The organism is Mycobacterium terramassiliense (assembly GCF_900157385.1).
GTDB lineage: Bacteria > Actinomycetota > Actinomycetes > Mycobacteriales > Mycobacteriaceae > Mycobacterium > Mycobacterium terramassiliense.
The window spans coordinates 226,409-443,992 of record NZ_LT717701.1; the positions used below are offsets into that span (position 1 = coordinate 226,409).

Here is a 217,584-nt window from a genome sequence, read left to right on the forward strand (position 1 = left end):
AGGTCGACGCCGGGTCGCGGCCCGGGCTCGCCCGAGGACGTACTTCACGGACCGGCCCCGCGAATCTCGAGCCCCTCCATTTCCCCGGCAGCCCGCCATGCCGTCAAGATGTCGTCGTATTCGGTCGGCGCACCGATGAAGAAGCTGCCCTGCCGAGTCTTGGCGTCCGCCTTACCTTCCCGGTTGTAGTAGCCCGGGGTGCAGGTCTTCGCCCGCTCGGCGGTCGCGGACGAGCGGGCCACCACCATGTCGACCCAGGCGGCTTCGGCGGCGGGTGACGCCTCGATCTCGCTGACCCCGCGAGCCAGCGCCCAGGCGATGATCCACGCGGCGTGGCTGGCCTGTACGTCCAGCAGGTAAGGGAAGTTCACCGTGAGCCCCGCCTGGGCGATGCTCTCGATGAAGCAATTCGGAAAGCCGTTGGCGCACAGCCCCTGAAATGTTCGCACGCCGTCGCGCCACCGGTCCGTCAGCGTCACGCCGTCGCGGCCGATCAGCTCGAACCCCGTGCGCCGGCAATAGTCGGTGCCCACCTCGAAACCCGTTGCGAAAATCAGGCAATCGAGTTCGTAGGTCACCCCGTCGACCACGACACCGTCCTCGGTGATGCGCTCCACCCCGCGGCCCCGGGTGTCGACCAAGATGACATTGTCGCGGTTGAAGGTCTGCAGGTAGTCGTCGTGAAAGCAGGGCCGCTTGCAGAAGTATCCGTACCAGGGTTTGAGCGCCTCGGCGGTGTCGGGATCGGCCACGACCTCGTCGACTCGCCTCCGGATCTCCTCCATCTTCGCGAAGTCGGCCAGTTCGATGTTGAGCGCCGGCGCGCCGTCGCCGTCCTGGCGCATGACCGGAAGTTTCCGGGTGATGCTTGTCCACGCGTCGGCCACCAGGTCTTCCTCGGCCCGCCCGCCGGCCGTCAGGACCTGGAAGTTCCGGATGCGTTCACGCTGCCAGCCGGGCCGTAATGTGTTGGCCCAGTTGGCATCCGTCGGTCGATTGGCGCGCACGTCGACCGAGGACGGCGTGCGCTGGAAGACGAACAGCCGCTGCGCCGCCGCGGCGAGGTGCGGGACGCACTGGACGGCCGTCGCGCCCGTGCCGATGATGCCGACGCGCTTGCCGGCGAGGTTCTCCAGTCTTTCGCCCGTGTAGCCGTAATCCCACCGGCTGGTGTGGAAGGCCTTGCCGCGGAAACGGCCCAGACCCTCGATCCCCGGCAGCTTGGGCTTGGCCTGATAGCCGTTGGCCATGGAGACGAACTTGGCGCGCATCTCGTCACCGTGATTGGTCCGGATGATCCAGCGCGAAGTCTCCGCATTCCAACGTATCTCGTGTACCTCGGTGCGCAGGCAGGCGTCGCGGTAGAGGTCGTAGCGCTCGGCGATGCGCTGGCAGTGCGCAAAGATCTCCGAGCCCCTGGCGTACTTGTCCGAGGGAAGATAGCCGAGCTCCTCCAACAGCGGCATGTACACGTAGGACTCGACATCGCAGGCGATCCCCGGATACCGGTTCCAGTACCAGGTGCCGCCCACGTCCGCCGCTCGGTCGATCAACCGCACGCTCCCGACGCCGTGCTCCCGCAACCGCGCGCCCGTCAGGAGCCCGCCGAAGCCGGCGCCGATGACCGCGACGTCCACCTCATCGGTGAGCGGCTCACGGGTGAACGTTCCATCCACCCACGGGTCCTCGGCGAATCGGGCGAAGGCGCCCGCCGTCTCGACGTACTGCGCGATCCCGTCGGGGCGCAGGCGGCGCGCCCGCTCCTCGGCGTAGCGCCGCCGCAGCGCTTCGACGTCGAACGTCACGCCCACGGTATCGGTCAAGGCATCGACTTCCTCATCGTGACCCCGACTATATAATCAATCAATTGATCATATCAATGGCCGGCGCGCCGCGCCCGCGATGCCGAGCGGTCCGGCTCCTCTGAACTTCGGCCGCTCGGACCTAACAGCGTCCCCCTGATCAGCTTCTTCGCCGAGCGCAGCGCCGCCTGGTACTCCTCGGAAGGAAGCGAGGCCCCCAGTTCGGTGAGGCCGTAGACCAGTGAATAGACCACCTCGGAGGCGCCCTCCGGGGCGTCCTCCAGGATGCCTTCGATGATGTCGCGAAACGCCGTAAACCCGCCGTTGCCGGCCTGTTCGGCGTCGAGCGCAACGGCGCCCTCGGCCCGGATCGCCCACTCGAAAGCCGCGAGGTCCGGGAACTCCCGCATCAACCGGCCCGATTCGTCGAGCACCGCCTCGATCCGGTCGATGGCGCCCCCGGGACGGGCCGCGGCCCGGCGCAGCCGTGGCAGCGCGACATCGGTTCTGGCCGCGATGGCCGCGTTGATCAACTCGGACTTGTTGGGAAAGTAGTTGTACAGGCTGGCGCTGGTCACCTCCGCGGTGCGGGCGATCTCGCGGATGGTCGCCTTGGAATAGCCCACCGTCGCCACGCAGCGCATGGTGGCGACGATGATCCGCCGGCGGGTCTTTTCCCCGCTGGCACCGACCGGGCGGCCCAGCTGCGCCCGCGTCATCATGTCCTCAGTCCTGCGTCCCGTCGGCCGACACCGTCGAATATAATCGTGCGATCAATTATGGCCCGGCTGCGGCGCGGAGGTGCGCGGTGACTGACCGCAAGACCGTCACGTCGCCGCCGCTCGGCCGGCCGGTGGGCGCCAGCGGCGAACAGACCCGGGCCCGAATCATCGTCGCGGCCATGCGCTGCGTCGCGACGGTGGGCTATTCCAAGGCGACCATTCGCGAGATCGCCAAGGCCGCCGAGATGACCAGCGGCAGCCTGTATCACTATTTCCCGAACAAGTCCGCGTTGCTCGCGGCGACCGCTCAGGACATCGACGAGATCGCATCCGCCCGGTTGCGGGCCGCCGCCGCCCTCCCCGGGGACACCGTCGAGCGCCTCGAGGCGGTGCTGGACGAGATGCACCGGCTGCTGCGCGAGTACCCACACCTGGCCGCGTTCGATCGGGCGATGCGGGCCGAAGGTGCCGCCCACCCCCGCCGCGGCCGAGTACGCCACCCCGGGTTAAAAGCGTTGCGCGACATCATCGATGAAATCCTCGACGAGGCCCGGGCGCGGAAAGCGCTGCCACCGGGCACCGAACCCGCCGCCGCGGTCGACGCCATCTATGCGCTGGCACGCGGTCTGATGGAGCGCGCGACCCACCTGACACCGGATGCTTACGCGGCCACGCTGGATTCCGCCAAGGAACTGATCAGGGGAACGCTTTTCGCGCCGCAAGCGAGTCGCCGAGAGTCCACAGCGCAACGCCGATCAAGACGAGATCCTTGAGCAGGAATTGGCCCGGCATCCCCGACAACACGGGAAGGCCGGCGGCGTGGGTGGCGACCACTCCGGGCGTGGTGAACAGGAAGCTCAGCGTTCCCATGAAGAGCACCACCGCCAGAGCGCTGCCGATCGCCGATGCGCGGGGCCATACCGGGCGCAGCGCAATAAGAAGCGCCGCAACGATTTCCATGGTCCCCAGGGCGCGCGCCACCTCGGTGACGATGAGCACGCGGTAGATCCAGCTCATCAGCGGGCTGTGCTCGATGAGCACCCGGGACTCCATCTTCACGTATTTGCCGAACCCGATCCAGGCGAGCACGACCACCAGCCCGTAACGGCTGATCAGTTGCCCCGACCGGGTCAGCGACCGCGCGAGACGAGGTGGAGTCGTGGCGGTGGCCAGGCCGTGGTCGATCATGGGCGGTGGGTCCTTCCTGCCGTTGGGCGGCGACGGGATGTCGCCCCATACGGACCCACGATCCGCACCGCGATTGGGTTCAACCACCCAATCGAGTGCTGCGACCGACCGAGTGACTACTGCGCCGCGTAGCGGTCGCGCAGCTTGGCCAGCGTCGCCTCGATGCCGGCGGCATTGCCCTTGCGAAAACCCATCCGTTCGTAGTACTTCAGCCCGTTCTTGACCGCGCCGGCCTGGCTGTAGTCGAAAGTCTCGGTGACCCGCGTCCGGGTCGGTGAGAGCGACTCGAACTGCCACCGCCATCGGTGCCCCACCGGATGGCGCCATTCGATCAGCTCGTTCGGCTTGAGGGCCGTCACCCTGCTGGTGATGCGGTAGGGCACGCCATACATCTTCATCTTCGTCGAGAACTTCGAGCCCACAGCCATTTGCGAAGGAACACTGATGTTGTTGCCCACGGTGCCAGATCCGTCCAATTCGTGGTGGCGCCGGGGATCGGCGGCCATCGCGTACAACTCCGCGGCGGGCGCGTCCACGTCAACCGACCGACTTACCTGCCGAGGCCCCGCATCGACAACGTTGACGGTCATGACGGTCTCCTTCCGGGCGTTCGGTTGCGCGAGGTCGACGCTACGCTTCGCCGAGTTGAACTTTTACGACACTGTTCGAACAACGACGTTGCGCATGGAGGGGTTCGGTGAGCCAGTCGATTTCGGGAAGGGTGGCGCTGATTACCGGCGCCGCGCGGGGACAGGGGCGGTCGCACGCGGTGCGGCTCAGCGCCGAGGGCGCCGACATCATCGCGGTCGACATCGCCGGACCGCTGCCCCCCAGCGTTCCCTACGATTCACCGACCGCCGACGACCTCGCCGAGACCGCGCGACTGGTCAGAGCCAACGGCAGGAAGGTCATCGCGTCGGCGGTCGACGTCCGCGACCTCGACGCGCTGACGGCCGCCGTCGACGCGGGCGTCGGCGACCTCGGTCGCCTGGACATCATCGTCGCCAATGCCGGCATCTGCAGTCCCGCGCCCTGGGACCAAATCACCGCGCAAGCGTTTCGCGACACCATCGACACGAACGTGATCGGCACCTGGAACACGGTGATGGCCGGCGCTCAGCACATCATCAACGGTGGCCGGGGCGGTTCCATCATCCTCATCGGGTCCGCCGCCGGCATCAACATGCAGTCGTTCATGATCCACTACACGGCCAGCAAACATGCCGTGGTCGGGATGGCGCGCGCATTCGCCGCCGAGCTCGGCCGGTACAACATCCGCGTCAACAGTTTGAACCCGGGAGCGGTCTCGACGCCGATGGGCACCGGTCGCATGCGCGACGCCCTTCGATCGGCCGCCGACTCCTACCCCCACCTCAGGGGCCTGCACAAACCGCTGTTGCCCGATGGCACCGCCCAGCCCGAAGACATCTCCGACGCGGTCGCGTGGCTGGCATCGGACCAATCCAGGCTGGTGACCGCCAGCCAGGTCTCGGTCGACAGCGGCGTCGGCTACGTCTGATCGCCAGCCCGGAGCTGCCTTCGCTCACCGCCCGGGCAGAATGGTGCTGCCTGCGTTCAACCCGCCGATCCGGGAATACCCAAGGGACGGAAACGTTGGGTACAGACGTACCCCTAGGGGGTATCACCGAAAGGAGCGGCATGGCGACCAGCGAGTTCCGGGTGACCGGGATGACCTGCGGGCACTGCGAGGCCGCCGTCCGGGCCGAGGTCGCCCAGATCCCGGGCGTCGACGGCATCGACGTCAACGCCCGCAGCGGCCGGCTCGTGGTGGTCAGTTCCGTGCCCATCGACGCGAATGCCGTGCTGGGCGCCGTCGACGAAGCCGGATACGAGGCGGTCCTGGTCGCGTGAAGCCCGGCCCGCCGACCGCACTGACCAGTGTCGAGCTGGAAATCGCGGGGATGAGCTGCGCGTCGTGCGCGATGCGCATCGAGAAGAAGCTGAACAAGCTCGACGGGGTCGACGCGCAGGTCAACTACGCGACCGAGACGGCCGCCGTTACGGTCCCGGCCGGATACGACACGCAAGCGCTGATCGCCGAAGTCGAGAAGGCCGGCTACGCCGCGGCACTGCCGCGGCGGGAACCCGCGCCCGAGACGCCGGAGACCACCGAACTCGCGGCCCTGCGCGCCCGGCTGATCGCTGCGATCGCGCTCGGCGTCCCGGTGATCGCGATGGCGATGATCCCGGCGCTGCAATTCCGCGACTGGCAATGGGTGTCGCTGGCCCTGGCCACGCCGGTGGTCGGGTGGGCGGGCCGCCCGTTCCACGCCGCGGCATGGGTGAACCTCAAACACGGCGCCGCGACCATGGACACGCTCGTCTCGGTGGGGACGCTGTCGGCGTTCGTCTGGTCGCTGTATGCCCTGATTTTCGGGACGGCCGGCCGGGCGGGCATGCGCCACGGCTTCGAACTCACCGCGGCGCGCGGCAACGGCGCGGGCAACATCTACTTCGAGGTGGCCGCGGGCGTGACCCTGTTCGTCCTGGCCGGCCGCTACTTCGAGAAACGCTCGAAGCGGCGTGCGGGCGCCGCGTTGCGCGCCCTGCTGCAGCTCGGCGCCAAGGACGTCGCGGTGCTGCGGGGTGGCACCGAGACGCGCGTCCCCGTCGACCAGCTGCAGATCGGCGACGAGTTCGTGGTGCGCCCGGGGGAGAAGATCGCCACGGACGGGACCGTCGTCTCGGGATCCTCGGCGGTGGACGCCTCGATGCTCACCGGCGAGTCCGTGCCCGTCGAGGTGGGTCAGGGCGATCCCGTCATCGGCGCCACCGTGAACGCGGGCGGCCGGCTGGTCGTGCGCGCCACGCGCGTCGGCGAAGACACCCAGCTGGCGCAAATGGCCAGGCTCGTCGAGGCCGCGCAGTCCGGCCGGGCCCAGGTGCAGCGGCTCGCCGACCGCATCGCCGCCGTGTTCGTGCCGGTCGTCATCGTGATCGCCGCGGCCACCCTCGCGATATGGGTGGCGGCCGGCGCCCCCGGCACCGCGGCGCTGACGGCCGCGGTGGCGGTGCTGATCATCGCGTGCCCGTGCGCGCTCGGGCTGGCCACGCCGACCGCTTTGTTGGTCGGCAGCGGGCGAGCGGCCCAACTCGGCGCGCTCATCAAGGGGCCCGAGGTCCTGGAGTCGACGCGCAAGGTCGACACGATCGTCCTCGACAAGACCGGCACCGTCACCACCGGCAAGATGACGCTCGTCGACGTGATCACCGGCCCGCACGCCGACCGCGAAACGCTGCTGCGCTATGCCGGAGCCGTGGAAGACGCCTCCGAGCATCCCCTCGCGCGGGCGATCGCCGACGCCGCCGCCGCCGAACTGGGCGGCCTGCCGACGGCCCGGGTGTTCGCAAACGTCGAAGGCCAGGGCGTGCACGGGGTGGTCGACGGGCGCGCCGTCGCCGTGGGGCGGGAGAGCCTGTTGGCCGATCGGGGCCAGCACCTCGACGCCGAATTGTCGGCCGCCAAGGCTCGCGCCGAGGGCGACGGCAAGACCGCCGTGGCCGTCGGGTGGGACGGCCGCGCGCGCGGGATTCTGGTGGTGGCCGACACCGTCAGACCCACCAGCGCCGAGGCAATCCGGCAGCTGGAAAGCCTGGGATTGACCCCGGTGCTGCTGACCGGCGACAACAAGGCCGTCGCCCGGCACATCGCCGACGAGGTCGGCATCGCGCAGGTCATCGCCGATGTCCTGCCGGCCGACAAAGTCGCCGCCGTCAAGCGTCTGCAAGCCGCGGGCAGGGTCGTCGCCATGGTCGGCGACGGGGTCAACGACGCCGCGGCCCTGGTGTCGGCCGATCTGGGGCTCGCGATGGGGACGGGCACCGACGTGGCGATCAACGCCGCCGACCTGACCTTGATGCGCGGCGACCTGCGCGCCGCGGCGGACGCGATCCGGCTCTCCAGGCGGACGTTGCGCACGATCAAGACGAACCTGTTCTGGGCCTTCGGCTACAACGTCGCGGCCATCCCGTTGGCCGCCCTCGGCCTGCTCAACCCGATGCTGGCGGGCGCCGCGATGGCGCTTTCCAGCGTGTTCGTCGTCGGCAACAGCCTGCGGCTGCGCTCCTTTGCAAGCTCGATGCGTGACGAACCTGTGGGATAGTTGATCGGGCCCGCCGCGTTCCCCAAGCGACGGCCGGCGGGTCATTCGCAGAACGATCGGATTGAGCGAAGGTCACGACCGTTGCCCCATTTCGTCGAACAGTGGTCCTTGCTGCACGGCTGGCTGCCGGTGGCGGTGCAAGGCCTGGCGCTGCTTGCGATCCTCGGCGCGGTCGGGTGGCGCAGGCGGCGGTGGCGCGGCTGGCCGCTCCTGGCGGCGCTGGGGACGGCCGCGGCGGTCACGGCGCTGTCGTATTGGTACATCACGTCGATCGGAGTGGCCGGGGACCCGGCCCCGGTGTCGCTGTGGCTGTGGATAGCGCTGAGCGGGCTCGCGGCCGCGGTGCTGCTGCTGGGATGGCCGGGTGCCCGCTGGTGGCGACGGGGCCTGGCGGTGATTTCGGTTCCGCTGTGCGCGGTGTGCGCGGCCCTGGCCCTCAACGGCTGGGTCGGCTATTTCCCGACCGTGGCGGCCGCATGGGATCAGCTGACGTCGCGGCCCCTGCCCGATCAGATCGATCGGCTGCGGGTCACCGCGATGCAGCTCGAGGGCACCAAGCCGGCCAAGGGCGTCGTGGTGCCCGTGACCATCAGCGCCGACGCGTCGCACTTCCCCCACCGACAGGAGCTGGTGTATCTGCCCCCCGCGTGGTTCAACAGCAACCCGCCGCCTCGGCTCCCGACGGTCATGATGATCAGCTCCGCATTCAACACCCCCGCCGACTGGCTGCGCCCCGGGGGCGCGTTCACTGCAATCGACGAGTTCGCGGCCGGCCATCACGGGTTCGCCCCGGTGCTGGTGTTCGTCGATCCCACCGGTTCGTTCGACAACGACACCGAGTGCGTCAACGGCAGCCGCGGTAACGCCGCCGACCACCTGACGAGGGATGTCGTGCCATTCGTGGTGTCGAACTTCGGCGTGAGCGCCGACCGGGCCAATTGGGGCGTCGCCGGTTGGTCGATGGGCGGCACCTGCGCCGTCGACCTGGCCGTCATGCATCCGGAGTTGTTCAGCGCCTTCGTCGACATCGCCGGCGACCGCAGCCCCAGCATCGGCACGAAGGACCAAACCGTTGCCCGGTTGTTCGGCGGCAACGTCGACGCCTGGGCGGCGTTCGACCCGGCCACCGTCATCGCCCGCCACGGTCGCTACAACGGGCTGTCGGGATGGTTCGACGTGCCCGCGGCGTCGGGCCCGCGCACCGTCGCCCAGGAAGCCAATCCCGACCTCGCCGTTCCCAGCGCCGACCCGGTCGCCAACCCGGAGGGCCAGGATGCCGCGGCCAATTCGCTGTGCGCCGTCGCGACGGCCAACGGGATCAGCTGCGCGGTGGTTACCCAACCCGGCAGGCACGACTGGCCCTTCGCCGCCCAGGCGTTCGCCGCGTCGCTGCCGTGGCTCGCGGGGACGCTGGGCACCCCGGGCGTCGAGCCCGTCCCGTTGCCGCAGCGCGGCGGCGGCGCTCCCCATTGATCACAGCTACGCAAGATCGTTACCTTTTCGAGGCTGAATTCACAGCTGACCCTCCTGTAACGAACCCGACATGTTCGAACGGGCACTGGTACCGTTCGCTGCTGTGGCGGCGGAGTTGGGCAGCGAAGGCATCCGGGGTACCGGATCGCGCGTGCCGACATCGCACCGCAAAAGACCTGCAAGGAACCGCGCCTTCGCCATCACCGCCTTCCGCGGGGCCTCGGATCGGGACCTCGGCGCGCCGGAGCTGAACCGGCGCCGTTTCCTCGGGGCGCTGGCCGCGGCCACCGTCGCCGGTGTGGGGGCGGCCCGTTTGGTGGTCGACCCGCAACCCCGAACCTTCGCCCAGGCGCCCCCGGCGAACATGGCAGCAACCTCGGGTCCGACCGCGCCGGCGGCGCTGCTACCGCCCCCTCCGCTCAGCGCGCGCATCCCGCTGCCCGGTGGCGGCGCGCTGACCAAGATTCCCGGCGAGGGCGACTTGCTGGCGCTGACCGTGGACGACGGCGTCAACAGCGAGGTGGTGCGCGCCTACACGCAGTTCGCCAAAGACACCGGTGTGCGCCTGACGTTCTTCGTCAACGGGGTCTACGAGTCCTGGACCGAAAACCAGCAGATGCTGCGGCCGCTGGTCGACTCCGGGCAGATCCAGCTGGGCAACCACACCTGGTCGCACCCGGATCTGACCACTCTCCCCAAAGACCAGATCGCCCAGCAGATCACCCGCAACGACGATTTCCTGAAGAAGACCTACGGCATCGGCGCTAAACCCTACTGGCGACCGCCGTACGCGAAACGCAACGCCGCCGTCGACGCGGTGGCCGCCGACCTCGGCTACACCATCCCCACCCTATGGTCGGGCTCGCTGTCGGATTCCACCCTGATCCATGAGGACTACATCGTGAAGATGGCCGATCAGTACTTCACGCCGCAGTCCATCGTCATCGGCCACCTCAATCACCTACCGGTCACCCACGTCTACCCGGAACTCGTCGAGATCATCCGCGACCGAAACCTGCGGACGGTCACCCTCAACGACATCTTCCTCAAAACGCCGTAGCGGCGCAGCGCTCGCTCGACAGGGAGTCCCATGGACGCACCCGATCCGCAGCGGCTCGGCGGTCTAGCCTGGGTCCGTCGAACCGGCGGTCGGCTGTCGCGCGCCGAGCGCCGCCGGCTCTTCATCGCAATTGCGGTGGGCCAGTGGGAAAACGCGGTGGGCAGGGCCAAGCTCGCACTGGGCCGACTCCCGGCCGCGGCCGAGCAGGTTGATCTGGACGCGTTCCGGGTGCCCGATTCGAGGTTCGCTCGCGAGGCCGAAGCGGCGTGCGCGGAGTTGCCGCCAACCCTCGAGGGCCACTCCTACCGCACGTGGTTATTCGGCCGTGCGCTTGCGACCGTCGATGGGCAGACGATGGACGACGAGCTCTTCTACTGCGGATCGCTCCTGCACGACTATGGCATCGTCAGCCCCACGGCGCACCGTGATTTCACGCTCGGCAGCGTCGAACGCATGCTTTCGTGCGCCGGCGCCGCCGGACTCGACGACGAACGTGCGAATGTGCTCGCGGACGGCATCTGCGTTCATACGACGCCGGGGGTCGCGGTCGACACCGACGGCGTCATCGGCTGCTACCTGCAGTGGGGGGCGATGGTCGACGGCGCCGGTCTGCGCATGTGGGACATCGCTCCCCGTAACGCCGAAGAGGTGTTGCGCCGGTACCCACGAGGCGATTTCAAAAGGGAGCTCGCTCACATGATGCGGGCCGAGGCCAGGGCGGTCCCGAAGGGACGCTTCGGGCTCCTCGTTCGGTGTGGATTGCCGTTGGCCGTGCGGATGGCGCCGTTCGACTCGTGAAATCAGGCGGTGGCCAAACGAGCCAGGCGCTCGTCGAGGGTGGCGTGGAAATGCCCGATCGCGCTCTCGTGCCGGCCGAACTCCACGAATTCGTTGGCACCCGAATGCAATCCGCGTTGCACGCCCGCCGACATCTCGTTGTCCTCCACGAGGCCCCGCTCGATAAAGCTGCCTGTGCCCACCAGTTTCGCGGAGGGGTCGGAAGAAGCTCGTCCGGCGACTTCGGGTTTCACCATCGAGTAGGTGCTCACCGTGGTGTGGCACACGTCCACCGGGTCGATCGCCACCACGGAGACCACGTCGGGGAAGGTCGCCACCATGACGTTGGGGAACAACTGGTAGACGTAGGTGACCCGTGCGTCGACGTTCCAGCTCGATTCTGGACGGTCGCGGAGCCGTTCGATATTGCGGTACGGGAACGTGAGCCGGCTGTTCGGCCCGAACATTTCGACGACGTTGAGGTCGTCGTATTGCACCGGGAAGAAGGTGTCTCGATGCGTTGAGCGGAGGTGATAGCCCTCCAGGAACTGTTCGACGAGCACCTTCCAGTTCATCGCCCGCACGGTCGAATCCGTATACACGAGCCGCTGCGCGGGCAGCAGTTTGTCGCGCCACGGGCTCCCATCGGTCAGCGCCGCCATCGAATCGTCGTCGTCGAGGGCCGGCGGGTCGAGCGGATCGATCACGATCAACCCGTCCACCTCGCGGCTGGGGACCTCGACCAGGCCCCGGGCCGCCGCGTCCAGGCCGGGAAATGCCTCGGCGTGCGGGACGTGCGCGAGCGAACCGTCCAGTCGGTACGTCCAGCCGTGGTAGCGGCACACCAACGCGTGCGAGCAGCCGGGCTTCTCGACCAGGGCGAAACCGCGATGACGGCAGGCGTTGCGGAACACCCGCGCCCGTTGATCGTGTCCGCGCACCGCGAACAGGGGCACGCCGAAGGCGACCCGCCCGACGTGGTCCCCCGGTGCGGGGATCGCCGCCGAGGGGACGAAGACACTCGGCATCGCCCGAAGTAGCCGGAGTTCGTCGGCGAATCGGATTGCGCTCAAATAGTTTTCGACGGGCTCACGCCAGCCCGCACCCTCGTCGGTGGTACCGGCGTCGATGTGGGCGAGCACGCGCCGGACGATCTGCACATCGTCGGCGAGCACCGACTTCGTCGGCAAGCTCATGCGGGTCAGTATCACACCGTAGTTGTCACGCGTCAATGATTTAGTGATATCGTTGCGTTCCGTGCCCGCCCTGCGCCAGTCGCGTGTGAGCGACCTGATCGACACCCGGCCCCTCAGCGCGCGCTCGGTGCTGGCGTCGGCCTTGCTCGGATCCGACGAGGGGCGCCTGACGGTGGGGGAACTGGTCGCGGTGGCCTCGCTGTTCGGCATCAGCGCTGGCGCGGCCCGCACGTGCCTGTGGCGGATGGTGTCCAACGGCGAACTGGCCGCCGACGGCGGCAGTTACGCGCTAGCTGGGCGATTGGCGGAACGCCGAGAGCGCGTCGACGAGGCGTCCCGGATCGACGACGTAGCCGCGCACCGATGGGACGGAACATGGGAACTGGCGATCGTCGCCCTGGAGCGCCGATCGGCCGCCGATCGCCTCGAATTGCGGAAGGCCGCTACGGCGCTACACCTGGCCGAACTTCGCGAAGGTGTGTGGATTAGGCCCGACAACCTTGACCCGCAACGGTTTCCGACGCTTCGCGCGGTGGTTGACCAGCAGTGCACGCACTTTCTGGGCGCCGCCACGGACATCGGCGCCCAGAAAGTGCGAACGCTGTTCTCCCTGGACGAATGGGCGGAAAGTGCCAAGTTGCTCGTCGACGCCATGGACGCCGCGCTCGACACGGGCGAGCGCGATGATTCGACGGAAAGCTTCACCTACGAGTTCGCGCTCTCGATCGCCGTGGTCCGGCATCTCCAGCTCGACCCGCTCCTGCCGGCCGAGCTGACCGGGGAGCGTTGGCCGGCGCAGAGGCTGCGCGGCACTTATCGCCGTTTCGATCGGGCCTTCAAACGTCGGATGAGCAGCGCCTTCCGGCGGCGTTGACGTCGATCGCTTCACAGCGAATCGACAACCTCTTTGGCTTCCCGCAACCCGGCACCGGTGAGCTCGCGAAACAGCTTGATGGCGGCGATGGCGTTCCCGGCGCGGGCCAGCGCGACGACTTCCGAGGGCACACCGCCCTCGAGTACGCCCGACGCTGTCGCGCCGACGTCGCTGCCGAACGTCGGGCACGGGACCCCCAGCCGGTCGGAGAGCAGGCGCACCTGATGTTCGAGCAGTGCGATCCGCCGGTAAAGGTGGGCATCTTCTATCACGCATCGATTATGCGCGAAAGCGGGCCGCCGGAGCGCCTATGCGGCGTCGGGAGATCCCGCCGGCACGATGTTCTGGTTGATGTGGAACACGTTGCCCGGATCGTATTGCGCCTTGATCTCGCTGAGCCGCTGGTAATTCGGCCCGTAGGTCGCGCGGACCCGATCTTGCCCTTCGTCCATCATGAAGTTGACGTAGGCACCGCCGGCCGAATGCGGGTGGATGGCGTTCCAGTAGTCCGCCGTCCACCGCTTCAGCGCCGCCGCGTTGGCCGGCTCCGGATCGACCCCCGCAATGACCTGTGAGAAGTTCACGTCCCGGTAGGCCCACGCGGTGTCGGTCTGGCCGACCCGATGGACCGCGCCGTCGATCGGGTAAAGGTGCATCGTGGAGTGCATCGTGGGCAGTTCTTCGGTGAACCGGGCATGGGCTTCCACCGCGGCGTCGGGCACGGACCGGATGAAGTCGCCGCGCCAATACCATTGCAGGCCTTTGGGATACAGGGCATCAAAGGTGGACTGCAGCGCGGGATAGGGGGCCGCGGCGAGGCCCTCGAAGGCCGGCTGCATCTGCCGGACGGGCGCGAACGCCTCGTCGGCACGGGCGGGATCGCCGCTGTAGCACCAGACCACGGCGCATGCCTTCTGCCGGTGGAACGCCTCGGGGAACGGCGGGACCGGTGGGACGGTCATGCTCGCGAAGAAACCGTACAGATCTTCGTCCTGCGCGGGCAGGAAGTCGCGGTACCACCTGAGGATGTCGGCGGTGGCCGATGACGGCCAGGCCGTCGGGCCGCAGATCACGGTGTGCACCGGATGCAGCCGGAACGTGAACGAGGTGACGACGCCGAAGTTGCCACCGCCGCCGCGCAGAGCCCAGAACAGATCGGGGTGCTCCGATTCGGACGCGGTCACCACGCGACCCTCGGCAAGGACGACCTCGGCCTCCAGCAGGTTGTCGATGGTCAGCCCGTACTTGCGGGTCAGGTAGCCGTGGCCACCGCCCAGGGTCAGTCCGCCCACGCCGGTGCTGGAGATGATGCCGGACGGCGTCGCCAGCCCGTGCGCATGGGTCGCGGCGTCCACGTGTGCCCACGTCGCCCCGCCCTGCACGCGGACGACGCGCCGGTCGGCGTCCACGTCGACGCGCTTCATCGGCGAGAGGTCGATGACCAGCCCGCCGTCGACGCAACCGAAACCGGGGCCGTTGTGGCCGCCGCCGCGGACGGCGACCGCCAGGCGCGACGTGCGGGCGAACTCGAGGGCGCCCGCGACGTCGGCCGCGGACGCGCAACGCACGATCACCGCGGGCCGCTTGTCGATCATGGCGTTGTGCAGCGCCCGGGCGGCGTCGTAGCCGGGATCGTCGGGGAGGATGACCTCTGCTCCGAATCGGCCGCGTAGTTCGTCGGTGGCGGTGGTCAGGCTCATGGCCGCATCTCCTTGTTTGCTCGCAGGTCGTGATGCCGCGACGTTACGAGGGGAGGGGGCCGCGCGTCATGACCACAACGGAGCATTTCCGAGGCACTCCACGATAGTCACATCTGACTATCGACCGACCGACATCGGCGCGGTTACGTTGTTTGCATGGCGCAGTGGGTGCCGCCACCGCTTCCGGCAGAACTGGTGGCACGCCGTCGCGGCCCGTTGGTGGGTCGCGACGCGGAACTGGCGGCCTTCGAACGGGCCTGGGAGCGCGTCGAGGGCGGCGACCGCCAGGCGGTGTTCATCGGCGGTGAACCCGGGGCCGGTAAGACGCGCCTGGCCGCCGAGGTGGCCGGAACGCTGGCCGATCACGACGTCGCGGTGTTGGTCGGTCGGTCGACCGCCGACGAGGACGTCCCGTACGCGCCGTTCGCCGAGGCGCTGGATCGGCTGCTGTCGGCCGTCCCACCCGGTTCGATGGCGGACCTTCTCGCCGACGCCGGACCGCAGCTGCGGCGAATGTCGACGCAGGTGGACCGGCACCTGCCCGCTGGCGAGCCGGCGATGGAGGTCGGGTCCCCCCGCCAGGCGCTCTTCGACGCGATGACCCTCTTCCTGCGCCGCCTGGCCGTCGACCGCCCGATCGCGCTGATCCTCGACGACCTGCACTGGGCTCAGCTGCCCACCTTGGCGATGCTCGAACGCGTCCTGATCGGCTGCGCCGATATCCGCTTGCTGGTGGTATCGACGTTTCGCAACACCGAGCCCGACCGCTCCGACGAACTGACCACCCGGCTGGCCGAACTGCACCGGTTCGACGGCGTCCGGCGCCTCGATCTGGCCGGGCTGGACACCGAGGCGATCGCCGAGTTCGTCAGCCGAACCCAGCACCTGACCCCCGCCTCGGCGCGCACGGCGGCCGCCTTGCTCCGCGACAAGACCGGCGGCAATCCGTTTTTCCTGACCGAACTGGTCAACGACTTGGAGGTGCGCGGCGGGCTGGCCACGTTGGGCGCACAGCACACCGTGCCGGCGTCGATCGGGGACGCCATTGCCCGCCGCCTTACCGGACTGGGGGCCGGCGTCCGCGGCGTCATCGAACAGGCGGCGGTGCTGGGCGAAACGTTCGACCTGCCCGCGCTGATCGCCGCCAGCGATACCGATCTGTCCGCGACGCTGGCGGCGGTCGATTCGGCCGAAGCCGTCGGCTTGATCCGCCCGGTTCGCGACTCCGACGGCGAATTCTCGTTCGTACACGCGCTCACCCGCGAGGCCGTAGCCGGCGGGATGGCGGCGTCGCGGCTGCGGATCATGCACGCGAGGGCCGCCGAGGCGCTCGAGGGCCGCGCCGACCCCTCCGTTGTTCCCCGCCTGGCCAACCACTACCTGCGGGCGCACGTGCTCGGCTACCACGAGCAGGCGTTGCGGTACGCGCACCAGGCGGCCCGGATGGCCGAACAGAGCCTGGCCTATGAGGATGCGGCGAGGTGGTTCGAGCGGGCGGCTTCGCTGCCCGAGCTGAGCCGCGCGGATCGGGCGCGGCTGGACCTGGATGCGGCCGCAAATCACGTGCGCGCCGGTGACTTCGCCCGCTCGCGGGCGATCTATGAACGGCTCAGCGCGATGGACGACCCGCTGATCCGTCTGGGGGCGGCGGTCGGGTACGAGGAAGCGAATTGGCGTCGCGGGCAATCCCATTCGACGGCCGCCGACCTGCTGGCGGCGGCGCTGGAGTCCTGCGGGTTGACCACCGACGACCTGCGCTACATCCAGGCACTCGGCAGCTTCGGGAGGGCGCTGGCCTTCGCCGGCGAGGCGGGGCGCGCGCGCGAGGTCGGCAGCAACGCCATCGACCGCGCGCGGGCCGCCGGGGACCCGGCGGTGTTGATGCACACCCTCAAAGCCAGCCTGTGGCACGGGCTCACCCCGGAACTGTGCGAAATCCAGGCGGAGCGTTCGGCCGAGGTGTCCCGGATGGCATCGGAGCGCCGCAATTACGAGGTGCTGGGGGCGTCTTCACACTTTCGCGCGATGGTCAGCTATCTGGCCGGCAGCCCCGATGACTTGGCCGCGTCGACCGCGGACATGCGGCGAGCGGGCGAAGCCATCGGACAACCGGTCTTCGGCTTCGTCGGCGCGTGTGTCGAGCAAGCGCTCGCCTATCTGCGCGGCGACTTCACCGGGGCCCAACGGTGGGCCGACATCGCTCTGCGCACCGGAGACTTGTTCGACGCGGAGGACACCAAGGGCTCGCACGGGGTCCAGATGTTCATGATCCAACGCGAAACGGGAGAGCTGAAGAATTTCGCCGAGTTCATCGATGGCAGCGAGACTTTCGCCGGACGCTGGGTGCCCGGCCTGCTCGCGCTTTACACCGAGCTCGGCTGCGAAGCGGGCATGACCCGCGCGCTCAATCATCTGATCAACCGCAAACTCGGCGACCGCACCAACGAGGCACAGTGGCCGATGGAGCTGGTGTTCATGGTCGAGGCGGCGCTGGAGCTGGGCAATCGCGAAGCGCTGCACGCGCTGCGCCCCTACGTGTCCCGTTATGCCGGCAAGAACCTGGTCGCCGGCCAGTTCGTCGCCCTATTCGGCAGCGCCGACCGGTATCTGGCCCGGATGGCGGCCCTCGACGGCGATCACGCCACGGCCGAGCGGCATTTCACTGCGGCCCTCGAGATGGACCGGCGGATGGGTTCGGCGGTTCACATCAGCGAGACGCTGGGCCGGTACGCGATGTTCAAGGCGGCGGGCGGGGACACCGAGGAGGCCCGCCGCCTGGCCGACGAGGCGCGCGTCCTCGCCACCCAGATCGGCCAACGCCGGGTCGTCGAGTTGGTGGATTCGCTGCTGGCCGTGGGGCCGGACGGCCTGACCGACCGGGAGGTCGAAGTGCTGCGGCTGCTCGCCGAGGGGTTGAGCAATCGGGCGATCGGCGAGCGCCTCTACATCAGCACCAACACGGCCGCCAACCACGTGCGCAACATCCTGATCAAAACCGGCGCCGCGAACCGCACCCAGGCGGCGATGTATGCCGCCGACCACGAGCTGCTCGGGTAGCGACCTCAGATATCGGACAACGCCCCGTCGGGCATCACGCGGTCACGCACCTCGACAATGACGTCGGCGGGAAGGCCGGCCCGCTCGGCCGCGGTTCGGATGGCCTCGGGCGACGGCGCCTCGTACAGGCAGTACGTCTTCCGCTTGTCCGCCGACAGGAATGAGTACATCCAGCGAACGCCCTCGTGGTCGTTGATCCGGTTGATGCCGTCGGCGATCTCGAAGCTGGGTTCCAATTCCTCGGCAAAGTTGCGCTCGACCATGAAGATGGGCACGACGGACTCCTGTCATTGTCTTGGGTCGAACCTACGCCCCGCGTGACGCTCGGCACCAGCAAATTTCTGGACGGCGTCAGTCGTCCACCGTGTTCGCCTCGCTCGACAACAACATCTGCAAACTCTCCCGCAATTCCCCCAGCCGCCGGGGCCCGAGCACCTCCACCCAGCGGCTCTCCAAAGCGACTGCATTGGAACGCATCACGCGCAGCGCCTGCCGGCCCCGCGGCGTCAGCTCGATGATGCGGGCCCGGGCGTCGCCGGGATCGGTCACCCGCGTCACATACCCGTGCCGCTCCAAGCTGGCTACCCCCTGGGCCACCGCCTGACGGCTCACCTTGAGCCGGTCGGCCAGATCGGATGCGTGCAGGCCGCCGCCCGCCAGCGGCACCAGCGCAACGGCTTGAGCCGGTCGAATCCCGTCGAGACCGGCCGCCGCGAAGGCCGCTCTCAAACGGGGCGCCCCCGAGGCGGCCACCAAATTCACCAGCGCCGGAACGGTGGGATTCCACTCGGCATCGGCTACACGTCGCATGCAAACGAGTGTGCCACTCCGCTCACATTTGACAAGATACTTGTCAAATCTTGGCGCCGATGCCACGATGGCTTCATGCGATCCCTACGCGCTCGGGTGTTCGGCGTTTGTCTCGGCTCGGCCCTGGCGGTAACACTCGGCGGCTGTGTCGGCGGCGGGCACGCGGTGGGAGCGCCCGGTTCCCAATCGATTCCGATCGGGCAGTCCACCCAGACGATCGATTCGGGTGGGGTCAGCAGGACATTCCACCTGTACCGGCCGCAGGGATTGCCCGACGCGGCGCCGCTGGTGGTGATGCTGCACGGCGGCTTCGGCAACGGTGCTCAGGCCGAGCGGTCCTACAACTGGGACGCCGAGGCGGACAACGGGCACTTTCTGGTCGCCTACCCCGACGGCCTCAATCGCGCCTGGAACGCCGGAACCTGTTGCGGCCAACCGCAGCGCGACAACGTCGACGACGTCGGATTCATCACCGCGATGGTCGGAGCCATCGAGCAGGAGATCCCGATCGATCGTGCGCGCGTCTACGCCACCGGCATGTCGAATGGGGCCATGATGGCGCTCCGGCTCGGATGCCAGACGGACACCTTCACCGGGATCGCGCCCGTTGCGGGAACCCTGCTGACCGACTGCTCACAGGCCCGACCCACGTCGGTGCTCCAAATCCACGGCACCGCCGACGACCGGGTCCCCTACAACGGTGGCCCCGGAAAGGCCTTCGCCATCAACGGGAATCCGCGCGTCGACGGGCCCGCGGTGGAGTCGGTCAACGCCACCTGGCGCTCCGTCGACGCGTGCGGACCGCCGACCTCGACCAGCACCGGCAGCGTGACGACCCAGACGGCCGGGTGCCCCGACGGACGCACGGTGGAGCTGATCTCGGTGGCTGGCGCCGGCCATCAATGGCCCGGCGGCCAACCCAGCCCGCTCGCCGAGCTCGCGGGGATCCCCGAGCCGTCCACGGCGCTCAACGCGACTGACACAATCTGGCAGTTCTTCAGCCAGAGCCGCCGCTGAGATTGCCGGCGCTTCGAGCGTCGAGTTGTTTGCGCGATCGTCGCGTTTTGCCTCAACAACTCCACGCTCGCCAGGTTTACTTTTTCTGGTGGAGCGCTTGCTGGAGCGTGAGGCCGTCCTCGCCAAGCTGGCCGCGTTGACGCGCGCCGCGCGGCGGGGCAGGGGCCAGGCGGTGTTGCTGCGCGGAGAAGCCGGCGTCGGCAAGACGGCGGCGATCGCGCGGTTCACCGCCGGACTCGATGCCGAGTTGCGCGTGCTGCGCGGGTGGTGTGACCCGCTGGCGGCGCCGCGGCCGTTGGGGCCGCTACTCGACGCGTTGGCAGGGGTGGGTCTCGCGGCGGCCCGGGCGCTGGACGAGGCCATCGAATCGGGTGACACCGGCGCGCTGTACCGGCGGCTGCTCACGGTGCTGCGCGACGGACATCGCTGGGTCTGGGTGATCGAGGACGCCCACTGGGCCGACGGGGCGACCCTCGATCTCCTGCGTTTCCTGGCCCGGCGCATCGACTCGCTGCCGCTGCTGCTCCTGGTCTCCTATCGCGACGATCAGCTCGACCGACAGCACCCGCTTTCGGTCGCACTGGGTGATATAGCGACCTGTGCCGCGGTCAGCCGCCTCGCGTTGGAACCCCTGAGCCGGGACGCCGTCGCCGTCCTGGCCGCCGGCAGCGGTGTGAATGCGGACCAGTTGTATCAACTCACCGGCGGTAACCCGTTTTACGCCACCGAGGTCCTGGCGGCCGGCCCCCAAGCGCTGCAACACAATGCGTTGCCGCGCAGCATTACCGAGGCCGTCTGCGGTCGCCTCGGTCGGCTGTCGGCGGCCGCTCGCGAAACCGCGCACGCCGTGGCGATCTGTGGCCCGCGGGTACACGCGGAACTGCTGCATAAGGTCTGCCCCGCGGCAGGCGCGGGGCTGGCCGAATGTCTGGACGCCGGGGTGTTGCTGACCGATTGTGATGTGATCGGATTCCGGCACGAACTGGCCCGGCTTGCGACGCTCGACCAGGTCCCGAACCACGAGCGGACGGCCCTGCACACCCGTGCGCTGGCCGCTCTGGCCGAACCGCCGATCGACCCGAATACGTTCGCGGCGCTGGCATTTCATGCCCACGAAGTCGGTGACGGCACCGCCGTGATCCGCTATGGGGTGGCCGGTGCCCAACGGGCCGCGGCGCTGGGAGCCCATCGGCAGGCCGCTGACTTGTATGAGCTGGCGCTGCACCGAGCCGATACCGACCCCGACGAGCAGAGGGTGCTCTGGCTCGAGCAACACGCCGTGGCCTGCTACCTGTGCGGGCGGGGCGAAGCCGCGGTTTCGTCTTGGCGTCAGGCGATTTCGCTGCGCCACGCGATGGGCGACCGCCTGGGCGAGGGCGACGACTTGCGTTGGCTGTCGCACGGGTTGTGGGGGTTGGGCCGCGTCGCCGAATCCGGCGAGGCGGGACGGGCCTCCCTGCGGCTGCTGCAGGATGCGTGCACGCGGGCGTGCCCGCAACTCGCGTGGTCGTTGGTGAACATGGCCGAGCAAGGCCTGTGGAACTTCGATCCGGCGTGCGCCGACTACGCGGCTCGGGCCATCTCGGTGGGCACCGAGCTCGGTGATGATGCGGTAGTTGCCCGCGCGCGCGGCTATACGGCGTTGGCCAACGTGGTGCGCACCGACACGGGGTGGGAGGAACTGGAAGCGGTCTGCCACCAAGCGAGGGCCGCGGACGCCCGCGGCGAGACCGCCGCCTTCTTCGGGGCGGTAACCGGCTTCATCGCAGCGATGCACTATGACCCCGATCGCGCGGTTCGCTACACCGCTGACACCGTCGCGTATTGCCGCGACCACGGGATTTATCTCTTCGAGGGTATTGCCGGCGGGGCCGACTTGTTGGTCGGTTTGCATCGCGGCGAGTGGGATCGTGCCCGCGCCCGCGCCGAGGATCTGCTCAGCCGTCCCGGGCTGACATTGGTGAATCTGATCGCGCCGCGCCTCGTCCTGGCCCTTATCCACGCCCGCCGTGGTGAGCAACCGGTCGCCTCGCTGCTCGACGACATCGAAGCCAGTTCGGAGTCGGACCAGCAGCGGTTCTTCCCCGTCTGGGCCGCGCGCGCCGAGGCCGCATGGCTGGCCGGCGACGACGACACCGCCCGGAACGTCGCGCGCAGCGCGCTGATCAAGATGGGCGACTGGAATCCCTGGCTGATCTGGCAGCTGCGCCGGTGGGCCCGACTTCCCGGTGGTCCGCCAGAGCCCGTCCACGTCACCGACGCGGCCACCCCGTTCCACTTGGAGATCAGCGGTGACTGGCGGGCCGCCGCGGCGGCGTGGACCCGTCGCGGCTGCCCCTACGACACGGCCATCGCCCAGCTCGGCGGCGACATCACCGCGGTGGAATCGGCGTTGACCACCTTTCGCCGGCTCGGTGCCCCGGCGGCGGCCCGCCGTGCGCAACAGCGCCTAACAGCGCTGCGCGGCGATGCTCGTCGCGGCATGGGCGCGCGCACGGTTTCCGACCCGGATGGGCTGACCCCGCGGCAACGCGAAGTGCTCACGTTGATCGCCGCCGGGCACAGCGACGCCGAGGTGGCTACCAAACTGTCCATCAGCCCGAAGACCGTCGGCCACCACGTCGCCGCGATCCTGGCCAAACTCGGGGTCGATAACCGCACTCAAGCCGCGGCCCGCATCCGGCAACCGCGAGCCACCGCGTCAGGGCAAATATAGGGAAAATTCCCGATCCGCCCGGTTTCCGGGCCGGCGCACACTACGACGACGATGCATTCGCGACCTCTCTGAGCTGGGGGAATACTTGTCGTACGTGATCGCGGCGCCCGAGTACGTGACGGCGGCCGCCGATGACCTCGCCGTCCTCGGATCGATGATCAGCCAGGCCAATTCGGCCGCGGCGGGTCCCACGTCGACGGTGGTGGCCGCGGCGAGGGACGAGGTGTCGGCAACCATCGCCGCCCTGTTCAGCGGCCACGGGCAGGCCTTCCGGGCGCTCAGCGCCCAGGCGGAGTCGTTCCACCAACAGTTCGTGCACCTGCTCACCGCGGGCGCCTCGCAGTACGCGGCGGCCGAGGCGGCCAACACCAACCCGCTGCAGGCCGCGGAGCAGGACGTCCTGGGCGTGATCAACGCGCCGACCGAGCTGGTCCTGGGCCGTCCGCTGATCGGCGACGGCACCAACGGCACCCCAGGAACCGGGCAGGCCGGCGGGCCGGGCGGCATCTTGTGGGGCAACGGCGGCACCGGCGGCTCCGGGGCGCCGGGGCAGGCCGGCGGCAGGGGCGGCGACGCCGGGCTCTTTGGCAACGGCGGCCAGGGCGGGGCCGGCGGGATCGGCACCACCGGCACCACTGGTTCAGCGGCCAACGGCGCCAGCGGCACCACCGGCGGCATTGGGGGTGACGGCGGCCCGGGTGGGAACGGCGGCAACGGCGGCAACGGCGGCAACGGTTACACCGGCGGTAACGGCGGCAACGGCGGCAACGGTGGTGACAGCGTTATCACCGCCGGGACCTCTGCCGGCGCCGGAGGTGGTGGCGGTGGTGCCGGCGGCCACGGCGGAAACAGTATCGGCGGTGGCCCCGGTGGCACCGGCGGCACCGGCGGCACCGGCGGGTTCGCCCAGGCGGACGACAGCAACATTGGAACTCTCGCGGTGATCGGCGGCGAGGGCGGCCACGGCGGCGGCGCGTTCGGCGGCGCCGGCGGTACGGGTGGTGGCGGCGGTGGCGGCGCCGCCGCCGCCGTCGGCGCATCCGTCCATGCCTTCGGCTACCTCGGCGCCCAGGGCCCCTTCGGCGGCGGCGAGGGGGGCGTCTCCGGCTCGGCCAGCACAAGCGCGCTCGGCGGGGTTGCAGAGGCCGGCGGAGGCGGCGGTGGCGGCGGGTACCCCGGTGCCACCGGTGGCACTGGCGGCGCCGGCGGCGACGCCGGCGGCGGTGGCGGCGGTGGGGGTGCCGCCCAACAGTCAGGCGGAACTGCCCTGGGCGGCAAAGGCGGTGACGGCGGCTAGCACCCGTCCGCGTTGCACCCCGACGCTCCTTGTTTCTCGGGCGCCGACAACTCCACGCCCGGTCGGCCACAACAATCCGTACGCTGGTTTGCAGGCTGGGCGACGGACGATTGGGTTGAGGTGGCACGGCGTTGGGTGGTGCTGCGGACAGCGGCGGTTGTCGCGGTTGCCGTGTGCAGCGCATGCGCCGGGCCGCCGCCCGTCGGCACCAATTCCCATGCAGCGCCAGGAAATCCGCTCGCACGTAGCGGGTGCAGTCCACCCATCAGATATCAGGTGTTCGAGCAGGACGCATCCGGGGCCAATTGGTCGAAGCCGAACGATCTGATTGCGTTCAACGCCAAGGCAAGTGACAACCTCTATCACCTGTATACGGTCAAGCCCGATGGCAGCAACCGTCACCAACTCGGAGCGGAATCTTCCAGCTTCCCCCGCCGTACGACCGGCACGCCCGCATGGAGCCCGTCGGGTCGATTCATTGCTTTTGTCGCCGAAAAATCGAACCATCCGGGCAACTCGGTCGGCGCCACCCCCGGCTGGGGTAGTTATTCGGACCTGTGGGTGGCCGCCGCCGACGGCTCACGCGCGTGGCAACTCACCGACGTCCCCACCGACATCGACCATGGCACGATCATTCCCGAATTCTCGCCCGACGGCCGGCTGCTGGAGTGGACCGAACGCACAGCCGCCGGCAAGCCCGTCATCCCGGAGCGATTCGCCGGCTTCTGGGTGGTCAAGGTCGCGAACTTCAACGTCGCCCCGGACGGCACCCCGTCCCTATCCGACATTCGGACGGTCTCGCCGGCGGGTGACGCGTTCAACGAGACCGGGGGATTCTCGGCGGATTCACAGTCGCTGGTGATGACGAGCAGCTTCGAGACGCGCAACTTCTGGAAGAGCCAGATTTATCGCGTCGACCTGGTGTCCGGTGCGACCATTCGCTTGACACGGGGCGACAGCTATAACGAGCACCCTCGTTATACGCCCGGCGGCCAGATCATCTGGATGACCAACGCAGACAACCTATCTCGGGGGACGGACTGGTGGACGATGAATGCGGACGGCTCCAACGTGCAGCGCCTCAGCGATTTCAACAGCAACGCCGAGGCGAGGGGTTTCGGCGGCAAGCGGGTCTGGGCAACCGTCGTTCAGACTTCCAACTGGAGCCCGGACGATCGCTACTTCTACGGCGACGTGGAAACGAATCTGCTGAACTCCGACAGCGTCATCGTGCGCGCTTCGCTCACGTGCCGGGGATCGTGACCCGTCAATGCTCGTCGAGCATCGCGTCAATGAGCCGGTGCAGCACCTCCCCGGTCTCCCGGCGGGCGCGCTTCGGGTCGTCGGCGGTGGCGATGACCATGGCCGCCTCGTCGAGCGCGCCGATGAGTATGTGCGCCAGCGGTCGCATCGGTTGCTCGGCCAGCTGGCCCGCCCGGACGGCCTCGGTGAGCAGTTGTTCGGTCATGCCCAGGCTGTAGCGCTGGGCGACGTCGCGGAAGGCGGGCCAGCCGAGCACACTGGGGGCGTCCAGCAGGATGAGCTGGCGCACCTCCGGGTCCCCGGAGACGTCGAGCCAGGCATCGACGGCGGCGCGGATCGCCTCGGCGGGCGTCGTCGCCCCCGACTCGGCGACCAGCGTCGCCATCCGAGCCATCACGTCCTGCTCGACGGCCTCCACCACCTCGGCGAAAAGCGTTGCCTTGTCGGCGAATTGATGGTACATCGCGCCGCGTGTAACGCCCGCGGTGCTGGCGATCTCCGGCGTGCCGACCTCGGCGTAGCCGCGCTGGCCCCACAGCTTGCGGGCAGCCGAGATCAGCGCGTCGCGGGTCGCCGCGGAGCGCTCCTCCTGGGTCCGTCTCTTGATTTCCATACAGCCTGTTGGTAACTTACGAACAGACAGCCTGTTTGTAAGTGTATCTCGAAGGTGGGAGTTAGGTATGTCGACGATCGACATTAATGCCGGAACCATTCATTACGAAGCAACCGGACCCGAGGACGGCAGGCCCGTCGTCTTCGTGCACGGGTACATGATGGGAGGCCAACTCTGGCGTGAGGTCGGCGAGCGCCTCGGGCGGCAAGGCCTGCGCTGCGTCGCCCCCACCTGGCCGCTGGGGGCCCACCCGCAGCCGATGCGCCCCGGTGCCGATCGCACCATCACCGGCGTGGCAGGCATCGTCGCCGACGTGCTTGCGGCGCTTGAGCTGGAGGACGTGGTGCTGGTCGGCAACGACACCGGCGGTGTCGTCACGCAACTCGTCGCGGTGCATCGGCCCGACCGGCTCGGCGCGCTGGTGCTCACGAGTTGCGATGCGTTCGAACACTTTCCGCCGCCGATCCTCAAGCCGGTGATCATGGCGGCCAAGTCCAAGACGATGTTCAAGGCCGTCGCCCAGGCCATGCGCGCGCCGGCCGCGCGCAAGCGCGCGTTCGACGGCCTGGCGCATCGCAACATCGATGCACTCACCCAAGAGTGGGTGCGCCCCGGGCTGGCCGATCCGGCCGTCGCCGAAGACCTGCGCCAGTTCACCCTGTCGCTGCGCACCGAGGTGACCACCGGCGTGGCCGCCCGGCTGCCCGAGATCGAGCTACCCACCCTGATCGCCTGGTCGGCCGACGACGTCTTCTTCGAACTCGGCGACGGCGAACGGCTGGCCGCGACCATCCCGAACGCCCGCCTCGAGGTCATCGAGGGGGCGCGCACCTTCTCGATGGTGGATCAGCCGCAACGGCTCGCGGATCTGCTGTCGTCGATCGCGGTGCGCACCTAGCGCGGGCCGCCGTTTGGCGGACGTTACGCTCGCGGGCATGCAAAACGTGCTGCAAGGACGGCGGATCCTGGTGACCGGCGGGGCAACCGGTATCGGCGCGGCCGCCATCGGAGTCCTCACCGACGCCGGGGCCAAGGTCGTCGGCACCTATCACCAGACCCCGCCGCCGGATGGGCTGGCGGCCACCTGGCTGCAGTGCGACGCCCGCGACGCCGACGCCGTTTCCGCGATGGTGCAGCAGGCCGCGGGCCACCTCGGCGGGCTGGACGTCCTGGTGAATGCCGCGGGGCTGTGGCAGGCCGGAATCCCGGGCTACATCGGCGCCGACGACATCTCGTTCCTGCTGGACACCAACGTGAAGTCGACCATCCTGACCAATCAGGCCGCCTATGCGGTGATGAAGGGCCAAGATCCCAAGGGCGGCAGGATCATCAACTTCGGGTCGTCCGAAGCCGTGCAGGGCAGCGCCATCTCCGCGGTCTACGCCGCGACGAAGGGCGCGGTGCAGGCCTGGACGCGATCGGCCGCGAAGGCCTGGGGCGCCGACAATGTCACGGTCAACGCTCTGGCGCCGGCGGTGCAGACGCCGGGCTCCGACCGTTTCCGAAATTTCCTCGGTCCCGACGCGAGCGCCCTCATCGACCAGCAGATGCAGTTGATGATTCCGATCGGCGGGAAACTCGGAGAGCCCGCGCGAGACGTCGGGCCGGTGCTGGTTTTCCTGGCGGGCCCCGGCTCGGGGTTCATCACCGGACAATTGATCGCCGTCGACGGCGGCCTGATGATGGTCGGCGGCTAGGCACTCCGCCGCGTCGGCCGGGGAATCGGACCGATCGGGATTGTGAGTATTCGCGGCGAAATTCGCGCGCACGATTCCGTAACACGACCAGCGACCTGTGCAGCTCGAACAGCATGGGGCAATGATGGCCCTTCGAGGCGAACGGACCGGTTATGTACACGGTCTTCGGTGGGGAATCCCGGGCGAAATGGGCATGAAAACTTGTACAACACAAGGTGTTGTCGCGACCGCAGTCCGGCATCACCGCGAGCGGAGCCACCCGCTATCATAAGACGGACCGTCTCGTCTCGCAATGGAGGTGGATCGAGCCGATGGCCGACGACACGATTCAGGCGTTGCTGCGCAAGCGCCTGGCCGAGCCGGCCGTCGCCGTCAAACACGGCCACCTGCAATGGACTTGGACTCAATACCTGGCGGAATCGAGCGCGCGCGCCGCGGCCCTCATCGGCGCCGCCGACCCACAACGGCCGCTGCACGTCGGTGCCCTGCTGGGCAACACGCCCGAGATGCTGGCCCAGATGGCGGCGGCCGGTCTCGGCGGCTACGTGCTGTGCGGGCTGAACATCACGCGGCGCGGCGAGGCGCTGGCCGCGGACGTGCGTCGGGCGCACTGTCAATTCCTGGTGACCGACGCCGAACACCGCCCACTGCTGGACGGTTTGGACCTCGAGGGGACGCAGATCCTCGACGCCTCCACGCCGCAATGGGCCCAGTTCATCGGCGGCGCGGGCGAACTGGTCCCCCATCGCGAGGTCACCGCGATGGACCCGTTCATGATGATCTTCACCTCGGGAACCAGCGGAAATCCCAAGGCGGTCCAGGTATCCCACCTGATGGCGACGTTCGCCGGTATCAACCTGGTCCAGCGCTTCGCGCTTTCCGAACGAGACACCTGCTACGTATCCATGCCGCTGTTTCACTCCAACGCCGTGGTGGCGGGATGGGCGCCCGCCGTGGTTTCCGGCGCCGCGATCGTGCCGGCGAAATTCTCGGCGCGCAACTTCCTCGACGACATCCGCCGCTACGGCGCCACGTACATGAACTACGTCGGCAAACCGCTGGCCTACATTCTCGCCACCGCAGAGCGCGACGATGACGACGACAACCCCCTGCGGGTGGCGTTCGGTAATGAGGCCAACGACAAGGACATCGAGGAGTTCGCCCGCCGATTCGGGGTCCAGGTCGAGGACGGCTTCGGCTCGACGGAGAACGCGGTCATCGTGATCCGCGAACCCGGCACGCCGACGGGTTCGATCGGTCGGGGGGTCGACGGGGTCGCGGTGTACAACAGCGAGACCATTACCGAATGCGCCGTCGCGCGCTTCGATGCCAACGGCGCGCTGGCCAATGCCGACGAGGCGGTCGGCGAGTTGGTCAACACGACCGGGTCGGGGTTCTTCACCGGCTACTACAACGATCCCGAAGCCAACGCCGAACGGATGCGCCACGGCATGTACTGGTCCGGCGACCTCGCCTACCGCGACGCCGAGGGCTGGATCTACCTGGCCGGCCGCACCGCCGACTGGATGCGTGTCGACGGCGAGAACCTCGCGGCGGCGCCCATCGAGCGGATCCTGTTGCGGCACAGCCTCATCAATCGCGTCGCGGTGTACGCCGTTCCCGACGAGCGGGTCGGCGACCAGGTGATCGCCGCGATCGTCCTCAACGACGGCGCCGAGCTGTCGCCCGATGCGCTCGAAGCGTTCCTCCGGGCGCAGCCCGACCTGTCCCCGAAGGCCTGGCCGCGCTACGTCCGCATCGCGGCCGAACTGCCCAGCACCGCGACCCACAAGGTGCTCAAGCGCCAGCTGATCGCCCAGGGAACGACAGTGGGCGAGGGCGAAGTCCTGTGGGAACGCGAAGCGCGCGGCACCGCGTATCGGCGCGCGGCGCCCAGTGGCGATCGCGAGCGCGGCGTAGCCGGGCGCTGCGGGTCGCCACCATCGAGCTAGTGGCGATCGCGAGCGCGGCGTAGCCGGGCGCTGCGGGTCGCCACCATCGAGCTAGTGGCGATCGCGAGCGCGGCGTAGCCGGGCGCTGCGGATCGCCACCATCGAGCTAGTGGCGATCGCGAGCGCGGCGTAGCCGGGCGCTGCGGATCGCCACCATCGAGCTAGCCCGGCGCCCGGCGTTCGCGGCGGCGGATCTGCCCCTTCGCCCGTCGCACCCGTTTGACCGGATCCCGGCTTGTCCCGCTGGCGATCTCGTCGCGCAGCTGGGAGATGTTGGAGATCTCGGCGTACAGTCCGCGGATGGCGTAGTCGAGCACCGCGAACGAGAAGCGCTGGTCCGGATCATCGATGATGCCGAGGTCGCGCGAGCGCTGCCGCGACCACAGGGCTTCGTCCAGGCGAGCCCGGGTCGATTCGAGATGCCGGTCCAGCGTATCGATCACGCGCTCCGGATCCTCGCCGCGGGCGAGCCAGGTCCGCAGGATTACGGGGTGTTTGATGACCACCTGGTCGTGACCCGGAAAATGCTGGACCCACCGGCGCAGCGCGTCCAGGCCGGCGTCGGTGGTCTCGTACAGCGTGATGGCGCGCTTGCCCGATTGCGCCGCGGTCTCGCTGACCATCCCCCGCTCCAGCAGCCGGTTCAGTTCGCGCCGAACGTGACTCACCGACGGCGACCAATAGAAGTGCCCCACCGACAGTTCGGCGCGCATCTTGACCTCGCCGGCGGTGAGTTGTTCGTCGTTGGCCGCCAGCACGCCGAGAACCAGGTAGGCGGTCACCGGCAGGCCGTTGCTGGTGCGCGCGGGACTCATGGCGATTGCTGGCCGGTGAAGTACGGCAGGGTCAGGTCGGCTCCGACGGCGTGGAATTCGACCCGCACCCGCAGGCCGATCGCCAGATCGGCGGGGGCCATGCCGACGATGTTGGTCAGCATTTGGTAGCCCTCATCCAGCGTCACGATCGCCGGCGCGTAAGGCGGTGCGAACTCCGCGGTGACCGGGCGATGCACCACGGTCCAGCTGTAGATCTCGCCGAGGCCACCGCTGCGTTCCCACCGCAGATCGGCCGAAAGGCATTGGCGGCAATGCTCGCTCGGCGGGAAGTTCGCCGCACCGCAGGCCTCGCAGCGTTGGTAGCGCAACTCCCCGACGCCGCAGCCCTGCCAGAACGGAAGGCTGAGGTGGCTGGCGGCATGCGGCACCGGGCCGCGCTGGGGTCGCAACGCGTCGGCGGTCATCTCGGTTCGTCTCCCAGGATCAGCACCGTAGTGAACAGGGCTCCCGCTCCCCCGTTGCTGCACAACGCGATATGCGCGCCGGGCACCTGGAGGTCGCCCGCCTGACCGCGCAGCTGCTGGACGGCGCGGATGGCCCGCTGCATCATCTGCGGGTTGGAGCCCGCGTGGCTGAAGGACATGGTTCCGCCGTCGGTGGTCACGGGATGGCTGCCGTCGACGGCGATGTGGCCGTCGGCGACGAACGGTCCGCCCTCGCCGTCGGCGCAGAAGCCGAAGGCCTCCAACTGGCGGATGATTTCGAAGGAGAACGGGTCGTAGAGCTCCAACACATCGACGTCGTCACGCCGTAGCCCGGCGTGGCTGAACGCGCGCTCGGCCGCGTGCCTGCCGACCACGCCGTTCACGTGGTCGCCGCGCCGACCGGCGAGGTCCCACGCGGGCGGATGCTGATACGACGGACCGTGAAAGTCCGCGCCGCTGCCCCACACGTAGACCGGCCCGCCGGCGACATCGACTTTGTCCACGTTCGCGACCACCAACGCGCAGCCGCCCTCGGAAGTCGTGGCGCAGTCGAGGAGGTGAAACGGGTCGGCGATGGGCCGGGACGCGGTGATGTCCTCCGGCGTGAACGGACCGCGTTGGTAGTAAACGGCTTCGGGGTTTCGCGATCCGTTGTTGCGGATCGTCGCCGCGACGATGGACAGTTGTTCGCGCGTCGTGCCATAGGCGTGCATGTGGCGCCGGGCGATGAGCGCGAACTCGGCGGTGGTGAACATCCCCCAGGGCGCAACGAATTCGTTCTCGGGCCTGGTCCACGGCGCCGTGGCCTCGTGGTCGCGGTATTCGCCCGCCTGGGCGGCGACCAGGACGACGACGTCGGCCATGCCATGCTCGATCGCGGTCACCGCTTCGGTGATCATGCCGACCCCGAAAGCCAGGCCCTGCCACGCCGGGCCGATGCGCAGGTCGTAGATCAACGACGTGGAATGGGGGCTCGCGCTGATGCCGTCGACGTCGTCGAGGGTCAGGCCGGCGTCGTCGAGTGCGCCGCGAATGGCCTTGAGCGCCAAGCCTCGTGAGGTTTCACCATCCAGCCGACGGCCCTGCCGGGTGTTGTGCACGCCGACGATCGCGGCGGTCCGCCCGGTGCGGCTAGTTTTCATCCGCGACAACTCCCAGGTAGGCGCCGACGACGTCGTATTGTCGCCCGTCGCGCGTGATGGTTCCGATCTTCGTGGCCCGCGCCCGCCCGGCCGACGCGCCCGCCTCGACCACGTCGATTCGCACGTCGATGGGCCTGGAGGTTTGCGGATCGGTGATCTCGACGAGCATGGCCACGGCGCGTTCGCTCGCGTCCCACTCGACACCGGTGATCCGGTGCCGGGCGGTCAGCTCCATCACCAAGGAGTCCTGCCGCACCAGGAACCGGACCGGTGCGCACAGCTCGCCGGCGCGCGGCGGCACGCACAGCGTCACCGCCATGTCACAGTCCCGCCGGTCGCACGCTGGTGGCGCCCGCGGCGCGCAATTCGAGCAGATCCTGTTGGCTGCGCCCGAGAATGCCCGTCAGCACTTCGTCGGTGTGCTGGCCATACAACGGCGGCACCCGCCGAATCCAGCGCCGGGGCCGCCCGACGAATGCGAAGGGCATGCCCGTGCACAAGAAGGAGCCGGCGACCGGGTGGTCGACCGTTTCCCAGAAGCCGCGTGCGAGCAGCTGCGGGTCGCTCAGCAGGGCCGCCGGCGCGGTGACGCGCGCGGCGGGCACCCCGGCACCGCGCAGCGCCGCCACCGCCTCGGCCACCGGGTGCCGCGCGGTCCAATCGGCGATCAGCTTGTCGATCTCGTCGGCGCGTTCCCGCCACGCACCCTCGTGCGGATCGAGCTCCGGGCGCTCGATGAGCCTCGCCAACGACGCCCGCGCGGCGTCGTCCGTCGCTGCCAGCGCGACCCATTCGTCGTCACCCGGGCACGGGTACACGCCCTGGGGAGTTGCGCCGGGACCCCGGTTTCCCTCCCGGCGCAGCTCGACTCCGTTGCGCGAGTACTCCACCAGCATCTCGGCGGCCACGTTCAGTGCCGCCTCGACCATGGTGGATTCGACGTGCATCCCGGCCCCATCCCGGTCGCGGATCGCCAGCGCCGCGATCGCGGCGAACGCGGCGTGCAGCCCCGCGATGGGGTCGCACACCCCGCGCGGAATCACCGGCGGGCCGTCGGCGTGTCCGGTCATCCACGCCATGCCCGTCGCCTGCTCCATCGTCTGCGCGAACCCGACGCGGTCGCGCCAGGGGCCGTCAAGCCCGAACGCGGGCATCCGGACCATGACGGCGCGGGGATTGGCCGCCGCGACGGCATCCCAAGTCAATCCGAAGTTGCCCATCACCCGCGGCGAGAAGTTCTCGATGACGAGATCGCTTGCCGCCATGAGCTCTAACGCGATGGCGCGTCCGGCGTCGGTGCTGAGCTCGACGCTGATGCCGCGCTTGTTGTTGTTGCTGCACAAGAACACCGGGCCCCATTCCCACCATTGGTCCCAGTCCGGCGGGCGTCCCGCGGAGAACCTCATGCCGTCGGGTCGGCGGACACCCTCGAGTTTGATCACGTCGGCGCCGAGGGCACCGAGCAACTGGGTGGCGACGGGCCCGGCCCAGAACGCGGTGAGGTCGGTGATTCGTATGTCGCACAACGGAAGCGCGTCGGCGTCGGCCCCGGGTCCATCGGGCCGCCGCGGACGGGCCGGCCAGTGCAGGCGGCCGTTGTCGGCACCGAGCCGCGGCGGCTGCCCGGGTGGTCTGGTGATCATCGCCTCGCTGCGATACGGCACGCGTGGCTGCAGGACCCCGAGCGCTGATTCGACGAAGACGCCGCGCTGCACGAAGTGGTCGACGGTGGGCAACGACGCCGGGGTGGCGATGGGGGCCACCGGGATCCGGAACGCCACCGCGACGTCGATGATCTCTTGCGTGGTGCGGGACTCGGTCCAGCGAGTGACCATGGCGAGGAACTCGTCGCGGCGCTGCACGCGCCCGGCGAACGAGGCCAGTTCGGCGTCGTCGACCAGATCGGCGCGATCGATCATGATCAGAAAGTCCTGGAACTGCTGGGCGGTGATCGTGCAGAACCCGACCATGCCGTCGGCGGTGGCAACGATCGACGGCAGCTCCAGGCTGCGTTGGTAGAGCAGGGAATCCGCGCCCAGGACGCTGGCCGACATGGTCGACAACCCGCCCATCGCGATGACCATCGCCTCGTAGGTGGAGACGTCGATGACCTCGCCGCGCCCGCTGCGGGCGGCGTGGCGGGCGGTCGCCGCGGCGACCGCCGCGGCGAAGGTGCCCGCGAGCCACTCGCCCAGCCGACCGCCGGCCTGCACCGGCTCGTCACCCGGCCACCCTCGGCTCGCGATCGAGCCGCACAACGCCTGCAGAATGAACTCGTTGGCGACCACCTGATCCTCGACGTAGGGGCCCGTCATGCCGAACGGCGTCACGGCCACGACGACGGCCGCGGCGCCGGTGTGCGCCGTGATGGAGTCGAGGGTCCAGCCGTCGGTCAGGTCGGTGATGACGAGGTCGGCGCCGGCCAGCAGCGCCGCGGTCTGCGCGTCGTCGTTCACCGACTTCTTGCCCGCGGCCAGGTAGCCGAACAGCGCCCCGGCGGGCCCGCCGGGCCGGGCCGACCAGCGCCGCACCGAATCACCGTGCGGGGACTCGATTTTCACGACTTCGGCTCCCGCGTCGACGAACATCTTGCCGCAGTACGAAGCCGCGATGCCGTTGGAGAGCTCCAGCACCCGCCAGTCGGCGAACGGTGCCCGGGCCGCCACGCTCAGTTGCCCAGGGTGGTGGCGCGTCCCGCGATACCGGAAGCCTCCGCCGTCACCGGTGCCGCCGCTTGGGCCTGCAGGGCGAACTGCGTCATCCGGGTCCACGCGTCGCGGTCACGCTGGCTGGCTCGGCGGCCGACATGGGTGACGACGTCGACGTCGGTGGCCTGCGCCCGCAGGGAGCCGGCGCGGGCGTGTTCCTTCGGGATGTAGCGGAACGGATCGAACGAGTAGGCGGCCATGGCGTTTTCGTGGGTGATCTTGTTGATGACCGAGTCGTCGAGGTGGCCCATCGTCTCCATGACGTCCTCGGGAGCGAACGGCCAATTGCTGTCCGAATGCGGGAAGTCGGACTCCCAGCACAGCATGTCCTCGTTGAACCAGTCCATGTTGCGCACGCCGACCTTGTCGCTGATGAAGCAGGTATAGAAGTGGCGCTTGAACACGTCGGTCGGTCCGGTGTAGCCGGGCGGGAACTTCGCGAGCGTCCAGCCCGAGTGCCGGTTGTAGACGTGCTCGGCGCGCCACAGGAAGTACGGGATCCAGCCGACGTCGCCCTCGGTGAGGGAGAATTTCAGCTGCGGGAAGTCGGCCCAGAATTCGGCCCAGATCAGCTCGGTGAAGGTGAACATGCTCATCATCGACGACGCCGTCATCTGCACGCTGGGCGGCGCGTCGCTTGACACCTGCGGCGATCGCGACGCCGACCCGACGTGGGTGCACAGCACCGTCTTGTTCTCGCACACCGCCTCGAACAACGGATACCAATACTTGGTGTGAATGCTGGGCATTTGCAACGCTTCCGGATTCTCCGAGAACGTCACCGCGTGGCAGCCCTTGCCGGCCAGTCGCTGGACTTCCTTGGCCGCCTCGGCCACGTCGAACAGCGGCAGGATGCCGCAGGGGATGAACCGGCCCGGGTAGGAGGCGCACCACTCGTCGACGTGCCAGTCGTTGTAGGCCTTGATCATCACCAGGTTGACGTCACGATCGGGCCCCTGGTTGAGGACCTGGCCCGAAAACCCGGTGAAGTTCGGGAAGTTCAGACCCGCCAGCTGCCCGCCGGCGTTCATGTCGCGTACCCGCTCGTCGACGTTGAAGCAGCCCGGCCGCATCTCGTCGTAGCGCGAGGCGTCGATGTTGTACATCTCGCGGGGCTTTCCGGCGACGGCATTGAGGCCCATGTTCCGTCCGCGGACGTCGCCGTAGTACCACTGCTGGACCCCGTCGGGCTCGAGGACCACCCGGGGCGCGAGGTCGCGGTACTTGGCGGGGACATGCGCGTCGAACATGTCGGCGGGCTCGGCGATATGGTCGTCCACGCTGATCAGGATCAGGTCGTCCTTGTGCATGCCGCGCTCCTCGCCCGCCGATATGGGACTAGTAGACAATGATGCCGGTCACAGTGTCAACGGCAACGCTCGCCGCCACCTGGCGGCAAAGCCCCGTGGCAGCGCCGCAAAGCAGGTACCGGCGGGGGCGGCCACCGCCGCCGGATCGTGCCGGATATCAGCGACTATTAGTCCACTGGAGTTGGGCTACGCGATCGCGACCGCGGCCAGGCCCTGGCGCACCCGCTCGGGTAGCGATCCCCCGTCGCTCAACCAGTCGTCCAGGGCGATGCGCACCGCCGCCATCGCCAGCGCACCGATCAGCCGGGGCCGGGGATCCTGGGCCGCCAACCCAGGTATCCGCGGCGCGATGAGCTCGGCGATCGCCGATTCGTACCGGACATAGATGCGCAGCGTCCAGGCGTCGAGCGTCTCGGATGACCTTGTCAGCGTGGCCAATTCACGGACCTGGTCCTCGATTTCGGTGAACCCGAGGGCGAGCTCACCGAAGGCGCCGGCGACGGCCGCGGTGGCGGTCAGGGCCGCCGGCTGGGCGGCCAGCGCGCCGGTGATGCGGTTGAGCCAATGGGCGTTCATGCCCTCGGCCACGGCGTCCTCTTTCGAGTTGAAGTAGCGGAAGAAGGTCGCCCGCCCGATCGCTGCGGCGTCGGCGATCCGGTCCACCGTCGCGCCCGCCAGACCAACGCTGCCGACCAGCTGCGCTGCCGCGTCCGCGATGCGCTGCCGCGTCGCGGTGCGCCGCCGTTCGGCGAGCGAGATTCGCTCGCCGTCTCCGCGCGACGCTGTTGCCAAGGGGTGAGACATAGTCTAAGCATAAGACTATGTCTCAAACCATGGCGTCGGGGCCGGCCGGCGAGGTCGCCCCGAAGGCGCGCGCCGCGTGGCAGTTCTTCCAGCAGATGATGGCCGACGTCACCAAGATCGTGATGGAGGACGCCGAATCCGAGCGCGAACTCCTGGAGGGGTTGCGCGTCATCGCGCGCGTCTCGTCGTTGTGCTCGCAACTGTCGGTCGAGGCCGACCCCGACCGGCCGTCGTTCTTCGACATGTGTTCTCCGACAAGGATGATCGGCGGACCCAATCCCGACGGCAACTACTACCTGGCGATGATTCGCGGCGACCGGCGCTACCGGATCACCGGCACCCGGGGCACGAGTGCCTACCTTGGATTCCAGATCCTCGCCGGCACCGGCCTGACCCCGCGCCGGATGGCGAACTACGTCAGCGACACCGAGCTGAGCGGCGACGAATTTGCGCTGGTGCTCGCGTCGGAGGAGCCCGCCGATCTCGGCGGCGCCCGATGGGTGCAGATTCCCGACGACGCATCCTCGGTCGTCGTCCGCGAATACATCGGCGACCCCGCCGCGGAGACGCTGGCGACCTTACGCATCGAAGCGCTGGACCCGGACCCCGTGGCGCCACTGACCGACGACGAGCTCGCCGACCAGTTCACCGCGATGGCGTGGTCGCTGATGAAGCTCACCACGATGCACCGCACCATCAAGCCCCAGCTCTTGCAACAACCCAATACGCTGCTGACCGCCGAGGCCGCCGATCTGGGCGCCGCCGACACCACGCCGGACAACCTGTACATGATGGGGACCTTCCGGCTCGATCCCGGCCAGGCCCTGGTGCTCGACATCGAGCCGCCCGACACCCGCTACTGGAACGTCACGCTGGAAAGCGTCTGGCACGAGTGCCTGGAGCCGCGCCGCCGGCACAGCTCGGTGACCAATCGCGCGGTGCAACCCGACGCGGACGGGCGGGTGCGGATCGCGATCTCCGCGGACGACTTCGGCTTCGGCCACTGGCTCGACACCGGCGGCCGCCATCGCGGATTCATCGTCGTGCGCTGGCTGGACAACCCCGGCCCACCCGACGTCTGCGTGTCGGTCCGCGAAGGAGCGGACCGGCGGTGACGCTGCGGCAGCGGTTCGCGCCGGAGCGGCTCATCACCACCGCCTGCGAGGAGGCCGAATGCGACGACTTCGGCGCGGACGGGTGGCAACCCGGGCTGCAGCGGCTCACCGACGGACTGGTCGACGAGGCGCGACTCTCGCCGATCGGTGTGGAGATCGCCTACCTGGACGTCATGCGGGCGCTGAAAAACCGGCTCGGCGTGATCGCGTGGCGCAAAAGGCATCCCGAAGTCGCCGACAAGCCGATCACCGCGCCGATCTTCATCGTCGGCCAGCCGCGCACCGGCACCACGATCCTCTACGACCTGCTCGCCCAGGACCCCGACCTGCGGGCGCCGCTGACCTGGGAGGTCGACGCGCCCTGCCCGGTCCCGCAGCCGGAGACCTATCACAGCGATCCGCGGATCGCGCAGGCCCAGGCCAGCATCGAGATGTCCGAACAGATCATCCCCGGCTTCCTGGCGTTTCACCCGATGGGCGCGCTCGTCGGGCAGGAGTGCGTGCGCATCACCGCCAGCGAGTTCACCAGCATGATCTTCTCGGTGCAGTACCGCCTGCCGAGCTACTACCGCTGGCTGCTGTACGAGGCCGACCATGCCGGCGCCTACCGCTTTCACCGAATCTTCCTGCAGCACCTGCAGTCCGGGGTTGCCGGGCAGTGGCTGCTGAAATCGCCTGCGCACCTGTGGCACCTCGACGACCTGCTCGCGGAGTACCCCGACGCGTTGATCGTCCAGACCCACCGCGATCCGCTCAACGTCATCTCGTCCATCGCCGCGCTGACCCACCACCTCCGGCGGATGGGCAGCGATGAGTCGGACATCGCCGAGTGCGCGGCCCAGTCCTACGAGGAGATCGTCGTCGGACTGGAACGCGAAATGGCGCTGCGCGAGGCCGGCGCCATTCCCACCGGCCGCGTGATCGACGTGCTGTTCACCGATTTCGTGAACGACCCGTGGACGACGATCGACGACATCTACCGCAAGCTGGGCCGCGAGCTGAAACCCGAGACCGCACAAAAGATGCGGGATTTCCTGGCCGCCCATCCCGGCGACGGCGGGGGCACCCGCTACACGTGGTCGGACACCGGCCTGGACGCCGCCGAGGTCCGCGACCGGGTGAGCGCCTACCAGGACCGCTACGGGGTGCCGGCGGAGCCGTTGCGCTGAGTCACTCGGCGCGTCGACTCTTGTCCGGGGAACTGCCGTTCGCGGGATCCGTTTCCGCCGTGAGGATTTCGCTGGCACGCTGGTCGACGTAGCGGGTGACGGCATGCTGACCCGCCCCGAATGCGGTCGCGAGGAGCAGACTACCGATCAACGTGTTCGACGATCCGACATGCAGCACGTCGGCGCCCAATGTCAACAGCCCGACGACGGCGACCAGCGGGCCGAGGACAAGTTTCAATAAGCCCTGCTGGAGCGGCAGATTGAAGGGACTGTGGCCCAGCGGCACCTTGGACATGGCCGGGATCGCGGTGAACAACGCGCCGACGGACCCGAAGAACATGACCAGGAAGAGGTACTGCCAGGGCGCATCCTTGAAGCTGTCGTCGGGCAAGGTGAGGAAGTGATCGTCTCGGAACAGCCGTTGGGTCAACAAGGTCAGAGCGGTGAAAAAGAGGCAGACACCGGACGCGAGGATCAACCGGTTCCTGAGATACCGCGCCTCTTGGTTGCTGCGATCGGAGTTGTCGTGCGCCGTGCGCAAAACACCGACGATGGACGGGCGCAGCTCCGCGGTATTGGTATGGGACGGGTCCGCCAGCAACGCTTCCAGGTCCTTTTGCCTCTTGTCATCCTTTAGATGGAAGCTTGCATATCCCAAGGCTTCGCTGGCGCGGGCACGCAGTTCCGAGTCGGGCAGCAGATCGACGGTGCGCTCCTCGACCTCATGGAGGCGCGCCCAGGCACGCTCGATCTCGGTGCCCCACCACCACTTTCGGATAGAGACTTTGGATTCCGCCGCGATACCGGCGTCGGACAGGAGGCTGTTGATGAGAAAGGCGCGTTGCTCCTGATCGGGACGATTCTTCAGCTCGAGGCGGGCCAGGTCGTCCAGCAGCATGATGCGACGGCGTTGGACCGTTTGCCGCCAGGGCGAGGTCGACCGCCACGTGTTCGGCAGTCCCGACTGGAAGCCGTTCCACGTGTCGCCACGGAAGTTGGGGGCTGGCGGCGTCGAGCCGGCGTTCGGCGGTATGGACATGGATTCCTCCCAGGGTGAACAGGTGGGCCCAAAAATCGCGTCGAGTGTCACTCCCGCCGGCGCGGCCGAAGTAGCGTAGTCGGCTACTTGCCTGCGCGGCGCCCAGCGGCCTTCGGACGATCGCGAACTCCTCCGTACGCGATGGCGTAGTCAACTACTCATGCGCCGGATGGAGGGGAGGTGGCACATTCTCTCCCACATCCACGACGACAGGAGCTGGACATGCTCATCGCGATTATCAACCAGTCGAAGTTGGTGTCCAACGCGGATGCCGCGGCCATGACCCAGGCGATCGCCACGCAAGTCCGAATGGACGTTGCGCCACTGTGGGATCGGGCCGCCGCGGCGGTGATCTTCTACGCCAACGCCAAGGACGTGCCCCCGGCGGCGCACGGCATCGCGCTCGTCGACACCATCCAGGATCAGCCCGCCGGCGTGCTCGGCTACCACACCGAGGACCGGGGCGGGAAGCTCTGGGGCGTGGTCGCGGCCAAGCCCGAGCTCGACAACGGCGGGACGGCGACGAAGGGGGACTGGAGCGTCTCCAGCGTCCTGTCACACGAAGTGCTCGAGATGTTCATCGACCCGAACTGCAACCTGTGGGCCAACGACGGACGGGGCAAGGCCTACAGCTTCGAGGTGTGCGACCCGGTGGAGGCCCCGACGTACGCCGTCGACGGCGTGTCGGTGTCGAACTTCGTGACGCCGGCATGGTTCGACCCGCTGTCCAATCAGGCCACCGCCCAATACGACAAGCTGGGTAAGCTGCACGCCCCGTTCAGCATTCTCAAGGGCGGCTACGTCGTTTTCGAGGCCGCCGGGGCCGAGCACCAAAAATTCGGCGACGAGTTTCCCGACTGGCGCAAGGAAATGAAGGCGGGAAAGTTTGCCCGCACCCGCCGTCGGCTCGAGCAGACCGACGCGATGTTCGCTCAGGCAACCGCCTGAAACCCTGACCGCCGTCCGCAAGCGCGCCCGCGCGCATGCGCGCCGCAACAACACATACACAGACTAAGGAGGGCCGACGAATGCCGGTGCCACGCAAGACCATTTCCTTCGGACAACAGATCGCCATCGACCGCGCGGGCAACCCGTACGACTACGGCGGCAACTGGGACCCCTTTGACCGCAAGAAGGGCACCGACTGCTCCGGCTGCGTCGTGGACGAACTGGACGGCGGCATCAACGGCACCGCGATGGAGTGGTCGCGCCACGGCCTCTGCACGGAGAGCTGGCGAGCGCCGTCGCACGGCGGCCAGGCCAACCCGCTCGACGGCCCGTTTCACACCGTCCAGGTAGCCAACCCCAGCGTGTTTCCCGCCGACGCCGCGATCAAGATTGCCCTGCACCACGGGCCCGGCGGCGGAATGAACTCCCACATGTGGTGCCAGATCGGCGATTTGCGCGTGGAAACCAATGGCGACAACGGGACCGTGCTGCGCGACCAGGCGATGGCCGTGGACAACCCCTACGCCAACGACTGGTGGTTCCTACCCGGCCCGATCGTCGAGGACGGCACACCGATCCCCCACCAGCCCAGCGGAAGCGCTCCGGCGCCCCAAGGCGAGCCGCGGGACACGTTGTTCGCCGACGTCTCCGAGCACCAGGTGCCGGTGACCGACGCCTACACCGACGCCACCTACAGCCAGGACGGCATCGACTGGCCCTATCGCTGGCTGTCCATCAGAGCCAACGACGGAACGCACCGCGACAACAACTTCGCCCAGAACTACGGCTGGTGCAAGCAAGCCGCCGACGACGGCAGGCTCAAGGGCTTCATCGTCTATGCCTACTGGCGTCCCGACTGGCAGGCAACGCTGGCGACCTTCCAAGATCAGGTCAACGCCAACGGCGGCCCCCACCCCAAGATGGTCGCCATGATCGACGTGGAATGCGGAGATGGGAATCCGGGCTGCGACCAAAGCGCCGCGGTCAACGGCATGTACTACGGGCTGGCCAAGTGGCTCGGCGACGCGCGCCGCGTCATCGGGTATTGCAACCTCAATGACATGCGCCAGATGTGGCAGACCAGGCCGGAGCACGTGCCGATGATCATCGCGGGGTACGGCTCAAATCCCAACGACCCGGCCGTGTTCAAGGTCGCGCACCAATACACCGACGGCCAAGGGTACGGAGGCGGCCTGCCCGAAGGAGCGCCACCCTTCGGCAACTGCGACATGAACAGTGCCGACGGCCTGTCGCCATCCCAGTTGGCCTCGGTGCTCGGAGTGGGCGACGCGTCACCGGTGGCTCCCTCGCCGCTGGTGATACCCAGCGTGCCGGCGGACTACCAGCGGCTCATCTACGAGCAGCTGGCGGGGCCGGTCGGCTCGGACGGCTACGGACACGGCTGGCCGCAGCTCGGAAACCTGACGATCGTGGACTATTTGGCCAAGTACAAGCCGGCCCTGGACGTGCTGCTCACCCCGGCTGCCCGGTCGGCCAACAAGAAGGCGGCTCCCCGCATCGTGATCCCTGCGGCCGGCAACGGCGCGGCGTCGAGGCCGGTCGCGCCCGCCAACAAGGCGACGGCGCGAAAGGCCCCCGCAAAGAAGCGGTGAGACCGCCGCCCGCAAATCACCCGCCCTCAAGGAGATTCATCGAAATGCCGCTCCCCTACAAACCCGGGTCCCATGGCCCGGAAATCGAATACTGGCAGGCGTGGTTCCGGCGCGAGTACCGGGCCTACGCGCCGCCGGAAGACGGCTACTACGGCAAGGACGAAGTCGCCGCGGTCAAGGAAATGCAGCGCCGCCTTGGCCTGTCGCAATCAGGAGAATTCGACGCCACCACGGCAAGCCGCGTCGGTTACGTGCCGCCGGCTCCTGGCCTGCGGCCCATCATGTTCACTGTCGAAGGGCATAGTTCGAACATGTTCGCCGGTCCCGTCGCCGACACCGCCGCGCAACTCGAGGCCGAAGGCCTCTGTCACCACCAGCCGATCGGTTACAACAACGGCCCGATCCCGTTCGACAACGCCAGCGGTGTCAACGAGTTGGCCCGGCTGATCGGCTCCGAGGTCATGGACAACCTCGTGCCCTTCCCGAAAGGCACACCCTGGGCACTCGGCGGGTTCTCCCAAGGCGGCATCGTCATCTGCGACTTCTACTTCGACTACCTGGCGCCCGGTAAGCCGCTCGAATGGCGAACGCCGGATCTCGAAGGCGTTCTGGCCTACGGTAATCCAGGACGCCAGGCCGACAGCATCGCGGACTGGGCGCGGTCGTGGATCACCCAAGCCGGCAGCCATGGGCTCGACCCGATCCGCCGGTTCGGGCTACCCGGCTTCCCGGCCAAGCCGGATTTCTGGGTTGACGTGTACCGCGAGGGCGACATCTTCGCCGAGAACACCGACGACAAATCGAGCGAGGTGAAGGCCGCCGTGTACCAGGCCGTGGCGCGCTCGGACTTCTTCTCCAACCCGTTCTCCGTCGCCGCACAGATCGCCATCCTGTTCGGGCAGCCGGTCGAGGAGGTCTTGGCGATTGTCACGGCCATCGTGAGCGGCGTGGCGTTCCTGGGCGACCAGCCCAATCCGCACTACTCCCCGTACGACATCAGCGGCGGAGTCGCTTGGATGCGCGATCGACTGCGTAGCTGAACCGCCGTCAGCCCCGTTCGGCCGGCTCGTACCGCAGCATCGTGACGTCGTGCTCGGGGTAGTCGCAGAACACCGGCCGCACCCGCATCCCCACCCGCAGGGCTTCCGGCTCGACGTTCACCATCTCGGTGGAGAACCGTGGCCCCTCATCCCATTCGACGATGGCGAGCAGCTGCGGAACGGCGTCGGCGAAGTGCGGGCCGACAGGGCGGCGGGCCACGGTGAACGAGTACAGCGTTCCCATGCCGGATATCTGCCGCCACTCCAGGTCGTCGGCCAGCGTGCGCGGCGCGCGCACCCGCGGATAGAACACAAAGCTCTGCGACGACGGCGAGTACTGGATGACGATGCGGTGTTGCGCCAGCGCATCCCAAAACGGCGCGGTGGTAGGCGTTTTGACGGGCATGGGGCGCTCGAAGCCCATGGTCAGTCCCCCTGCAGGATCAGCGTCGTCTGCTCGGACAGGATGCCGCCGTTGCCGGACACGAAGGCGCGGTGGCAGTCGGCGACCTGGGCCGCCCCGGCGCGCCCCATGATCTGGCGGGTGGCATCGCACACGTGGTGCATCCCGCCCGCCAGTCCGGCCTGACCGAACCCCAGCTGCCCGCCCGCGGTGTTCAGCGGGAAGTCGCCGCGGAAGGTCAGGTCGTGGTCGGCGACGAAGTCCATGCCCTTGCCTTTCTCGCAGAAACCGGCGTCCTCCAGCGACAGCAGCACGGTGATGGTGTAGCAGTCATAGATCGACACCATGTCCATGTCGTCGCGGGTCAGATCGGTCATCGCGAAAGCGGTGTCGGCGGCCTCGGCGATCGGGGTGTGCAGCAGATCCTTGGCGTAGGTCGGCGTCTTGAACGGCACGTGCTCGCCGAATCCCTTGATCCACACCGGGCGATTGCGCGACCGGCGCGCCAGGTCGGCGTTGGCCACGACGACCGCCGCGCCCCCGACGCAGGGCATGACGATCTCCAGCATGTGCAGCGGGTCGGCGATCACCGGGCTGGCCAGCACGTCCTCGACGGTGAGCGGCTTGTCCTTCCAGATCGCGCCGTCGGTGTGGTTGGCGTTGACCCGGGTGTCGACGACGAGCTTGGCCATGGCCCGCTCGTCGTAGCCGTAGACCGCCGCGTAGCGCTGGGCCACTTGGCCGTAGGGTCCGTTCTGTCCCAGGTTTCCGTACGGGATCTCGAATTCGGCCTGCGGGGAACCGTATTGGTTGCTCGACGAGCCGAAATACAATGCGTCGCCCAGCGATCTGGGCTTCTTGGCAGACGTGGGGGTGATGTACCGGGCGGGCAGTGCGCACAGCACCGCCTCGCAGATGCCCAGTTCGACGGCGGCGGCGGCCCGCCATACCATGGCCGCGGCGCTGGCCCCACCGAGGTCGACGTGTTCGGCGAACCGCGCTCCCACTCCGAGGTATTCGGCGATCGTCGAGGGCACGAAGATCTCCGACTCGGCCAGGTGCGAAGCCACGATGCCGTCGACGACCTCGAACGGCAGTCCCGCGTCGCCGAGCGCGGCGGCGCCGAGTTCCGCCCATTGTTCGATGGCGAACGGGGCGGGCGACGCCTTGGTCATTCGTTCCGGCGGCAGCTCGACGTAGCCGACGATCGCGGCCTCTCCACGTAATCCCATGCCGTGTCCTTATTTCCGGGGTAGCCCGAGGATCATCTGCGCGATGATGTTGAGCTGGATCTCCCTCGTTCCACCGCCGATCAGCTCGGCCGGGAGATGCAGGTAGGGTTCCACGACCGCGGCGTCGGGGTCATCGACCATCGCCACCCGGCCGGTCAGCTGCAGCGTGGCCTCGAAGGTACGGCGCAGCAAGACGTTCATCGCGACCTTGGCGATGCTCGACGCCGGGCCGGACGCCTGGCCGTCGAGCAGCCGGATGGTTTCCCGCACGCCGAGCGCCCGGATGGCGTTGGCGTAGGCGTCGAGTTCGCCGAGCTCACGCAGCGCGTCTTCACGATCCGGGCCGGGCCGCGCGGCGAGCCGGCGGAGCGCGACGGCCCGGTCGAACTTGACGTATCCACTGATGGCCGAGCGCTCTTCGGCCATCGTGGCGATCGCAAGACTCCAGCCGTCGGTGGGACCGCCCAGCAGCATCTCGTCGGGGACGAAGACGTCGTTGAGAAACACCTCGTTGAAGTGCGCCTGACCGGTCGCCGTCTTGATGGGCTGGATTTCGATGCCGGGCGATTTCATGTCGATGATGAAGTAACCGATGCCGCGGTGCTTGCTGGCTTCGGGGTCGGTACGCGCCAGCAGCGCGCCCAGGTCGGCGTACTGCGCCAACGACGTCCAGATCTTGTGGCCGTTAATCCGCCAGCCGCCGTCGACCTTGGTCGCCCTGGTGGCCAGCGACGCGAGGTCGGAGCCGGCTCCCGGCTCACTGAAGAGCTGGCACCAATGAATGTCGCCGCGTTGGGTCGGCGGAATCAGCCTTTCCTGCAGGTCTTTTGGCGCGGCGGCCAGCACCGAGGGCAGGATCCACTCCGCGATGTTGAGCGACGGCCGAACCAGCCCGGGTCGTTTGGCGAACTCCTCGTCGATGATGAGCTGTTTGAGCGGACCCGCATCGACGCCCCACGGTGCCGGCCAGTGCGGCGCCATCAGACCGGCGTCGGCGATCAACGTGCGCTGCGGCCCGGAGGCCTGGTCGGGGTAATCGCCGTGCGGAGCCGGCGTGTCGTTGCGCAACTGCATTGCCGCGTCCAGCGTCTCGGAGACCCAGGACCGGAAGTCCGACTCGGCGTCGCCCAGATTGACCGACATGTCGCGCTGCTGGGTGCGGGTCAGTTCGCCCAGCCGTCGGGCCCAGCGATTGGCCGGCCCGATCGATCCTGCCAGGCTGATGGCGCGCCGCCAGTAGAGATGCACGTCGTGTTCCCAGGTGAAACCGATGGCGCCGAGCATCGTCAGGGCATCGAGCACCAGGTCCGGGATCGGCGAGACCGCGAGCACCGCGGCCCCGGCCGCGGCGAGGCGGTGCTGGTCGGGTGGCTCGCCGGCGGCGCGCACCGCATCCCAGGCCGCCGCGGTCGCCAACTCGCTGTTGACCAAGAGCATCGCCGCGTTGTGCTGCAGCGCCTGGAAGGTCCCGATCACCTTGCCGAACTGTTCCCGCGTGCGCAGGTGCGCGGTGACCGCTTCCACGCACCACTGCGCGATGCCGGCCGTCATGCTGGCCACCAGGCCCACGGCGACGCACTGCGCGCGGTCGGCGTCGATCCCCGTCAGCGCCGGTGACTCGGGGCGATAGTCGTTCAGCCGCAGGATGCCGACGTCGGTGACCAGGTCGGTTCCGTGGACGGATTCGACTGCCGCCGCGGTCTTTTCGGTGTCCACCAAGACCCATGCGAGGTCGCCGTCCTCGGTCCGGGCTGCCACCAGGATCGCCCGCGCCGAACACACGCCCGCGGTGACGTCCGACTCGCCGCTGAGCAGCCATCCCTGGCCGTCGGCTCGGGCCCGGAAGTCGCCGCCGTCGGGAAGGACGACCGCCGCGGGCAACCCGGCTGCGAGGTCGCGCAGCAGTGATTCGGCGGCCGGCGTCGGATCGGCCAGCAACGCGACGGCTCCCGCGGTCACCGTGGGCAGCAGCGGGCCGGGCAGCAACGTCTTGCCCGCCGATTCGAGGACACATGCCGCGTCGATCAGCCGTCCACCCTGGCCACCGAGGCGCTCCGGCAGGTGTACCGCGTGAAAGCCACTGGCGGCCAGGGCGTCCCACCATTCCGGCAGTCGTCCCGACGCCAGTGCGTCGAAGCTCTCGCGGGTCGAGGCGATCGGGGCGTGCCGGGTGGCGAACTGGACGACGGCATCGTTGAGGGCCTGCTGCTCGGGGCTCAGTCCTAGCGTCATCGCGGTGAGCCCGTGCGGCTGAGACGACACGCCATCGAAGACCGGTGCCCTTTCCTTACAAGACGAACCGTCTCGTCTTGTGGCAGACTACCGGGGGTAGTCGGGATATGCAAAGCGGGTCAATGCAGCAGTGAGGATCTCCAAATGCCAAGCGATCTCACCCGGGCGAGCCCGCCACGGCGCCGCAGTGAAAAGTCGCGCACGGCCATCGTCACCGCGACGCGAGAATTACTCCTCGAGCGCGGGTTCGACGGGCTGACTATCGAGGCCGTCGCCGCCCGGGCGGGCGTGGGAAAGCAGACCATCTATCGCTGGTGGCCCAGCCGTCCCGCCCTGGTCGCCGACGTCATGCTCGAGGACGCCGACAAGATCCTGGCGTCGGTCGACCACACCGACGACGTGTCCGCCGACCTGGTGCGGTGGGTGGGCAGGCTCGTGGCGAGCCTGACGACGGCCCGCGGCATGGCCATGCTGCGGATTTTGACCGTCGCCGGCATGGAGCACGAGGACACCGCCGTCAAGCTGCGGGCCGGGTTCAGCGCGCCGCTGCATGAGAGCGTCCGGGCTCGGCTCATCGCCGACGGCGTCGACGCGGCCGCCGCTGAGTCGGCGGCGGACGCCATCGTCGGCGGCGTGGTGTACCCGATATTGTCCGAGCCGCACCAATACTCACGGCGACGGGCCGAACGCACCACCCGAATCATCGTCGGGGCGCTCGGGCCGCGCCCCCGACCATGACCGCAGCGGGCGCAACAACGCGTTCTTCTTGTAGTAGTGCTCCGCCATGCGCCGCATGATGTTGTCGAGCAGGGTTACCGCGTCGTTGAGGTAGGGGCCCTTGTTCAGCATCACGCACTCGGCCCGCTCGCTCATCGCCGCGTCGCTGATCTCGGCCCGCGACGGGAGTCCGGTCTTGGCGAGCTGCTCGAGCACCTGGGTCGCCCAGATCACCGGCAGGTGGGCGGCCTCCGACAGCCACAGGATTTCCTCCTGCAGCTCGGCCATTCGCTCGTAGCCGCACTCGACGGCAAGGTCGCCCCGCGCGATCATCACCCCGACCCGTGGCCGGCGCATCGCGGTCAACAGGAGCTTGGGCAGCTGTTCGAACGCGCGCCGGTTTTCGATCTTGAGCACGATGCCCAAGTGGTCACCGCCAAGCCGATCGAGTTCACCCAGCAGCCGGCCGACATCGGCCGGAGTGCGAACGAACGACATGTCGACCAGGTCCGCCAGTTCCACCACGGCGGAGAGATCCGCGACGTCGCGGTCGGTGATCGCCGATATCGGCAAATCGGTGTCGGGCATGTTGACGCCCTTGCCCGCCTTCAGGTGGGCCTGGCCCTGCGCCGGGTGATCGATGCGCACGGTGAGGACGTCGCAATCGACCGACAGCACCCGCCCGCCGATCTTGCCGTCGTCGAAGTGGATCGCGTCGCCCGGCTGGGCGTGATCGAACGCCTCGGGCAACGTGCAGCCGATCCGCGGAATGGTGTGCGGACCCTGGACCGGGGCCGGGGAACAGTCGCGGGTCAGCTGCAAGAGATCCCCAGCGCGCAACACCAAGCTCCGCTCCGTCTCGGGAAGCGGGCCGACTTCGGTCGGTTCCCCGCCGCCGTCGGCGCGCAACACAGTTCCGGTTTCCAGGTAGGTGGTCTGGGGCGCGGTGATCACGAATCCGCCCCAAGCGGGATCGTCGACGGCCTCGAGCGTGAGTCGGCGCCTGGATCCGCGGGCGTCCCGCAAGACCAGGACATCCCCGGCGGCGCGGCTGGCCAGCCAGGGCCGCGGCACCGTAATCACCACCATGCCGGCTTCGGGTGGATGCATCGGGTCCTCGGTGGACGTCAGCCAGGCGCGCGCCGGGCTGACGAGCTGACCGAGCGTGTTTCGCCGCGGGCGCAGTTTAGTGACCCGCGGTCCCGGTTCCAGCGGTCCCGTCCGTAGCTTTGGTCCGGCCAGATCCATTGCCACCAAGCATGTTTCGCCCGCAGCCGCGGCGCCCTCCCGAACGTGGTGGGCCATCGCACGCCATGCCTGTGGGTCGTCATGCGCGCAGTTGATCCGCGCGATGTTCATGCCGCGGCGCACGAATTCGCGGACCAAGTCGGCATCGGTCGCGGCTTCCGACGGCAGCGTGACCATGATGCGAGTGCCGCGATGCGGCGGTTCGGGGCCCAGCAGCTCCACGGTGTGACGCCGCAAAATCTCGGCCCCCTGCTCGATCGGCACCGCCGCCGGTGTGGGCGGCCGCCACCTTCCGTCCACGATGGCTGCGAGGGCCGAGCGGACCGCCGAAAGCGTGGCCTGGACGTGTGATTCACTGCGACCCAACGATGAAAGCCCGAAGACGGTCAGGCCAGTCTGGAGTTCCCGCAAGTCGAACTGGCGAATCGCCCAGTAATGCACCAGGTTCCGTGCGCTCGGCCGGTTTTCGGACGCTACGGCGGATATCCATTCCGCCCATGCGAGCTCGGCCTCCGCCAATCGGCTCAACAGGCCGTCAACCGTGCCGAGCAAACCGGTCAGTCGCCGGTTGGTCGCCGTCTCGGCCGGGCGCTCCGCGTCGTCCTGGGTCCCCCTCAGCCGGCCGGCCATGTGCTCGATGGGCACGAAAACTCCTCGTTTGGTGGCCTCGCGGCCACATGGCGTTAACGTTGGTGTAACCGTCCTCGACGCGAATGATCAAGGCAGACATGAGATTACCGACGTTTCACGGGGTTACTGCAGAGGAATTGGTCCCCAATCCGCGCCGGCGCGCTCGCCACCCGGACGGGATCGACAGGCACACGTCGCCGTTCGCCGCCGGGCTCCCGCTAAGCTTTCGCGCGGCGCCAGAAATCTTCAGCGATGGCTGGTTTTGCGCCTGAGGAGCGGCCGTGGACGAAGATTGCCTGAAGCTCACCACCTATTTGGCGGAGCGACGACGCACCGACCAAGGCTTCGTGTCCGATGTGCTGCTCGGGCTGTACGGACGCCACCGAATCGCCACCAGCATCGTGCTGCGCGGCATCGGTGGGTTCGGTACGGGGCGCAACCTTCGAACCGACGAGTCGTTGACGCTGTCCGAGGATCCGCCCGTGGCGATCGTCGCGGTCGACACCAAATCGAAGATCGAGGCGCTGCTCGATCCGGTGCTCGCGATCAAACAGCGCGGCCTGCTCACTTTGGAACGCGCGCGTCTGCTGCGCGACGGCGGAACGCTCCAAGGACCGCTGGAGCTGCCCGACGAATTGCGCGAAGCCGTCAAGTTGAGCATCTACGTCGGCCGCAAGGAGCGCGTCGACGGTGTGCCGGCCTACATCGCTCTCTGCGACCTGATGCACCGTCGCCGCATTGCCGGCGCATCGGTGTTCCTGGGCGTGGACGGCGTCACCGTCGGGCACCGGCAACGCGCGCGATTCTTCGGGCGCAATGCCAACGTTCCGATGATGGTCGTTGCCGTCGGGTCCGGCGACCGCATCGGCCGGGTGCTGCCGGAGCTGGGCGAGCTGCTCCGGCAACCCATGTTCACGCTCGAGCGCGTGCGGGTGTGCAAGCGCGACGGCGAATTACTGGAGCGGCCGCACGCCTTGCCCGGGGTTGACGAACACGGCCTGCCGCTGTGGCAGAAGTTGATGGTCTACACGTCCGAATCGGCGCTGCATGGCGGTCTGCCGATCCACCGCGCGCTGGTCCAACGGCTTCGTCAGCGGGAAATCCCCGACGGGGCCACGGTGATCCGGGGCATCTGGGGTTACCACGGGGACCACCAACCCCACGGCGACAAGCTGCTCTCGCTGCGCCGTCGCGTCCCGGTGGTCACCATCGTCATCGACACGCCCGCCAACATCGCCGAATGTTTCGACGTGGTCGACGAACTCACCCGCTACGAGGGATTGGTGACGAGCGAAATGGTCCCCGCTCTGGTGTCGGACGAGGGCGGCGCCGGCCGCGGCGGGCCGCCGATGGCGAACCACCGCTACTAACCGTGGGCGTCAGCCGGCGACGGAGGCGTCGTAGATCGACTGGATCGACTTGTCGAGCGTGGCGTTGAACTGCTCGTCGGACTGATCGACCGAAAGGCCCTCGGTGAGCGCGCGGCTGAAGCTGGCGATCAACCCCGAGTTCTTCGCCAGCAGTTCGTTGGCCTCCTCGCGGGAGTAGCCGCCGGACAGCGCGACCATCCGCATCACCTTCGGGTGTTCGATCAGGGGACGGTAGAAGTTGACCTCGGTGGGCAGGCTCACCTTGATCATCACGCGCTGCCCGTCGGGCACGGAGTCCAGCTGCTTGGTGATCTCGTCGCGAAGGATGCCCTCGGCCTCGGCTTTGTCCGGTATCGAGATGGTGACCTCGGGCTCGAGGATGGGCACCAGGCCGTGCGAGAGCACCTGATGGCCGACCTCGAACTGCTGGGCGACAATCGCGGCGATGCCGTCCGGGTTCGCCCCGCCGATCACCGACCGCTCCTTGGTGCCGAAGACACCCTTGCCCACCGCCCGCGCCAGCAGCTCGTCCAGTCCCGGCATCGGCTTCATCAGCTGCACGTCGTCGGACGCCTCCGCCAGGCCCTTGTCGATCTTGAGGATCGGCACCACGCCTTTGGTCTCCCAGAGGTAGGTGGTCGACGGCACACCCTCGATGTCGCGGTCCATGGTCTGCTCGAACAGGATGGCCGCCAGCACCCGGTCGCCGGTGAACGCGGGGGAGGTGATGATCCGCGAGCGCATCTCGTGGATGAGATCGAACATCTCCTCCTCGGACGAATACGCGTCCTCCTCGATGCCGTAGAGACGCAGGGCCTTGGGCGTCGAGCCCCCGCTCTGGTCGAGCGCCGCAATGAACCCCTTGCCCGACGTCATCCGTTCGGCTTGCTGCTGGTTAGGCATGAACTTCCCCACTCCCTCGTGGCACTGTCGGGTGCCGATCATATTCGTCTCATCAGGGCGCAAGCAGGCAGGTCGTCACTGCGTCCCGGCGAGCTCGTGTCGTCCGATCACTCCGCTGATACCCGTTGCACCGAGCCGCTCGCGGAACGCCTGCGCCGTGTAGCCGACGGCCTTCGCATCGGTGCGGGCGCGCACCGTCGCCGAACGCGGCATGTGGAACAGCACGCCCATTTCGCCGAAGTAGTCCCCGGGCCCGGCGACCTTGACCAGCTCCTCGCCTCCATCGGCCAATTCCCGCACGATGTCGAGCTCGCCCTCGGAGACCACGTAGATCAGGTCGCCCATCGTGCACTGTTCGAACAGCACCTCGCCGGCCTCGAGCTGGACGGTTTCGGGGAGCCGATTTGCCGACGCGTGCGTGGGCGCCATTTCAACGACGTGATCGGCCATGGGCAGGATCCGGCTGTCGTGGGTCGCGACCACCACCACGCGCTCGCCCTCCGCGAGCGAGCGAATCAACCGCAAGACCTCCTCCACCTGGATGAAGTCGAGGTGCGCAGTCGGCTCGTCCGCGAGGATCAACGGCGGCTCCAATGCGATAGCTCGGGCGACCGCGACGCGTTGCTGCTGCCCGCCGCTGAGGTCCCCCGGCCGGTGCTTCATCCGGTCGGCGAGATTGACGCGGTCGAGCAGGGCCGCGGCGCGCCGACGCGAGGCCGCGCGCGACCACCCGGCGGAGCGCAGCGGAACCATCACGTTCTCGAGGGCGGTGAGGCTGGGCACCAGGTTGAAGGCCTGGAAGACGATGCCCACCGTGTCGCGCCGGTACGCGGCCAGCTCGCGGCCCGCGAGCGCCGTGACGTCGACACCACCGAACTTGATTGCGCCACTCTTCGGCCGCAAGATGCCGCCGAGGCAAGAGAGCAACGTCGTCTTTCCGCACCCGCTGGGTCCGAGCAGGATCACGAGTGATCCGGCCGCCACGTCGAGGTTCAGGCCATTGATCGGGCGCAGGGCATAACCGGCGCTGGAGTACTCGACGACGAGGTCTTGAATGCTCAGATCGCCCATGGGTCAGGGACCTCCGAACGCCAGGGCCGGATCGACCGCCACCGCGCGCCTTAGCCCGGCGACGCTGGCCAGCAGACCGATCGCAATCGCGATCACCGGCAGCGCGAGGTAGGCACTCACGGGTACCACGACGATCATCGGGAAAAGCGGCGCCAGCAGCTGCGCGAGGACGACGCCGACCGCCGCCGCGACCAGCGCGACGACGACCGCCTGCAGCGCGAGGCCCGCGAGAATCGATCGCGTCGGCACCCCGATCGCCTTGAAGACCGCGAAGTCGCGCAGGCGCTCGAGCGCCGACAGGTAGACCAGTGAGCCGACAATCAGCACCGCCACGATCCACAGCAGGAAAGCCACGATCGTGATCGCGGACACCGCGACGTTCAACGGGCGCATCAGGTCGGTCACACCCGTCGCGCGATCGACCGTCTGGTAGCCGTCCGGCAGTTGTCGCGGGCTGCCGACGATCCCAATCGAGGTGATCATCGGCTGCCCGTTGTATGCCAGTTGCTGCAGGCCCTCAGTCGTCAGAAAGATGCACGGCGTCTTCGCCAGCGCGGTGGCGTTCGGCACGATGCCGACAATCCGCAGCGTGCGCGCACCGACCTGCAGATCCTCGCCGATGTGCTTGCCGAGCGTGCTCGACACCTCCACCTCGTCGGGCGTCGTCGGAGTCTGACCCTCCGAAACCCGCGGCATCCCCGGGCCGTGCGCCGGTGCGCCGAAGGCCGTGGCGTTTCGCGCCGAGGTGCCTTCCCTGATCGTCGAGGCCGCGGTGGCCAACGGGGCGGCGGCCACCACTCCGGGCGCGGCGGCCACCCGCGGCACGTCCACTTGCGCGAATGGGGTGGCACCGAGGAACGGTCCAGCGGCGCCCGCTTTCACCACGAACGCGTCGACTCCCATCGCGTCGACGGTTCGCTGGGCTTCGACGCGGAAGCCGTTCGCGAGCCCCGTCAGCACGAGCGTCATCGCGAAGACCAGCCCCGTGCTGATGATCGCGATGACGAGGCGCCGTCGTCGCCATTGCATATCGCGTAAAGCCGCGAACAGCATGTTCAGACGCTACCGCCGTCGGGCTGTCCCGGACAGGGTGTTTTTGCGCTCCTCACTTCAGCGCGGCGACGACCTCGTCCGCGGTGAGGATGGCGCCAGCGTAGTTCGGGATATTGACCTCGAGAGCGGCGCGCATTTCGCGGTCCGAATAACTCGCGGTCGCGTCCTTGACCACCGTGACGTCATAGCCGAGCTCGGCGCCGTACCGAACGGTCGCCTCCAGGCAGGTGTGCGCGATGAGCCCCATCACGATGAGCCGATGGATGCCGTGCTTCTGGAGTAGCAAATCCAAGTCGGTGTTGGCGAAACCGCTGGAACACCAGTGCTCTTGGGCGACGAGGTCACCCGGCTGAGGCTCGAACCCGGGATGCAGCTCAGCGCCCCAGGTTCCGTATTCGAACGTCCTGCGCGACCACGCGGCTTTCTGAATCGGCGCGATGTACTTCCAGGTCTCGTAGTCGCCGGGCCGGTACCGGTGGTGCAGCGCGTAGCAGATGCGGATGCCCCCGGCTCGTGCGGCGTCGAGGACTTGGCGCATGTGCGGAACGCACCCGTTGGCTTCGGCAACGCCCTTGAGGCGATCCCACACTTTGCCGCCCTCGGAGATGAAGTCGTTGTACGGGTCGATCACCACGAGGCCGGTGAGTTCCTTGTCGTACGTCACGCAGGTCATATTCGCACGACACGGCCATCACACCGCGGTCTCGTCCTCTCCCCGTGCGGCCCGCTTGGTGGGCCAGACCGCCATGCGGTCCAGCAGCCCGTCCCGCAGCACCAGCGTGTGAAACAGCACCGCGCAGACGTGGGCGGTGAACGTCAGGAACAGCAGGAACGCCCCCACGTCGTGGGCCTGGCGGAGCACCGCGTACAGGTCGAGGTTGTGCGGCGCGATGCCCGGGAGCTGAAGCGGCCCAGCCAGGGTGACCGGGAATCGCGCCGCCGAGAGCATGGCCCATCCGATCAGGGGCTGCAGCAGCAACAGCGCATACAGGAGGTATTCCGACCATGACGCGATGCGGCGTTCGGCGCGGCTCATGGTGGCCAGGAAGGGTGGCAGCCGGTGGGTGAGCCGGTTCACCAGCCGCACCACGGCGAACGCGAGGATCACCACGCCCAACGGGCGATGGATGGCCAGCAGCAACGGGTAGTAGCTCAACGAGGCGATCATGATCACGCCGATGAGCAGCTGCGCGATGACCATCGGCGCCATCAGCCAGTGCAGAATCCGGGAGGGGAGGGCGAAACGCCTTGGGGCGATGGTGGTTTCGTTCGCCGGGGCGGTCATGCGAGCACCTGGGCGACGTTGACCTCGCTGGGCGACTTGGGCTCCTCGGCGCGGCGCGTGAAGGAGCGCGCGTACACGGCCGATCTCGCCGGGGGCAGCGGATCGTCGGACGCGGCGATGCCGTCCGGCAGTACCAGCGGGTCGAAGTTGATATCGCGCGCGTTGCCGGCCTGCTCGGTCTGCACCGCGGCGATGGTGATGGTGCCGGCGTCGATCGACCGGCGCGATTGCGGCCAAGGCCTGGTGGCGTCGTTGGTCGGATCGCCCGGCTCACCGATGGTGAGCAACAGCCGCCACTTCAGCGGCCCCTGTGCCAGCGCGCGGATGAGGTCGTCGAAGAGGTAGTCCTTGCCGCGCGGTGGCTGCGGGCCGCCGGGCCCGACGGCATTCTGCGGAACAACCGACCACCGCACCGGAACCGTCGCGCCGGCGCTGTTGGTGAACCAGAAAGCGTTCAGCCCGTAGAACGTGCTGTCCGCGAATCCCGCACTGGGCGGCGACTGCTTGATGATCTTCATTGCCGCGACGGTCTCGGGATGGCGATCCAGGAAGGCGGCCATCTTCTGCGGGTCGGGCTTGCCGGTGCCGGCCAGCGGTTTGGATGCGAGCAAGCGCTCATAGAAGCCCTCGGGGGTGCGGTCGGTGAAGACGGGCAGGTTGATCATCGCGGTGCGCCACTGCTGGCCGCCCGCCTGTAGCAGCAGCCCAAGACCGCGCACCGTGTCGGGCTTGTCCGCCTGGTCCGGCAGGCCGCCGCCCAGCGAAAACCGCCCGAGGAGCGGAACGGTGCCCGCCCGGAAGACCGCCGCCCGGCAGATGGCCGCGCCCGCCCCGTTGCTCGCAAAAGTGCCGGTGGCCGCCAACCCTTTGGCGTGATTTCGCCGGAAACCGTCATGACGGCCGGAAACCTGCTCGAAGCGATCGGCGAACCGCGCAGGGGTGAGCGGTGTCGGCGTGCCCGGCCGCAGCCAGCCGCCGGCATAGGCGAACCCGCCCACATCCACGGCCGCGAAGCCCGCGACCGCGCCCAGGCCGAGCAGCGCGCTTCGTCGGGTCAGCGCGAGGCGGCGCGCGGGCTCGGTCTCACCGGTTTCGTCGTCGGGCGTGCCATCGTGATCACCGGGCTCCATGGCCACCGTCCTTCTCCCCACTTTCCGGGCCACGCCGCGCAGCCTGGGAACGAACTCGGTGGACGCATTCACCCACGGGAGGCTGCCGTGCGCAACGGCTGCGGCGATCGCGCACATTCGGACTACGGCAGGGCCACCGGATTCGTTCAGTTGGGTGGGGCACAAACCGACGGCTGCAAGCGTCGTTTTCGCCATGACCTAAAATCGTCTAAACACGTGCGGCTGCGCCTCCGCCTAGCGGCGCAGAAGAAATGGAGTGTTGCTCCCCCGATAAGGCGTGTTACGCGGGTTGAGTCGACAGCCCAGACTTGGCAAAGGCTGTGTGATTTCTCGGTGTCCCGCACGGAGCGAATGTGAGTGACGAAGCATGATCGAACAATCCGGCAATTCAGTCGATCCGACGACCTTCGACGTTGGAAAACACCAGGTGGACGACGCGGTTGTGCTCACCGTCTCGGGTGAAGTGGACATGCTCAGCGCCCCGCAGCTCGCCGAGGCGGTACGCGCCGCGCTGGCCGAGACGCCACCGGCGCTGGTCATCGACCTGACCAAAGTGGATTTTTTGGCCTCGGCGGGGATGACCGTCCTGGTCACGGCGCAGGCCGAGGTCGCGCCGCCCACGCGATTCGCTGTCGTCGCGAACGGGCCGGCCACCAGCAGGCCGATCAAGCTGATGGGCTTGGACAATGTCTTGGCGCTCTACAGCACGCTCGACAGCGCGCTGAGCCGCATCGCCGAGGGGTAAACCCTGACCGAGTGAGGATGCAGCAGGGCGATGGGACGCTCCAAACACGGCCCGGATGAGGGGTCCGACATCGATGACCGATCCCGCTTCGTACGGAGGCGGGTGGCCGCCGATGCGCGAAGCGCCGCCCAGGCCCGGGCCGAGTTCGGGATGTGGCTCGACAGGCACTTCAGCCTCGGCGCCGAACGCAGCAGCGACCTGCTCCTTGCGGTGAACGAAGCGCTGGCCAACGCCGCCGAATTCGCGTACGTCGACGCGCCGCGGCACGGGACCATGGACCTCAGCGCAGCCTACGACGACGCTGCTGACACGCTCGCCGTCACCGTCAATGACCGCGGCCGATGGCGCGAGAAGCTGGCCGAGCCGGCCACCGTGCCGCGCGGGCCGCAGGTCCGGGCGCGCGGCATTCCGCTGATGCGGGCGCTCGCCGATCGGGTGACCATTGACCGGACGCCCCGAGGTACGCACGTCACCTTGGTCTGGACCGATGTGTCACGACGGGCCCAGCGGTCCAACGCCTGAGCCAACGAGTTCAGGTCGCCGGTGCGAGGACCTGCTGGATGCGCTCGTCGCGCGGCAGGACGGGACCGTCCTCGACGGGTTGCTCGACGCCCAGCTCGGTGAGGCCCGCTTTCGTCATGAGCGAGGTGCCGTAGGCGGCGAGCACCAGCTTTTGGTCGTCGCTGTGGCCGTCGTCGATCAGCATCGCGCCGATGAGGCAGATGACGGCCATCTTGTAGGCATTGAACGCGCGGTACCACGGGCGGTTCTGGATCGCGATCCCGCTGGCCGACTGGTAATGGGCGAGCAGGGCGTCGATGCGGGGCGCCGCGGGGTGGGTGCTGAGGCCGACGGGCTGCATCCACAGCATCTCGAGCCAGCCGATGTCGGTCAGCGGATCACCCACCGTCGTCATCTCCCAGTCGAAGACCGCGCTGACCTCGCCGCCGGCGAACGCGAAGTTGCCGGGTTTGGCGTCGCCGTGCACCAGGGTGACGTGCGGGCACGGCTCCGGCTTGCCGGCCCGCAGCTCCTGCCGCAGCCGTTCGAGGGCGGGCAGCCGGGCGCGCTTGACCCGGTCCAGCTCCGCCGCCCAGTGGTCGAGTTCGCGCTCCAAGTGGTCGCCGCCGCTGTCGAGCGCCTCGAGCCCGGTGCGTGCGAGGTCGACGGTGTGGATGGCCGCGAGTTGTTCGACCAGGCTCTGGCACATCCGCACCACCACCGAGTCGGCGACGTCGGTCGGCGGCTCCATCTCGTAGACCTGGCCGGCGGCCCGCTCCATCACGAAGAAGGGTCTCCCGAGCACCTCGCCGGTTTCCTCGAGCCACAGCGCCCGGGGAACACGCACCGCGGTGTTCGCCAGCGCACGCAGGATGGTGAACTGGCGCACCAGGTCGTAGGGCTCGAGCAACGCCGGCGGTGTGGGCCGCAGCCGCAGTACCGCGTCTTGGTGGTGATCCCGATCGCCGCGCCGACTGACGATGCTCAGTGTCATCATTTCGGCCGAATGCCCGAAGTTCACCCGGTCCAGGCCTTCGACGCGCACGTCCTCGGCATCGGGCAACTGCGCGCGCAGCCATGCCACCAGGCGCTGAGTCGCGTTGCCGTCCAGCATCATTGACGCACCCCTTCGCCGTCTGCCGGCAGGCGTTCTACCGGCGTCTTGTCCTGGGTGAACGCCGACATGTCCATCGCCGCCCAGTTGGGGTAACGACGGTAGCCCTGACCGCCAACCAGCAATTCGAAGATGCCCCAACCGGTGTCGCCGTCCTGCTCGAAGCGCATCAGCTGATCGAGCGCCATCGACTTGCCTTCGGTCTCGCCGAGCTGTCCGTAATCGGCACTGTCCCAGCGGAAATGGATGAAGTAGCCGCCGCCGCCCAGGTCTTCGTAGTCGCAGTGCGCCATCGGCAGCCCGTAGTAGGCGTTGACGTGCTGGTGCGGGGCGTCGGCGAAGACGCGGTAGGCCTTGCCGTCCTCGTCGGTGAACAGCAGCGACGCGCGGGCCGGGCGCTTGCGGTCGCCGTCGAACTCAACGTCGTGTTCGATCTTGACGAATCGTTTCGACAGCGTACCGTCCGCGTGGGTGACCCCACCATCCACGTAATTGATTGTGCCATCCGATGATTCGATGACCCAGGCCTCGATGGCGTAGTCATCGAACCCGGCGTCGAGCCAGAGCCAGAAGTCGATCTGGTCCGAGACGCGCACCCCGAAGGTGCGGTCGCGGCCACCGTGGAACCCGTCGACGCTGATCCGCTCGCCGTCGATCTTCACCCAGCCGCTCCATCGCCCGGGCTCCTTCATGTGATACATGTCGGCCAGCGTCCGGCCGTCCTTCGCGCGCACCTTCATGGGCAGCAGCTCCCACATCGGGGCGGTGGGCTGGTAGTACATTTCCCACTCGATTCCCGAGTTGTTCGGTTCGACGTCGAGCCGCCACTTCTTCAGCGGCTCGACGCAGGTCCAGCGCATCGGCCCGGCACTGAGGTCCGCGCGGCCGCCGCCGGTCACCGGCCGGCCGGCCAACAGGTCCCAGTGCCGGCCGTCGGCCAGGCTGACCTTGACGTAGCCCAGCCCGCCGGCGGTGTTCGGGTTGTTGCCGTAGCCGCTCGCCAGCAACATCGTGCCGTCTGGCGAGGCGGCGAAGAAGTAGCACCGATCCGACCAGGTCGGGTCGGGATCGTGCACCTGGTCGAAGGTCGTCGGAAGCTGGTGGGTGAACGACTCGTCGGCGGCGGAGTACCCCATCATTGCCCTCTCTGTCGTGCTGAGCTCCTGCGCCGCAACATGATTCGACGGCGCGCGGTCGGACCGCGGCGGCGGGACGCATCAGATACCGAAGTAGCACAACGCATCCCGTAGCATCGGCGCCATGGAGCCGAGCCGGTGGTGGGGTGACGACCGCGCGATCCATGACGACGAGGAGGCCCGCAGACTGATCCTGGACGCCGCGGGCCGCTGCATCGTCCGCCGCGGCAACACCCAGTTCCGGATGGGTGAGGTTGCCGACGAGGCCGGGGTGTCGCGGTCGACGGTGTACCGCTACTTCCCCGCCCGCGACGACGTGCTGCTGGGCCTGATGCTGATGCGGGTGGACAAGGCGCTCGGTGATCTGGTGGGATCGCTGCCCGCGCCCGACGACCCGGCGCGCTCGGTTCCCGAGATGGTCCTGGCGCGGGTCGAGTCGGTGGACGGCAACCCGCTGAACGAGGCGCTGTTCGCCGCGGAGAGCACCGCGGTGGCCAGTGCCCTCGAGAAGGGCTCGGAACCCATCGTGGAGCTGCTGCTGCGGCACTACGAGCCGTTGCTGAACCGGTGGAAGGCGGCGGGGCGTCTGTACGACGATCTCGACCCCCGGTCGATCGTCCAGTGGTTGCACACCACGACGTTGTTCCTGCTGGCGCCCTCCTGGCGGCGCCGCCCGGCGGCCGACAAACGCCAGTTCGTCGAGCAATTCGTGGTGCGGGCGCTGGTTCCACAAATCAGACAATAATCTGGTATTGTCTGAAGTCCAGACATTCGGCTAGTTTTGTCTGACCGGGCGCTGTGGCGATTGCGGCCCGCTCCCGCCGGTGACGGGCATACCGAACCAGGACGGTTACATATGAAAAACCTTGCGGGACAAGCTTTGTCCATCGCCGGCTTGGCCGCTCACCTGGGCCATGGCGTCCGCCGCGTGACCACCGACGCCGTGGTGGGCGGGCGACTGGGGTTGCCGCGCACCGTCGAGGACGTCGACGCGGGGGTCCTGTCGAAGGTCCTGGGGACCACCGTCAGGTCGGTCCGCGTGCTGGACCGAGACGCGGGGACGTCGTCGCGGGCCCGGCTGGTGCTGACCGGAAAAGACGTGCCCGAATCGGTGTTCGTCAAGGTCGCCGCCAAGACCGCCGCCACCCGGTTGATGGGCGAACTCGGCCGGCTGGGGCAGACCGAGGTGCGCTTCTACAACCAACTCGCGCCGCAGCTCACCGGCCTGCCGTATGCCTACGGCGCCGCGTTCGACAGCTGGACGGGCCGGTACCTGCTGGTGCTGGAAGACCTGCCCACCGAGTCCTGCGAGTTTCCCGACACCCTGCACCCGATCTCCCCCGACCAGGCCGGCCTCATCGTGGAGTTGCTGGCCGACCTGCACGCCGCCTTCTGGGACCGGCTGCCGCGCGACGGTCGCGGCCCGCTCGGCTGGCTCTACACCCCGTCCGGAGACGTCACGTCGATGCTGACCGGGTCGCTGATGCACGCGTCGATGAAGCGCCTCGCCGAGCGCAGCCCGTTCCCCGTCGACAACGGGCGCTTCATCGCCGACAACTATCGCGCCGTCGCCGCGCTGATCGACACCCCCCCGCACACGGTCATGCACGGCGACGCCCACCCCGGCAACATGTACTTCCACGGGGGCAAGGCGGGCCTTTTGGACTGGCAGGCGGTGCGGCGGGGACACCCCTCACGCGAACTGGCGTACACGCTGATCACCAGCTTGACGCCGGAAGACCGGCGGGCGACGCAACGCGACCTGCTCGACGACTACCGGCGCGCGCTCGCGGCCGCCGGCGGCCCCGACCTGGACCGCGATGACCTGTGGCTCCGGTACCGCCAGAGCGCGCTGTACGGATACGTCGCTCCGCTCATCACCGCGGGGATGGGCGGAATGCAGGTCGAAGGCATCGCAATGGAGGGTCTGCGGCGCGGCGTGGCGGCGCTCGACGACCTGGAAACCGTTGCGGCGCTGCAGAGTTCTCTCTAGCGCGGCGGGGCGATCGCGCGCTCGGGGCGGTCGGCCGCGAAGTTCCGACGATTCATTGACTCGATCTATCCGGAGGAATATCGTCAGTAGTTACGCTACGCCGCGTAGCGTAATGCCGCGTGTCTGACGTCGACAACGCATGGCGACAAGGAGAGGCCCTCATGTTCGACCTGAAGATCACCGGCGGCACAGTCGCCGACGGCACGGGCGCGGAGCGCTACCGGGCCGACATCGGCATCAAGGACGGCGTGATCGTCGACGTCGTCCGCCGCGGCGCCGACGACCCCGCGATGGCCGGCGAAGCGGCCGAAACAATCGATGCGACAGGGCATGTGGTGGCCCCGGGGTTCGTCGACATCCACACCCACTACGACGGTCAGGTGAGCTGGGACGGGCTGCTCGAGCCGTCCAGCGGCCACGGCGTCACGACGATCGTGACCGGCAACTGCGGCGTCGGTTTTGCGCCGGTGCGGCCGGGCACCGAGCAGTGGCTGATCGAGTTGATGGAGGGTGTGGAAGACATCCCCGGCACTGCGCTGACCGAGGGCATCGAATGGGGCTGGGAGACCTATCCCGAGTACCTCGACGCGATCGGCAAGCACAAGTTCGCGATCGACGTGGGCAGCCAGGTCGCCCACGGCGCGATTCGCGCCTACGCGATGGGCGAGCGGGGTGCACGGAACGAGCCCGCGACACCTGACGACATCGAGGCGATGGGCCGGCTGGTCCGGGAGGCGATCGAAGCCGGCGCTCTCGGCTTTTCGACATCGCGCACGATGGGCCACCGCGCGATGGACGGCGAACCGGTTCCCGGCACTTACGCGGCCGAGGACGAACTGTTCGGCCTCGGGCGGGCCATGGCCGCCGGCGGCCAGGCCGTGTTCGAGCTCGCCCCACAGGGATCCGCGGGCGAGGACATCGTCGCACCGAAGAAGGAACTGGACTGGATGCGCCGGCTGAGCGGTGAGATCGACCGGCCGGTGTCGTTCGCCCTCATCCAGGTGGACGCCGACCCGAACCTGTGGCGCGAGATGCTGGACCTGTCGGCGGACGCGCACGCGGCGGGCGCCCGGCTGTACCCGCAGGTCGCCGCGCGTCCGTTCGGCATGATGATCGGATTCCAGGGCCATCACGGTTTCAGCCACCGGCCCACCTACCGCCGGCTCAAGGCCGAATACGGCCGCGACGAGCTCGCCCAGCGCCTGGCCGACCCCGCGGTGAAGGCCGCCATCCTGGCCGAGGACGACCTGCCCGCCGACCCGACGCTGTTGTTCGACGGCATGTTCGCCCTGGTGCAGCACTCGCTGGGCCGGCTCTTCGCGCTCGGCGATCCGCCCGACTACGAGCCCACGCCCGACCGCACCGTCGCGGCCATCGCGAAGGCGCGCGGCGAGGACCCGCTGTCGACGCTGTACGACCTGATGCTGGAGCGGGACGCGACCGCGATGCTGATGCTGCCGCTGTTCAACTACGCCGAGGGCAACCACGACGCGATCCGCGAGATGCTGTTGCACCCCGCCGGCGTGCTCGGGCTGTCCGACGGCGGCGCCCACTGCGGGATGATCTGCGACGCCTCCTATCCCACCTTCCTGCTGACGCACTGGGCGCGCGACCGCCACCGGGGCGACAAGCTCGCGCTGGAGTACGTGATCCGTAAGCAATCCCGCGACACGGCGCACCTGTTCGGTCTGACCGACCGCGGCACGATCGAGCCGGGCAAGAAGGCCGACATCAACGTCATCGACATGGACGCCCTGACGCTGCATCCCGCGGCGATGGCGTTCGACTTGCCCGCCGGCGGAAACCGGATCCTGCAGGGAGCCAGCGGCTACGCGGCCACCATCGTCAGCGGGACCGTGACCCGGCGCAACGACGTCGACACCGGGGCACGCCCGGGCCGGTTGGTGCGCGGGGCGCGTTAGGCCTCCGGGTGAACGCGCCCACCGGCAATCCGGCCCGCGCCCGGGACCAGGACGCGATCGGCACCCCGCCGGAGTGCCCGACCCTGGTGCCGGCGCAGCGCTACTACTCTCCGGAGTTCGCGGCGCTCGAGATCGAGCGGATGTGGCCGAAGGTGTGGCAGCTCGCCTGCATGGTCGAGCACGTCGCCGAGCCGGGCGACTATTTCGAGTACCGCTGCGGCCCGTACGGGGTGCTGATCGTGCGCGGCGACGACGGGGAACTCCGCGCGTTCCAGAACGCCTGTCGCCATCGCGGCAACACCCTGTGCGCGGGCTCGGGCTCGGGTCTGCGCGAACTCAAGTGCGGCTACCACGGCTGGACGTGGGACCTGGCGGGCACGCTCAAGCGGGTGCCCAACCGCAAGGGCTTCGGCTCGCTGCGGATGTCCGACTTTCCGCTGGTTGCGGCCCGGGTCGACACCTGGGAGGGGCTGGTCTTCGTCAACCTCGACGTCGGCGCGATGCCGTTGGCCGAGTACTTGGAGGCGGTGCCCGACGACATCGCCTGGTGCCACTTGAGCGACTTCCGCTGCTACGCGACGCTCACCATCGACGTCGACGCCAACTGGAAGACGATCGCCGACGGCTACAGCGAGACCTACCACATCCAGACGCTGCATCCCGAGCTGCTGCGCTGTGTCGACGACATCCATGCGCCACAACAGATCTGGGGGCACACCGGCAAGTCCGACCAGCCCTACGGGGTGCAGAGCCCGCGCTTTGAGGGCGCGCTGAGCGATGAGGAGGTCTGGGACGCCTACGTCTACACGCAGGGTGCGCTGATGGGCGTCGCGGAGGGCACGCCGTTCCCCGCCGACGACCGCCGGCCGGGCGAGACGGTTGCCGACGTGATCGCGGCCCGGACGCGGGCCTTTGCGGCCAGCCGCGGGGTGGACCTCGACTGGGCCGACACCGACCGGATCACCCGGCTGCACCAGTACAACGTGTTCCCCAACATGACGCTGCTGGCCAACGCCGACCACCTGACGGTCATGTGCTCGCGCCCCGGCCCGGACCCCGATCGCGGCGAGCTGGTCATGTTCCTGATGACCCGGATGGCCCCGGGCGCGCCGCGCACCAAACCGGCGGATGTCCGCTCGACCGCCGGCGAGGCCGAACCCGGGCTGGTGCTCACCCAGGACATCCGCCTGCTTGCCGGCCTGCAGCGCGGGCTGCACCAGCCCGGCTTCACGCACCTGGTGCTCTCCAGCGAGGAACGGCGGGTGATCAACATGCACCGCAACCTCGAGCGCTACCTCGACCTGCCCGACGCCGAGCGGATGAGCGGCGGTGAAAAGGTCTGGAAGTAATTGGCGCAGACCTCCCGAAAACGGGCCTAAGCGAATTAGAATCCCGGCTTGTGACGAGTCCGTCCGACGCCTGGGGCTACGAACGGCGGCAGCTCTTGCATCAGGTACAGATGCGATGTCAAGCACTCGGCCGGCGGCGGGCGCGACGGCTGTGTCACCACTTCGAGCGCGTCGGCGTGCACACCGCTCCCGAGCGGCTGCGGCAGATGGTCGCGGGCGCGCCCGTCGCGGACGACGAGGTCACGGACGTCAACTTCGCCCTGATCGCGATGCAGCTGAACCGCGAGGCGCGCGGCGCGCGCGTCAAGCGCCTGAAGCGCCAGGGCACGCGGTCGCTGATGTTCGCCGGCCTGGTTCTGGTCGTCCTGAACTTTCTCTTTTGCGTCGCCTACGTCCTGCTGAACCTGGCCCAGCAGGCCACCCCGATGTGAATAAGCGAGCGGCGGACTTCCGCCGTCGCGGCGCCCCTACAGCGGTTTGTCGCCGGATTGCGCGTTGCTCACCGGCGCGGCGTCGAGCCTGAACACCGCGCACCGACCCGCGAGGGCCTCGAACTCGTCGGCCGTTCCCCGCTGCACCAACCCCGAACGCTTGAAGAAGCCGACGCCCCGGGGAACCTTCGCGGGGAACGCCCGCAGCACCGGGCGCGCCTGCTCGGCCGAGAGCTCGACGAAGGCGACGCGCTGGGACGCGCGGCCCCGCGTGACCGTTCCCGCGCCGGCCGCGCGCGCGTTGAGCACCCAATCCGCGCGGGGATGGCCGCCGACGACGTAGACGGCGCCACCCAGCGTGAACGGAGTCGCCGGCGTGCTGCGCGGCCGTCCCGATTTGCGGCCCGGCACCGTGAGCACCCGCACCGGCCCCGTGGTGATTCCCAGCTTTTGCACGACCACGACGGCCTTGTTGATCGGCTTCAGCCAGGCCGGCGGTTTGGCATCGGACATTCGCCCATTGATATCAACCGGACTGATACATGTCAAGGCACCTGATACCGGGGCGTCAGGCCGGACCGCGGCCGTCGCCGGCCAGCTTGAGCAGCAAACGCGTGCCGCCCAGCGGACTGGCGTGCAGTGAGGCCGAGCCGCCGTGCAATTCGGCCTGCTGGGCGACGAGCGCCAGCCCCAGCCCGGAGCCCGCCCGTGACGCGGTCGACCCGCGGGAGAAGCGCGCGAAGACCGCGGTGCGTTCGTCTTCGGGAACGCCGGTGCCGTTGTCGTCGACCGCGATCTGCACGCCCTCGCCGGAACTGCTGACGTTGAGCTGGATTTCGGTGGCCCCGCCGTGTTTGACGGCATTCGCGATGGCGTTGTCGATCACCAGCCGCAGGCCGGTGGGCAGCCCCACCATCAGCACCGTGGGCGAGGGCACCAGCGACACGTGCACACCGGGGTAGATGCGAAGCGCGTCGTGTGCGGCGCGATCCAGCAGCTCGGTGATGTCGAAGGGGACAAAGTCATCGACGGTGGTCAGCTCCCCCTGAGCCAGCCGCTCGAGCGCCGTCAGCGTGGCCTCGATCCGGCTCTGGGTGCGGATGACGTCACCGATCACCTCGTGGCGCTGCTCGGCGGGTAATTCCAAGGTGGACAACACTTCCAGGTTGGTACGCATGGCGGTCAGCGGGGTGCGCAGCTCGTGTGAGGCGACGGCGGCGAAGTCGCGGGCCGACTCGAGCGCGGCCTTGGTGCGCTCCTGTTCGTTGCCGATGCGGGCCAGCATGCCCTCGACCGCTTCGGCGATCTCCACGGCCTCGCGGACGCCACGGACCTGCACCTCGTCGGGACTCGACTGAGCGCTGATGGCACGGGCCTGCTGCGCCAGCATCAGGAACGGATTGACCATGATCAAGGAGATCACCCAGCCGACCAGCACCGTGCCGCCGATGACGCTGCCGCAGATGAGCAACACCCGCAGGTGCAACTCGTTGATTCGATGCTGGGCCTCGGCCAACGGCGCGGCGAGCGCGATCGAGGCGGGTCCGGCGGTGAAGGTGCGCACCCGGTACTGCACCCCGTTGATGGTGGTGTTGGCGTACCCGTTGGGAAGTTGGGGCAGCACGATGTTGCCGGGAACGGACACCGTCACGTCCCCGATGCGGGCGGTGCGCACCAGGTTGCCGTCCGGGAGCGGATGATCGGGGGCGGTGAGCTGCCCACTGTTGATCAACGTGTTGATGTCACCCAAACTGCTCACGGAATCCAGTCGGCGATCGAGCTGGCTGTACTGATCGTTGGTGACGCCGATCCATACCCATGCCCCCAACAGGACGACGAGAGTGATCACCGACAGCGCGGCGACGATCACGATGGTGCGCAGCGACAGCACGCGCATGGGCAGGCGAACTTGGCCGAACAGAGGGGCACCGGAGGTCATCGCTCACCCCACCCGTGGCGGCCGCCGACGCATCCGACCGGCGCCGTCGGTGAGCCGGCACCCGGCAGCGATTTCCTGTGGCATCGCGCCGTGCGTGTTCGCCCCGGGGTTGGACATCGACCTCAGGATATAGGCGCGGCGCTTGCCGCCCGGGTTGGCACACGGGCGTGCGCCCCTGTCGCGGCGAGCGACGCCGTGACGATCAGCTCATTTGGTGGCCGGCGGCGCCGCCTCCACCAACGTCAGCTGGCCGCGCCGCTCGGCGTTCGACGGCTGCGGCGCGGAATTCTCGGGTTCGAAGAGGTCTTCGACGGGGCGGTGGGCGAGCCGGCCCCGCTCGATGGTGCCCTGGAACCGGATTGCGCCGCCCCGGGCCAGATGCAGTCGGTGCCAATCGGTCATCGCTTGGTACGCAGCGTGGTCAAGGTAGTCGACCGCGATATCGACCGTGACGGTGGCACCTTCCGGTACCGATGCCAGCACGCGGGTCAGGCGGGGTAGCGCGAGAAAGGTGCAGGCGCCCCCGACGTCGACGCGCCACCCGCCAGCCACGGGGCGCGCCTCCACCTTGGCCCGCAGCACCCGCCACCCCGTCAGCGCGATGGCCAGCACCAGCCCGATCATGACGCCCTGCAAGAGGTTCAGGAACACCACCGCCGCGACGGTGACGACGTAGACGATGAGATCCCCGCTGCGCATCGCGGTTTCGATGTGGGCGGGCTCGAGCAGCTCCACCCCGATGACGATCAGCAGCCCCGCGAGGGCGGCAGTGGGGACCTGTTCGACCAATTCGGCAAAGGGAAGGGTGAACAGCAAGATCCACACGCCGTGCATGATCGACGAGGCGCGGGACTTGGCTCCTGCGTTGACATTTGCCGCGCTGCGGACTATGACGCCGGCGATAGGCAGGCCGCCGATCGCGCCCGAGGCGATGTTGGCGGCGCCCTGCCCGATCAGCTCGCGGTCGAAGTCAGTGCGCGCCCCGTGATGCATCCGGTCGACGGAAACCGCCGTCAGCAGGCTTTGCACGCTGGTGATGAGCGTCACGGTGATGACGGCGATCACGAAGGCGGTCCAGTCGCCGTGGGGCAGCGCGGGCAAGCGCAGCGCGTCCAGCACCGATCCGTCCAGTTCGATGCGTGGCACGTCGAACGGGAAGACCACCGAGATGACCGTCGCCCAGCGACAGCGGCAGGGCGACCAGGAAGACCACCAGGGACGCGGGCAGGTCGTATCGAATGATGGAGCGCAGGTGGTCGTTTCGTGGCGAGTGAGCACCTCGATTGCCGGGTTCATTGACGTGGCGCATCGTTCGCTTCCTCGCTAGGTCTTAGGGGGGCCGTTTCGCCATCCGCTCCGCACCGCGGTGGTGTGGTTCACGCAATCGCTTGGAGCACAGATCATTACAAGCACGACAGCCGTTGTCGCTCGGCCGGGAACGCCAGGCTCCCGCGTTCGAAGGTATGTGGGCTCCCCGGCCGCGGGCAACCTGACAAGCCGCCTGCATACCGAACGCAAATCTTTGCCGCGGCGCGCGCCGCGCTGTGAGGTGCGCTACACGGGCTTTCGTGAGCACGGGGTGAGTGAGTACTCTCTCACCATGCAGACGTCGGGACGTGATCGGCTGCTGGCCGCCGCGATGAGCCTGTTCGCCGCCAAGGGGTACGCGGCGACGTCGGTGGCCGACATCCAGCGGGCGTCCGGGCTGGCGCCCGGCTCCGGCGCACTGTACAAGCACTTCGGCTCCAAGCGTGAGCTGCTGGAGGCCGCGGTGGCGCACCGGATCGACAGCATCGTGGCGGCGCGGGAGCAGTACGACGCCGGGGCGCCGGGCAGCGTCGAGCAGGCGGTGCGCACGGCCGGCCGGCTGATCTGGGACAACCTGAAACAGAGCGAGGAACTGCTCAGGGTCATGCTGCGCGAGCCCGCCGAGCTGGGGGATCTCGACGAGAAGACGTGGCAGGTCATCACGGACAATGCGTATCAGCGCTTCGCCGACGAGCTGGTCGCGTCCAATAACTCCGGCCGCACGCGCATCCCCGATCCCGAGGCGACCGCCGCCGCGGCGATCGGATCGTTGTCCTATGCCGCGACCCTGCAGGCCCTGACCGGGCGATTGCCCGGCAACATCGATGAGGACCGTTACTTCGAGGCGTGGGTCAACCAGACGGTGAGCGTCCTCGCCCAATACCGGAACCGTTAATTACCAACATATTTCAGGAGTGAAGCTGTGACATTCTCACTGCAACTGAGCGACGACGTGATCGAGGTGCGCGACTGGGTGCACAAATTTGCGGCCGACGTGATCCGTCCCGCCGCGTCGGAATGGGATGAGCGGGAGGAGACCCCGTGGCCGGTGATCCAGGAGGCCGCCAAGGTGGGTCTGTACTCCCCCGATTTCTTCGCGCAACAAGCGGCCGAGCCGACGGGCCTGGGCTTTCTCACCACGTTCGAGGAGATGTTTTGGGGTGATGCCGGCATCGCGCTGTCCATCCTGGGCACCGGGCTGGCCGCAGCGGCGCTGGCCGGCAACGGAACTCCCGAACAGCTGGGCCGCTGGCTTCCCGAGATGTTCGGCACGCCCGACGAACCCAAACTCGGGGCCTTCTGTTCGTCGGAGCCCGACGCGGGTTCCGACGTCGGCGCCATCCGCACCCGCGCGCGGTTCGACGAGGCGGCCGGCGAATGGGTCCTCAACGGCACCAAGACGTGGGCGACCAACGGGGGCATCGCCAACGTGCACATCGTGGTGGCATCCGTCTATCCCGAGCTCGGCACCCGCGGCCAGGCCACCTTCGTCATCCCTCCCGAGACCCACGGGCTGTCGCAGGGCCAGAAGTTCAAGAAGCACGGCATCCGCGCATCGCACACCGCCGAGGTGGTGCTCGACAACGTCCGGCTCCCCGAGGACACCATCCTGGGCGGCCGGGAGAAGTTCGAGGAGCGCATCGCCCGGGTCAAGTCCGGCTCCTCGTCGCGCGGACAGGCCGCGATGAAGACCTTCGAGCGCACCCGGCCCACGGTCGGTGCGATGGCCGTCGGCGTGGCACGGGCCGCCTACGAATACGCCCTCGACTACGCCTGCCAGCGTGAGCAATTCGGCCGCAAGATCGGTGAATTCCAGGCGATCGCGTTCAAGCTGGCCGACATGAAGAGCCGCATCGACGCGGCGCGCATGCTGGTGTGGCGCGCCGGATGGATGGCGCGCAACAACCAAAGCTTCGACTCTGCGGAGGGCTCGATGGCCAAGCTGGTGGCCAGCGAGACCGCGGTCTACGTCACCGACGAGGCCATCCAGATCCTGGGCGGCAATGGGTACACCCGCGACTACCCCGTGGAGCGGATGCACCGCGACGCAAAGATCTTCACCATCTTCGAGGGCACCAGCGAGATTCAGCGCCTGGTTATTTCGCGCGCGCTGACGGGCCTGCAAATCCGTTAGGCACCGCGCCGCAACCGTCGGCCAGGGCACGCGCCATGATGGCGGCATGACCTCCGACATTCGCGTCCTCGACAGCGAGGACGACCTGATCGCCGCGGCCAACGTGTTCCGCGCCGCGATGGTCGGGTTTCCCCCGCTGTCAAACCTGGCGCCCGGCCACATCACCAAGCTGCTCGAACCGGGCCGCACGGTGGGTGCCTTCGCTGGCGGCCAGTTGGTCGGCACCGCCGACGCCGTGACGAGCGGACTCACCCTCCCCGGCGGAGCGATCGTCGGCCATGCCGCCGTGACGCACATCGGGGTGCTGCCGTCGTTCACCCGCAAGGGGATCGCCACCGAGCTGATCCGCCATCAGCTGGACGACTTCGCCGCACGAGGCGAGGCGGTCGCGACGCTGCGCGCCTCGGAGGCGACGATCTATGAGCGGTTCGGCTACGGGGTGGCGAGTTCGTCGCAGACGATGGAGGTCCAGACGGCACGGGCGGCCTTGCGTCCCGAGGTGGGGACCGGGGGTCGGGTGCGACTGCTGGACATGGGTGAGGCGTGGGACGTCCTGCCCCGGATCTATGCCGCGAATCGACCCCCACGCCCGGGAACCATCGATCGCCCGGACGTGTGGTGGCACAGCGTTCGGATGCGCACCGAATCCTTCCGGGGCCCTTCGTATATCGCGGTGCATGGGGACCCGGGGCATGAGACCGGTTTCGCCCGCTACCGTCCTGTCGACACCGAAACGTGGTTCGTCAGCGACCAGCGCACCATCGCCGTCGAGGACTTCTTCGCGCCCACGCCCGACGCGTATCTGGGCCTGTCGCGCTTCCTGCTCGGGCTCGATCTCATCGATCGCGTGGTGTTCTGGATGATGCCCGTCGACGATCCGCTGCCCTGGCTGCTCATGGATCGGCGAGCCGTGCGGGTCACCGCGGTGCGTGATGAGACGTGGCTACGCGTCGTCGACGCGCAAGCTGCGCTGGCGGCGCGCCGATACTGCGGCGACGAGTCGGTCACCATCGCGGTCGATGACCCTCTGCTGCCGCACAATTCGGGCCGCTTCGCCGTCACGGGCGACGGCGCCGAACCGACCGAGCGGGCCGCCCGGCTCCACGTCGGCGCCGAAGGCCTCGCCGCGGTTCTACTCGGGGGCACGACCTGGCGCAGCCTCGCCGCCGCGGGGCTCGTCCGGACCGACGATCCGGAGGCGCCGGCCATCGCCGATCGATTGTTCGCGGTGGCCGACGCGCCGCACGCGGGCTTCTTCTTCTGACGCCGCCGGGGGGCGAACGTGATTGTCATCGTGGGGGCGGGGATATGCGGGCTCGCGGCCGCCAACGCGCTGACGCGGCGATGAAGCCCTCCGCGCCCAGCAGGCGCCGCCGTTCGCCGAGCAATCCGCCGGCCCGGCAAGGATTTTCCGCGTCGCACATAGGAGCGCGGCATTGTGCGGCCTCGCGATGCGGGCTCGTGCCGGCTGGCAGCGTTGGGAGTCCGAGTTGGGCGCCGGGCGCCTGCTGGGCGCGGAGGGCTTCATCGCCGCGGGCGCCCCCGGCAACACCGACGCGCTCGAGGCCACCACCGCGGCAATGGCAGACGCCGGTGCCGCCTTCTCCTGGCTGGACGGGTCCGAGATCAACGCGCGCATCCCGTTCGTGGCGGCACCGTGGGACGCCGGGGTGTTCGACCCGCTGGGTGGCAGCCTGCGCATCCGCGGCGCGCTCGACGCCCTCGCGCGGCGCGCCGTGGTCAGGCGCTGCGAGGTGGTGGCGGTCGCCGACGACGGCGCGACGACGCTGGCGGACGGCACCGTGGTGCGCGCGGACGGCGTGCTCATCTGCGCGGGCGTGCGGACCTCGGCGCTGTTCGGCCCGCTCGGCGAGCGATTCGCACCCCATACCCGCTTTACGTACGAGGGCGCCGAGGCGACCGGTGCCGCATGCCTTTCCGCGCCCGAGGGCTACGGGCTGCCGCTGGGCGGCACGGGCCGTTGGGCATTCGGGCAGGAGGTGCCCGACCCCGCCGTCGTGCGCGCGCTGTTCCCCTCGCTGGTGCCCGTGAGCCGGATCGACTGCGTCACCGTTCGCGCACCCTGGCTGGATTCCGGGGGCGACGGCTGGACGGTGGCGCGCCGTGGCCACGTCGTCGGGTTCGTCGGGAGCAACCTGATGAAGTTCGGGCCCCTGCTGGGTGAGCTGCTCGCCGAAGCCATGCTCAGCGACACGCTGCCGAGCGATCTCGTCCTAAATTAGCTGCGCCGCAGCGTATCCCGCGTCAGCCGTGGGGAGCCTCGGAGATCTTGGAGTCCGGTTTGCCCAGCGTCTGGCACCACGTCGTGGCCGACAAACGCGTGGCGGATATCTCCATACTGGTCGGGTCGGCGCCGCTCTTGTCCTTGAGCATCTTGCTGACCTCGTCGCTCTGCTTCTTCTCGTCCTGCGTGGTGAAGTCCTTGCACTTGGTGTCGCCTCCGGTGTTGATCACCTGTGAGGCCGAACACGCTCCGGACAGCAGCGCGGCCACCGCAACCGTTGCCGCAGCGATTTGCTTCATCATTTGCCCTCCTGGGTTCGCAGTGAGCTATCTGTACACCACATCGGCAGATTTCAAACCTTACTCGCGCTTTGCGCCGGATCGGCGCGCGTTTGCAGGACCCGGGGGCGGGTCCGCGCGCGGAGCCGTGCAGTGGGCGGGCTCGGCGGGAATAACTCCGTGGGCGGCATTGTCCACTACCTTTCGTCGGCCGCCCACGCTGTTCAGACCCGGGGAGGGAAATCGGTGCTCTCGTCGAACGAGTCGACCGAGCTGACAAGCGGTCCAGCGCCGGCACCGGTCACGCTGGAAGAGCGCGCCGACCCGCGTGCGGCGCGAGCGACGTTCGCCAGCGTCTTGGCCCTGTTGTTGGCGACGGGCTGGGTCGCCAACCACTTCGTCGCGCTGATGCCCATGATCAGTGAACGCCAACACCTCGACGCGACCAGGCTCGACGGCATCTTCGCGATCTACGCGCTGGGGTTACTGCCCGGACTTCTCGTGGGCGGGCGGCTGTCCGATGCGCTCGGGCGTCAGGCGGTGGCGCTGGCGGGCGCGACGGCCACGGTGGTGGGCACGGTGGCGATGCTCCTGTCGCAGCAACCCGACGTGCTGCTGGCGGGGCGTTTGGTCGTCGGTATCGGCGTTGGTCTCTTGATGAGCTCCTGCACCGCATGGGCCTCCGACCTGAAAGGTCCCGCCGGGGCGGGCACCGCCGGAGCGGTGTTGCTCGGCGGCTTCGCGGTCGGGCCGTTCGCGGCGGGTCTGATCGCACGGTCCGGGCAACCCGGCATCCGGTGGTCGTTCGGGCTGGCCGCCGCCCTCGTCGTGGCGGCGATGGTTTTCTCGGTCGCGGCGGTGCGCCGCGGAACCGCGACCGCGGCGGCCGCGGCACACGACTGGGAGCCGCCGCCGGCGGCTCGGCAGGGGACCGCGTGGGCGCTGAGTTGGGCCATGCCGCTGGCCCCCTGGGTGTTCGCCTCGGCGACGCTGGGGTTCATCACGATTCCCGGCCGAGTGCACACGGGGCTCGCGGCACCCTTGGCCGCGGGCACCGCCACGCTGATCGTCAACGGCGTCAGCGGATTCATTCAGGTACTTGCCCGCGCGCTTCGTTGGGGGCCGCATGCCGGTACCGCGGGCGCAGTGCTGGCCGCGCTCGGGTACGCGGTCACCGCGGTGGCCCCGCCGACCATGTCGCTGGCCCTGGGCTTGTCGGTGTTCTTGATCCTCGGGTGCGCGTCGGGTCTTTGCCTACGCGACGGCCTGATCGACCTCGAAGCCGCGGCGCCGCGGCGCCTGCGGGGCGCGCTGGTGGGGGTGTTCTACGTGGTGACCTACGTCGGCTTCGGCCTGCCGCTGATATTGACCACGGTCGGACCCGCGATCTCGACGATGATTCTGGGCGCGATGTCGCTGCTCGCGTTGGCAACGGCGGTGAGTCGCGCGATGCGGCTGCGACGGGATCGCCACCGCCAGAATTGATTCCGTCGTCGCCTTTCCTATGCCGCCACGGCGTCCCATTTTGTCCCGACGACGCTCAACCCGGCTAACCGCCGCCACGAGCGAATGGCGTTGCGCGTTATCTCCACGACGCGGGCGGCCCCAGCGTCCGCGTTCGCCAGTCGATGCGCTTTGAGGGCATTGCCGGTTACGGCATCGAGCGTGTCCCAGTCGTCGGTCTCGACGAGTGCGGTCGATTGACAGGCGGCCCGGACCGCGTACCGTTCGGCGGTCACCGGCGTGGTGCCGACCGCGCGCGCCGCGCGGGCAGCGCCATCCCATTCGGCGATCGCCGGCGTCTCGCCGGGGGCGAGCAGGCGATGCAGTTCGGCGATCGCGGTGATTGCCTCGGCCGCAGCGTTCTCGGCGTACTGCACAACCCCCCACGGAGGGCTCACCAACAGCTTGGCCACCCAGGGGTGCACGACAGTGTCGGCGACGTCGGCCGTGCCCACCGTTAGCCACCCCAACTCGAGTACCAGCAGGCTGTCCTCCGGTGAAAGGTAGCCGTCGGGCCCGGCAAGCAGGTCGTTGCACAACTGGACGAAGGAGGCGAGCGGGCGGGCGGAAGTCGCCGGGAAGTCGGTGATGTGCTCGTCACCGTTGATGTATGAAATCGCATTCATTGCACACCCTTTGCCCGATCCGGGCTGATGCGATCCCCTGGCCAGCCTCAGCGGGTGGGTTATCCGGTCCAGTTCCATGTCAGTTGCTTCCTGCGGTTCGCCTCGGTGGCACGAGTCGGCCTCGGCGCGACAAAACACATGCTATGGCAAGCGATGCCTCGGCGGGTCGCGACACGATGACCGGGTTTCCGGGGGCAGTTCGACGGGCGCACACGGCGCCCGCGAGCCTTGGCGGTCAGAGCAGTTCGCGTAGCGTCTCGATCAGCTTGATCCGTTCGGCGGGCGTACCGGCGATGGGTGCCACGTTCAAGGTGGTCACTCCCGCCTCCCGAAACGCCGCCACGCGCTCCTTGACGAACTCGCGCGAACCGATCAGGTTGACGTCACGGACGAGTTCGTCCGGCACCACCTTGGCCGCGCCGTCCTTGTCGCCCGCCAGGTAGAGCTCCTGGATCCGGTCGGCTTGGGGGCCGTAGCCGTACTTGGTAGCCAGGGCGTGATAGAAGTTCTTACCCTTGGCGCCCATTCCGCCGATGTACAGCGCGAGGTGCGGCTTGACGAATTGACGTAGTGGCTCGACGTTTTCGCCGATTGCCAAGACCGGTCCCGCGTAGATGTCGAGGTCCCCCAGCGCTGGGTCACGCTTGGCCTGGCCGGCCGCCAAGGCGTCACCCCAGACGTCGCGCGCTTTCTCCGGCAGGAAGAAGATCGGTTGCCAACCCTCGGCAATCTCGGCGGCCAGCTCGACGTTCTTGGGCCCCAGCGCCGCCACCAGTATCGGGATGCGCTCTCGGACAGGGCGATTGATGAGTTTCAGCGGCTTGCCCAGACCGGTGCCCTGGCCGGCCGGCAGCGGGATCACGTAATGCTTGCCCTGATGTTGAAGGGTCTCGCGCCGCCATACCTGCCGGCAGATGTCGATCACCTCTCGGGTGCGCGCGATCGGGGCGTCATAGGCCACCCCGTGGAACCCCTCGATGACCTGAGGGCCGGAGGCGCCCACACCAAGCGTGAACCGGCCGTCGGAGACGTAGTCGAGGCCGGCCGCCGTCATCGCGGTCAGCGTCGGGGTTCGGGTGTAGAGCTGCAGGATGCCCGAGGCCAGCTGAACCCGTTCCGTGCTGGCCGCCAGGTAGCCCAGCGCGCTTACCGCGTCGAACGAATACGCTTCGGGGACAAAGACAATGTCCAACCCGGCGCGTTCCAGGTCGGCCACTTCGGCGGCGACGTCCTTGAATCCGCCCGCGTAGTTGATCCCCAATCCGATCCGCATGTTCAGGATCCCTTCGCGACGGCGAACTGGTCGGCGAGTTCGACGGCCTCCCGCTGGATCCGCCCGAACTGGGCGCCCATCGCATCGGACAGCGCCGTCGCGCCCGACAGCGGTCGCACCATCACCATGAACTCGTCGATGCGCCCGTCGTCGTCGAAGTGCAGGAAGTCGCAACCGGTGACCCTCACCCCCGGCGCCCCCGCTATCGACGTCTCGAACACAAACGCGTGGTCGCGGCCGTTGGCGCCGGCGATCTCGCGGATGTAGTGGAAGTCCTCGAAAACCCGCAGCACGCCGCGCAGGATCGCCGCGGTTATCGGCTTGCCCACGTAGGGCTTGAACGCGACCGGGCTGATGAACACCACGTCGTCGGCCAGCATCGCCTGAATGGCGCCTTCATCCCGTCCCTCAACCGCCGCGCGAAAGGGGTGGGTAGCAACCACGGGGCACCTGCCTTAGGCAACTTATTGAATAGGTGGTGTTGACGCTAGGGGTCGTTCGCCGTGGTGTCGATGTGCGTTTAGTCACTTTTTTGACTATTCGTATTGTTAAACTTGTCGCCGTGTCGCTGCGCGACGCGGTGCTGGCCGCGCTCCTCGATGGTGAGGCCTCCGGATACGACCTGGCCAAGAGGTTCGACGCCTCGGTCGCCAACTTCTGGATGGCCACCCCGCAGCAGCTCTACCGCGAACTCGACCGCCTTGCCGAGCAAGGGCTGATCCGGGCGCGCGTCGTCCAGCAGGAACGCCGACCCAACAAGCGCATGTTCGCCCTGACCGCGTCGGGCCACGACGCGATCCGCGAGTTCACTGCCCGGGCGCCCAAGCCATCGGTGATCCGCGATGATCTCGCCGTCAAGCTGCTGGCCTCCGATGCCGGTGACGCGCGGGCCGTCCGTGACTTCATGGCCGAGCGACTGCAAAAAGCGAGGACCAAGCTTCAACGCTACGAGCGGATGCGCGCCCGGATGCTCGACGGCCGCGGTGAGCAGGAATACCTGGCTCACAACGAACGGGTGGGCCCCTACCTGACGCTGCTGCGCGGAATATCGTTCGAGGAAGAGAACGTTCGATGGGCCGAGCGCGCGCTGACCATCCTCGACGGCCGCCTCTCGCGCGGTTGAGGCAACAGGGCCCACCGGTCGCACTAAATCGCGGTGCCCACCGCGTCACCCGGGTACTGCCGGCCGATCAACTCGTCCTGCCCCACCTCCGGGACGTTCCCGTCGCCATCCGCCCCTGCGCGCTTGCTCGGCTTCTTCTTCGGCGGCTTCTGCGGCGCCGGCCCGTCCGTGCTCCCCGCGGGGCGATGACCGTTGTGCGTCGCCAACCCGATCGACGCGCTGACCGTCTCGATGGCCTTCTCCGTGTACACGCGATAGCCGAAATTCGGCAGGTAGCCATGGATTTCGGGCGTATCGAGATCACGCATGAACTGCAGGATTTCCCGGCTGAACACCTGACCCGGCACCAACACCGGAAATCCCGGCGGGTAGGGCGTCACGTACGTCGCCGAGACGATGTCGGCTCCGGCGTCCAGCCGTTCGAGAATCTGCTCGCCCATGAGGTATTCGCAATTGGTGTCGTCGTAGGAGAGGTAGAACGCTCGTCGGACGTCGCCTTCGGGCGTCGCCTCGCTGCCGCCGTGATCCAGGAATGCCGGGTGGAAGCCGCTGAAATCGGGCAGAGGCAAAGACATTTCGGTCAGCCGATAGACCGCCTGGGCGAAGTGCTCGCGCTCACCGAGACTCATCTCGGAGATGTTCTGGTCCAACTCACGGGCGATGTTGACGAGGACTTCGACCAGGAACGCGACCGAGCTGCGCGTGGTGCCGATGTTGGTCATGAAAAGCACGCTGTTGCGTGACGTCTTATTGATCTGGATTCCGTAGCGGTCCATCAGTTGCTGGCGTTTGAACGTGTCCCCGTCGTAGCCGGTGGGTCCGATGAACAACGTGATTCGCGACGGATCGAGCACGAACTCGTCCTGGTCCCACGCGGCCATCATGTTGCGCAGGCCCGAGCGCAGCGGCTGCGCGATGGCCGAGGGCCGGAAGTCCTCCGGGATCAGATCGGAGGTCCGCAGGCACCGCATGTACTTGCTGAGCAAGGGGTGGTTGTCGATCGCGTCGCGCAGCTGCATCGCGTTTTCGATCTGCCGCTGCACCAACTCCACGCCTTCCAGCGCCACCTGGCGGCGGCCGAGGTCCAGCGACGCCAGGATCTGGTAGTTGGGCGAGGTCGAGGTGTGCGCCATGTAGGCCTCGTGGAACGGTTCGGCCACCTTTTGGTCGAAGTCCTGATCGAAGACATGGATCATCGAGCCCTGCCGCAACGCCGTCAGGGTCTTGTGGGTCGACTGCGTGGCATACACCCGCACCCGGGCAAGCGCCGGGTCGGGGATGAGGCGGCGGTCCAGCAGGTCGTCGTCGCCGGCCGGGCCGGCTGCCAGCTGCTCCTCGAAGCGCTGCTTGTAGTCGGGATCGGCGAGCCGCTCGCGCAGCGCCCGCGCCGAGGCCATGGCGGTGCGCGTCCGATAGACGGGATGGAAGCGGGCGAACGCGAACCAGGCCTCGTCCCACAGGAACACCAGGTCGCCCTTGATGGCCAGGCACTCCTCCATGACCCGCTCGACGTCGTAGACGATGCCGTCGAAGGTGCAGTTGGTCAGCGACATCATCTTGACGCGGTCGAGCTTGCCGGCGCGCTTGAGCCCCAACAACTTCGACTTGATCTCGCGCAACGGCACCGCACCGTACATCGAGTAGTCGTTGAGCGGATAGGCCTCGAGGTAGACCACATTCGCGCCGGCGAGCATCATCCCGTAGTGGTGGGACTGGTGGCAGTTGCGGTCCAGCAGCACGATGTCACCCGGGGCCACCAACGCCTGCGTGACGATCTTGTTGGCCGTCGACGTGCCGTTGGTGACGAAGTAGGTGTGGCGGGAACCGTACGCCTCGGCCGCAAGCTGCTGGGATTCCCGCAGTGGTCCGGTCGGTTCGAGCAGCGAGTCGAGCCCGCCGCACGTCGCCGACGTCTCGGCCATGAACACGTCCAGGCCGTAAAAGCCGACCATGTCCCTGATCCAGTGCGAGTTGACGATCGACTTGCCCTGCGAAATCGGCAGGGCGTGAAAGACGCCCGTGGGCCGGTGGCTGTATTGCTTGAGCGCGCTGAAAAACGGCGTGCGGTAGCGCGCCGCCACCCCCTGCAGGATCGACAGGTGCAGCTCCAGCATGCCTTCGCGGGCGTGAAACACCCGGCGGAAGTACTGGCCGAGCCGCCCGGCGATGTCCTCCACCTCGATCTCGGTCATCAGATACAGGTCGAGTTCGGGCCGCAGCTTCGCCAGCGACACCGCGAGGATCTGCGCGCGTTCCTCGGGCGACTGGTGATCCGCCAGCTCGTGCGAGACGCCGGTATCGACGAACTCCGCCAGCGCCGACAGATCCCGGGTCGATTGGTGCGAAAAGCGCCGCCGGATCACCACCGCCTGCAGGTTCACGTTGAGCCGCGCCGCGATGAGCGCCTCGTCGCCGCTGGACACCACCACCAGCTCGTAGACGAATTCGTCGTCGGGTCGGCGCCACTTGCGGACCTCGTTGCGCAGCGCCCGTTCCTGGTCTTCGGTCATCTTCTCGACGACGAGCACCTCGAAATAGGGGCGGTCGCGCTGAGTGGCCGGTTGGTGCTCGGCGAGCTGACGCGGATCGGACGGGAACATGTCGAGGTCGTCGGCTCCGGCGTTCTCCACGTCGCCCGAGCGGTACGACTCGGTGGTCAGCGCGCGGTTGATCTGCACCAGCGCCTGGGCGAACTTGTCGTAGCTGCCCGCGGCGAAAAGCCGTTGGACTCGCGCGAATTGCGGCGATCCGGGGTAGGCCCAATAGGGTTCGAGGGCGCTCAGGCGAGTGAGCAGTTCCTGGCAGGTGTTGATGCACTTCGCCTTCAACGCGCCCTCGGTGGTCGGGCGGGTCAGCCGGTCGGCGGCCTCCTCCAGCCGGCACCAAGAGTCGCTGCGAACCTGCCACAGGCTGTTGTAAGCGCGCAAGTGTTCCGTCATGGCCGCCCTTCCTCGATTCGCGGCGACTCCTGGTCGCGCGGCGTCGGTCAAGGTTCGCAGACCCAATGCGCCCGCCGGTTGCCCGCGGGCAAACAATGCGCGTCCGTCGGGTGACAGCCCGGCCAGACGGCGGTAACGGGACCCTGCCGGACCGAGCGGCATCGGTATAGCGGGCCCGGCCACGGGTAGGCCCCTCAGACGCACGGTTCGGGCGACCGAACGAGGATCACCGTGGTGATGGCCGAGGATTCCAAGCGCGCGCAGCGCTGCCATGAGCTGGCGGTCCAGCTGACCAAGTAGCACAACAAGATTGGCCGCCGGCCCCGGCCGGGCCGCAACCCACTCGCCGCCCATCGGCTACCGTCGATGGCATGACCGAAGTTTCCGCAAACGACCGAATCGACGACGTCGCTGCGGGCGACATCATCACCGTCGACCGCGGCGCCGGCGAGCAGCCGTACAAGGTGGTCTTCAAGGATTTCACCGACGGCCGATACGTCGTCACCCTCGAGGGCGGCGGCGAGACCTTCCAGCTCGACATGGCGTCCGGCACCACCGTCAGGAGGTCGCTGGCATCGAAATGGGAATCGGCGCAGAGCCCCACACCCCGCCCAGAGAGCTAAGCCAACGTCACGCTGTCGCGGGTTGACGGGTTCTGCCAGCATGGAGACCGTGGCCGCGGATCCGCAGCGGCCGGGTAGCGCTCGGAAACGCGGGAGTTGGAATGGCTGACATCACCACCTTGATCCGCGCCGACCACGACTGGTTCCGCCAACAGTTCGCCAGGCTGGATTCGCTGCGCGGGCAGGAACCCGCCAACCATTCCACTCTCGAGCGGGTGTGGCGTCCGCTCGCCGACAAGCTCGACGTCCACGCCTATATCGAGGAGAAGATCTTCTACCCGCAGCTGCTGAAGCGCGGGACCGACGATCCCGAGGGCGAGACGCTCGATGCCATCGGCGATCACAACGACATTCGCGACGGAGTGCGCGACGCCGACGCAGCACAGGTCGGCACCGAGGAGTGGTGGGCTGCCGTCGCGCGCACCCGATCGGCCAATGACGACCACATGCGCGAGGAGGAAAGGGACGGATTGCCGGACTTCCGTCGCAGCGCCCCGATCGGCCTTCGCGAGGCGCTCGGGCGGCAATACAGCGAGTTCATGGCCGAGCATCCGACCACCGAGGGATTGTCGATCGTCGACCGCGATCCCCAGCGCTATGTCGAGGAGATCGAGGGAAAGCCGTCATCGCACCGCGCGGACTTTTCGCTTCGGATCGGCAGCCTGAAAGGTCAATGAGCCATGGCAAGCACCGACACCGACGTCGTGGCGATCACGCAGTTGCTCAACCTTTACGGGTTCGCGGTGGACAGCCAGCGGTGGCAGCTGTTCGACTCGATCTTCACCACCGACGTGGTGGCGGACTACGGGGCGTCGTCGCGGTGGAGCGATCTGGTGCGGTTCAAGGCGGACTTCGCCGCCTATCACGATCCGTTCGATGCCACCCAGCACACCATCTCAACCCACGTGGTCCGCGCGGAGGGGGACGTCGCGCACAGCTTTTGCAATGGCGGCTGGCGACTGGTGCGCAAGGCCGCCGACGCCGGTCCCCTCTGGGAGGGGACGGGCTGGTATGACGACTCCTGGCGGCGCACGCCCGCCGGGTGGCGCATCACTAGGCGGACGTGCCGCATCGCCTGGTGGACCGGCAACCCGCTCGTCAACGAGACGACCCCCGGGGTGACGTTCGACCTGACGACCACCGCCTTGCGAGCCGAAGCGGCCGCCGGGCGGGTCGGCGTCCTCGGCCCCGCGCCGGGTGGTTAACTGCCAGCGTGCGCAGAGAACCGGGATTGGCGCGACGCTTCTTCGATCGATTCGAGCCGGTGCATGCGGTGACGTACTTCGCGCCGGAGGCGCGGGCGGCCTTGGACGGGCTGGGTTACCGGGGCTTCTGGATGGGCTATTTCGCCGCACGATCGGCGCCGCTGGGCATGGTGCCGCGCGAGGTCGTGGCCGCGGTCTTCTACAACTTCGCACCGGCACGGGTTGCCAAGGCCCTGCCGGCCGCGTGGGAGATCGCCGGTCCGGAGGCCGCGCTGCGCGCCCGACGGGATTCCGCCGTCGCGGCGCTGCGCCGCTACGGCGTCGTGGCGGATGAAAGTGTCGCTGTGGCAGCGGAATTGGCGGGCCGGGCGGCGCGCGAGGCGCCGCTTGACGGGCGCCCACTGTTCGCCGCGAACCTGGCGTTGCCCTGGCCGGAGGATCCGCTCGCCGCGCTGTGGCATGCGACGACGCTGTTGCGCGAGCAGCGCGGCGATGGGCACGTGGCGGTGCTGGCCGCCGCCGGCATCTCGGGCCGCGAATCCAACGTATTGCATGCCGCGGCGGGCCGGGTCCAGCGCGACTACATCGCCCGCACCCGCGACTATGACGAGGCGGCGTGGCGTCGTTACGAGCAGCGGCTGGCCGAGCGCGGTCTGCTCAACGACGACGGCTCGCTGACGGCAGCCGGTCGCCAATTGAAGGATCACATCGAATCCAGCACCGATGCGCTTGGCCTGTCCGCGCTCGGCGCGCTCAGCGACGACGAGGTGGAGACGCTGTTTCAAGCGCTCACCCCGATCACCCGGGTGGTGATCGCCGGCGGCGATATCCCCGCCAAAACTCCGATGAGCTTGCACCGCAACGACTTGGACGACGGCAGCGCGCACGTGGCCAGCAGCTAACGCGGCAATCGGGAATGCCGGGTGGCACCGTCGAGCTGGCACGCCCAACCCGACGGGGACGGCTATCGGCCGCTGACCGGTTGCGCCACAACGTGATCCATCGGCAATCCGTTGCCGTTTGTCATGTCGCGGTCGGCCACGGCGGTAGCCAGCGCCGTGCCGTTCCTGATCGTCCCGATGATGTCGACGTGGTCGTTGATCTCGAAATGTGAAGCGGCAATTGCGGATCGGCTGCCGTTGGTGATGAAAGCGGTGTTCGGGGTGACGAGATAGGTCTGGGTGTATCCGTCGACGCTGCGAGCGGTCACCGAGTCCGCCGAGACCGCGATCACGGTTCCCTGCTGGCGCACTGGTTGGGACACCGGGGCCGGCCCCAAGGTCGCCTCTACCGTTGGCTTTTCGGGCTCGGCCGTGTTGGTCACCAACGCCGTCAGGCTCACGGCGCACAGCACCGCACCGGTGACGATCTCGCAACCGGTAGCAATGGCCCGCGCTTTGCGCGGCAGCTTCCGATGCCCCGACGTTCTTTGCTCGGACGGCTCGATCATGCGGTGCTTGGCGCCCACGGTCAATCCTTCCTTCGGTTTTGCGCCGACAAACGTCGGCGCCCACCGAATCAGGTTGTTGCTCGTGGTGTTACCCGCAGCGCTGCGCTGATAAACCGCGCCGGCCCGTCAGCCCTTGGCGAGGGTGAATTGCGCGACGTCGGTATAGCCCTCGCGGAACAACTCGGCGCACCCCGTGAGGTACTTCATGTACCGGTCGTACACCTCTTGGGACTGAATCGCGATGGCGTCGTCGCGGCGGGCCTCCAGCGCCGCCGCCCAGGTGTCGAGTGTGCGTGCGTAGTGCGGGCGCAACTGCTGGACTCGCTTGACCGCGAAGCCGGCATTCTCGGCTTGCCGCTCGACCGCCGCGGCGTTGGGCAGGTCTCCGCCCGGGAAGATCTCGTCCATGATGAATTTCATGAACCGCAGCTTGGTCATGGTGATGGGCAGTCCGCGTTCGGCGAACTCGTCGTCGCTGGGCTTGATGATGGTGTGCAGCAGCATCACGCCGTCGGCGGGCAGCGCCTGGTAGGCCATCTTGAAGAAGTCGGGGTAGCGGTCGCGCCCGAAGTGTTCGAACGCACCGATCGACACGATGCGATCCACCTTGTCGTCGAACTGCTCCCAGCCCCGCAGCAGCACGCGCTTGGTCCGCGGGCTCGGATGCCGGTCCAGGCGTTGCTGCACGTGCGCCTGCTGATTGCGGCTCAGCGTCAGTCCCACGACGTTGACGTCGTAGCGTTCGAGCGCGCGAACGATCGTCGTGCCCCAGCCGCACCCGATGTCCAGCAGCGTCATGCCCGGCTGGAGACCGAGCTTGCCCAGCGAGAGGTCCACCTTGGCGAGCTGTGCCTCTTCGAGCGTCATGTCGTCGCGCTCGAAATAGGCGCAGCTGTAGGTCCGCGTCGGGTCCAGGAAAAGCGCAAAGAAGTCGTCGGACAGGTCGTAGTGCGCCTGCACGTCCTCGAAGTGCGGCTCCAAGCTGACGGCTTCGGTCTTATCTTCGGGCACGGCACAACCCCTGACGTGGACTTTTTTGGTCTCAGCGGCGTGTGATCTCAACCGCGCGAGCTACTGGCCCATCAGTCTATCCGCCCGGATGACCGCGCCACGAATCGTCGGCTTGGCATGCGGGAGACGGCGCCGTCGAATTTTTCAGGTGTGGGCGACGCTCGACGTGGCTAATTGAAGTGGGGAGCCGTGTCGACGGGCGGTGCGGCCGGACGGCATGGGACTGAATGGGAGGCCGGCCATGGAACCGATATCGCCGACGGACGCGCTGTTTCTCATCGGAGAGTCGCGCGAACATCCGATGCACGTGGGTTCGTTGCAGCTCTTCGAGCCGCCCGAGGACGCCGGGCCGCACTTCGTCCGCGAGTCCTATCAGGCGATGCTCGAGTGCACCGATATCCAGCCGACGTTCCGCAAGCACCCGGCCTTCTTCGGCGGCCTCACCAACGTCGCGTGGTCGCTCGACAGGGATGTGGAGCTCGATTACCACCTCCGCCGCTCGGCCCTGCCGGAGCCTGGGCGGGTGCGCGACCTGCTCGAACTGGCCTCCCGGTTGCACGGCAGCCTGCTCGACCGGCACCGCCCACTGTGGGAAGCCCACCTCGTCGAGGGACTCCAGGACGGGCGGTACGCGGTCTACACGAAGTACCACCACTCCCTGATGGACGGCGTATCGGCGCTGCGGTTGGTGCAGCGCGCGTTTACCTCCGATCCCGACGACGACGAGGTACGGGTCCCGTGGAACCTGCCGCCGCGACACCGCGCGGGCCGCGGGAAACGGGCGTCGCTGCTCGAACGGGTCGGGCGGACCGCGGGGTCCGCGTTCGCGTTGGCCCCGTCAACGGTGCGGCTCGCGCGGGCCGCGCTGCTCGAACAACAACTGACCCTCCCCTTCCGGGCGCCGCGCAGCATGTTCAACGTCCGGATCGGCGGCGCCAGGCGGGTTGCCGCACAGTCCTGGTCGCTGGACCGCATCAAGGCGGTCAAGTCGGCCGCCGGCGTCACCGTCAACGACGTGGTGCTCGCCATGTCCGCCGGAGCGCTGCGCGCCTACCTGATCGAGCAGAACGCCCTCCCGGACGCCCCGCTGACCGCGATGGTTCCGGTCAACCTCCGCAAGGACGACGACGATCGTGGCGGCAACATGGTCGGCACCTTCCTGTGCAACCTGGCGACTGACCTCGACGACCCGGCGCAGCGGCTGGAGACCATCAGCTCGTCGATCCGCGACACCAAAGAGGTGTTCCAGCAACTGCCCCCGATGCAACAGCTGGCCCTGTCGGCGTTCAACATCGGTGGGCTGTTCTTCGGGCTGATTCCGGGGTATCTCTCGACGGCCTCGCCGCCGTTCAACATCGTCATCTCGAACGTCTCGGCCGGGCCGGCCGAGCCGCTGTATTGGCGTGGCGCCCGCCTCGATGGGAACTATCCGCTGTCGATCCCGCTCGACGGCCAGGCGGTCAACATCACCGTGACCAACAACGCCGACAACCTCGACTTCGGCCTCGTCGGCTGCCGCCGGAGCGTCCCGCACCTGCAGCGGCTGCTCGGCCACTTGGAGACGTCGCTGAAGGAGCTGGAGCGCGCCTTCGGCGCGTGAGGCACGCGCGGCTCGACGCCGTTAACCGTCAAACGTCGTTGTCCGGCAACGTAATCGGGTGGGTGGCGTAGTTCAGGCACACCGTTGTGCCGCCGGGCCGCGCGTTGATGGTGCAGTGATCGGCCAGCGCGTGCATCAGCATGATGCCGCGCGAAGCACGAGGATCGTCGGGTTTCTTCGGCGACGGCCGATGCCAGGTTCCGCGGTCGCTGACGCGCACGCTGATCGATCGTGCGGCGGGATCGTAGCCGACCTGCAGCTCCATGGTGCCGGCGCGGTGATGCGTGCGATACGCGTGCTCAACGCAATTCGCGAGCGCCTCGCCGGCGCCCAAGAGAATGTTGTCGCGAACATCGGCACACACGTCGGTCGCCTCGCGCAACCAGACTCGCAACGCGCGACGCAACTCGCTTGCCGTAACGGCGTCGGCGGCGCCGGCGCGGGTGAATCGCACCGGCGCGGCGGACGTCAGCGAATCGGCAGTCATGAAATATGCATACCCAGTTGTCGTCCGGACGATAACCCGCCTACGTATCGCTTGGGCCACAGCTTGCGCTCAGCCGGGATTGCGAATGCGGCACCATGATTGGCGCGGGCCGGGCCGTTCATGCGGCATCCACGGCTGCGCGCTCCTCCTGCAGCCGGTCCTTGCTGCGCACCAGCCGCAGCAGCGTCACCAGACCCAGCCCGCCCACGACATTGCCGGCCGCGGTGTAGGTGAACCAGCCCATCCAGTCGAGGTACCCGAACGGCGCGCGACCGGCCACGAGCGCGCCGAAAATCAGCAGCGAATCCAGGATCGAGTGAAAGATCTGCAGGCCAGCCAGGAGGAACGCCACCGCGACGGCCGCGGCGATCTTGCCGGGCACCGACTCGGTGCCGTGTTGCATCCGGGTCATCAACGTGATCGTCATGCCTCCGACGACGGAGAGCGCTACGGTTTGGGCCGATATCGGCGCCGTGGCGAAGTGGGTGCCCGATTCGATCGTCTGCTCGTGCAGCCGCGGGAACGCGGTCATGAGCAGCCACATGATCAACCAGCCGCCGACGAGGTTGGCCAACAGCGTGCCGCCCCACAACCTGAGCAACTGCCAGACGCTGGCGCGCTTGGCGGCCACGGTGACCACGGGCACCAGGAACCCCTCGGTGAACAACTCGCTGTGGCCGAGCAGCAGCGCCAGGAAGCCGATGGAGAACGCCAAACCCGCCAGCAGAGGTTGGTGGGTGGCGGACAGCACGGAAAGGTAGGCAAGCACGCCCAGCGCGACGTCGGTACCGCCGAAGAACCCGGTGACCAGCAGACCCCGCCAGGTGCGGTGCATGCGCTGGGTGCCCTCGCTCAGCATTCTGCTGAAGGCGTCCTCGAGGCGGTCCTCGATCGGGCTGTTGTATTCGCCGAGCCGGCGTTGAATCGTCTCACTCATCCTGGGTTCCTCACGGCCAGCCGTGAATACCCGCTCATCGCGACGGGCAACGCCGTTGCCGAGTGTGACGTTCGTTATAGGCGTGGCGCGGCGACGGTTATTCGAGCACGAAAACCGGGATCTGCCGGGCCGTCTTGGTCTGGTAGTCGCCGTACGGCGGAAAGGCTTCGACGGCCAGCCGCCACCACTGCTCCCGCTCGGTGCCTTCCACCTCACGCGCTGTCAGAGAGAGGACCTTGTCGCCGTCCTGCACCGTCACCGCCGGGTTGGCCTTGACATTGAAGTACCAGGAGGGGTGGGCGGGAGCGCCGCCCTTCGACGCCACCATGGCGTAACGGCCGTCCTTCTCGACGCGCATCAACGGCACGTATCGCCGCTTCCCGGACTTTGCCCCCGTCGTCGTCACCAGGATGACCGGCCGGTCGAGAATCTGGACCCCGTCGGTCGAACCTTGCTTCAGTATTTGTTCGGTCTGTTGGCGCACCCATTCGGTGGGGCTCAGCTCAATCCCGTCGGTCATGGCCTTCGCAACACCGCCGGATGGCCCATCCATTCCCGGGCCGATGTCACCGGCTATCCGGCGGCCCGGCGAACGAACGCCGGATAGTGGCAAACCTGGTTCCCGCCGGCGCGCTTGGCCTCGTACATTGCGGCGTCGGACGTGCTGATGAGATCCTCGATGAGCTGCGCGTCGGCCAGCGAGGCGTCCAATGCGATGCCGGAGGTCCCGATGCTGGCCGTGATCGGGAAGGGAACCTCGGCGATCGCCTGGCGAAGCCGCTCGGCCATCGTCGTCGGGTTCGGTGTGGTGTCGGTGTCGACGACCACGAATTCCTCGCCGCCCACCCGACCGATCACCGCGGACGGTCCGCAGTTCTCTTCGAGCGCCGCGCCCACCGCGACCAGGGCCTGGTCTCCAGCGGCGTGACCCTGGGTGTCGTTGACCTTCTTGAAGTTGTCCAGGTCGATCACCGTCGTCACCAGATACTTGCCCGCGGACCGGCCGTGCAGCGTCAGCAGTTCGTGCACCGCTTCGTAGAAGGAACGCCGGTTGCGCAGGCCCGTGAGCGCGTCGCGGTCGGACGTCCGGAGGTCGCTTCGCAGCGTCTGCACCACAGACTCGATCCCGAATGGCACGCCGATGTTGAGCGCCATCACGATTATCAGACCGGCCGTTATGGCCGCGACGTCACCGGTAATCACGATGAATCGGTGCGCCAGGGTTAACGCGCACGCCGTCGCCACGGCGAAATTCGCCAGCACGTAATAGCCGGCGTGGAAGTACGCGATGAAGCCACCGAGCATCGCGAACATCGTGCAGCCCATCAAACCCGTGTACGGGTTCGACAACCCCAAACACATCGCGGCGATGGCGGCCGTCGCGCCCAGCGAAAAGAGGATCGACTGCCGCCGGGTGGGCCAGTGGACCAGCCACAGGGTTGCGCCGGCGAATCCCAGCACCGCTATCGCGATGGACGCCGCCCGGGAGGCCGCGTTGTTCGGCCCGGTGGGGCTCCACAGCATCAGCAGCGGTAGAGCCGCCTGCGATGCTGTGAACGCGAATGTCGCCCTTTGCCAGATGGTCTGCAGACCCCGGCCCTTCAGATAGGCACTGACCCAGTCATAGTGATCGGTTTCCTTCACCATCGACGGCCCAGTTTTGTCACGTGAAGAATTAAAGACCAACTGCGATAAAGTGCAAACTCGAGCGAAATCGGGGCGTCATCGACGCGGGCGCAATACCGGGGTCAGCAATTCTCGGTTGGCGAGGTAGTTGTCGAGGTTGTGGATCGCGAGCAACGCCATCGCCCGGCGAGTCCGCGCGGTCGCGCTGCCGATGTGGGGGAACAACACCACGTTGTCCAGACCCAACAGCTCGGCGGGCACGTGAGGTTCGTCGGCGAAGACGTCCAGCCCCGCTCCCGCCAGCGCGCCGCCGACGAGCAATTCCACCAAGGCTTCCTGGTCGACGACGCTGCCACGCGCGATGTTGATCAGGTAACCGTCGGGGCCCAACGCCTCGAGGACGGTGCGATCCACCAGCTTGCGCGTCCCGCGGTCGCCGGTGGTGGCGACGACCAGAACATCGACCGACCGCGCCAGCTCCACCGGTGACGGCGCGTAGCGGTACGGGCAGCCCTCGATCCGGTGGCGGTTGTGGTAGGCGATGGCACAGTCGAACCCGAGCAGCCTGGTCGCGATGGCCGACCCGATCCGGCCCAGCCCGAGGATCCCGACCTGCAGGCCGCTGACGTCCCTCGCATACGGGAACGGCGCGTCGCGCGTCCATCGACCCGCCCGCACGTAGCGGTCGGCGGCGGCAAAACGGCGCAACGTCATCAGGATCAGGCCCAGGGCCGTGTCGGCGACGGTGTCCGACAGGACGTCCGGGGTGTTGCTCACGCCGATACCGCGGCGCTTGGCCGCATCCAGGTCGATGGCATCCACCCCGGCCCCGTTGTTGACGATCGCCTCCAGGCTGGGCAGTGCCGCGATGGTCTCCGCGTCGACGCCGGGGTGGCCCGAGGTCACCACCACGCGGATCTCGCTCGCGTGCTCGGCCAGGAACCTGGAGCGCTCCCGACCGTCGGGAAGCGAGGGCGTTTCGTACCGCAGGGCCAGCTCATGGGCGAAGGTCGGCTCGAAGTCGCCGATCCGCAGCACCGCGTTGGTCTTGTTCACGGTCACGCGTCCATCATCGCGGGGCGGCTCGCGACGCCACCGAGCGAGCCTGCGCTCAGCGCCTAAAACGCGGCAAAGCTACGGTCTGGATGTGGTTTCGACGACGTTGCCGGGCAAGCGCACGTGCGCCATCAGTCCGGCCGCTTGGGCGGAAACTCGGCGCGCTCGGCGATGGCGTCGCGGTAGGCGTACACCCGATTCGGGATGGTGCCCAGCACCGCGATGGTGCGGCCACCCCGGCCGTAAGCGGCGAGAAACTCCCACGCGTCGGGATCGCCTTCGACGATATCGACCGCATCGTAATCGGTTGGCACCCCGAGCATTTGCACCTTGACGTCGTACTGATCGGACCAGAAGTAGGGCAACTCGTCGAATGTGTCGGCGCGGTCCGGGCCCGCCAACAGCGTCCTGGCCGCCGCCTCGCCCTGACGCCCGGCGTCCTCCCAGTGCTCGGTGCGCAGGTGCCGCTCGTAGAGCGGGTGCCACCAGCGCGCGACGTCGCCGGCGGCGACGACGGCCGCGCCGCCGGTGTCGCCCTCCGCCGCGCCCGTGCCATCGCAGACCACCCCGTCGTCCACGCGCAAGCCCGACCCGTCCAGCCAGTCGGTCACCGGAGTGACACCCAGGCCGACGATGACGACGTCGGCGGGAACCCGCGACCCATCGGTCAGGCGAACCGCCTCCACCCGACCGTCACCGAGGAACGAGTCGACTCCCACCCCGACCCGCACGTCCACGCCGTGCTGACGGTGCAACTCGGCCCACCGGGGAGACAGCTCCTTGCCCAAAGCGGCCAGCAGCGGGCTGGTCGCCTTCTCGACGAGCACGACCTCCAGCCCGATCGATCGGCAGCTCGCCGCCACCTCGGCGCCGATGAATCCGCCGCCGACCACGACGACTCGCGGCCGCGACCCAAGTCGTTCCCGGATGGCCAGGCAGTCGTCGACGGTGCGGAGCGTCAGCACCCCATCCGGGACCGGCGCACCCGGCCAGCGGCGCGGCGTCGCGCCGCTGGCGATCACCAGCCCGTCGAATTGCAGTGACAGATCCTGGTTCTCGTCGCGCAGGTGGACCGTGCGCGAGGACAGGTCCAGCTTGATCGCCGACGCGCCGCGCAACACCCGCGCCTCCAGCTCGAATTGCGGCGCAAGGTCGACGCCCGCGCGGTGCACCTGGCCGGTGAGCAGTTTCTTGGACAGCGGCGGCCGGTGGTAGGGGGCGTGCCGCTCGGCGCCCACGATGGTCAGGGCCCCGTCGTAGCCATCCTGGCGCAGGGCCTCGGCCGCGCGCGTCCCCGCCACGCCGGCGCCGACTACGACGACCTCCCTCAGCTGATGGCTCGGCATCGGATCACTCCTTCACCGTGATCGCCTGGGTGGGGCAGGACACCTCGGCGCCGATCAACTGCTGGCGCAACTCCTCCGGAGGCTCCGCCTGGAGCACGTGAAGTCCGTCTTCGCGCACGTCGAACACCTCGTGGCAAATGCTCATGCACACGCCGTTGCCGTCGCAGGTGTCAAGATCCACCGAAACCTTCATCGAACCTCGGCCTTTCGTGCGCCGTTGCGGGAAGTCTCGAACCCCTGGGATTGATCCGGTGACTTTTCGTGAGACCCCGCTCGCTCGCGAGCGGCTTTCGCCACCGGGGAGTAGTTCAGGTAGTCGACCGCCATCTGTGTGGACGCCTCGTCGTTCGGATGATGGCTGGGCCGCAGGTACCGGACGGGCGTCGTCACGAGCAGCTTCCACGGGCCCGGTATCCGGTACTCGCGGGCGGCCGCCAGCCAGTCCCGCCAGCGCCACTTTTGATCGATGGTCGGGTCTTGGGCCATCAGGTAACGCGCCCCCGCGACCCACCAGCCGATGAACAGCGGCGAGACGAACAGCATCGAGAACGCCCGGATCCAGTAGTTCCCGGACACGTGCTGGTAGACGTCGTACACCAGGGAGCGGTGCTCGACCTCCTCGGCGCCGTGCCAGCGCAGCAGATCGAGCATCATCGGGTCGGCCTTGGCGTAGTCCAGACCCCGGTTCGTCAGCACCCACTGGCCCAGCATCGCGGTGTAATGCTCCAGCGCGGCCACATCGGCCAGCCGCCGATACAGCCACCACCGCTTCATGGCCGGCGGAAACCACTTGGGCGGATCCCCCAGCGTGATCGACAACAGCCTGCCGAGCCGATCGGTGTACGGCTTGGTGTCGATGCCCTGCTCGGCGAGATGGTCGAGTACCACCTGGTGCGCCCAGGCGTGCCAGGACTCCTGCTGGATGAACGGCTTGATCGCCGCCTCCAGCTCTGGGTCATCGACCAGCGACGACGCTTCGAGCACCGCCTTGATGAAATGCCGCTCCCCCTCGGGCAGCAGCAAGTGCAGGACGTTGATCATGTGGGTCGAGAACGGGTCGCCGGGCACCCAATGCAGCGGCGTTTCCGACCAGTCGAACCGGACCATCCGGCGGTATTTCGGATGTCCCTCGTGGTGAAGTTGGACCTCGGGCATCAGATGCTCCTCCCGCCGACGGGCCGTGCGCCGTCGGCCTCCCTTTTCGAATTGCGGGAGCGGTCGATCCAAGGGCGGAACGCAGGCCGCCGACTTCGCGACCGTCCACTCGGCCGGGTACCCACACCCTCGCCCAGTCATGCGTACCGGCGGTACCGGGTTCCCTGGCAGTTCCCTGTGAACGTGTGTTTACTGGATTGGTCGCGGAGCGCGGAAGCAATCGGGGCGGGACTCGGTTGAACGCTCCGTGCGCATAGGAGTCGTGTTCCCGCAGACCGAGCTTGGTGGAGACCCCGCGGCGGTGCGTGCCTACGGGCAGCGCGTCGAGGAGCTGGGCTTCACCCACATCCTGGCCTACGACCATGTCGTAGGCGCCGACCCGGCGGTGCACCGGGGCTGGCAGGGCCCCTACGACATCGACTCGACGTTTCACGAGCCGTTCGTGATGTTCGGGCTACCTGGCCGCGGTCACCTCGCTCGAACTCGTCACCGGCGTGATCATCCTGCCGCAGCGGCAGTCGGTGTTGGTGGCCAAGCAGGCGGCCGAGGTCGATCTGCTCACCAACGGGCGGTTTCGCCTCGGCATCGGGTTGGGATGGAACGCCGTTGAATACGAGGCGCTCGGCGAGGACTTCCGCAACCGGGGCAAACGCTCCGAGGAGCAGGTGCAGGTGATGCGCAGGCTATGGACCGAACGCTCGGTCACCTTTGCGGGCGAGTACCACACCGTGACCGCAGCCGGCCTGGCCCCGATGCCGACCCAGCGTCCGATCCCGGTGTGGTTCGGCGCCGCTTCGGACCGCGCCTACGAACGCGCGGGACGGCTCGGCGACGGCTGGTTCCCGATGATGGAGCCCGGGCCCGGCCTCGACTACGCGCGTACGCAGGTGGAGCGCGCGGCGGCGGCCGCGGGCCGCGACGTCGGCGGCCTCGGGATGGAAGGCCGGGTCAGCTGGACCGGCGACCCCGACAAGGCCGCCGCCGACATCGCCGCCTGGCGGGCCGCCGGGGCCACCCACCTCTCGGTGAACACCATGAACGCCGGTTTGGCGACCGTCGACGACCACCTCGCGGCGTTGGAGCGGGTCGCTGCCGACCTGAAGTAGCGCGGGTTTCGGTCCGTCAGCCGGTGCGGTCGGACCACCCCGGGGGCAGGTCCTGGGGAGCGGTGTCGACGACGGTCTCGTCGTCGACACCGACGTATTCGAACAGGGTGATGTAGGCGAATTCGGGGACTTCGTAGATGGGGTAGGTGGGCCCCTCGTCACGGTAGGCCCGCATCTCGTCGAGGTGCTCGTTTTGGAAGCAGACGGTGCGCTCACCGTGCATGCGGATCCACTGCGGGAAGAAGATCACGCCGTGTAGGCGACGCTTGGCGGGCAGGATGTTGACGGCCACGCAGGTCCCCGTCGGCTCGGTCCAGGAGACCTTGAAGCTGTCTTCGTCGAGCTGGACCAGGTGGACCCGCTGGCCCTTGACCCAACGGCCCCCGACATGTCCGGAGTGGATGCGGTAGTCGATGGTGGTGGCGTTCTTGACATACATCTCGTACTGCCACCCGTTGGCATACGTGTAGATGAAGCGGTGTCCGACGATTCCCGAAAGGTCTTGTGGCGGAATCGGGTTGGTGACGCTGGTCATTGCCATCCGACCAGCTTATCGGCGAGCGGATTGGTTCTAGAAGACGACGAACCAGATGGCGATGTATTGGCAGACGGCCGCGAGCGCCGTGCACGCGTGAAAGAACTCGTGGTAGCCGAACGTCGTCGGCCAAGGGTCGGGCCAGCGCAGCCCGTAAAACAGCGCACCGATGCTGTACAGCGCGCCGCCCGCGGCCAGCAACACCGTCGCGGCCAGCCCGGCGTTGTGCAGGATCAATCCGGTGTACCAGACCGCCACCCAGCCCAGCAGCAGGTAGAGCGCCACACCCGCCCAGCGCGGAGCCGTCGGCCAGAACAGCGTCAGCGCGATTCCGGCCAGCGCCCCGCCCCAGACGATCGCGAGCACCACGTATCCGGTCCCCCGGGGCATCGCCAACCTGGCGAAAGGCGTATAGGTCCCGGCGATCAGCACGAAGATCATCGAGTGGTCGAGCCGCCTCATCCACGTCCGCAACGCCGCGGACTCCCAGTGGACACGGTGATAAATCGCACTGACGCCAAACATCGCCACGATCGCCAGGGCGTATGTCAGCGTCGAGTGCCCTGCCCGCTTGGAGGCCTCCGCCCACGACACCACCACCAACGGCGCCCCCGCTACGACGGCGGCGACGGCGCAGTATTGATGGATCCAGCCCCGCATGCGTGGCTTGCCCAGGACCATGTCGGCAACGGCGGCCGGTGCGCTCAATGTCCCTCCCGCTCCAGGCAATCCGCGTTAAGTGCTGCCATCAAGGCGAAGCAGCGCCCGCCCACATCATTTCGCCGCACCCTGTGGAAGCGCTTTGTGCCATCTGTGAGCAGCGTGTACCGGGGAGTTAGCGGTCGCCGGCGACCGTGCGTTCCGCCACGTTCCGTTTCGAATGGTGCGATTCGGGAGATCCTGTGTGAAAAGCAGGGTTGAAGCTCTCAAGGAGATGTCGCGTGGATCAGCAAGTCAACATCGACCCGCCGCCCGCGCCCGAAGACGCGAGGAAGGCGACCGCGGAGCAACGCGAACTGCAGGAAAAGCTGGAGCACCAAAACGACGACCCGCGGGGACCCGGATTGCATCAGACCCGGCACGACCTCCCCGACGAGAGCACGCGATAACGCCGCGGCCCGGGTCGGGTCCGCTGGCCGGCTTGATATGCAAGACGATTCCGTGCTGATCGCCGGTCGGACATGCTGGCGTGTCGAGTGCGCTGATCAGGCGGGCTTGATCGTCGACGCCGCCGACTATTTCCGGCACGTGAAGGCGGCGATGCTGCGCGCCAGGCGGCGAATCATGCTGGTCGGGTGGGACTTCGACACCAGGACGACATTCGAACGGGGCGGCAAGAAACTCGCCGGCCCCAACCAGCTGGGCGCCTTTCTCTACTGGCTGCTCTGGCGAAAGCCGGACCTCGAGATCCACGTGCTGAAGTCCAATCTGCGCCTGCTGCCGGTGTTCGACGGCATCTGGTACGGCGTTACCCCGGTGTCGGTGGTGAATCGGCTCAGCAGCAAGCGGTTACGCCTTGCCATTGACGGGGCCCGGCCGACCGGCTCCGTCCACCACCAGAAGCTGGTGGTCGTCGACGACGTCTTGGCGTTCTGCGGGGGCATCGACCTGACGCTGGATCGCTGGGACACCCCGGAACACAAGCACCACAACCGGTTTCGCCGCGCGCTTGGCCGCAGCTACGGTCCGCGACACGAGGTCGCGGCCGCGGTGGACGGTGCCGCGGCGACCGCGCTCGCCGACGTCGCCCGGGATAGGTGGCGAACCGCGACCGGCCAGTCGCTGGACCCGATTGACGGCGCCCATGCCATTTGGCCGTCCGGCCTGCAGCCGCTCCTGCGCGAGGTCGACGTCGGCATCGCGCGCACGTTGCCCACGCTGCACGATCGTCACGAGGTTCGCGAGGTGGAGGCCCTCAACCTTGCGGCGATCGCCGCGGCACGCCACACCATCTACTTGGAGAACCAGTATCTGGCGTCCCGGCAGGTGGTCGAGGCGCTGGCCGACCGGCTCGGCGAACGCGATGGTCCGGAGGTCGTCATCGTCCTTCCTCGCAGGGGGTTGAACCGCCTGGAGCGGGAGACGATGGATGGCGCGCGCCACCGGCTGATCCAACGGCTCTGGGCCGCCGATGCTCATCGTCGATTGGGCGTTTACTGGCCAGAGACCGACGGCGGGTCAGCCATCTACGTTCACTCGAAGGTTCTGATCGTCGACGACAGGCTGTTGCGCGTCGGTTCCTCGAATTTCAACAACAGGTCGCTGGGCTTCGACAGCGAATGCGACGTCGCCATCGAAGCCGAGCCGAACGCCGAAGCGCATCAACATATCCGGCGGGCCATCACGGCGGTGCGGCACCAACTGGTGTGCGAACATCTGGGCGCGCCGACGGACGAGTTCGAGCGGACGATGCATCGTCAAGGCAACTCCTTCTTGCAGGCCGTGGAGGCGCTGCGCGGACAGGGCAAGACGCTGCGGCGGTTCACCAGCCGGGCCGTGGCCAACGAGGGCAGCCCGCTGGCCGAGAACGACCTGATGGATCCCGACCACGTCCCGGAATCGCTGGCCCGCAGCATGCGGAGGTTGGTGACGCGACTGTCGCGGTGATGGCCGACCGTCTATATGCCTGACCAATGATTATCATGTATCGTGACAATCATCGATCAGAGGCATGGGCTCGAGGAGGCGGTCTGCGATGGAAGTTACGGTGTTCGGAGCCACCGGCGGTGTCGGCAAGGAGCTCGTCAAGCAATGCCTGCAACGCGGTTACGTCGTCTCCGCGGTCGTCCGCGACGCCCGGCGCCTACCGCTGACGGATCCCGGGCTGCGGGTCGTGACGGTTGCCGCGCTCGACGACCCCGGCACGCTGATTCCCGTGATCCGCGGCAGCGACGCCGTGCTGTCGGCCTTGGGCCCGCACGGGCGAAAGGACGGACCCGTCGTCTCGTCCAGCACCCGCGCCATCCTGTCCGCCATGGACGCGTGCTCGACACGGCGCTTCGTCGGCGTCAGCGCTACCCCCGTCGGCCCGGTGGCCGAGGGCGAGGGCCTGCTTAACCGTTGGCTCCTACTGCCCGTCGTGAAATCCGTGTTCCGAAACGTCTACGCCGACCTCGCGGAGATGGAAGCGATATTGGAGCGCAGCGACGTCGATTGGACGGTCGTGCGCCCGCCCCGGCTCGTGGACAAGCCCATCACCGGGCGCTATCGAACCGCTCTGGGCGCCAACGTCGCCCGTGGTTCGGCGATTTCGCGGTCCGACGTCGCCCACGCCATGCTCGAGGCCCTGGCGGCACCGCAGACATTCCGACAAGCGGTCGGCGTCGCCTATTGACCCGGGTTCCGGGCCCCGCATAGGCACCACACGCGACTATCCAAGCTTGTGACAATCCCCGCCGATGTAGCCTTGGCCGATGAGTGAGCAGCGCGCCGGTATCGCCGAACTCGACGAACGCATCCCGTTTCTGCTGGCGCAGCTGGGCTCCCACATCAGCAGCGACTTCCAGCGCCGACTGGCGCCGATCGGGGCCGACCCGCGCACCTACGCGGTGTTGGTGGCACTGGCCAGCGACGACGGTCAGTCGCAGCGCCAGCTCTCCGAACGCCTCGGCATTCACCGCAACGCCATGGTCACCGTGATCGACAACCTCGAACAGCGGGGGCTGGCCAAGCGGCTGCCCCATCCGGAAGACCGGCGCGCGGTCGCGGTAACCCTGACGGCCAAGGCCCGCCGCCTGCTGCCGGCCCTGCACGAGCAGGGCCGCAGCATCGAGGACCAGATCACTGCACCGCTGTCACCCAAAGAACGCGCCACGCTGCGCCGGCTCCTGCAACGCGTCGCCGCCGGAGCGGGGCTTATCCCGGGAGTGCACCCGCAGCTGGCGTGATCGCCTGCGGCTTGCCATCCACGCACGAAAGATCGCCGGCCCTGGCGATTTGGCTCGGTGATTGCATCCGCCAGCCCTCTTGGCACGGCCCATGATTGTCATATATCGTGATAATCATCCGTTGTGATTGGAGGCGCCGTGCACACTACATACCTCGTCGTGACGTACATCGCGATCGCGTTCGACGGATTCTCCGGTATCGCGGCGCTGGTTCACTTCGCGCCGATCCTGCCCGGGATGGCCAGCGCGGGCGTGCCGGTGTCTTGGCTGAGGTTCCCCATCGGAACCCTGAAGACGCTCGGCACCGCGGGACTCATCGTCGGCCTGTGGGTGCCGCCCATCGGGATCGCCGCTGCCGCAGGCCTGGTCGTCTTCTTCGTGTGCGCCGTGTACACCCACGTGCTCGCCAACGACATAACGGGCCAAATGATGTTCGGCGGATTCCTACTGGCGCTCAACTGCGCCGCGCTGGCGGTCGCGATCGCAGCCCATCCGGCGGTCCTGTGAGGAACTGACATGGGTAACGCAGCGAGCACCGCCGCCCGTCCGCCCCTGCTGCTGGCGCGCGGCAGCACCGCGCTGTTGGCCCTGCTGGCGGTGACGCAGGCGATCTTGGCCGGCAACTTCCTCGGCGGGCAGTATGACGCGCTGATGTGGCACGCGATCGGGGCCCGGGCGATCACCATCGCCTCCGCGGCCCAGATCGCGGTCCTGGCATGGGTCTGGCGCGCCGGCGGCCCGCGCGGACCCTTCTTCGCGGGCGTGGTCCAAACGTTGCTGCTGGTCGCCGAATTCGCCACCGGCGAACTGCATTCCGCCGCGGTGCACGTGCCCCTCGGTGTCCTGCTGGTCGCCGGCATCGTACAGCTCACGGCGACGGTGTGGCGTACCCCGCTGCCGGCGCGCCCGGTCGCTGCCGACGTCGCGGTGACGCCGTGAAGCGCCGCACCATGCTGCGCATGGGCCTGGCCACGGCGGGCGTCGGCATCCTCGGCGCCGGATGGCCGGCGGTGCAGACGGCGCTGGGGCCGGCCGAGCCAGGCAGGCTGCTGCGCAGCCGGGCGCCGCTGCCGCCGCCCTACCAGGTGCCGCTGCCGATACCGAAACAGCTCACACCGGTCGCCAGCGACGCCACGACCGACTACTACATGATCACGCAGCAGGTAGCCGACCTCGCCATACTCCCCGGACTCGCCACACCTGCCTGGACCTATGGCGGCACGTTCCCCGGCCCCACGATCGTGTCGCGCTCGGGCCGGACGACCGTGGTCCGCCACGACAACGCGCTGCCCGTGCCGGTCGTCGTGCACCTGCATGGGGGCCACACGCCGCCGGACAGCGACGGTTATCCGCTCGACCTCATCGCGCCGCGATCCACCGAGGAGACCCACGGCGGCATGCCCGCCGACATGGGGCGCAACGTCGTAGTGGGACAACGGGAATACGTCTACCCGATGCGACAGCGGGCGGCGACGCTGTGGTATCACGACCATCGCATGGGCTCCACAGGGCCGGCGGTGTGGCGGGGGCTCGCCGGTTTCCACCTCGTCCGCGACGACGAGGAGGACGGACTCCCCCTCCCGAAAGGTCCCCGTGACATCCCCTTGATGATTGCCGACCGGTCGTTTGCCGCCGACGGCTCGTTCCAGTACCCCGCCACCGACGGCGCCGCCGTGGCCGCGCCCTACATGAACGGCGTCCTGGGGGACGTCGTTCTGGTCAACGGGGCTCCATGGCCGGTACTCGAAACCGACCCGGCGCGGTATCGATTCCGTATACTCAACGCGTCCAACGCCCGTCGCTACCGGCTGCAGCTTGATCCGCAACCGGCCGGCGGATCGGGGTTCATCCAAATCGGCAGTGACGGTGGCCTTCTCCCGAGCCCGGTGAGCCACGACGCCGTCGACATCGCACCGGCGGAGCGCTTCGACGTCATCGTCGATTTCTCGCGGTATCGGCCCGGCACCCGGGTACGCCTCGTGAACGCGCTCGGAACAGGGTCCGCCGCAGAGGTACTGCGCTTCGATGTCGTCGGCACGGATCGATCCGACGAATCGGCCGTTCCCTCGCGCCTCAGCGACAGCTTCCGGCCACTGGACCGCCGCGGCGCGACCGCCACCCGCACATTCCTCTTCGGGCAAGGCCGCGACGGCATGTGGACAATCAACCACAAGCCCTATAAGCCCGGCGATCCGCTCGCGACGCCTCGGCTCGGCGACGTGGAGATCTGGCGCTTCATCACCGATATTCGGCACCCGGTCCACGTACACCTCAACCACTTTCAAGTCCTGTCACGCGACAACAAGCCACCCGGTCCATACGATCGCGGATGGAAAGACACCGTGGACGTCGCCCCCTCGGAGGCGGTCGAGGTCATCGTTCGATTCAATGACTATCGCGGCACCTATCTCGTTCATTGCCACAACCTCGAGCACGAGGACATGGCCATGATGGCCGATTTCGTCACCGTCTGACGGATCCGGCGCATTCAGCGCCGGAAGACAACCCACCGCAGCGCGCTGTACATGTACGCGGCCTCGCACATGCCGGCCACCAGTCGCGACAACTGGTATTGCAGGCCGAGGGCCGTCAACGCCGTGGACACCCCGAGGATGAACGCCAGGTAATTGACGACGACGACCACGGCGTAGACCACAACCTGTGGTCCGACCGGTGCGTGGGATCGAAAGTTGAAGGTGCGGTTGAGTGCGTAGCTCAGGGTGAAGGCCGTCGCGTACGCGATGGTGACGGCGACCGGAACCGGAAAACCCAGACCACTGCGCAGACCCGTGAGGATCGCCAGATCGACGCCGAAGGTGACGCCGTTGATGATGCAGAAGCCCAGGAATGTCGGCGCGACGACCGATCCGAGCCCCCACGGAAGCCGCTCGACGACTGCCTCGCAGAACCGATGGAATCGCTCGACCGGCCGTGACCGACTGGCACGCAATTCGGCTCGCATACGGGTACGGTCCCACGGCCAGGTATCCACCGTGTGATCGGTAAGCCAACTCTCCGCCGAACATGACGCGGGCCCGGGCTGAAAATTCGAAGGGCCCCTCGTTTTCGAGGAGCTCACTAGCATGCGACGACGGTTTGTCGTCCGCGCCGTTGAATTGTGCGGTCGAGGAGAGGGCCACGGGCGTCGAAATATGCACTGGATCGTCGTGTGGTGGCGTCAACCCGGGACGGCCAGGATGCCCGCACTCCGCACCAACCACGTGGCCGCCGCCATCGACGCGTCACCCGCCGCGGCGATGCGGGCGGCGCACAACCCCGCGGTACGGCGAGCTTGGGCGTCAGCACCATCCGGCTGTTGCCGGAACGGGAAACCCCCGACCGGCAACTCGTCGAACGCCTCGTGGAGGCCGCAGACTGCGCGATGTACGAGGCGAAACGCGCTGGGGGCAAACAGGTTCGGCACGCCGACATCCCGGTGCCGCCCGGCCGCTGACGTTTAGTCGTGGTTGCGGGCCTCGCCCACGAGATTGATGGCGTGGTAGCTCTTGCCCCGGCCGCTCGCGGCCGGACCGGCGATGATCATCGCCGCGTCAACCGGTGTCGACCATGCGGTGTCGGCGCCGGTGAAACAGACGCTGGGAACCAGCAGAGTCGCGGTGACCGCCTTCGCACCCGCCCCCTTGAGCTTGACCATCACACAGCGGCCGTCAAGATCGGGCACATCGCCGGTACGGACGTCGGTGTGGTAGAAGTCCAGTGAACGATCCCCGTCGGAATACCACAGGATCCGCTCGTTCTTGAGGTCACCGAACGTGAAGTACGCGAGCGTTATGCCCCCTCCGGTGAGGTCGTATCGCAAGGCTTCCATCGCCGCCTTCGAGTTGCTCGCCGGCTCTATCACCGCGAACTTGGCTCCCGACAGTTCGAGCAGCCCGATCAGATCGGCGAGCTTTTGTTGGTATGCCTCTTCTGACAGGTCGTTCGAGTAGACGATATGCGTGCGAGCGCCGACGGCGATGGTCGTCTTGTACTCGACGACGTCGGCTCCGCCAGGCTTGGTGATGGTGGCCGGCAAGCCGTAGAAGCCCATTTCGGAGACGACGGCACGCATCCGGCGGGCGGAGCCTTGCGGCACTCCCGCTATGTCGACGGGCCCGAGCCTCTCGGCTCGCCCTATCCAACCCCCGCACCGTTCGATCGTGACTTCCATCGCCGCCCTTCCGCCGCGGTACCGGACGCGAACAGCGTGTCAGCTGCGAGGGCCCCACCGCATGCGTAGTCGACTACTCGATCAACTCGTCTTCCGTTGCCGCGCCGTTCCCACCCGCATCAGACGCTCCCAGAAATCGTCCAGCTCGACCTGGACCGGCTGACGTGGCCTACGGGGGTGAAACCGGGCCTTCGCATAGGTCTCGGGGCAGGAAAATTTATGCAACCGTAAACAACTCGAGGGCCAACGCTTTTCGCGGGTGCAATCGAGGTCGACGACGACGAGCGTGCGACGATCGATCGCAAAGCGATTGCCCTCGTAGCTTTCTGCTGTGGGGAACATCTCGGCATCGAACAATCCCCAACCGCCATAGGCCGTCTGCAGCCACACCGTCTCTGCACCACAATGGCCGCACGGCGCGATCGCTGACGGTTGTTCCCAGGTCACAGCCCGAAGTGTAAAGAGCTATACCGACGGCGACCGTCTGACACGCGCGGCCGCGACGGTCGCGGCGAAACGGGCCCGCGAAGCGCATCGGCGTGTTTTGCTCCGGTTTCCGCACGTTAGTGTGCTTGGGTCGGCCTCATCGAAACAAGCCGATAGAAAAGTTGAGCAAATTGATGACCGCAGCTACAGAAGCGTCGGCACTCGAATCGCGGGTCGGCCATTACTACCAGATGGACGGCACCTACGTGGTCGGCCGCGAGAAGGTTCGCGAATACGCCCGCGCGGTGCAGGACTATCACCCCGCGCACTGGGATGTCGCCGCCGCCGCTGAACTGGGCTACTCCGGCCTGGTGGCGCCGCTGACGTTTACGTCAGTTCCCGGCATGATGTGCAATCGCCGGATGTTCGAATCGGTGGTCGTGGGCTACGACACCTACCTGCAGACCGAGGAAGTTTTCGAGCAGCACCGCCCGATCGTGGCCGGCGACGAATTGCGCATCGACGTCGAGCTGTCGTCGGTACGCAGGACCGCCGGGAGAGATTTCATCACTGTCACCAACACCTTCACCGACACCGAAGGCGAGCGGGTACACACCCTGCACACCACCGTCGTCGGCATCACGGCCGAAGACATCGATCCGGCGATCAAGTCGGCCGTCCCGAAAATCATGATGCACGACGTGGACCTCCTCGCCATCGCCGAATCGGACGCCGTGTATGAGAAGGCCGTGCGCCCCGATGGTGAGGTGCGGATCGCCCAAGGAGGCACCACCCGAACCCCGGGGACGCGCTCCTTCGAGGACGTCTCGGTCGGCGACCAGCTGCCGGCGCACCATGCCCGACTGTCGCGCGGCGACCTGGTGAACTACGCGGGCGTAGCCGGCGACGCCAATCCGATCCACTGGGACGAGGGCATCGCCAAGCTGGCCGGGCTGCCCGACGTGATCGCCCACGGGATGCTCACCATGGGGTTGGGCGCCGGGTTCGCCTCCGCGTGGTCAGGCGACCCCGGTGCCGTAACCCGCTACACGGTGCGGCTGTCCCAGCCGGCGATCGTGTCGGCCGCCGAGGGCGCGGACATCGAGTACAGCGGCCGGGTCAAGTCGCTGGACCCGGCGACCCGCAGCGGTGTCATCATCGTCGGCGCCAAGGCCGGTGACCAGAAAATCTTCGGCATGGCGACGCTGAACATTCGCTTCCGCTGACCTGACGGCGCTCGGCGCGTTGCCGTTCCGCTGAAACACGGCGTCCTTCGGATCGTGTTCACGAAGCACTTTCGATAATGGTCCTCAGTGTCATGCCGATGGCACGCATCCCCGACAGCGCCCCGTCTCGGAGGTCAGGGCCCGAGGCATCCCAATTGGCGATCACCGCGTAGTCGAACCGGACGGATTCTCGCCCGAGCGTCCCAACGTCTGCTCGGACCCCCGCGTCGGCACCAGTCTTGTTGCGAACAAAGAAGTCTCGATCCGACGGCGCATGGGCCAGCGGATCGAACCCGAATGCGCCCGAGACCATGGATAGGTCTACGCACGTTGCCAGCCAGTGGTTCACCTGTTGCGAAACCGCGGGAGATAGCAGCTCGTTGCGGGCCAGCCGACCCATCAGACCCGACAACTCGGATGCCGAGCCGGTAGACAGTGTCGCGGGGTCAGCTGGGCCCCGGTGATCCCTGACGTAGTCGAGCAACGCGGTGTGGACCAAGCCGAGGGATTCGGCGAGGTGGCGAACCTTGCGCAAGCCCACGCGCTTCAGCAGGACATTTGTCGCCAAGTTGTCGCTGACGCTGGAAACCAGAACGCAGAGATCCCGGACAGACAACCCCTCGACGTCGAGGTGCTGCCAGATGCCCGAATCGGCGACCAAGAGCCCCGGATCCCGGCCGAGCACGGTGGCGCCGCTGAGCTCGCCCTCTGCGCACTGCCGTGCGACCTCGACGAGTAGCAGCAGCTTGCCGATGCTCGCCGTCTTCATCGGACGATCGGCGTTACCGCGGCCTACTTCGTGACCCGTGGCATTCCGGATGCAAACCGACCAATCGATGTTGGCGCTCGTACCAACGACATCGTCGATCGTTTGCTGGAGCACCTCTCGCCTTTGAGGTGATGGCGTGGGAATTTCTGTGGACATCGTTGTCCTGACTAAGACGTCTTATCGACGAGGGCAATCCCGCTTATCAAGCTTGGTTACATCTCGACAGCAGTTATCCGTCACCTCGCCATGTTGGCGAAGCGCGACAGGTGCAGCTGGTGCGCAACGGTCACCGTCTTGGTCGGGCCGTTGCGGTGTTTGGCGAGAATGAAATCCGCCTCTCCGCCTCGCGGATCGTCACGTTCGAACGCGTCCGGCCGGTGCAGCAGGATGACGACGTCGGCATCTTGTTCTAAACTATTATGCAGATTAATCCCGTTTGCGACGAAATTATGTGTCCCACTTACAGTTCCGTCATAAACGTCCTGTTCACCCATGCTGGTGATTTCGACGATTCGATCCCAAAAGACGTCGCTGGTCGCTAATGCATGGATTTCGGTGTCGTCAAGCGTCGCCGCCAGCCTATGGAGCAGTGACCGGCCTGGCGGATGTCGCAGCCGGGAGTCGCAGAATTGGGTCTTCATAGCGACTCTGAGCTCCCCGCCCGAAAAAGTCTTCCGCGCTACAACTTCCCGGACTTTGCCCCAAACCTCAACGGGTACCGTGTCTGCACCGGGGCGCCGGATGCGCGACTGCAGCTGTTGCAGGACATATTCCGCAGACTTGCCACGCGCGCCGTGGACACCGATCTTGGTCAAGAACGCCGTTTGGTTCCCCGCCCTGTCAATCCACAAGTGCCAGCATGCTCGGTAATTCGCCTTGCGCACCTGCGTGACCCTGCTTTGAACACCGAGACGTAAGAGCAATTGGGCAACATCGTCGATGAGGCGTCGGCTCGTTGACGCGTAATAGATCCGCCCGAGACCAACCTTGGCATCCCACCGCACCGATCCGTCGGTGGCCCACAGGTGACGCAGGAACAGTGCCACCTGGTCGTTGGGTGCACGAAAGACGGCTTCTGGCACGAACTTCTCGTAACTGCGCTTCCCAAATAAGCCAAGCCCGTCGAGCCAGGCGGCAATCGGGTTGCGCCGGCCACGCGCCAGCCGATCCGGCGAGGGCAACCGAAGCGTAGTCACGCGCGCCGCCGGATACTCGTCGCGAACCGCGGTCACACCGAAGTGCGCGGCCGAGACCGTCACCTCGACGAGGTTGGCCTCGTCGACTGACGCATAGCGGATCGGCTGGCGCTTCACGCACGATCCGTCGCCGATCATGTGGGCGAGCAGAATGACCTCCGACTCGTCCATCCGTTGCGTGTCGACCGGCTCGGGAACGCGGCGCGGTGCCGCGATGCGATCGCCAACCTCGAGCTGCTCCAGCGGAGTCCAGCCGTCGAGTTTCCTAAAGGGATGGTTGCCGGTCGCCTCAACCTCGCGGCCCGAGGCCAACCGAAGACGGAACACTTCCTTGCGGCCGCTCGGGAACACGTTCGTCATCGGCCGCGCGACCATCCGCAGCCGCTCGTCGAGTGACCACACCAGGGGACGTTCGCCGGTCCGCATGAGCTCACCAAACGTGACCTCGGCGCCGCTGTCGGCGCGCAAGATCCGCGTCGCCGCCGTGAGGCACCCCGACTCGCGAAGGTCGGCCAGCATTGGCTTCTTGTCGGTGCGCTGCTCGGGGCCACGGTTGAGCTGGCTGATCGCGACCACCGGAACCTCGAGCTCCTTAGCCAAAAGCTTGAGGTGCCTTGAGAATTCGGATACTTCCACCTGGCGCGACTCGTGCTTCTTGCCCGATGTCATCAACTGCATGTAGTCGATCACAATGAGCCGCAGGTCGGCCTTCTGCCGCAGCCGGCGCGCCTTGGCGCGGATTTCCATCATGGTCAGGTTGGGCGAGTCGTCGATATACAGTGGGGCTTCGCTGATTTCGCTCATCCGCCGCGCCAGCCGGGTCCAGTCATCGTCGCTCATCCGCCCCGACCGCATGTCGGCAAGCTTGATCTTCGCCTCGGCGGACAGCAGCCGCATCACGATCTCTGACTTGCTCATCTCCAGCGAGAAGATGACGCTGGCCAGGCGGTTCTTGATCGAACACGAGCGCATGAAGTCCAGGCCCAGGGTCGAGTTGTGGGTCGGCACCATTCCTGGACCTGCCAGGTACAGGCGTGCGGCATTGTCCACCTCGACACAGCGCACGGGAACGCTATCCACACGTCGCACGGATTCGACCTGCAGTACTGGAGCCAACAGGGCCGTGGTGATCCCGCGCTCGGCAGATCGCATCGCTGATCCGGCCGCTGCGATGGTGTCCCAACCGCGCCGCAACCGTGACGACGTCCGGATGCCGCGCGTGGTAGGCCATTGGTGCTGGGCATCGGCGACAATGACCGTGCCGTCTGAGAATTCGATCTCATAGCACGGGTGGCCCAACATGACCTCGGTCGCGGCCACCACTCGCGTCGGCACTCCGTCCGCATCGAGCAACTCGTCACCGACGGCGACGTCGCCCATCGTCGTCCAGCCAGCCGGCGTCGGCAGGGGAGTATTCAACGCGAGCGCCTTGCCCACGCCAGGCCGTGCCGCCACGATGATCATCTGCCCGGGATGCAGGCCGTTGGTCACCTCGTCGAGTTCGGTGAAGCCGGTCGGCACGCCGCGTGAGACACCGCCGCTGGAGGCGATGGCATCGATCTCGTCCATCGTCGGCTGCAGCAGGTCCTCGAGCGGGACGAAGTCCTCGGAGAGCCGGCGGTCGGCGACATCGTAGATCTCGGCCTGCGCGCGGTCGACGATCTCGGCCACGTCGGCGCCCTCGGCACCCGCGTAGCCGTACTGCACCACCCGGGTCCCGGCCTCCACCAGCCGGCGCAGCAGCGCCTTCTCCGCGACGATGCCCGCGTAGTAGCCCGCGTTGGCGGCCGTGGGCACCGTCGAGATCAGGGTGTGCAGGTACGGTGCCCCGCCGATGCGGCGCAGCAGGCTGCGGCGGTCCAGTTCGGCGGCCACCGTCACCGCGTCGGCCGGCTCGCCGCGCCCGTAGAGATCGAGGATCGCGTCGTAGATGTTCTGGTGCGCGGGGCGGTAGAAGTCGCCCGGCCGCAGCCGTTCCAGCACGTCGGCGATGGCGTCCTTGCTCAACAGCATTCCGCCCAGCACCGACTGCTCCGCGGCGAGATCCTGCGGGGGCTGCCGACCGAACTCCTCGCTCGGCGGCGACGAATCCATGCCAGACGTCACGTCATCGACGACCGCCACGGACTCCCACCTCCCCTAGCACGAGTACCCGAACATACATTCGATAGCCGACATTCCGAGCTTAAGCCAAGGCGCCGACACCTGACGACCACATGCCACCGTTGTCGGACCGCGCCGGGACGACGGTAAACGTTGCTGGCCAGTACTTAAAGGGGCGGCTGTTCATAACGCTGTGCATCGTGTGTGCATATCCTTCGACACCTGTGTTGAGCGGGGTGTGGAGAACCTGTGGATTAATTCGTGGCGCTGTGACATCTCTGCTGATAAGGGTCGTACAACTCGCCCCGTTTCGTGTGGACAAGAATCTCTACGGCGTGTCGGCGCAGGTTACTGCGTCGGGCGTGTTGGCTTTCGGCCATATTTTCGCCGCGTTACGAGGTGGTTAATGGCCACCCTGGGCCGGGGCGTGGAAATAGTTCGCCAGCCGAGGTGCCCGGACTGACTTTGAAGTCAGGAGGAAGCGCGGGTCACGCGCGCGAAACCGGGCGGCGGCCGCACTGCGGCCGCCGCCTCAAGAGAGCAAACGCTACTTAGTTAGCTGTCCGCGACGACGTCAACGGAAACCTCGACGTCGACCTCCGGGTGCAGGTGCACCGACACGCGATGCTGGCCGAGGGCCTTGATGTGGGACTTGGGCAACCGGACGGTCCGCTTGTCGAGGTTGGGCCCGCCGGCCTTTTTGATGGCCGTCACGATGTCGCCGGCGGTCACCGAGCCGAACAGCTTGCCGGAGTCGCCGGCAGCCTTCACGGGCAGCGCAACCGGACCCAGCGCGTCGATCGCCGACTTGATCTCGTTGGCGTGCTCGAGGTCGCGCACCATCTTGGTCTCGCGGGCCCGCCGGATCTCGTCCGCCTGCTTCTGCGCGCCGCGGGAGGCGAGGATCGCCAGGCCGCGCGGCAGCAGGAAGTTGCGGCCGTACCCGTCCTTCACTTCGACCGCGTCGCCGACCGTCCCGAGGTGGTCGACGTCGGCCGTCAGAATCAGCTTCATCGTTGGTACTTTCCGTTGGTCGTTCGGCGGCTAACGCGCCGAAGAGGTGAAGGGCAGCAGGGCCACCTCGCGGGCGTTCTTCACCGCGGTCGCGATGTCACGCTGGTGCTGCACGCAGTTGCCGGTGACACGACGCGCCCGGATCTTGCCGCGCTCACTGATGTAAGTGCGCAGCAACGCGGTGTCCTTGTAGTCGATGGATTGCTCTTTTTTCGCGCAGAAGACGCACTTGCGCGCCTTGACCGGCTTTTCGGGAGCCGGGCGCCGCTTGTTGGACTTGGCCATGTCTGTCTTTCTTTCCGTTTACTACTGGTCTGAAGTTTGGGGTTAGAAGGGGGGCTCGTCGTCGCCGCCACCGAATGACCCCGATGCCGGGGCGCTACCCCACGGGTCATCGCCGGACGCGGCGGCCGGTTGCGCCGGGGCCGGCGCCGGGCGAGAGCCCCCGCCGCCGCCGAAGCCGCCGCCCCCGCCGCCGCTGCGGCTGGCCTTGTTGACCTTGGCGGTGGCGTACCGAAGCGAGGGGCCGATCTCGTCGACCTCGACCTCGACGACGGTGCGCTTTTCGCCCTCACGCGTCTCGAAGGAACGCTGCTTGAGCCGACCGGTGACGATCACCCGAGCACCGCGAGTGAGGCTTTCCGCGACGTTCTCGGCGGCCTCCCGCCAGATGTTGCAGCGCAGGAAGAGGGCCTCGCCGTCCTTCCATTCCCCGCTCTGCCGGTCGTAGATCCGCGGCGTCGACGCCACGGTGAAGTTCGCCACGGCAGCACCCGAGGGAGTGAACCGCAGTTCGGGGTCCGCAGTCAGGTTGCCGACAACGGTGATAGTGGTGTCACCAGCCACAATTTCCTCCTCGGTCCGCCATCTCGGGGTGCAGCGCACGCGCGATCGTCATGAGCGTAGTCTCGCCGAGCCTACGCAGCGCCGACGACAATCGGCACTCAGTGCTTGTCGGTGCGCATCACCTTGGTGCGCAGCACCGACTCGTTGAGGCTCAGCTGCCGGTCGAGCTCGGATACCGTCGCCGGCTCGGCCTTCAGGTCGACGACGACGTAGATGCCCTCGGCGTGCTTGGCGATCTCGTAGGCCAACCGGCGTTTCCCCCAGATGTCGACCTTGTCGACGCTTCCGCCGTCCTTGCGGACGACGTTGAGGAACGTCTCCAAGGACGGAGCAACGGTGCGTTCGTCGAGCGTGGGGTCAAGAATGACCATGATTTCGTATGGACGCATGGAAACCTCACCACCTCCTCTGGTCTCAAGCGGCCACGGTCGGTCCGTGGCAGGAGGGTCGCCTGCGTCGGCAACCGCCCCAGGGTACCGGACGCGGGGCCGGCCCAGGAAATCCGCTTACCGGCGGGCTCTGAGGTACTCGTTCGCCCTTGCCACGGTGGCGTGGTCGGCCTTGCCGAGCGCGCCGGCGTCGAACGGCGGCTGCGGGTCGTATTCGATAAGCAGCTGGGCGGCCTGCGCGGCCTCGCGGTCGACCAGGAGCTCGACCAGTCGCAGGGCCATGTCGATGCCACTGGACACACCCGCGGCGGTGATGAGGCGCTGGGGTAAGTGCTCGACGACGCGCGTCGGGACGTAGCGCGCGCCCAACTCGTTGAGCAGGTCCGCGGCCCGCCAGTGGGTCGTCGCGGTGAGCCCGTCGAGCAGGCCGGCGGCGGCCAGCAACAGCGCGCCGGTGCACACCGAGGTGGTGAACGTGGTGTTGGGGTGCACCGATTGCAGCCACCCGCGGATGGCCTCTCCCGTCGCGTCGCGGATCAGCTTGCGGGTTCCGATGCCGCCGGGAACCACCACCACGTCGGGGGCCCCGATCTCGTCGAAGGTGGCGTCGCAGGCGAGGCCGAGCCTGCCGTTCTCGGTGCGCACCTCCCCTCGGCGGTGCCCCACGAACACGACGTCGATCGACGGAATCTGTTGCAGCACTTCGTAGGGGCCCACGGCGTCGAGCGCCGTGAACCGATCGAACAGCGGGATCGCGACGAGGGTCATGGTTGCCGCACCGCCGCCGCTTCGCTGTCGGTTTCGGGCGCCGGCACGTCCGCGCGCCGCAGCCCGGGTGGCCGGAGCCGCTCCGGCAACCAACCGGGCGGCGCGTCGGAGGCGCGGTCGAACGGGCCGCCCGCCGGATCGTCCACGCGGCCGCCCCAGCGCACCAGGTCCTCCTCGGGCCGATAGATCTGCCGGAGCACCAGCGCACACAGCGCCACCACCGCGGCGTCGCGCAGCATTACCGTCGTGGTGAAGACCTGCTCCGGCAGCCCGCGGTTCGGGTTGCCGTACAAGTAATACATCCGCGGCACCCACACCAGTGCGTCAATCGTCATCCAGGCCAACAGGATTCGGCGATGCGGCAACGCCAGCACGGCGAGCGGCACCAGCCATAGCGAAAACTGGGGGCTCCAGACCTTGTTGGTCAACAGGAAGGCGGCCACCACCAAAAATGCCAGCTGCGTCAGCCGCGGGCGCCGCGGCGCGGTGAGCGCGACGTATGCGATCGCCACGCAGCACCCGACGAACGTCACCGCGACCACCGTGTTCAATACTGTCGGCGGCTGCCAGAAGCCCAGCTTGGGATCGAAACCCCGCCAGCCGGTGAACGATTTCACCACGTTGTACAGCGAGTCGATGTCGTCGCCGCGTCGGGTGTTGAGCCGGAAGAACTCGGACCAACCGCGCGGGAAGAGCACCAACACGGGAAGATTCACCAACAGCCAGGTCGCCGCGGCCGTCCCCGCGGTGCGCGCGAGGGCGCGGAGGCGACCGGTACGCACGCCCAGCACCAACATCGGCCCCAAAAACAGCAATGGATACAGCTTGGCGGCGGCGCCCAATCCGATCAGCACACCGGCGAGCACGGGTTTACGCCGAGCCCAGGCCAGCAGACCGCCCATCGCGAAAGCCGTTGCCAGGGCATCGAAATTGGTGAAAATCTGAAAGATCACCAGCGGCGAGGCGGCCACCAGGGCCGCGTCCCAGATGCGCCGGCCCGACAGGCCCGCGGTCGCCCACACGGTGCCCAGCCAGGCCAACGCCAACCCGAATGCCGCGACGTTGAAAAACATCACCACCTCGGCGACCACCGGCAGCGGGACGAGCTTGCTCAGCGCGGTGTAGGTCTTGGCCAGCGCCATCGACGCGTACTGGTACCCACCGGTCAGCACCGGATATTCCATGTAGCGCACCGCGGGCCGACCGTCGTAGCGGGTCTGGGGAGCGCCGCTGGCGTCGGTTTCGATCCAACTCGACTTGTACGGAAACTTGCCCTGGCTCAACAACTCCGCGCCGTAGAGGGGCACGGTGTCGGAGTAGCACAACTCGTAGTAGGCGCGTTGGTTCTCCCAGTTGGCGACGCGTTGATCGCCCGTCCCGGTGCCGGTGCTCTGCAGACATGCCGCCTTGGTCGACCAGCCGAGCGCCAGGAACACCAACGCGATCAGGAACATCACCCGCACCGGGGTCATTACCCGGGTTCGGCCGATCAGCGCGTGCCGGCCCACCGGGCCGCCGCCGGCCTCCGCGAGCGCCGCGCCCAGAAAATCGGTGCGGCTTGGGCAATCGCGGTTGTCGACGCTGCGCAGATCGCCCGCCAACGGCTGCGGTGAGATGGTGGCGCTCTGCTGGCGAGCGCCGGTCACGGCGGCGGCGGGGGCGCTTGCGGGCCGCCCGGTGGGACGCCGGGGGATTGCGGCCCGCCCGGCTGTTCGCCGCCCGGCGCATTGCCGCCGGGCGGCGGCGGCGGCGCGTTGGTGATCGTCGTCGGCGGACCGACCGGGATGGTGATGCCCGGCGCCACCTCGATCGTGGGCTGTATAACGGTCACCTGTGGCGGCGCGGCCGGCGGGGGCGGCGCCGCGGGCACGCCCGCGTACCCACCGATCTCGCTCGGCTTGGGGAAGCTCTCGTTGGAGCTGCCCTTCAGGGCGCCGTCCATGGTCGACTTCCAAATGTCCGATGGCAGCCCCGAACCGTAAACCTCTGCGCCCGAGGCGGTTACGAGCGGCACATTGTCTTGGACAGTGCCCACCCACACCGCTGTCGACAGCGACGGCGTGTATCCGACCATCCAGGCGTCCTTGTTGGCCTGGGTGTCGCCCAACTGCACCGTCCCCGTTTTGGCCGCCGACGGACGCCCGCCTGCCAGGCTGTGGCCGCGCGAGTACGCGGCGATCGGCTGCATCGCCGCGGTGACGTTGTCCGCGACGCCCTTGTCGATGCGGTTCTCGCCGCTGTTGTCGGAGTTGCCGGCGTCGAAAAGCACCTGGCCCTCCGCATTGACGACCTTTTGCACGAGATGCGGCCGGTGATAGACGCCGGACGCGGCCAGCGTGGCATACGCCGAGGCCATGTCGATCGGCCGGGTTTGGTACTGCCCCAGCACAATTCCGTTGTTGGGCGGGCCGCCCTTGCCGTCCTCGGACAGCGTGTGCGCGACGCCGGGGAAGCTCGTCGCAATCCCGGCCTGGTGCGCGGCATCCGCGACGGCCTGCGGTCCGCCCTTCAGCTTGAGCATCAGCCGGTAGTAGGCGGTGTTGAGTGAAAGCTTCAGCGCCTCGGCGATATTGCAGGTCCCGCAGTTCTCGCCGTCGACGTTGGTGATCTTGATCCCGTCGACGGTGAGCGGTGAGCTGTCAACCTGATAGCCCAGGCCGATGCCTTGTTCCAGCGCCGCCACCAAGGCGAACACCTTGAACGACGACCCGGTCTGCAGCCCGGCCTGGGCGAAGTCGAAACCGTTGGCGTCGGAGCCGCCGTAGTAGGCACGTATCGCGCCGTTATGCGGATCGATGGAAACAACGGCGGACCGCATGTCGGGGTCCTGCCCGTCGAGGTATTTCGATACCGACTTCTCGGTGGCCTGCTGGGCCTTCGGGTCGATCGTCGTGGTGACCTGCAGACCTTGGGTGTTCAGCGTCTGCTCATCGATGTTGAAGAGCTCCATCAGCTCTTTGGCCACCTGCCGCTCGATCAGCCCGTTGGGGCCGGTGGTCTGGTTCTGCGCGCGGGCCTGGTCGGGTGGCAGGGTCACCGGGAATACTTGCGCCGCACGGTCGCCCGGGGACAGCGCCTTGGTTTCCACCATGCCGTCGAGCACCCAGTTCCACCGCTCCGCGGCCCCCTTCGGGTCGACGGCCGGGTCCAGCGAGGACGGCCGCCGGATCAGCGCAGCCAGCAGCGCCCCCTCCGAGACGGTGAGCTGCTCGACGGGCTTGTCGAAGTAGGCCTTGGCGGCGGCCGAGATGCCGTAGGCGCCCCGGCCGAAGTAGATGATGTTCAGATAGGCCTGCAAGACATCGTCTTTGGACCACTCCCCCGCCATCTTGGTGGCGATGACCAATTCCTTGGCCTTGCGCATCAGACCGCTGAACCCGTGCTGCGCCGAACCGACGAGCGCGTTCTTCACGTATTGCTGGGTGATCGTCGATCCGCCCTGCAGGTCACCGCCGCCGAACAGGTCGTTGTTCACCGCACGCGCGAAACCGCTGAACGAGATACCGGGGTTCGAATAGAAGTTGCGGTCCTCCGCGGCGATCACCGCTTGGCGCACATGCACGGGCACCTGGCTGATGTTGACGTCAACCCGATTGCCTTCGGGGGGAACGATCTTCGCGATCTGGGAGCCGTCGCTGGCCAGGATCGTCGACACCTGGTTGGTGCGGATGTTGCCCGGCTTGGGGACGTCGACGATGAAGTACGCCATCGCGAAGGTGACGATCGGCAACAGGACCAGGGCCGCCAGCGTGAGGTAGGCCGCGCGGCGCACCCACAGCCAGTTGATCTGGTCGACCCAGCTCCAGTCGATTCCCGGCCGGGGAGCTCGGTCACCGGGTCCGCCGGATCCGGCGGGCGGTTGCGGTGGCGGCGGTGGCGGCCCGTCGGGTGGGCGGCGCCCGAGCATCGGCGCGTCGCGCCGCGCGGACGCAGAAGTCGCCCGCCCGTCCAGCGCCGCCTTCACCTCGTCGAGCGGGTCGCGCTCCGGCGGCGCCGACGCGGGACTGCCCAGTGCCGCCTTGACCTCCTGGATGGGGTCGGGCCCGCGGGGCGCGCGGTCATCGACGACGGGCGGCAGGATCGTGGTCAACCGGTCGTCGGGGGGCACCGGGCGGCGGCGGCCCGGCCCTGGTGGCGCGTCGCGCCTGTCGGGCCCCGGACGGGCGGGATCGCCGGTCCGGTCGGTGCTCGCGTGCTTGCCCACGCGCTCAGTCGCTGATTCGTTCAGGTCACTGGGCGACTGGTCGTGGCGCCCTTCGTTACTCAATGGCCGTTCGGGCGCCGTTGCGCGCCGTCCGCGTGCGGGTGCCCTTGGGTGGGCGGATCGCACCCATCACGTACGACTTCACGAGATGGTTCCAGCTGCAGGTCCGACACACCTCCACCACGTGCACGGAGAACTCCTCGAAGCGGGTCGCCAACATCACCAACTCTTCGGCGGTGCGAGCCGAGCCCGACACCGCACCCAGGTGGTCACCGAATACCCACGAGACAAGGGTCAGCTGTTCCTTTCGGCAGATCGGGCACATCACCTGGCTCTGTTTGCCGTGAAACTTCGCGGCGCGCAGCAAATATGGGTTGGCGTCACAGACCTCGGACACACCGGTGCGGCCCGAGTACACCTCGGCAAGCAGGGAACGCCGCCGAAGCGCGTAGTCCACCACTTGTCGCTGCAGTCGCACGCTGACCAGAGTACGTGGCCGCCCGCCCCACCGACACGCAACCGAGGCTGTTGCCGGCTCGAGCCGTGGCGATCGACCGTCGCATCCTGTGCCGAACCAGGGCCGCACTTCTACGATCATCGGCGTGGCGAAATTGCCGGCGACCCCGCTCGCGGGTCGAGCGACGAGGACGACCCGTGCCAAAGACACCGACCGCCAGGACACCTGCGCGATTCTCGATATCGCCCTGGGCGACGGCGAGCTGTCCGAGCAAGAGCACCGAGAGCGCGTGAGAGCGGCGACTCAAGCGATCACGCTCGGCGACTTGCAGGACTTGGTGGACGACCTGCAGGGCGGCGGCGCCGCGCTGCCGGCGTGGGCTGCCGGGTCGCGCCCGAAGCTGCCCAAGTCCGGCGGTCGGGGCCTCCTGGCCGCGGCCTTCATCGCTTCGGTATTGCTCGGTGTGCTCATCGGCTGGGGGCTCTACGGCAACACCCGGACGCCGCTGGATCTCACCACCGATCCGGGAGCCAAACCCGACGGGGTCGGCCCGGTGGTCCTGACCCCGCCCACCCAGCTGCATTCCGTGGGCGGCCTGACGGGCTTGCTCGAGCAAACACGCAAAAGGTTCGGAAACGCCATCGGGTTCCGGCTGGTGATCTACCCGACCTATGCGGTGCTCGACCGCCCGGATCCCTCCGACGACCGCCGCGTGCTGGCCTACGATTACCGCGGCGGATGGGCCGATCCGACCAGCTCGGCGAAAAGCTCCGCCGACGGCCCGGTCGCGGTCGACCTGGGCAACTTCGACATCGCCGTGACGGTCGGCATCCTGCGTGGGGCCCCGGAGAGCCTCCACATGAAGCAGTCCGACGTCAAGACCACGTATCTGGTGATCGAACCCGCCACGGACCCGACCACCCCGGGGGCGCTGTCGCTCTCGGTGTACGTCTCGGGCGACTACGGTGGCGGCGATATCGTCTTCGCCGGTGACGGCAGGATCAAGCGGATCAGTCCGCCCTCATAGCCGCTGGTAACGGGACCTATCCCGGACGCGGCGCTGTGACTGATAGCGCACCAACACCAGGTAGTGTTGTGGCGAATATATCGAGGCGATACGATGACGCGAGGCGTCGGACCGTTAAGTCCTCAAGTCACTAGCCATCACAAAAGGGGGTGAATCGATGCTTGAGCTCGCCATCCTGGGCCTTCTGATCGAATCGCCCATGCACGGCTATGAATTGCGGAAGCGGCTGACCGGCCTGCTGGGCGCGTTCCGGGCGTTCTCGTACGGTTCGCTGTACCCGGCGCTGCGGCGCATGCAGGCCGAGGGCCTGATCGCCGAAAATGCGGCGCCGGCCGGCACCCCGGTGCGGCGGGCGCGGCGGGTCTACCAGCTCACCGAGGAGGGCCGCCGGCGCTTCGGGGAACTGGTGGCCGACACCGGACCGCACAACTACACCGACGACGGCTTCGGGGTGCACCTGGCGTTCTTCAACCGGACGCCGGCCGAGGCGCGGATGCGCATCCTGGAAGGTCGCCGTCGCCAGGTTGAAGAGCGGCGGGAGGGCCTGCGCGAAGCAGTGGCGCGGGCCAGTAGCTCGTTCGACCGCTACACCCGGCAGCTTCACCAACTGGGCCTCGAGTCCAGCGAGCGCGAAGTGAAGTGGCTCAACGAGCTCATCGCTGCGGAGCGGGCAATGCCCGGCCTCTCCGAGCAGACGTAAAACCCCCTGCACGAAATCCGATCAGCTGAGACACAAGGTTATGGAGTGAGGAGAACGCCCTATGAGTGACCACAAGCCGTTGGGCGCGCCGGAGGCGCAGACGGACGTACGAGTCGCCATCGTCGGCGTCGGGAACTGCGCGTCTTCGCTGGTTCAGGGCGTGCAGTACTACCTCGACGCCGACGAGAACAGCACCGTGCCCGGCCTGATGCACGTGAAGTTCGGTCAGTACCACGTGCGCGACGTCAAGTTCGTCGCCGCCTTCGACGTGGACGCCAAGAAGGTCGGGTTCGACCTGTCGGAGGCCATCTTCGCGTCGGAGAACAACACCATCAAGATCGCCGACGTGCCGCCCACCAACGTGACGGTGCAGCGCGGCCCGACGCTCGACGGCATCGGCAAGTACTACGCCGACACCATCGAGCTGTCCGACGCCGAGCCCGTGGACGTGGTCAAGGTCCTCCGGGAGAACGAGGTCGACGTGCTGGTGTCCTACCTGCCGGTGGGCTCGGAAGAGGCCGACAAGTTCTACGCCCAGTGCGCGATCGACGCCGGCGTGGCGTTCGTCAACGCACTGCCGGTATTCATCGCCTCGGACCCGGTGTGGGCCAAGAAGTTCGCCGACGCCGGCGTCCCGATCGTCGGTGACGACATCAAGAGCCAGGTCGGGGCCACCATCACCCACCGCGTGATGGCCAAGCTGTTCGAGGACCGCGGCGTGCAGCTCGACCGCACCATGCAGCTCAACGTGGGCGGCAACATGGACTTCCTCAACATGCTCGAGCGCGAGCGGCTGGAGTCCAAGAAGATCTCCAAGACCCAGGCCGTGACGAGCAACCTGCAGCGCGAGTTCAAGACCAAGGACGTGCACATCGGGCCGTCCGACCATGTGGGTTGGCTCGACGACCGCAAGTGGGCCTACGTGCGGCTGGAGGGCCGCGCGTTCGGCGACGTGCCGCTGAACCTGGAGTACAAGCTCGAGGTGTGGGACTCGCCGAACTCCGCCGGCGTCATCATCGACGCGGTGCGCGCGGCCAAGATCGCCAAGGACCGCGGGATCGGCGGCCCGGTGGTCCCGGCGTCGGCCTATTTGATGAAGAGCCCGCCGCAGCAGCTGCCCGACGACGTCGCGCGGACGCAGCTCGAAGAGTTCATCATCGAGGGGTAACTCTCCGATTTCACCGACCGTGGGGTGAGGGACGCGCCAGGCGACCTCGCCCCACGGTCGTCTTCGGAGCCCAATCGTCGACACGACGCTGTGCGGGTGCTTAGCATCAGTTCTCGATGAGAGTCCAACCCGCCGCATTCCTACGCACGACGCTCCCGCTCGATTTGTCGCGCCTCGCCGAGCTGGACGGCGGGCGGTACCACTCGATCTGGCTTCCCGACCACATGGTCAGCTTCTGGCCCGACTCGATCTGGACTCCCGAATTCACCGACCTGGCCGAGGCCTCGCCATCGCCGCACCGCCACCTCGATGGCCTGGCCGTGGCCGCCGCGGCCGCGGTGCTGACCGAGACGGTTCCGCTCGTCAGCGCCGTGGTGGACACCGTGCGCCGGCACCCTTCCCTGCTGGCCCAGACCGCGCTGACCATCGATCACCTCGCCAAGGGGCGCTTCGTCCTCGGTCTGGGCAGCGGCGAGAGCGAGAACACGTTGCCCTACGGCTTCGACTTCGCGCGGCCGGTCAGCCGATTCGAGGAGGCGCTGACCGTGATCCGCCGGCTCTGGGAAAGCGACGGCCCAATCGATTTTCACGGACAGTTCTACTCACTGCGGCACGCCCGGCTGGACACCGAACCCTACGAAGGCCGGCTGCCACCGATCTGGATCGGCGGTAGCGGGCCACGGATGCTCGACATCGCGGGCCGCCATGCCGACGGGTGGTGGCCCGCCGGCGCCTGGACGCCGGAGCAGTACGCCGAGATGCTCTGCGCGGTAAGGGCTTCCGCCGACCGCGCGGGCCGCGACCCGCTGGCGATCACGCCCTGCTTCATCCAGGTGTGTCTGATCGGACGGTACGAGGACGCCCTTGCCGAGATCTTGCGGGCGCCCCTGGTCAAGTCGTTTCTGCTGCAGGTGTCGGCAAAGACGTTGCGCGGCTTCGGCTTCGAGCACCCGATGGGAGAAACCTGGCGCGGATTTCAGGACATCGACCCGGCCGTGCTCACTCGCGAACGGATCATCGATTTCCTGGACGGCGTGGAGCCCGAGATGGTCCTGGCCGTGGTACCGCACGGAACGCCGAAAGAGGTCGCGAAAATCATCAAGTCGTATGTGGATGCGGGTTTGCGCGTGCCGAAGATCCTCGACTACGGCGCCATGGCCGGCCAGACGTACGCGGCGAGTTCGGCGCTGAACGTTCGGGCCGCCGAGGACGAGCTCATCCGGCTGTGCGGGGACATGTCGTGACCGCCCCGTTGAGCGCCGCCGAGATGCTGGCCTCCGCCGAGGCGGAGACGGGATTGCGCGACTACGGCGACCCCACGCTGCCGGAGCGCTTCGCCGTCGCCGTCGACCACCTGAACAGCCTCGGCATGGACGCCGACGGCAAATGGGAGGCGGCACAGGTGTGTCGATGGCTGCTGACCTCGCGCCTGGAATTCATCGAAGACCGCAACCGCTACCCGATCGGGGACGAAGTGGTCGAGGCGCCGATGTTCGTCACCGGCGAGCCGCGTTCGGGGACCACGCTGATGCACGCGTTGATGTCGATCGATCCCGGGGCCCGGGCGCTGCGCTTCTGGGAAGTCATGTACCCCTCGCCACCGCCGGGCCTCGCCGGTCCCGACGACGCCAGACGCCAGCGGGCCGACGCCGACTGGCGCGAGATCAACGCCAAGCTGCCCAAGTGGCTGCACAGCCACCCGTACAACGACATGCTCGGCGACGGCCTGCCCGAGGACGAACGCACCTGGGCGTTCGATTTCCGGGTGATGACACCGACGGCATGGTGGCGGGTGCCGATGCAGTCGTTGGTCGGCGGCCTGGCCACCGATGCGGCGGCCCAATATCGCCTGCACAAGGCCATGCTGCAACAGCTGCAATACCGTCGACCGCGTAAGTACTGGGTTCTGAAGGGTTTTCACGGGTTCCGGCTCAGGGAGCTCTTCGACACCTATCCCGACGCGAGAATGGTCTGGCTGCACCGCGATCCCGTACAGGTGGCCGCGTCGCGCACCATGATGATGGCCGACATCGCCGAAGGCATCGTCGGTCCGGTCGACCTGCACGCCGAGGCGAAAAAGCACCTCGAGATGACCCGGGCCAGCATCGCCAACACGATGAGCAACCCGCTCGTCGACGATCCGCGCATCCTGCACATCCGCTACACCGACTTCATCGCCGATCCCGTCGCCACGGTGGGGCGCTACTACGCGTTCTGCGGTCGCGAGCTGACGACCGAAGCAGTGTCGCCGATGCGCGCGTATCTGGCCGACAACCGCGGCGACCGCTATGGCAAATTCACCTACTCCACCCAGCTGTTGGTGGACATCGGCGAAAACCTCGACGCCCTGCACGCCGAATTCCGGCCATTCCGTGAGCGATTCGGCGTCGCGATCGAGAACCGGTCCTGACATGGCAGCTTCCGCCACACCAGCCCACCCCCGTCTGTCCGTACACGACGTCACCTTCTACGGCGCGCCGCTGGCCGACCTCGAGGCGTGTTGGGCGACGCTCGGCGTGTGCCGCCTGAGCATCCTGGATACCGAACTGTTCGATCCGCTGTTTCCAACGCTGTTGCAGCGCGATCGCTACGCCGTCGAGGCGGTGTATCACTTATTCGCCGGCGGCAGTCTTTCCGGCGACCCGCAGGCCGCGCAGGATGGGTTGTGCCGCGTGATCGACGCCGCGGCCGGGGTGCGGGCGAGCACCGTCTACCTGCTCACCGGCGGCCGCGGTGAGCTGTCCTGGGGGCAGGCCGCCGAACGGTTTTGCGCCATGGTCACCCCCTGCGCCGCGCACGCGCAGGCCGCCGGTGTGGCGCTGGCCGTCGAGAACGCCTCCAGCCTGTACGCCGACATCCACCTCGCCCACACCCTGCGGGACACCGTCGCACTGGCCGAGATGGCCGACCTGAGCGTGTGCATCGATGTGTTTCACTGCTGGGCCGAGGGCGATTTCGAGGCGATGGTGCAGCGGGCGCTGCCGCGGACGGCGCTCATCCAATTGAGCGACTACGTGCTCGGCGATCGGGCGCTACCGGGCCGGGCGGTTCCGGGCGACGGCGCGATTCCCCTCGAAAGATTCGTCGCCCAAGCGCTCGCCGGCGGCTACCGCCACGGTTTCGACCTGGAATTGATCGGCCCCCGCATCGACCGGGAGGGCCGCCTGGAATCCGCCCGGCGCGCATGCGATGTCGTCGGTGCGATGCTCGACGGACTGGGTGTGTGAGGATGGCTTTCGGTGATGGTCCCGACGACGCGGCGCTGCAATCGGCGTGGAGCGAATTCTGCGCGCAGCTGAAGCGCGCGGGCGGGCAGGTCTTCAAGGACGCCAACCCGGCTTCGGGCGCCCACCGCGTCGATGCATTCCGCTTCCTGACCCAGAACCTGGGCCAGGCATTCGATTTGGCACTCGAGACGCGCGACACCCGCTACCCGGTGCTGCACACCTTCTGCGGGCCGACCCGAAAACTCGGCGGCGACTGCGCCGACTTCACCTACCAGCAAGCCTGGATCGACGGGCGGTCGGCCTACCGGCTGACCGGCAATCGCGGCACCTCGCGGTTCTTCAACGTCACCGTCCATGGCCCGCGCATACCCGGGCCGGGCGTGCTGCACGAGCCCTTCGGCGACACACCGGAGGCCAACCTGCTCGGCCATCAACTCAGCGTCGCCGCCGACGGACAGTTCGAGCTCTACATCGGCGGGCCCGAGCGCGGGCCCAACTGGCTGCCCACCACGCCGGGCTCCCGAAAACTGTTCATCCGCCAGGGATTCGATCGCTGGGACGAGCTGCCGGCGCACATGCGGATCGAGCGGATCGACATGGCATCCCCCAAGCCGCTGCCGGCACCCGACGCGATGATCGAGGCGATGGGCTGGGCGGGTGACTTCGTGACCGGCCTCATGGCGGACTGGCCGGACTTTCCGTTCACCTATGGCGGCGTCGACGCCGACAGCCCGAACGCCTTTCCCGACGTCGGCGCCACCGACGCCGACCGCAAGCGCGGCCGCGCCGCCGCCAACATGTACTGGGAGCTTGCACCCGACGAGGCCCTGATCGTCGAATTCGACGCCCACGACGGCCTGTGGATGCTCACCAACATGGGGGTGTTCTTCAACAGCATGGACTACCTGTACCGCCCGGTCAGCTACACGCCCGGCCGCACCAAGGTCGACCGGGACGGCAGGATTCGACTGGTCATGGCGCACCGCGACCCGAAAGTGCACAACTGGTTGGACACCCAGGGCTTCGAACGCGGCAACCTCACCTATCGGCACATGCTCGAAGGCGAGCCCGTCGCGCTGGGCACCCGCACCGTCAAATTCGACGAACTGATGGGCGCGCTCCCCGCGGACACCGCCATGCTCACTGCGGCGGAGCGCACCGCCGCGATGTGGGAACGGTTCCACGGCATCCGCCGGCGCTATCTACTCTAGTCCTATGGTGGCGACCCGCCGCGCCCGGCGAGCCGCGCTTGCGATCGCCACGAGTCCTATGGTGGGACCCGCCGCGCCCGGCGAGCCGCGCTTGCGATCGCCACGAGTCCTATGGTGGATGCGTGAGTGCGATCCCCGAAGACGAACTGGTCGGGTTGTCCGAGTTCTCGCTGCTGTCCGAAAACGCCGAACAGGCAGGCGTTGCGGGGCCGCCGCCCGACGTCGAGCGGGTGGAGTCGGGCCCGCCGGACACCAGGGTCAGCGCGCTGCGCTGGGGCTCCACTCCCCCGCGGATCGTCTTCCTGCACGGCGGCGGCCAAAACGCGCACACCTGGGACACCGTCATCGTCGGCCTCGGGGAGCCGGCACTGGCGGTGGACCTGCCCGGGCACGGACATTCGGCATGGCGCGAGGACGGCGACTACTCGCCGCAGCTCAACGCCGACGCCCTGCTGCCCGCGCTGCGCGAGCACGCGTCAAGTGCCCAACTCGTGGTCGGCATGTCGCTGGGCGGGTTGACCGCGATCCGGCTGGGGGCGATCGCCCCCGAGCTGGTCAATGAGCTCGTCCTCATCGACGTCACCCCGTCGGCGCTGCAACGACACTCCGAGATGACCAAGGAGCAACAAGGCACGGTGGCGCTGATGCACGGCGAGCGGGAGTTTGAAAGCTTTCAGGCCATGCTCGACCTGACCACCGCCGCAGCACCGCATCGCGAGGTGAAGGCGCTGCGGCGCGGCGTCTTCCACAATTCCCGCCGGCTCGACAACGGCAAGTGGACGTGGCGCTACGACGCCATCCGCAAATTCCCCGACTTCGACGGCCTGTGGGACGATGTCGACAACCTGTCCGCGCCCATCACCCTCATCCGCGGCGGCTCGTCGGGCTTCGTCACCGACGACGATGCGGCCGAATTAGGCAGGCGCGCAACCAATTTTCGCACCGCGCACGTTGTCGAGAATTCGGGCCACTCCGTGCAAAGCGACCAACCGCGCGCCCTGATCGACCTCCTGCGCGGAGTGCTCGACTCGCGCTGAGCCTACGGTGGTCTGATGAACCCTGACCGCCCCATTCGTATCGGCGTGCAATTGCAGCCGCAACACGCCCCGCACTATTCCCAGATCCGCGACGCCGTGCGCCGCTGCGAAGACATCGGCGTCGACATCGCCTTCAACTGGGACCACTTCTTTCCGCTCTACGGCGATCCGGACGGCCCCCACTTCGAATGCTGGACCATGCTCGGGGCCTGGGCCGAACAGACGTCGCGCATCCAGATCGGCGCGCTGGTGACGTGCAACTCCTACCGCAACCCGGAACTGCTGGCCGACATGGCGCGCACCGTCGACCACATCGCCGACGGCCGGCTCGTCCTGGGCATCGGTTCCGGCTGGAAGCAAAAGGATTACGACGAATACGGCTACGAATTCGGGACCGCCGGCAGCCGGCTGGACGACCTGGCGGCCGCGATGCCACGGATCAAGGCGCGGCTGGCCAAGCTGAACCCGGCGCCGACCCGCGACATCCCGGTCCTCATCGGCGGCGGGGGTGAACGCAAGACCCTGCGGCTGGTGGCGGAGCACGCCGATCTGTGGCACAGCTTCACTTCCGCCGACGAGTTCCCGGCGAAGTCGGCCGTGCTGGAACGGCACTGCGCCGACGTCGGCCGAGACCCGGCAAGCATCGAACGATCGGCCGCGGTCAACGGGGCGGTGGCGGGCGGCGGTCTGATCGCCAACGCCGAAAATCTCGTGAGCCTGGGCGTCACGCTGCTGACCGTGGGCTGCGATGGTCCGGACTACGACCTGGCCGCCGCCGAGGCGCTGTGCAAGTGGCGCGATAGTCGCTGACAAGGGGCCGGGCCACGTTTGTCTCCAATTCATCCGCCAAACATCTGTAGTTGCGCGCCAAGACATGAGAAACTCTCTGCGCTAGATGGCCGAAGCGGTTTGACGGTATTGAAAGGCACTCAAGAAACGAATGCCAAAGAAATACGGGGTCAAAGAAAAGGACCAGGTTGTTGCGCACATCCTCAACCTGGTGCTGACGGGGAAACTGCGCAGCGGCGACCGCGTCGACCGCAACGAGATCGCCGTCGGGCTCGGGGTCAGTCGCGTCCCGATCCAAGAGGCGTTGGTTCAACTCGAACACGACGGCATCGTGTCCACCCGCTATCACCGAGGCGCGTTCGTCGAACGGTTCGACGAGGCCACCGTCCTCGAGCACCACGAACTCGACGGCCTGCTCAACGGGATCGCCTCGGCGCGCGCGGCCACCAATCCCACGCCGCGGATCCTGGGACAACTCGATGCGCTCCTGCGATCGTTGCGCTCCGCGAAGGAGTCCCGGGCCTTCTCGGAGATCGCCGGCGAATATCGGCGCACGATCAACGAGGAGTACGCGGGACCGCGGCTGCATGCCACAATCCGCGCGTCGCAAAACCTCATCCCCCGGGTGTTCTGGATGACATACCAATGCAGCCGCGACGACATGCTGCCGTTCTACGAGGACGAGACGTCCGCAATCCACCGGCGTGACCCCGAGGCCGCGCGGGCCGCGTGCGTCGGGCGGTCCAACCTGATGGCCCAAACCATGCTGGCGGAACTGTTTCGGCGCAGGGTGTTCGCCGCGCCCGATGACATCGGCCAGGTTGCTCCCGAGGTCTTCAGCGGCGCCGAAGCCCCCCTCGGCGCGCCGTCGATCGCCCTCTGACAGCCGCTTCGACGCGCCGGGTTTCCCGACTGCCGATACGGTAGCCGTGATGAGTTCGCGCCTGGACCGGCGTCCCAAGCGCCGAAAGCTCTTCGCACTGGCCACGACGATGCTGATGGTCTGCGGCCTCACCCTGGCTGCCCCCGCGGCCGCCGACTGGAACCAATGCGCGCCCGGGGGCCTGGACAGCGCGCGGGTCCTGCCCAAGGATCTGACCGAGGCCCCCGCCGCGGGTCACGACTACGTGGACAGCACCGCCTCCGTCGAACCGCTCGGCTCGATCAACGTCGGCGCGTTGGGCCTGGGCACGCCGGGCGTCCTGACGGTCGGCACCCTGTCGGACGCCCCGCCGAACATCTGCATCAACCCCACCGGGGAATTCAGCGGCTTCGACAACCAGCTCTTGCGCGCCATCGCCGCCAAGCTCGGCCTGCAAGTCCGCTTCGTCAGCACGGACTTCTCCGCGCTGCTCGCCCAGGTGGCGTCCCGGCGCTTCGACGTCGGCTCCGCGTCGGTGAAAGCCACCGAGGCGCGTCGCCGCACGGTGTCGTTTACCAACGGCTACGACTTCGGCTTCTACTCGCTGGTGGTGCCGCCCGGCTCGGCGATCCACCGGTTCAGCGATCTCGCCGCCGACCAGCGCATCGGGGTGGTCCAGGGCACCGTCGAGGAGTCGTACGTCGTCGACTCCTTGCACCTGCAACCGGTGAAATATCCCGGCTTCGCGACGCTGTACGCCGCCCTCAAAACGCGCCAGATCGACGCGTGGGTGGCGCCCGGGACGCTGGCGTCGACCGTGATACGGCCCGGCGATCCGGCGGTGGTGGTCGCGAACGCTTTCAGCCCAGGCAATTTCGTGGCCTTCGCGGTCGCCAAAGACAACCAGCCGCTGGTCGATGCCCTGAATTCCGGGCTCGACGCCGTCATCGCCGACGGCACCTGGGCCAACCTGTACTGCCAGTGGGTGCCGCGGCCCCTGCCGCCCGGCTGGAAACCCGGGTCCAAGGCCGCGCCCAGCCCCCATCTCCCGGATTTCGCCGCGATCGCCGCGCGCCACCACCGTGATTCGGCCGGCCCGGGCGCGCCGATGTCGACGCTGGCGCAGCTGCGCGAGTCCTTCTTCGACTGGGAGCTCTACCGACAGGCCATCCCCGTCCTGCTCACCACGGGGCTGCCCAACACGCTGATCCTGACCAACAGCGCGCTCGTGATCGGCCTGGCGCTGGGGATGGTGCTGGCGATGGCCGGGCTTTCGCGTTCGCGCTGGCTCCGCTGGCCGGCGCGGATGTACACCGACGTCTTCCGCGGCCTCCCCGAAGTGGTGATCATCCTGCTCATCGGCATGGGCGTCGGCCCGTTGGTGGGCGGGCTGACCAACAAGAATCCCTATCCGTTGGGCATCGCCGCCCTGGGACTGATGGCCGCCGCCTACATCGGCGAGATCCTGCGCTCGGGCATCCAGAGCGTCGATCCGGGCCAACTCGAAGCCTCCCGCGCGCTGGGCTTCAGCTACACGGCCGCGATGCGTCTGGTGGTGGTGCCGCAGGGAATCCGGCGGGTGCTGCCGGCACTCGTCAACCAGGCCATCGGATTGTTGAAGGCCTCCGCGCTGGTGTACTTCCTGGGCCTGGTCGCCCAGCAGCGCGAGCTGTTCCAGGTCGGCCGTGACCTCAACGCGCAGACCGGCAGCCTGTCGCCGTTGGTGGCTGCGGGCCTTTTCTATCTGATCCTGACCATTCCCCTCACCCATCTGGTCAACCACATCGACACCCGGCTTCGCCGCGGCCGCGGCGCCGCCGAACCGGACGACCACGCCGCCATGCTGGCGACGAAGTTCGGCCAGGAGATCACGTGACCGCCGGAGCCCTGAGGCGCGCGCCGGTATCGCTGGTGGCCAAGGACATTCATCAAACCCTCGGCGGCAACCCGGTGCTGCGCGGGGTGAATATCGAGGCCCTCGCAGGCAGCACGGTCGCCATCATCGGACCGTCCGGCTCGGGTAAATCGACGCTGCTGCGCACCCTGAACCGACTGCACGAGCCGGATGGCGGCGACATCTTGCTGGACGGCCGGTCGGTGTTGCGTGATGATCCCAACGAGCTGCGTCAGCGCATCGGCATGGTGTTCCAGCAGTTCAATCTCTTCCCGCATCTGTCCGTGCTGAAAAACGTTGCGTTGGCGCCGTCCAAGCTGCACCGGCTGCCCTCCGACGCGGCCCGCGAGCTGGCGCTGACCCAGCTGGACCGAGTTGGCCTGAAACACAAGGCCGATGCCCGCCCCGGAACGCTGTCCGGCGGTCAACAACAGAGGGTCGCCATCGCACGCGCGCTGGCGATGGCCCCCCAGGTGATGTTCTTCGACGAGGCGACCTCGGCGCTGGATCCCGAAATGGTCAAGGGGATTCTGCAACTGATCGCCGACCTCGGCGCCGATGGGATGACCATGGTGGTCGTGACGCACGAAATGGGTTTCGCCCGGTCGGCATCCGACACCGTCGTATTCATGGATCGCGGCAAGGACGTGGAATCCGGGCCTCCCGAGCAGATATTCGAAGCCGCAAAAACCGAGCGGCTGCAGCGATTCCTTTCCCAAGTGCTATGACGGTTCCGATTTAGTCGGCGTTCGTCCGGTATAGCTACCTTGTAGGTCACGCATATCGGGCTAGACTGCCGACTTATGGCGGACAGCGAATCCACCGCGCCCGAGGTAAAGGAGCTCGCGGAAGGGTTGCACCGTGCGCTGTCCAAATTGTTTTCGATCCTTCGCCGCGGGGACCCGAGCGGCGTCGTGGCCGGCGAGCTGACCCTGGCGCAGCTGTCCATCCTGGTTACCCTGCTCGATCAGGGCCCCATCCGGATGACCGACCTGGCCGCGCACGAACGGGTACGGACGCCGACCACGACCGTGGCGATCCGCCGACTGGAGAAGATCGGGCTGGTGAAACGCTCGCGCGACCCGTCCGACCTCCGTGCGGTGCTGGTCGACATCACGCCGCGAGGACGGGCCGTGCACGCCGAATCCCTGGCCAACCGGCACGCCGCGCTGGCCGCGATGCTCAGTCAGCTCCCCGAGTCCGACCTGAACACGCTGATGAAGGCGCTGGCGCCGCTGGAACGCCTGGCCTGCGGCGAGTCGGGCCCGGCGGGAGAGCCGCCGGAACGCAAGCAGGCGTGAAAGCGACAGGCCCGCAACACAATTGGTTAGCCTCCGTAGGCTTCCCGTAGGCTGGGGTCATGCCCACCGCACTCATCACCGGCGCGAGCGGCGGTATCGGATCCGCCATCGCCACCGCGCTCTCGGAAACGCACACCCTGCTGCTGGCGGGCAGGCCGTCCGATCGGCTCGACGCCGTCGCGGAACGCCTCGGCGCCACCACTTTTCCGCTGGACCTGACCAACACCGACGAGATCGGGGCCAGCTGCGAAGTCGTCGACGAACTCGACGTATTGGTGCACAACGCGGGGGTATTCATCCCGGGGCGCGTCGCAGATTCCCACGTGGACGAGTGGCGCGCCACCTTCGCGGTGAACGTCTTCGGGGTCGTGGAACTGACGCTGGCGTTGCTGCCGGCGCTGCGACAGGCCCGCGGCCAGGTCGTGTTCATCAATTCCGGTGCGGGGCGCGCGGTTTCGCCGGGCATGGCCTCCTATTCGGCGAGCAAGTTCGCGGTGCGGGCCTTCGCGGACTCGCTGCGCGAAGACGAACCGGACCTGCGCGTGACCACGATCTACCCCGGCCGTACCGACACCGAGATGCAGCGCGAGCTCGTCGCGTTCGAAGGTGGACAGTACGACGCGGCCGACTTCCTGCGTCCCGAAACGGTCGCGGCGGCGGTCGCCAACGCGATCGCCACACCGCCGGACGGTCACGTCCACGAGGTGGTGCTTCGGCCGGCCGAGCGATGATCTAGACGACCAGGTTGACCAGCCGGCCGGGGACCACGATCACCTTGCGCGGAGTGGCGCCGGCCAGGAACGCCTGCACCTTGTCGTCGCCCAGGGCCGCGGCTTTCAGCGCGTCCTCATCCGCGTTGGCGGCCACCACCACCCGCCCGCGCACCTTCCCGTTCACCTGCACCGGATATTCCACGGTGTCTTCGACGAGATAAGCGGGGTCCGCCTCCGGGAATGGCCCGTGCGCCAGCGGGGTGCTGTGGCCCAGCCGTGCCCACAGCTCCTCGGCCATGTGCGGGGCCAGCGGTGCCAGCATGAGCACCAGCGGCTCGACCGCTGCGCGCGGCGCCGCGTCCCGGTGCTCTTTGGTGAGGTGGTTCGTGTACTCGATCAGCTTGGCCACGGCAGTGTTATTGCGCAGTGCCGCATAGTCTTCGGAGACCCCGGCGATGGTGCGGTGCAGCGCGCGGAGTGTGCCGGTGTCCAGCGGCTGCCGGCTTGCGTCGTCGGCCACCCGCGTTTCGCCGGTCTGCTCGTCGATCACCAGCCGCCACACCCGCTGCAGGAAGCGGTGCGCGCCGACGACGTCCTTGGTCGCCCACGGCCGAGACGCCTCCAGGGGACCCATCGACATCTCGTACACCCGCAGCGTGTCCGCGCCGTACTCGTCGCAGATCTCGTCGGGCGAGATCGAATTCTTCAGGCTCTTACCGATTTTCCCGAACTCCTGGGACACCGCGATCTCCCCGTCGGGACCCGGGTAGAAGTACCTGCCGTCGCGTTCGATCACCTCGTCCGCCGGCACGTATGACCCGCGCGGGTCGGTGTAGGCGAACGCCTGGATGTAGCCCTGGTTGATGAGCCGGCGAAACGGCTCGCGCGAACTGACGTGGCCCAGGTCGTAGAGCACCTTGTGCCAAAAGCGCGCATACAGCAGGTGCAGCACCGCGTGTTCGGCGCCTCCGACATACAGGTCGACCCCGCCGGGGTCTTGCGGGCCGTACTGGGCCGGCCGCGGACCCATCCAGTAAGCCTCGTTTTCCTTGGCGCAGAACCGCTCTGAATTGTGCGGGTCGGTGTAGCGCAGTTCGTACCACGAGCTCGCGGCCCACTGCGGCATCACGTTGGTGTCGCGGGTGTAGGGCTTCAGACCGTCGCCCAGATCCAGCTCCACGTGGACCCACTCGGTCGCCTTGGCCAACGGCGGCGAGGGTTCGCTGTCGGCGTCGTCCGGGTCGAACAGCACCGGTGAGTAGTCGCGGACATCGGGCAGTTCGACCGGCAGCGCGGCCTCGTCGAGCGCGTGTGGGCGCCCATCACCGTCGTAGACGATCGGAAACGGCTCACCCCAATACCTCTGCCGCGCGAAAAGCCAGTCCCGCAGCTTGAATTCGATGCGCGCGCGGCCGCGTCCGTCGGACTCGAGCCGGCGGGTGATCGCTTGCTTGGCGGCCGCCACGTCCATCCCGTCGAGGTAGCCGGAGTTGACCAGCACACCGTCGCCCACGTGGGCGCCCTGCGTAACATCGCCGCCGGCAATGACTTCCACGATTGGCAGGCCCAACTCCCGGGCGAAGTCCCAGTCACGCTGGTCATGGCCGGGGACCGCCATGATCGCCCCGGTGCCGTAGCCGGCCAGCACGTAATCGGCGATGAAGATGGGCACCGGCTTTCCGTTGGCCGGGTTGGTGGCGTAGCCGCCGAGGAAGACGCCCGTCTTCTCCCGGCTTTCCTGGCGTTCCAGGTCGGACTTCGCGCCGATCGCACGGCGGTAGGCGGCCACGGCCTCGGCCGGCGTGGCGGCACCGTACGTCCAGCGCGGGTCGGTGCCGTCTGGCCAGGCGGTGCCGACGAGTTCGTCGACCAGGTCGTGCTCGGGGGCCAGCACCAGGTACGTCGCACCGAAGAGCGTGTCGGGCCGAGTGGTGAACACCTCGATATCGACCTTTGAGCCACGTCGTTCGCCATTGGAGATAGCCGTCGAGAACAGCGCCTGCGCGCCCGTCGAGCGACCAATCCAGTTGCGCTGCATGGTCTTTACCTGCTCGGGCCAATCCAGCAGCTCCAGGTCGTCCAGCAGCCTGTCGGCGTAGGCGGTGATGCGCATCATCCATTGCCGCAGCCGTTTGCGAAACACCGGGAAGTTGCCTCGGTCGCTGCGGCCGTCGGCGGTCACCTCTTCGTTGGCCAGCACGGTGCCCAGTCCGGGGCACCAATTCACCATCGAGTCGGCCCGGTAGACCAGCCGGTGGCCGTCGATCACGTCGGCCCGCTCCCGCGCCGACAGCCCGGCCCAGTCCCGTCCGTCGTCGAGACGACGCGCGCCGGAATCGAACTCGGCGATCAACTCGGCGATTGGGCGTGCCTTGTTGGCGGCGGCGTCGAACCAGGCGTTGTAGATCTGCAGGAAGATCCACTGGGTCCACTTGTAGTACTCGACGTCGGTGGTGGAGAAGCTGCGCCGGCTGTCGTGACCGAGGCCCAGCCGACCCAGCTGGCGCCTGAAGTTGACGATATTGGCCTCGGTCCTGATGCGCGGATGCGTGCCGGTTTGCACCGCATACTGCTCGGCCGGCAGCCCGAAAGAGTCAAAGCCCAACGCGTGCAGGACATTATGGCCGGTCATCCGGAAGTAGCGGGCGTAGACGTCGGTGGCGATGTATCCCAACGGGTGGCCGACGTGCAATCCGTCGCCCGACGGGTAGGGAAACATGTCCTGCACAAACAGCTTGTCGGCGGGCAGGGGCGTCCCGTCGGCCGGAGCCAGGTCCCCGACCGGGTTGGCCACGTTGAACGTCCCGCGCTTTGCCCAGTTCTCCTGCCACGCGCTTTCAATCCGGGCCGCCAGCGCCGCGGTGTAGCGGTGCGGCGGCGCATCGGACTCCGACGCGGCGGCGCCGGAAACGGTGGTCGGGGATTCGGTCACCTGAACAGGGTATAAGGACCGCCTCGGCGGCCCCGCCGGCCACAGGTTGGTCTCGGTTGCATTGCGCACCGATCAGAGCTTCATCCCAGGTCGGTTTCGGCCCTGTTCAGCGCCTTTGACCTCTGGTTACAGTCGGCCTCTAACCACGTGGCCGAGCCGTTGGGAAGGATCACGCAGATGATTCAGATCACCCGTACGTTGCGGGTACTCGCAGGGGGTCTGGCCGCCGGCGGTCCCCGCGCAGACCCCCGCCGTAACGGGCACGCTGCGCGACTACCTGCAGTCGAAGGGCGTCAAGCTCGAGGCGCAGAAGCCGCAGGGATTCAAGGCGCTCGACATCACGCTGCCGGTTCCCCCTCGCTGGACCCAGGTGCCCGACCCGAATGTGCCCGACGCGTTCGCGGTGATCGCCGACCGGCGCGGGGCCAGCATCTACTCGTCGAACGCGCAGGTGGTGGTGTACAAGCTGGTCGGGAACTTCGACCCGAAAGAGGCCATCAGCCACGGCTTCGTCGACAGCCAGCAACTGCTCGCGTGGCAGACCACTAACGCCTCGATGGCCGACTTCGGCGGCTTCCCGTCGTCGGTGATCGAGGGCACCTACCGCGACGGCGACATGCTGCTCAACACGTCGCGGCGCCACGTCATCGCGACATCCGGGCGCGACAAGTACCTGGTGTCGCTGGCGGTGACCACCGATCGCGCGGTGGCGGTCGCGGATGCGCCGGCCACCGACGCCATCGTCAACGGCTTCCGCGTGACCGCGCCCGGCACCGCCTCGCCCGCCCCCGCCCAGGGGCCCGGCGCGTCCCCGGTCGGGCTTCCGGCGCAAGCGGCGGCGCCGGTCGCGCTTCCCCCGCAGCCGGCGGCGGTTGCGCCGGTCGGCGTTCCCGCGCAGACGGCGGCGGCGGCGCCGGTCGGGCTTCCCGCCCAGCCGGCCGCGCCCTACCCGGCGGCCGCCGGGAGGCCGACGCCCAACCTCCTGACGATGGTGCCCGGGCTGCCGCCGCTGCCGAACTTCTCGTTCCTGCAGCAATAACAGGCCCCCTCGAGCCCGCCGCGCGGACGCGTGGCCGGACTCGTATTGTGAGGCCATGTTGATCGCGGGGTTGGTGTGCATGTGTGCGGCGGTGGCCTCCGCCGGGTTCGGGACCTGGTCGCTCGCCCACAATCAGACGGCTGACGGGGCCACCGCCCAGCTCGCGCTGCGGGCCATGGCGCCCACCCAGCTGGCGGCCGCGGTGATGCTGGCCGCCGGCGGGACGGTCGCCCTGGCCGCCTCCCCCCACACCGCTCTGGTCGTGCTGATCGTCTGTGTCGCCGGCGCGTTCGGGACGCTGGCCACCGGGTCGTGGCAAAGCGCGCGCTTCGCACTGAGCCGGGAAGCGGCGGCGACCGCTTGCGCGGGCAGCTGCGCCGTCTGCACGCAGTCCTGCCACTGATCCGATGGTGCCGACCCGCCCGTAACTGGCCACCGCACGAGCCGTCATGGTGAAGCGGCTGCCGCCCGCGATCCCGATCGACTCGTTTCTGCTGGCGCTGGCCGCGACCGTGGCCCTCGCCGCGCTTGTCCCCGCCCACGGCCGGGCCGCGGACGTGGTGTCCGTCGCCGCGAAAGCGGCGATCGCGCTGCTGTTCTTCCTGTACGGCACCCGGCTGTCGCCCCAGCAGGCCTGGCACGGTGTGCGTCAATGGCGGCTGCATCTGCTCGTGCTGGCCACGACATTCGCGATATTTCCACTGCTGGGCTTGGCCGCCCGGGCGCTGGTGCCGTCGGTTCTGACCGTCGATCTCTACAACGGCCTGTTGTTTCTGTGCCTGGTGCCGTCGACCGTGCAGTCGTCCATCGCTTTCACCTCGATCGCGCGGGGCCACGTGTCGGCCGCCATCGTCAGCGCGTCGCTGTCGAACATCCTCGGTGTAGTGCTCACCCCGCTGCTCGTCGTGCTGTTGATGACGACCAGCGGTGCGCCGCGCGTGGACGGCACCGCCATTCGCGACATCATGCTGCAGCTGTTGCTGCCGTTCGCGGCGGGTCAGCTGGCGCGGCCGTGGCTCGGTGGGACGATCGCCCGGCACGCGGCACTGCTGAAGGTGGTCGATCGCGGCTCCATCCTGCTGGTGGTGTACACCGCGTTCGCGATGGGAGTGGTCAAGGGAATCTGGGTCAGCGTCGACGTGTGGCGCTTGATCGCGGTGGCCATCGTCGCCACGGTCTTGCTCGCGGCGGTGCTGGCCGCGACCACGCTCATCGGCCGGCTGGCCCGGCTCGACCGTGGCGATGCGATCGTCTTGCTGTTCTGTGGTTCGAAAAAGAGCCTGGCGTCAGGACTTCCGATGGCGCTGGTGCTATTTCCGGCGGCCACAGTCGGTTTGACCATGTTGCCGCTGATGATCTTTCATCAGATCCAGTTGGTGGTCTGCGCGGTGATCGCCAGCGGGCTCGCGCGGCGTGCCGACGAGTCGGCGCGTACGGTTGGCATCCCGCGAGCGGGGGAGGGGCCCTAGTTTCGGCTCACGTCGATCGGGTGGGTCGCGAGCAAGGAAAGCGGCAGCGGCTGGCGACGCAGCACCTGCCCCCACAGGTCGGCTCTCGGCCCGATCAGAACGTCGGATGGCAACGCGGACAATACGATCCAGTCGTCGCGCTCGATCTCGCCCTCGAGCTGGCCGATAGTCCAGCCGGAGTACCCGGCGAAGATGCGCACCCCCTCCACCAGCGGGGCGATCAGGTCGGGCTCGGCGTCCAGATCGACCATCACTATCCGGCCGTCCACATGCCGCAGGCCCGGCACTCCCTGCGGATCGGCGCCGGTGCGCAGCGCCGCCAGGCAAAGGGCCGCGTCGCGCTTGACCGGCCCACCGATGAACATGGTCTTGGGCTTGGCCGACAGTTTGGCCCACTGCGGCAACACGTTGTAGACCGCGGTCTCGCTGGACCGGTTGAGCACGACGCCCAGTGTGCCGCCGTCATTGTGCTCGACGATGTAGATCACGCTGCGCCGGAACGTGGGTTCGAGGAGATCGGTATTGGCAAGCAGCAGAGTGCCCGCGCGAACCCGCTGCGCGGCGGGTGCGACGTAGTCCTCGGGGTCTTCGGGCGGCATCACACCATCATCGCACCTTCGCTTGGCGGCCTGGGTTAATCAAGCGTGGCTGCCAAATATTTGTACTGTTGGTGCAGCGGCTCGACCACCGCGGTCGTGGCAGCCCCCTCGTGGAAGTCGGTTCTGTGATTGCACTCCGGACGCACTCGCGCGCATCCGCCGAACTATGGCGCTCGGTGCGCGGCTTGCCGGACTTCTGGCGGCTGCTGCAGGTCCGCATGGCGAGTCAGTTCGGCGATGGGCTGTTTCAGGCGGGGCTGGCCGGAGCGCTGCTGTTCAACCCGGATCGCGCCGCCGACCCGATGGCCATTGCACGCGCGTTCACGGTGCTGTTCTTGCCCTACTCGTTGCTGGGACCCTTCGCGGGCGCGCTGATGGACCGCTGGGATCGCCGGCTGGTGTTGGTGGGCGCGACCACGGCGCGCCTGATCCTCATCGCGGTCATCGGCACCATTCTGGCCGTGCGCGCCGGCGACATGCCGCTTCTGATCGCGGCGCTGTTCGCCAACGGCCTGGCCCGGTTCGTCGCGTCCGGGCTGTCGGCATCCCTGCCCCACGTCGTCCCGCGCGAGCAGGTGGTGACGATGAACTCCGTTGCCACCGCATCCGGTGCCGTCGCGGCCTTCCTGGGCGCCAACTTCATGCTGGTGCCGCGGTTCTTCGCCGGTGCCGGTGACGACGGCGCCTCGGTGATCATCTTCATCACCGCCATTCCCGTGTCGATCGCGTTGCTCTTGTCATTGCGGTTCGGCTCCCGCGTGCTGGGCCCGGACGACACCAAGCGGGCGATCCACGGATCGGCCGTGTACGCGGTGATCACCGGCTGGCTGCACGGCGCCCGCACGGTGGTGCAGAGCCCGACCGTCGCCGCCACCTTGTCGGGCCTGGCTTCCCATCGGATGGTGGTCGGGATCAACTCGCTGGTGATGCTGCTGCTGGTGCATCACCTGCCCGGTCCGACGACCGGGGGCCTGGGCATCGCGTTGGTGTTCTTCGCCGCTTCCGGTCTCGGCGCCTTCTTGGCCAACGTGTTGACGCCGTCGGCGATTCGCCGCTGGGGCCGCTACGCCACGGCCAATGGCGCGCTGGTCGCCGCCGCGCTCATCCAGATCCCCGGCGCCCTGCTCCGTCTCCCGGTGATGGTGGTGTGCGGCTTTTGCCTCGGCGTGGCCGGTCAGGTGGTCAAGCTGTGCGCCGACTCCGCGATGCAGATGGATGTCGACGACGCGCTGCGCGGACACGTGTTCGCGGTGCAGGATGCGCTGTTCTGGGTGGCGTTCATCGTCGCGATCGCGGTGTCCGCCACCTTGATTCCTGACGACGGGCGCGCGCCGCTGTTTGTGCTCTTCGGGTCCGTGCTGTACCTGATCGGGCTCGCGATGCACAGCGTCCTCGGGCGCCGCGGGCAGCCGGCCGCCAATCGCTAAGGTACATAGCGTGACCGCTGCCGAGCCGATGGTGGCCGACCTGCGTGCCGAAAGCGACGACCTCGACGCGCTGGTGGCGCCACTGCGGGCCGACCGCTGGGCGGATCCGACGCCGGCGCCGGGCTGGACGATCGCCCACCAGATCGGGCACCTGCTGTGGACCGACCGGGTCGCGCTCACCGCCGTCACCGACGAGGCCCGATTCGCCGAGCTGTTGGCGGCGGCTCAGGCCGACCCGAGCGGCTTCGTCGACGCGGGCGCCGAGGAACTGGCGGTCGTGGCGCCGGCCGAACTGCTCGCCGATTGGCGGGCCACCCGCGCGCGGCTGCACGAGGCCCTGCTGGCGGTGCCCGACGGCCGCAAGCTGCCCTGGTTCGGGCCGCCCATGAGCGCGCCGTCGATGGCGACGGCCCGGCTGATGGAGACGTGGGCGCACGGCCTCGACGTCGCCGACGCCGTCGGCGTCAAACGGCGGGCCACCGAGCGCCTCCGGTCGATCGCGCACATCGGGGTGCGCACCCGCGATTACGCGTTCGTCATCAACAACCTGACTCCGCCGCCCGACCCGTTCCGCATCGCACTGCGCGGACCCGGCGGCGACACCTGGTCCTGGGGCCCGCCGGACGCCGCCCAGCGGGTCACGGGCTCCGCCGAGGACTTCTGCTTTCTGGTGACGCAGCGGCGGCCGCTCGGCGCTTTGGACATCACGGCGCAGGGTCCCGACGCGCAGCGATGGCTGGAGATCGCCCAAGCCTTCGCGGGGCCACCCGGCCCCGGCCGATGAGCCGCCTACAGCACACCCGCCGGCTCGTTGAGCTTGTGAAACCACGCAAGGTGGTAGTTCGCCGACACCAAGTCTCCGGTCACGGCGCCTTCGGTGGCAGCCAGCAGCAGGCAGTTCAGGAAGAGCGCGGGGTCGATGTTCGGATATTGGATCAAGAGCTGATAGCGCGCCGTATCGAGATGCACCCGGAGCAAATCGATCTCTTCTTCCGCGACACCGGTTCCGGCGGCCGCGGCCCGGGCCAGCGTATGCACCATCCGCGGCAACCCGTCCCGCCAGTGCGTGGCCTGGCTCAACTCCCAGCCGAGGTCGTCCACCGCGGGCAGCTCCCGGGGCTGCGCCGAGGCCCGCGTCTCGGCGAAGTCATCCAGCCAACCCAGCGAATCACCGGGGGCGTAGGTGCGGAGCCGCCGGGTCTCGCCGATCAGGGCCGAAACCTTGCCGGTGCGTCGCTCCGGTTCCACTAACCGCACGCCCTCGGGAAGCGCGATGCCCGGCGGTATCCAGCCATGGGCGAAGTCGGTAACCAACACGGTGCTGCCGTCGGGGCGATCGCCGATCGCCCAATTCAGGCGCGGCTCTTGATGGACCACGAACGCGAGGAGGCGCTGCAACCGCTCGTCGTCGGATTCGCTTGCCCTCGCGGGGACGGGGATTTCCTCCGTCGGCTCGGGTCGCGGGGCGTTGCTCGCCTCGTCGGAGGCCCGGTGCCGACCCTCCGAAGCGTCGGGCTCCTCCTCGTCGGCGGCCGCGTCACCGAGCACCGGAGGGTCGAGCTCGCCCACGACGTCTTCGTCAGGCGCGGGCGCAGCGTCGGTGACCCGCGGGATGATCTGCGTCGCCTCGAGATCGGCGCCGTCAAAGGGCGGGCCGGGCTTCACGGCGTGCACATGGCGAATCGCCGAGTCGACCCGCCGCACCGCACGCGCCCGGGCATCCTCGACGACCCTGGCTTCCTCTGCCCGTCGGACGAATTCGGGCATGTCCGCCAGCCGGATCTTGCGGAGCTCGTCGTTGGCGCTTCGGGTGATGCGCTGCAGGTCGTCCCGCAAATACTCTGCGAGAGTGGCGGTTTCGGCGGTGGTGGTGGACAATTCGGCAGGCCAAAGCCCGCCCGTCACCCAGGGGGTGCAGTCGACGGGAGAGCTGAAGGCTGGAATCGTCAGCGATTCCCGGGTAGCTCTCCGGAGGCGCTGGCGCGCCGTTATTCGACCGAAGATCGCCACTGGCTAAGCCTACCGGGATCCGCCGGGTCGTCTATTCGGTCGGTGAATTGTGCTGCTGCCACGGCCTGGGTAGCGTGGGGACATGGCTGATTCTGCGCTGCAGCAGCAACTCGACGAGGTGCGCGCCCTGCTGGCCCGCGCGCGAGAGTTGTTCGGCCCCAATCCCGTCGAGCCGCCGACTAACATCGCCCCCGACCCCGACAGCGCCAAGACCTGGCTGGTTTAGGGGCGGCGCCGCAACTTATGCGCCAGCAGCTTTTCGATCGCCGCGTCGAGGTCGTGCGGGCTGGGCACCTCCATCGACGGGGTATGGCCGGCCGCCACGATCTCGTTGCGGACTTCCAGCAGCGCTTTGAGGCAGGATACGTCGGCGGTCAACAGGATTCCCTGCGCCAAGGTTTCGGCGTCGGTTTCCATCGCCTCTTCGCTCAGCGCGACGCTGTGCATGTACCCGCCGCGGCAGGAGCGGACGAGGATGTGCCCGCTCGGGTGGACGGTGTCGAAGGCGGGATTGGCGTCCGTCAGTGACCCCCGTCAGCGATGCCGCCGAAGTTTCGTGCCGCGTCGTGCTCGTGCTCTTCCCACATCGCCGCCGACGCGCTGAGTTTCTCCGCCATGTCGGCGTGGTCGTCGGCCTGCTGTTCGTAGCACTGGCGTCGCAGCTCGAGCAGTTCGCGTCCGGCATCGCGCAGTTCGCCGAAGATGGGCCCCAGCGAGTCCAGGCTTTCCTGGATCGCCGCGTGCGAAGACGGAATGGTGCGCAGGTAGTCGGAGGTCTCCTGGTGATGCGCAGCGGCTTCGCGTAAGTGCGCGGGCACCACACGGATTGGTTCTGCCATCTGCTCTGTCTCCTACTCGGTGCACCGCCGGGGGAGGGCGGGATCATCAAATCATTGTCAGGTGGTCGACGTGGCCGCCGGCCCTGTGGGTGTCGGTGTGTGCGGCTCGACCGGCGGGCTCGCGGGCGCGCTCACCGCCGGTGGATGCTCCCAGCCTAGAAAGTTCGGCCCGCTCACGGTGGCGATGCGCTGAATCTGGCCATCGAGAAGGGCCTTTTCATGGCCGAGGGCAAGCGCATGCCGATCGGTGAGGATGCCGATGTCGCCGGGCGTCGCTTGCAGCGGGTCGATGGGATGGGGGACCGGCGTTCCCGGTGGGGGGATCGTAATTCCCTGCTGATGGAACGCATCTGGTATCGAGGCGCCACCGACGGCGGCTTGGATCGCCGCGGCCAGCTGTGGGCTGGCGGCGGTCACCGTGTCGCCGTCGGGCAGGGTGACTGCCGTCGGGCCCACCGCCGGGGATTCGGATTGATCCGTCGCGACCTCCTCCGCGTGGCGCTTGTCCTCGTCAGAGTCGTCCGGTTCGTCGGGACCGGCGTTGTCGGCGGGGTCGGGGTCATGGGATCCGAACGGCCGCTCCGCGCCGAGGTCGTGCAGGCCGGGTAGCTGGAGGCCGCCCGTACCGCCCGGTATCGGCGCCCCGCCGAAGCCGGGGATGGCCGGCACCGTAGGCGGAGCCGCGGGCATAGCCGGCGCCGCAGGGCCGGTGGCGCTCCCCACCGGCGACGGTCCGGGAAGATCACCGGTGGGCGGCCCGGGATCGGCGGCGGGCATCGAATCCAGCAGCGGGTCCACGTCGGGATCGTCGACGGGTTCGCCGGTGGTGCCGTCGGCGGGCACCGCAACGGGAACGGCCGCCGCGGCCGGACGCTCGTCGGGGCCGTGCCGGGAAGCGTCGTACAGCGACGTCCAGGCGGCCATCAGCGCCGATTTCGAGGTGTCGTCCAGGCTGGCGTTCAGGACAACCGCGCGAATGTCCTTGAGCTTGCCGATCAGGAACCGCTGGAAATCGCGCGCCCCGGCCGGGGTGTCGAGGTCCGATCGCGTCAGGACCGCGACTTCGGTTTCGCGCTGCAACTTGGTCAGCGCTTCTCTGCCCTCGACGGCGTTCAGGTGGGCGTTCAGGATGGCGTTGATCACCTGCATGTCGAGCTGAGAGCTGGCCGAATTCTGATGTGCCAGAGCGGCTTCGGCATCCGTCATGGCCTCGGCGGCCTGGCCCTGCCCGCGGTCGGGCTCGGGCGCGCCCGGTGCCGGACCGGCGGGCGGACCGCCCGGCGCCGCGGCGCCGAACAGGCTCGCGTGATGTTGGCGGATCTTGCGGACGATCGCATCGAGTGTTTCCGGCCGGGTGGTCGGGGTCATGACCGCAGCCACCTCGTCCGGCGCCAAACCCACCTGCCACCCGTTCGGATCACCGGTGCGGTCCCGGACGGATGTGATCGCGTTGATCAGCTCGTCATACGTCGACATCGATGTCGCGGCCCCTCCATGCCGGGCGACGGTACCCAGGCACGTTCCTGCCGACAATTCACCCCGGGAGCTCCTGTGGACCGGTGGGCCGACGGGGTCGCGTCTAGCCCGCCGGGCCGGGGTACTGGGCGCGCAGCCCTTCCAGAACAGCCTTTTTCGCGCGGCCGAGCTCGCGGGCATCGGACACGACCCGCGCGATCTCGCGTTGCTTGTCCACCAGAAACCTGTGCAGTTCGCGCGCCCCCATCGGGGTGTCGGCCGCAAGGTCCCCACGCTGAAGGGCGGCCCGGTCGATCTCCTCGGCGATCGCGTCGAGTCGCCTGAGGCTTTCACGCGTCGCGGCGTGGGCGCTGGCGAGCACCTCGGCCAGCGCGCGGTCGGCGTCGGAGGCGGTGCTGTGCCTCCCGGCCAGCGCGGACTGCCGCTCCTTTATGGCGCCCAGCGAGGGTCCGGCTTGTTCCGGGAGGGATTGGTTTGTCATAGCGGCCGCCGAATCGCAATGTTGCTGCCCAACCGACTGATTCGCACTGTCGCGCCCGAGTAGGGCGCTTCGACGACGAGGTTGTTGCCGATCGCCATCTGCACGTGTCCGGCGTGGGGGAAGACCAGGTCGCCCGGTCGGACCAGCGAACGGGGCACCGGGATCCCATCGTTGATCTGTTGGTACGTGGTGCGGCCTAGGTGAATGCCCGCCTGCGCGTAGGACCACTGGACCAACCCCGAACAGTCGAACTGCTCGGGTCCGGCCGCACCCCACACGTAGGGGCGTCCCAGTCGCGACAACGCCGCGCGCACCGCGACCGCGGCGGGCCCGTTCAGCGACGGCAGGCCCGGAAAGCGATGGTGCGCCAGGCGGTAACGCAGCGCCCGCAGCGCCGTGGAGTGCCGCCGCGCCTTCAGGCGTGCGGACAGGACGTGCGCCCGCTGCGCTCGGAGCCGCGCGACGCGGCGGCGCATCGCCTCGCGCTGGGCCATCGGTGTCGGGGGAATCGGCGGCGCGGCGGTGTCGGCGCGGGCCTCGTCGAGGACGGATTTGGTGCGGTCGCGGGCCTCGACGCGATCCTGGTGCGCGCGGGCGATGACCCGGGCGGCTTCGGCGTCCGTGCCCGCCGCCGACCGCAGGCGCTGCTCACTTCGGTCCGCCGCCAGCCGGTAAACACTTTGTGCCACACCGCCATTCAGGCCGCCCGCCAGTTGCGGCAGTCCGCGGTGAGTCGCGGTGCCCGCGTCCAGCGGCGGTGGGCTCGTGCTGCCGGCAAAGAGTCGATGGGCGCGGGTCAGCACCTCGATTTCGCTGTCGGTCACCGCGCCTCCTCGCCGGGGTCGCGATCCGGGCTGGCCCGGCCGGACGACTCGACCGCCTCGGCGAACGCGCGGACGCGGGGGAGCGCCCCCGGCGGAATCACGCCCCTGTTGCGGATGTCCCACATGTCGTCGGTGCCGACACCGACGAGGGCCGCGATGATCGTCTCCGGCAACGACGACCGCACGCACGCGCGATCGAAACGCGCGCTCAGGCTGGTCGGCATCCGCTCCAGCAGGGCCGTGCGCGTGGCCTCGAGCGCCTGCAAATGCTCCATGAGACGGCCCGTCGAGTCGGCGCCGGCGTTGACGGCCACCCGCCAGGAGCTGGCTGCGAGCATCTCCGCCTTCACGCACTGAGCGATCACAGACAGAATATACGTCTCATATTCGTTTGATGTCGTCGCCGGCAGCCGATCGATGACGGATTTGAGCGCATCGAGCTGGGCTTCGGCGTAGCCTTCCAGGACTTCCGTGTCGCTGTGCCGGTCGACCACCACCGCGCCGGCGGTCCTTGCGGGCGTCGTGTCGACGGGCTGCGCGGCCATCAGCCGGGCCAGTTCGGCGTCCGGGTCGGCCGCCACCAGCAGCCGAGAGTAGGTGCCCGGCGGTAGGCCGAGCCCGTTCTCGACCTTCTGAACTGTGCTTTTGTGCGGCTTGCGCGCGCCGCGCTCCAGGAAGCTCAGCCCCATGATGCTGACGCCCGTCGCCGCGGCCAGCTCCGCCAGCGACCAGTCGCGTGACTCGCGCAACGCGCGGATGGCCGCGCCGGCCGATTCACGGCTCACCGCACGCTCCGGCCATAGGCCGGATAGTACACACGGCGCGCCCCTATCCAGCTTATATACGTTTTTGTCACGTTTCTCTTGCGCCGGCGCTCCTATACGTTATACGCTTTTGCCTACGTTTCACCGCTGGAGAAGGAGACCGACATGGGACACCCCTGCGTAGCCAACCCGGAACTGTGGTTCGGCTATCCCGACGACGACGGTGGTGACGGCGCGGCGAAAGCGCGCGCCTACGAGCGGTCCGCGACCGAAGCCCGGATCCAGTGCCTGCGCCGCTGCCCCCTGGCACAGCAGCGCCGGTGCGCCCAGCACGCCATCGCGCACCGCGAGGAGTACGGCGTCTGGGCCGGCGTCAAACTCCCCGGCGGTCAGTACCGCAAGCGCGAACAACTCGCCCGCGCCCATGACGTGCTGCGCCGGATCGCCGCCGGCGAGATCAATTCACGGCAGCTGCCCGAGAACGCGGCGCTGTTGGCGCGGCACGAGCACGACGCGGTCCCCGTCGCCGCGGTGGTTTTGCACCTGCCGACCGCACAAGTCGGGCCCCGCTCCGCCGCATGACAGTTTGCTGACCCCGCCGACGGGGTAGACCGGCTTGGCACGACCGAGTCTGTCCACCCCGAGGCGGATCTATGACGTTCGACCTGACACCCACGGCGGCACAACACGACCTGGCCCGGCGCACGCACGAGTTCGCCGAAGAAGTGATCCGCCCCGTGGCGCTCCATTACGACCAGCGCCAGGAATTTCCCTGGCCGGTGCTGGAGGAGGCCGCCCAGCGCGGCTTCTACAGTCCGCTGTTCTACCGCGACCTGATTGGCGACCCGACCGGAATTTCGCTACCCATGTTCATGGAGGAGCTCTTCTGGGGCTGCGCGGGAATCGGATTGGCGATCGTCATGCCCGCGCTGGCGCTGTCGGCGATCGGCCAGGCAGCCTCGCCCGAGCAAATGCTCGAGTGGGCGCCCGAATGTTTCGGAACCCCAGGCGATATCAAGCTCGCCGCCCTGGCGATCTCCGAGCCCGAGGGCGGCAGCGACGTCCGGAATCTGCGCACTCGCGCGCGTCGCGACGGTGACGACTGGATCATCGATGGCCACAAGATGTGGATCGGCATCGGCGGCATCGCCAATGTGCACGTGGTCAACGCGGTCGTCGACGAGGAGCTCGGGCACCGCGGTCAAGCTCTGTTCGTCGTGCCCGGCGGCACGCCGGGGCTGAAACTGGTCCGAAAACTCGACAAACTGGGTTGCCGAGCGTCTCACACCGCCGAATTGCTGTTCGAGGGGGTGCGCGTTCCGGGAGCCAATCTGCTTGGCGGCGAAGAGAAGCTCGAGCACAAGCTCGCCAAGGCCCGCGAGGTGGTGGCCGGTGGAAGGCGATCCGGCTCGGCCACGTTGGGCACCTTCGAGCAGACCCGCCCGATGGTCGCCGCGCAGGCGATCGGGATCGCCCGCGCCGCATTGGAGTACGCGACGTGGTACGCCACGGAACGAGAGGCCTTCGGGGGCCCGATCATCGACAACCAGGGCATCGCGTTCCCGCTGGCCGAGCTGGCCACCGAGATCGACGCCGCGCGGCTCTTGACCTGGCGCGCCTCCTGGATGGCGGCCAACAACGTCCCGTTCGAGCGGGGCGAGGGCTCGATGTCGAAATTCGCCGCCAGCGAGGTCGCGGTGAAGGCGACCGAACGGGCCATCCAGACGATGGGCGGCTGGGGCTACATCACCGACCACCCGGTGGAGAAATGGTATCGGGATGCCAAGCTGTACACCATCTTTGAGGGCACCAGCGAGATTCAGCGAATGGTCATCTCCAACGCGCTGGGCGCCGCGGTGGGCACCCCGCCGCTGCACGTGGTGATCGAGCCGACCGGCGGCCCGCTGAACCGGATCTTCGGTCGCGGCACCCCGCTGCGATCCCGCGCCGCCGACGCCGCGCTGTCGATGCAGGACCGCGTCCCCGACCCGGTCATGCGGCTGGCGATGAAGGTGCTGCGGCCGCCAGGCCGCTGAGGCTCCCCCCAGGCGTAGCGTCGGGCGGGTGAGCAACCTCGAGACCGCACCGGTCGAAGTCGCGTGCCGCGCGTCAGGCGCCGCCGGTGTCGAGGTGTTACATCCGCGCGAGGTTCCGCTGGGCGGACCGAGGGCGATCCCGGTACAACGCACGCTTCCGCAACGGCAACGATCGCTGGTCGGCGCCTGGTGCTTCATCGACCACTATGGCCTCGCCGGCGGCCCCGGCGGCGCGCGCATGGACGTCCCGCCTCACCCACACACCGGATTGCAAACCGTGAGTTGGTTGTTCGGCGGGGCAGTGGAGCACCGCGACAGCGCCGGAGTCCATGCGTTGGTCCGGCCCGGCGAGCTGAACCTGATGACCGCGGGCGCGGGTATTTCTCACTCGGAGGTGTCGATCGGGTCGGACGCCGCGCTGCACGGGGTGCAGTTGTGGGTCGCGCTGCCCGATTCCGACCGCGACACCGGCCGCAACTTCGCCCACTATGTGCCGCCGGCGACTCCGCTGCCGGGGGCGGTGGCGCGCGTGTTTCTCGGGGAGCTGGCGGGCAGCCGCTCGCCGGTGCGCACGTTCACGCCGCTGCTCGGCGCGCAGCTCGACGTGGAGCCGAACGCCGCGGTGGATATCGCGGTGGATCCGGCGTTCGAACACGGCCTGCTCTGCGACGCGGGGCAGGTCGCGATGGGCGGGACTAACCTGGCGGTCGCGGACCTCGGCTACCAAGCACCGGGCAATCCGATTGTGCACTTGCGCAACCTCTGTGACCGGCCTGCGCGGGTGCTGGTGCTGGGCGGGACGCCGTTTGCGGAACAGTTGGTGATGTGGTGGAACTTCGTCGGGCGCAGTCACGACGACATCGTCGGCTACCGCCGACTGTGGGAGGCCGGCGACGACCGCTTCGGCGCTGTCCCGGGCTACCGGGGTTCGGTCACGCGACTGCCCGCCCCGCCGCTGCCGACCACCCGACTGCGGCCTCGACCGATACCGGAAAACAAGGAGCAGGCATGACCGCAGACAAGACCGGCGCCCCGACCACCGTCACCGCGGAGGAGGGTCGGTACACCATCGCCGTCGAGGGCAAGCCCGTCGGGCTCGCCGACTTCGCCGACCGGGGCGATCAGCGCGTCTTCTACCACACCGAGATCGACCCCGCGTATGGCGGACGGGGCCTGGCCACCATCCTCATCGAGGAGGCGCTCAGCGCGGCGCGCGACGACGGCAAGCGCGTCGTTCCCGTCTGCTCCATGGTGGTCACGGTGCTCAAGAAGCACCCCGAGTTCGACGACATCACCGACCCCGTGACCCCCGACGTCCACCGCTGGCTGCGGTCCTAGCCGGCCCGCTTACTTGCCGGTGCGCTCACGGTGCTTGCATCCGGGCCAGCAGCACGGCCGGCGCTTGCCTTCCTCCAGCTCCTCCTGCGTTCGGCGAATGCGCCGCTTTCTGGTCGCGTCTTGTTTGGCGTCCTCGACCCAGCAGATGAATTCGTTGCGCGCCAAGGGCGTGATGTCCTGCCAGGCCGCCAACGCCGTCGAGTTGGCGCTCAGCGCCTCGCGCAGGTCTGCCGGCAATCGGTGGACGACTCCGCCGGGGACTCGGTTGCTGCTCACCGGGCTAGGGTAAGGCGACCCAGCCCGAGGAGGCAGCAGTGAGCGAGCACGAGGTCCGGATGATTGTGTTGTCGACCGACGACCTGGACGAGTCGATCCGCTTCTACGGCGAGACCCTGGGAATGCCGCTGAAGTTCCGCGACGGGGCCCACTTCGCCGCCCTCGACGGCGGGGCGGTCACCCTCGCGCTGGCGACCGCGGTGGACCACCCCATCCCGGGGCACGTAGTCGTCGGGATCAAGACCGCTGACGTCGACGCCGCCGCCAAGGCCGTCGAGGCCAGTGGTGGCGGCATCGTGAAAGGCCCGTACGACGACGCGCACGAGCGGCGTGCCGTGGTCTACGACAGCAAGGGCAATGGCCTGGTCTTCTACAGCCCGCTGACCCGGTGAGCCAAGTGTTAGCGTCATCGGCGTGACCCTCAAAGACATCGCCCTCACCACACTCGACGGCAAGCCGACGACGCTGGCCGAATTGTCCGGCGGCGCAACGCTGATCGTGAATGTGGCCTCCAAGTGTGGCCTGACTCCGCAGTACACCGCGCTGGAGAAACTGGCCAGGGACTACCGCGACCGCGGCCTGACGGTCGTCGGCGTTCCGTGCAACCAGTTCATGGGCCAGGAGCCGGGCACGCCCGAGGAGATCCAGGAGTTCTGCTCGACGACTTACGGGGTGACGTTTCCGTTGCTGGCCAAGGCCGACGTCAACGGCGAAGACCGTCACCCGCTGTACGCCGAGCTGACCAAAGCCGCCGATTCCGACGGTGCGGCGGGCGACATCCAGTGGAACTTCGAGAAGTTCCTGATCAGCCCCGACGGTGCGGTGGTCAACCGGTTTCGTCCCCGGACGGAGCCCGACGCGCCCGAGCTCATCGGCGCCGTCGAGGCCGTGCTGCCCCGGTGAATCTCGGGGTGATCATCACCCGCACTTAGTCCCGCAGCTGCACGGAAAACGTAAAGGCCACGAACCCTTTCGAGTTCGTGGCCTTTAGGCCGGCAGTTCGTGGAACCGCTCACCGGTGGGCGAAGGGGGACTTGAACCCCCACGTCCCGAAGGACACTGGCACCTGAAGCCAGCGCGTCTGCCATTCCGCCACTCGCCCGGAAAAACAACCGATGGACCATACCACTCTAAAGGCCGTCTGCCCCAATCGCCTTGGCGGGACCGGGCGGCCGGTCGCGACGTCCGGCGGCCGCTACCACGGCGCGTTGAGCTGCACGTATGCGATTCTCAGAATTCCCACGGTGCCGCACCGTCGCGCTGGCCCGATACCATGCTGGGGTGAACCAACACGCGGGCGGTTCGTTTGCCTCGCGCCCGCGACACACCATGGCAACTGCGGGCGAGCGCTGAAAGATGAGTAGCCAAAAGGGGCTCGTTCAGCGCATCGAGCGCAAGCTCGAGGCGACGGTGGACAACGCCTTCGCCCGGGTGTTCGGCGGATCGATCGTGCCGCAAGAGGTTGAAGGGCTATTGCGCAGGGAAGCCGAGGACGGGGTGCGCGCGCTGCAGGGAAATCGTCTTTTGGCCCCCAACGAATACATCATTACCCTCGGTATGCACGACTTTGCGAAGGTGGGAGCCGACACGGATCTCACGTCGAACGCTTTCGCGAGGTACTTGGCCGACTATATCTATGAACAGGGGTGGCAAACGTATGGTGATGTGGTCGTCCGGTTCGAGCAGTCGTCGAGCCTGCATACCGGCCAGTACCGCGCCCGCGGTGCTGTCAATCCCGATGTCGAGCCCCGCCCGACCGTCATCCACCCTCTCCGGCCACAATCAAATCACGCGTTCGGCGCAGAGCGAGGAGTAGCAGCAATGACTGACAATTCGAGCTACCACGGGGGTCAGGGGCAGGGCCGCCCTGCCGACGAGTACTACGACGACCGTTACGGGCGCCCGCAAGACGAGCCGCGCGGACCGGAGCCACAGGGCGGACCGGAGCCCCGGGCCGGTTACCCGCCCGAGCAAGGCGGCGGCTACCCGCCGCCCGGTGGCTACCCGCCACCTCGCCAGCCCGAGCAGGGCGGCTACCCGCAGCAGGGCGGCTACCCCGACCAGGCCGGCTACCAAGAACAGCGCGGCGGCTACCCGCAACAAGGCGGCGGCTACCCCGAGCAGGGCGGCTACCAAGAACAGCGCGGCGGCTACCCCGAACAGGGCGGCTACGACCAGCGCGGTTACCAAGCGCCGGGCGGCTACCCCGACCAGGGACAGGGCGGCTACCCGCCGCCGTCCTACGAGCAGCGCCCCCCTGCGCCCGGCGGCTACGGCGGGCAAGGCTACGGCCCTGGAGACCAGGGCTACCGCCCGGGCGGTGGCTACGCACCGCCCGGCGGCGGTCAGCCCGGCGCCACCCAGCAGGCGTACGGGTACGGCGAGTACGGGCGCGGGCCGGCTCGCCAAGAGGAGAGCGGCTACGCTCCGCCCGCCCCGCAGGGAGCGCCCGAGCAACAACGTCCGGCGTACCCCGAGCAGGGCGGCGGATACGACCAGGGCTATCAGCAGGGTGGTGGATACGGCCAGCAGGACTATGGCCCGGGCGACTACACCCAGTACGCCGAAAGCGTTCCGGGCGGCGGATATCCCCCGCAAGGCGGATACGGCGAGACCGCCCATCGCGACTACGAGTACGGCCAGCCCGCCGACTACGGCCAGCCCGCGGACTACGGCCAGCCCGCCGACTACGGCCAGCAGCCGGGTGGCGGCTACGGCGGTTACGGCCAGGGTGGCTACGGCGCCGCCGGAACCTCGGTGACACTGCAGCTCGACGACGGCAGCGGGCGGACCTACCAGCTGCGCGAGGGTGCCAACATCATCGGCCGCGGCCAGGACGCCCAATTCCGGTTGCCCGACACCGGCGTTTCGCGGCGGCACCTGGAAATCCGCTGGGACGGGCAGGTCGCGCTCCTTTCCGACCTCAACTCCACTAACGGCACCACCGTGAACAACGCGCCGGTACAGGAGTGGCAGTTGGCCGACGGCGACGTCATCCGTCTGGGCCACTCGGAGATCATCGTTCGCATCCACTAGACGCACCGGGGGAAAAGCTGCCGTGCTTCGCCCCGCGTCGACAACCGTCCAAGTATCGTGACGGTGCTGATGTGCTCGGTGTCACGGGTGCGACGAGGGGTGCGGCGCCAGGACGGAAAGGACGCCAGATGCAGGGACTAGTACTGCAGCTGACGCGTGCCGGATTTTTAATGTTGTTATGGGTATTCATCTGGTCCGTGTTGCGGATCCTGCGGACCGACATCTACGCGCCCACCGGGGCTGTCATGGTGCGCCGCGGCCTGGCGCTGCGCGGCACGCTGCTGCCCTCCCGCCAGCGCCGCCATGCCGCGCGCTATCTCGTGGTGACCGAGGGCGCGCTGACCGGTGCCCGCATCACGCTCAGCGGGCAGCCGGTGTTGATCGGGCGCGCTGACGACTCGACCCTGGTGCTTACCGACGACTACGCCTCGACACGGCACGCCCGGCTGTCGCAGCGCGGCTCGGAATGGTACGTCGAGGATCTAGGATCGACCAACGGCACTTACCTTGACAGGGCGAAGGTGACGACTGCGGTACGGGTTCCCATCGGAACGCCGATTCGAATCGGCAAAACGGCGATCGAGTTGCGCCCGTGACCCTGGTCCTGCGATATGCGGCCCGCAGCGACCGCGGCCTGGTACGCACCAACAACGAAGACTCCGTTTACGCCGGCGCGCGGCTGCTGGCCTTGGCCGACGGCATGGGCGGCCACGCGGCCGGCGAGGTGGCGTCCCAGTTGGTGATCGCCGCGCTCGCCCATCTCGACGACGACGAGCCCGGTGGGGACCTGCTCGCCAAGCTCGACGCGGCGGTGCGCTCCGGCAACGCGGCGATCGCCGCGCAGGTCGAGATGGAGCCCGACCTCGAGGGAATGGGCACCACACTGACTGCAATCCTGTTCGACGGCAACAGGATTGGGCTGGTGCACATCGGCGATTCGCGTGGCTATCTGTTGCGCGACGGTGAGCTCACCCAGATCACCAAGGACGATACCTTCGTCCAAACTTTGGTGGACGAAGGGCGGATCACTCGGGAAGAGGCGCACAGCCACCCACAGCGTTCGTTGATCATGCGGGCCCTGACGGGCCACGAGGTCGAGCCCACCCTGACCATGCGCGAGGCGCGGGCGGGCGATCGCTACCTGCTCTGCTCCGACGGATTGTCCGACCCCGTCAGCGACGAGACCATCCTCGAGGCGCTGCAGATCCCCGACGTGGCCGAGAGCGCTTACCGCCTCATCGAATTGGCGCTGCGCGGCGGCGGTCCCGACAACGTGACGGTCGTCGTCGCCGACGTCGTCGACTACGACTACGGTCAGACGCAGCCGATTCTGGCCGGTGCGGTCTCGGGCGAAGAAGACCAACTGACGCTGCCGAACACCTCCGCTGGGCGCGCCTCGGCCATCAGGCCCCGCGAGGAGGTCGCCAAACGCGTTCCGGCACAGGAGGAAATGCCTCGGCGGTCCCGGTGGTCGCGGCGCCGGACGGCGATCGTCGTCACGCTGGTCGTGCTGCTGGTGCTCGCCGGCCTGGGCATCGGCCGAGCCATCATCCGGAGCAACTACTACGTCGCCGAATACAACGGCATGGTGTCGATCCTGCGGGGAATCCAGGGGTCGCTGCTCGGCATGTCGCTGCACGAGCCGTACCTGATCGGCTGCCTCAACGCCCGCAACGAGCTGTCACTGATCAGTTCCGGCCAAACCGGCGGTCATCTCGACTGCCGCCTGATGCAACTGCAGGACCTGCGCCCTCCCGAGCGCGCACAGGTTCAGGCCGGGCTGCCGGCCGGCACCCTCGATGACGCCATCGGCCAGTTGCGCGAATTGTCGGCCACCTCCCTGCTGCCGCCGTGTCCGCCGCCGCGCGCCACCTCGCCGCCCGCCACCGAACCGAATGTCACTGCGCCCCCTGCCTCTTCGAGTGCCACCCCGTCCAGCAGCGCCAGTCCGACCAGCACCCCCGCGAGCACCGCGCCTACAGCGCCCGCGACAACGTCGCCCACGACCACTCAGACGCTGACCGCGCTCCCGCCCCCACCACCAAAGCCGGGCATCGATTGCCGGGCGGTGGCATGACCACACAAGTCCAGCCGCCGGTCGCAGTCACTCCTCCGCTGCCTACTCGGCGCAACGCCGAACTGCTGTTGTTGTGCTTCGCCGCACTGATCACCGTCGCCGCGCTGCTGATCGTGCAGGCCAACCAGGACCGCGGGCTGCGCTGGAACCTGGTCAGTTACGGGCTGATCTTTCTGGTCATGTTCGGCAGCGCGCACCTGGCGATCCGGCGATTCGCCCCCTACACGGACCCCCTGCTGCTGCCAATTGTGGCTCTACTCAACGGGCTTGGCCTGGTGATGATCCACCGGCTCGACCTCGTCAACAACGAGTTGAGCGGCCGTCGCCATCCCAGCGCGACGCAGCAGATGCTGTGGACCGTGGTGGGGGTCGCCGCGTTCGCGTTGGTGGTCACCTTCTTGAAAGACCACCGGCAACTGGCCCGCTACGGCTACATCTGCGGGGTCGCGGGGCTGATCTTCTTGGCCATCCCGGCGGTGCTGCCGGCATCGATGTCCGAGCAGAACGGCGCAAAGATCTGGATTCGCTTCCCGGGCTTCTCAATTCAGCCGGCGGAGTTCTCCAAAATCCTGCTGCTGATCTTTTTCTCCGCGGTGCTGATCGCCAAACGCGGCCTGTTCACCAGCGTCGGAAAGCACTTCATGGGCATGACCCTGCCCCGCCCCCGCGATCTCGCGCCGCTGTTGGCGGCGTGGGTGATCTCGATCGGCGTGATGGTCTTCGAGAAGGACCTGGGCACTTCGCTGTTGCTGTACGCGTCGTTTCTGGTGGTGCTCTACCTCGCCACCCAGCGCTTCAGCTGGGTCGTCATCGGGCTGGTGCTGTTCGTCGCGGGAAGCGTTGCGGCGTACTTCCTTTTCGAGCACGTGCGGGTTCGGGTGCAGATGTGGTGGGACCCGTTCTCCGATCCCGACGGCAGCGGCTATCAGCTCGTGCAGTCGATGTTCAGCTTTGCGACCGGCGGCATTTTCGGCACCGGTCTGGGTAACGGTCAGCCCGACACCGTGCCGGCGGCCTCGACCGATTTCATCATCGCCGCGTTCGGTGAAGAACTTGGCTTAGTGGGCTTGGCGGCCCTGCTGATGCTCTACACGATCGTCATCGTGCGCGGGCTGCGCACGGCGATCGCGACGCGGGAAAGCTTCGGCAAGCTGCTGGCGGCGGGTCTCGCCTCGACCCTGGCCCTGCAGCTGTTCATCGTCGTCGGCGGCGTGACGCGCCTGATCCCGCTGACCGGGCTGACCACCCCCTGGATGTCGTACGGTGGGTCGTCATTGCTGGCGAACTACATCCTGTTGGCGATCCTGGCGCGCATCTCGCACAGCGCCCGGCGTCCGCTGCGCACCCGCGCGCGTAACAAGTCGCCGATCGCGGCGGCCAGCACCGAGGTGATCGAGCGGGTATGAACGCCTCTCTCCGCCGGATCTCGGTGACCGTGATGGCGTTGGTGGTGCTGCTGTTGCTCAACGCCACGATGACGCAGGTGTTCGCCGCCGACGGGCTGCGCGCCGACCCGCGCAACCAGCGGGTGCTGCTCGACGAGTATTCACGCCAGCGCGGTCAAATCGTCGCCGGCGGCCAGCTGCTGGCCTATTCGGTGGCCACCGACAGTCGCTTCCGGTTCCTGCGGGTCTACCCGAACCCGGCGGTGTACGCGCCGATCACCGGCTTCTACTCGCTGCGCTATTCGAGCACCGGCCTGGAGCGGGCCGAGGACCCGCTGTTGAACGGGTCCGACGAGCGCCTGTTCGGGCGCCGGCTGGCCGACTTCTTCACCGGCCGCGACCCGCGCGGCGGCAACGTCGACACCACGATCATCCCGCGCGTCCAGCAGGCCGGGTGGGACGCGATGCAGCAGGGCTGCGGCGGACCACCGTGCAAGGGAGCCGTCGTCGCCCTGGAGCCGTCCACCGGCAAGATCCTGGCCATGGTGTCGTCGCCGTCCTACGACCCCAACCAGCTGGCGTCGCACGACCCCGAGGTGCAGGCCCGGGCCTGGCAGCGGCTGCGCGACGACCCGGACAACCCGCTGACCAACCGCGCCATCTCGGAGACCTATCCGCCGGGTTCGACATTCAAGGTGATCACTACCGCGGCGGCGCTGCAGGCCGGCGCGACCGAAACCGAGCAGTTGACGGCTGCGCCCACCATTCCGCTGCCCAACAGCACCGCCACGCTGGAGAACTACGGCGGCACGCCGTGCGGCAACGAGCCGACGGTATCCCTCAGCCAGGCGTTCGCGCTGTCCTGTAACACCGCCTTCGTCCAGCTGGGCATCCTCACCGGGGCCGACGCGCTGCGCAGCATGGCGCGCTCGTTCGGGCTGGACAGCACGCCCAGCGTCATTCCGCTGCAGGTCGCCGAGTCCACCGTCGGGATCATCCCGGACGCCGCCGCGCTGGGCATGTCCAGCATCGGCCAAAAGGATGTGGCGCTGACGCCGCTGGAGAACGCCCAGATCGCCGCGACCATCGCCAACGCCGGGATGACGATGCAGCCCTACCTGATCGATAGCCTGAAGGGACCGGACCTTTCCAACATCAGCAACACGGCGCCCTACCAACAGCGCCGCGCTGTGTCGCCGCAGGTCGCCGCTAAGCTAACAGAGCTGATGGTCGGCGCCGAGAAGGTCGCACAGCAGAAAGGGGCGATTCCCGGCGTGCAGATTGCATCCAAGACGGGTACCGCAGAGCATGGCACCGACCCGCGTCACACTCCGCCGCACGCGTGGTACATCGCGTTCGCGCCCGCGCAGGCGCCGAAGGTTGCCGTGGCGGTGCTGGTGGAGAACGGGGCCGACCGACTGTCCGCGACCGGCGGGGCGCTCGCCGCGCCGATCGGACGGGCGGTGATCGCGGCCGCGCTACAGGGAGGACCATGAGCCCGCGAGTTGGTGTGACGCTGTCAGGCAGATACCGCCTGCAGCGCCTGATCGCCACCGGTGGCATGGGCCAGGTATGGGAGGCCGTGGACAGCCGGCTGGGCCGGCGCGTCGCGGTCAAGGTGCTGAAGCAGGAATTCTCCCAGGACCCCGAGTTCATCGAGCGGTTCCGCGCGGAGGCGCGGACCACCGCGATGCTCAACCATCCCGGCATCGCCGCCGTCCACGACTACGGCGAAAGCCAGCTGGACGGCGAGGGCCGGACGGCGTACCTGGTGATGGAGCTGGTCAACGGCGAACCGCTGAATTCGGTGCTCAAGCGCACCGGGCGGCTGTCGCTGCGGCACGCGCTGGACATGCTGGAGCAGACCGGTCGGGCCCTTCAGGTCGCGCATGCTGCCGGCCTGGTCCACCGCGACGTCAAACCGGGCAACATCCTGATCACCCCCACCGGCCAGGTGAAGATCACCGACTTCGGTATCGCCAAGGCGGTCGACGCCGCGCCGGTGACCCAGACCGGAATGGTGATGGGCACCGCCCAATACATCGCCCCCGAACAGGCATTGGGTCACGACGCGACCCCGGCCAGCGATGTCTATTCGCTGGGAGTCGTTGGGTACGAGGTGGTTTCGGGTAAGCGCCCGTTCAGCGGTGATGGCGCCTTGACCGTGGCGATGAAGCACATCAAGGAACCGCCGCCGCCGCTGCCCGCCGAGCTGCCGCCCAACGTGCGGGAGCTCATCGAGATCACGCTCGTCAAGAATCCCCAGATGCGCTACCGCAGCGGGGGGCCGTTCGCCGACGCCGTCGCGGCGGTGCGCGCCGGGCGCCGGCCCCCGCGGCCGAGCCAGTCACCGCCGCCGGGGCGCGCCTCGCCGGCGGCCATTCCGTCCAGCCCGCACACCCGGGCGCCGGTCACCGCCAGCCGCAGCACCCCGGTCCGCCGGTCGGGGCCGTCCACCGGCCGTTCGCGGCCCCCGGCGCGGCGCACCTTCTCGTCGGGCCAGCGCGCGCTGCTGTGGGCCGCGGGCGTGCTGGGCGCGCTGGCGATCCTGATCGCGGTCATCATCGTCATCAATTCCCGCGCGGATCAGCAGCAGCAGCCGCCCACGGTCACCGATACCGGGACCCCGCCGGCCACGGCGCCGCCCCCGGCGAGCAACACGCCCAGCGGGTCCGGACCGCGCCTGCGACTGGATTGGCCGGAACGCGGCAGCGTGGGCAATTCCGGACTCCACAGCAGGCCGCCGGCCGGACACGAAACACCGCGATGACCACGTCCGAGCCACTGTCCGGCCGCTACGAACTCGGCGAGATCCTCGGCTTCGGGGGCATGTCCGAGGTGCACCTGGCCCGCGACCTGCGCCTGCACCGCGACGTCGCGGTGAAGGTGCTGCGCGCCGACCTTGCCCGCGACCCCAGCTTCTATCTGCGGTTCCGGCGCGAGGCGCAAAACGCGGCGGCGCTGAACCACCCGTCCATCGTGGCGGTCTACGACACCGGCGAGGCGGACACACCGACCGGCCCGCTGCCCTACATCGTCATGGAGTACGTCGACGGCGTCACGCTGCGCGACATCGTGCACACCGACGGCCCGCTGCCACCCCGGCGGGCCATCGAGATCATCGCCGATGCCTGCCAGGCCCTGAACTTCAGCCATCAAAACGGCATCATCCACCGGGACGTCAAGCCGGCGAACATCATGATCAGCGCCACCAATGCGGTCAAGGTGATGGACTTCGGCATCGCGCGTGCGATCGCCGACAGCGGCAACAGCGTCACCCAGACCGCGGCCGTGATCGGCACAGCCCAGTATCTGTCACCCGAACAGGCGCGCGGCGATCCCGTCGACGCCCGATCCGATGTGTATTCGCTGGGCTGCGTCCTTTACGAAATCCTCACGGGCGAACCGCCTTTCACCGGCGACTCGCCCGTCGCGGTGGCCTACCAGCACGTCCGCGAGGACCCGGTGCCGCCGTCGAAGCGGCACGAGGGCGTCTCCGCCGACCTGGACGCCGTCGTGCTCAAGGCGCTGGCCAAGAATCCGGAGAACCGCTATCAGACGGCGGCGGAGATGCGCGCGGACCTGGTGCGGGTGCACAACGGCGAGCCGCCCGAGGCGCCCAAGGTGCTGACCGACGCTGAACGCAGCTCATTTCTGTCGTCCGCGACGGGCCACGGGCCGCGCACCGACCCGCTGCCACGCCAGGATCTCGACAACACCGAACGCGACGGCGTCCCCGGGGGTTCCATCGGCCGCTGGGTCGTCGCGGTCGCCGCGCTGGCGGTGCTGACGATCGTGGTCGTCATCGCGTTCAACACGTTCGGTGGCAGCACCCGCGACGTCACGGTCCCCGACATGCGCGGGCAGGTGTCGGCCGATGCCATTGCGGCCCTGCAGAACCGCGGCTTCAAGACTCGGACGCTGCAGAAGCCGGACTCCGCGGTTCCGCCGGATCACGTCATCAGCACCGACCCGGGCGCCAACGCGTCGGTGAGCGCCGGCGACGAGATCACCATCAACGTCTCCACCGGACCGGAGCAACGCGAACTGCCCGACGTCTCCTCCCTGAGCTACACCGACGCGGTCAGCAAGCTCAAAGCCGCCGGATTCAGCAAATTCAAGCAGGCGAACTCACCGTCGAGCCCGGAGCTGCTGGGCAAGGTCATCGGGACCAACCCGCCGGCCAACCAGACGTCGGCGATCACCAACGTGATCACGATCATCGTCGGCTCCGGCCCGGAGACCAAGCAGGTCCCCGACGTCGCGGGCCAGACCGTCGACGTCGCGCAAAAGAACCTGACCGTCTACGGATTCACCAAGTTCAGCCAGACCCCGGTCGACAGCCCCCGGCCCGCCGGCGAGGTGATCGGCACGAATCCGCCCAAGGGACAGATGGTTCCGGTGGACTCGGTGATCGAGATCCAGGTATCCAAGGGCAACCAATTCCTGATGCCCGACCTCACCGGCATGTTCTGGACCGACGCCGAACCGCGGTTGCGCGCGCTGGGCTGGACCGGGGGGCTGGACAAGGGTCCCGACGTCGACGCCGGCGGCGCCCAGTCGCACCGGGTGGTCTATCAGAACCCGCCGGCCGGGGCCGGTTGCAACCGGGACGGGATCATCACGCTGAAGTTCGGCCAGTAGCCGCGGCGTCCTCCGGGAAATGGGGCCGCACCGCGGCGCGCACCTCGTTCTCCAGCCGGCGCACCAGCGTGTCGTCGCGCGTCCAGCCGCAATAGGCGAGCCAGTTCGCCAGCATTCGGTGCCCGCCCTCGGTGAGGATCGATTCCGGGTGGAACTGGACGCCGTGAATCGGCAACTCGGTGTGCCGCACGCCCATGATCACGCCGCTGCGGGTGCGGGCCGTGACTTCCAGCACCGCCGGCATCGACTCCGGCAGGATCGTCAGCGAGTGGTATCGCGTCGCCGTGAAAGGGTCCGGAAGCCCTTGCAGCACACCGACATTGGTGTGAAACACGCTGCTGGTCTTGCCGTGCAGCAGCTCCGGCGCGCGGTCCACGGTGGCGCCGAACGCCACGCCGATCGCCTGGTGGCCCAGGCACACCCCCAGCAGCGGGGTGCGCCGCTCGGCGCACGCGCGGACAAGGGCGATCGAGGCGCCCGCGCGTTCCGGGGTACCCGGGCCCGGGCTGAGCAGGACGCCGGCGAACTGCGCGGCGACGGCGTTCTCGTCGGAGAGCCGGGCGTCGTCGTTGCGCCACACCTCGGCCTCGACGCCGAGCTGGCCCAGGTATTGCACCAGGTTGAACACGAAGCTGTCGTAGTTGTCGACAACCAGGATCCGCATCGTGTCAGGGTACCGTCCGGCTCAGTAGCCCACCGGGCCCGCCGGCTGCGCGAAGTGCATGCGGACCGGTTCGGCATGACCGGCGACCTGCACGTCGGGCTTGACCTCCTCGCGGTAGCCGAGCCCGAAGCGGACCACGTACTGCTTGTAGAGGATGACGAGGGGAGCGGCGGCCAGGGCGGCCTGCATGGCCGCCGCGTTGCCGATCGCTGTGATCGTGTAGGGCGGGCTGTAGGTGCGCCCGTTGAGCAACAGCGTGTTGCCGACGCAGCGCGGCACCGACGTCGCGATGATCCGCTGGTCCTGCATCTGGATCGCCTCCGCGCCGGCGCTCCACAGCGCGTTGAGGACGGCCTGGATGTCCTGCTGGTGCACCACCAGGTCGTCCGGCGAGGCGTCTCGGGGGAAGCGGCCGTTGGCGTCGCGCTGCGCGTCCTGGAGGGTCACCACCAGGCCCGGCCCGTGGACCGGATCCATGTCCGCCTCGGCCGCCAGTTCGGCGGCGCGGCGCAGCATCGCCGCGAGCGCGGCGTCCGAAGATCGGCCGTGCGCCGAATCGAGCTTGTTGGTCAGCTCGTCGCGCTCGGCGCTGAGGCGGGCGACCGACGACTGCGCCTCGCGGACAAGATCGACCAGGCGCGGCGCGTCGCTGCGGCGGATCTCGGCGCCGCCGGACACCCCGTGGGTGGCGGCGAGCAGCAACCCCGCCAGCAGGCACACCAGCGGGACGCCGAAGCGCCATGGTGAGCGGCGCCTGTCAATCATCGACTCTCCGTTTCCTGGTCACGGTGCCAGGTGAGTTAGTCTCGTAGCCGAGCCATACGTGCAGCTGCCATCGTTATCGTCGCACCCCGTCCCGTTCAACGTGTTGTTCAGGTAATGCCGAGGTACTGAAATGCCCAAATCGAAGGTCCGCAAGAAGAACGATTTCACCGTCAGCGCGGTCAGCCGCACACCGGTGAAAGTGAAGGTCGGACCCTCCAGCGTGTGGTTCGTCTGCCTGTTCGTCGGCCTCATGTTGATCGGGCTCGTCTGGCTGATGGTGTTCCAATTGGCCGCGGTCGGAAGCCAGGCGCCGGCCGCCCTGAACTGGATGGCGCAACTCGGCCCGTGGAACTACGCCATCGCGTTCGCCTTCATGATCACCGGGTTGTTGCTCACGATGCGCTGGCACTGACCGACGCCGCCCCGATAATGAATTCATCTTGGGGTCCGCCTGTAACTGGTTCAGCAACGTTGTGACCACCCAATCACACGCATGTGATTTATCCCCACTGTTGATAGCGCTTGTGGATAACCGCATAGCCAGTGGTGGGAGGGGTTAGGCGACCCGTGCAGCAAACAGAATGGGCGCCCGGCGCTGCCGGAATCGCTGGTTGTGGGGCCGTGGGCGTTCTGATGGCTATCGCCAGTGTGACCATAGTCACAGACCCGCCCGGCCGCATTTTGACGGGGATTGCCGCGGCGGGGCTGATCTTGTTTGCGGGCTTGACGTGGCGCGCGCGTCCTAAGCTGGCAATTACCCCCGATGGCCTGGCGCTGCGCGGGTGGTTCCGAACGCAGTTATTCCGGCGTTCCGACCTCAAGATCATCCGGATCACCGAGTTCCGCCGGCACGGCCGCACGGTTCGATTGCTCGAGGTCGAGACGGCCGACGGAGGGCTGGTCATCTTGTCCCGTTGGGACCTCGGGACCAACCCGCTGGAGGTCCTCGACGCGCTGACCGACGCCGGCTACGCGGGGGGCGACCGGCGCTGAGGCGAGGCCGGTTTAGGAGATCGTGATCGACTCGATGACGACCGGCTCGGCGGGACGGTCGTTGCCGTCGGTGGCCGTCGTCGCGATCGCGTCGACCACCTTTTGCGAGTCGGGGTCGGTCACTTCGCCGAAGATCGTGTGGCGCCGGTTCAGGTGCGGCGTCTGGGCCACGGTGATGAAGAACTGGGAGCCGTTGGTGCCCGGACCGGCGTTCGCCATCGCGAGCAGGTAGGGCCGGTCGAACTGAAGCTCGGGGTGGAACTCGTCGGCGAACTTGTAACCCGGGCCCCCGCGGCCGGTGCCGGTCGGATCGCCGCCCTGGATCATGAAGCCCTTGATCACCCGGTGAAAAACCGCGCCGTCGTAGAAGGGACCCGACGGGCCGCCCGATGCGTTCTGGGTCGAGTACTCCTTGGTGCCCTGGGCCAGGCCGACGAAGTTGGCGACGGTCTTGGGCGCGTGGTTTCCGAACAGGGCGACCTTGATGTCTCCGCGGTTGGTGTGCAGCGTTGCGGTGGCAGTCTGAATGGGGCTGTTAGTCACGGGGTTAGAGTCTGCCATTGCGGGCGGGCAAGCCCGCAGCCGGTACCGGGCCTGCCGGATTGATGGCAGGCTGATGAGGCACCGGGGGAGTGGCACAGAAGGGCGGCAGATGAGCGCGAACGCGGAAGCCCCGTTGACCCCACGGGAGCGACTGGCCCGGGGCCTGACCTACACGGCGGTGGGACCGGTCGACGTCACGCGGGGCGTCGTCGGACTCAGCGTCAACGGCGCGCAGTCGGCCGCATCGGAGCTCCGCCGCCGCTACCGGGAAGGCCGGCTCGCCCGCGATATCGCCGCGGCCCAAGAAACCCTCGCCCTGGAGCTCGCCGCCGCTCAAGAGGTGGTCTCCGGGCTGCCCCAGGCGTTGCAGGACGCGCGCCGGGCCCAGCGCCGCAGGCCGCGCCCCTGGGTGCTCGCCGGCGCGGCCGTCGTGGTCCTGGCCGGCGGCGCCGTCGCCTTCAGCATCGTGCGGCGGTCGATGCGCGCGGGCCGCGAGGAGCCCTCGACCCTGCCGCCCAGCGTCGACGTGCAGCCTCGGCCGTAACGGTTATCGGACGGCCAGCCGCAGCCATTTCCGGCGCCGGACCAGGATGCTCGGCAGCCATTCGCCGACGTCGATCGCCTCGATCCAGGTGGTGCGCTCCAGTAGCTTGCGCAACACGACGTGGGCTTCGAGGCGCGCCAGCGCGGCGCCGACGCAGAAGTGCACCCCCTTGCCGAAGGTCAGGTGGTCCTTGGCGGAAGTGCGGTCGAGGCGGAATTCGTTCGGCTCATCGAAGTGCGCCGGGTCCCGGTTGGCGGCGCCCCACATCAGCAGCAGATGCGAGTCGGCGGGCAAATCGACCCCGGCCAGCGCGGTGTCGCGCCGCACGTGCCGGTAGTGGCCGCGAAACGGCGCCTCGCAGCGCAGCGTCTCTTCGATGAAAGCGCTTAGCAATTCCGGGTTCTCGCGCAGCCGGCGTTGAACCTCGGGGCGCGCGGCCAGGATCCACCCAGCGCTGCCCAGCAACGATGCCGTCGATTCGCCGGCGGCGCTGAAGAGGGTGAGCATGATGCCCAGCGCCGGCAGTTGGTCCAGTTCCCCCGAGGCGCAGCGGGCTGCCAGGTCGGCGATCAGACCGTATTCGGTTTCGGCGCTTGCCTTTTCGAAATGCTCCGTGACATAGCCGGACAGTTCCAGGGCGGCCGCGAAGGCGGCTTCGAGCTGGTCGGGTGTGACGATCCCGTCGAGCAATGTAGTGGTGGCGTAGCCGAGCCGGATGAGTTTGTCGACGTCGTCGTCGGGCAGGCCGAGCAGCCGGGCGACCACCATCATGGGCAGCCGGTTGGCGATCGCGCTCATCCACTCGATCTGCCCGTCGTGCAGGTTTTGCTCCCACAACCGGTCGGCGGTCTGCGCGGCGAACTCCTCGATGATCCGGACGTGCCTGGCCGACAGGTGCGGCAGCAGGATCTTGCGGTGCAGCGCGTGAACCGGATCGTCCGCGGTGGCCAACGCGTGAGCGGCGCCGCCCGCGGGCGCCATGTCGAACGGGGTGACGGTGCCGTCGGCCTGGAGGACCATGGTCGCGGTGAGGTTGGACGAGAAGTCGTCGACGCGATCGACGGCCTCCTGCACCGCGTCCCAGCCACACACGGCGTAGAACACGGAGTCGCCGATGCGCTGCACCGGCGCCTCGGCGCGCATGCGGTCGTATACCGGATACGGATCTTGCAGCGCCTCGGCGCCGAGGAGCTCGATCGGTCGGTCCAGGACGGGCATGCGTTCAGGTTCGGTGCGCCGCCCCGCGCCGTCAATGGGCCAACGCGATGTTGAGGGGCGCTTCCACCCGGGACCGCACGAGGCCGCCGGCGGCCACCTGTCGCCAGCAGCGCATTGGTCTGAGAAGAGCCGTCTGGAAATTCTCACCGTGAGAGAAGTATTTCGGAGCGCTGCGATGTAGTGGAGCATGGGTGGATGCCGCGCGACGACTGGTTGGTGGGGCGTGATCGCCGCAGCGAGGCCACGGAACGGATCCACGCCGCGGCCGCGGATCTCATCTCCCGCAAGGGCTACGAGGGGTTCACGATCGAGGATTTGGCGGCCCGGGTGCACTGCTCGCCCGCGACGGTCTACCGGCACGCCGGCGGCAAGGCGGCCATCCGCGATGCCGTTGTCGCCATCCACGCGGCTCGCATCGTTGACGCCACCCGGGAGGCCATCGAGGACCTGAGGGGCCCGGATCGCGTCGTGGCCGCCACCCTCATCGCACTGCAACGACTGCGGTCGGATCCACTGGTTCAGCTCATGCAGCCCACGCATGCGACTCCCGTGAGCGAGTGGGTCATCAGCTCGCCCACGGTGACCGGCTTGGCCGCCGAAATGCTCGGCCCGGACAACGACGATCCCCTGGCCGCGCAGTGGCTGATCCGCGTATTCCTGGCGCTGTGGTGCTGGCCGCTCAAAGACCCGGCCGCCGAACGCGCCCTGGCGCAACGCTTCCTCGGCTCCGGAGAGGATGTAGGGCGTGACTTGGACGAGGTATGAGGCCAGGGTGCTCGCGGATGGCGCCCTCACCGGTGGCGCACTGGAGGCGGCGCTCGAAGACCAGGTTCGCGTCCAGAACCCGCATCTGACGGATGTCCGCCTGGAGTCGGTGGTCGCGACCGACAGCTACGAGACAGGGGTAGCGCCGACGAGGCGTTGGTACAGTGTCACCTACTTGGCCGAAGGCGCCGACCTCTAGGGTTCCGATGGTTTTGTGGAGCCTAGGGGAATCGAACCCCTGACACCCGCCTTGCAAAGGCGGTGCTCTACCAACTGAGCTAAGGCCCCTCGTCGTGGCTCGGCGGGTGATCGGTCGGGTCAGCCACCGCCACGTGCCAGACCTCGACCCCGCGTCGTGACCGCACCACCGCCGCCGCTACGGCGACCAGCGCCAGTGGCAATGCAAGCCTCACGCAACGTCTGGACGGACACATGGTTGTGGGCCTGGGAGGACTCGAACCTCCGACCTCTTCGTTATCAGCGAAGCGCTCTAACCGCCTGAGCTACAGGCCCTTACTCGCGTAGGGCCGAGCGACGAGATTACCGCAATCGTCGCCGGACCCCCAAAACCGCGTGATCGGCACTAGTCCCGATCCGCCAGCGTGACTTCGATGCCGCCGATCAGATCGGTGGCCAGGTTGTAGACGAACGCCGCGATGGTCGCCATCGCGGTCAGCAGGACGATGTTCACCAGGCCGATCAGCACGGCGCCGCCGAAGATCGTGCCGCTGGATACCAATTCGCCGCTGCTGCCGCTGGTGTTGTTCAGCAAGTCGCCGACGTTGCTGTTCAGCTTCGCCCACACGCCCATGCCGCCGAGCACGAGGTACATGAACGCCACCGCGATCATCCAGACGAAGAACAACGCCACCGAGAGCAGCAGCGACACCTTCAACGTGCTCCACGGATCGATCCGGCGGATCTGCATGCTGGCCCGAACCGGGCCGCGGGTGCGCCGCGACACCTGGACGCGGTTCTCGCGGCCCTCACGATTGTCCCGGCTTTCGGCGGTCGCCGAGCGGGCCGACGGCGCCGACGGGCCCGGCGTCTCGGCGCCGCGGTCCGGGGCGGGTTTGCGCTGCGGGGGCCGCGGAAGCGGGCCGGACAGATCCGGCAACTCGCTGGCGTAGGCCTCGGCGGGTGGGCTGTCGCCTCGCGCCGGCGCCGCGTCGAACTCGTACGGCGGGTGCTTCGGGCGCGCGGGAGCACCGCCACCCGGTGCGGCGGTGCCGAAGACGACGCGGTTCGTCCGCGCATCGGCGCCGGCGGGGGAGCCCGGCCGCGGCGCGCCCTGGGATTCGGGCTCGCGCGGCGCCGCGTGGGACGGCCGCGTGGCGCCTGCCTGCGCGGGCGACGCGCGGTGGGCGCCGGCGCGCTCGACCGAACCGTCGCCATTGAGGCCGTCGCCCTGGTTGGGGGCGCCCGGCTCGTTCGGTGAGGTCACCCCGACTCCTTAGATCTTCTGCATGAACGCCTGCGCGGTGGCAGTTGGATGATGTCTGGTCGGACCGAGTTTAAGCCTTACGACTCCTCGGTGCCCTCGGCCTCCTCGACGGCTTCGTCCGCGGCTTCCTCGGCGTTGCGCGCGATGGCCAACAGCGTGTTGTCCTCGCCCAGGTTCATCAACCGCACGCCCTTGGTCTGCCGTCCCGCCTTGCGGACCTGACGTGCCGCCGTGCGGATGACGCCCCCGCCGGAGGTGATCGCGTACAGCTCGCTGTCGTCGTCGACGATCAGCGCGCCCACCAGCCTGCCACGGCGTCGGTCGTACTGAACGGTCAGCACGCCCTTGCCGCCGCGGCCCTGCACCGGGTACTCCTCGATCGCGGTGCGCTTGGCGTACCCGCCCGAGGTGGCGACCAGCAGATACGTGCCCTCGCGGACCACGTTCAACGACAACAGGTAATCGTCGGCGTTGAACCGCATGCCCTGCACCCCGGAGGTCGCCCGGCCCATCGGCCGCAGCGCCTCGTCGGTGGCCGAGAACCGGATGGACTGCCCGTTGGCGGAGACCAGCAGCAGGTCCTCCTCGGAGGAGCACAGCACCGCGCCGACCAGCTCGTCGCTGTCACGCAGGTTGATCGCCACGATCCCGCCCGAGCGGTTGGAGTCGAAGTCGGTCAGCTTGGTCTTCTTGACCAGGCCGTTGCGCGTCGCCAACACCAAGTAGGGGGCGTCCTCGTAGCTGCGGATCTGAATGACCTGGGCGATGCGCTCCTCGGGTTGGAAGGCCAGCAGGTTGGCCACATGCTGACCCCGCGCGGTCCGGGAAGCCTCCGGCAGCTCGTAGGCCTTGGCCCGGTACACCCGGCCCTGGGTGGTGAAGAACAGGATCCAGTCGTGCGTGGACGACACGAAGAAGTGCGCGACGATGTCGTCCTGCTTGAGGCCGGCACCCTGCACGCCCTTGCCGCCGCGCTTCTGGCTGCGGTACAGGTCGGTCTTGGTGCGCTTGGCGTAGCCGGTCTCGGTGATGGTGACGACGACGTCTTCGCGCGCGATGAGGTCCTCGTCGCTCACATCGCCGTCGGCGGCCACGATCCGGGTGCGACGGTCGTCGCCGTGCTTGTCGACGATCTCGGTGAGCTCGTCGCGCACGATCGCGCGCTGGCGCTCCGGCTTGGCCAGGATGTCCTCCAGGTCGGCGATCTCGGCCTCGATCTTGGCCAGGTCGTCGATGATGCGCTGGCGCTCCAGCGCCGCCAGCCGGCGCAGTTGCATGTCCAGGATCGCCTGGGCCTGGATCTCGTCGATGTCGAGGAGCTCGATCAGGCCGGCGCGGGCGATGTCGACGGTTTCCGACGCCCGGATCAAGGCGATGACCTCGTCCAGCGCGTCGAGCGCCTTGACCAGACCGCGCAGGATGTGGGCCCGTTCGTTGGCCTTGCGCAGCCGATAGGTGGTGCGGCGGACGATGACGTCGAGCTGGTGCGCGACGTAGTGGCGGATCATCTGGTCCAGCCGCAGGGTGCGCGGCACCCCGTCGACGATGGCCAGCATGTTGGCGCCGAAGCTGGTCTGCAGCTGGGTGTGCTTGTAGAGGTTGTTGAGCACCACCTTGGCCACCGCGTCGCGCTTGAGCTCGATGACGATGCGCAGGCCCACGCGATCGCTGGATTGGTCTTCGATGTTGGCGATCCCGGCCAGCCTGCCGTCGCGGACCTGCTCGGCGATCGAGGTGATGAAGTTGTCGTGGTTGACCTGATACGGCAACTCGGTGATCACCAAAGACGTTCGGCCCCTGGCCTCTTCGACCTCCACCACACCGCGCATCCGGATGGACCCGCGGCCCGTCTTGTACGCGTCGTTGATGCCCTGCGAGCCGACGATCAGCCCGGAGGTCGGGAAGTCGGGGCCTTTGACCCGCTCCATGACGGCGGCCAGGGTCGCTTCCTCGTCGGCCTCGTGGTTTTCCAGGCACCAGAAGACCGCCTCGGCCAGCTCACGCAGATTGTGCGGCGGGATGTTGGTCGCCATGCCGACCGCGATGCCACCCGAACCGTTGGCGAGCAGGTTGGGGAACCGGCTGGGCAGCACCGTCGGTTCTTGCACCCGGCCGTCGTAGTTCGGGATGAAATCGACTGTCTCCTCGTCGATTTCGCGCAACATCTCCATCGCCAGCGGGGTCAGCCGGGCTTCGGTGTTGTGGCTGACGAAGCCGTTTGTCAGGAATGCGTGATCATCGGTGTCGACGCGCAGGCTGTACACGGGTTGAACGCCGGCCTCGGTTACCGAAGCCACGCGCGCGTAATAGAACCGGCCGTCGGTGAGGTCGGTCGCGATGGCTGCGGCGTCCGGGTCATCCCCGTAGAACTGGAGGAATTCCGCGAGCCCGGGTACCTCGTCGACCGTGGGCGCCACGCACGCCGTTGTCCGGGTGTCGCCGGCATAAGCCACACAGTTGGCATTCACGACGGCCCAGTCGCCCGTCCGGATCTCTTCGATCAGCTTCCAGAGGAGCGTGGGAACACCGGCGACGTTGACGAGGCAAAGTAACGGGTGGTTTCCAGTGCCCGTGACTTCGTAGCCCTCGACCGTCCGCACGGTGTAGGTTTCGTGCTCTCCCGAATGGAACAATCGATCGGCCCGCACCGGATTGCCGTGCCGGTCAAGAACTTTCATGTCGATGACGTTGTCGGTATTTGGTAGCGCACCGGGCACGATGTCCGCGATCCGAATCGGTTCCCCCGAAGCCAGCGCCACCGACGCATCCGCGCTGACGCAGTAGCGCATCGCCGCCGGTGGATCGTTGCCCGGCGAACCGAAGTTGCCCTGCCCGTCGACGAGCGGATACCGCAGCGACCAGGGCTGGGCCATGCGCACCAACGTGTCGTAGATCGACGCGTCGCCGTGCGGGTGGTAGTTACCCATCGTCTCGGCCACCGACCGCGCCGACTTGGCGTGGCTGCGGTCCGGTCGGAACCCGGAGTCGTACATGGCGTACAGCACCCGGCGGTGCACCGGCTTGAGGCCGTCGCGCACCTCCGGCAGGGCGCGGCCCACGATCACGCTCATCGCGTAGTCGATGTAGCTGCGCTGCATCTCCTGCTGGATGTCAACCGGTTCGATGCGGTCGCCGGCCTCGTCGCCGGGTGGCAGCGTGGTGTCAGTCATCTATTCCTCGTTTGGTTCGGAGCGCCTGACTCATCAGACATCCAGGAAGCGAACGTCCTTGGCGTTGCGGGTGATAAAGCTGCGGCGCGCGTCGACGTCCTCGCCCATCAAAATGGAGAACAGCTCGTCGGCGGCCGCCGCGTCGTCCAGGGTGACTTGGCGCAACACCCGCACCGACGGGTCCATCGTGGTCTCCCACAACTCCTTGGCGTCCATCTCACCCAGACCCTTGTAGCGCTGGATGCCGTCTTCCTTGTTGATCTTCTTGCCGGCCTTCTGCCCGGCCTCCAGCAGGCCGTCGCGCTCGCGGTCGGAGTAGGCGAACTCGGGATCGCTGCGCTGCCACTTCAACTTGTACAGCGGGGGCTGCGCCAAGAACACGTGCCCGTTCTCGATCAGCGGGCGCATGAAGCGGAACAACAACGTCAACAGCAGCGTCGAAATGTGTTGGCCGTCGACGTCGGCGTCGGCCATCAGCACGATCTTGTGGTACCGCAGCTTGCTGAGGTCGAACTCGTCGTGGATCCCCGTGCCGAGTGCGGTGATGATCGCCTGGACCTCAGTGTTCTTCAGCACTCGGTCGATGCGCGCCTTTTCGACGTTGATGATCTTGCCGCGCAGCGGAAGGATGGCCTGGAACATCGAGTCGCGGCCGCTCTTGGCCGAGCCGCCGGCCGAATCGCCCTCGACCACATACAGTTCGGACTTTCGCGGGTCGGTGGAGCGGCAATCGGCGAGCTTGCCCGGCAACCCGCCCAGGTCGGTGGCGCTCTTGCGGCGCACCAGCTCGCGGGCCTTGCGGGCGGCGATCCTCGCTTGGGCCGACGACACCGCCTTGTTCACAACGGTTTTCGCCTCCGACGGGTTGGCCTCGAACCAGTGCGTCAGCTGTTCGTTGCACACCTTCTGCACGAAGGACTTGACCTCGGTGTTGCCCAGCTTGGTCTTGGTCTGCCCCTCGAACTGCGGCTCGCTGACCTTGACGGAGATGACCGCGGCCAGGCCTTCGCGGATGTCGTCGCCGGTGAGGTTGGCGTCCTTTTCCTTCAGCAGCTTCTTGTCTTTGGCGTATTTGTTCACCACCGAGGTCAGCGCGCTGCGGAAGCCCTCCTCGTGCGTGCCGCCCTCGTGGGTGTTGATGGTGTTGGCGAAGGTGTGCACCGACTCCGAGTAGCCACCGTTCCACTGCATGGCGATTTCGACCTCGTGGCCGGTGCCTTTTCCGTCGAAGTCGATGACGCTCTGTTGGATCGGGCTCTTGGTGCGGTTGATGTGCTTGACGAAGTCCACCAGGCCGCCGGGGTAGTGGAAGGTGCGGTGCTTGACCTTGTGCGGTGCGCGCGACTCGGCCGCCTTTTCTTCGGCGGTCTTGGGGGCCTCGGCCGTGTCGCTGACGACCTCGTCGACAACCTCGTCCTGCTCCACCCGCTCGTCGGTGAGGTTGATCGTCAAACCCTTGTTGAGGAATGCCATCTCCTGAAGGCGGCGCGCCACGGTCTCGAAGTCGTACTGGGTGGTTTCGAAGATGTCGGGGTCGGCCCAGAACCGGATCGTGGTTCCCGTCTTCTTGGTGGCCTCGCCCTGTTTGAGGGTGCCCGGGACGGCGTGGTCGTAGAACTGTGACCACTCGTAGCCGTCGCGCTTGATGTCCACCTCGAGCCGGGTGGACAGCGCGTTGACCACCGACACACCGACGCCGTGCAAACCGCCGCTGACGTTGTAGCCGCTGTTCTCACCGCCGAACTTGCCGCCGGCGTGCAGCTGGGTCATCACCACGTCGACGGTCGGGGCGCCCGTGGAGTGCATCGCCACGGGAATGCCGCGGCCGTTGTCGGCGACCTCCACGCTGCCGTCGTCGAGTAGCCGCACGTCGACCTGGGTGGCGTAACCGGCCATCGCCTCGTCCACCGAGTTGTCGACCACCTCCCAGATGAGGTGGTGTAAACCACGCTCACCGGTGGAGCCGATATACATGCCCGGGCGTTTGCGGACGGCCTCCAGCCCTTCGAGCACGGTGATGGATGAAGCGCCGTATCCTTCTTGAGGCTTCTTCTTCTGGGCAGCCACGGTCGGAATGCTCTCCTCGGGGTTTCATGCGGGCGGATCGGTCACCGCGACAGTCGCACCCCACCACTCTACCGTGAAGGACCCCCAGCACCGATTCTCTGGGCGCGTTTCTACCCAGCTAACTGCGCCGTGCACACGATTTCCGCGTTACGGGCGCGTCCCGACGTGCGTTATGTAAGTCCGTTCCGTTCTGGCGGCTCTGAGGCGTCTGTTGATAGAGGCGCCACTGGGGATAAATTGCGCTTCGGATCCCTCAGCCGTAAGTGTCCCGGGGCCCCCGCCCGGCGATGTGACGTGGGCCCTTACGCCACGACGGCGCGGTGGGCCCGGTGATCTTGAGCGAGGTCACGACGCCGTTGCCCACCGCCGCGGCGATCTTGGCCAGGAGCTGCGCCTGCATCATCCGCAGCTGGGTCGCCCAGGCCGTCGATTCCGCCGTCACGCTGAGCACACCCTCGCTGAGCGCAGTGGGAGTCGCATGGTCGGCGATCTGGTGTCCCACCACCGAGGACCAGTGGCCCAACACCATGCCCTCGGCGACGTGCGTCGACCAGCCGCGCTTTTTCGCGAGGTCACGCGCCAGCCGGCCGAGCGGTTGCGGATCCCGCCCGTCGGGTCCCGGGCCCGACCAGCTCCGGCGCTGCCCCGCGACGCGCCGCGGCAGCGCCGGAGCCGACCGGCCACGGCCGGCGTCCTTACCCTGGGCGCGCGCTGCCGCGCGGGCCTCCTCGAGAGTGCGTCGCACCAAATCGATCCCGGTCAACCCGCCCAGGCGGTCGACGCCTTCCCCATCATCGGCGCCACTCATGGTCGCACCTCCGACATCCGGCCTGAATCGTCGTCACGCATATCGATGTGTACCCGCCTGGCGTCCCAGTCCGCCGGAATGTCTTCCAGCACTGCGGCGGTCACCAAAACCTGCTCGGCCGATTCGGCCACCGCCGCCAGGGCGCGGCGCCGCGCGGCGTCCAGTTCGGCGAACACGTCGTCGAGCAACAACACCGGCTCGGTGCCCTCGGCACGCAACAACTCATACGCCGCCAACCGCAGCGCCACCGCGAACGACCACGACTCCCCGTGACTGGCAAAGCCTTTGGCGGGTTGGTCACCGAGCCGCAATTCGAGGTCGTCGCGATGCGGCCCCACCAGACACATCCCGCGTTCCAGTTCGGCGTCCCGGCGCGCCGACAGCGCGGCCAACAAGGCCGCCTCCAGAAACTCGCGACCGTTACCGTCGAAGTCCTGCGGACTGTGCTCGCCGAGGCTTGCGCGATAGGCGACGGACGCGGACCGCGATCCCGGCGCCACCAACTGATACGCCTTCTCCACCTCTGGCGCCAGTTCGTTCACCAGATCGATCCGCGCGGCCATCAATTCCGCGCCATGCTCGGCCAGCCTGCTATCCCACACGTCGAGGGTGTCCAGCGCACCCCGGTCGCCCCGGTACCGGGCGCCGGAAAGGGACTTCAACAGGGCCGTGCGTTGCCTCAAGACTTTGTCGTAGTCGGCGCGCACACCGGCGATGGCGGGCCGGCGCACCGTCGCCAAATCATCGAGGTAGCGGCGCCGATCCGACGGGTCGCCGCGCACCAGGGCCAGGTCCTCGGGGGCGAAAAGCACCGCGCGCAGCACACCGACCACCTCGCGGGTGCTGCGCACCGGCGACCGGTTCAGCCGCGCCTTGTTCGCCCGGCCCGCCGCGATCTCCAGGTCGACCGCGCATTCCCTGCCCTCGTTGACGACGATCGTCGAAACCACCGCGCGCTCGGCGCCGGCCCGGATCAGCGGCGCGTCCGTGCCGACCCGATGGGAACCCAAGGTGGTCGAATACCACAGCGCTTCAATGAGATTCGTCTTGCCAAAGCCATTGGGCCCGACGAACACCGTCCGGCCCGGCTGTAATTCGAGGTCGGTGTGCGCCCAGGACCGGAAATCACGCAGTCCCAACTGCCGGACGTACACCTAGCCGGGCAACCGAACTGGCATCAACAAGTACACGTAGTCAGTTGGCAACGCGCTGAACGGCCCGCTGCCGGTGCGGGAGCTGTCGTCGTTCGAAGCCGGCCGCAGCAACGCGGGCTTGCCGGGGGTGGTGAAACCGAACGACACCCGCTCGGAATGCACCGACGCCAGCCCGTCGGTCAGATACGTCGGATTGAAGGCGATCGTCAGCGGTTCGCCAACGAAATCCACCTGAAGGTCCTCTTCGGCCCGACCCACGTCGTCGGCCCCCGCGGAAAGCCGCAGCGATCCCTCGGAGAACTCCATCCGCACCTGCGCGCCCCGGTCGGCCACCAGGGCGACCAGCTTGATGGCCTCGGTGAGCTCCGCGACGTCGATGGTGGCGACGGCGGTGTGTTCGGCCGGCAACAGCTGGCGAAACTTCGGGAACTCGGCGTCCAGCAACCGCGTGGTGCTGCGCTTGCCATTACCGCTGATGCCCAATAACCCGTCTTTGCCGACTCCCGCGCCGGCGCCCAGCGACAGTTGAACCTCAGATCCGTCCGCTCCGGCTTTGGCCGCTTCCGCCAGCGTCTTGGCCGGCACCAGCACCGCGGCTTCGATGTCGGGCGACAACGCCGACCACGTCAGCTCGCGAACCGCCAACCTGAACCTGTCGGTCGCCGCCAAAACCACCGTGTCGCCCGAAATCTCAACCCGGATTCCCGTCAGCATGGGCAGCGTGTCATCCCGGCCGGCGGCAACGGCGACCTGACCGATCGCCTCGGCGAACAATTCCGCAGGCAGGGTTCCGGTCCCTTCCGGCAGCGCGGGCAACGTCGGGTAGTCCTCAACGGGCATCGTCGGCAAGGAGAATCTCGCGCTTCCGCACGTCAGCGCGACCCGATTGCCTTCCACATAGAAGTCGACCGGCTTGTTCGGCAACGCCCGGGTGATGTCCGACAACAATCTTCCGGACACCAAAACGCTTCCCGGAGAAGCTATTTCGGCCGCAACCTGGGCCTCCGCGGAGACCTCATAGTCGAACCCGGAAATCGTCAGTCCCTCGTCGGAACCGGACAACAGCACCCCGGACAGCACCGGCACCGCCGGCCTGGTCGGGAGGTTCTTCGCCACCCACGACACCGCCTCAGCGAAAGACTCTCGCACCAGACGAAACTTCAAGTCGGTGAGGCCAGCTGTTGTCGTCGCCGCGTCCATAGCGTCCCTTTACCTGCCGAGTGTCCGAAAAATCAAAGTGGCTAGCCGCCCGTCGCTAGCAGTCGCTGAACAACCGTAGATCTTCTGCGGCCATCTTGAAAGCTAATCGCAAAGGCCGACAAGCCGCGTCGTCAACGGCATGCCGGGCGCGCCGGCAACGCGCGTCCCCAACGCTGTATTTCAAAGAAGAAACTACGGAGAGATCTCAGTACTAGTAGTAAGTGCTGTGCATTCTGGGGACAGCGGATCTTGTCGCAGCTAGGGCAGTGGTCCGGTTGTGGATGAGTCGGTGGACAACTGTGTGGGCGGTCGGCGGGCGCTGGGGATGGCGGGGCCGTGTGTATGCAACGGCGAGTGCTCCACCGGTTTTTGGACGGTTTGTGCACACCGGTGCGCACAGCAGCGGGCTGTGACAGGTGTGACGGGGGAGTGAGAAGTTTTTTGGAAAAAGTTTGTGCGGATCGCCGGAATCAGCGCTTGGAGCGTTGCCGGATGCGGGTGGTGAGTTCCTTGACGTGATCGAAGACCTCACGGCGCTCGGCCATCTCGGACAAGATCTTTCGCTGCGCGTACATCACGGTGGTGTGGTCGCGGCCGAACGCCTGGCCGATCTTGGGCAGTGACAAGTCGGTCAGCTCACGGCATAGGTACATCGCGATTTGGCGCGACTGGGCCAGCGCCCGCGTCTTGCCCGGGCCGCGCAACTCCTCGACGGTGGTGTCGAAGTACTCGGCGGTCGCGGCCATGATCGTCGCGGCGCTGATCTGCATGGTGCTGGCGTCGGCGATCAGGTCGCGAAGGACAATCTCCGCCAGAGACTTGTCGATCGGGGTCTTGTTCAACGACGCGAAGGCGGTCACACGGATCAGCGCGCCCTCGAGTTCGCGGATGTTGCGTTCGATGCTGCTGGCGATCAGCTCGAGGACGTCGTCGGGCACGGCCAGCCGTTCCATCTGTGCTTTCTTGCGCAGAATGGCGATGCGGGTTTCCAGTTCCGGAGGCTGCACGTCGGTGATCAGGCCCCACTCGAACCGGGTCCGCAGCCGGTCTTCGAGTGTGGCGAGTTGCTTGGGCGGCCGGTCGGAGGAGATGACGATCTGCTTGTTGGCGTTATGAAGTGTGTTGAAGGTGTGGAAGAACTCTTCCTGAATACCTTCCTTGCCCTCGATGAACTGGATGTCGTCCACCAGCAGCACGTCGACGTCGCGGTAGCTCCGTTTGAACGCGACCTTGCGGTCATCGCGTAGCGAGTTGATGAAGTCGTTGGTGAATTCCTCGGTCGAGACGTACTTCACGCGCATGCCGGGGAACAGCCGCTGCGCGTAATTGCCCGCGGCGTGCAGCAGGTGGGTCTTGCCGAGGCCGGATTCTCCCCAGATGAACAAGGGGTTGTAGGCGCGGGCCGGGGCCTCCGCGATGGCCAGGGCCGCGGCGTGCGCGAACCGGTTGGACGCACCGATGACGAACGTGTCGAAGGTGTATCGGCGGTTGAGGCTGGTCCCGCCGGCGATGGCCGGATCGGCCGCATGCGGGCGTTCGGTGAAGTAGTTCGGCCAGCTTTGCTCGGCGGCGACCATCTCACCGTTTTCGTCACCCTCGTCGATGTCGATGTCGATGACCGAATCGTCGGCCTGGGTCGGGGGTTGGCCTTCCAGGCCGGGCGGGAAGGGCTCCGCTGCGGTGAAGGCAGCGTCGTCGGCGTCGTCCGCCGGCGGGGCGATCCGCACCCCGAGCTGGATCTGCTGACCGAGCCGGCGACTGAGCGCGTCGGTGATGGGGGCGCGCAGGTGGCGTTCGATCTCGTTCTGCACGAAACTGCTCGGCACCGACAACAAGGCGAATCCCTCGACGATGGTGAGCGGCTGGACGAGGTTCAGCCACGCCCTCTGCTGCGGGGTCAGCGGGGTGGCGAGGGCGGTGCGATTGGTGGCCATTCCCTCCGAGGCCGACTCGCCGTTGAGTTCGGAGACGACCGCGTTCCAAACTGTTGTGAATCCTGAACCGGGGTCATCGGTCAACGACGTAATCTCCCTGGTTCTCGCAGATCCCGGGTCGAGGGGCAGCCACGCTTGGTGACGAAACAACTGTCCACATAGTTATACACAGGTGTGGACAGGATGATCGTAAACGAGCCGCAGCCTACCGGCGACGGCCCGTGATCTCCGCGCTGATGACAACCCGTGCAGGCCGTCTAGACAGCTAGTCGATCCGCCATCCTCGCTTCGTCGTCGAGCGCCGCTCCACTCTGAAACGGCATTGCCCGAAGCTAACAGTTTTCCGTTCGGCTGCCAACAGTTCTGCTGCATTCCAATCGGCCTCTTTAGGGTTATCCGGGCCCTGCTTGTCGTGTGTTGTTCTATGGTGCAGCACGGTCCTGTTCGAGAACTTGTGTTTTCGCGGATGTGTGAGTTGGGTCCGTTGCGGGAGACCAAGTTTGACCCAGCGAATCCGCGTCAGTACCCTCAAACAGTCGCCCGAAAGTCGGCGATACGGCTGCGACCCGGAGAAAGCTCGGGGACCGCGCCGGCCAGCAGCAAGACTTACCTCCGACCGCCTCGCGGACGAACGCGGCCGGATGGTTCGAAGACGAGGAGAACGCCGTGGCCAAGGGCAAGCGGACCTTCCAGCCGAATAACCGGCGCCGAGCCCGCGTGCATGGCTTCCGCTTGCGGATGCGCACCCGCGCCGGGCGATCGATCGTCTCCAGCCGGCGCCGTAAAGGTCGCCGCGCGTTAACTGCCTGATCGCAACGTCGGGTTCTTCAGCGGTGCTTCCCGCACGCAACCGCATGAGGCGGTCAACGGAGTTTGACGCCGCGGTGAAGTATGGCGCGCGCGCGGTGCAGCCCGATGTCGTTGTGCATGTGCGCCGCGACCCCGGAGACGACACGGGTCCCCGCGTCGGCCTGATCATCGCCAAGACCGTCGGGTCGGCCGTGGACCGTCACCGGGTGGCGCGCCGGCTCCGTCACGTCACGCGAACCATGTTGGGAGATCTCGATCGTTCCGATCGGGTGGTGATCCGCGCGCTGCCGAGCAGTCGCCAGGTGTCATCCGCGCGGTTGGAGCAGCAGCTGCGGCGCGGCTTGCGGCGCGCCGTCGAGTCGGCGGGAACGGGCCGGTGAACCGGGCGGCGCGGGGACTGATCTTTCTGATCCAGCTGTATCGGCACATGGTGTCACCGCTGCGCCCAGCGACATGTCGCTTCGTGCCGACCTGCAGCCAGTACGCCGTCGATGCGCTGACCGAATACGGTTTGATCCGCGGTAGCTGGTTGGCCGCCGCCAGGCTCGCCAAATGCGGACCGTGGCATCGGGGAGGATGGGATCCGATACCGGATCGACACGCATGCCGGGCGAGCTTCGAAGGCGCCGGCGCCGCGGGGTCCCCCGCGCCGGAGCAACGGGAGAGTGAATCTTTTGTTTGATTTCTTCAGCCTCGACATCATCTACTACCCCGTGTCGTGGATCATGTGGGCCTGGTACAAGCTGTTCGCGGCGTTGCTCGGGCCGTCGAACTTCTTCGCCTGGGCCCTGTCGGTGATGTTCCTGGTGTTCAGCTTGCGGGCTCTGCTGTACAAGCCGTTCGTGCGCCAGATTCGTACCACCCGGCAGATGCAGGAGTTGCAGCCACAGATCAAGGCGCTGCAAAAGAAGTACTCCAAAGACCGCCAGCGCATGGCGCTCGAGATGCAGAAGCTGCAACGTGAGCACGGATTCAACCCGATCCTCGGCTGCCTGCCGATGCTGGCGCAGATCCCGGTGTTCCTTGGGCTCTATCACGTCTTGCGGTCGTTCAACCGCACGACCGGTGGCTTCGGCCAGCCGCATTTGTCGGTGGCCCAGAACCGGGCGACGGGCAACTATTTCTTCAGCCCAACCGACGTGGCGCACTTCCTGGACGCCAACCTTTTCGGCGCGCCGATCGGCGCGTTCATGACGCAACATGCCGGACTGGACGCCTTCACCCACTTCAGCCGCCCCGCGGTGATCGCGGTGGGCGCCCCGGTGATGATCCTGGCGGGCGTCGCGACGTACTTCAACAGCCGCGCGTCGGTGGCACGCCAGAGCCCGGAGGCCGCGGCCAACCCGCAGACGGCGATGATGAACAAGCTGGCGCTGTATGTGTTTCCGCTCGGCGTCGTCGTCGGCGGCCCGTTCCTTCCGCTCGCGATCATCCTGTACTGGTTCGCGAACAACATCTGGACGTTCGCGCAGCAGCACTACGTGTTCGGCATGATCGAAAAAGAGGACGAGGCCAAGAGGCAGGAAGTCGTTCAGCGGCGAGCGGCCAACGCGCCCGCTCCGGGCGCCAAGCCGAAGCGCAACCCCAAGACCTTGGCATCGAGCGGCAACGGCTCCCCGACGGGCACCGACGACGGCGCGGACTCCGATTCCGGCGGATCCGGCGGGGGTGTCGCCGACGCGGGAACGGCCGCCGCGGAGCCGGACACGCCGGCGGGGCGCAACGATGGACCGACCAACCGCACCCCGCGACCCGGGGCGCGACCGAAGAAGCGGAAACGCTGAAGCGACGCGACAGCTTAAGGGGACGCCCCGGGCGAGTGACCCGACTGGACGGGAGCCCCTGGATGAGGGAGAGAAAACGAGATGACAGACGCCGAGACGACCGAACGCGACGTTGACGCAGAGCCCGACACGCAAGCCCCGGCCCCGGAGGAGGAGGCAGCGGCAGAAGGCGGCGGTGACCAAGGCGACGATCTGGAGGACCGACTGGTCGCCGAGGGGGAGATCGCCGGCGACTATCTCGAGGAGCTGCTGGACCTTTTGGACTTCGACGGCGACATCGACCTCGACGTCGAGGGCGACCGTGCCATCGTCAGCATCGATGGCAGCAGCGACCTGAACAAGTTGGTCGGCCGCGGCGGTGAGGTGCTGGACGCGCTGCAGGAGCTGACCCGGCTGGCGGTGCACCAGAAGACGGGGGTGCGGAGCCGGCTGATGCTCGACATCGCGAGCTGGCGGCGCCGGCGGCGCGAGGAGCTGGCGGCGTTGGGTGACAAGGTGGCGCGCCGGGTGCTCAACACCGGCGAACGCGAGGAGCTTTCCCCGATGACGCCGTTCGAGCGCAAGATCGTTCACGACGCCGTCGCTGCGGTACCGGGGGTGCACAGCGAGAGCGAGGGCCAGGAACCCTCCCGGCGCGTTGTCGTCCTGATCGACTAGCACGCCGAGTCACAGCCGTGTAATTCAGAAACGACCCGGACGGCCCCCAGGGATCGAGGATGTTTCACGTGAAACAAGAAGACGCGATGTTTCACGTGAAACATGGCGGCGGGGAAGCGGCCGCGGAAGTGTCCGCGCCCGCGGCGGATCCGGGATCCCTGGGCGCCGCTGCCGCGACCGTGTTCGGTCCGCGGCTGGGTATCGTCCGAAGGTATGCCGAACTGCTCGCCGGTCCCGGGGTGGAGCGCGGGCTCCTCGGGCCGCGGGAGGTCGGCCGGCTGTGGGAGCGCCACCTATTAAACAGCGCCGCTGTCGGCGAACTCATTCAGCCGGGCGAGCGGGTGATCGACATCGGCAGCGGGGCCGGCCTGCCGGGCATACCGCTGGCCATCGCGCGGCCGGACCTCGAGGTGGTGCTCCTCGAGCCGATGCTGCGGCGGAGCGAGTTTCTCATCTGGGCGGTGGCCGAACTAGGGTTGGCGGTCGAGGTGGTGCGCGGCCGTGCGGAGGAGCCGTGGGTGCGCGAGCAGTTTGGGGCCCGGGACGTCGCGGTGTCGCGGGCGGTCGCGGCGCTGGACAAGTTGACGAGGTGGAGCATGCCGTTGCTACGGCTCGAGGGGCGGATGGTCGCGATCAAGGGGGAGCGCGCTCCAGAGGAAGTGGAAACCCACCGGCGTGTGATGGCGGCATTGGGCGCCGTCGATGTCAGGGTGGTCACATGTGGCGCGAACTATTTGCGTCCGCCCTCAACCGTGGTGTTAGCACGACGCGGGAAGCGGCCGCACCAAAAAGCCGGGCGTATGGCAGGCAGGGGGACACGGTGAGTTCTCCGATCAATTCGTCCGGCGGCCCGCCACCGGCACCGAGCGCGGCCGCCGCCGCGGAGCCGAGCCATGTTTCACGTGAAACATCGGACGAATACGACACCCCGATCGGCGCCGCCGCCGAGCGCGCGATGCGCGTTCTCCACACGGCCTACCCGCCGTTGCGCCGCCCGGCTCACCGACGGCTGTTCACCATCGCCAACCAGAAGGGTGGCGTCGGCAAGACCACGACCGCCGTCAACCTCGCGGCCGCGCTGGCCGTGCAGGGGCTCAAGACGCTCGTCATCGACCTCGACCCCCAGGGCAACGCGAGCACGGCCCTCGGCATCCACGACCGGCAGGCGGGCACCCCATCGTCGTACGAAGTCCTCATCGGCGAGGTGTCGCTGCGGGAGGCGTTGCGGCCCAGCCCCCACAGCTCGCGGCTGTTCTGCGTGCCGGCGACCATTGATCTGGCCGGCGCCGAAATCGAATTGGTCAGCATGGTCGCGCGGGAGAACCGCCTGCGCACGGCCCTGGCCGAGCTCGATCAGTTCGACTTCGACTACGTCTTCATCGACTGCCCGCCATCGCTCGGACTGCTGACGATCAACGCGCTGGTGGCCGCACCCGAGGTGATGATCCCGATCCAGTGTGAGTACTACGCACTGGAGGGCGTGTCACAGCTGATGCGCAACATCGAGATGGTGAAGGCCCACCTGAATCCGCAGCTGGACGTGACGACCGTGATCCTGACGATGTACGACGGGCGGACCAAGCTGGCCGACCAGGTGGCCGAAGAGGTGCGCCGGTACTTCGGAACCAAGGTGCTGCGTACGGTGATCCCGCGCAGCGTGAAGGTGTCGGAGGCGCCCGGCTACAGCATGACGATCATCGATTACGACCCCGGTTCCCGGGGAGCGATGAGCTATCTCGACGCCAGTCGCGAACTCGCCGAACGCGATCGATCACCATCCGTGAAGGGACGACCATGACGCAGCCGTTACGCAAGAAGGGTGGCCTCGGCCGGGGCCTTGCTTCACTGATCCCCACCGGCCCGGCGGAAGGCGACCCCGGCCCGGCCACGCTGGGCCCGCGGATGGGCGAGGCCGCCGCCGATGTGCTGATCGGTGGACCAGCCCAGGATGCCGCGTCGGTGGGCGCGGTCTACCGGGAGATCGCGCCGGCCGATATCGAGCGCAACCCGCGCCAGCCCCGGCAGGTCTTCGACGAGGAGGCGCTGTCCGAACTGGTGCACTCCATCCGCGAGTTCGGGCTGCTGCAGCCGATCGTCGTGCGGGCGGTGAGCGGAACCCCGGGCGGCGCGCGGTACCAAATCGTGATGGGGGAGCGGCGGTGGCGCGCCGCCCAGGAGGCGGGCCTGGCCACCATCCCGGCCATCGTGCGCGAAACCGGCGACGACAACCTGCTGCGCGACGCCCTGCTCGAAAACATCCATCGGGTTCAGCTCAACCCCCTGGAGGAGGCGGCGGCCTACCAGCAGCTGCTCGACGAATTCGACGTCACGCACGACGAGCTGGCGTCCCGCATCGGCCGGTCCCGACCGCTGATCACCAACATGATCCGGCTGCTGAAGCTTCCGATCCCGGTGCAGCGTCGGGTCGCGGCCGGCGTCCTGTCCGCGGGCCACGCCCGAGCGTTGCTCTCCCTGGAGGGCGGCCCGGAGGCGCAGGAGGAGCTGGCCAGCCGGATCGTCGCCGAGGGCCTGTCGGTGCGGGCCACCGAGGAGGCGGTCACCCTCGCCAACCGCGGGGACGTGACCACCCCGGCGCCCCCACGCCGCAAGCCGATTCAGATGCCCGGCCTCCAGGACGTTGCCGATCGGCTGTCCAACACCTTTGATACCCGGGTGACGGTCAGCCTGGGCAAACGGAAGGGACGGATCGTGGTCGAGTTCGGCTCGGTGGAGGATCTCCAGCGGATCGTCGACGTGATGACCCCGCCCAAGGCCTGACCGTCGACCCGGTGTAATTACGTCACTGTGACGCCGCGGGGGTTTCGCCGCCCAAATGAGACCCAAATGAGCCGTTCTTGACATCGCCTCCACACAGAATTCGTATGCGCCGCAACGCCTTTCGCTACGTCACCGGCGTTGCGGTGCCGCGCGGGAATGTTCGCCCGCCCGCCGCAAGTGGCGGAGCAAACACTGGTCCGAAGTCGACAAACTCTCCTATCCTGGAGAGGTTGCTGATGGCCCCAAAATGTGGCGGCCGCAGTACCGGACGGAAGCCAGGAGGCTAGTGTCTGCTCGAATCACGCCGCTGCGGCTCGAGGCTTTCGAGCAGCTTCCCAAGCACGCGCGCCGCTGCGTGTTCTGGGAGGTCGATCCCGCGACGCTGGGTAACCAGGACCACCTCGCTGACCCCGAATTCGAGAAAGAAGCCTGGCTGTCGATGGTGATGCTGGAGTGGGGCTCATGCGGTCAGGTCGCGACGGCGGTTCCGGACGAGCGCAGCCACGCCGAACCGCCGTGCCTGGGGTACGTCCTTTATGCGCCGCCGCGCGCGGTGCCACGGGCGCAGCGCTTTCCCACGGCGCCGGTCTCCGCCGATGCCGTGCTGCTGACGTCGATGAACATCGAAGCGGGGCAGGCCTCCGACGATCTGCCGCACGGACTGATCGCCCGCGTCATCGATGAGTTGGTGCGGCGCGGCGTGCGGGCGCTGGAGGCTTTCGGACGCACACCGGCGGCCTCCGAGTTGCACGATCCGCGAACGGTCGACGCCGATGTGCGGCCGGTGCTCGAGGCCCTGGGCGACTGCTCGGTCGAGCACTGCATCATCGACGCGGAGTTCCTCAAGGACGTGGGATTCGTTGTGGTGGCGCCGCATCCGTACTTTCCGCGGCTGCGGCTGGAGTTGGATAAGGGCCTGGGCTGGAAGGCCGAAGTCGAAGCGGCGCTGGAGCGCCTGCTGTCCAGTGCCCAGCTACAGGAACCGGTCGGGGCGGGCTCCGCTAGCGCATCAAATACGTTGCAGATCAACGAGGGCGGCTAAGAGCCGCCCAGCCGGGAGGCCCGCTCCACCGACAACTCGTGAGCCAGCAGTTCGGCGAAGGTAAAGGTGCCCGTGGGCCGGTCGTTCTTGCCGAGCAGGTAGAGCCGCTTGACCGCGGCGAGGATGCCCTCAGCGATGGCGTCTCGGGTCTGCGTCGAGATCAGCATCGCCTGGTCGCGGGGGTTGGTGATGTAGCCGACGTCGACTTGAACGGTCGGCATCCGGGTCAGCCGTAGCAGGTCCCACGTCCGGCCATGCGTGCGGCAATCGCGTAATCCGGTGCGAGCCACCACTTCCCGCTGAATGAAGTCGGCGAGGTTGCGGCCGATGGTCGAGACCGAACCGTGCGCGTTGCCGAAGTGGAAGGAGGCTACGCCGTTGGCCGACGGGCTGCGCTGGGATTCGCAGCGCAGGCTGATCATGAGGTCCGCGCCGACGTTGTTCGCCGTGGCGGCCCGTTCGGCGTCCGACGGGCTGCGATTGGTCGGCCGGGACAGGAAGGTTTCCATGCCGATAGCGGTCATCCGACCCTCGAGCCGGCTCGCCAAGTCCCACAACACATCTGCTTCGCTGACCGGCCCGGTCGGCCCCTGCATGATCAGGCCGTGGTCGGCGCCGCCGCGGCCCGGATCGATGATGATCCGCTTGCCCGACAGTTTGGGCCCGGACCGGCGGACCAGCTCTTCCTCGCGGATGGCGTGCGGTGAGCCGCCGGTGACGCGCGAGCTCAGAAAGTACAAGGAGCGCAAGGTTTCTGGGCCGCAGATGCCGTCGGCGGCGAGCCCGTACTCGCGCTGGTATGACATCAAAGCGTTGTGGGTCTGCAGGCCGAAGTGGCCGTCGACCAGGCCGGTGTAGAAGCCGAGGTCCTGCAGCCGCGCCTGCAGGGTGGCGACGTCGTCACCGTAGAGGGGAGCACCGAATTGGTGATACAGCGTGCGCGCCCCCAGCCGGTACGAGGCCTCCTTCAACGCGCGGTAGGTGGCGTCGCCGACGATGCCGTCCACCAGCAACCCGCGATTCTGCTGGAAAGCGCGCACCGCCTGATCGAGCTCGGCATCGAAGACCTCGAGGGCCACATGCCGGCCGGTCGTCATGTCTTCGTCGGGGTTGTCCAGCATTCCCAGCGCGGCCAGCGTCGCCCGGATCTCGGTCACGGCAGCGTTGCGGTCACCACAACGCAGCGCGTCGCCGTCTTCGCGGCGCGGACTCGACATACCAAGGGCCCTCCGGGACAAGGCTGAACACAGGCAACAGCTAGCCGTTATTGTCGCAGACGCTTCTCAATTTTCGGAAAACCCCAGGCTAAGCGCGGGGCACGGCGTGGCGAGGCCGATAACGCCTCAGGTGAGGTTCGGAACCGCGTCGGAGAGCTCGCGCAGCAGCGCCGCCTTGCCCTTGGCACCGACGATTCGCTTCACGGGTTGGCCGTCTTTGAAGAGGATCATCGTGGGGATCGAAACCACCTGGAAGTCGCGGGCGGTCTCCGGGTTGGCATCCACGTCCAACTTTGCGACGGTCAGCTGCCCGGCGCGCTCGCTGGCGATTTCTTCGAGAACCGGCGCGACCATCTTGCACGGTCCGCACCACGTCGCCCAAAAGTCAACCAGCACAGGCCTATCGCTCGACAACACCTCGGTGGAAAAAGAGGCGTCGGAGACTTCTATTGTGGCGTGGGCCTTTTCGGCGTCGGTCATCGCTGTGCTCCAATCAATGTGTCGGTACCCTCGGCGTTTCCGGCTGGCGCGCCGTGCTGGGTCGTGTCTTCGTGCTCGGCCAGCCAACGCTCGGCGTCGATGGCCGCCGCGCAGCCGCTGCCGGCGGCGGTGATGGCCTGCCGGTAGGTGCGGTCCACCAGGTCTCCGGCGGCGAACACGCCGTCCAGCGAGGTGCTCGTGGTGCGTCCCTGCACCAGTACGTAGCCGTCGGGATCCACGTCGACGACGTCGCGAACCAGGCCCGAGCGCGGCTCGTGGCCGATCGCCACGAAGACGCCGGTGACCGGGAGCGTCGACTCTTCGCCGGTTACGTTGTCGCGCAGGCGCAATCCGGTCACCGTCGTGTCGCCCTCGACAGAGACCACGGCGGCGTTGGTGACGAACTTGATCTTTTCGTTGTTGCGGGCGCGGTTGAGCATGATCTTGGATGCCCGGAACTCGTCGCGACGGTGCACGAGCGTCACGCTGCTGGCGAAGCGCGTCAGAAAGAGGGCCTCTTCCATCGCCGAGTCGCCGCCGCCGATGACGGCGATGTCCTGGTCGCGGAAAAAGAACCCGTCGCAGGTGGCACACGAACTCACCCCGCGGCCCAGCAACTCCTGTTCGCCGGGGACCTGCAGATAGCGCGCCGCCGCGCCCATGGCCAGGATGACGGCCCGGGCTCGATGGGTTTCGCCGTCGGCGGTGACCACCGACTTGACCGGACCTGTCAGCGAGACCGATTCGATGTCTTCCATCCGCAGGTCCGCGCCGAAGCGCAGCGCCTGCTCACGCATCTCGTCCATCAGCTCCGGGCCCGTGATGCCGTCGCGAAAGCCGGGGTAGTTTTCCACCTCGGTGGTGGTCATCAGCGCCCCGCCGAACGCGATGCCCTCGAAGACTAGGGGCTTCAGCTGCGCGCGGGCCGTGTAGAGGGCCGCGGTGTACCCGGCGGGACCGGAACCGATGACGATGACGTCGTGGACGGTGTCGTGGGTGTCGGGAGCGGGGGTATCGGCGGTCATTCGGGCCTTTCGGGTGCGGAAGCTACGTCTACGAACGCCAGCGTAGGCGCGGGTGTTCCCGGTGCTGGGCACCAGACTAAGTCCGGAGGCGACCGCCGCTGGGTATTGATCGGCGCTAGGGCCGCGGTACCTGCGTGTTGGCCAGCAACCCGGTGTCGGCGGCGCTGCAATTGAGCGCCACCGCGAAGACCGCGAGGTCGTCGGGCGTGTCGCCGGGCAGCACCAGCAACACGCCGGGGCGGGCGTTGATGTCGACCGGCCGCGCGCCGAGCACCCGGGTGGAGGCGGGATAGCCGAGCCCGCTGAGGCAGGACGCACGCAGCGAGGGGTCGCCGAGCGGGCCGTAATCGGGACTCTTCGTCAGCAGCCCCAGGATCTCGGCCTGCGACAGCGGAATGACCATGGGCGGCGTCGACACCGTGATGTGTTGCGCGGTGGCCGGGGTGCTGGGGGCGGGCTCGGGCGTGTCGAGCAGCGCCGCGGTGCCGACCCCGATGGCCGCGAGCACCGCCCCCACGCCGGCCACGCCGGCGGCCAGTCGGGCGGGGCGGATCTGCGGCCGGGCCGAGTGGGCGACACCGACGCGGTCGTGGCCTTCCTCCGACCTCAGCGACGCCGAGATCCGGGCCGTCAGCTCCGGCGGCACGTCGGGCGCTCCGGTCGTGTCGGCACCGAGCGTGGCCACGTCACAGCGCACCTGGTTCAGGGCATGCAGGATGCTCTGCGCCTCCGGATCTTCGCGGACCCGTTTGCGCACGCGGGCCGCCGAATCGTCGTCGAGCAGACCGGCCTGCAGGTCGGCCAGCAGCTCGACTGTCAGGGGCGGCTCGGCGGCGTCCTGGTCGGGTTCACCCATCCGCCCCAGTGTCCGTCATGCGCGGGTTGACGGCCATGGGTGGGGCGAGGCCGGGACCGGCGTTGAGGTAGCCGAGCAGCTCGGCGAGGCGGACCCGGGCGCGGGAGCAGCGGCTCTTGACGGTGCCCTCGGCGACGCCCAGCAGCGCGGCGGTGTCGGCGACCGAGTACCCCTGCATGTCGACGGCCACCACCGCCGCCCGTTGCTCGACGGGCAGGCGCATCAAGGCCCGGTGCACCACGATCGCCGTCTCGACCTGTGCCGTGCGATCGGCGACCGGATAGACGTCCTCCAGCGGCGCGGTGGGGTGGGCCTTGGTGCGGCGCAGCCGGTCGAGGCAGGCGTTGACCACGATGCGGTGCAGCCAGCTGCCGACCGCCGCGTCGTGCCGGAATGATCCGGCGCCGCGGTGCGCCGAGAGCATCGCGTCCTGCAGCGCGTCCTCGGCGTCCTCGCGCGTGCGGGTGGTGAGCCGGGCCAGGCGGTGCAGCTGGCGCCGGTGGCGGTGGAACAACTCGTCGAAGGCGCGGCGGTCGCCGGCGACGTGGGCGGCCAGCAGCTCGGCGTCAGTGCGTTCGCCGCGGCTCTTGCCCTCGAATTCCCCGCCCCCGAAACCCACGGGCGGACAGTAACCAATCGGGGGTCGTGCGGCACTTCACCAATACGGGAGCTGTGAGTGCGTCAGGAGGCGGCCTGAACGGTGATCTCCTGAATGCTGGCCTGGCTCTTGCCATTGGTGGTGCCCAGGGTCGAGATCCACACCAGCAGGTTCGACGTCGGCGCGCCGGACCTGACCGGGATGACGTTGTGGCCGGGCTTGAGCGCGAAGGCCGGGGCCAGCACCGTGGTGTCCTCCAGCCGCGCCGGCGACCCCGTCGACGCCGAGCGAATTTCGACCTTGGTGCCGGTGCTGGGGGTGTCGATGGAGACCTGGCCGACCACAGTCGGATTCGGCAACTGCAGCAGGAGCCCCTCGCCCTGCTTGAAGCTGGGGAACGGGACGGCGTCGGTGTAGACCTCGCTCGACCAGGCGGTGGAGGGGTCGCCGTCGATCGCCTGCCCGGCCTGCCCGGGGTTGTCGGCGTCGCCGTCGGGCGAGTAGACCGACACCTTGCTGGGTTTGACGACGCTCCCGGCAGCCGCGGAACCCGGGGCCGACGACGACGCCGACGAGGGCCCGTTCAGCCCCAGCTCGTCCTTGTTGAGGCCCCCGACGTTGCCGAAGATCTTGCTCACCACCGACGCCAGGACCAGCAGGGCCACCACGATGACGGCGAGGGCGGCGCCGACGCCGATCAACACGTTGCGGCGGCGGCGCGCGAAGGCCGCATACTCGCGGCCGGTCGATGCCCGGGCGACGGGTGGTGGCGGCGAATCGTCGATCGGTCCGAGCACCTCGGTGCGGTCGGCCACCGCCGTTGCCTGCTGGAGCAGATTCAAAAGCGTTGAGGCGCTGCGTATTCCGCCATCTTCCTGAACCGCGCGAACGGCAACCGCGGAAATCTGGAACGGGATGTCGCGGTCGATGGCCATGGGCTCGACGGGATTGCCCGCCGCATCCCGCTCGGCCGGGGCGAGGCCGCTTCGCACCCCGGACTCCGGCAACGGCCACCGGTTGACCAGCAGGGCATACAGCGCGGCGCCGATGCCGCGGATGTCGTCTTGCGGGTTGGCGTCGGGCATGGTCGCGGGGTAGGCCAGCACTACGTCGCCGTCGATGCTGACGCGCACCCGGTTGGGGTGGTCGACCGACAGGGCGACGCCGGCGCGGTGGGCCGCGTCGGCGGCGGCGGCCAGCGACTGCATTGCCCGCACGGCGCCGATGGGCGACGGCGAGGTGTCGGCGACCTCCTGCAGCGAACCGCCGCGGATCCATTCCGAGACCACCAGGCCGCCGGACCCGGTGTGCACCACGTCGAGCACCCGGGCGATGCCGGGCTTGTCGATCCGGCTGAGCCGCAGGGTGCGCGACAGGATGTCTTGCAGCACCTCGTCGGGCAGCGCCCCGTCCGGGTCGACGAAAGTCAGCGCCACCTGCCGGTCCAGCGCGGTGTCGAGCGCCTGCCAGAACTGGAGGGGAGGCGCGCCGCCGTGGAAGACCAGCAGCCGGTACCGGCCGCTGGCGATGCGGGCGCCGGGAACAAGGTGGACATCCTCCGACGGTTCGCCTGCCCGGTCGCGGGGCGGGTCGAACGGCGTTGCGCCACGGGTGTTTTCGGTCGAGACGTCGCCGTTGAGTCGGTCGGCGGCACGCGGCGTCGACCGTGGCTCCGGCCCGCGCGGAATGTCGGGCTGGAAGTCGTCGGCGACGGGCCTTGGCCGGTCGGGGGTTTTCTCGGCGCCTGACCCCAAGCCGGATCCAGCGCTGGGTGCGCTATCCACTGGGCGGTCGGTCACCTCCGGTCCTTTCGCTACGCGGGCGCTGGCGACCCGCTCCGGAGGCCTGCGCCGGATCGGCTCCTGGACCGCACTTACCCCCGGCGGGGACGAATTCCTCTGCTCAGGGTACGTGACGTGGCCATGCCGAGACGATCCCTCCGGGGCAGCGGGTTTGCGGGCCGGCGGCTGCGCGATCCGGTTGCCGCCGAGGCCCGGGATTCGGCGCCGGACGACGGCCAGCGCGGCGTCGGCCTCGGGCACGTGCGCGCTGAGCAGCACGGTCGCCATGATCGGCAGCATGATGATCGCCAGCACCAGCAGGCGCAGCAGCGAGCCCGCGCCGCCGTGTGCCGTGAGCCTGCTCAATCCCAGCAGCCGATCGGCCACGTGGGCGACCAGACCGGCCAGCATCGACGCAACGATCGTCACCAGGATCGTGCGCACCGCGCTCACCTCGATCAGGTGTCCGCCGTCGGGCACCAGCGTGCGGCGTAACAGGTAGTAGCCCACGATCGCGCCGGCCAGGAAGCCGACCCCGTTGGCCAGTCCCAGGAAGCCGGCCACCAGCTTCGGATCGCCGGTGAGGTGGGGCGCCAGCACCGAGCCGGCGATCTTGACGGCGGTGATCACCAGGATGATCACGATCGGCATCCAGGGCTGCTCTCGCGCGTAGAAGACGCGCAGCTGCAAGAGCACCAGCCCGTACGGGATCAGGGTGAACGCCGACATCGCGATCGCGGCGCCCAGGTAGCCGGCGTCGACCCCGCCGAAATGCCCGTAGGCGAACAGCGCGCTGCCGATCGCGGGCCCGCCGACGGTCATGAACGCCACGATCGGGATCAGCGTGATCAACGTCAGCCGGGTGGCCAGGGACAGGTCGGCGAGCACGGCGTTGGTGTCGTCGGCCGCGGCGTTGCGGCTCAGCCGCGGCATCACCACGGTGAGTACCGTCACGCCGATCATGCCGAACGGCAGCTGCAGCACCAGCCAGGTGTAGTTGTAGATCGCCGGGCCCGAGGCCGCCGCGGTGCTGGCGATCTGGTTGCCGATCACCAGGCCGAGCTGGCTGATCAGCACGTAGAGCACCATCGCGGCGGCCATCGTGCCGAAACGCTTGAGGCGGTCGTCGATTCCCCACAGCGGGCGCAGGCTCACGCGCTGACGCTTGAGCGCCACCAGCAGCACGGCCGTCTGCGCGAACACGCCCAGGGTGGTGCCGATGCCCAGTACCAGCAGCTTGGCGTTGCCCATCCGCACCGGGTCGACGGACAGTTCGCCGGGCACTGCCAGATACACGCCCAGGGTGGCCAGCGCGACGACGTTGTTGACCACCGGCGCCCACGCCGTCGGCCCGAACACGTTGCGGGTGTTCAGGATCGCCATGAACACCGACGTCAGGCCGTACGCCAGGACCTGCGGGAGCAGCAGATAGGCGAACGCGGTGGTCAGCGGTTCGTTGACCTGCGGGGCGCGGCCCAGCATCAGCCGCACCAACAGCGGGGCGGCCAGCACCGACAGCGCTGTGGCGAGCACCAGCAGCGCGGTGGTCAGCGTGACCAGGCGCCGCACGAACGCCGCGCCGCCGTCGGGGTCGCTTTGCTCGGCGCGGGCCAGCACCGGCACGAAGATCGCGGTGAACGTGGCCTCCAGCACGAGCGCCGCGACCAGGTTCGGCAGCTGGTTGGCCACCGAGAAGGCGCTGGACAGCGCGGCACCCAGGATCGCTGCCAGCACGACGATCCGCGCGAAGCCGGTGATGCGGCTGACCAGCGTGGCGAACGCCATCGCCCACGACCGCGAGACCAGGGCCGCGTCGGAGAGTTCGGGTCGTCGCCGCGACAGCTCCGGCACCGGCGGCAGCGGACCCGTGGGCGGACCCGGGCGGATCCGGCGCGCCGACGGTGGCACGCGGTGCGGCTGCCGCGGTGCCTGGGACTGCGCGTGCCGGGGGGCGCGGCTCATACTCTGTGCTGCTGATCGACGCGATCGTCGATCTCGTCGCGCAGGTCGGCGGGGCTGGCGTGGGGCGGGTCCGGGCGGTCCAGGTCGGCGCGGTCGGGCTGGCCGCGGAACCGGTGCCACAGCCGGCGCCCGGCCAGCAGCACCAGCACCGCCGCGGCGCTGAGCGTGATGGCGAACAGCACCTTGCCGTAGGCGTTGGAGTGGACCGACAACCGCACCGGGTCGCCCAGCCGCATCCCGTCCGGGGTGCGCAGCGTCACGTCGACGGCGACGCGCTGGGTGAAGTTGACCTCGATCGGCACCCGCAGCGGCAGGTATCCGGGCGGCAACTCGATCTGGCCGACGTCGGTCACCCGCATCCCGGGCGGGGCGTCGACCTGCAGCCGCACCCGGATCGGGACGGCCAGGCCGTTGTGCAGCGCCAGCGGCAGCGGGCTGTGCTCGGTGGCCAGGGTGTAGGAGCCGCCCGGGTTGACGATCGTGACGGCGCCGAACAGGTCGTTGATCGTCTTGCCGACCACCGCGAGGCGCTCCTGGGCCAGTCCGTTGCGCGTGTCGGGCGGCTCGGATTGGCTCAAGGCGCGCAGCATGTCCTCGCGCAGCGGCGCGGTGTACTGGACGCCGGTCAGCCCGGTGCGCTCGTCGGTGCTCAGCGCCGAGGTCAGCCCCCACAGCCGGCCGACCTGGCCCGCGATGACGCCGGTCACGTCGTCGCTGATCCGGCCGCGCCCGGATCCGTCGAAGCCCGCCTGCTGCGCCGGCTCGGTGCCGGCTTTTCCGGGCTGGTTGGCGTCTGCGATGACCGCCGGCAGCGGCCGCGGCACCGCCAAACCGGAACGGATGGTGGTGGCCAGCGCGGTGAGGATGACCTGCGCGTCATCGGCCTGCAGGCTCCACGTCGCCGGGGGGACCAGGAGCTCGGTGCGCGGCGCGGCGTCGCCCTGCAGGGCGTGCCAGAACAGGGAGCCCAGCGCGTCCTGGCGCCGGGCGGTGCCCGAGTCGTGCGAGAGCGGAACGGCCAGCGAGGAGTCCAGGTAGGTGGGGACGACGGGATTGTTGCCCGCACCGGCCAGCGCGGCCCCGACGGCCGGGTCGAACGGCGCGAGCACCACCTGCGGCGAGAGCCGCCTGGGGGCGGTGTCGGCGGCGGTGTCGTTGGTCTGGTCCCGGGCGGAGAGGTTGCCGGCGGCGATCGCGACCGTGCTGTCGTCGGCGCTGAGCAGGTTCACGGCGCGACCGGTCAGGGGGCCGTCGGGCAGCAGCGTGGCCCCGCGGGTGGAGGGCACGTCGAGGATGCGGTCGACGATGCCGCCGATGGTGTTGGTGGCGGTGGCGCTCAGCCCGGGGTCGTTGACGCGCTGCAGGGCGTCCAGGTCGGCCTGGGCGTAGGGCAGCGGCGCTACGCAGGTGTGGTGGGCCAGCGTGCGCAGGCGGTTCAACCAGTCGGCCGCGGCGGCCTGGCCGGTGCCCGGATGCGTCGGGGTGCCCGGAAGCTGGGCGGGGCCGTCGGGCGAATTGGACACCACGTAGCCGCCGGTCATCGCGTTGACGGTGACCAGCAGGTCGGGATCCACGGCCAGGCACAGCGCGTGGCTGACGGCGCCGTCCGGGTCGACGTCGTGGCTGGTGGCGACCTCGGCCGCGGCCAGCAGGATGTCGAGGCGGCCGCCGGGGGCCAGCGAGGTGGCCAGATCGTCGTCGACCAACCGGACTGGGATGGTGCCGCCCGGGACGCCGGGGGACAGGCGCGGCCGGTCGGCCAGCGGCCACAGCATGGTGATCCACACGGGTTTGGAGGTGTCGGGCGCGACGGCGGAGTTCACGTCGTCGGCGTGATCCGGCGGCACGCCGACCACCGGCAGCAGGAACCGCGCGTTGTCGAGGCGGGCGGGGGCGCCGTAGTCGGGGGTGCCGTTGACGTTGACCAGGACCGGATAGATCCCCGGCTTCTCCATGTCCAGTGACGGCTTGGTGACGGCGCGCAGCGGGGCCGACAGGGTGAAGCCGGCCTGCTGGCCGCGCTGCAGTTCGGGGGCGACGGTGAGAAAGTCGGCCGCCGGCTGGTACTGGTCGGTGTTGCCGTCCAGCGAGGTGCGCAGCGCCGCCGAGTTGGCGACCGCCGGCGCGTGTTCGAGCCGGACCATGACGTCGCGGACGGGGCGGTCGCCGATGTTGGTGACCATGCCGCTGACGGTGACGAGGGGCGGGCTCGTCGTGGTGACCACGTCGGGGGTCACCTGGTCGATGCGGACCCGGAGGAACGGGGTATCGCCGGGCTCACCCGCGGCCGCGCGCGGGGCGGGCCCGGCGAGCGCGGCAGAACCGGCCACGAGGGCAACCGCTGCGGCGAGGCGCAACAAGCCGGCCCAGCAGAGTCGCGGCGGCGTCACGGCCCCGGCCCGTGACCGTTCTTCCGGCCCCCTAAGCGCTTGTCCGAGTGGCGGGTACGCGAATGTGTCTGCGGGTGCCGCCGGGGCGCGCTGGGTGGCAGCGACGGAAGCGCGTCGAGGCCGTCGTTCTGCAGCTTGTCGATCAGCTCGTCGGCCACCTGGGCCAGCCGGCGCTCGTCGGCGTAGGCCAGCCGCGACGGCAGTTCGTGGATCGGCACCCAGGCCACCTCGGCCACCTCGAGGTCCTCGTCGGACAGCTCGCCGCCCGAGAAGCGCATCAAATAATGATGCACCGTCTTGTGCACGCGGCGGCCGTCGGTGACGAACCAGTAGTCGATGCGCCCCAGCGCGGCCAGCACGCTGCCGCGGATCCCGGTCTCCTCGGCGACCTCACGGATGGCGGTCTGCTCGGCGGTCTCGCCGACCTCGATGTGGCCTTTGGGCAGCGACCACAGCATTCGCCCGCGCCGGTCGACGCGACCGATCAGCGCGGCGACCTGTCCGTCGCGCGGGCCGTCGATACCGTCGATGACCAGGCCCCCGGCGGAGGTTTCGTGGACGGTCTTCAGTCGTTCCGGAACGCGGCGGGACGGGCGCGGTCGCCTTGGTTTGGCCGCGGGGGCGTCGCCGTTCGGCGGGGTGTCGGTGGGGTTCTCCGCCGCGGCGCCGCCAGCGCGACGCCGGCGCCGCCCCCGGCGTCGACGTGGTCTGGCTTGTTCGGCGTCCGACACCCAAGCGATAGTAGCTGGCGGGGGTCGCTCTTCAGGACATACTCGCCGCTGGGCCGCCGTGCGACGGGGGTGCGCGGTGGAGATATACTTCGTCCACGGAACGTATATATTCGGCGCTGGAGAGCTATGCCCAAAAGACTGATCGATCTAGACGACGACCTTCTTGCCGCGGCACAGCGTGAATTGAAGACCACGGGTATTTCCGACACAGTGCGGATGGCGCTGCAGCAGGCGGCTGCCACCTCGGCGCGGGCACGCCAGGTCGAATGGCTCGAACAAGGGGGCTTGGAGGGGATGGCGGACGCGGGCGAGCGTGGCGAAGTGTGGCGCTGATCGCGCGCTATCTCGTCGACACCAGCGCCGCCGCGAGGATGCGCCATCCCGACGTGTCGCGGCGTCTTCGGCCGCTGATAGAGAGCGGTGTGGTGGCCACGACGGCGACGCTGGACGCCGAGGCGCTTTACAGTGCCCGCGGGCCGGCCGAATACGAGGAATTGTGGGCCGACCGCCGCGCCGCCTACGAGTATCTGCCGACCAATGACGAGCACTGGCAGACCGCATTGGGCGCGCAGCGGGCGCTGGCGAGAACCGGCCGGCATCGATCCGTGGGTGTGGCTGACCTGCTCACCGCGACGATTGCCGCCGCGCACCAACTCACCGTTGTCCACTACGACGCCGACTTCGAAACCGCGGCAACGGTTCTAGCGTTCAAGCACCGATGGGTGCTGCCACGGGGAAGTGTCTAGCCGCGCCTTTGTCCGGCGCCCAGCGTGGTCGCCGGGCCGCCCGACTACGCTGATCGAACGTGCCTGACGCCGCCCAGGATGCCGAGCTGCTGACCGCCGCCGCGGTCGCCCTGAACAAGCACGCCCCCGTGCTGCGCGAGCTGGGCTCCCTCTTCGACGCCGCCGGCCACGAGCTGTACCTCGTCGGCGGTTCGGTGCGCGACGCGTTGCTGGGCCGGCTCAGCCCCGACCTGGACTTCACCACCGACGCCCGCCCCGAACAGGTCCAAGAGATGGTGAGCCGGTGGGCCGACGCGGTGTGGGAGACCGGGATCCGGTTCGGCACCGTCGGCGTCGGCAAGGGTGACTATCGCCTGGAGATCACCACGTTCCGCGCCGACGCCTACGACCAGGTGTCGCGCCATCCCGAGGTGCGGTTCGGCGAGCGCCTCGAGGACGATCTGGTGCGACGCGATTTCACGGTCAACGCGATGGCGGTGCGCGTCACGGCCGCGGGCCCGGGCGACTTCCTGGATCCGCTGGGCGGTTTGGCGTCGCTGGCGGCGCGGGTGCTCGACACCCCGGCGGCGCCGCAGGTGTCGTTCGGGGACGACCCGCTGCGGATGCTGCGCGCGGCGCGGTTCGTCTCCCAGCTCCGCTTCGCCGTCGCCCCGCGGGTGTACGAGGCGATCGAGGAGATGGCCCCGCAGCTGGAGCGGATCAGCGCCGAGCGGGTGGCCGCCGAACTGGACAAGATGCTGCTCGGCGACGAGCCGGTGGCCGGCATCGACCTGCTGGTGGAGACCGGCATGGGTGAGGTGGTGCTGCCCGAGGTCGGCGGCATGCGGATGGCCATCGACGAACACCACCAGCACAAGGACGTCTACCAGCATTCGCTGACGGTGCTGCGCCAGGCCATCGCGCTGGAGGACGACGGGCCCGATCTGGTGCTGCGCTGGGCCGCCCTGCTGCACGACATCGGCAAGCCCGCGACCCGCCGGCACGAGGCCAACGGCGGCGTGAGTTTTCACCACCACGAGGTGGTCGGCGCCAAGATGGTCCGCAAGCGGCTGCGGGCGCTGAAGTACTCCAAGCAGATGGTCGACGACATCTCGCAGCTGGTGTTCCTGCACCTGCGGTTCCACGGCTACGGCGAGGGCAAGTGGACCGACTCCGCGGTGCGCCGCTACGTCACCGACGCCGGGCCGCTTTTGCCCCGGCTGCACAAGCTGGTGCGCGCCGACTGCACGACCCGCAACAAGCGTCGCGCCGCGCGGCTGCAAGCCAGCTACGACCGGCTGGAGGAGCGGATCGCCGAGCTGGCCGCCCAGGAGGACCTGGCGCGGGTGCGCCCCGACCTGGACGGCAACCAGATCATGGAGCTGCTCGGCATCCCGGCGGGCCCGCAGGTCGGGGAGGCGTGGCGGCACCTCAAGGAGCTGCGGCTGGAGCGCGGGCCGATGACGAACGAGGAGGCGACCGCCGAGCTGCTGTCCTGGTGGCGGTCACGCGGGAACCAGTAGCGGCGGCCCCGCGTCCGAGTAGGCGTGGACTATTGCCTGGCGAATGATGATGGCGCAGCGGGCATCTGGAACGGCCAGCCCAACCTCGACCTGGACGGGGATGGCCGGCTCGACGCGATCGGCCTGGATCTCGACGGCGACGGAATGCAGGACGACGCGCTGGCGGATTTCGACGGCGACGGCATGGCCGACCACGCCGCTCTCGACCTCGATAATGACGGCAGGCCCGAGGCATGGTTCACCGACGAAGGCTCGGGCACGTGGGGAGTGGCCGTTGACCGGGGTGGACAGCTGCGGTGGTTCGGGCTCGACGGTGTCGAGCACACCGGCGGTCCGCTCGTCGACTTCGACGGCCAGGGGCGGCCCGACGACCGGCTGCTCGACACCGACGGCGACGGGGTGGCCGACCGGGTGCTGTGCACCGCCGACGACGGCGTGACGGGGTTCGTCGACACCGACGGCGACGGCAAGTGGAACGTCAGGCTGACCGACGCCGACGGCGACGGATTGGCCGACGGGGCCAGCAACTTGTGACCGCGCGCCCGGAAGTGAATTGACCTGCAACGGCGGCGTTAATAGCTTTACGACCAGACGAGCCAGGGGGTAGCGATGTTTGTCGACACTGACCTGCTTCACTCGGGGGCCGACCAGTCTCACCGCGCCGGCGGGCACGCCCAGGAGGGGGCCGACCAGCTGTTACGTGGGCCGCTCGCGTCGGGCATGTTCGGCGGCTTTCCCGCCGCCGAGGCGTTCCATGAGGCGGTGACCGTCGCCCACCGGCAGCACGTCAAGAATCTGCAGGCTCACCACGAGACGCTGACCGGGCTCGGCCACAATGCGCACTACGCCGCCAACGGTTTCACCAACATGGACGGCCGCAACGCTGCACAGGAGCGAGCGGTGCGATGGACTTCCGACACATCAGCAGTCGGGACCTGATCGCCGAAGCCGGCGGCGACCCCTGGGCGCTCAACGCGACCTTGCAGGAGGGGCGGCCGGCGCAGATCGTCGCTCTGGCGCAGGCATTTCACGACGCCGGCCGGTGCACCGCGGAATCCGCCGCGGCCTTCGAGGAAGGGCGCCGTCGCTTCGAAGCGTCTTGGAATCGGGCGAACGGTGAGCATCCGATCAACGACCTCGCCGAAGTGCGGCGCACGATGCAGTCTCTTGGCGCCCAGTCCCTGCACCTGCCCAAGATCGGCGCGGACCTGGAAAACGTCGGGGCCGCCCTGGCCGAGGCGCAACGCACAGCCGCACTGGCGATTTCGGCGTTGGAGGCTCGGCTGCGGCAGGTCGACGACCTACTGGGCCAAGCGCTTGGCCTCGAGGGCAACATCGGGCTCACGGCGGAGGACCGATCCGCGCTCGATGCGCTGATCCGCGCTCTGGAGCAGGAAGCCATTGAAGACACCGCGGCGGCGCTGGGCCGGCTGCGGTCAGAACGCAGCAGTTACTCGCGGTCCTTGGACGCGTCGCTGACCACCTTGCGAACCGACGGCTATGACCCGGCGGTTCTGTACGCGGTGGACGCTTCGGGACCGGGGGACCCCGACGCGTCCGGGCAGATTCCGCCGCCGGGCTCGAGCGCCGAGGAGGTCAATCGGTGGTGGCGAACGCTCGACCCTGAGCAGCGAAGCCGCTTGATTGCCGACCATCCGACAAAGCTGGGAAACCTCAACGGCGTTCCGGTCGCCGCCCGCAGTGCGGTCAACCAGGCGGTGATGGGCGATGACCTTCGACGCGTGCAGGACGTTGCCGCGCGCAACGGCGTATCCGTGGACACGGTCATCGGTGACCCCGGCACCTACGGGCTGACGCCCCTCGCGATCACCCGCTACACCAACGCTTGGCGCACCCAACAAGGCCTGAACGCCTCGGAGGCCGCGTTGGGCCAGCGGACGCAGCCGGGGGTTTTCCTGTTGAAGTATCAGCCCGAAGCTTTCGGGGGCCAAGGTGCGGCGGCCATCGCCGTGGGAAACCCCGACACGGCGGCCAACACCGCGGTTTTGGTGAAGGGCGCAGGCGCCGGTGTCCGCGAAGGAACGCTCGCCAGGACGGAGGGCGTGCGGTTGTACCAGGAGGCCGTCCGCGCCGATGGGAGCAAGCCGACCGCGGTGGTGACGTGGGTCGGCTACGACGCCCCCGACAACTGGTACGACGCCGGCCTTCGGGAACCGGACATGGCTCGCGCCGGCGCCCGGGCGTTGACCGGCGATATGAACGCTTTGGCCGTCACCCATGAGAGTGTGCCGACGCACCTGACCGTGGTCGGCCACTCGTATGGATCCACCGTCGTTGCCGATGCGGCCACCTATGGGATGCATGCCGACGACGCGGTACTTGTCGGCTCCCCGGGCACCGATCTCGCACATTCGGCGACCGACTTTCATCTGGCGCCCGGTGGCCACCTGTATGTCGGTGCGGCTTCGGGCGACGCGGTCACCTGGTCGCCGGGCCGCGTGACGGGGCCCGGGCTGATCGGCCTGGACTTCGGCGGGCTGGGTGACGATCCCGCCATGGACGGCTACGGCTCGACGAGGTTCAAGGCCGAGGTGCCGGGCAACTCCGCGAATCCGTTCTATGACCATTCGCACTACTTCGACGACGGGTCGGAGTCGCTGTTCAGCATTGCCGACATCGTTTCCGGACACGGTGATGCGCTGCAGCACGACGGCATGACCGCGCATCACCGCGGCGAGTCCGGGGTGGGCGGATGGGCCGACCCGGAAGTCGCGCGACCCGCGACGACTGGGCACCGTCATGGCGCGCCCACGGGCTAGGTCTCAGCCTGATCTGAAGTGACATCGTCGGGGTGGCGATTAGCCTTGATCAGGTGATGAATCCCCAGCCGCCTCCTGCGGCGCCGTGGACACAACCCGTGGAAAGTCGAAGGCCGTCTGGGGGCCGCGCCGCCATGGTCGTAGCGACAACCGGTGCACTGATCGCCGCCGCCGCACTCGCGATAGCGGTCATAGACCTTAATCGGCGGCCTTCATCAACGGCCGTGCAAGCGCCGGCGTCGACCACGGCAGTCGCCTCGCCGAGCTTTACGCCCGCTGATGAAGCGGCGGCCAAGAGCCATGTGTGTTCGACCTTCGACAAAGTTAGTAAAGCGGTCAAAGTAGCGACTTCGGCCCCAAATGGAGCTGAACCGGTGGCGGCTTCCGCGAACGCTCGCGCTGCGCTAGTTGGCGGAGCGCTTGCGTTGTCGAGGTCAGTGGTGCCCGCGACCCCAAAAGAAATCGCCAAACTAACTGGGGGGCTGGTCGACGCCTACTTGGATTACGTTGTGACGGCATTCGCAGAAGAAAGGAGCGACAGTACCACTGTGGAAAATGCGACCGACGCGCTCCGCCAAGCGTGTGCGTAGTGCAGGCAAGCGGCGTCTCGAGGCCATGGAGAGAAGGCAGGGGCAAACTCGTTTGGCGCGTCCTGCGCTATCTCAACGGCATTAGTGAAAGTGAATCAGAGAAACAGGCGCGGCCTTGAATAAAATCGCATGTGTAAGGAGGGGGTATGGGGTCAGACTTGCCCACAGGGAAGTACACGCCGCCCCTCATCGGCGCTTGGTGGCCGGAACCGCCAACGGCGCTGAGAACTGGTGCTGCACATTGGAGAGCCCAACAGCAGCAGCAGGAGCATTACGGGCAGGATCTGCATAGCGAGTGGACCAACCTAGCGGCCCGTAATCAGGGACATACCGTGGATGATCTTGTCTCGCGCTTCCAGCAGGGCGAAAAGTACCATTTCGATTTGGCCGAGAAGTACAAAGCCAAAGCCGACGCCTTTGAAAAGGGTGCAGACGCAATTGATAGTTTGCGCGAGGGCCTTCGAGGGATTGCTGACGATTACAATCAGCGGATCGCCAATGTTGAAAACTCAAAGGAACCTGCGCCGACAAAGGCAGCCGAAATCGAAAAGCTAATCGCCGAGGCCAACGGGTTCGCCGCGTACAAGTCAGCCGCCGCTGTTGCGGCCATCACGGACGCCATGCAGAAGATACTTGCATCCGAGGGGCTGTCGATGTCCCCACAGGAATTCCTCAAGAGCCAAGGCGTCGGTCCCGCAACAAATGCACCGAATCCGAAGGGGGCAACTGATGGTGGTTCTGCGCTTGGAAGCCAGGGAAATGGGGCCGGCGCTAGCACAGGGTCGACGGGTAGCGGGGGGACAGGAAACGCATTGGGTGGCCGCGGCAAAGGGTCCGTCGCCGGGGTTGGTAGCACTGGAACCGGCGGGCATGTAGGCGGATCGAACCTCGGCGGCCAAGGTGAGGGATCTGGGCTCGGCGGCAGCAGTACTCCTACAGCAGCGCCTACCGGCGTCGGTGGACATATCCCCGCTAGTCCTGGAATAGGTGCGCCATCACCCGCCGGACTATCACCAGCCGCCGGCTTGGGTGGGCTTTCACCGAACCAACTGGGGAACTCGTTCGCCCAAGGAATGATGACCAGTCAGCCAGCGGCTGCCGGCGCTCATGACTTGTCCCAGGGACTGGCGAACGCGGCGGGGTCGGCAGCGGCGCCGCCGCCGCAAGCGCCGGTGGCTCCATCGGTGTCTGCACCAGCTATGGGCGCTACTGGTGTCGAATCCGCTGCCGTCGAACACGCGTCGGGCGCGGAGGCCTCCGCCGGCTCCGGTGCGCCGGTTGCGTCGACGGGTGGGGCGATGCCGGTCGCAGCAGCCATGCCGGTCTCATCCCCGATGGCACCGCCAACCGGCGCCCCAGCCAGCCCCGCGGGCCCGTTGCCCGCGTACGGATCCGATCTGCGTCCCCCGGTAGTCGCCCCACCGTCGGTGTCCGCGCCGACCGCGCCAGTGTCCGGTGCACCGGTCGCACCGTCGCCGTCAACGTCGCCCTCCGCGGGCAGCCCGATGATGTCGACGGTCCAGCGGGGCGCAGCAGCCAGCCAGGCTGGCGCAAGCGCCGCGTCCCCCGCCGGCGCATCGGCGTTGGCGGCGACTACCGGTGCCGTGGCGGGCGATGTCTCAAGTCGTGCTGCTGAACAGCAGCGACTCCAGCGCCTCGTCGATGCGGTAGCCCGGCAGGCCCCGGGCCTGTCATGGGCCGCCGGCCTGCGTGACGACGGCACCACGTTATTGGTCAGCAATATCGGCTGCGGCTGGATACCGCCGAACGTGAAAATCCCCATCGGGGTGAATCGGCTACTCGAGCCGGCTCTTCGGAGAGCAGACGCGAGCGTGGTCGATCTGCTGGGTGTCGTCACGGCAGCGGCGGTGCATAAACAAAACGGCTTCATCGCCAAGCCGGGACCCGACGACCCAGCTCTTACCGGCGACCGCGTAGCACGCGCAGGACCAGAAGTTGACGAGCTGGGCCCCGCGCTCGTGGAGGCTGTGCGGCGACGCGACGGCTTGCCGCGGATCGCCCAGACCCTGGCGCAGGCCGCGACCCGTGGAACCGGAGTTACCGACAACGAAATCGACGTGCTGCACCATGAGCAGCAGGTTGCCTACCAGAAAGCGCAGGAGGATCCACTTGACTTGTCAGTGGCGGCTGACTGGATGCTGCTGGCAGCTATCGACGCCCTCATCGCAGGCCATGAATCGCTCGCGCATTACCACGTGGCGTGGTACGAAGCCGTTTCGGCAAAAACGCGGTGACTACAAATCGCGCAGCTCACGCTCTACCATTCGAACACGAGGCCATGCCGCACGCGAGGGTTGAGGTGCACTCATGACTACGGGGGGACGCCCGATATTCATCGATGGCCCGACCCTGCCCACGGCACCTCGCCTTCCTCCGACGGTAGGGCCGAACCCGATGCCCGGCGGCGGCGGAACCGAGGTTGACTCGGCGGCGGCGGGATTAGCGCAGCTGGGCAACCTCGGCGTGTCCGGCGATCAGGCTGCCAGCCTTGCAGGCGAGGCCGACCGTCGGGCACACGCGCTCGATGCTGCTCAAAAGTTTCCGGCCAACGAGGCCGAATCGAGTCAGCAATTCCAGCAGCTGGCACAAATGATTCCGCAAATGGCGTCGGGCATCGCGGGCGCCATCACCGGTGCGCTCGGCGGCATCATGCAGCCGCTCACCCAGGTTCCGCAGCAGGCAATGCAGGCCGCGGAGAGCGCCATCCAGCCGTTGATGGGAGCGGCGAAGGGCGGCGGAGCCGCGGAGGCCGCCCTGACCGGCATGTCGGGTGACCAGGCCGTACTGGACAACGCCACCCAGGGCGGCGGCGGCTCCGGCGGCGGCATCGGCGGCGGTGGTGGCACCACGCCGACCGGCTTTATGGGCCCGCCGCCCGTGCCGTCGTCGTCGCCTCCCACCACGCCCGCGGGGGCGTCGGCCAAGCCGGTGACGGTGACGCAGACCGGTGGGACGCCGACGCAGTCGGGACCGATGGGCATGACGGGCATGCCGATGATGCCCGGTGCGATGGGCGCCCGCGGTGAGGGCGGCAGCAAGGACAAGCCCGCCGAAAAGCGGTTGACCGTCCCGGGCATCCCCAACGGCCAGCCAGTCAAGGGCCGCCTGACCGCACCGCCAAGCGTTCCGGTCGCCAAGTCGGAGGGCAAACCACCTGTCGTCACCCGGCCCAACCGGCGGATCGTGATCGTGCCGACGGACGAAGAGGCGCAACAGGATTAGCCGACGCCCGCCCCGAGGTCACTGAAAATATCGATTTCAGCCCGTTGGTCGTCAAATTGTATTCGGGAACTAACTCGGTCAATCGGCCACCAGTGATGGCCACTAATAGTGCTTTCGGAACTGAGTGGTCGGGCGGTGCCGGACGCAGTAATGTCATTGCGTGTGGCCATTATCGAAACGCCGCCGGTTTAGATTCCCCGAGGTCGGTGCGGGCTACACAGATGCTGCCGAAAACCCTTGCGGCACAGCGGGCCGCCGGACCAGCCGACCGGTAACCGGGGCGTGGGCCAGAAGTTATGGGAGTTGCGGCTGAGATGTCCGATACGGATGCGGCGGGGGATAAGGCATTAGTCGATCAGGTGCTGGCCGACCTTAAGGCGAATTTTGAGAAGTGGGAGGCGGTTCTGGCCGCCCAAGAGTCGGTGACTTTCACCGCCGACGTGGGCGATGTCTATGCGGTGTGCAATTCTGACGGCCGGCTCACCGGGTTGTCCTTGGCCCCGCACGTGATGACGTCCTACACCTGTCGAGAGTTGATGGATCGGCTCAATATGGTGTTCGAGGCATTGCGTGAAGAAGCGCAGGCCGATTTCGATCGGAATTACGGTGGGGGAGTCGTTGAGTGATCTCGCGATGACGCAGGCGGTGGCGGCCCTGGCGCGAGGCCACAGCCTTTTCGTCGGCGCCAACGCCGGCCGTGGTGTCGGCGAGGTCCCGAGGCGGCTGCACGCGCACGCCGACGGGATACGACGGACGGTCCACGCAAGCGGGTGGCCGACGCGGGCGGCGATGCGGGCGGGGGCCTCGGAGCAGGCGCTGCGCCGGCTGGCCGACGCCGACGGGCGGCTGGAGGCCGTCCGGGCGAGGGCGTGTGCCGATCGCGCGGCCGCGAGCGCCGCGACGAGGATGAATCTGGACGCCGCGATGACCGATGCCATGCCGGCGGCCGATACGCCGATAGGTCGACGCGAGACGATGGCTCGAATGGCTGCGCGGCTGCGCGCCCAGCACGGCCACATCGCACGGTCGCATGCCCGCGCGCGGCTGATGGCGCTGCAGCTGCGACGGTTGCGATACCCGCGCTCTCGCGCATTCGCCGTCCGCGCCGCAATCCGTAAAGCCCTCGATATCAAGGGTATCCATGACCACGCCGCGCGGGCCCGGTGGGAGCGCGGCATGGACCTGGTGGCGCGACGTGAGTCCAACTACGACGCGTACGCCGAAAACAAGTCGGATTCCAACGCCGCCAGGGGCACACCGAGCAGAGGAGCCTGGCAGTTCATCGCTCCGACGTTTGCCGCCTATCACGAGCCGGGCACGTCGGGCAGCATCCATGACTTGGTAGCGCAGGCATGCGCGTTCATCAACTATGCGCGGGGCCGCTACCGCGTCGCGGCCGACGCGTCTGATCTGGCGGACCGGATCGCACAGGCCGATCCTCGCCGCGGGCCGAGGGGTTATTGACCAATGCCGTTGAGTCTGTCCAACCGTGACCAGAATTCGGGCCACCTATTTTACAACCGGCGGCTCCGGGCCGCGACGACCCGCTTCTCGGTGCGCATGAAGCACGATGACCGCAAGCAGACCGCGGCGTTGGCCCTGTCGGTGGTATTAGTAGCCATCGCCTCGGGCTGGATGGTGCTGCTGAACGTGCTGAAACCCAGTGGGGTGGTGGGGGATTCCCCAATTATCGGAGATCGCGAGTCCGGCGCGATCTATGCGCGCATCGACGGCCGCCTGTATCCGGCGCTGAATCTGACTTCCGCGCGGCTGGCAACGGGCACCGCCGGCCAGCCAACGTGGGTCAAGCCGCCCGAGATCGCCAAATATCCGACCGGGCCGCTGGTCGGCATTCCGGGCGCGCCCGCGGCGATGCCGGTCAACCGTGGTGCCGCGTCGGCATGGGCCGTGTGCGACACGGCGGGCAGGCCGCGCACGGCCGACAAGCCGGTGGTGACCTCGATTGCGGGCCAACTCATGGGTGGCCGGGCGATGCCAATGGCCAAGGACGCCGGACTCCTCGTGTCGTTCGAGGGCGCGACCTACGTGATCTGGGGTGGCAAGCGCTCACAGGTCGATCCCACCGACCGGGCGGTGACGCTCAGCCTAGGACTCGACCCGGGAGTCACTGTGCCAGTGGAAATTTCGCGCGCGCTGTTCGACGGGCTGCCCGCGACTGAGCCGCTCCGCGTGCCCCCGGTGCCCGAGGCCGGAACGCCGTCGAAGTTGCTGCCTGGGTCTCAGGTGGGTGCGGTGCTGCAGAACCAGACGGCCGGCGGGGGCAGCCAGTTCTACGTGCTGCTGGCCGACGGTGTGCAGAAGGTCGGGGGCTTCGTCGCCGATCTGCTACGCAGCGCGAACTCCTACGGTTCGGCGACGCCGCGGACGGTGACTCCGGACGTGTTGGTCAACATTCCCGAGGTGAACTCGCTGGCGGTGGACTACTACCCGACCGGCCGGCTGAATTTCATTGACTCCGAGGCTAATCCAACGACCTGCGTGGGGTGGGAGAAAGCGTCGACCGATCCGCAGGCTCGCGTCGCCATCTACAACGGGCGCGGGCTACCGGTTCCCTCGTCGATGGACAACCGGATCGTGCGGCTGGTCCGCGACGACCGCGACCCCGCGTCGGTCGTGGCCAATCAGGTGCTGGTCTTGCCGGGTGCAGCGAACTTCGTGACGTCGACGAGCGGGGTGGTCACCAGCGACTCGCGCGAATCGCTGTTCTGGGTGGCCGACAATGGCGTGCGGTTCGGCATCGCGTCCGACGATTCGACGCTACGTGCGCTGGGCCTGGATCCGGCGATGGCGGTGCAGGCGCCCTGGCCGCTGTTGCGGACTTTTGCTGCGGGACCGGCGTTGTCGCAACAAGCTGCGCTGGTGGCGCGCGACACGGTGCCCGCGCTCGGACAGGCGACCGTGCTGACGACATCGGCAAGGGCGGGAGGCTAAAGGTGTCGAAGAGGGCGTTTCCGATCAACCGCGTCAAGATCCAGCCGCCGAAACCCGTTCGGGTAGCGCCGAATGCGCCAATTGCTCTACCCGAACGCGAGCCGCGCAACATCTGGGTGATGATCGGCGTGCCGGCGTTGATCGTCGCGCTGATCGGCACGATCGTCATGCTGTACGTGTCGGGGGTGCGCAGCCTGTCGACGGGGTTCTTCCCCCTGATGGGGATCGGTGCGTTCAGCATGCTGGCGTTCTCCGGCCGGCTGGGGCGGGCGCGCAAAATCACCTGGGGGGAGCTGGAAAAGGGCCGGCGCCGTTACTTGCGCGACCTCGATAGCAACCGCGACGAGATCCAGAACGCGGTGTGCGCACAGCGTAACTGGCAGCAGGCGGTGCATTCCGATCCGCGCGGGCTCGGCGCCATCATCGGTGGTCCGCGGATGTGGGAGCGCGGCCGCGCCGATGTGGACTTCCTGGAGGTGCGGCTGGGCACGGGTGTTCAGCACGCTCCGGATTCGGTCTTGTCGGTGACCTGGCCCGACATCGCCTCGGACGAGGAGCTGGAGCCCGTCACCGGCCAGGCTTTGCGCGATTTCATCCTGGAACAGCGCAAGATTCGCGATATCGCCAAGGTGGTGAACCTGCGTTCGGCCCCGGGGTTCAGCTTCGTCGGTGAGGACCTCAACCGGGTGCGGTCGCTGATGCGCTCGGTGCTGTGCTCGCTGGCGGTGTTCCACAACCCGCGCGATGTCAAGCTGATGGTGGTGACGCGCAATCCCGAGTTGTGGTCGTGGATGGTGTGGCTGCCGCACAACCTGCACGACGAGCTTTTCGACGCGTGCGGGTGGCGGAGGCTGATCTTCGCCACGCCCGAGGAGCTGGAGGGCGCGCTGGGGGCAGAACTGCACATGAAGGGCCGGCGCGGCCAGTGGACACCGCTGGCGGCGGCCAGCCCGACGACGATCGGCTCGGCCCTGGAGACCGGCCAGCCGAGCAGCGGGCCCGATCTGGGGCCGCACTGGGTGATCGTGGACGACAACACCGGCAGCCCCGAGGCGTGGGAGAGCGTGGTCGGCCAGGTCGGCAAGGCCGGAATCACGGTGCTGCGCATCGCTTCCCGCGCCGGCATCGGCGTCGGGTTCGATCGAGACCAGCTGTACGAGATGAGTGAGCGGCACACGGGGGCCGACGGCTCAGCCGATGGTTCCGCGAAGGCGGCGCTGAACGGCGACGCCGTCGAGGACGACGACGGCCGTCCCGCACCGCTGTTGCGCGCGGGCGGCAAGTTCTTTGCCCACGCCGATCAGCTCTCGATCCCACGCGCCTACCGGTATGCGCGCGCGATGGCGCGGTGGTCTCCGACAAGCAGCAGCGAAATCGCCGATTCCGCCAGTGGAGCGGCGGAGCTGTTGCGCGCGCTGGGAATCAGCGATCCGCGTGACCTGGATGTCGATCGGCTGTGGTCCGAACGACGCGGCCGCGGCGACGAGCGTTGGTGCGAGATCCCCGTGGGCGCCAAGCCCAACGGCGAGTTGCAGAACGTGATCATCCGCGCGAAGGACTTCGGCGGCTTCGGTTTTCACTCGGTGGTGATCGGAACCAGTGGCTCGGGCAAGTCGGAGTTCTTCCTGTCGCTGGTATATGGCATCGCGTTGACGCATTCACCGGAGACATTCAACGTCATCTTCGTCGACATGAAATTCGAATCGGCGGCCCAGGACATTCTGGGCATCCCGCATGTGGTGGCCGCGTTGTCGAACCTCGGCAAGGACGAACGGCACCTGGCCGAACGGATGCGCAGGGTCATCGACGGCGAAATCAAGCAGCGCTACGAGCTTTTCACGTCGGTGGGCGCCCGCGACGCCAATGACTACGAGGAGATCCGCCTAGCCGGCCGGGACCTCCCGCCGGTCCCGGTGCTGCTGGTCATCGTCGACGAGTACCTCGAGCTGTTCGCCAACCACGACAAGTGGATCAACCTCATCATCCACATCGGACAGGAGGGCCGCGGCGCCAACGTCTTTTTTATGTTGGGCGGCCAACGGCTGGACCTATCCTCTCTGCAAAAGGTCAAGTCCAACATCGCATTTCGGATCGCGCTTCGCGCCGAATCCGGCGATGACAGCCGAGAGGTGATCGGCACCGACGCCGCCTACCACCTGCCATCGAAAGAAAACGGTTTCGCGCTGCTGAAGGTGGGTCCGCGCGACCTGGAGCCGTTCCGCTGCTTCTACCTGTCGGCGCCGTTCATCGTGCCCAAGAAGGCGGAAGTGGTCAGGACCGTCGACATGACGCTGACCCAGCCCCGGCTCTACAACTGGCAATACCAGCCGTTGGACGCCGCGGACGCCGCGGCCTTGGAGGCCGCTTCGGCGGCCGACGAGGAGCCTGACGAATTCCTTCTGCACGAGGACGGTTTCAAGAAGAAGAAGATCGTCGACGTGCTGCGTGAGTCGCTGCACACGGTCCCGCACCGGGCGCCGCGCCGGCCGTGGCTGGAGCCGCTGGAGAACCCCGAGCCCGTCGATGCGGTGGTGGCCGGTTGGCGGGGCAAGCCGTGGCATGTCGACTACGGGCGCAACCCGGGGCTGGTGTTCCCGGTGGGCATCATGGACATCCCCGAGGAATCTAAACAGGTCGTGCATTCCATCGACGCGCTACGCAGCAACATCATCGTGGTGGGGGCCAAGCAGCGCGGCAAGACGACGACGCTGATGACGCTGATGTGCGCGGCGTCGATGATGTACACCCCGTCCCGCGTGACGTTCTTCTGCGTCGGCGGAGCGACCATGGCTCAGATTGGGTCGCTGCCGCACATCGCCGACATCGTGTCGCCCAAGGACACCGAAGGCATCGAGCGGATCTTGAGCAGCATGGACGCGTTGATCGACGCTCGTGAGAACGCTTTCCGTCGCGCCAACATCGATCTCGACGGGTTCCGCGAGCGGCGGTTCGGCCCCGGCAGCGACGGCCTGGGCGGCACCGATCCCAACGACCCATTCGGCGACGTCTTCGTGGTGGTCGACGACTACGACGACCTGTACACCAAAGACATGGTGCTGGGCGACCGCATCATCTCGCTCAGCAGCCGCGGTCCCGAATACGGGGTGCACGTGATGTGCAGCGCCGGGGGCTGGATACACGGGCAGCGACAGAAGCTGTTGCAGAACGCGACCGCGCGAATACAGTTGCGGCTGGCCGAGCCCGGGGAGAGCCAGATGGGGCACTCGGCGATCGAGTCACGCGAGGCGGCCCGTCGAACGTTGGACCGCCCCGGTTTCGGTCTGACGGATTCGCTGCACGAATTGTTGGTCGGCCTTCCCGCGATGGTCGATCCGGCGACGCGCACGCTGGTGGACACGCCGGGCGTCGGTGCCCGCGTCGCCGAAGTCGCCGGGGTCACCAAACACGCCGTCCTGCAGCGGCTACCGGAACGCGTTGAGCTCAGCGCCATCTTGGCGGCCCACGCCGCAGCGGACGATCTGTCGATCGCGTTCGCGATCGGCGAGCGCCACCAGCTCGGTCCGGTTCCCCTGAGGCTGGCGGAGAGCCCGGGGCTGATGATCCTGGGCCGGCAAGGCTGCGGCAAGAGCACGTCACTGGTCGCCATCGGTGAAGCGGTGATGAGCCGGTTCAGCCCCGAGGAGGCCCAACTCACGCTGATCGACCCCAAGGCCGCCCCCCACGGGTTGCGTGACTTGCACGCCCCCGGTTACGTGCGTGCCTACGCCTACGACCAAGACGAAATCGACCGCGTCATCACCGAACTCGCCCAGGAGATCCTGCTGCCGCGGCTGCCACCCAAGGGTTTGAGCCAGGAGGAGCTGCGTGCGCTCAAGCCGTGGGAAGGGACCCGGCATTTCGTGCTCATCGACGACGTCCAGGACCTGCGTCCGGCGCAGGCGCAGAGCTACCCGGCGACGGCGCCGGTGGGTGCGGCGCTGTGGATGCTGATGGAACGCGCGCGGCAGGTCGGTCTGCACGTGTTCACAACGCGGAACAGCACCAACTGGGCAACACTGCAAATGGACCCATGGTGGCGCTATCAGACGTCGGCGAAGGTGGCGCAGCTTTATATGGACAACGATCCGCAAAATAAGATCAATCGGCTTCTTCGGGCCCAAGCGTTGCCGCCAGGACGTGGATTGTTGGTAAGCGACGAATCCGATGTCGAGGGGATTTTGGTCGGCCTCCCGTCCGCGGTCGCCGGTGAATAGAACTCCCATTTCTGAAAATGCCAATTTCAACTTAGGCCACGCGAAAGTGGCAGCCTCCCAGCAGTTGTCGGCGCCCCGCGCAATCGAACGTGACAGCCGTTGCAGAAGTGGCATCAGCGATAGTTGAGGTAGAAGTGGCATTAATTCGACGCAAGTACAATTGCCGTCGAACCCCCCATCCACCGCGAATTGATGGCGGCCAGATCGGCAGATAAGAATTGTGAATACGCGATCTGCGATTAGGCACTAGACTGGCCGACATTCGCAGAGATCGGCTGCGAGACGTTCGGAGGGAATTATGTTTGTCGTACCGCCCGAAGCCGTTTTGAGCTCAGCGGGGGCTGAATCGGCGATCAGCGCAGAAGTCGCGGGCGCGGCCGCGGCGGCCGCACCGGCACTGCTTGGCGCCCTGCCGATGGGCAACGACCCCGACTCGGCGCTGTTCGCCACGGCACTGAATGCGTGCGGCGGTGCCTACCTGGGGGTGGTCCAGGAGCACGCCGTGCAGCGCGGATTGTTCGCCGGAACGCAGAACATCGCGGCGTGCGTCTACACCGCCACCGAGGCCGCACGCGCCTTGACGCTCGGGCTGTAAGCGCCGCTTATGCCCGACCCGGGGTGGGCGGCGCGTCCACCCGAAGCAAACGACCTTCTGCTCAAGACCGGAACCGGGGTGGCCACGATGTTGGCCAACCAAGCGGCCTGGACCGCCTTGGGTGCGAGTCACCACGCTTCGGCCAGCGCGTCGATTACCAACACCGTCGTGACCTCCGCAAGCTGGTCGGGGCTGGGGTCGGCGGGTTCCGCCGCGGGCGCCACCGCGCTCAACGCGTCGCTGCACGGGTTGGCCGGCTGGGTCGACGTCAAGCCCGCGGTGGTCGCGGCCGCGGTTTCGGCCTACCAGATGGCGAACTCCGCCATGCGCCCGGCGCCCGAGTGCAACGCCAACCGTGACGAGGAGGCGGCCGACAACATCGCCAATCCCAGTGTGTTGTGGACGTTGACGCCGCGGATCATCTCGCTCGACACCGAGTACTTCGGCGTGATGTGGCCCAACAACTCCGCCGTCGGCGCGAGTTACGGCGCCATCCTCGCCGGGCTGGCCGAGAGCCTGGCGATCCCGCCCCCATTGGCGACCATGGGCGCCTCGCCGGCCGCCCCGGCGGAGGCCGCCGCAACGATCGGTCAGGCGGCCGGTGACGCCGCGGCCGGCGACGGCATGCGCGCCGCCTTCCAGGGAGTCCAGTCGGGTACCCAGGGCGCGGGTCAGGCGGCGTCGGGCGGCCAGGACATCGGCGGCCAGCTGGGTACGTTCATGCAGCCGGTGCAGTCGCTGATGGGCGCGATCCCGCAGGCCCTGCAGGCTCCCTCGCAGCTGATGCAGGCGCCGATGAGCGCGATGCAGCCGCTGCAGTCGATGATGGGCATGTTCGCCAACCCCGGCGCACTGGGCGCCGGCGCACCGGCCTCAGCGGTCAGTGCGGTCTCCGCGGCGCCGAGCGCGGCGGCCGGCGTCGGCGGCGGCGGAGCCTCGCTCGGCGGGGCCGGGATGCCCGCGACCACCTTCACTCGCCCGGTCAGCGCGTTCGAACCCGGCAGCGGTGGCCGCCCGGTTGGGCTACGCCCCAGCGGCGCGCTGGGCGTCGACGCGGTGCGGTCGCCGACCACGACAACGACGGCGGGCGGCACCGGCGTCGGCGGCATGCCGGTGGGTCATGCGGCCGGCGGCCACGGCGGGTCCCACAGGAAATCCGAACAACCAGCCACGGTGCACGTGGTCGACGAAAGAGTCTGAAAAGGCCAGCTCAGCGGGTGAACTGACACGTCGCAACCGCCGCCATACACTTCGACGCATCCCCCCGAGAAACCAACGGGGACAAAACAAAACAGAGAAACGCCCAACCGGATAAGGAGATATCAACCGTGTCAATTGTTGTCGACGCAAACGTGCTGCGAAGCACGAGTGATGCGATTCAAGCGCACATGGAACATGCGATTGCGATCGCCCAGGGCTACCTGGCCAACCAAGAAAACGTCATGAACCCGTCGACCTGGTCGGGCGACGCGGTCGTCGCCTCGCATATGACGGCGTCCGAAGTTTCGAATGACCTCAACAAGGTCTTGACGGGCGGCACCCGGCTGGCCGAGGGCCTCAAGCAGGCCGCGGCGCTGATGGAAGGGCACGAGGCGGACTCCCAGCACGCGTTCCGCGCGCTGTTCGGCGGCACCGCGCAAAACCTCACTTAATCGCGACCTCATTTCGCTTCAGAAAGGAAAAACCATGACAGGTCCCATCGCTTACAACCCGGGCCCCGTGGCCGATTTCGCGGCCGATGTCGGATCCCGGGCCGGTCAGCTCGACGCCATCCACGCCGACGTGGCGAACAAGACCAACTCCCTTCAGGAGTTCTTCGCGGGGCACGGCGCGACGGGGTTCTTCGACGCGCAATACCAAATGCTGTCGGGCCTGCAGGGCCTCATCGACACGGTGCGCCAGCACGGCCAGACGACCGGCCACGTGCTCGAGGCAGCGATCCAGACCGATACCAACATCAGCCACCTTTTCTGAATTCGCCTGCCCCAGCGGCACTGTCGTGTCTACGGGGCGAGGACCAAGGTGGGGTCGACGCCATGCATGTGCCGCACCTTCGGTAAGTCCGGCGAACCGCCTGAGGTGAAAGTGGCGTGCTGACAACGACGATCGATGGCCTGTGGGTGTTGCAGGCGGTGACCGGGGTGGAGCAGCTGTGCCCCGAGCTGGGGCTGCGGCCGTTGCTGCCACGGCTGGAAACCCCTGAGCTGGCGCTGCGCCATCCGGTGGTCGCGGAACTCAAGGCCTGCGGTGCCCTCGACGAGGCCGGCAACGCCGATCCGATGATCCGGGAATGGTTGACCGTGCTTTTGCGGCGCGACCTCGGCTTGCTGCTGAATATCAGTGTGCCGGGCCGGGATCCGACCCGGGCGGCCATCTGCCGGTTCGCCACCTGGTGGGTGGTCTTGGAACGCCACGGTAACCTTGTGCGTCTGTATCCGGCCGGTACCGCCAGCGAGTCGGCCACTGCCACGGAGCTGGTGGTGGGTCAAGTCGAGCGGCTGTGCGGGGTCGCCGAAGCCGCGCCGCTGCGGCCGGTCACCGTGGACACCAAGGAGCTGCTGGAGTCGGTGCACGACGCCGGCAGCCTGAAATCGTTTCTGCTCAAGCAGCGCCTGGACGTCGACCAGCTGCACATCGTCACCATGGCCGCCGACCCGGGGCGGTCGGCGTCCGCGGCCATCGTGGCGGTGCAAGCCGGTGTCGGTCCGGACAGAACGGCCCGCCTCGCGATCGGGGAGTCTGCGGTCGCCATCGTCGACACCGCGGCCGGTCGGGTGTGCGTGGAAGGGGTGACGTCGGGCGGGCGGCGCTACCAGGTCCTCTCACCGGGGTCGCGCAGCGACATCGCCGCGGCCGTGCGGCGGCTCATCCAAAACCTGCCCGCCGGCGAGGAGTGGTACTCCTACCGCCGCGTCGTCTGACGCGGCAAAAGTGACCGTTACACCATGGGAATGGTAAAGCCGAACCCGGTTCTAATGCACTTCGAGGTTTAGTGATCGCGGAAACGGCGTATCCCGAATCGTGTTAGCATCGACGGTCGTGACGACACCTTGGAATGAGCCCAATATGTTTGACGAAGAGAGGCTTGGGCGGGGGGATCCGCCAGCGGTGCGCCACCGGGATTCGGTATCGGACACCATGCGTATTACCGATTTAGCCGCGCCCCGAAAAATTCCTCCGGGCTCCGGTTGGCGGAAATTCATATACAACCTTTCTTTCCACAAAATAAACCTTGGGGAATCGCCCGGCGAACGCCATTATCGCGAATTAAAAGAACGCATCCGACGGCACATTCGTCGACAATTCGTGATCACGTTGGTCTCCGGCAAGGGCGGGGTCGGGGTCTCGACGATGGCCGCGTGCATCGGCGGTGTCTTCCGCGAATGCCGGCCGACCAACGTGATCGCGATCGATGCGGTTCCGGGCTTCGGCACCCTGGCGGACCGGATCGACGAGTCACCGCCCGGCGACTACACCGCCATCATCAACGACACCGACGTCCAGGGCTACGCGGACATCCGCGAACACCTCGGGCAAAACGTGGTCGGGCTCGACGTGCTGGCCGGTAACCGGACATCCGACCAACCCAGGCCGCTGGTGCCGGCGATGTTCGCCGGCGTGCTGGCGCGGCTGCGACGGACCCACAACGTCATGGTGGTCGATACCGCCCCGGACCTGGAACACCCCGTCATGAAAACAGTCCTGGACAACACCGACACCCTGGTGTTCGTCTCGGGTATCACCGCCGACCGTTCGCGGCCGGTGCTGCGGGCCATCGACTTCCTCAGCGCCCAGGGCTATCACGAGCTGGTGTCGCACAGCACCGTGATCATCAACCACACCGACAGCGCCGTCGACAAGGACGCCCTGGCCTACCTGACCGAGCGGTTCACCAAGGTCGGCGCGACCGTGGAAGTGATGCCCTTCGATCCGCACCTCGCCAAGGGCGGGATCATCGACACGGTCCACGAGCTGAAGAAGAAGTCGCGGCTGCGACTGTTCGAGATCACTGCCGGGCTGGCCGACAAATACGTGCCGGAGGCCGGTGCCGAGAGGGCCCAGCAGTGACATCGCCCCACAAGGTCGCCTTCCCGGCCCGGTGCGCGGTCAACATTTCCTATGACAAGCACCTGTGCTCTCAGGTGTTCCCCGCGGGAACGCCGGTGGAAGGCTTCTTCGAGGGCATGGTCGAGCTGCTCAGCGACGACCTGAAGCGCAAGGGTTTCGACGGTGTGGCGCTGCCGCCGGGCAGCTACGAGCTGCACAAGGTCAACGGGGTTCGCCTGGACATCAACAAGAGCCTGGACGAGCTCGGCGTCCAAGACGGAGACACGCTTGTCTTGGTGCCTCGCGTCGAGGGCGAATCCTTTGAGCCGCAATACGAATCGCTGTCGACGGCGTTGGCGGCCATGGGCAAGTGGCTGGGGCGCGACGGCGGGGACCGGATGTTCGCCCCGGTGACGGCGCTGACCGCCGCGCACACGGCGATCGCGATCGCGGCCATGGCGATCGGTGTGGTGGTGGGCCTGACGTTGCGGGAACGCGCCTTCAGCGACAGCCTGATCCCGTCCGCCGTGGCGGGCGGGGTCGGCGTGCTCCTGGCGATCGCGGCCGTCGTGGTGTTCGCGGGATGGCCGCAGCGACGCGACATGTTCAGCGGATTCGCCTGGCTCACGGTGCTTTTGATCGCGGTCGCCGGGTGTTGCGCACCGCCCGGGAGGCTGGGCGCACCCCACGCCCTGATCGGGCTCGTGGTGGTGATCCTGGGCGCCATCGCGATCAGCGTGGCCACCCGGAAGCGCTGGCAGACCGCGGCGGCGACCGCCGTGGTGACCGTCTGCGGCATCCTGGCCGCGGTGGCCGGCGCCCGGATGTTTCGGCCGGTGTCGGTGCAGGTGCTGTCGATCTGCGTGCTGTTCGGTGTGCTCGTGCTGGTGCGAATGGCGCCGACGATCGCGCTGTGGGTGGCTCGCGTGCGGCCACCACACTTCGGATCCATCACGGGACGCGACCTGTTCGCGCGGCGCGAGGGCATGCCGGTGGACACCGTCTCGCCGGTGAGCGCGAACGAAACCGAGGACGAGGACGACGAACTCACCGACATCACCGCGCGCGGCGCGGCGATCGCCGCGTCGGCCCGCTTGGTCAATGCGGTTCAGGTGGGCCTGTGCGTCGGCGTCTCGGCCATACTGCCGGTCGCGGTGTGGGGCGTACTCGCGCCGGGTCGGCGTTGGGCGTGGCTGGCGTTGCTGGTGGCCGGCCTGGTGGTAGGCATCTTCATCACGCAGGGCCGCGGATTCGCGGCGAAGTACCAGGCGGTTGCCCTGGTCTGCGGCGCCTGCGCGGCGGTGTGCGCCGGTGTCGTGAAGTACGCGCTGGCCGGCCCGAGGAGTCTCGAGAACGGGCTGATCTGGCCGGTTGCGCTGGTGGTCGCCTTCGCCGCATTGGGTTTGGCCGCGGCGCTTTTGGTGCCCGCGACGCGGTTCAGGCCGTTGATCCGGTTGACCGTCGAATGGCTCGAGGTGCTGGCCATGATCGTGTTGTTGCCGGCCGCCGCGGCGCTGGGAGGGCTGTTCACGTGGCTTCGCCACTGAAAGTAGTGTGCACCCGGACCGCCGCGATCATCGCAGCCCTGATCCTGACCGCCGTCATTGGAAACATCCCCGCGGCCCACGCCATTTCACCGCCTAAGGTCGATCCGGCGATGGCGCCACCGGACGGGCCGCCGCGGCCGGACCAACCGATGCGCCGCGCCAACAGCTGTTCGGTGCCGATCACCGTCAAAACGCCGGACGTCTCGCAGATGGCGCCCGGTTTCGACCTGCTCAACATCAGCCGTGCGTGGCAATACAGCACCGGCAACGGCGTGTCCGTGGCCGTCATCGATACCGGCATTTCTCCCAATCCGCGATTGCCGGTGGTCCCCGGCGGTGACTACATCATGGGTGAGGACGGCCTGTCGGATTGCGACGCGCACGGAACGGTCGTGGGCGCGATCATCGGCGCCGCGCCGCAAGGACTTATCCCGATGCCGCGACCCATTCCGCCGACTCCGGCATTCCCCCCGCCCGCGGCTCCGCCACCGGCC

At 68.0% G+C, this 217,584-nt stretch carries 206 protein-coding genes, 3 tRNA genes and 5 pseudogenes; 118 read left to right on the top strand and 96 right to left on the bottom strand.

Translation table 11 applies throughout. The annotated features are described in order from the left end of the window. Positions 1-44: 44 nt before the first annotated feature. Both MTAB308_RS15710 and MTAB308_RS15715 read right to left on the bottom strand, forming a co-directional pair. Positions 45-1,823, bottom strand: a complete 1,779-nt coding sequence (locus MTAB308_RS15710) for a flavin-containing monooxygenase (protein WP_077100391.1) — start codon at positions 1,821-1,823, stop codon at positions 45-47. 53 nt (positions 1,824-1,876) lie between these two features. Beyond that, positions 1,877-2,521 (bottom strand): TetR/AcrR family transcriptional regulator, encoded by a 645-nt coding sequence (locus tag MTAB308_RS15715; protein WP_077104408.1) that lies wholly within the window; start codon positions 2,519-2,521, stop codon positions 1,877-1,879. Between the two features lie 89 nt (positions 2,522-2,610). On the opposite strand from MTAB308_RS15715, the gene MTAB308_RS15720 reads away from it, so the two are divergent. Further along, positions 2,611-3,297, top strand: a complete 687-nt coding sequence (locus tag MTAB308_RS15720; protein WP_077100392.1) for a TetR/AcrR family transcriptional regulator — start codon at positions 2,611-2,613, stop codon at positions 3,295-3,297. Here the strand turns inward: MTAB308_RS15720 and MTAB308_RS15725 are convergent. Further along, on the bottom strand, positions 3,221-3,712 hold the full coding sequence (locus MTAB308_RS15725) for a DUF417 family protein (RefSeq protein ID WP_077100393.1): 492 nt from the start codon (positions 3,710-3,712) through the stop codon (positions 3,221-3,223). The two genes, MTAB308_RS15720 and MTAB308_RS15725, sit on opposite strands and share 77 nt — an antisense overlap. A gap of 116 nt (positions 3,713-3,828) precedes the next feature. Continuing rightward, positions 3,829-4,302, bottom strand: coding sequence for an SRPBCC family protein (locus MTAB308_RS15730; protein WP_077100394.1), 474 nt, complete (start codon positions 4,300-4,302; stop codon positions 3,829-3,831). A 107-nt stretch (positions 4,303-4,409) separates the two neighbouring features. Here MTAB308_RS15730 and MTAB308_RS15735 point away from each other — a divergent pair, with 107 nt between their 5' ends. The 6 genes from MTAB308_RS15735 (at position 4,410) to MTAB308_RS28900 (ending at position 11,167) form a co-directional block, all read left to right on the top strand. Next, the gene (locus MTAB308_RS15735) at positions 4,410-5,231 is read left to right on the top strand and encodes a mycofactocin-coupled SDR family oxidoreductase (RefSeq protein ID WP_077100395.1); all 822 of its coding nucleotides are present in this window, start codon (positions 4,410-4,412) and stop codon (positions 5,229-5,231) included. Positions 5,232-5,371: 140 nt separating this feature from the next. Then, positions 5,372-5,584, top strand: coding sequence for a heavy-metal-associated domain-containing protein (locus tag MTAB308_RS15740; RefSeq protein WP_077100396.1), 213 nt, complete (start codon positions 5,372-5,374; stop codon positions 5,582-5,584). Continuing rightward, on the top strand, positions 5,581-7,836 hold the full coding sequence (locus MTAB308_RS15745; RefSeq protein WP_342744158.1) for a heavy metal translocating P-type ATPase: 2,256 nt from the start codon (positions 5,581-5,583) through the stop codon (positions 7,834-7,836). The genes MTAB308_RS15740 and MTAB308_RS15745 overlap by 4 nt, the downstream gene beginning before the upstream one ends. Positions 7,837-7,917: 81 nt before the next feature. Then, complete coding sequence (locus tag MTAB308_RS15750) at positions 7,918-9,309, top strand: alpha/beta hydrolase (protein ID WP_077100397.1); 1,392 nt, start codon at positions 7,918-7,920, stop codon at positions 9,307-9,309. A 247-nt stretch (positions 9,310-9,556) separates the two neighbouring features. Further along, on the top strand, positions 9,557-10,369 hold the full coding sequence (locus MTAB308_RS15755) for a polysaccharide deacetylase family protein (protein ID WP_077104412.1): 813 nt from the start codon (positions 9,557-9,559) through the stop codon (positions 10,367-10,369). A 30-nt stretch (positions 10,370-10,399) separates the two neighbouring features. Next, a complete protein-coding gene (locus MTAB308_RS28900) occupies positions 10,400-11,167 on the top strand; it encodes an HD domain-containing protein (RefSeq protein WP_077100398.1) in 768 nt (255 codons plus the stop codon). Between the two features lie 2 nt (positions 11,168-11,169). Here the strand turns inward: MTAB308_RS28900 and MTAB308_RS15760 are convergent, their stop codons facing one another. Next, positions 11,170-12,342 carry an aromatic ring-hydroxylating oxygenase subunit alpha gene (locus tag MTAB308_RS15760; RefSeq protein WP_077100399.1) on the bottom strand — a complete coding sequence of 391 codons (1,173 nt, stop codon included), beginning with the start codon at positions 12,340-12,342 and terminating at the stop codon, positions 11,170-11,172. Between the two features lie 61 nt (positions 12,343-12,403). Here MTAB308_RS15760 and MTAB308_RS15765 point away from each other — a divergent pair, with 61 nt between their 5' ends. Further along, the gene (locus tag MTAB308_RS15765) at positions 12,404-13,216 is read left to right on the top strand and encodes a PaaX family transcriptional regulator C-terminal domain-containing protein (RefSeq protein WP_077100400.1); all 813 of its coding nucleotides are present in this window, start codon (positions 12,404-12,406) and stop codon (positions 13,214-13,216) included. Positions 13,217-13,227: 11 nt separating this feature from the next. Here MTAB308_RS15765 and MTAB308_RS15770 read toward each other — a convergent pair whose 3' ends face one another. Continuing rightward, a complete protein-coding gene (locus MTAB308_RS15770) occupies positions 13,228-13,488 on the bottom strand; it encodes a ribosomal protein L7/L12 (RefSeq protein ID WP_066917218.1) in 261 nt (86 codons plus the stop codon). Positions 13,489-13,524: 36 nt separating this feature from the next. Beyond that, positions 13,525-14,916: an FAD-binding oxidoreductase gene (locus tag MTAB308_RS15775; protein WP_077100401.1), complete on the bottom strand. Its 1,392-nt coding sequence runs from the start codon at positions 14,914-14,916 to the stop codon at positions 13,525-13,527. Between the two features lie 156 nt (positions 14,917-15,072). Here MTAB308_RS15775 and MTAB308_RS30310 point away from each other — a divergent pair, with 156 nt between their 5' ends. Continuing rightward, positions 15,073-17,973, top strand: coding sequence for a helix-turn-helix transcriptional regulator (locus MTAB308_RS30310; protein WP_077100402.1), 2,901 nt, complete (start codon positions 15,073-15,075; stop codon positions 17,971-17,973). 5 nt (positions 17,974-17,978) lie between these two features. Here MTAB308_RS30310 and MTAB308_RS15785 read toward each other — a convergent pair whose 3' ends face one another. Together MTAB308_RS15785 and MTAB308_RS15790 are read right to left on the bottom strand one after the other, a co-directional pair. Continuing rightward, complete coding sequence (locus MTAB308_RS15785) at positions 17,979-18,248, bottom strand: DUF4242 domain-containing protein (RefSeq protein ID WP_077100403.1); 270 nt, start codon at positions 18,246-18,248, stop codon at positions 17,979-17,981. 76 nt (positions 18,249-18,324) lie between these two features. Then, entirely contained in the window at positions 18,325-18,783 is a 459-nt protein-coding gene (locus MTAB308_RS15790) for a MarR family winged helix-turn-helix transcriptional regulator (protein ID WP_077100404.1), read from the bottom strand. Positions 18,784-18,858: 75 nt separating this feature from the next. On the opposite strand from MTAB308_RS15790, the gene MTAB308_RS15795 reads away from it, so the two are divergent. The 4 genes from MTAB308_RS15795 to MTAB308_RS15810 all read left to right on the top strand — a co-directional run bounded on the left by MTAB308_RS15795 (position 18,859) and on the right by MTAB308_RS15810 (position 25,076). Next, a complete protein-coding gene (locus MTAB308_RS15795; protein ID WP_077100405.1) occupies positions 18,859-19,800 on the top strand; it encodes an extracellular catalytic domain type 1 short-chain-length polyhydroxyalkanoate depolymerase in 942 nt (313 codons plus the stop codon). Positions 19,801-19,888: 88 nt separating this feature from the next. Then, the gene (locus MTAB308_RS15800; protein WP_077100406.1) at positions 19,889-22,516 is read left to right on the top strand and encodes an ATP-binding protein; all 2,628 of its coding nucleotides are present in this window, start codon (positions 19,889-19,891) and stop codon (positions 22,514-22,516) included. A gap of 85 nt (positions 22,517-22,601) precedes the next feature. After that, positions 22,602-23,813 carry a PE family protein gene (locus MTAB308_RS30315; protein WP_108637331.1) on the top strand — a complete coding sequence of 404 codons (1,212 nt, stop codon included), beginning with the start codon at positions 22,602-22,604 and terminating at the stop codon, positions 23,811-23,813. A 276-nt stretch (positions 23,814-24,089) separates the two neighbouring features. Beyond that, a complete protein-coding gene (locus MTAB308_RS15810; protein WP_077100407.1) occupies positions 24,090-25,076 on the top strand; it encodes a TolB family protein in 987 nt (328 codons plus the stop codon). 4 nt (positions 25,077-25,080) lie between these two features. Here the strand turns inward: MTAB308_RS15810 and MTAB308_RS15815 are convergent, their stop codons facing one another. Continuing rightward, positions 25,081-25,689 (bottom strand): TetR/AcrR family transcriptional regulator, encoded by a 609-nt coding sequence (locus tag MTAB308_RS15815; RefSeq protein WP_077100408.1) that lies wholly within the window; start codon positions 25,687-25,689, stop codon positions 25,081-25,083. 67 nt (positions 25,690-25,756) lie between these two features. Between MTAB308_RS15815 and MTAB308_RS15820 the strand changes: the two genes are divergently transcribed. The 3 genes from MTAB308_RS15820 (at position 25,757) to fadD1 (ending at position 29,338) form a co-directional block, all read left to right on the top strand. Further along, positions 25,757-26,587, top strand: coding sequence for an alpha/beta fold hydrolase (locus tag MTAB308_RS15820; protein ID WP_077100409.1), 831 nt, complete (start codon positions 25,757-25,759; stop codon positions 26,585-26,587). 37 nt (positions 26,588-26,624) lie between these two features. Continuing rightward, positions 26,625-27,386 carry an SDR family NAD(P)-dependent oxidoreductase gene (locus MTAB308_RS15825; protein ID WP_077100410.1) on the top strand — a complete coding sequence of 254 codons (762 nt, stop codon included), beginning with the start codon at positions 26,625-26,627 and terminating at the stop codon, positions 27,384-27,386. A gap of 311 nt (positions 27,387-27,697) precedes the next feature. After that, positions 27,698-29,338 carry a fatty-acid--CoA ligase FadD1 gene (gene fadD1 / locus MTAB308_RS15830; RefSeq protein WP_077100411.1) on the top strand — a complete coding sequence of 547 codons (1,641 nt, stop codon included), beginning with the start codon at positions 27,698-27,700 and terminating at the stop codon, positions 29,336-29,338. Positions 29,339-29,499: 161 nt separating this feature from the next. Here fadD1 and MTAB308_RS15835 read toward each other — a convergent pair whose 3' ends face one another. The 7 genes from MTAB308_RS15835 to MTAB308_RS15865 form a co-directional block, all read right to left on the bottom strand. Next, a complete protein-coding gene (locus MTAB308_RS15835) occupies positions 29,500-30,153 on the bottom strand; it encodes a PadR family transcriptional regulator (RefSeq protein ID WP_077100412.1) in 654 nt (217 codons plus the stop codon). Next, entirely contained in the window at positions 30,150-30,578 is a 429-nt protein-coding gene (locus tag MTAB308_RS15840; RefSeq protein WP_077100413.1) for a Zn-ribbon domain-containing OB-fold protein, read from the bottom strand. Before MTAB308_RS15840 ends, MTAB308_RS15835 begins: the two co-directional genes overlap by 4 nt. Further along, the gene (locus tag MTAB308_RS15845; protein ID WP_077100414.1) at positions 30,575-31,741 is read right to left on the bottom strand and encodes a thiolase family protein; all 1,167 of its coding nucleotides are present in this window, start codon (positions 31,739-31,741) and stop codon (positions 30,575-30,577) included. Before MTAB308_RS15845 ends, MTAB308_RS15840 begins: the two co-directional genes overlap by 4 nt. Beyond that, positions 31,731-32,060, bottom strand: a complete 330-nt coding sequence (locus MTAB308_RS15850; protein ID WP_077100415.1) for a hypothetical protein — start codon at positions 32,058-32,060, stop codon at positions 31,731-31,733. Before MTAB308_RS15850 ends, MTAB308_RS15845 begins: the two co-directional genes overlap by 11 nt. A gap of 1 nt (position 32,061) precedes the next feature. Continuing rightward, positions 32,062-34,407 carry a CaiB/BaiF CoA-transferase family protein gene (locus MTAB308_RS15855; protein ID WP_077100416.1) on the bottom strand — a complete coding sequence of 782 codons (2,346 nt, stop codon included), beginning with the start codon at positions 34,405-34,407 and terminating at the stop codon, positions 32,062-32,064. Between the two features lie 2 nt (positions 34,408-34,409). Then, complete coding sequence (locus MTAB308_RS15860) at positions 34,410-35,759, bottom strand: amidohydrolase family protein (RefSeq protein ID WP_077100417.1); 1,350 nt, start codon at positions 35,757-35,759, stop codon at positions 34,410-34,412. A 186-nt stretch (positions 35,760-35,945) separates the two neighbouring features. Further along, positions 35,946-36,563 carry a TetR family transcriptional regulator gene (locus MTAB308_RS15865; RefSeq protein WP_077100418.1) on the bottom strand — a complete coding sequence of 206 codons (618 nt, stop codon included), beginning with the start codon at positions 36,561-36,563 and terminating at the stop codon, positions 35,946-35,948. Positions 36,564-36,580: 17 nt separating this feature from the next. Here MTAB308_RS15865 and MTAB308_RS15870 point away from each other — a divergent pair, with 17 nt between their 5' ends. Together MTAB308_RS15870 and MTAB308_RS15875 are read left to right on the top strand one after the other, a co-directional pair. Continuing rightward, positions 36,581-37,678 carry a DUF1214 domain-containing protein gene (locus MTAB308_RS15870; protein ID WP_077100419.1) on the top strand — a complete coding sequence of 366 codons (1,098 nt, stop codon included), beginning with the start codon at positions 36,581-36,583 and terminating at the stop codon, positions 37,676-37,678. Beyond that, on the top strand, positions 37,675-38,847 hold the full coding sequence (locus tag MTAB308_RS15875; RefSeq protein ID WP_077100420.1) for a sulfotransferase family protein: 1,173 nt from the start codon (positions 37,675-37,677) through the stop codon (positions 38,845-38,847). The genes MTAB308_RS15870 and MTAB308_RS15875 overlap by 4 nt, the downstream gene beginning before the upstream one ends. A gap of 1 nt (position 38,848) precedes the next feature. Here the strand turns inward: MTAB308_RS15875 and MTAB308_RS15880 are convergent, their stop codons facing one another. Next, positions 38,849-39,886 (bottom strand): hypothetical protein, encoded by a 1,038-nt coding sequence (locus MTAB308_RS15880; RefSeq protein ID WP_157900954.1) that lies wholly within the window; start codon positions 39,884-39,886, stop codon positions 38,849-38,851. 222 nt (positions 39,887-40,108) lie between these two features. On the opposite strand from MTAB308_RS15880, the gene MTAB308_RS15890 reads away from it, so the two are divergent. From MTAB308_RS15890 to MTAB308_RS15900, 3 genes are all read left to right on the top strand, one after another. After that, positions 40,109-40,834: a hypothetical protein gene (locus MTAB308_RS15890; RefSeq protein ID WP_077100423.1), complete on the top strand. Its 726-nt coding sequence runs from the start codon at positions 40,109-40,111 to the stop codon at positions 40,832-40,834. A gap of 80 nt (positions 40,835-40,914) precedes the next feature. Continuing rightward, on the top strand, positions 40,915-42,447 hold the full coding sequence (locus tag MTAB308_RS29860; protein ID WP_077100424.1) for a glycoside hydrolase family 25 domain-containing protein: 1,533 nt from the start codon (positions 40,915-40,917) through the stop codon (positions 42,445-42,447). A 44-nt stretch (positions 42,448-42,491) separates the two neighbouring features. Further along, a complete protein-coding gene (locus tag MTAB308_RS15900; RefSeq protein WP_083746563.1) occupies positions 42,492-43,487 on the top strand; it encodes a peptidoglycan-binding domain-containing protein in 996 nt (331 codons plus the stop codon). A 7-nt stretch (positions 43,488-43,494) separates the two neighbouring features. Here the strand turns inward: MTAB308_RS15900 and MTAB308_RS15905 are convergent, their stop codons facing one another. From MTAB308_RS15905 to MTAB308_RS15915, 3 genes are read right to left on the bottom strand one after another with little or no spacing between them, the layout of a single operon-like run. Continuing rightward, the gene (locus MTAB308_RS15905) at positions 43,495-43,911 is read right to left on the bottom strand and encodes a Zn-ribbon domain-containing OB-fold protein (RefSeq protein ID WP_077100425.1); all 417 of its coding nucleotides are present in this window, start codon (positions 43,909-43,911) and stop codon (positions 43,495-43,497) included. Between the two features lie 2 nt (positions 43,912-43,913). Further along, positions 43,914-45,122: a thiolase family protein gene (locus tag MTAB308_RS15910; RefSeq protein WP_077100426.1), complete on the bottom strand. Its 1,209-nt coding sequence runs from the start codon at positions 45,120-45,122 to the stop codon at positions 43,914-43,916. Positions 45,123-45,131: 9 nt separating this feature from the next. Next, positions 45,132-47,354, bottom strand: a complete 2,223-nt coding sequence (locus tag MTAB308_RS15915; protein WP_077100427.1) for an acyl-CoA dehydrogenase family protein — start codon at positions 47,352-47,354, stop codon at positions 45,132-45,134. 144 nt (positions 47,355-47,498) lie between these two features. Between MTAB308_RS15915 and MTAB308_RS15920 the strand changes: the two genes are divergently transcribed. Then, the gene (locus MTAB308_RS15920) at positions 47,499-48,092 is read left to right on the top strand and encodes a TetR/AcrR family transcriptional regulator (protein WP_077100428.1); all 594 of its coding nucleotides are present in this window, start codon (positions 47,499-47,501) and stop codon (positions 48,090-48,092) included. Here MTAB308_RS15920 and MTAB308_RS15925 read toward each other — a convergent pair. Further along, complete coding sequence (locus MTAB308_RS15925) at positions 48,024-49,949, bottom strand: pyruvate kinase (RefSeq protein ID WP_077100429.1); 1,926 nt, start codon at positions 49,947-49,949, stop codon at positions 48,024-48,026. The two genes, MTAB308_RS15920 and MTAB308_RS15925, sit on opposite strands and share 69 nt — an antisense overlap. Positions 49,950-50,230: 281 nt before the next feature. Here MTAB308_RS15925 and MTAB308_RS15930 point away from each other — a divergent pair, with 281 nt between their 5' ends. Further along, positions 50,231-51,319, top strand: a complete 1,089-nt coding sequence (locus MTAB308_RS15930; RefSeq protein WP_077100430.1) for a DUF190 domain-containing protein — start codon at positions 50,231-50,233, stop codon at positions 51,317-51,319. Between the two features lie 9 nt (positions 51,320-51,328). On the opposite strand, the gene MTAB308_RS15935 is transcribed toward MTAB308_RS15930, so the two are convergent. From MTAB308_RS15935 to MTAB308_RS15960, 6 genes are all read right to left on the bottom strand, one after another. Further along, positions 51,329-52,222 (bottom strand): fructose bisphosphate aldolase, encoded by an 894-nt coding sequence (locus tag MTAB308_RS15935; RefSeq protein WP_077104416.1) that lies wholly within the window; start codon positions 52,220-52,222, stop codon positions 51,329-51,331. A gap of 75 nt (positions 52,223-52,297) precedes the next feature. Then, positions 52,298-53,293 (bottom strand): ABC transporter ATP-binding protein, encoded by a 996-nt coding sequence (locus MTAB308_RS15940; protein ID WP_077100431.1) that lies wholly within the window; start codon positions 53,291-53,293, stop codon positions 52,298-52,300. A 3-nt stretch (positions 53,294-53,296) separates the two neighbouring features. Continuing rightward, positions 53,297-54,346 (bottom strand): ABC transporter permease, encoded by a 1,050-nt coding sequence (locus MTAB308_RS15945; RefSeq protein ID WP_077100432.1) that lies wholly within the window; start codon positions 54,344-54,346, stop codon positions 53,297-53,299. Positions 54,347-54,398: 52 nt separating this feature from the next. After that, entirely contained in the window at positions 54,399-55,010 is a 612-nt protein-coding gene (locus MTAB308_RS15950; protein ID WP_245831428.1) for a cysteine hydrolase family protein, read from the bottom strand. 27 nt (positions 55,011-55,037) lie between these two features. Continuing rightward, the gene (locus MTAB308_RS15955) at positions 55,038-55,631 is read right to left on the bottom strand and encodes a cytochrome b (RefSeq protein WP_077100434.1); all 594 of its coding nucleotides are present in this window, start codon (positions 55,629-55,631) and stop codon (positions 55,038-55,040) included. Then, positions 55,628-56,761 carry a catalase family peroxidase gene (locus MTAB308_RS15960; RefSeq protein WP_281253140.1) on the bottom strand — a complete coding sequence of 378 codons (1,134 nt, stop codon included), beginning with the start codon at positions 56,759-56,761 and terminating at the stop codon, positions 55,628-55,630. The genes MTAB308_RS15955 and MTAB308_RS15960 overlap by 4 nt, the downstream gene beginning before the upstream one ends. Positions 56,762-57,128: 367 nt before the next feature. On the opposite strand from MTAB308_RS15960, the gene MTAB308_RS15965 reads away from it, so the two are divergent. Together MTAB308_RS15965 and MTAB308_RS15970 are read left to right on the top strand one after the other, a co-directional pair. Next, a complete protein-coding gene (locus MTAB308_RS15965) occupies positions 57,129-57,506 on the top strand; it encodes an STAS domain-containing protein (RefSeq protein ID WP_077100435.1) in 378 nt (125 codons plus the stop codon). A gap of 30 nt (positions 57,507-57,536) precedes the next feature. Continuing rightward, complete coding sequence (locus MTAB308_RS15970) at positions 57,537-58,028, top strand: ATP-binding protein (RefSeq protein WP_077100436.1); 492 nt, start codon at positions 57,537-57,539, stop codon at positions 58,026-58,028. 10 nt (positions 58,029-58,038) lie between these two features. On the opposite strand, the gene MTAB308_RS15975 is transcribed toward MTAB308_RS15970, so the two are convergent. After that, complete coding sequence (locus MTAB308_RS15975; protein WP_077100437.1) at positions 58,039-59,124, bottom strand: phosphotransferase family protein; 1,086 nt, start codon at positions 59,122-59,124, stop codon at positions 58,039-58,041. Then, entirely contained in the window at positions 59,121-60,257 is a 1,137-nt protein-coding gene (locus MTAB308_RS15980) for an Rv3169 family protein (protein WP_173842244.1), read from the bottom strand. The genes MTAB308_RS15975 and MTAB308_RS15980 overlap by 4 nt, the downstream gene beginning before the upstream one ends. A gap of 124 nt (positions 60,258-60,381) precedes the next feature. On the opposite strand from MTAB308_RS15980, the gene MTAB308_RS15985 reads away from it, so the two are divergent. From MTAB308_RS15985 to MTAB308_RS16005, 5 genes are all read left to right on the top strand, one after another. Beyond that, the gene (locus tag MTAB308_RS15985; RefSeq protein ID WP_077100439.1) at positions 60,382-61,002 is read left to right on the top strand and encodes a TetR/AcrR family transcriptional regulator; all 621 of its coding nucleotides are present in this window, start codon (positions 60,382-60,384) and stop codon (positions 61,000-61,002) included. A 111-nt stretch (positions 61,003-61,113) separates the two neighbouring features. Further along, positions 61,114-62,250: a phosphotransferase gene (locus MTAB308_RS15990; RefSeq protein WP_077100440.1), complete on the top strand. Its 1,137-nt coding sequence runs from the start codon at positions 61,114-61,116 to the stop codon at positions 62,248-62,250. Between the two features lie 161 nt (positions 62,251-62,411). Next, positions 62,412-64,172, top strand: a complete 1,761-nt coding sequence (locus MTAB308_RS15995; RefSeq protein ID WP_077100441.1) for an N-acyl-D-amino-acid deacylase family protein — start codon at positions 62,412-62,414, stop codon at positions 64,170-64,172. Positions 64,173-64,180: 8 nt separating this feature from the next. Next, on the top strand, positions 64,181-65,521 hold the full coding sequence (locus MTAB308_RS16000) for an aromatic ring-hydroxylating oxygenase subunit alpha (protein WP_077100442.1): 1,341 nt from the start codon (positions 64,181-64,183) through the stop codon (positions 65,519-65,521). Between the two features lie 50 nt (positions 65,522-65,571). Then, the gene (locus MTAB308_RS16005) at positions 65,572-65,952 is read left to right on the top strand and encodes a hypothetical protein (protein ID WP_245831429.1); all 381 of its coding nucleotides are present in this window, start codon (positions 65,572-65,574) and stop codon (positions 65,950-65,952) included. 36 nt (positions 65,953-65,988) lie between these two features. Here MTAB308_RS16005 and MTAB308_RS16010 read toward each other — a convergent pair whose 3' ends face one another. The 3 genes and pseudogenes from MTAB308_RS16010 to MTAB308_RS16020 form a co-directional block, all read right to left on the bottom strand. Further along, a complete protein-coding gene (locus MTAB308_RS16010; protein ID WP_077100443.1) occupies positions 65,989-66,465 on the bottom strand; it encodes a nitroreductase family deazaflavin-dependent oxidoreductase in 477 nt (158 codons plus the stop codon). A 55-nt stretch (positions 66,466-66,520) separates the two neighbouring features. Continuing rightward, complete coding sequence (locus MTAB308_RS16015) at positions 66,521-67,849, bottom strand: sensor histidine kinase (protein WP_077100444.1); 1,329 nt, start codon at positions 67,847-67,849, stop codon at positions 66,521-66,523. A gap of 249 nt (positions 67,850-68,098) precedes the next feature. Continuing rightward, positions 68,099-69,067, bottom strand: a pseudogene (locus tag MTAB308_RS16020) (SulP family inorganic anion transporter); the annotation flags it as partial. Positions 69,068-69,491: 424 nt separating this feature from the next. On the opposite strand from MTAB308_RS16020, the gene MTAB308_RS16025 reads away from it, so the two are divergent. The 4 genes and pseudogenes from MTAB308_RS16025 to MTAB308_RS16040 all read left to right on the top strand — a co-directional run bounded on the left by MTAB308_RS16025 (position 69,492) and on the right by MTAB308_RS16040 (position 73,576). Next, entirely contained in the window at positions 69,492-70,094 is a 603-nt protein-coding gene (locus MTAB308_RS16025; protein WP_077104419.1) for a TetR/AcrR family transcriptional regulator, read from the top strand. A gap of 27 nt (positions 70,095-70,121) precedes the next feature. Beyond that, positions 70,122-71,333, top strand: a complete 1,212-nt coding sequence (locus MTAB308_RS16030; RefSeq protein ID WP_077100445.1) for an acyl-CoA dehydrogenase family protein — start codon at positions 70,122-70,124, stop codon at positions 71,331-71,333. Between the two features lie 46 nt (positions 71,334-71,379). After that, positions 71,380-72,597 (top strand): GNAT family N-acetyltransferase, encoded by a 1,218-nt coding sequence (locus tag MTAB308_RS16035; protein ID WP_077100446.1) that lies wholly within the window; start codon positions 71,380-71,382, stop codon positions 72,595-72,597. A gap of 18 nt (positions 72,598-72,615) precedes the next feature. Beyond that, a pseudogene (locus MTAB308_RS16040) lies at positions 72,616-73,576 on the top strand (NAD(P)/FAD-dependent oxidoreductase). A gap of 22 nt (positions 73,577-73,598) precedes the next feature. Here the strand turns inward: MTAB308_RS16040 and MTAB308_RS16045 are convergent. Beyond that, positions 73,599-73,880, bottom strand: coding sequence for a hypothetical protein (locus tag MTAB308_RS16045; RefSeq protein WP_077100447.1), 282 nt, complete (start codon positions 73,878-73,880; stop codon positions 73,599-73,601). 222 nt (positions 73,881-74,102) lie between these two features. Here MTAB308_RS16045 and MTAB308_RS16050 point away from each other — a divergent pair, with 222 nt between their 5' ends. Then, positions 74,103-75,341: an MFS transporter gene (locus MTAB308_RS16050; RefSeq protein ID WP_245831430.1), complete on the top strand. Its 1,239-nt coding sequence runs from the start codon at positions 74,103-74,105 to the stop codon at positions 75,339-75,341. Between the two features lie 17 nt (positions 75,342-75,358). On the opposite strand, the gene MTAB308_RS16055 is transcribed toward MTAB308_RS16050, so the two are convergent. The 3 genes from MTAB308_RS16055 to MTAB308_RS16065 all read right to left on the bottom strand — a co-directional run bounded on the left by MTAB308_RS16055 (position 75,359) and on the right by MTAB308_RS16065 (position 77,701). Continuing rightward, positions 75,359-75,985 carry a hypothetical protein gene (locus MTAB308_RS16055; protein ID WP_216823673.1) on the bottom strand — a complete coding sequence of 209 codons (627 nt, stop codon included), beginning with the start codon at positions 75,983-75,985 and terminating at the stop codon, positions 75,359-75,361. 235 nt (positions 75,986-76,220) lie between these two features. Further along, positions 76,221-77,258 carry an LLM class F420-dependent oxidoreductase gene (locus MTAB308_RS16060; RefSeq protein WP_077100449.1) on the bottom strand — a complete coding sequence of 346 codons (1,038 nt, stop codon included), beginning with the start codon at positions 77,256-77,258 and terminating at the stop codon, positions 76,221-76,223. A 2-nt stretch (positions 77,259-77,260) separates the two neighbouring features. Continuing rightward, complete coding sequence (locus tag MTAB308_RS16065; protein WP_281253118.1) at positions 77,261-77,701, bottom strand: nuclear transport factor 2 family protein; 441 nt, start codon at positions 77,699-77,701, stop codon at positions 77,261-77,263. Positions 77,702-77,820: 119 nt separating this feature from the next. Between MTAB308_RS16065 and MTAB308_RS16070 the strand changes: the two genes are divergently transcribed. After that, positions 77,821-78,381, top strand: coding sequence for a PadR family transcriptional regulator (locus MTAB308_RS16070; RefSeq protein WP_077100451.1), 561 nt, complete (start codon positions 77,821-77,823; stop codon positions 78,379-78,381). Positions 78,382-78,404: 23 nt separating this feature from the next. Here the strand turns inward: MTAB308_RS16070 and MTAB308_RS16075 are convergent, their stop codons facing one another. Continuing rightward, positions 78,405-81,320, bottom strand: coding sequence for an aminotransferase class I/II-fold pyridoxal phosphate-dependent enzyme (locus MTAB308_RS16075; RefSeq protein ID WP_077100452.1), 2,916 nt, complete (start codon positions 81,318-81,320; stop codon positions 78,405-78,407). Positions 81,321-81,691: 371 nt separating this feature from the next. Between MTAB308_RS16075 and MTAB308_RS16080 the strand changes: the two genes are divergently transcribed. The 4 genes from MTAB308_RS16080 to MTAB308_RS16095 all read left to right on the top strand — a co-directional run bounded on the left by MTAB308_RS16080 (position 81,692) and on the right by MTAB308_RS16095 (position 84,050). Further along, positions 81,692-81,943, top strand: a complete 252-nt coding sequence (locus MTAB308_RS16080) for a hypothetical protein (RefSeq protein WP_077100453.1) — start codon at positions 81,692-81,694, stop codon at positions 81,941-81,943. Between the two features lie 101 nt (positions 81,944-82,044). After that, positions 82,045-82,620 (top strand): hemerythrin domain-containing protein, encoded by a 576-nt coding sequence (locus MTAB308_RS16085; RefSeq protein ID WP_077100454.1) that lies wholly within the window; start codon positions 82,045-82,047, stop codon positions 82,618-82,620. A gap of 3 nt (positions 82,621-82,623) precedes the next feature. Continuing rightward, on the top strand, positions 82,624-83,148 hold the full coding sequence (locus MTAB308_RS16090; RefSeq protein ID WP_077100455.1) for a nuclear transport factor 2 family protein: 525 nt from the start codon (positions 82,624-82,626) through the stop codon (positions 83,146-83,148). 8 nt (positions 83,149-83,156) lie between these two features. Next, on the top strand, positions 83,157-84,050 hold the full coding sequence (locus tag MTAB308_RS16095; RefSeq protein WP_077100456.1) for an SCO6745 family protein: 894 nt from the start codon (positions 83,157-83,159) through the stop codon (positions 84,048-84,050). 62 nt (positions 84,051-84,112) lie between these two features. On the opposite strand, the gene MTAB308_RS16100 is transcribed toward MTAB308_RS16095, so the two are convergent. Continuing rightward, a complete protein-coding gene (locus MTAB308_RS16100) occupies positions 84,113-84,616 on the bottom strand; it encodes a hypothetical protein (RefSeq protein ID WP_077100457.1) in 504 nt (167 codons plus the stop codon). A 108-nt stretch (positions 84,617-84,724) separates the two neighbouring features. Then, positions 84,725-85,609 (bottom strand): cyclopropane mycolic acid synthase family methyltransferase, encoded by an 885-nt coding sequence (locus MTAB308_RS16105; RefSeq protein ID WP_077100458.1) that lies wholly within the window; start codon positions 85,607-85,609, stop codon positions 84,725-84,727. Positions 85,610-85,850: 241 nt separating this feature from the next. Between MTAB308_RS16105 and MTAB308_RS16110 the strand changes: the two genes are divergently transcribed. Next, positions 85,851-87,209, top strand: coding sequence for a WS/DGAT/MGAT family O-acyltransferase (locus tag MTAB308_RS16110; protein ID WP_077100459.1), 1,359 nt, complete (start codon positions 85,851-85,853; stop codon positions 87,207-87,209). A gap of 28 nt (positions 87,210-87,237) precedes the next feature. On the opposite strand, the gene MTAB308_RS16115 is transcribed toward MTAB308_RS16110, so the two are convergent. The 8 genes from MTAB308_RS16115 to MTAB308_RS16150 all read right to left on the bottom strand — a co-directional run bounded on the left by MTAB308_RS16115 (position 87,238) and on the right by MTAB308_RS16150 (position 93,816). Further along, positions 87,238-87,663 carry an ATP-binding protein gene (locus tag MTAB308_RS16115; protein ID WP_173842245.1) on the bottom strand — a complete coding sequence of 142 codons (426 nt, stop codon included), beginning with the start codon at positions 87,661-87,663 and terminating at the stop codon, positions 87,238-87,240. 151 nt (positions 87,664-87,814) lie between these two features. Continuing rightward, positions 87,815-88,633: a formate/nitrite transporter family protein gene (locus MTAB308_RS16120; protein WP_077100461.1), complete on the bottom strand. Its 819-nt coding sequence runs from the start codon at positions 88,631-88,633 to the stop codon at positions 87,815-87,817. A 97-nt stretch (positions 88,634-88,730) separates the two neighbouring features. Further along, entirely contained in the window at positions 88,731-89,153 is a 423-nt protein-coding gene (locus MTAB308_RS16125) for a nitroreductase family deazaflavin-dependent oxidoreductase (RefSeq protein WP_077104421.1), read from the bottom strand. 53 nt (positions 89,154-89,206) lie between these two features. Continuing rightward, a complete protein-coding gene (locus tag MTAB308_RS16130) occupies positions 89,207-90,280 on the bottom strand; it encodes a GGDEF domain-containing protein (RefSeq protein ID WP_077100462.1) in 1,074 nt (357 codons plus the stop codon). A 75-nt stretch (positions 90,281-90,355) separates the two neighbouring features. Further along, the gene (locus MTAB308_RS16135) at positions 90,356-91,321 is read right to left on the bottom strand and encodes a 2-hydroxyacid dehydrogenase (protein WP_077100463.1); all 966 of its coding nucleotides are present in this window, start codon (positions 91,319-91,321) and stop codon (positions 90,356-90,358) included. A 125-nt stretch (positions 91,322-91,446) separates the two neighbouring features. Then, positions 91,447-92,661 (bottom strand): NAD(P)/FAD-dependent oxidoreductase, encoded by a 1,215-nt coding sequence (locus MTAB308_RS16140; RefSeq protein ID WP_077100464.1) that lies wholly within the window; start codon positions 92,659-92,661, stop codon positions 91,447-91,449. Positions 92,662-92,665: 4 nt separating this feature from the next. After that, entirely contained in the window at positions 92,666-92,854 is a 189-nt protein-coding gene (locus tag MTAB308_RS16145; protein ID WP_077100465.1) for a ferredoxin, read from the bottom strand. Further along, entirely contained in the window at positions 92,851-93,816 is a 966-nt protein-coding gene (locus MTAB308_RS16150; RefSeq protein ID WP_083746565.1) for a metal-dependent hydrolase, read from the bottom strand. The genes MTAB308_RS16145 and MTAB308_RS16150 overlap by 4 nt, the downstream gene beginning before the upstream one ends. A 247-nt stretch (positions 93,817-94,063) precedes the next feature. On the opposite strand from MTAB308_RS16150, the pseudogene MTAB308_RS16155 reads away from it, so the two are divergent. After that, positions 94,064-94,922 (top strand): annotated as a pseudogene (locus tag MTAB308_RS16155) (LLM class F420-dependent oxidoreductase). A 16-nt stretch (positions 94,923-94,938) separates the two neighbouring features. On the opposite strand, the gene MTAB308_RS16160 reads toward MTAB308_RS16155, so the two are convergent. Both MTAB308_RS16160 and trhA read right to left on the bottom strand, forming a co-directional pair. After that, positions 94,939-95,457: a phenolic acid decarboxylase gene (locus tag MTAB308_RS16160; RefSeq protein WP_077100466.1), complete on the bottom strand. Its 519-nt coding sequence runs from the start codon at positions 95,455-95,457 to the stop codon at positions 94,939-94,941. 36 nt (positions 95,458-95,493) lie between these two features. Further along, complete coding sequence (gene trhA, locus MTAB308_RS16165; protein ID WP_083746566.1) at positions 95,494-96,138, bottom strand: PAQR family membrane homeostasis protein TrhA; 645 nt, start codon at positions 96,136-96,138, stop codon at positions 95,494-95,496. 260 nt (positions 96,139-96,398) lie between these two features. On the opposite strand from trhA, the gene MTAB308_RS29325 reads away from it, so the two are divergent. The 7 genes from MTAB308_RS29325 to MTAB308_RS16200 all read left to right on the top strand — a co-directional run bounded on the left by MTAB308_RS29325 (position 96,399) and on the right by MTAB308_RS16200 (position 101,818). Continuing rightward, the gene (locus tag MTAB308_RS29325) at positions 96,399-96,566 is read left to right on the top strand and encodes a hypothetical protein (RefSeq protein WP_173842192.1); all 168 of its coding nucleotides are present in this window, start codon (positions 96,399-96,401) and stop codon (positions 96,564-96,566) included. 37 nt (positions 96,567-96,603) lie between these two features. Beyond that, positions 96,604-98,064, top strand: a complete 1,461-nt coding sequence (locus MTAB308_RS16175; protein ID WP_077100468.1) for a phospholipase D-like domain-containing protein — start codon at positions 96,604-96,606, stop codon at positions 98,062-98,064. A gap of 88 nt (positions 98,065-98,152) precedes the next feature. Further along, the gene (locus MTAB308_RS16180) at positions 98,153-98,791 is read left to right on the top strand and encodes an NAD(P)-dependent oxidoreductase (RefSeq protein ID WP_077100469.1); all 639 of its coding nucleotides are present in this window, start codon (positions 98,153-98,155) and stop codon (positions 98,789-98,791) included. 79 nt (positions 98,792-98,870) lie between these two features. Beyond that, a complete protein-coding gene (locus tag MTAB308_RS16185; protein WP_077100470.1) occupies positions 98,871-99,344 on the top strand; it encodes a MarR family winged helix-turn-helix transcriptional regulator in 474 nt (157 codons plus the stop codon). Between the two features lie 138 nt (positions 99,345-99,482). Continuing rightward, positions 99,483-99,851, top strand: coding sequence for a DoxX family protein (locus MTAB308_RS16190; protein WP_077104422.1), 369 nt, complete (start codon positions 99,483-99,485; stop codon positions 99,849-99,851). Between the two features lie 9 nt (positions 99,852-99,860). After that, positions 99,861-100,283 (top strand): hypothetical protein, encoded by a 423-nt coding sequence (locus tag MTAB308_RS16195; RefSeq protein WP_173842193.1) that lies wholly within the window; start codon positions 99,861-99,863, stop codon positions 100,281-100,283. Next, positions 100,280-101,818 carry a multicopper oxidase family protein gene (locus MTAB308_RS16200; RefSeq protein ID WP_077100471.1) on the top strand — a complete coding sequence of 513 codons (1,539 nt, stop codon included), beginning with the start codon at positions 100,280-100,282 and terminating at the stop codon, positions 101,816-101,818. Before MTAB308_RS16195 ends, MTAB308_RS16200 begins: the two co-directional genes overlap by 4 nt. A 14-nt stretch (positions 101,819-101,832) precedes the next feature. Here the strand turns inward: MTAB308_RS16200 and MTAB308_RS16205 are convergent, their stop codons facing one another. Further along, the gene (locus tag MTAB308_RS16205) at positions 101,833-102,306 is read right to left on the bottom strand and encodes a GtrA family protein (RefSeq protein WP_077100472.1); all 474 of its coding nucleotides are present in this window, start codon (positions 102,304-102,306) and stop codon (positions 101,833-101,835) included. A 210-nt stretch (positions 102,307-102,516) separates the two neighbouring features. Between MTAB308_RS16205 and MTAB308_RS28905 the strand changes: the two genes are divergently transcribed. Continuing rightward, positions 102,517-102,798: a nucleotidyl cyclase domain-containing protein gene (locus MTAB308_RS28905; protein WP_157900955.1), complete on the top strand. Its 282-nt coding sequence runs from the start codon at positions 102,517-102,519 to the stop codon at positions 102,796-102,798. A gap of 3 nt (positions 102,799-102,801) precedes the next feature. Here the strand turns inward: MTAB308_RS28905 and MTAB308_RS16215 are convergent, their stop codons facing one another. Then, positions 102,802-103,416: a hypothetical protein gene (locus MTAB308_RS16215; RefSeq protein ID WP_077100474.1), complete on the bottom strand. Its 615-nt coding sequence runs from the start codon at positions 103,414-103,416 to the stop codon at positions 102,802-102,804. Between the two features lie 180 nt (positions 103,417-103,596). Then, entirely contained in the window at positions 103,597-103,962 is a 366-nt protein-coding gene (locus MTAB308_RS16220; protein WP_083746567.1) for a hypothetical protein, read from the bottom strand. Between the two features lie 173 nt (positions 103,963-104,135). On the opposite strand from MTAB308_RS16220, the gene MTAB308_RS16225 reads away from it, so the two are divergent. Further along, on the top strand, positions 104,136-105,167 hold the full coding sequence (locus tag MTAB308_RS16225) for a fused (3R)-hydroxyacyl-ACP dehydratase subunits HadA/HadB (RefSeq protein WP_077100476.1): 1,032 nt from the start codon (positions 104,136-104,138) through the stop codon (positions 105,165-105,167). 58 nt (positions 105,168-105,225) lie between these two features. On the opposite strand, the gene MTAB308_RS16230 is transcribed toward MTAB308_RS16225, so the two are convergent. The 10 genes from MTAB308_RS16230 to MTAB308_RS16280 all read right to left on the bottom strand — a co-directional run bounded on the left by MTAB308_RS16230 (position 105,226) and on the right by MTAB308_RS16280 (position 116,934). Then, complete coding sequence (locus MTAB308_RS16230; protein ID WP_157900956.1) at positions 105,226-106,050, bottom strand: serine hydrolase; 825 nt, start codon at positions 106,048-106,050, stop codon at positions 105,226-105,228. 122 nt (positions 106,051-106,172) lie between these two features. Then, positions 106,173-109,256 (bottom strand): replicative DNA helicase, encoded by a 3,084-nt coding sequence (locus MTAB308_RS16235; RefSeq protein ID WP_077100477.1) that lies wholly within the window; start codon positions 109,254-109,256, stop codon positions 106,173-106,175. A gap of 534 nt (positions 109,257-109,790) precedes the next feature. Next, on the bottom strand, positions 109,791-110,249 hold the full coding sequence (gene rplI, locus MTAB308_RS16245) for a 50S ribosomal protein L9 (RefSeq protein ID WP_077100478.1): 459 nt from the start codon (positions 110,247-110,249) through the stop codon (positions 109,791-109,793). Positions 110,250-110,279: 30 nt separating this feature from the next. After that, positions 110,280-110,534, bottom strand: coding sequence for a 30S ribosomal protein S18 (gene rpsR, locus MTAB308_RS16250; RefSeq protein WP_067875512.1), 255 nt, complete (start codon positions 110,532-110,534; stop codon positions 110,280-110,282). Between the two features lie 42 nt (positions 110,535-110,576). Then, positions 110,577-111,095 (bottom strand): single-stranded DNA-binding protein, encoded by a 519-nt coding sequence (locus MTAB308_RS16255; protein ID WP_077100479.1) that lies wholly within the window; start codon positions 111,093-111,095, stop codon positions 110,577-110,579. 98 nt (positions 111,096-111,193) lie between these two features. Next, positions 111,194-111,484, bottom strand: a complete 291-nt coding sequence (gene rpsF, locus MTAB308_RS16260; protein ID WP_061557737.1) for a 30S ribosomal protein S6 — start codon at positions 111,482-111,484, stop codon at positions 111,194-111,196. A 117-nt stretch (positions 111,485-111,601) separates the two neighbouring features. Continuing rightward, positions 111,602-112,252, bottom strand: coding sequence for a DJ-1/PfpI family protein (locus MTAB308_RS16265; protein WP_077100480.1), 651 nt, complete (start codon positions 112,250-112,252; stop codon positions 111,602-111,604). Next, positions 112,249-113,898, bottom strand: coding sequence for a glycosyltransferase family 87 protein (locus tag MTAB308_RS16270; RefSeq protein ID WP_077100481.1), 1,650 nt, complete (start codon positions 113,896-113,898; stop codon positions 112,249-112,251). Before MTAB308_RS16270 ends, MTAB308_RS16265 begins: the two co-directional genes overlap by 4 nt. Beyond that, positions 113,895-116,360, bottom strand: a complete 2,466-nt coding sequence (locus MTAB308_RS16275) for a transglycosylase domain-containing protein (RefSeq protein ID WP_245831522.1) — start codon at positions 116,358-116,360, stop codon at positions 113,895-113,897. Before MTAB308_RS16275 ends, MTAB308_RS16270 begins: the two co-directional genes overlap by 4 nt. 151 nt (positions 116,361-116,511) lie before the next feature. Continuing rightward, positions 116,512-116,934, bottom strand: coding sequence for a DUF5318 domain-containing protein (locus MTAB308_RS16280; protein ID WP_077100483.1), 423 nt, complete (start codon positions 116,932-116,934; stop codon positions 116,512-116,514). 124 nt (positions 116,935-117,058) lie between these two features. Here MTAB308_RS16280 and MTAB308_RS16285 point away from each other — a divergent pair, with 124 nt between their 5' ends. The 14 genes from MTAB308_RS16285 (at position 117,059) to MTAB308_RS16350 (ending at position 130,860) form a co-directional block, all read left to right on the top strand. After that, positions 117,059-117,940 carry a DUF1707 SHOCT-like domain-containing protein gene (locus MTAB308_RS16285; protein ID WP_077104425.1) on the top strand — a complete coding sequence of 294 codons (882 nt, stop codon included), beginning with the start codon at positions 117,059-117,061 and terminating at the stop codon, positions 117,938-117,940. Between the two features lie 157 nt (positions 117,941-118,097). Further along, a complete protein-coding gene (locus tag MTAB308_RS16290; protein ID WP_068236160.1) occupies positions 118,098-118,640 on the top strand; it encodes a PadR family transcriptional regulator in 543 nt (180 codons plus the stop codon). Between the two features lie 61 nt (positions 118,641-118,701). After that, positions 118,702-119,808 carry an inositol-3-phosphate synthase gene (locus MTAB308_RS16295; RefSeq protein WP_077100484.1) on the top strand — a complete coding sequence of 369 codons (1,107 nt, stop codon included), beginning with the start codon at positions 118,702-118,704 and terminating at the stop codon, positions 119,806-119,808. A gap of 116 nt (positions 119,809-119,924) precedes the next feature. Continuing rightward, the gene (locus MTAB308_RS16300; protein WP_077100485.1) at positions 119,925-121,052 is read left to right on the top strand and encodes an LLM class flavin-dependent oxidoreductase; all 1,128 of its coding nucleotides are present in this window, start codon (positions 119,925-119,927) and stop codon (positions 121,050-121,052) included. Then, entirely contained in the window at positions 121,049-122,218 is a 1,170-nt protein-coding gene (locus MTAB308_RS16305) for a sulfotransferase family protein (protein WP_077100486.1), read from the top strand. Before MTAB308_RS16300 ends, MTAB308_RS16305 begins: the two co-directional genes overlap by 4 nt. 1 nt (position 122,219) lies before the next feature. Beyond that, positions 122,220-123,035, top strand: a complete 816-nt coding sequence (locus tag MTAB308_RS16310; RefSeq protein WP_077100487.1) for a sugar phosphate isomerase/epimerase family protein — start codon at positions 122,220-122,222, stop codon at positions 123,033-123,035. 2 nt (positions 123,036-123,037) lie between these two features. After that, complete coding sequence (locus MTAB308_RS16315) at positions 123,038-124,246, top strand: DUF1214 domain-containing protein (RefSeq protein ID WP_077100488.1); 1,209 nt, start codon at positions 123,038-123,040, stop codon at positions 124,244-124,246. Positions 124,247-124,377: 131 nt separating this feature from the next. Further along, the gene (locus MTAB308_RS16320) at positions 124,378-125,283 is read left to right on the top strand and encodes an alpha/beta fold hydrolase (protein WP_425436346.1); all 906 of its coding nucleotides are present in this window, start codon (positions 124,378-124,380) and stop codon (positions 125,281-125,283) included. A gap of 15 nt (positions 125,284-125,298) precedes the next feature. After that, on the top strand, positions 125,299-126,093 hold the full coding sequence (locus MTAB308_RS16325; protein ID WP_077100490.1) for an LLM class F420-dependent oxidoreductase: 795 nt from the start codon (positions 125,299-125,301) through the stop codon (positions 126,091-126,093). Positions 126,094-126,223: 130 nt separating this feature from the next. Next, positions 126,224-126,955, top strand: coding sequence for a GntR family transcriptional regulator (locus tag MTAB308_RS16330; RefSeq protein WP_077100491.1), 732 nt, complete (start codon positions 126,224-126,226; stop codon positions 126,953-126,955). A gap of 49 nt (positions 126,956-127,004) precedes the next feature. Further along, complete coding sequence (locus tag MTAB308_RS16335) at positions 127,005-128,810, top strand: ABC transporter substrate-binding protein/permease (protein ID WP_077104426.1); 1,806 nt, start codon at positions 127,005-127,007, stop codon at positions 128,808-128,810. Continuing rightward, positions 128,807-129,556 carry an amino acid ABC transporter ATP-binding protein gene (locus tag MTAB308_RS16340; protein ID WP_077100492.1) on the top strand — a complete coding sequence of 250 codons (750 nt, stop codon included), beginning with the start codon at positions 128,807-128,809 and terminating at the stop codon, positions 129,554-129,556. The genes MTAB308_RS16335 and MTAB308_RS16340 overlap by 4 nt, the downstream gene beginning before the upstream one ends. Positions 129,557-129,631: 75 nt before the next feature. Continuing rightward, a complete protein-coding gene (locus MTAB308_RS16345) occupies positions 129,632-130,129 on the top strand; it encodes a MarR family winged helix-turn-helix transcriptional regulator (protein ID WP_077100493.1) in 498 nt (165 codons plus the stop codon). A gap of 59 nt (positions 130,130-130,188) precedes the next feature. Beyond that, complete coding sequence (locus MTAB308_RS16350; protein ID WP_077100494.1) at positions 130,189-130,860, top strand: SDR family oxidoreductase; 672 nt, start codon at positions 130,189-130,191, stop codon at positions 130,858-130,860. 1 nt (position 130,861) lies between these two features. Here MTAB308_RS16350 and leuS read toward each other — a convergent pair whose 3' ends face one another. After that, complete coding sequence (gene leuS / locus MTAB308_RS16355) at positions 130,862-133,774, bottom strand: leucine--tRNA ligase (protein ID WP_077100495.1); 2,913 nt, start codon at positions 133,772-133,774, stop codon at positions 130,862-130,864. Between the two features lie 223 nt (positions 133,775-133,997). Here leuS and MTAB308_RS16360 point away from each other — a divergent pair. The 3 genes and pseudogenes from MTAB308_RS16360 to MTAB308_RS16370 all read left to right on the top strand — a co-directional run. Beyond that, positions 133,998-134,813, top strand: a pseudogene (locus MTAB308_RS16360) (LpqN/LpqT family lipoprotein); the annotation flags it as partial. Between the two features lie 55 nt (positions 134,814-134,868). Further along, positions 134,869-135,216, top strand: a complete 348-nt coding sequence (locus tag MTAB308_RS16365) for a hypothetical protein (RefSeq protein WP_077100496.1) — start codon at positions 134,869-134,871, stop codon at positions 135,214-135,216. A 46-nt stretch (positions 135,217-135,262) separates the two neighbouring features. Further along, positions 135,263-136,282: a bile acid:sodium symporter family protein gene (locus MTAB308_RS16370; protein WP_077100497.1), complete on the top strand. Its 1,020-nt coding sequence runs from the start codon at positions 135,263-135,265 to the stop codon at positions 136,280-136,282. Here the strand turns inward: MTAB308_RS16370 and MTAB308_RS16375 are convergent. Beyond that, positions 136,279-136,881 carry a YqgE/AlgH family protein gene (locus MTAB308_RS16375; RefSeq protein WP_108637334.1) on the bottom strand — a complete coding sequence of 201 codons (603 nt, stop codon included), beginning with the start codon at positions 136,879-136,881 and terminating at the stop codon, positions 136,279-136,281. The genes MTAB308_RS16370 and MTAB308_RS16375 overlap by 4 nt on opposite strands. Before the next feature lie 110 nt (positions 136,882-136,991). Between MTAB308_RS16375 and MTAB308_RS16380 the strand changes: the two genes are divergently transcribed. Beyond that, the gene (locus tag MTAB308_RS16380) at positions 136,992-138,308 is read left to right on the top strand and encodes an MFS transporter (RefSeq protein WP_245831431.1); all 1,317 of its coding nucleotides are present in this window, start codon (positions 136,992-136,994) and stop codon (positions 138,306-138,308) included. 28 nt (positions 138,309-138,336) lie between these two features. Continuing rightward, on the top strand, positions 138,337-139,092 hold the full coding sequence (locus MTAB308_RS16385) for a TIGR03084 family metal-binding protein (protein ID WP_108637335.1): 756 nt from the start codon (positions 138,337-138,339) through the stop codon (positions 139,090-139,092). A gap of 5 nt (positions 139,093-139,097) precedes the next feature. On the opposite strand, the gene MTAB308_RS16390 is transcribed toward MTAB308_RS16385, so the two are convergent. Beyond that, complete coding sequence (locus MTAB308_RS16390; RefSeq protein ID WP_077100500.1) at positions 139,098-140,318, bottom strand: DUF5631 domain-containing protein; 1,221 nt, start codon at positions 140,316-140,318, stop codon at positions 139,098-139,100. Between the two features lie 82 nt (positions 140,319-140,400). On the opposite strand from MTAB308_RS16390, the gene MTAB308_RS29330 reads away from it, so the two are divergent. Beyond that, a complete protein-coding gene (locus tag MTAB308_RS29330; RefSeq protein ID WP_173842194.1) occupies positions 140,401-140,544 on the top strand; it encodes a hypothetical protein in 144 nt (47 codons plus the stop codon). Here MTAB308_RS29330 and MTAB308_RS16395 read toward each other — a convergent pair. The 6 genes from MTAB308_RS16395 to MTAB308_RS16420 all read right to left on the bottom strand — a co-directional run bounded on the left by MTAB308_RS16395 (position 140,541) and on the right by MTAB308_RS16420 (position 144,723). Continuing rightward, entirely contained in the window at positions 140,541-140,843 is a 303-nt protein-coding gene (locus tag MTAB308_RS16395; protein WP_077100501.1) for a DUF2694 family protein, read from the bottom strand. The genes MTAB308_RS29330 and MTAB308_RS16395 overlap by 4 nt on opposite strands. Beyond that, complete coding sequence (locus MTAB308_RS16400) at positions 140,840-141,157, bottom strand: ESX-1 secretion-associated protein (RefSeq protein ID WP_077100502.1); 318 nt, start codon at positions 141,155-141,157, stop codon at positions 140,840-140,842. The genes MTAB308_RS16395 and MTAB308_RS16400 overlap by 4 nt, the downstream gene beginning before the upstream one ends. Positions 141,158-141,214: 57 nt before the next feature. Beyond that, entirely contained in the window at positions 141,215-142,633 is a 1,419-nt protein-coding gene (locus MTAB308_RS16405; RefSeq protein ID WP_077100503.1) for a DUF4226 domain-containing protein, read from the bottom strand. Positions 142,634-142,736: 103 nt separating this feature from the next. Continuing rightward, complete coding sequence (locus tag MTAB308_RS16410; RefSeq protein ID WP_077100504.1) at positions 142,737-143,114, bottom strand: DUF4226 domain-containing protein; 378 nt, start codon at positions 143,112-143,114, stop codon at positions 142,737-142,739. Next, a complete protein-coding gene (locus MTAB308_RS16415) occupies positions 143,111-143,938 on the bottom strand; it encodes a C40 family peptidase (RefSeq protein WP_077100505.1) in 828 nt (275 codons plus the stop codon). The genes MTAB308_RS16410 and MTAB308_RS16415 overlap by 4 nt, the downstream gene beginning before the upstream one ends. Next, positions 143,935-144,723 (bottom strand): helix-turn-helix domain-containing protein, encoded by a 789-nt coding sequence (locus tag MTAB308_RS16420; RefSeq protein WP_077100506.1) that lies wholly within the window; start codon positions 144,721-144,723, stop codon positions 143,935-143,937. The genes MTAB308_RS16415 and MTAB308_RS16420 overlap by 4 nt, the downstream gene beginning before the upstream one ends. Before the next feature lie 144 nt (positions 144,724-144,867). Here MTAB308_RS16420 and MTAB308_RS16425 point away from each other — a divergent pair, with 144 nt between their 5' ends. The 4 genes from MTAB308_RS16425 (at position 144,868) to MTAB308_RS16440 (ending at position 148,076) form a co-directional block, all read left to right on the top strand. Further along, a complete protein-coding gene (locus tag MTAB308_RS16425; protein WP_077100507.1) occupies positions 144,868-145,284 on the top strand; it encodes a WhiB family transcriptional regulator in 417 nt (138 codons plus the stop codon). A 71-nt stretch (positions 145,285-145,355) separates the two neighbouring features. Beyond that, positions 145,356-146,738: an acyl-CoA dehydrogenase family protein gene (locus MTAB308_RS16430; protein WP_077100508.1), complete on the top strand. Its 1,383-nt coding sequence runs from the start codon at positions 145,356-145,358 to the stop codon at positions 146,736-146,738. 28 nt (positions 146,739-146,766) lie between these two features. After that, positions 146,767-147,750, top strand: a complete 984-nt coding sequence (locus MTAB308_RS16435) for a pirin family protein (protein WP_077100509.1) — start codon at positions 146,767-146,769, stop codon at positions 147,748-147,750. Further along, entirely contained in the window at positions 147,747-148,076 is a 330-nt protein-coding gene (locus MTAB308_RS16440; protein ID WP_077100510.1) for a GNAT family N-acetyltransferase, read from the top strand. Before MTAB308_RS16435 ends, MTAB308_RS16440 begins: the two co-directional genes overlap by 4 nt. 9 nt (positions 148,077-148,085) lie before the next feature. Here MTAB308_RS16440 and MTAB308_RS16445 read toward each other — a convergent pair whose 3' ends face one another. Further along, positions 148,086-148,352 carry a YdeI/OmpD-associated family protein gene (locus MTAB308_RS16445; protein WP_077100511.1) on the bottom strand — a complete coding sequence of 89 codons (267 nt, stop codon included), beginning with the start codon at positions 148,350-148,352 and terminating at the stop codon, positions 148,086-148,088. A 38-nt stretch (positions 148,353-148,390) separates the two neighbouring features. On the opposite strand from MTAB308_RS16445, the gene MTAB308_RS16450 reads away from it, so the two are divergent. Continuing rightward, complete coding sequence (locus MTAB308_RS16450; RefSeq protein ID WP_077100512.1) at positions 148,391-148,744, top strand: VOC family protein; 354 nt, start codon at positions 148,391-148,393, stop codon at positions 148,742-148,744. Positions 148,745-148,766: 22 nt separating this feature from the next. After that, positions 148,767-149,255: a glutathione peroxidase gene (locus MTAB308_RS16455; RefSeq protein ID WP_077100513.1), complete on the top strand. Its 489-nt coding sequence runs from the start codon at positions 148,767-148,769 to the stop codon at positions 149,253-149,255. Positions 149,256-149,371: 116 nt separating this feature from the next. Here the strand turns inward: MTAB308_RS16455 and MTAB308_RS16460 are convergent. Next, positions 149,372-149,454 (bottom strand) — tRNA-Leu (locus tag MTAB308_RS16460). A 254-nt stretch (positions 149,455-149,708) separates the two neighbouring features. Here MTAB308_RS16460 and MTAB308_RS16465 point away from each other — a divergent pair. The 7 genes from MTAB308_RS16465 (at position 149,709) to pknB (ending at position 159,494) form a co-directional block, all read left to right on the top strand. Further along, positions 149,709-151,388 carry an FHA domain-containing protein gene (locus tag MTAB308_RS16465; RefSeq protein WP_077100514.1) on the top strand — a complete coding sequence of 560 codons (1,680 nt, stop codon included), beginning with the start codon at positions 149,709-149,711 and terminating at the stop codon, positions 151,386-151,388. 128 nt (positions 151,389-151,516) lie between these two features. Then, positions 151,517-151,984, top strand: a complete 468-nt coding sequence (locus tag MTAB308_RS16470) for an FHA domain-containing protein FhaB/FipA (protein WP_066917067.1) — start codon at positions 151,517-151,519, stop codon at positions 151,982-151,984. Further along, on the top strand, positions 151,981-153,465 hold the full coding sequence (locus tag MTAB308_RS16475; RefSeq protein WP_077100515.1) for a PP2C family protein-serine/threonine phosphatase: 1,485 nt from the start codon (positions 151,981-151,983) through the stop codon (positions 153,463-153,465). Before MTAB308_RS16470 ends, MTAB308_RS16475 begins: the two co-directional genes overlap by 4 nt. Then, positions 153,462-154,871: an FtsW/RodA/SpoVE family cell cycle protein gene (locus MTAB308_RS16480; RefSeq protein WP_077100516.1), complete on the top strand. Its 1,410-nt coding sequence runs from the start codon at positions 153,462-153,464 to the stop codon at positions 154,869-154,871. The genes MTAB308_RS16475 and MTAB308_RS16480 overlap by 4 nt, the downstream gene beginning before the upstream one ends. Beyond that, positions 154,868-156,346 carry a D,D-transpeptidase PbpA gene (pbpA, locus tag MTAB308_RS16485; protein ID WP_077100517.1) on the top strand — a complete coding sequence of 493 codons (1,479 nt, stop codon included), beginning with the start codon at positions 154,868-154,870 and terminating at the stop codon, positions 156,344-156,346. Before MTAB308_RS16480 ends, pbpA begins: the two co-directional genes overlap by 4 nt. Next, positions 156,343-157,620 carry a serine/threonine-protein kinase gene (locus MTAB308_RS16490; protein ID WP_077100518.1) on the top strand — a complete coding sequence of 426 codons (1,278 nt, stop codon included), beginning with the start codon at positions 156,343-156,345 and terminating at the stop codon, positions 157,618-157,620. Before pbpA ends, MTAB308_RS16490 begins: the two co-directional genes overlap by 4 nt. Further along, positions 157,617-159,494, top strand: a complete 1,878-nt coding sequence (gene pknB, locus MTAB308_RS16495; RefSeq protein ID WP_077100519.1) for a Stk1 family PASTA domain-containing Ser/Thr kinase — start codon at positions 157,617-157,619, stop codon at positions 159,492-159,494. Before MTAB308_RS16490 ends, pknB begins: the two co-directional genes overlap by 4 nt. Here the strand turns inward: pknB and MTAB308_RS16500 are convergent. Both MTAB308_RS16500 and MTAB308_RS16505 read right to left on the bottom strand, forming a co-directional pair. Beyond that, positions 159,472-160,158, bottom strand: coding sequence for an aminodeoxychorismate/anthranilate synthase component II (locus MTAB308_RS16500; protein ID WP_077100520.1), 687 nt, complete (start codon positions 160,156-160,158; stop codon positions 159,472-159,474). The genes pknB and MTAB308_RS16500 overlap by 23 nt on opposite strands. A 21-nt stretch (positions 160,159-160,179) precedes the next feature. Then, positions 160,180-160,923, bottom strand: a complete 744-nt coding sequence (locus MTAB308_RS16505; protein WP_077100521.1) for a DUF881 domain-containing protein — start codon at positions 160,921-160,923, stop codon at positions 160,180-160,182. Between the two features lie 130 nt (positions 160,924-161,053). Between MTAB308_RS16505 and crgA the strand changes: the two genes are divergently transcribed. Together crgA and MTAB308_RS16515 are read left to right on the top strand one after the other, a co-directional pair. Further along, positions 161,054-161,335 (top strand): cell division protein CrgA, encoded by a 282-nt coding sequence (gene crgA, locus MTAB308_RS16510; RefSeq protein ID WP_066917062.1) that lies wholly within the window; start codon positions 161,054-161,056, stop codon positions 161,333-161,335. A gap of 155 nt (positions 161,336-161,490) precedes the next feature. Further along, on the top strand, positions 161,491-161,916 hold the full coding sequence (locus MTAB308_RS16515; protein WP_077100522.1) for a PH domain-containing protein: 426 nt from the start codon (positions 161,491-161,493) through the stop codon (positions 161,914-161,916). Positions 161,917-161,928: 12 nt separating this feature from the next. Here the strand turns inward: MTAB308_RS16515 and MTAB308_RS16520 are convergent, their stop codons facing one another. Continuing rightward, complete coding sequence (locus tag MTAB308_RS16520) at positions 161,929-162,477, bottom strand: peptidylprolyl isomerase (RefSeq protein ID WP_077100523.1); 549 nt, start codon at positions 162,475-162,477, stop codon at positions 161,929-161,931. A 91-nt stretch (positions 162,478-162,568) separates the two neighbouring features. On the opposite strand from MTAB308_RS16520, the gene cwsA reads away from it, so the two are divergent. Then, positions 162,569-163,003 carry a cell wall synthesis protein CwsA gene (gene cwsA / locus MTAB308_RS16525; RefSeq protein ID WP_077100524.1) on the top strand — a complete coding sequence of 145 codons (435 nt, stop codon included), beginning with the start codon at positions 162,569-162,571 and terminating at the stop codon, positions 163,001-163,003. Positions 163,004-163,006: 3 nt separating this feature from the next. Here cwsA and MTAB308_RS16530 read toward each other — a convergent pair whose 3' ends face one another. Next, positions 163,007-164,221, bottom strand: coding sequence for a cytochrome P450 (locus MTAB308_RS16530; protein WP_077100525.1), 1,215 nt, complete (start codon positions 164,219-164,221; stop codon positions 163,007-163,009). A 195-nt stretch (positions 164,222-164,416) separates the two neighbouring features. Here MTAB308_RS16530 and MTAB308_RS16535 point away from each other — a divergent pair, with 195 nt between their 5' ends. Further along, positions 164,417-164,986: a TetR/AcrR family transcriptional regulator gene (locus tag MTAB308_RS16535; RefSeq protein ID WP_077100526.1), complete on the top strand. Its 570-nt coding sequence runs from the start codon at positions 164,417-164,419 to the stop codon at positions 164,984-164,986. Further along, complete coding sequence (locus MTAB308_RS16540; RefSeq protein ID WP_077100527.1) at positions 164,967-165,185, top strand: hypothetical protein; 219 nt, start codon at positions 164,967-164,969, stop codon at positions 165,183-165,185. Before MTAB308_RS16535 ends, MTAB308_RS16540 begins: the two co-directional genes overlap by 20 nt. 16 nt (positions 165,186-165,201) lie before the next feature. Here the strand turns inward: MTAB308_RS16540 and MTAB308_RS16545 are convergent. The 9 genes from MTAB308_RS16545 to dnaA all read right to left on the bottom strand — a co-directional run bounded on the left by MTAB308_RS16545 (position 165,202) and on the right by dnaA (position 176,847). Next, positions 165,202-165,274: transfer RNA gene (locus MTAB308_RS16545), tRNA-Ala, on the bottom strand. A gap of 151 nt (positions 165,275-165,425) precedes the next feature. After that, positions 165,426-165,499: transfer RNA gene (locus MTAB308_RS16550), tRNA-Ile, on the bottom strand. A gap of 70 nt (positions 165,500-165,569) precedes the next feature. Next, positions 165,570-166,430, bottom strand: a complete 861-nt coding sequence (locus MTAB308_RS16555; protein WP_077100528.1) for a DUF3566 domain-containing protein — start codon at positions 166,428-166,430, stop codon at positions 165,570-165,572. A 77-nt stretch (positions 166,431-166,507) separates the two neighbouring features. Beyond that, the gene (gene gyrA / locus MTAB308_RS16560) at positions 166,508-169,600 is read right to left on the bottom strand and encodes an intein-containing DNA gyrase subunit A (protein ID WP_077100529.1); all 3,093 of its coding nucleotides are present in this window, start codon (positions 169,598-169,600) and stop codon (positions 166,508-166,510) included. Positions 169,601-169,633: 33 nt separating this feature from the next. After that, the gene (gyrB, locus tag MTAB308_RS16565; RefSeq protein WP_077100530.1) at positions 169,634-171,667 is read right to left on the bottom strand and encodes a DNA topoisomerase (ATP-hydrolyzing) subunit B; all 2,034 of its coding nucleotides are present in this window, start codon (positions 171,665-171,667) and stop codon (positions 169,634-169,636) included. A gap of 253 nt (positions 171,668-171,920) precedes the next feature. Further along, a complete protein-coding gene (locus MTAB308_RS16570) occupies positions 171,921-172,475 on the bottom strand; it encodes a DUF721 family protein (RefSeq protein ID WP_077100531.1) in 555 nt (184 codons plus the stop codon). Next, on the bottom strand, positions 172,472-173,629 hold the full coding sequence (gene recF, locus MTAB308_RS16575) for a DNA replication/repair protein RecF (RefSeq protein ID WP_077100532.1): 1,158 nt from the start codon (positions 173,627-173,629) through the stop codon (positions 172,472-172,474). Before recF ends, MTAB308_RS16570 begins: the two co-directional genes overlap by 4 nt. Next, positions 173,630-174,829 carry a DNA polymerase III subunit beta gene (gene dnaN, locus MTAB308_RS16580; RefSeq protein WP_077100533.1) on the bottom strand — a complete coding sequence of 400 codons (1,200 nt, stop codon included), beginning with the start codon at positions 174,827-174,829 and terminating at the stop codon, positions 173,630-173,632. 470 nt (positions 174,830-175,299) lie between these two features. After that, a complete protein-coding gene (dnaA, locus tag MTAB308_RS16585) occupies positions 175,300-176,847 on the bottom strand; it encodes a chromosomal replication initiator protein DnaA (protein ID WP_077100534.1) in 1,548 nt (515 codons plus the stop codon). Between the two features lie 582 nt (positions 176,848-177,429). Between dnaA and rpmH the strand changes: the two genes are divergently transcribed. From rpmH to MTAB308_RS16630, 9 genes are all read left to right on the top strand, one after another. After that, positions 177,430-177,573, top strand: a complete 144-nt coding sequence (gene rpmH, locus MTAB308_RS16590; protein WP_077100535.1) for a 50S ribosomal protein L34 — start codon at positions 177,430-177,432, stop codon at positions 177,571-177,573. Positions 177,574-177,596: 23 nt separating this feature from the next. After that, complete coding sequence (rnpA, locus tag MTAB308_RS16595; RefSeq protein ID WP_077100536.1) at positions 177,597-177,953, top strand: ribonuclease P protein component; 357 nt, start codon at positions 177,597-177,599, stop codon at positions 177,951-177,953. Beyond that, complete coding sequence (gene yidD, locus MTAB308_RS16600; protein ID WP_077100537.1) at positions 177,950-178,255, top strand: membrane protein insertion efficiency factor YidD; 306 nt, start codon at positions 177,950-177,952, stop codon at positions 178,253-178,255. Before rnpA ends, yidD begins: the two co-directional genes overlap by 4 nt. Continuing rightward, positions 178,239-179,357, top strand: coding sequence for a membrane protein insertase YidC (gene yidC, locus MTAB308_RS16605; protein WP_077100538.1), 1,119 nt, complete (start codon positions 178,239-178,241; stop codon positions 179,355-179,357). The genes yidD and yidC overlap by 17 nt, the downstream gene beginning before the upstream one ends. Positions 179,358-179,438: 81 nt before the next feature. After that, complete coding sequence (locus tag MTAB308_RS16610; RefSeq protein ID WP_077100539.1) at positions 179,439-180,014, top strand: Jag family protein; 576 nt, start codon at positions 179,439-179,441, stop codon at positions 180,012-180,014. Positions 180,015-180,100: 86 nt separating this feature from the next. Further along, complete coding sequence (gene rsmG, locus MTAB308_RS16615; RefSeq protein WP_077104431.1) at positions 180,101-180,838, top strand: 16S rRNA (guanine(527)-N(7))-methyltransferase RsmG; 738 nt, start codon at positions 180,101-180,103, stop codon at positions 180,836-180,838. Then, the gene (locus MTAB308_RS16620; RefSeq protein WP_425436279.1) at positions 180,835-181,812 is read left to right on the top strand and encodes a ParA family protein; all 978 of its coding nucleotides are present in this window, start codon (positions 180,835-180,837) and stop codon (positions 181,810-181,812) included. Before rsmG ends, MTAB308_RS16620 begins: the two co-directional genes overlap by 4 nt. Further along, positions 181,809-182,792 (top strand): ParB/RepB/Spo0J family partition protein, encoded by a 984-nt coding sequence (locus tag MTAB308_RS16625; RefSeq protein ID WP_077100540.1) that lies wholly within the window; start codon positions 181,809-181,811, stop codon positions 182,790-182,792. Before MTAB308_RS16620 ends, MTAB308_RS16625 begins: the two co-directional genes overlap by 4 nt. 286 nt (positions 182,793-183,078) lie before the next feature. Next, a complete protein-coding gene (locus MTAB308_RS16630; RefSeq protein ID WP_077100541.1) occupies positions 183,079-183,834 on the top strand; it encodes an acetyltransferase in 756 nt (251 codons plus the stop codon). Here the strand turns inward: MTAB308_RS16630 and MTAB308_RS16635 are convergent. From MTAB308_RS16635 to MTAB308_RS16670, 8 genes are all read right to left on the bottom strand, one after another. Continuing rightward, complete coding sequence (locus MTAB308_RS16635) at positions 183,831-185,051, bottom strand: N-acetylmuramoyl-L-alanine amidase (protein ID WP_077100543.1); 1,221 nt, start codon at positions 185,049-185,051, stop codon at positions 183,831-183,833. The genes MTAB308_RS16630 and MTAB308_RS16635 overlap by 4 nt on opposite strands. 126 nt (positions 185,052-185,177) lie before the next feature. Then, the gene (gene trxA / locus MTAB308_RS16640) at positions 185,178-185,531 is read right to left on the bottom strand and encodes a thioredoxin (RefSeq protein ID WP_077100544.1); all 354 of its coding nucleotides are present in this window, start codon (positions 185,529-185,531) and stop codon (positions 185,178-185,180) included. After that, positions 185,528-186,556, bottom strand: a complete 1,029-nt coding sequence (trxB, locus tag MTAB308_RS16645) for a thioredoxin-disulfide reductase (protein WP_077100546.1) — start codon at positions 186,554-186,556, stop codon at positions 185,528-185,530. Before trxB ends, trxA begins: the two co-directional genes overlap by 4 nt. A 115-nt stretch (positions 186,557-186,671) precedes the next feature. Next, positions 186,672-187,412 carry a hypothetical protein gene (locus tag MTAB308_RS16650; protein WP_077100547.1) on the bottom strand — a complete coding sequence of 247 codons (741 nt, stop codon included), beginning with the start codon at positions 187,410-187,412 and terminating at the stop codon, positions 186,672-186,674. Next, the gene (gene sigM, locus MTAB308_RS16655; RefSeq protein WP_077100549.1) at positions 187,405-188,031 is read right to left on the bottom strand and encodes an RNA polymerase sigma factor SigM; all 627 of its coding nucleotides are present in this window, start codon (positions 188,029-188,031) and stop codon (positions 187,405-187,407) included. Before sigM ends, MTAB308_RS16650 begins: the two co-directional genes overlap by 8 nt. 62 nt (positions 188,032-188,093) lie before the next feature. After that, positions 188,094-191,678, bottom strand: coding sequence for a murein biosynthesis integral membrane protein MurJ (murJ, locus tag MTAB308_RS16660; RefSeq protein WP_077104433.1), 3,585 nt, complete (start codon positions 191,676-191,678; stop codon positions 188,094-188,096). A 71-nt stretch (positions 191,679-191,749) separates the two neighbouring features. Beyond that, positions 191,750-194,143: a hypothetical protein gene (locus MTAB308_RS16665; protein WP_077100550.1), complete on the bottom strand. Its 2,394-nt coding sequence runs from the start codon at positions 194,141-194,143 to the stop codon at positions 191,750-191,752. After that, positions 194,140-194,874 (bottom strand): NUDIX hydrolase, encoded by a 735-nt coding sequence (locus MTAB308_RS16670; RefSeq protein WP_077100552.1) that lies wholly within the window; start codon positions 194,872-194,874, stop codon positions 194,140-194,142. Before MTAB308_RS16670 ends, MTAB308_RS16665 begins: the two co-directional genes overlap by 4 nt. 126 nt (positions 194,875-195,000) lie before the next feature. Here MTAB308_RS16670 and MTAB308_RS16675 point away from each other — a divergent pair, with 126 nt between their 5' ends. The 6 genes from MTAB308_RS16675 (at position 195,001) to MTAB308_RS16700 (ending at position 199,902) form a co-directional block, all read left to right on the top strand. Next, entirely contained in the window at positions 195,001-195,207 is a 207-nt protein-coding gene (locus tag MTAB308_RS16675; RefSeq protein WP_077100553.1) for a DUF2191 domain-containing protein, read from the top strand. Next, on the top strand, positions 195,198-195,620 hold the full coding sequence (locus MTAB308_RS16680) for a PIN domain-containing protein (RefSeq protein WP_077100554.1): 423 nt from the start codon (positions 195,198-195,200) through the stop codon (positions 195,618-195,620). Before MTAB308_RS16675 ends, MTAB308_RS16680 begins: the two co-directional genes overlap by 10 nt. Positions 195,621-195,679: 59 nt before the next feature. Continuing rightward, the gene (locus MTAB308_RS16685; protein ID WP_077100555.1) at positions 195,680-197,122 is read left to right on the top strand and encodes a CCA tRNA nucleotidyltransferase; all 1,443 of its coding nucleotides are present in this window, start codon (positions 195,680-195,682) and stop codon (positions 197,120-197,122) included. 24 nt (positions 197,123-197,146) lie between these two features. Continuing rightward, positions 197,147-197,656: a pullulanase gene (locus tag MTAB308_RS16690; RefSeq protein ID WP_077100556.1), complete on the top strand. Its 510-nt coding sequence runs from the start codon at positions 197,147-197,149 to the stop codon at positions 197,654-197,656. Positions 197,657-197,731: 75 nt separating this feature from the next. Beyond that, a complete protein-coding gene (locus MTAB308_RS16695; protein WP_077100557.1) occupies positions 197,732-198,061 on the top strand; it encodes a DUF2563 family protein in 330 nt (109 codons plus the stop codon). Further along, complete coding sequence (locus MTAB308_RS16700) at positions 198,028-199,902, top strand: putative alpha/beta hydrolase (protein ID WP_077100558.1); 1,875 nt, start codon at positions 198,028-198,030, stop codon at positions 199,900-199,902. Before MTAB308_RS16695 ends, MTAB308_RS16700 begins: the two co-directional genes overlap by 34 nt. A 1,074-nt stretch (positions 199,903-200,976) precedes the next feature. On the opposite strand, the gene MTAB308_RS29865 is transcribed toward MTAB308_RS16700, so the two are convergent. Beyond that, positions 200,977-201,114 carry a hypothetical protein gene (locus tag MTAB308_RS29865; RefSeq protein WP_245831433.1) on the bottom strand — a complete coding sequence of 46 codons (138 nt, stop codon included), beginning with the start codon at positions 201,112-201,114 and terminating at the stop codon, positions 200,977-200,979. An 883-nt stretch (positions 201,115-201,997) separates the two neighbouring features. Here MTAB308_RS29865 and MTAB308_RS29870 point away from each other — a divergent pair. The 14 genes and pseudogenes from MTAB308_RS29870 to MTAB308_RS16775 all read left to right on the top strand — a co-directional run. After that, positions 201,998-202,747 (top strand): DUF5631 domain-containing protein, encoded by a 750-nt coding sequence (locus MTAB308_RS29870; RefSeq protein ID WP_245831434.1) that lies wholly within the window; start codon positions 201,998-202,000, stop codon positions 202,745-202,747. A gap of 160 nt (positions 202,748-202,907) precedes the next feature. Further along, on the top strand, positions 202,908-203,735 hold the full coding sequence (locus MTAB308_RS16715; protein WP_173842247.1) for a hypothetical protein: 828 nt from the start codon (positions 202,908-202,910) through the stop codon (positions 203,733-203,735). 314 nt (positions 203,736-204,049) lie between these two features. Further along, entirely contained in the window at positions 204,050-204,361 is a 312-nt protein-coding gene (locus MTAB308_RS16720) for a DUF2710 family protein (RefSeq protein WP_077104437.1), read from the top strand. A gap of 7 nt (positions 204,362-204,368) precedes the next feature. Beyond that, positions 204,369-205,199, top strand: coding sequence for a transglycosylase (locus MTAB308_RS16725; RefSeq protein WP_083746695.1), 831 nt, complete (start codon positions 204,369-204,371; stop codon positions 205,197-205,199). A gap of 3 nt (positions 205,200-205,202) precedes the next feature. Continuing rightward, positions 205,203-206,687 (top strand): type VII secretion protein EccB, encoded by a 1,485-nt coding sequence (gene eccB, locus MTAB308_RS16730; protein WP_077100561.1) that lies wholly within the window; start codon positions 205,203-205,205, stop codon positions 206,685-206,687. Positions 206,688-206,689: 2 nt separating this feature from the next. After that, the gene (gene eccCa / locus MTAB308_RS16735) at positions 206,690-210,901 is read left to right on the top strand and encodes a type VII secretion protein EccCa (protein WP_077100562.1); all 4,212 of its coding nucleotides are present in this window, start codon (positions 206,690-206,692) and stop codon (positions 210,899-210,901) included. A gap of 298 nt (positions 210,902-211,199) precedes the next feature. Further along, the gene (locus tag MTAB308_RS16740; protein ID WP_108637337.1) at positions 211,200-211,496 is read left to right on the top strand and encodes a PE domain-containing protein; all 297 of its coding nucleotides are present in this window, start codon (positions 211,200-211,202) and stop codon (positions 211,494-211,496) included. 9 nt (positions 211,497-211,505) lie between these two features. Beyond that, positions 211,506-212,696 carry a PPE domain-containing protein gene (locus MTAB308_RS16745; RefSeq protein WP_077100564.1) on the top strand — a complete coding sequence of 397 codons (1,191 nt, stop codon included), beginning with the start codon at positions 211,506-211,508 and terminating at the stop codon, positions 212,694-212,696. A 128-nt stretch (positions 212,697-212,824) separates the two neighbouring features. Next, positions 212,825-213,148 (top strand): WXG100 family type VII secretion target, encoded by a 324-nt coding sequence (locus MTAB308_RS16750; RefSeq protein WP_077100565.1) that lies wholly within the window; start codon positions 212,825-212,827, stop codon positions 213,146-213,148. 34 nt (positions 213,149-213,182) lie between these two features. Next, positions 213,183-213,470: a WXG100 family type VII secretion target gene (locus tag MTAB308_RS16755; RefSeq protein WP_077100566.1), complete on the top strand. Its 288-nt coding sequence runs from the start codon at positions 213,183-213,185 to the stop codon at positions 213,468-213,470. 116 nt (positions 213,471-213,586) lie between these two features. Continuing rightward, the gene (locus tag MTAB308_RS16760) at positions 213,587-214,417 is read left to right on the top strand and encodes an ESX secretion-associated protein EspG (RefSeq protein ID WP_077100567.1); all 831 of its coding nucleotides are present in this window, start codon (positions 213,587-213,589) and stop codon (positions 214,415-214,417) included. A gap of 118 nt (positions 214,418-214,535) precedes the next feature. Further along, entirely contained in the window at positions 214,536-215,564 is a 1,029-nt protein-coding gene (locus tag MTAB308_RS16765) for a MinD/ParA family ATP-binding protein (protein WP_077100568.1), read from the top strand. Further along, complete coding sequence (gene eccD, locus MTAB308_RS16770) at positions 215,561-217,090, top strand: type VII secretion integral membrane protein EccD (protein WP_077100569.1); 1,530 nt, start codon at positions 215,561-215,563, stop codon at positions 217,088-217,090. Before MTAB308_RS16765 ends, eccD begins: the two co-directional genes overlap by 4 nt. Further along, positions 217,075-217,584 (top strand): annotated as a pseudogene (locus tag MTAB308_RS16775) (type VII secretion-associated serine protease); the annotation flags it as partial. The gene eccD and the pseudogene MTAB308_RS16775, both read left to right, overlap by 16 nt.

What these genes read in the sequence shown, in the direction of transcription:
- MTAB308_RS15715 (WP_077104408.1), bottom strand. Translation starts at nt 2,521, where the DNA reads ATGACGCGGGCGCAGCTGGGCCGCCCGGTCGGTGCCAGCGGGGAAAAG.
- MTAB308_RS15725 (WP_077100393.1), bottom strand. Translation starts at nt 3,712, where the DNA reads ATGATCGACCACGGCCTGGCCACCGCCACGACTCCACCTCGTCTCGCG.
- MTAB308_RS15730 (WP_077100394.1), bottom strand. Translation starts at nt 4,302, where the DNA reads ATGACCGTCAACGTTGTCGATGCGGGGCCTCGGCAGGTAAGTCGGTCG.
- MTAB308_RS15740 (WP_077100396.1), top strand. Translation starts at nt 5,372, where the DNA reads ATGGCGACCAGCGAGTTCCGGGTGACCGGGATGACCTGCGGGCACTGC.
- MTAB308_RS28900 (WP_077100398.1), top strand. Translation starts at nt 10,400, where the DNA reads ATGGACGCACCCGATCCGCAGCGGCTCGGCGGTCTAGCCTGGGTCCGT.
- MTAB308_RS15760 (WP_077100399.1), bottom strand. Translation starts at nt 12,342, where the DNA reads ATGAGCTTGCCGACGAAGTCGGTGCTCGCCGACGATGTGCAGATCGTC.
- MTAB308_RS15775 (WP_077100401.1), bottom strand. Translation starts at nt 14,916, where the DNA reads ATGAGCCTGACCACCGCCACCGACGAACTACGCGGCCGATTCGGAGCA.
- MTAB308_RS30310 (WP_077100402.1), top strand. Translation starts at nt 15,073, where the DNA reads ATGGCGCAGTGGGTGCCGCCACCGCTTCCGGCAGAACTGGTGGCACGC.
- MTAB308_RS15790 (WP_077100404.1), bottom strand. Translation starts at nt 18,783, where the DNA reads ATGCGACGTGTAGCCGATGCCGAGTGGAATCCCACCGTTCCGGCGCTG.
- MTAB308_RS15795 (WP_077100405.1), top strand. Translation starts at nt 18,859, where the DNA reads ATGCGATCCCTACGCGCTCGGGTGTTCGGCGTTTGTCTCGGCTCGGCC.
- MTAB308_RS15815 (WP_077100408.1), bottom strand. Translation starts at nt 25,689, where the DNA reads ATGGAAATCAAGAGACGGACCCAGGAGGAGCGCTCCGCGGCGACCCGC.
- MTAB308_RS15820 (WP_077100409.1), top strand. Translation starts at nt 25,757, where the DNA reads ATGTCGACGATCGACATTAATGCCGGAACCATTCATTACGAAGCAACC.
- MTAB308_RS15825 (WP_077100410.1), top strand. Translation starts at nt 26,625, where the DNA reads ATGCAAAACGTGCTGCAAGGACGGCGGATCCTGGTGACCGGCGGGGCA.
- fadD1 (WP_077100411.1), top strand. Translation starts at nt 27,698, where the DNA reads ATGGCCGACGACACGATTCAGGCGTTGCTGCGCAAGCGCCTGGCCGAG.
- MTAB308_RS15835 (WP_077100412.1), bottom strand. Translation starts at nt 30,153, where the DNA reads ATGAGTCCCGCGCGCACCAGCAACGGCCTGCCGGTGACCGCCTACCTG.
- MTAB308_RS15840 (WP_077100413.1), bottom strand. Translation starts at nt 30,578, where the DNA reads ATGACCGCCGACGCGTTGCGACCCCAGCGCGGCCCGGTGCCGCATGCC.
- MTAB308_RS15845 (WP_077100414.1), bottom strand. Translation starts at nt 31,741, where the DNA reads ATGAAAACTAGCCGCACCGGGCGGACCGCCGCGATCGTCGGCGTGCAC.
- MTAB308_RS15850 (WP_077100415.1), bottom strand. Translation starts at nt 32,060, where the DNA reads ATGGCGGTGACGCTGTGCGTGCCGCCGCGCGCCGGCGAGCTGTGCGCA.
- MTAB308_RS15860 (WP_077100417.1), bottom strand. Translation starts at nt 35,759, where the DNA reads ATGCACAAGGACGACCTGATCCTGATCAGCGTGGACGACCATATCGCC.
- MTAB308_RS15865 (WP_077100418.1), bottom strand. Translation starts at nt 36,563, where the DNA reads ATGTCTCACCCCTTGGCAACAGCGTCGCGCGGAGACGGCGAGCGAATC.
- MTAB308_RS15870 (WP_077100419.1), top strand. Translation starts at nt 36,581, where the DNA reads ATGTCTCAAACCATGGCGTCGGGGCCGGCCGGCGAGGTCGCCCCGAAG.
- MTAB308_RS15880 (WP_157900954.1), bottom strand. Translation starts at nt 39,886, where the DNA reads ATGTCCATACCGCCGAACGCCGGCTCGACGCCGCCAGCCCCCAACTTC.
- MTAB308_RS15890 (WP_077100423.1), top strand. Translation starts at nt 40,109, where the DNA reads ATGCTCATCGCGATTATCAACCAGTCGAAGTTGGTGTCCAACGCGGAT.
- MTAB308_RS29860 (WP_077100424.1), top strand. Translation starts at nt 40,915, where the DNA reads ATGCCGGTGCCACGCAAGACCATTTCCTTCGGACAACAGATCGCCATC.
- MTAB308_RS15900 (WP_083746563.1), top strand. Translation starts at nt 42,492, where the DNA reads ATGCCGCTCCCCTACAAACCCGGGTCCCATGGCCCGGAAATCGAATAC.
- MTAB308_RS15905 (WP_077100425.1), bottom strand. Translation starts at nt 43,911, where the DNA reads ATGGGCTTCGAGCGCCCCATGCCCGTCAAAACGCCTACCACCGCGCCG.
- MTAB308_RS15910 (WP_077100426.1), bottom strand. Translation starts at nt 45,122, where the DNA reads ATGGGATTACGTGGAGAGGCCGCGATCGTCGGCTACGTCGAGCTGCCG.
- MTAB308_RS15915 (WP_077100427.1), bottom strand. Translation starts at nt 47,354, where the DNA reads ATGACGCTAGGACTGAGCCCCGAGCAGCAGGCCCTCAACGATGCCGTC.
- MTAB308_RS15920 (WP_077100428.1), top strand. Translation starts at nt 47,499, where the DNA reads ATGCCAAGCGATCTCACCCGGGCGAGCCCGCCACGGCGCCGCAGTGAA.
- MTAB308_RS15925 (WP_077100429.1), bottom strand. Translation starts at nt 49,949, where the DNA reads ATGGCCGGCCGGCTGAGGGGGACCCAGGACGACGCGGAGCGCCCGGCC.
- MTAB308_RS15935 (WP_077104416.1), bottom strand. Translation starts at nt 52,222, where the DNA reads ATGCCTAACCAGCAGCAAGCCGAACGGATGACGTCGGGCAAGGGGTTC.
- MTAB308_RS15940 (WP_077100431.1), bottom strand. Translation starts at nt 53,293, where the DNA reads ATGGGCGATCTGAGCATTCAAGACCTCGTCGTCGAGTACTCCAGCGCC.
- MTAB308_RS15945 (WP_077100432.1), bottom strand. Translation starts at nt 54,346, where the DNA reads ATGCTGTTCGCGGCTTTACGCGATATGCAATGGCGACGACGGCGCCTC.
- MTAB308_RS15955 (WP_077100434.1), bottom strand. Translation starts at nt 55,631, where the DNA reads ATGACCGCCCCGGCGAACGAAACCACCATCGCCCCAAGGCGTTTCGCC.
- MTAB308_RS15960 (WP_281253140.1), bottom strand. Translation starts at nt 56,761, where the DNA reads ATGGAGCCCGGTGATCACGATGGCACGCCCGACGACGAAACCGGTGAG.
- MTAB308_RS15965 (WP_077100435.1), top strand. Translation starts at nt 57,129, where the DNA reads ATGATCGAACAATCCGGCAATTCAGTCGATCCGACGACCTTCGACGTT.
- MTAB308_RS15970 (WP_077100436.1), top strand. Translation starts at nt 57,537, where the DNA reads ATGGGACGCTCCAAACACGGCCCGGATGAGGGGTCCGACATCGATGAC.
- MTAB308_RS15975 (WP_077100437.1), bottom strand. Translation starts at nt 59,124, where the DNA reads ATGATGCTGGACGGCAACGCGACTCAGCGCCTGGTGGCATGGCTGCGC.
- MTAB308_RS15980 (WP_173842244.1), bottom strand. Translation starts at nt 60,257, where the DNA reads ATGGGGTACTCCGCCGCCGACGAGTCGTTCACCCACCAGCTTCCGACG.
- MTAB308_RS15985 (WP_077100439.1), top strand. Translation starts at nt 60,382, where the DNA reads ATGGAGCCGAGCCGGTGGTGGGGTGACGACCGCGCGATCCATGACGAC.
- MTAB308_RS15990 (WP_077100440.1), top strand. Translation starts at nt 61,114, where the DNA reads ATGAAAAACCTTGCGGGACAAGCTTTGTCCATCGCCGGCTTGGCCGCT.
- MTAB308_RS15995 (WP_077100441.1), top strand. Translation starts at nt 62,412, where the DNA reads ATGTTCGACCTGAAGATCACCGGCGGCACAGTCGCCGACGGCACGGGC.
- MTAB308_RS16010 (WP_077100443.1), bottom strand. Translation starts at nt 66,465, where the DNA reads ATGTCCGATGCCAAACCGCCGGCCTGGCTGAAGCCGATCAACAAGGCC.
- MTAB308_RS16015 (WP_077100444.1), bottom strand. Translation starts at nt 67,849, where the DNA reads ATGCGCGTGCTGTCGCTGCGCACCATCGTGATCGTCGCCGCGCTGTCG.
- MTAB308_RS16025 (WP_077104419.1), top strand. Translation starts at nt 69,492, where the DNA reads ATGCAGACGTCGGGACGTGATCGGCTGCTGGCCGCCGCGATGAGCCTG.
- MTAB308_RS16035 (WP_077100446.1), top strand. Translation starts at nt 71,380, where the DNA reads ATGACCTCCGACATTCGCGTCCTCGACAGCGAGGACGACCTGATCGCC.
- MTAB308_RS16045 (WP_077100447.1), bottom strand. Translation starts at nt 73,880, where the DNA reads ATGATGAAGCAAATCGCTGCGGCAACGGTTGCGGTGGCCGCGCTGCTG.
- MTAB308_RS16055 (WP_216823673.1), bottom strand. Translation starts at nt 75,985, where the DNA reads ATGAATGCGATTTCATACATCAACGGTGACGAGCACATCACCGACTTC.
- MTAB308_RS16060 (WP_077100449.1), bottom strand. Translation starts at nt 77,258, where the DNA reads ATGCGGATCGGATTGGGGATCAACTACGCGGGCGGATTCAAGGACGTC.
- MTAB308_RS16075 (WP_077100452.1), bottom strand. Translation starts at nt 81,320, where the DNA reads ATGACGGAACACTTGCGCGCTTACAACAGCCTGTGGCAGGTTCGCAGC.
- MTAB308_RS16080 (WP_077100453.1), top strand. Translation starts at nt 81,692, where the DNA reads ATGACCGAAGTTTCCGCAAACGACCGAATCGACGACGTCGCTGCGGGC.
- MTAB308_RS16085 (WP_077100454.1), top strand. Translation starts at nt 82,045, where the DNA reads ATGGCTGACATCACCACCTTGATCCGCGCCGACCACGACTGGTTCCGC.
- MTAB308_RS16090 (WP_077100455.1), top strand. Translation starts at nt 82,624, where the DNA reads ATGGCAAGCACCGACACCGACGTCGTGGCGATCACGCAGTTGCTCAAC.
- MTAB308_RS16110 (WP_077100459.1), top strand. Translation starts at nt 85,851, where the DNA reads ATGGAACCGATATCGCCGACGGACGCGCTGTTTCTCATCGGAGAGTCG.
- MTAB308_RS16120 (WP_077100461.1), bottom strand. Translation starts at nt 88,633, where the DNA reads ATGAGTGAGACGATTCAACGCCGGCTCGGCGAATACAACAGCCCGATC.
- MTAB308_RS16125 (WP_077104421.1), bottom strand. Translation starts at nt 89,153, where the DNA reads ATGACCGACGGGATTGAGCTGAGCCCCACCGAATGGGTGCGCCAACAG.
- MTAB308_RS16130 (WP_077100462.1), bottom strand. Translation starts at nt 90,280, where the DNA reads ATGGTGAAGGAAACCGATCACTATGACTGGGTCAGTGCCTATCTGAAG.
- MTAB308_RS16140 (WP_077100464.1), bottom strand. Translation starts at nt 92,661, where the DNA reads ATGCCGAGCCATCAGCTGAGGGAGGTCGTCGTAGTCGGCGCCGGCGTG.
- MTAB308_RS16145 (WP_077100465.1), bottom strand. Translation starts at nt 92,854, where the DNA reads ATGAAGGTTTCGGTGGATCTTGACACCTGCGACGGCAACGGCGTGTGC.
- MTAB308_RS16150 (WP_083746565.1), bottom strand. Translation starts at nt 93,816, where the DNA reads ATGCCCGAGGTCCAACTTCACCACGAGGGACATCCGAAATACCGCCGG.
- MTAB308_RS16160 (WP_077100466.1), bottom strand. Translation starts at nt 95,457, where the DNA reads ATGACCAGCGTCACCAACCCGATTCCGCCACAAGACCTTTCGGGAATC.
- trhA (WP_083746566.1), bottom strand. Translation starts at nt 96,138, where the DNA reads ATGGTCCTGGGCAAGCCACGCATGCGGGGCTGGATCCATCAATACTGC.
- MTAB308_RS16175 (WP_077100468.1), top strand. Translation starts at nt 96,604, where the DNA reads ATGCAAGACGATTCCGTGCTGATCGCCGGTCGGACATGCTGGCGTGTC.
- MTAB308_RS16180 (WP_077100469.1), top strand. Translation starts at nt 98,153, where the DNA reads ATGGAAGTTACGGTGTTCGGAGCCACCGGCGGTGTCGGCAAGGAGCTC.
- MTAB308_RS16185 (WP_077100470.1), top strand. Translation starts at nt 98,871, where the DNA reads ATGAGTGAGCAGCGCGCCGGTATCGCCGAACTCGACGAACGCATCCCG.
- MTAB308_RS16195 (WP_173842193.1), top strand. Translation starts at nt 99,861, where the DNA reads ATGGGTAACGCAGCGAGCACCGCCGCCCGTCCGCCCCTGCTGCTGGCG.
- MTAB308_RS16205 (WP_077100472.1), bottom strand. Translation starts at nt 102,306, where the DNA reads ATGCGAGCCGAATTGCGTGCCAGTCGGTCACGGCCGGTCGAGCGATTC.
- MTAB308_RS16215 (WP_077100474.1), bottom strand. Translation starts at nt 103,416, where the DNA reads ATGCGTGCCGTCGTCTCCGAAATGGGCTTCTACGGCTTGCCGGCCACC.
- MTAB308_RS16225 (WP_077100476.1), top strand. Translation starts at nt 104,136, where the DNA reads ATGACCGCAGCTACAGAAGCGTCGGCACTCGAATCGCGGGTCGGCCAT.
- rplI (WP_077100478.1), bottom strand. Translation starts at nt 110,249, where the DNA reads ATGAAGCTGATTCTGACGGCCGACGTCGACCACCTCGGGACGGTCGGC.
- rpsR (WP_067875512.1), bottom strand. Translation starts at nt 110,534, where the DNA reads ATGGCCAAGTCCAACAAGCGGCGCCCGGCTCCCGAAAAGCCGGTCAAG.
- rpsF (WP_061557737.1), bottom strand. Translation starts at nt 111,484, where the DNA reads ATGCGTCCATACGAAATCATGGTCATTCTTGACCCCACGCTCGACGAA.
- MTAB308_RS16265 (WP_077100480.1), bottom strand. Translation starts at nt 112,252, where the DNA reads ATGACCCTCGTCGCGATCCCGCTGTTCGATCGGTTCACGGCGCTCGAC.
- MTAB308_RS16290 (WP_068236160.1), top strand. Translation starts at nt 118,098, where the DNA reads ATGCTTGAGCTCGCCATCCTGGGCCTTCTGATCGAATCGCCCATGCAC.
- MTAB308_RS16295 (WP_077100484.1), top strand. Translation starts at nt 118,702, where the DNA reads ATGAGTGACCACAAGCCGTTGGGCGCGCCGGAGGCGCAGACGGACGTA.
- MTAB308_RS16300 (WP_077100485.1), top strand. Translation starts at nt 119,925, where the DNA reads ATGAGAGTCCAACCCGCCGCATTCCTACGCACGACGCTCCCGCTCGAT.
- MTAB308_RS16310 (WP_077100487.1), top strand. Translation starts at nt 122,220, where the DNA reads ATGGCAGCTTCCGCCACACCAGCCCACCCCCGTCTGTCCGTACACGAC.
- MTAB308_RS16315 (WP_077100488.1), top strand. Translation starts at nt 123,038, where the DNA reads ATGGCTTTCGGTGATGGTCCCGACGACGCGGCGCTGCAATCGGCGTGG.
- MTAB308_RS16325 (WP_077100490.1), top strand. Translation starts at nt 125,299, where the DNA reads ATGAACCCTGACCGCCCCATTCGTATCGGCGTGCAATTGCAGCCGCAA.
- MTAB308_RS16330 (WP_077100491.1), top strand. Translation starts at nt 126,224, where the DNA reads ATGCCAAAGAAATACGGGGTCAAAGAAAAGGACCAGGTTGTTGCGCAC.
- MTAB308_RS16335 (WP_077104426.1), top strand. Translation starts at nt 127,005, where the DNA reads ATGAGTTCGCGCCTGGACCGGCGTCCCAAGCGCCGAAAGCTCTTCGCA.
- MTAB308_RS16345 (WP_077100493.1), top strand. Translation starts at nt 129,632, where the DNA reads ATGGCGGACAGCGAATCCACCGCGCCCGAGGTAAAGGAGCTCGCGGAA.
- MTAB308_RS16350 (WP_077100494.1), top strand. Translation starts at nt 130,189, where the DNA reads ATGCCCACCGCACTCATCACCGGCGCGAGCGGCGGTATCGGATCCGCC.
- MTAB308_RS16365 (WP_077100496.1), top strand. Translation starts at nt 134,869, where the DNA reads ATGTTGATCGCGGGGTTGGTGTGCATGTGTGCGGCGGTGGCCTCCGCC.
- MTAB308_RS16370 (WP_077100497.1), top strand. Translation starts at nt 135,263, where the DNA reads ATGGTGAAGCGGCTGCCGCCCGCGATCCCGATCGACTCGTTTCTGCTG.
- MTAB308_RS16375 (WP_108637334.1), bottom strand. Translation starts at nt 136,881, where the DNA reads ATGCCGCCCGAAGACCCCGAGGACTACGTCGCACCCGCCGCGCAGCGG.
- MTAB308_RS16385 (WP_108637335.1), top strand. Translation starts at nt 138,337, where the DNA reads ATGGTGGCCGACCTGCGTGCCGAAAGCGACGACCTCGACGCGCTGGTG.
- MTAB308_RS29330 (WP_173842194.1), top strand. Translation starts at nt 140,401, where the DNA reads ATGGCTGATTCTGCGCTGCAGCAGCAACTCGACGAGGTGCGCGCCCTG.
- MTAB308_RS16400 (WP_077100502.1), bottom strand. Translation starts at nt 141,157, where the DNA reads ATGGCAGAACCAATCCGTGTGGTGCCCGCGCACTTACGCGAAGCCGCT.
- MTAB308_RS16405 (WP_077100503.1), bottom strand. Translation starts at nt 142,633, where the DNA reads ATGTCGACGTATGACGAGCTGATCAACGCGATCACATCCGTCCGGGAC.
- MTAB308_RS16410 (WP_077100504.1), bottom strand. Translation starts at nt 143,114, where the DNA reads ATGACAAACCAATCCCTCCCGGAACAAGCCGGACCCTCGCTGGGCGCC.
- MTAB308_RS16425 (WP_077100507.1), top strand. Translation starts at nt 144,868, where the DNA reads ATGGGACACCCCTGCGTAGCCAACCCGGAACTGTGGTTCGGCTATCCC.
- MTAB308_RS16430 (WP_077100508.1), top strand. Translation starts at nt 145,356, where the DNA reads ATGACGTTCGACCTGACACCCACGGCGGCACAACACGACCTGGCCCGG.
- MTAB308_RS16440 (WP_077100510.1), top strand. Translation starts at nt 147,747, where the DNA reads ATGACCGCAGACAAGACCGGCGCCCCGACCACCGTCACCGCGGAGGAG.
- MTAB308_RS16465 (WP_077100514.1), top strand. Translation starts at nt 149,709, where the DNA reads ATGAGTAGCCAAAAGGGGCTCGTTCAGCGCATCGAGCGCAAGCTCGAG.
- MTAB308_RS16470 (WP_066917067.1), top strand. Translation starts at nt 151,517, where the DNA reads ATGCAGGGACTAGTACTGCAGCTGACGCGTGCCGGATTTTTAATGTTG.
- MTAB308_RS16480 (WP_077100516.1), top strand. Translation starts at nt 153,462, where the DNA reads ATGACCACACAAGTCCAGCCGCCGGTCGCAGTCACTCCTCCGCTGCCT.
- pbpA (WP_077100517.1), top strand. Translation starts at nt 154,868, where the DNA reads ATGAACGCCTCTCTCCGCCGGATCTCGGTGACCGTGATGGCGTTGGTG.
- MTAB308_RS16490 (WP_077100518.1), top strand. Translation starts at nt 156,343, where the DNA reads ATGAGCCCGCGAGTTGGTGTGACGCTGTCAGGCAGATACCGCCTGCAG.
- pknB (WP_077100519.1), top strand. Translation starts at nt 157,617, where the DNA reads ATGACCACGTCCGAGCCACTGTCCGGCCGCTACGAACTCGGCGAGATC.
- MTAB308_RS16500 (WP_077100520.1), bottom strand. Translation starts at nt 160,158, where the DNA reads ATGCGGATCCTGGTTGTCGACAACTACGACAGCTTCGTGTTCAACCTG.
- MTAB308_RS16505 (WP_077100521.1), bottom strand. Translation starts at nt 160,923, where the DNA reads ATGATTGACAGGCGCCGCTCACCATGGCGCTTCGGCGTCCCGCTGGTG.
- crgA (WP_066917062.1), top strand. Translation starts at nt 161,054, where the DNA reads ATGCCCAAATCGAAGGTCCGCAAGAAGAACGATTTCACCGTCAGCGCG.
- MTAB308_RS16520 (WP_077100523.1), bottom strand. Translation starts at nt 162,477, where the DNA reads ATGGCAGACTCTAACCCCGTGACTAACAGCCCCATTCAGACTGCCACC.
- cwsA (WP_077100524.1), top strand. Translation starts at nt 162,569, where the DNA reads ATGAGCGCGAACGCGGAAGCCCCGTTGACCCCACGGGAGCGACTGGCC.
- MTAB308_RS16530 (WP_077100525.1), bottom strand. Translation starts at nt 164,221, where the DNA reads ATGCCCGTCCTGGACCGACCGATCGAGCTCCTCGGCGCCGAGGCGCTG.
- MTAB308_RS16535 (WP_077100526.1), top strand. Translation starts at nt 164,417, where the DNA reads ATGCCGCGCGACGACTGGTTGGTGGGGCGTGATCGCCGCAGCGAGGCC.
- gyrA (WP_077100529.1), bottom strand. Translation starts at nt 169,600, where the DNA reads ATGACTGACACCACGCTGCCACCCGGCGACGAGGCCGGCGACCGCATC.
- MTAB308_RS16570 (WP_077100531.1), bottom strand. Translation starts at nt 172,475, where the DNA reads ATGAGTGGCGCCGATGATGGGGAAGGCGTCGACCGCCTGGGCGGGTTG.
- dnaN (WP_077100533.1), bottom strand. Translation starts at nt 174,829, where the DNA reads ATGGACGCGGCGACGACAACAGCTGGCCTCACCGACTTGAAGTTTCGT.
- MTAB308_RS16610 (WP_077100539.1), top strand. Translation starts at nt 179,439, where the DNA reads ATGACAGACGCCGAGACGACCGAACGCGACGTTGACGCAGAGCCCGAC.
- rsmG (WP_077104431.1), top strand. Translation starts at nt 180,101, where the DNA reads ATGTTTCACGTGAAACATGGCGGCGGGGAAGCGGCCGCGGAAGTGTCC.
- MTAB308_RS16625 (WP_077100540.1), top strand. Translation starts at nt 181,809, where the DNA reads ATGACGCAGCCGTTACGCAAGAAGGGTGGCCTCGGCCGGGGCCTTGCT.
- MTAB308_RS16635 (WP_077100543.1), bottom strand. Translation starts at nt 185,051, where the DNA reads ATGTCGAGTCCGCGCCGCGAAGACGGCGACGCGCTGCGTTGTGGTGAC.
- trxA (WP_077100544.1), bottom strand. Translation starts at nt 185,531, where the DNA reads ATGACCGACGCCGAAAAGGCCCACGCCACAATAGAAGTCTCCGACGCC.
- trxB (WP_077100546.1), bottom strand. Translation starts at nt 186,556, where the DNA reads ATGACCGCCGATACCCCCGCTCCCGACACCCACGACACCGTCCACGAC.
- MTAB308_RS16650 (WP_077100547.1), bottom strand. Translation starts at nt 187,412, where the DNA reads ATGGGTGAACCCGACCAGGACGCCGCCGAGCCGCCCCTGACAGTCGAG.
- MTAB308_RS16675 (WP_077100553.1), top strand. Translation starts at nt 195,001, where the DNA reads ATGCCCAAAAGACTGATCGATCTAGACGACGACCTTCTTGCCGCGGCA.
- MTAB308_RS16695 (WP_077100557.1), top strand. Translation starts at nt 197,732, where the DNA reads ATGTTTGTCGACACTGACCTGCTTCACTCGGGGGCCGACCAGTCTCAC.
- MTAB308_RS16700 (WP_077100558.1), top strand. Translation starts at nt 198,028, where the DNA reads ATGGACTTCCGACACATCAGCAGTCGGGACCTGATCGCCGAAGCCGGC.
- MTAB308_RS29865 (WP_245831433.1), bottom strand. Translation starts at nt 201,114, where the DNA reads ATGGCGTCCGTGATGGCCGCAACAGCGGCGGCTGACTTGTACGCGGCG.
- MTAB308_RS29870 (WP_245831434.1), top strand. Translation starts at nt 201,998, where the DNA reads ATGATGTCGACGGTCCAGCGGGGCGCAGCAGCCAGCCAGGCTGGCGCA.
- MTAB308_RS16715 (WP_173842247.1), top strand. Translation starts at nt 202,908, where the DNA reads ATGCCCGGCGGCGGCGGAACCGAGGTTGACTCGGCGGCGGCGGGATTA.
- MTAB308_RS16720 (WP_077104437.1), top strand. Translation starts at nt 204,050, where the DNA reads ATGTCCGATACGGATGCGGCGGGGGATAAGGCATTAGTCGATCAGGTG.
- MTAB308_RS16725 (WP_083746695.1), top strand. Translation starts at nt 204,369, where the DNA reads ATGACGCAGGCGGTGGCGGCCCTGGCGCGAGGCCACAGCCTTTTCGTC.
- eccB (WP_077100561.1), top strand. Translation starts at nt 205,203, where the DNA reads ATGCCGTTGAGTCTGTCCAACCGTGACCAGAATTCGGGCCACCTATTT.
- MTAB308_RS16740 (WP_108637337.1), top strand. Translation starts at nt 211,200, where the DNA reads ATGTTTGTCGTACCGCCCGAAGCCGTTTTGAGCTCAGCGGGGGCTGAA.
- MTAB308_RS16745 (WP_077100564.1), top strand. Translation starts at nt 211,506, where the DNA reads ATGCCCGACCCGGGGTGGGCGGCGCGTCCACCCGAAGCAAACGACCTT.
- MTAB308_RS16755 (WP_077100566.1), top strand. Translation starts at nt 213,183, where the DNA reads ATGACAGGTCCCATCGCTTACAACCCGGGCCCCGTGGCCGATTTCGCG.